This window comes from Ruegeria sp. G7 (assembly GCF_056535465.1).
Window position 1 is genome coordinate 2,426,668 of the sequence record NZ_JBQFIL010000001.1, and the last position, 225,326, is coordinate 2,651,993.

Consider the following 225,326-nt stretch of genomic DNA (forward strand, 5'->3'; position numbering starts at 1 on the left):
ATCTGTCTTCGGATTATGCCATGTACTACACGGTGCTGGGCGTCTTTCTGATCGGTTTCTGGGTGGTCTGGCGCGCGATCCATTCCCCCTTTGGTCAGGCGCTCAAGGCAATCCGTGAGGATGAACAGCGCGCGATTTCACTTGGCTACCGTGTCGACCGGTTGAAACTGCTGGCGTTCACCTTGTCCGCAGGGCTGACCGGGCTGGCGGGGGCCATCAAGCCCATCGTGTTCCAACTGGCGACTCTGACAGATGTCCAATGGACAATGTCCGGTCAGGTCATCCTGATGACTCTGCTGGGCGGGTTGGGCACCGTGTTCGGCCCGCTGGTTGGCGCAGGTTTTGTGGTGGGGCTCGAACACATCCTCGCGGGCTCGGCCTTTCCGGTTCAGGTCGCGCTTGGGGCCATCTTCATCATCTGCGTTCTGGTGTTTCGTCGCGGCATCGTGGGCGAGATCGGTGCCTATCTCACTGGAAAGGGGAAAGAGTAATGCCAGCCTATTGGGTTGTCTGGGTCGACGTGAATGATCCCAAAGCGTTTGCGGAATATGGTAAACGGTCGCCCGCCGTTTTGAAGGAATTCGGAGGGCGGCATATCGTACGCGGCGGCGAAAGCCAGACGTTCGAAGGCCCGGAAGACGGGCGGAAACTGGTTGTCGCGGAATTCCCGGATTTTGAGACCGCTTTGGCCTGTTACCGCTCGGACCAATATCAGGAAATCATCCGATATCGCGACAACGCCGCAATCTTTCATCTGGTCGCCATCGACGGCTGCCCACCGCAAATCTGAAGGAATACGCATGAAACTTGTCCGATATGGCCAGCCGGGTGCTGAAAAACCCGCATTGGTGGACGCCGACAACCAGTTGCGCGACCTGTCTGCGCATGTCGATGACATCGCCGGAGAGGTCCTGTCGGACGCAGGGCTTGAGCGGCTTGCCAATCTGAACCCGGCGGACTTGCCGCTGCTTGATCAACCGGTGCGTATGGGCCCGCCAGTGTCCGGCACCTCCAAAATCATCTGCATTGGTCTGAACTACTCGGACCATGCGGCCGAGGCTGGTATGGACGCCCCCGCGGAACCGATCATTTTTCTGAAAGGGTGCCGGGCAACCGGGGCATTTGACGATATTACCCTGCCCAAGGGGTCTGAGAAAAGCGATTGGGAAGTGGAACTTGGCCTGATTGTCGGGACCGGTGGTCTGTATATTGATGAGGCGGACGCGCTGTCGCATCTGGCGGGCTATTGCGTGGTCAATGACCTGTCCGAGCGGGAGTATCAGCTGGAGCGGGTCGGCCAATGGACCAAAGGCAAGAGCTTTCCGGGCTTTGCCCCCGTCGGGCCCTGGTTAGTCACGAGGGACGAGGTCGCCGACCCCGGTGCCTTGCCGCTCTGGCTAAAGGTGAACGGGAAGACATATCAGGACGGCTCGACACACACGCTGATTTTCAGTGTGCCGCAGATCGTTTCATACGCCTCGCGGTTCTACCAACTGGAACCCGGTGACATCATCGCCACTGGCACGCCGCCCGGCGTGGGAATGGGAATAAAGCCGAACCCCGTTTACCTGCAGCCAGGTGACGTCATCGAACTGGGCATCGACGGGCTGGGTCAGCAGCGGCAGACAGTCAAGGCTTGGGGGACACCATGAAGATCGCGGGAACGACCCGGCACAGCGCGCGGATCAATGGCATCAAGATCAGCTGGATGGAGGCCGGGGACGGCCCACCCGTCTACCTGTTGCACGGCTGGCCTGAGACGTCTTTTGCGTGGCGCAAACAGGTGCCCGCGCTGTCGCAGCACTACAAGCTTATCATTCCGGACCTGCGCGGGTATGGGGACAGTGAAAAACCCGCCACCGGATATGACAAGCGCACGATGGCTGCCGATATCCGTGCGTTGATGGCGCATTTGGGGCATCAAAAAATCGCGCTGGTCGGCCATGATCGCGGCGCGCGCGTCAGCACCCGGTTTGCCAAGGATCACCGGGATGCGATTGACCGGCTGGTTGTGATGGACAACATCCCCACGCGCGTCGTCTTTACCGCGATGGATGCAAAAATTGCCAAAGGCTACTGGTTCTTCACCTTTAATCAGGTGCCAGACCTGCCCGAAGCGCTGATCCAAGGCCGCGAGGAAATCTGGCTACGCCATTTCTTTTCAACATGGTCCTACGACCCGGACATGATGCAGGACTGGGAAGTGGCCGAGTATGTCCGGGCCTACAGCCAACCCGGCGCGCTGCGTGGTGGCTTCAACGACTACAGGGCAGGGGCAGAGGATCTGGCACAGGATCTGGAGGATGCAGATCACCTGATTGACTGCCCGATCCTCAGCCTATGGGGCCGGGATTTCGAGCTTGTGGGCGGCATGTTTGACGTTCTGGATATCTGGAAAGGCATGGGCCGCGATGTCCGTGGGATGGCCATTCCGGAATGTGGGCACCTGCCACAGGAGGAACAACCGGAACGGGTGAATGCGGAACTTCTGAGTTTTCTTGACGGGTGGCGCGGGTGACACCGTATCGGGGGCATGATATCGGCCGTAAAATACTTTTCGGTTGATAATTAAGGAGCATGAGAAATGGGCAGACCCCGCACCCATAACCACGATGAGGCGCTGTTGGCGGCCATGCAGGTCTTTTGGCAAAACGGCTTTGAAAGAGCCTCACTCAGCGCGCTGGAAGAGGCCATGGGGATGAGCCGTGCGGCCATTTATGCTGCGTTCGGGGACAAGCAAGCTTTGTTCCATAAGGCACTCGATCTCTACTGCACGCGTCTTCAGGATGGTCGCCTGGGTAGCCTCAGTGACGCCAGCGACCCAAGGGCCGCGCTGCGCGAGCATTTTGCCGGGTTAGCCAAAACTGCGACCGGCACAAAAGGCCCGGGCTGTCTTTTGACCAACACTGCCATCGAGTTGACGGGCCGCGACGCCGAAACCGCACGTGGTCTGACCAAGGGCATCTCGATCATCGAAACCGTCTTCGAAATCCTCGTCAAACGCGGGCAGGAGATGGGGCAGTTCACCACAGAACGTTCCGCCTCAAGCCTCGCCCGGCATCTGGTCAACACCGCACAGGGGTTACGCGTGTTGTCACGCAACCCCGATCTCAGCCCATGGATGGATGACATCGTCGAGACCGCATTCAGCGTTCTGGACCCACCAAAGGAAAGCCCATGATTGATCTATACTTCTGGACAACTCCAAACGGATACAAACCGCTTATTTTTCTCGAAGAAAGTGGCCTCGACTATCAGATCAAGCCCATCAATATTTCGGAAGGTGCGCAGTTCGCCCCGGACTTTCTGAAAATTGCACCCAATAACCGAATTCCAGCCATGGTGGATCATGATCCCATCGGCGGCGGTGCCTCGATCTCGCTTTTTGAATCCGGGGCCATGCTGGAATACATGGCCGAGAAATCCGGCAAATTCCTACCCACTGACCCAAAGGGCAAATGGGACACGCTGCAATGGCTGTATTGGCAGATGGCCGGGTTGGGCCCGATGCTGGGCCAGAACCATCACTTCAATCATTACGCCCCAGAGCAGGTGCCTTACGCCCAGAAACGCTATGTGGCGGAGACCGGGCGGCTCTACGGTATTTTGAACAAACGGCTTGCAGACCGCGCCTTTATCGCTGGTGAATATTCGATTGCCGATATGGCTTGCTGGCCGTGGATCATACTCTACGAAAAGCAAGGGCAGGATATGGCCGATTTCCCGCATCTCAAGCGCTGGCATGACGCGATTGCCGAGCGCCCCGCTGTCAAACGCAGCTATGAGATTGGCACCTCGATCAACACCAAACCAACCGTCAGCGAAGAAAGCCGCAAACACCTGTTCGGCGCAGCAGCACAGTGACGAGGGACCCATGACCAAAGCCAATGTTGTAATCACCGATTTCGTCTGGGACTCGCTGCATATCGAGGAGAAAATCCTTGGCGAGACTGCAGAACTGATTGCCATGCAAACAAAGACTGAGGATGAGTTTCTGGAGGCCGCCAGCACCTGCGATGCCCTGCTCAATACCTATGCCGGACCGATCACGGCCAAGTCGATGGCGCGGATGGACAACTGCAAGATCATCGCCCGATACGGGATTGGCGTGGATACCATAGATCTGGATGCCGCGACCGAGGCGGGTATCATTGTTACCAACAACCCAAGCTACTGCATCGAAGAGGTCGCCGATCACGCGATGGCATTGCTTTTGACTGCAGCGCGCAAAACTGCCTATCTCGACCGCCGTGTGCGCGCCGGGCATTGGGCCGTGATGGACGCCAAACCCTTGCGGCGGTTGTCTCGCACCACACTCGGCCTGATCGGGTTCGGAAACATTGCCCGAGAGGTGGCCAAACGCGCTAATGGGTTCGGGATGGATATCGTCTGGTTCGATCCTTTCGTGGACAGCGGCCAATTTGATGCCCCCGGACGCAAGGTGACACTGGAGGAGCTTTATGCGACCTCGCAATTCGTCTCGGTTCACGCCCCCTTATTGCCACAGACGCGGGGCATGATCGGGCGCGAAGCCTTCGGCGCTATGCGTTCGGATTGCGTGATCGTCAATTGCTCCCGCGGTCCGGTAATTGATACTGACGCCCTGATTGCCGCTTTGGACAATGGGGAAATCGCCGGCGCGGCCCTGGATACGACAGACCCTGAACCGCTGCCGCCGGAACATCCTTTGCATGGCCGAGACAATGTCATCCTGAATCCCCACGCCGCCTGGTATTCGGTCGAGGCGTTCGAAGGTTTACAGCACGGAGCGCCGCGCGAGGTGGCCCGTTTGTTGCAGGGGGACGCCCCAGAGAACATCGTGAACAGAGAGGTACTTGGGAAGTCACGAGCCGGGTTGTGATTTAGTCCAACGAGGTTCTAGACCATTGATTTGGTGGTAGTTGCTGGGCTGGCACTGTCAGAAGAACTTTACTCGAGCGGGTAGGGGTGTTGAGGAGCTTTCGCCCATGAGCAGACCTGCCTCTTTCAAATACTCTAAAACCAAGTCCTGAGATCATCCGCTTGACAGCGGGGCGGGGGCTTGTACTGCAATAGCACCGAGGTCCGGAATGGAACCTGAAGTAGACCCAAAGCTTACCGTCGCGGCAGGGTTAGTCGTCCTTTGCACTGCTGGTGTCGCCAAAGTGTTTTAGTGCGATCTGAGCAATCGGTTCGCCCCACTCTTGCAGAAAATGCCCAGCTTCCTCCAAAACCATCGGCTCCGGACAGCCTCTGATAATCTGGCGCAGCTGGTTCATCACTGGGACGCCCAGAACCGGATCCTTGGCTCCGACGGCCATGAAGCTTTCTCCCTCCCATTCAGATTGCCAGAACTTTCGGGCACGCTTTGCTGTCTCGATGCCGTCCATCCCTTGCTCAATCATCACCATTTGCGGAAAGCGACGAACACCTGCCTTGTAGCGTTGGTCGGGGAACGGTGCTTCATAGGCTTGCGCTTCTGCCTCAGTTAAATGTGGACAGGCCCGTTTCATCAATGCACTGCAATCCAGGTCTGGCCGGCTTGCCACATAGCCTTTCCAGCTTTTGAAGCCTTCTCCGAGATCGTCTCCGACGGGGATTGCCGTATTCATAACGATCAATCGGGAATAACGGTCGCGTTGATCCATTGGCAATGTCAGTCCCAGGATGCCGCCCCAGTCTTGTACAACCAATGTGATGTTCTGAAGATCCAGTTTCTCAACGAAGGCAAGCATCATCTTTCGGTGAAAGTCAAAGGTGTAGACCGCGTCGTTGGTAGGTTTGTCTGACCTTCCGAAACCCAACCAGTCGGGCACAACCACCCGCGCACCAGAGTTCGAAAAAATGGGTATCATGCGACGATAGAGGTAGGCCCAAGTTGGCTCTCCCGGCAAGCACAAGAACGTTCTCTGTGCATCGCCTGCGCCTTCATCCACATAATGAACCCGAATTCCTTCATAGCCCGGCAGATCATCAACGTAATTCGGTGCATATGCATAACCGGGCAGGTCCACGAAACGATCGTCCGATGTTCTCAAATAGTGCAACTACAGAACTCCTCACCACTTCATGCTCTACCATCATGTCTGGTAAGGTTTTCACTAGCAATCTGTAACGTGCCAACGACTGATATGTCCGCTCTTGAAACGTTGACCACCTTCCACATAGTGCAAGCACAGCGAACGGCAGCTATGCGGCCCGCAACATGGTATGTTGATCGGTAGATAAAAGGCATCTTTGGGCCGAACAGTTAGACACAAACGCTATGAACCCATCACTTGGAACGGCACTAGCCGGTTGAGATGCAAAGTCGTCGCGTTTCATTTTCAATTCGTAAACATCAACGGTGAGGTGGCACACGTAGTTTGATTCTGAAGACCCAGCCCCCTTGCTCCTGTCAAAGTCGTTTCAGCGTTTTAAGTTTCATTGACGAAACAACTTGATTAGGCTTCTGTAAAAACGAACTCTAAGGCCTTCTGTTGCATCTGGATTTACCTGAATGGCGACCCGATCGGCCAACTTCAGTCAAAAGAGATATCGCGTAATTTCGGAGGAAACCCATGGCCAAGAACCCTGTGCTGATCGACAACCATCCCGGGCGTAATTCCCAGGCTTACGGGATCGCGCGTGAACTCGGTACGGATGAGGAATTGATCCACGCGCCCTCTATTGGTGTTGTGGGCACGAAGGGCGACAGCCAGTGCTATCTCGGCGTGCAGCCGAAAGTAGAGGCGATTCACGCGGCTCTGCGAGACCAGATTGGCAAGGACGCCGGCAAGATCGCCATGCGCCTGGTCCAGCCAGAGTATTCCATCGCAACGTCCGACGGCATTCGCAACGGCACGCGCGAGATGCGTTATTCTCTTATTGGACGCGAAGTGACCAATGATGTGTTTTCCGAACACCTCTCCGCCTCCGGGCTGGGTGGAACGATCGCTGTTGTAGCATGTGATAAACCGCCTGTAGGAACCTTGGCCGCATTGCTGGAGCACAACCAGCCTGCCATCATGATGTCGGACGGTTCCATTCATCCCTCAAAGGACCCTGAGACCGGCGAAATGCTGGATATTATCTCGGCTTACCAGGTTGCCGGAAATGCGGACGCCGCTTACCGCAAGCGTATTGCCTGTATTGCCTGCCCGGGGATCGGATCATGTGGCGGTATCTTTACATACAATACAATGCAAACCTTCATCGGCGTGTTGGGTATGCAACCTTTGCATATGGTCGCACCGCCGTCTGACGATCCACGCCGTATGGAAGAGTTCCCATCGCAATTGGTGGGCTACCTTGCAAATCTGATCGAAAATGACACACGTCCGAGGGATATCGTCGGCCGTGACTCGCTGCGCAATGCACTGGCTGTCGCGATGGCGATCGGTGGCTCAACCAATGTCGTTCTGCACGCGCCGGAAATCGCGCGCGCAGCGGGTTATGCGAATTTTTGGAAGGAAATTGTAACCCCAGAAGAATTCAACGAATGGTCGCAGAAAGTCGTTCCGGTCTTAACCGACGCGCGCCCCTATGGCCGCTATTCAATGGTGGATATCGACAGGGTCGGTGGTGTGCAGGTGATCGTTAAGGAACTGATAGACGCCGGTATTGTCAACGGTGATGCCCCGACCTGCACCGGCGAAAACCTGGCCGAACAGGTCGAACGACTGGGCGCTGCTGCGCCGGATGGAAAAGTGATCTATCCCGTTTCGGCCCCGTTCAAGGAAACGGGAGGGTTGCGCCTGCTGGGCGGCAACCTGTCGCCCGAATTCGGCGCCATCCTCAAGCTGGCAGGCGTGGAGCGTGGCCTCGAGAACAACGTATTCAAAGGCAAGGCGCGGGTCTTTGAAGGCGAGGCGAGCTTGCTCGAGATGCTCGATACCAATCCGTTGGGTTTCGAAGACAAGGACATGATCATTGTCCGATACGAGGGACCTTCGGGTGCACCTGGCATGCCAGAGATGCTGGATGCCACGGCGCGCATCACGACGCTGTGTCGTGAGCGGGGAATTACGGTTGCCCTGATGACGGACGCGCGTTTCTCGGGCGGATCGGTTGGGCTGGTAATCGGTCATGTTGGGCCGGAGGCGGCGCTTGGGGGGCCAATAGCCTTGATCAAAGACGGTGACGAGATCATCGCTGACCTGAACGTAAACGAACTCAATGCACCTGTTCTGGAAGATACAGACACTGTCGCTGAACGCCGTGCGCAGTGGGAAGCAGAAGTCGCCGACAACGGTGGCGTTCATCCAAATTGTGGGGTCGCCGACACCCGTCTGTTGCATCGCATGCGAACGTCTGCTGTGCCCGCAGTTCAGGGTGGGGGCATGCACTCAGGTCGTGAGTTGTGGCTCAACGCTCCCCGGGAACCGGCACGCTCCGCATTTTCTCCCACAAATCGCTGGAGAAAGTGATATCTCGGCCAACGGCCTTTCAAGTGGACGAGGTTATCGTGAAGGTGAATGGCGAGCGGCATTATCCTTGGTGCGCTGTTGATCGCGAAGGGCATCTTCAAGCTGCCGGGTTGTGACGACGGACATGGTTATTACGCACTCCTTGGCGCTGCCCATAGCAGTTTCCAGCCCGGTGCAAGCTGACAAAAGTCAGTGCTTCCGGATCGGAGAAGCGACAGGTTGAACCATTCGATGGCATCGCCCGCGATCTGCAGATTTTCTTGCAGCTCAGCGTTGTGATAGTGGTTAACGACCACGTCAAAGCAAAGACCCAAGGGACGCGGCCAAACTTGACATTCGTGAACCCAATTCAAAGCTGGGTATAAAGCGACCCGTTGCGCCGTAAAAAAAGGGAAATCGCATGCGCGAATTGCATCGCAGCGGCGTGATCGCAGCAGGCAACTATGTCGTTGATCACGTCAAGATCATTGATGAGTACCCGACCCAGGATCAGTTGACGCTGGTGCGATCGCAATCGCAATTCAACGGCGGGGGTCCTTACAATCTGCTTCGCGATCTTGCTGCATTGGGGGCTGACTTTCCCTTGGTTGCAAAGGGACTTTTGGGGGACGATAGCAATGGACGTTGGATACTCGAAGACTGTCAACGTCATGGCATAGACACCAGCGGGCTTCGGGTTTCTCCTGATCAGAGCACCTCATGGACGGACGTGATGTCGGTCCAGTCCACAGGAAGGCGAACCTTCTTCCACTATCCGGGCGCCAATGACCAATTCGACATAGATCCTTCCGAGGTCGTGGGGATGACTTCGAAGATCTTTTACATTGGCTATTTGACGATGCTCAGAGCTTTGGATGCGCGCGGTGCCGACGGCAGCACTTCTGCCAGCCGTGCGCTGGAATCTGCAAGCGATGCCGGGATGACGACGGTCGCTGATCTGGTCAGCCGTCAGCACCCGCAGTTTCGCGAGATCGTCGCAAGTTCTGCACCACATTTGGATTTTTTGATCCTCAATGAGATCGAAGCCTGTTGGCTGATCGGACGAAAAACTGACCGAGCGGCCGCAGAGCTCGCCGAGATGCAGGGCCTTGCCCAAGAAATACTGGAGCTTGGGGTTCGCCGAGCCGTTGTGCTTCATTCTGAATTTGGGGCGGTCTGTGTTGGCCCTGATGGAGTTCGTTACACTCAGCCCGCCATTTGTTTACCTCATTCGCTGATTCAATCGAAGCTGGGTGCCGGAGACGCGTTTGCCGCTGGATTCCTTTTGGGATTGCATGACGAGCAGCACCTGCAGGATTCCTTGAGATACGCTGTGAGTGCCGCAGCCGCTTGCATTATGTCGCCTTCCGCTTCAGACGGTCTTCGACCGTTGCCGGAATGTCTGGATTTGGCAACAAAGTATGGGTTCTATGCGACCTAGGTTTGACGGATTGCGGTTCTGCAAACCGCGCACTCGTAGTGCTCTCGAAGCAATCGTGGGGAATAAGACGTCTCAAGCCGAAGCGGAATAGACCGCACTGAGCCAAAAAACTTCGCTCCCAATATCGGATGTAAACCGCAAGCCTTAACACGTTCAATTGCTCTGCCTTCGTCACAATTGCCTATTTTTCCGTCCAGCGACGCTCTGGATGGTCTTTTCTCTACAGATTTCGTCGTTCTGTGATCTTTTTCGACCGGAAAGACAGGAAGGATGGCAGGATGAGTTTCCCCTCACACTATCCTTATGAGGGTCCACCCGAGCAATGACGCAACATGACAAAGAGGAGAGTGTTTTTTGATTTCAGCCTCATACATCCTGGCACAACTCCTCGGGGCGATTGCTTTTGGCTTTCAAGTTTTCTCTGCCAGATCAAAAGAGCGAAATAGACTTACCTTATTTCTGGGGTTTTCGAACATTTTCTGGGTGGCTCACTACGTGGCACTGGGCGTGCCCCTCGCGGCGATTATCGCCGGGCTGATTGCTGTGCAGTTGATTGTTTCGAGTGTTGTCAGTCAAAAGTATCGAAACCCGATCATCATCTTTTTCATTCTGCTCTACTGGATCGCAGCGTATTTCACGTTTGAGAATCCGCTTCATCTATTGCCTGCGGTCGGGGCGTCTGCTGTTTCGGTTTCGTTCTTGTTGAGCCGATCCCTTACACAATTGCTTCCGGCTGTTGGCACATCGGTGCTTTCCCTGACATTGCTGAGCCGTGACTCCGCGATGGCTGTTAGGCTTGGCGCGATGACATCTTTTTCCATGTGGATGGCGCATGGCTTTGTGACCGGATCAATCGTTGAGATTGCAGCGAATGGCATTCCTCTTGCGACTGCGCTTTATGGCCTGCTCGTCTATGATATCGGGGTGAAGCTTCCATCGTGGGGGATATTCAGTTCAGGTGCGAAAGCATCGCCCGATGAAGACAAATGATGCGCGCGCTCGCCTTTCCTACTATCTGCTAAGAGTTTCGAGAATCATGTTCCGCGTGTTGAGGTCGTTGTGGAAAATTCTGTCGGCAAGAAACTCGGACGGAAACTCGGGCCATGTCCTGTGCATTTCGGCGACGAGCCGTCGTGCTTCTTCAGAGTTTCCCAGCTGATCGTGAGCTACGGCTTGGAATAAGAGTGAAGGGGCACTGACCGGTGCTCCGGCAGCGGGCGCCCCTTGAAAAGCTTCAACAACATTTTCATAGTTCCCGAGCATAAGTTGCGACACGCCCCAGATGTTTCTTGCGCCGAACCTGCCAGATCCTGATCTGGGTCTCTCCGGGTTGCTAACCTCGGCCGCAAGGTCTGGGGCATTAGCTATGATGGCTGTGATGCCTGCAAGGTCGAGAATGTGGCCATCCTTCGGCGCCAGTTCGATAGCGATTCTTGTGTATTTCAATGCTTCGGTTGGCTGGTTTTTGACAGCCAGAACCCAACCATTTGCGCCATTTGACCACGCATCGGCAGGGGACAATTCAAGCGCCTTACCAGACATTTCCGAGGCTTGATTGAAGAGTTCATTCCTTTCCGCTTCATCCGGCGACAACACCGCCAAAATCGCCAGGACCTGCGATGATCCGGCATAGCCATCAGACAGAGCCGGGTCGAGTTCCATCGCGTGCTGGAACATTCCCAGGGCTATTTGCTGGCGTTTGACGTCAAAAACCGGAAAAAACATACCACGGGCTTGATCCGCAAGGTTAGCCGCCTGGAGTCTTGTCAAAGACTGCTCACCAAGTGCTGCACGCTCAGCTTGTTCAATGGATTGAACCGTTGGCGATACTTCTGTGTTTTTTTGGCTCGTCCAGATGCCAAATGCAGCGACTATCGCAAGGAGGCCCAGTCCAGCTGGCAGCAGCTGCCGTAAACGCCGATACATACCAAGCTCATCGCCATTCCACGCAGTTGAGGTGCCGTCTTCAATCGGTGGTTCGTAGGAAAACCGCGGCTTGTATCCGCCAGGATCGACAAAAATGCGAACCCCTTCGCCGTCCCATTGATCTTCGTAAAATTCGCGTAACAGCCGACGCAGCCGCCTGGCTTCGACGCGAACTAGGTTTTGGCCGCCGGTGCCATCAATGCGCCGCCCATAGACCTCTACAGCAATAGCTTTGCCTCGGATCTGGGGCCCGCGACCCGCGATAGCTTCCTCGACTACGTACGTAAGAAATTGCTGGAGACGGGGCGAGGATAGAAACTCGTCGCTCGATACAACACGCTCCAGTGCTTCCCGGACAAGATCCGGCGACGGCTGTCCAACAGGTTGATCTGTCGGCAATTCATTAGCTTTGTTCAAGGCAAACTCACCCCCAACTCACGGTGACTCACTTGGCCCAAACGGTCAACCACACTCATCTCGATGTGAGAATAGATAGTGGGAGTCGGGATTTATCCAGTGGCGGTGGAGCTGAGTGAAGAGTTTCCAGAGCTGTCCGAGGTGCTCTCAGGCCCTACCGAAAGGGATGCGTTGCTCAAAGAGGTTATCGAAGACCTGAAGAAAGCTTCAGAGTTGCTGGATGACGTATCGATCACAGCCTCAGAGCGCGCGGAATGGGCCCACATAAAATCTGAACTCGTGAACGAGCTTCGCCGGATGGTGAAGCGCAGCCTTTAGGATACTTCTAGCTGAGGACCAACCCATGACCAAGGAAGACAATGGAAAAGACCTGAACGACAAACAGGTTCAGGCGACAGACCAAATTGAAGACCCGTCGCGGCGGAGTGTTCTTAAGGGCCTGGCCACTGGAGCAGCCGCGACGGGGGCGGCTGGGTTTGCGGCAGGAAGTGCCGAGGCCCACGAAGGAGACGGCCCGCTGGGAGAAACGCTCAAGAACCCATACGGTGGGCGACCTGCAGGTGGTATCTCTTTGCCAGAGTATTTCCGCCCGACGAAGTACATGACAGGCTCAAACGCGAACTATTTTCCACTGAGTGAGGAATTGGGGCCAGATGAGATGCGCATCTCATTCTGTGGCTCGACACCGTATCCGCCGCGTGAAGATCAGGCGGGTACCTGTATTATGGTCGAGTTGGGTAACGGAAAAAGGTTCTTTTTCGACTTTGGATCCGGGTGTGTCCGCAACATCATTGCCATGCAGGTGCCGGGGCAGCTTATCAACGACATCTTCATCTCTCACCTGCATGTCGACCACTATGCCGATATTCCGTACATCTACCCTTTCCGTGCTTGGTCTGGTGGTTACACTCCACTTCGTATTCACGGCCCGTCCGGTCGGACACCCGAGCTTGGAACGGCGGGGATGGTCAAAGGCATGCAGCAGATGCTCAAATGGCATCTTGAAGCGTTCGACGTATTCCCGATTGGTGACGGCTATGAGATCGAGGTCAACGAGTTCGATTTCAGCCAAGAAGGCGGCATCGTATATGACCAAGACGGTGTGACTGTTCGGTCCTGGCCGCGCAGCCACGCCAAGGACGGTGCAGTTGGGTATCGGCTCGATTGGAATGGACTTAGCTTTGTTTGGACAGGTGATGGTCGTCCGGACGAGCTATCGCGGAAATACGGCGAAGGCGTCGATGTCTTTGTAACCGAAATGTCGGGACAGGATATCGGTCAGTTGATGACCTACAAATACGGTATCCCACAGGATCTGTTCAACTACACCATCGATACGCATCACACCTCCCACTATGCCGTGGGTAAGCTTTTTGCAGACACTCGCCCACGTCTTGGAATGGTGACCCACTACACTCAGGACGAGGATATCGACGCTGAAATGCTGGCTGGCATTCGCGCCCACTACGATGGCCTGTTCCAATGGGGGCTCGATGTGGCGGTCGTAAACGTGACCAAGGATGCGATCTGGTACCGGAAAGCTGCACTGCCCGGAAAATCCGGCACAGTACCACCATTCCGCGAACTTGCCGCAGCAGCCGAGGCCGGGCGTATTGAGCTTCCTGATGAAATCACACTGCCAAATCCAAGGCTTACCCGAGCTGATCAGCAAGACCAGAAGTATCGAGATATGGAGATTGATCCACGCGAGTACTACCCAACTGACGTTTTCCGCGCACCCGGTGGGGAATGGCCGCAGGACTTTACAATAAAAGTTTCCGATGTAATCGGCTCGCGCGATGAAGACTGAGGGGAGATCGGGCAATGATTGAATTTGGTTCGACTTCTGCGATCCCTGTGACGATCCTTACCGGCTTTCTAGGAGCCGGTAAGACAACACTTCTGAACCGGATCCTGACAGGCAATCATGGATTGCGGGTTGCGGTTCTTGTAAATGACTTTGGATCCATAAACGTCGACGCCGACTTGGTCGTCGGCCTCGAAGAGGATGTGATGAGTTTGGCGAATGGCTGCGTGTGCTGCTCGATACGTGATGACCTGATCGAAACAGTGGAAGCCGTTCTCGCCCGGCCTGAAAAACCGGAATACATCGTCCTTGAAGCAAGTGGAGTATCGGACCCATCGTCAATCGCGATGACGTTTACAGATCAAAAGTTTCGGGACATGATCCGCCTGGACAGCCTTATGTGTCTTGTCGATGCGGAACAGGTATTTGCCGCGCCGGAACAAATGGAACTGAAGCTCCGTCAAATTGCGTTCTCGGACATGGTTATTTTGAACAAGGTTGATCTTGTCGACAGGGCCACTGTTCAGAAGGTGCATGATTGGCTCGGCTCTCGCTTCCGTCGCTATCGTTTGGTCGAAGCTGTCAATGCGAACGTTCCTCTGGACATACTTCTGTCAGTCGGCCGCTTTGCGTCGGAACAATTGGAAACTGAACTGCCTGACCATCATGAACATGGCCCCGGCTGTGGTTGCCACCACGCTGACCATTCAGACAGCTTTTCGACGACTATGATGAAAGCTGAACACCCGATAAGCCTATCCTCTCTCCGCAGCGCTATTCGTGAGCTTCCCGGCGATGTCTATCGTCTCAAGGGGTTTGTCTTCAGTGAGGAGGATCCGGATCATCGCATTCTTGTGCAGGTCGTCGGTAAACGAATGGACATCGCGCGGGATGAAGCGTGGGGTGGGCGTAAACCCGAAACAAGGCTTGTTGCAATTGGCGCACCAGGGGCGCTTTCCGAGCACACTCTTTCAGATACGCTACTGGAGACTGCGTAGTGGCCTGGTAGGCCGAACCTGGTCTTGTGTGTCTTTAGTAAGCTTAGATGCTTCGGTTCCTCGTCCAATGAATCCAGTGGAGTATCTGAGATGCTGATCGTTCTGGCGCTGTATTTTGGCCTGGCCTGGGTGGTGTTCTCCAAATTCCGCCTACTGCCTTGGAATGCGGTTTCAAAGACCTTCATCTGTGGCGGTAGTGTCGTGATTGCGTTGGTGGTTATCGGCGCGCTGAACCACACTGCACCAAGCGGGACGGTTTCGGTCCAAGGCGCAGTGATCAGTATTGCTCCAAGTGTTGCGGGACCAGTGACAGAAGTCGCGGCAGAGCCCAATGAGCTAGTATCAAAGGGGGATGTTCTCTTCCGGATAGATGATACGGAATTCGCCGCTGAGGTCGCTCGACTTGAAGCGTCGCTGACCTCTGCCCAATCTGAGGCAGATCAGCTGGGTCACGACCTTGAGGCGGCTGAGGCTGACATCGCCTCACTGTCCGCGCAACTGAATTTTGGCGTGGCGCGTCGCGATGACATTATCCGTCTCGCCGAACGGGGAGCGTCCACCGAGTTCCTGCTTCAGGAAGCCGTTTCTACGATAGAGCAACTTGAGGCGGGCTTGCGCGCCGCAAACGCGCGGAAGGCGGGTCTTGAACGGCGTATTGCCGCCCAAGTGGATGGGGTCGATGTTGGCGTTGCCGAAGTAGAAAATTTGCTGATCCAAGCGCGTTGGGCATTGGAGCAAACAGTCGTGCGCGCACCTGCAGATGGCATGGTGACAGGCTTGACCCTGCGCCCCGGAAACCGGGTTTCGCCCCTCCAAGGGGCAATCAATTTTGTTGTACCGGGCGACAGGGTTCTGGTTGCGACACTTCCCTTGAGTAGTCTGCAAAACATATCCGTGGGCGATACTATTCGTGTTGCGTTGCGTAGTATACCTGGGACGGAGTTTGAAGCCACGATTTCGGACATACCAACCGCTACCAGCGAAGGGGCGTTGGATGCCAGAAGTGGGCTTCCTTCACTCCGCGAGTTGATTGGCGCGACGGACTTTATTGTCGTTGCAGAAATTCCTGATGATCAGAGTGCGAAGGAGACCAGATTGGGTGCATCTGGTACGGGCTTGGTTATCACCGAGGAAGCGGGCGCGATTTCGGTGTTGGCTGAAATTCTATTCTGGGTCACCAAGAAACTGAATTACCTTTGATTTAACCGAATTGCGCCTGAATAGACCTATGTCGTGGCCTGTAAAATCGTACTTTTATGCGTTACGCTTCTGTAACTGAACTGTCCGTAGCTCAGGATTTTCTGGCGAAATGTTGGAAGTTCGCTTTGGTCTTTGTGCGGTCATTGATTGTTCAGCATCCGATGGCAGTTGTACCGTTTTTGCTGTCATCGGCACGTTCGAAACGCTTCGACGACTGTCAATTTTCGCTTTGAGGAATGCAGCGGCGCAGCGACTCTGATCTTTAAAGACGGTAGCTTTGGGCCGAAGCCGCTATCCCTACGGCAAGCAGATCAGAAATTCGCACCTGCGGTTTCGATGAAGAGAACGTGCTATGTAACGCTTCAGGCGGATGCAAAGATTGTGGAAACTCACCTCCGCCCATACTTCTGTTTACAATCACTCAACCCGGAAAGATCGCTCTCCAGCAGAGACACGTTCAAGCCAACATACACTGCCGCTCTTGCCGAGTGGCGCGAACTTGGCTTGGGATAAAGGGAAGCTTTATTGGCCTAATTAAGGCGTGTTCGAATTCGTCTGACAGCACCCTTGCAACATCACAAGGTCCCTAGATTAGTATATTAATCAAACTCTTAGAAACATTTATCCTTGTTACTAAAAATTTAGTTTGACACACATGCAAAAAATCGCTGATGCTGTTTGTCATCCGGTTTGCACCGGATCACATAATCTTTGGGAGGAGACAGATGCGGAGACATCTACTTTCCGCAGTGGCGGCGGCTGCCGTCATTGCGGGGCACGGTCCTGCTTGGGCCGACGAAGCCGCAGCACAACGTTGGATTGACGACGAATTCCAGCCATCGACTTTGTCGAAAGACGAGCAGATGGGTGAGATGAAATGGTTCATCGAAGCTGCACAACCCTATGCTGGCATGGAAATCAACGTCCTGTCCGAAGGTATCCCGACCCACTCCTACGAGTCCGAGGTGCTGACCAAGGCGTTCGAAGAAATCACCGGTATCAAGGTCAACCACCAGATCCTCGGTGAGGGCGAAGTGGTTCAGGCCGTTCAAACCCAGATGCAGACGGGCCGGAACCTGTATGACGGCTACGTCAATGACAGTGACCTGATCGGTACGCACTCGCGCCTGCAACTGGCCTACAACCTGACTGAACAGATGGCAGGTGACTGGGCGGCGACCACATCGCCGACGCTCGATCTGGATGACTTCATGGGCATTCAGTTCACCACTGGCCCGGATGGCAACCTGTATCAGCTGCCCGACCAGCAATTCGCGAACCTCTATTGGTTCCGCAAGGACTGGTTCGATGATGAGGCCAACAAAGCTGCATTCAAAGAAAAGTACGGCTACGATCTGGGTGTTCCGGTCAACTGGTCGGCCTATGAGGACATCGCCGAGTTCTTCACCAACGACGTAAAGGAAGTTGATGGTGTGGCGATCTACGGCCACATGGACTACGGCAAGCGTGCGCCTGACCTGGGTTGGCGTATGACCGACGCGTGGCTGTCGATGGCCGGTGCCGGTGACGTGGGTGAGCCGAACGGTGTTCCCGTTGACGAATGGGGCATCCGCATGGAAGCGGGCACCTGTAACCCTGTTGGTGCTTCCGTCTCTCGCGGTGGTGCGGCCAACGGGCCGGCTGCGGTCTATGCGATCCGCAAATGGGATGAGTGGCTGCGGAACTATGCGCCTCCGGGTGCGGCGTCTTATGACTTCTACCAGTCGCTGCCAGCGCTTAGCCAAGGCAACGTCGCCCAGCAGATCTTCTGGTACACCGCCTTTACCGCCGACATGGTCAAGCCGAAGTCCGAAGGCAACAACACCGTGGATGACGAAGGCACGCCGCTGTGGCGGATGGCGCCCAGCCCGCACGGCCCCTATTGGGAAGAAGGTCAGAAAGTTGGGTATCAGGACGTGGGGTCATGGACTTTCCTGAAATCCACACCTTCTGATCGCGCTCAGGCGGCGTGGCTGTATGCTCAGTTCGTGACGTCCAAGACTGTCGACGTGAAGAAGTCCCATGTGGGTCTGACCTTCATCCGCGACAGCTCGGTCAACCACGAGTCCTTCACCGAACGCGCACCCAAGCTGGGTGGTCTGGTCGAGTTCTACCGCTCGCCTGATCGAGTCGCATGGTCGCCGACCGGCATCAACGTTCCGGATTATCCGAAGCTGGCCCAGATCTGGTGGCAGCAAATCGGTGACGTGAACTCGGGCGCCTTCACCCCGCAAGAGGCGATGGACCGTCTGGCCGAGGAAATGGACATCACCATGGCCCGGATGCAGGCCGCCGATGAGGCTGCCAACGTCTATGGTGGCTGTGGTCCACGCCTGAACGAGCCGCAGGATCCTGCCTTCTGGCTGGAGAAAGCCGGTTCGCCCAAGGCCAAATTGGACAATGAAAAGCCGCAAGGCCAGACCGTCAACTATGATGAACTGGTTGCGCGCTGGCAGGCCAACTGAGCCAAAGCAACCGGGGGTGCCGTGCGCGGCATCCCCACCTTACGACCAGTGCGGTGCACTGAACGACCGGAATCCACGGACATGATCGAACTTCAAGATGCCACCAAACGGGTTGGCAACGTTATTCATATCAAGCCCACCAATCTGGCGCTGCAGACCGGCCATTTCAATGTGCTGCTGGGCGCGACGGGATCAGGCAAGACCTCGCTGATCAAGATGATGGCCGGGCTGGACCCGATCGCCTCGGGCAAAGTCCTGATGGATGGGCAGGACGTCACCAAACTGAACACGCAAAAGCGGCAGATCAGTCTGGTACACCAGTTCTTCGTGAACTACCCGCATATGACTGTTTTCGACAACATCGCCTCGCCCCTGCGCGTGGCAGGCATGGCGAAATCCGAGATCGAGGGCCGTGTTGAAGAGGCCGCCGACCTGCTGCAACTGCGCCCGATGTTGCACCGCCGACCGCATGAGTTGTCAGGCGGACAGCAGCAGCGCACAGCGCTGGCCCGGGCGATTGCCAAGGAAAGCCGCGCCGTGTTCCTGGATGAGCCGCTGGCCAACCTGGACTACAAATTGCGCGAGGAATTGCGCGAACAGCTTCCCGACTTGTTCGCCGGGCGCGGGGCCGTGGTGGTTTACGCCACGTCCGAGCCTGAAGAGGCACTGCTGCTGGGGGGCTACACAGCCTTGATGGAAGATGGCCGAGTCACTCAATTCGGTCCAACCGCAGACATCTATCGCAATCCCGAAAACATCGCCGCGGCACGCGTGTTCTCGGACCCGCCAATCAACGTGGCACGCATCACCGTTTCCGGCGCGCAGGCACAACTGGCGGGTGGCGGAGGCTGGGCTGTCTCGGACATGGCCGACGGAGATTACATGGTGGCCGTACGCCCGCACCGGGTTACACCGTTCCGCACCTCGGATGCGGATGTGGAACTGACGGGCCGCGTGATCGTGACCGAGCTGTCTGGCTCAGACTCCAGTGCGCATTTCCGGCATGGCTCGGATGATTGGGTTTCGCTGGCCGCTGGCGTTCATCCCTATCAGGTCGGCGAAGATCACAGTTTCTACATGAACCCGGCCCATTGCCGGTATTTCGGCCAAGACGGCAAAAGGGTGGCCTGACATGGCACAGATCAAGCTTTCGAACCTGCGACACAGCTATATGCCTAACCCGCAAGGCCCGCAGGACTATGCGCTGAAGGAAATCGACGTTACCTGGCGCGATGGTGGGGCCTATGCGCTGCTGGGGCCCTCGGGTTGCGGCAAGTCCACCTTGTTGAACATCATCTCGGGCCTGCTGACCCCGTCCGAAGGGCAAATCCTGTTCGATGACCGGGACGTCACCGCCCTGCCGCCCGATCAGCGCAACATCGCGCAGGTGTTCCAGTTTCCGGTGATCTACGACACGATGACCGTGGGCGAGAATCTTGCGTTCCCGCTTAAGAATCGCGGCGTCGATGCCGCAACGATCAAACGTCGCGTCGATGAGATCGCTGAGATGTTGGACGTCACCGATATGCTGAACACCCGCGCCAGTGGCCTGAGCCCGGATAACAAGCAGAAAATCTCGATGGGGCGGGGACTGGTCCGTGATGACGTGAACGCAGTGATGTTCGACGAACCGCTGACTGTGATCGATCCCCATCTGAAATGGAAGCTGCGGTCCAAGCTGAAAGAACTGCATCAGCGCGTCAAAGCCACGATGATTTACGTGACCCACGACCAGACCGAGGCGCTGACCTTCGCGGATGAAGTGGTCGTGATGCAAGAAGGCGAAGTTGTGCAGATCGGTACGCCGGTTGAACTGTTCGAACGGCCTCAGCACACGTTTGTCGGCCATTTCATCGGCTCACCGGGCATGAATGTCTTGCCGTGTGAAGCCAAAGGCGACCGGGCGATCTTCGAAGGCCATGAGGTCATGCTCGAAGGTCCCACCCACGGCGACGGTGGTCGCACTGATTTGGGTATCCGCCCCGAATATGTCGGATTTGGCAGCACCGGCATTCCGGCGCATGTGACCAAAGTTTCCGACATCGGCCGCCACTATGTGGTTAGTGCAATGGTGGGCAATACGGCTCTTAAGGCCGTCACAGAGCACGGCGCGCCCGAACCCGGATCAATGGTCTTCCTGCAATTCAAACCTGAACAATCCCGCGTCTACCGCGACGGCTGGATCGCGACCGAGGAGCGCAGCTGATGAGAACAGAAAACCAAAAGGCCTGGTTCTTTGTCCTGCCGGTGCTGGCGCTGGTCGCGTTCAACGCGCTGGTGCCAATGATGACGGTAGTCAACTACTCGGTTCAGGAAACCTTCGGCAACAACCAGTTCTTCTGGGAAGGGCTTGGCTGGTTCGAACAAATCCTGCGTTCGGATCGCTTTCAGGCCGCGCTGGGACGGCAGTTCCTGTTCACCTTCCTGATCCTTCTGATCGAGGTGCCCTTGGGCATCATCGTCGCCCTGTCCATGCCCCGCAAAGGCTTCTGGGTGCCGGTCTGTCTGGTTCTTATGGCCCTGCCAATGCTGATCCCATGGAACGTGGTTGGGTCGATGTGGAACATCTTTACCCTGCCGAAAATCGGCCTGATGGGATACTTCCTGAACGATGTTCTGGGCATCAACTATGACATGACGCAACAGCCTCTGTCCGCCTGGATCACTGTCATCGTGATGGACGTCTGGCACTGGACCTCTCTGGTTGTGCTGCTGTGCTATGCCGGCCTGGTCTCTATCCCGGACGCCTATTATCAAGCCGCCAAGATTGACGGCGCCAGCCCGTGGTCAGTGTTCCGCTATATCCAGCTGCCCAAGATGAAAACCGTCCTGACCATCGCCGTCCTGCTGCGCTTTATGGACAGTTTCAACATCTATACCGAGCCCTTCGTTCTGACCGGCGGCGGCCCCGGCAACTCTACCACCCTGCTGTCGATCGACCTTGTGAAAATCGCGCTGGGACAGTTCGACCTTGGCCCTGCAGCCGCGATGAGCCTGATCTATTTCGCCATCACGCTGCTGGTCAGCTGGGTCTTCTACACTCTGATGACAAAGGATGACGCGCAATGAAGAAGCGGTCTCTTATCCCGATCCTCTATATCGCGTTCCTGATGTTGCCGATCTATTGGCTGGTGGCGATGTCCTTCAAGACCACGAACGAGATCCTGTCGGGCTTTTCCCTGTTCCCCCAGACCTTTACGCTGGAGAATTACATCACCATCTTCACCGACCCGACATGGTACTGGGGCTACATCAACTCGATCATCTATGTGACGATCAACACGGTGTTGTCGGTCTGTGTGGCCCTGCCTGCGGCCTACGCGTTCTCGCGCTATCGCTTCTTGGGCGATAAGCAGCTGTTCTTCTGGCTGCTGACCAACAGGATGGCTCCAGCGGCCGTGTTCGCGCTGCCGTTCTTCCAGCTCTATTCCTCGATCCACCTGTTCGACACCTATCTGGCCGTGGCTCTGGCGCATACGCTGTTCAATGTGCCGCTGGCGGTGTGGATTCTGGAAGGCTTCATGCGCGGCATCCCTAAGGAACTGGACGAAACCGCCTATGTCGACGGTTACTCCTTCCCGCGCTTCTTCGTGACGATCTTCCTGCCCAACATCAAAGCTGGTGTGGGCGTCGCGGCGTTCTTCTGCTTCATGTTCTCGTGGGTTGAGATGCTGCTGGCCAAAACCCTGACGGCGGTCGAGGCCAAACCTATCGCCGCGGTGATGACCCGTACAGCGTCCAGTGCGGGATATGAGCTCGGCCTGCTGGCGGCTGCCGGGACGCTCACCATTGTCCCCGGCGCCATCGTCATCTGGTTTGTCCGCAATTACATCGCGCGTGGGTTCGCGATGGGTCGTGTGTGAGGTTCGATATGCGTAAACTTCTTCTAACCTTTCCCTTTCTGCCGACCATGGCAACGGCCCAACAAGCTGGATGGGGCAATGTCGGCCAGCAAGAGGAAAAGGGGTTTTCCTGGACCGACCCCCTTTGGCCCGATTTCTGGATGGCCTGGACCCCGGCTACTCTGGCGCTGTTTATAGGCATCTTTTCAGCCATCGCAGTAATCGGCCTGCTCGAAGGGTTCAAATTCCGTGACGGGATCGAACGGCGCGGCGTGTTGGGTCTGACAACTACGTTGGGGGATCGGCTTTTCATTACCCTGCTGGGCTCGGCCTATATCTTCCTCGCTTGGCTTGGGTTGGTGGGTCAACCGGTCTGGACACCACTATTCCTGTCGATCGGCTGGGGCGTGTTCGTCTTCTGGAAAGTTTAAGCTTTGCGAAACAGCGAAAGGATGCTTGTCTGTCAGGCATACTAAAAAATGGCAACACCGAGATCGATGCGAAAGAAAAAGACAACCAATCTTCTGACTGAAGTGGAGCTGGAGTTCATGAACGAACTCTGGGCGCTGGGTCAGGGCTCGGTCCGTGATGTCCTTGATCGCCTGCCACCTGATCGCAATCTGGCCTATACCTCCGGCGCGACAATTCTGCGTATCCTGGATGAAAAGGGCTTCGTCGAAAGCGAGAAGAACGGCAAGTCGCTGATCTACAGACCCTTGCTGGAAAAGGACAGGTACCAGTCGCGGTCGTTGCAAAATCTTGCCCGGACCCTTTTCGACGACACCCCCGCGACGCTAGTTGCAAGGCTGGTCGACGATGAGGGTCTGACAGAAGATGATCTGGAGGAAATTCGAGCACTGGTAGAGAGGAGACTGCAAAATGACAGCGGTTAAACCGGTTCTCGATACGTTTCTCGAGTTCAACGTTGTGCTTGGACTGTCAGTGCTGATCTGGCTGGCGCTGCGCGGAACCCTTGCGCTCACATCCATGCGTTACAGCTTTGTCGCTCAGCTTCGGTCGCTCAAGATACTCTGCATCTGCGTTTTACTCAGCCCGGTTCTGGCGGTGGGTGTTTCAGGTTTGGTCAGTCAGATTTGGCCCGGACGCGTTGTCGCGCTGGGGGACATCGCCGTAGCGGCCTATCTGCGCGGTGAAATCGCCATGCCTGCTGCGCAATTCGAAACCCTGCTGAATACGCGCGAACGCTGGGTCGATCATATCCTGTCAGGTGCCTCTTTCTTCGTGACTTGCGTATTGATTGTGCTGGCACTTGTGGCGGTTGTTCTGGCTGTTCGGGTTGCCCGCAACGCACTTGGGATTCGTGATGCTGTCCGGTCCAGCTTTCTTTGGCGACAGTCGGACAAGGTGGATATTCGTCTTTCAGATCGCGTAACCGTGCCGTTTGCAGTGCGTGGCCTTCGTCGTCGTCACGTCGTTTTGCCCAGCCATTTGCTAAACTCGCCACGCGATTTGCGCTTTGCTCTGGCACATGAATTCCAGCACATCCGCGCGCTGGATGTGGAGTGGGAATTGGGCTTCGAACTTTTGCGTCCGTTACTGTTCTGGAACCCGGCCTATCTGGCCATGAAGCATCAGTTTGACCGGCTTCGCGAACTGGCCTGCGATCAGTCTGTCGTCTCGCGCAAGGGGATTGACGCAACCGACTATACTGCCTGTTTGCTGGACTATTGCGCGCGATCGGTAAAGCTGAACAGTCCCCGCATTCTTCATGTGGCTCTCGTGAACGGGTCGAAAGCAAAGCACGTTCTTCGTCAGCGTGTGATTGCCCTGACCTATGCGCCCCTGACGACAACCCAGTTGTCATCCATTTTCCTCGGGTTGACACTTGCCCTCGTTGTTGTGCTTGCCATCGGCTCGGCCTCGGTACGTCAAACTCAGGATTGGAGCCATGATCGTTTGATGCTTTCAACTGTGGTAAATCTGGAGCGGCTGGAAGCTCGGAATCGGGGCAATTGATCGGCTGTAATCCAAGACTTGCGCCGAGTGAATAGTTGGCCTCTCGATTGCGCTCAGCAAGTTTGTAGGGGTTTCGACGCTGCTGGTGGTTGCGGATTTTTTCTGAATCTCAGTTGAAAGTCTTGTTGTCATGCGGACGAACCGCTGCTGGACCGGATCAAGATAATCCACTACGCGGCCGAAGACTCTCTGCCGCATACCCTTACGGCAACGCTGCCAGAAGGCTCGCAGGTCCAACTGGTGCGGCGCAACCCAAAGGACAGCATCGCCGAACTATTCTCTGAGATGCAGAAACGTGAGAAATTCCTTGATTGCATGGGTGGCCATCAAAATGCCGATGACCTATACGACCGCTCGCAAGGCATCGGGAGGTCGCGTTCGCTGGACGCGCCCACATCTTTGTTTCGATGACATAATCAGATCCGTGTGCGTTTCACTGCATAGCAGGTTAAATGTCAAATAGGGATCGTGGTTAAAGCATGAGAGCCGGTCTCGCGATCCCGCGATCACAGGATTGAAAGAAAGGTCATGAGGGTGCCCGTGGAACCGCAGCGATGACAGTCTTTCTGACCTTCGCAGTCGGACTCGCTGGCGTGGCCGGGTTTCACTTGCTTGATCTGCCGTTGCCCTGGTTGTTAGGCCCCATCTTTGCCTGTCTCATGGCGGCTGCTTTCAGGATGCCGCTGCGTGGGATTGCAGCTGTAAACAAATCTATGCGAACCATTCTTGGTGTCGCGGTTGGTGCGACCCTCACACCTACGGTTTTGGCAAGTTTTCCGTCGATGTGGCCCACACTGGCGATGATCCCGGTCAGCGTGATTTTGATCGGGCTGATCGGCGTGCCCTATTTCCGTCGCGTCTGGGGATATGACATGCCGACGGCCTACTACGCGGCCATGCCCGGCGGGCTTCAGGATATGCTGGTTTTCGGCGAAGAAGCGGGCGGCAACGTTCGAACACTGTCTCTGATCCATGCAACACGTGTGCTGCTGATCGTGACGGCTCTGCCGTTCATTCTTGAGATTATCTGGGATGTCGATCTCAGCAACCCGCCCGGAGAGTCTGCTGCGTCAATCCCGGCACAAGAATTGCTGATCATGCTTGTCTGTGCGATTGCAGGTTGGCGCATTGCGGAACGGATCGGGTTATTTGGAGCGTCAATTCTCGGCCCGATGATCGCAGCGGCGATAGCAGCCTTGACGGGCGTGTTGCATTTCCGGCCGCCGGCCGAGGCGATCTGGCTGGCGCAGTTCTTCATCGGTCTCACCGTCGGCGCGAAGTATTCTGGCGTGACACGTACAGAGGTTCGGCGCGACCTCGTTGCCGGGGCGGGCTTCTGCTTGGTTCTGATCGCCTTGACGTTCCTATTGGTCGAGTTCGCGATCATCTTTGACCTTGCGCCCGGTCGTGAGGCCTTGCTGGCCTTCGCCCCCGGGGGACAGGCCGAAATGGCAGTGCTGGCGTTAATCGTCGGGGCAGATGTGGCCTTCGTAGTCGTACATCATGTGTTTCGGATTGTTTTGGTGATCCTTGGCGCACCAATCATAATGCGCCTCGTTGACAGGTTTCAGTGATCTGTAGCACCTGCAGAACGCGAGATCCTGGTAGGCAGGCGAGTCTATTGCGTTGCGCGTCCAGGCAATGATCTACACGCGTGTGGGCAATACACAGGCCGTAAGCTCCAAGGAAACGAGGCACGTGACTGGGCCGATCCTAGTCTTTCTATTCTCATGACCAGCCATACGAAGCTCTTTTAGCTCGTAGAAATGCCACCGGTTATGAGACCGTTTCGCATTTAGAACCAAGCGATGAAGTCGCTCACCGCGATCTTTGAAGTGTCGCGGAGCTGGAAGAAAAACCCACCCTCGACAAAGACGCTTTCGCCTGCATCGGTGTTTTTCCGTGCATCGAATTCCATATATCTGAGCGGTAACCTTGATCTCAGCACCAACCATGCACGCTAATGCTGCTTGCAGCGCTTAACCTCCTGCACCATCTCGTGAAAATCATGCAAGGCTGCGATCTGAGCATCGCTGAGCTTAGTGCGATCGAGTTTGGCCTGATCGATCAGCACGTCAAGCGCTTCGGATATCCGGCCGATCTGCCTTCCATAGCTGCCAACCTCGCGCAAAATGCGCCGCTCAAGTTCCGGTTTTTCGGTTCGGCCGAGGTCAATGTTGATAAAGCCCAATTGCCCTACATTTTCGAGCCAGTTCGACCAGATATCAAAGACTTGGGTAACTGCACCCCCTAAAGGCGCTGTAATTCGCATTGTCATAGGTTTCTCCATATGCAAATGCGCCGCAGCGCAGCATAATCAAAGCCACGGGTCAAGCCTATGCGTCTTAGCCGACGATCTTCCACCGCTAGATGCTTGATTGCAGGAACAAAACGTTAAGCTGAGCCTGTGAATAGCCGGCGCGTTTGTGTTGTCTCTTTTGACCAGACTGTATTCAAAACGCCTACCAAGAAGGGTAGTCGACAAAGCTACGGTGCAATCACTCTAAGCACGGCTGACAGCCGCATCACGTTGAAAGAATAATCAAAGGCACCGTACCATTTGGGCAGAGATACCAGTGACCAATAACCCGACGCCGTGTTGCAATGTTCGCGCGCATTGTGGCAGTTTCGGCGTGAATGCGGTAGTAGACTAAAGAATGAGTTAACTCTGATCGACATAACTATAATGACGCGCCATGCGATCAAGAAAATCTTCTGAAGCAATGCCGAAATCGGATCAACGATGAGCTGCCTTGAACCAGACCTGAATATCGCGGCACTCCCTGAAGAAGCGCGGCGCGACGCGTGGAACGATTTTATGGCGGACTTCTGGCGTCTGGGTAGGCCATTGGTTGCCGGGCGGAATCTGGAGCTTAGCGTTTCTTCCCGTCAGGTGGAGGACGCCGTGTTCTGCCAATTGGCCATGTCGCCAGCAGAACTCGTGGGTAACAATCATGAGTTCGATTGTGTCGTGGTCCGTTACCAAAATGAGGGGAACACGGTCGCAAAGGTGAACGGTGAGACCACGCGCGTGACCCCCGGTTCATTGACGGTAATGGATTTGTCTGCGACGCGATATTGTTATTGCGACCGTTCCAAAGTTACCTATTTGGCGCTCAGAAAATCGGCCCTTCAGGTCACACGCCACCCTTTGCGGCCAATGACGCATTTTGACAATTCAACATCTGTCGGGCGGCTTATGATCGCAAATTTCCTGCATCTTGCAGACGAAATCTCACACAAACCAGAGCCAGCCGATGCCTCAGCGATCGGCTTGTTCGCCTCTCTGCTTGTCGCTGCGATCACGGATCGAGAAGCCCTGAACGCACAAGATCCGCAAACAGAAAGAGCCAAGCGTATTCGTGCCGAGCAGTTCATCTTCTCACGGCCGCTCTCGCGGCCCTTGCACATTGACGAGATGTGCGCCGCCGTCGGTATGTCGCGATCGACGCTGTATCGCCTGTTTCGCGCAGACGGTGGGTTGCAGGCCTACTTGACCAACATGCGCTTGGAATGTGCGCATAATACCCTCGTCAATAGCCAACCTGAACGCGGGGCGGTTACATCGATCGCCACGCGCTTGGGCTTTGTCGACACGTCAAGTTTTGTTCGCAGTTTCCGGCGCAAGTACAACTGCAAACCGGGCGATATCCTAGGGTCCGAGTACAGCGATCCCGTTCATGCGGATACCCGTGATCGACCAACCCCTTTACATGGGGCGAACACTGGTGAAGGGACAACCAGACCGAACAAAGGGTTCTTTCAGGATCTTGGTGCATTGGCAAAGACAAAGGGCACTTACCAGCTTTCGCACACACCGAACCAATACGCGGGCCAGCATATCTAACGCCTAGTGCAGAAAGTTCAGCACTGCTTTATTGCCAGGGCCGCGAACGGTCCGAAGTGAATGGTTTTTGGGGACCCTCAAATACCGCCAATCAGGTCTGGGCGCTGCGCAGGCCTCCTCTCGCAGTTTGCAGTTTTCCCCTCGTTTGTCGGTCGTTGCTTGTAAGTGTCGGGGTCCGTCTGACCGTGCCGTGAAACTCTCGGACAGTAAACTTGAGACACCAGGTACGTGAGGCAAAGGGCTCAAGCTGATAACGCATAGGTAAAGTGTATTGGCTGCTGGCTTGAAGGATCGCTGAAGGGAAGTTTTGCGCTGTGCAGACGATACGAAATTTGGTGGCGATGTAGCGTTTCGTGCTTGGCTCAGCAGCTCTATCGCGAACGTCGCACGGGCTGAGTCTTTCCTAAAGGTGGCTGGCAACCTCATGCCAAAACAAAACTGAATTGAATGGAACACCGATGAAACAGGCACCGAAAACGCTCTGGAATCCACTGGCGGCACTTGCAATCGCACTGATGCCCGCGATTGCAGTCGCAGAACAAAAACCTGCACAGGAAACCTTCTTTTTCGTCCAGCATGCGCCCTCTGCAACTTTGGACGACGGTACGTTGACGCTTCATGATGCGGATGCACATATGATCGTTTTTGCTGATCGGCCGCACCGCCTTGCGGTTGCGGTTCCAAGCGCGGAGTTGATCAAGATCTGGGGCAAGGGGCAAAACAGCTTTGCCGAGGACCCGCCAAATGCAGCGCTTGTGGGACAATCAGCCGGCCAACCGGTTTCGGTCATCGTTGAGTTGACCAACCCAAAGCAAAAAGACGGAAACCTGGTCTTCGGTTACACAGTCTTGGAAGGCGCTGAGGTCCAGTCCGTAGAACAGAGCTATTTGGTCATAGACGACAACCCGTTCGCGGAGTTTTACAAAACCATGGCCGATCTGGCGGCCGTTTCCACCGGGGACGCAGGGCAATCGACACAGCTGAACGGCGATGTGGGTATGGGTATTCTGTCACAAGGCGTTTCGTCGAACTGAGGCGCTTACGTGTGCTCAGCTATCGCGTTGCCCTCAGGCGCGGCGCGGTAGTTCCCTCATCTAGCATTTGAAGCATTGTGCACGGTCAGAAGGCAACAGGCATGAAAAAGGCAGGCATCACACGAGCAGGCATAGCCACCACTCTGGCAGCGGGGGTCATTACGGCTTCTGCATCAGCTGAGCAAACGAAAGACTTAACCAGCTTTCTGTTTGTTCAGCATGCCAGCGTGGCAACGCTGGACAACGGAACACTGACACTTGAAAGCCCGGACGCGAACATGATCATTTTCGCAGATCGCCCGCACCGCGCCGCTGGAGTCATGCCGACTTCAGAACTGCTCAAAGTGTGGAGTGAAGGGCCGGACAGTTTTGCCGATGATCCACCAAACGCCGTACTGATGGGGCAAGCGGATGGCAAACCCGTTGCGATGGTCGTCGAACTATCGGATCCCAGGCAATCCGCTAACACGCTAACGTTCACTTACACCATCTTGGAAGGTTCCGAGGTGCCCGTTCTTGAGCAAAGCTATCTGGTGATTGATGAGAGCCCGTGGGCAGACATCGAAGGAGGGTGGGACCTTGCGGCAGATGCTTTCACCGGCGGCGGCAACACAATTCAGCTGGATGCAGATTCCGGGCTGCTGGGCACGCAATCAGATTGAGAAAATCAATCAATCTGGCCAATACGGCAGAAAAACAACCCCAGGACTCCGCCAACGGCTGGCTCGGATAACATAACCGCTTCCAACCACATCAAACCTTTAAGATCTGCGCGCCAGTACCTGAAACCTCATCAGAGAAACCCCAGATTGCCGGTACTGAAACTTGAGGCGGGACAACCCGCGGACGTAGGAGAACGCCCGTGGAACGCGCTTATTGCGTCGTCCAACCTCCGTCGACCGGGATTGTGGTGCCCGTCACATTATGTGCAATCGGATCACACAACCACAGCGCAAGCGAGCCGATCTCTGACGGATCTGAGGTCCGGCGCGATGGTTGCTTCTCCGAAAGCAGGTCCGCGACGCCCTTGTCGCGATCGCCGCCGAATTGCGCGGCGCGGGCCTGAACCTGGGGCTCGATGATCGCCGTTTCTGTCCAGCCCGGCGCGATGCAATTCACTGTTACGCCGCCGCTTTTGCCTCCGATCTGCGCGTATTCAAGGGCTGCGACTTTGCTCAGCCCCACGATCCCGAATTTGGAGGCCACGTAAGGCGCCTTGTTGACCGATGCGACAAGCCCATGGACCGAGGAAACGTTGATGACCCTGCCATAGCCGCGCTCGGCCATCACGGGCATAGCCAGCCGCATCGTATGGAACGCGCCCGAGAGGTTAACGGCCAATATCGTGTCCCACGTGGCCGTGTCGGCCTCGGCCAGCGCCACGGTTTTCTGGATACCGGCATTGTTAACAAGAATATCCGCGCCGCCCCACGCCCTGACATCAGCCATCATCTGCTCAATCGCGGAAACGTCCCGCATGTCTGCATCGAAGAACCGGACGTCCGGGCTGCCGGCCTCTTTCAAAACCGTCGTTGCAGTGCGCACCTGATCCGCATCCGCCAGCCCATGCAGCGCGATGCGCGCCCCGGCCGTCGCGAGGGATTTCGCAATTGCCAGGCCGATACCCTGAACCGATCCTGTGACTAAAGCGGTCTTGCCGTCGATATGTGTCATTGGCCTGCCTCCTTTTTCAACGCAGCGCGCAGTTCGGTTTTCAGCACTTTTCCGTAGTTGTTCTTGGGCAAAGCGCCGGTGAACCTGTAAATCTTGGGTCGCTTGAACCGGGCGATCCGGTCCAGACATATCGCATCAAGGGCAGTCTCATCTACTTGCGTGCCACTGGCGCAAACCACATACGCGACAACGACCTCGCCCCATTCGGGATCGGGCTGGCCGACAACGGCGGCCTCCTGCACGGCGGGGTGGGATAGCAGAACCTCTTCGACCTCGCGCGGGTAGATATTCGAGCCGCCCGAGATGATCATGTCCTTGGACCGGTCCTGCATGGTCACATAACCGTCTGCATCCATGCGACCCATGTCGCCTGTCCACAGCCACCCGTCGCGAATTGTTTCCTGGGTGGCCTCTGGGTTCTGCCAATAGCCCTTCATGACCGTGCGTCCGCGTACGGTGATCTCCCCGATCTCGCCAAGGGGCACCTCGTGGCCGGAGTCATCCACAATGGCGACCTGAACCTCGGCCTGCGCACGACCGACCGAGTTCAGCCGCGCGCGCCAGTTTGGGTGGTCTCGGTCGGCGACATCATGACGGGACAGGGCGGTGATCCCCATCGGGCACTCGCCTTGACCATAGACCTGCACAAAGCGCGGCCCCATGGCCTCGGTCGCCGCCAGTATGTCTGCCTCATACATGGGTCCACCTGCATAAACGATGGTGCGCAGCCCGTCGCCCGTCCGACCGGATGTGCGTGCCTGGTCTACAAGCCGCTTCACCATGGTTGGTGCGGCGAACATCGACACCGATCCGATCTGCGGCGCAAGGTCCAGAATCTCGGCCGCGTCAAAGCCGCCGCTGTCCGGAACGACGTGACGCGCGCCGCGCAGCACATGCATGAAGTTGTAGATACCAGCCCCATGGCTCATCGGGGCCGCATAGACGATGGCATCCTCCGGGCGAACCTCATCCACATCGGCAAAGTAACTAAGCGTCATCGAGGTCAGGTTTCCGGCGGTAATCATAACCCCCTTGGGGCGACCCGTCGTCCCGGAGGTGTAGAACAACCAGACCAGATCATCCGGGTCCCGCTGGGCCGGAGCCTTTGGCCCAGCCGTGTCCCGCAGCCTATGGAACGCTGCACTGTCAACGGACATGCAGGTAATGTGACCGTCCAGACAGCGACTCAAGTCATCAGCCGAGGGATCATCGACAAAAACAAGGCGCGCGCCTGAATTGGCAATAATCCAGGCCGCTTCCCGGGCATGAAGTTTGGCGTTGATCGGCACTGCGACCGCCCCCAGCCACCAGATGCCATAAAGTACCTCAAGGTATTCCGTCCGGTTCCCGCAAAACAGCGCGACCCGGTCGCCGACACCCACCCCTTGTGCGGCTAGCCCCGCCGCCAGCGCCGCCGCGCGTCTGGCAAATTCCGCATAATCGGCAACGCAATCCGTCCCGCGAAACAGCGCCGGGGCGTGCGGCATATACTTTGCGGTGCGGTCCAGCCAGATCGCGGGGTTCATGCGACGGCCTCCAGAATCGAGCAGTAGTTGGCCACACCCGAGCCGCCCATGTTGAACACCGCCGCCAGCTCGGCCCCCGGCAGTTGCATATCATCCGCAGATCCGGTGACTTGCCGGGCGGCAAGCACATGCATCGATACGCCCGAGGCCCCGACGGGATGCCCCTTGGCTTTCAAACCGCCCGACAGGTTCACCGGCAAACGCCCGCCGCGCTCGGTCGCGCCGTTTTCAACAAGCCGCCCGGCCTGCCCCTTGGGGGCCAGACCCATAGCTTCATAGATAAGCAGCTCTGCGATCGTAAAGCAGTCGTGGACTTCGGCAAGGTCGAGGTCATCCACGGTTATTCCAGCCTCAGAGAAAGTTGCGGTAAAAGTGCGCTTTGCAGCCGTCAACTCAGTGAGATCACGCAGCGACATGGGTAAGAAATCATTCATTTGCACTGCGGCTCGGAACCCGACTGCGCGCGGAAAATCCTCGGTCATATCATCGGTAACCATGACCACCGCCGCCGCGCCGTCACTGATCAACGAGCAGTCGGTCATTCGTAGGGGCGACGCAATCATCGGATTTTTCTCGGACACCCCGTGGCAGGCGGCAAACCCCAAGTCTTTCTGCAGATGCGCCAAAGGGTTATCCAGCGCGGCCTTGTGGTTTTTGCTGCAATCCGCGCCAGCGCCGCCGACTGATCGCCATAGGCCTGAAAATATGCCTGCGCAAACCGTGAAAAGATTTGCGGAAAGGACAGCCCGCTTTCCTCTGCTTGATAAGATGCCCCTGACAGGGATTTGGTGACGCCGCTGGTATCCTGTGCCGTCATCTTTTCGGCACCGATCACCAGCGCCCGGCGCACACGGCCAGCCCTTATTGCATCCCGCGCGGCATAGATTGCAGCCGACCCCGAGGCGCAGGCGTTTTCAACCCGCGTCGCCGGAATGAACCGCAACGCGGGATCAAGCCCAAGCGCCAATGACGATGCAAAGGCATCCGGTACCAGTCCGTTGTTGAAATGACCCAGCCAAATCGCATCCACGTCTTCTGTCGCCAATCCTGCGTGCTCCAACGCTTCGCGTGCCGCATCAATGATCAGATCTTCCAGACTCTTATCCTTATGCGCGCCAAATGGGGTGTGGCCCCAGCCAACGATCCGAGCGTCCATACTTGCCTCCCGTGTTTCGCCCATAAATACTACGTCCACTGCGACGCCGCCAATTCCGGTAAAATACGTAAAGGACAGCCATGACCGACCACGTCAGAATTGCGTTCGAGAATGCCCCGGTCGGGCTGATCTACACAGAGGAACGGGTGATTCAGCATTGCAACATGCGGTTTTGCGAGATGTTCGGGTATGACAAACCCGAGCTTGAGCAGCATTCGCTGTCCATGCTTTATCCTTCATCCGAGGAATTCCGGCGCATTGGCGAGATCGGGATCGAGAAAATGCGCGGCCTCGGGCGCTATGCTGACGAGCGTATCATGCGACGCAAGGATGGCAGCCTGTTCTGGTGCCGCGTGCGCGGTCAGTCCCTTGATGCCGCCCATCCATTCATGCAATCGGTCTGGAGTTTCGCCGACATCTCGGACAATCGTCCGGTGACCGAGATGACGCCGCGCGAACGTCAGGTGGCCAAGATGCTGGCCGAAGGACTGACCTCGAAAGAGATGGCCCGAGAGCTTGCGATCAGCCCGCGCACCGTCGAGGTGCACCGCGCGCGCCTGATGGAAAAGTTCGGTGCGCGCAACGGGTTGGAACTGGTTGCGAACCTCGCCGGGTTGCCTCTTCTGGGTTCGGACCAAGACTGACTTTTGGTCTTTCGCCAAACTCATCTTCCAGGCCCGACATACTCGGTACAACCGCGGGGCTGCACATTGCTTTGCCGTCTCAGACCGAAACTGCGGTTCTGAGCTCTTGCTTCGCTATCTGGGATTTCTCCCCATGCAGGTACGGCGTTCCGCGTTCCTAAACCAGAAAACTGTCGCCCACGGCGTATGCAAAATCAAAACACTGTTCGACGAGCACTATGGCTATCTCACCTTGGTCTCGGAGCAGGAGGCGTGTTCAGCGGCTGCGCACGTTCACATGGAAATGGTAAGTGCCTGAGGTATTTGGGAAGTTAAATGGCAAACGGCTTTACCTTTGGCGGGCCGTTGATAACGAATTGAGGTGCATGAGGCGTCGTCACCGAACTCCGAAACAAAGCCTGAGCAATGAGATTTCTCAGGAAATTGCTGAAGCGGCACAGTCGTGCGGAGGAGATCCTGACCGATCGCCTAGATCCGTGAAAGGCGACGCTTAGGGATATTCGACAGTACCCGAAAAAAGGGTTGGGCAGGTGGCTTAACAACGGCGTTAAGAACTCGCACCTGCAGTTTCGAAGAGGAACGCGCCAGGCAGCGTGTCAGGCTCATGGTTCTTGCGGCAAACTGAGATTGGGTCGGATTCGCCTTACAGAACAACCACAGAACGCTGCAACACATGCTGCCTATGATCGATGCGCAGCAATCCTGATTTCTACCCGTTTGAGCCAAGCGATCAGGTCCCAGATACTGGTTACGCGCAAACTCACACGTACACAGCCTAGATTTTCAGAGAGGTTTCCGACACTATACAAACTGTTGCTGCAGGGCGCTGGGCGCCGTGTTGTTTGCGGCAGTCGGGTGTGGGAATTTAGACGCGACGACAAAGGCCTCTTGCCTTGGGGCCTTCGGACCAGAGTGATCGTTTGGTTGCGAGAGCACTGGCCCGGTGTGTTGGCGTGACGATGTGAGTTTGAGGGGTATGGAAGGCAACAACGCACAAGCGACGGAAGGCTCGGGCAGGGCGGTCAGATCGGATCAGTCCCGCGCGATCTATTGGAGCCAGGCGCATAAACTTGCGCTTGAGAGGCTGAACTTCGCAGTTGCAAGCCGTGTGCCGATGACGGTGTTTGTGGGGCGCTCGGGGACCGGGCGCACGATGCTGCTGCGCGAGATGATTGCTACGAATACCTCATCTCTGGTTATTCGTGTTCTCGGCAGTCTGGCGCGTCTTTCGGGCGAGGTGCCTTCGGATGTGATTTCGGCGTTTACTCCAAAGCGGCCGGGTTCAGAAAACATTGCGCAAAACCGGGAAAAGCTTGTCGCGTTGCTGCAGTCGCTGCATGCCGCCCAGCGGTACCCTGTCCTTGTTGTGGATGATGCCGACGAACTGTCGAACCTGTATCTGGGTGGTCTGTGTGATCTGTGCGATCAAGCTGTCGACGGCAGGCCATTGCTGAAACTTGTGTTTGTCGGACAACCGAACATGACGGATATTCTGTCCGGGGTCAGACCCGACCTCGTCGGTCCCGCCTTCAAGTTGGATTGCATGAACGAACAGGATTCGGTCGGCTATCTGAAAGCGCGGCTCGGCACTGCGGGCGTGAAAGAACCCAAACTGGACAAGAGCGCCACGCGTGAGCTGTTTGCGCTGACCAGCGGAATTCCGGCAAAGCTGAACGCGATTTGTGACGCTGTGCAACAGGATGGTTCTGATGGCGCTGCGGCAGTCATCGACAAGGCAAAGCTGCGCCAGATTGCAGCATCGATCCGGGCGCCAGATCGGACCAAAACGGCTGACACCTCGCGCGGTGATCATACACCTGCAGACCCACAACTGCTGGCGCGCGCCAATCAGGTTGCGGGGATTCTGCAAACTGCGTCCGAAGCAGATCAGGCTGAGTCGCCACAGCCGCGATCCGAACCAAAAGGATTTGCCCGCAAGGCTGGCTTCGCTGCTGCGGCGGTTGCCCTGATTGGCGCCGGCGCTTATCTGATGCGACCGGCCAGCATGTCGGGCGGGCCAACCAAGACAGCGGAAGCCGAAGATGTCGCGGCGGCTGCGAATTTGGGCAGCAGCGCATCGGTGCTGGCGCGGTTTGTACCGGGAACTGCCGCTGCTGCCGAAGCGCGCGTTGGGCGCATCGCGTCGGCACTTGCCGAGGCCGAGCCCACCGCGTCGGGACAATATCTGGCTGCATTGGACCTTGCTGAAACCGCACCGGATGCTGCCGCAGTTGGATATGCGCGGGCTGCGCTTTCGGGCCATGCGCGCTCTGCCTATTATCTTGGTCAGATTTACGAAACGGGCGAGGGCGTGCCCGTAGACCTTGTGCTTGCCCGGCTGTGGTATGGCAAGGCCGCTCCGCATATCACCGGGGCCGCAGCCCGTTTGCAGGATATGGAGCGCCCGGCCGAGGCTGGGGCAGTGGCCGCCCCGACACCGTTGTTCTCAAAAAAGATGGTCGACGGATTGCTTGATCTGGTCTGGACCAGCGGCGAGGGGGCCGATCCGGCCGCTTATCGCGTCGAGCTTTCGTCAACGTTCAGCGATACAGTACTGTATTCTGCGCGTGTCACGACCTCGGCGCTGCGGCTGAAGCCACCGCAGGCGGCGCGGACATGGCGTGTGATCGCCCTTGATGCGAATGGTCGCGAGTTGGCCTCACCCTGGATGGAGATCAGGCTGAATTAGACTTCAGCCTGATCGTGTTTCAGCACCCTATAACGGCGCAGATGCGGGCGCGATAGGCCGCATTGGCTTCACTTTCGATGCTTGGTTGCGCCGTTGTTTCCACTGGTCCACAGTCCATTTGATAGCTCTCGCTCAGGCCCAGATTCACGCACTGAGAAATATTCCAGCCGGGTGGGATATCGTTCAGGTCGACGTCATTCCATTTGGGATGGCCTGACTCCTGCAGCGTTTGGAATTCTTTCGCGATCAGATGGGCCACATCGGCGACCGCATTGCAACTGGCGCGGTGATAGTTGTTGCGCTCGGGCAGGTATTCGTAGGTCATCAGCACGGCCTTAACCGCCACAACGTCGATGGTGTCCTGCTGGAACGGATAAGTGCCCGCCTCGATCTTCGATGGTGTGTAGACCGCCGAGAGGGTGGAGTCTGTCACTGGCAGAAGATGCAGCTTTTCTGGATCAATCTGATCGGTCTGGAACAGCTTGGTGGGCGCGCCCGCCACATAGAAGAACGCGTCGATTTCGCCGTCCAACAGCATCTGCAACGAGGTGTCGGCGTTGATCGTCAAACGCTCGGACGGGGTGACATTTGCCAGATCCAGAACCAGCGAGGCGGTCAGAAACGTGCCACTGTCCTCTACCCCAACCGCAACCTTACGACCGGTCAGATCCGCCAGCGTGTTGATGTCCCGCTTGGCCAGAATATGCACCTCTTCGTTGTAAAGCGGAAAGGCGATGCGGACACCAAAGATGGCCCGCGCGATCTCGGGGTCTTCGCTGGAATAGGTCTTGAGGTACTCCAGAACGTCACTTTGCACGATCCCCAACTGGGTGTGGCGGCGCTGTCGGACGCCGAGGAAGTTCTCAAGCGACCCGGCGCTTTCGCGTACATTCAGTTCGATCCCGCAGGCCGAAGCCAGCCCGCTCAGGTCGCCACCAATCTGAATGTAGGTCCCTGTCGGGCCACCCGTCAGGATGTTGCGCTCGAATGCCGAAGCGGCTGCGGGCAGCACAAGGCTCAGGCCCGCCACAAGAATGGTTCTGGTCAGTCGTTTCCCCAGCCTGAACAACTTCATGTCTTACTCCCTCTCGAATACCAACAAAACTTAACAAAACTCACCAGAGCGCACCAAATGCAGCAAGGTGTGACGATTGATCTCTCCGGTCGCGGTTTGAAGGGCATCAACCGCGCAGGACCCACTTGCAAGCGCGTTGACGAGCGCATCTACGACGTCGGATGAAAGGTCGCTCAGACCCGGTGCATCGTCCAGAACGGCGCGCACGACTGCGACAGGTTTCTGCGGGCCAGCGGTGCGATTCACCTGTGGTTCGACGGCTTCGGGTTGCGGCGGGGGTGCTGCTGCAACTTCTTCCGACTGCGTGCTTTCCGCAGCGGTTTGCGCAGGCGCTTGCGCGACGGGGGCGTCAAGCGCCTGAAGACCAGCGGCCAGGTTTGAGAGCTGGTCGCGGTACAAGGTCGCCTGTTGGCGCAGAGCGTCCAGTTCGGTGCGGGCATCGTCCGCCTGCGCCTTGGCCTGTAACAAGTCCGCTTTTTGCTGTTCAAGCGCGGCCTCCGCAGCCTGTGCTGTCTGCGCTTTGATCTCAGCAAGTTCGGCAAGTTCGGATGCCGCAGCATCGCGCTGTGCTATTATTTGCGCCGTCTCAGAGGACGCACGCTCAAGCTCGTCACGGGCCAGAGCAATTTCATCCAGTATCGCGTTCAGCCCGTTTTCGGCATCGGCAGCCTGCTGGATCAGTTCCGCGGCTCGGTCGCGCTCTTGGGTGGCTGCTTCCGTCTCGGCCAACAGTGTATCCCGTTGGGTGGTAAGGTCAGTGATTTGCGCGCTTATCGTATCGCGCTGGCCCACAGCTTGGGCGAGAGCGGCGGCGAGGGTCTCTGTTTCAGCGCGTAGTTCGCCCAAAGCGTCTTCAGACGCGCGCGCTTCTTGGACCTGCGTCTCACGGGCCGCCTGAAGTTCTTCAAGCTCCGCCGTGGCTTGGACAAGCGCCTCCGCCTTCTGTTCGCGTTCAACCCGTAGATCATTCAGTGACGCATAGAGGTCTATCTTGCTCTGCTCACCGGCTTGCACCTCATCGGCCAGGGCTGCCAGCGCGGTTCTGAGCTCAGCCAGAGTCGCCTCTTGCCGGGTCAACTCTTCCTGCGCCGAGGCGCTTTGGGTTTGCAGCGCTGCAAGGCTGTCGGTTGCCGTTGCGCGTTCGGCTTCTGCTGCAGCGATCTGTGAGCGAACGCCTTCAAGTGCTTGTTGCGCCTGCACAAGTTCGTCTTCGAGTGCGGCTCTGTCGGTCAGCACCTGCTGCGCTTCTGCCTCCTGTTGTTGCAGGGCAGCGAGATTCGCCTGAAGGTCGGACAATGCGCTTTCGAGCGAGGCGCGTTCCTGCTGCGCGGCCTGCGCGGCATCTTCGGCGTCGGCGCGTGCCTCGGTCAGCGATGCGATTTCTGCCGATAGTGTTTCGCGCGTTTCCGAGGCCTCGGTCTGTGCCTGATCAAGCTCGGTCCGGGTCTCACTAAGCGTTTGCTGTATCTCGGCCAGTTCGGTTTCCGCCGAAGATTTTTGCCCGGTCAAGGCGTCGAGCGCGGACTGCGCCTCGGTCAGGTCGCTCTGCAAGGCGGCCAGTTGATCGGTGCTGCGCGCCAACTCGGCATTGACACTCTCCCGTTCGTCCACCAACGCCGTAAGCGCCTGCTTGGCCGAGGCGATTTCAGCTGCGTCCTCGGCCCTGTCATTGCTCTCGCCAGCCAGAACCTCAAGCTCGTCGCGCAATACGGTTTCCTGCTGTTGCAACGCTGTTATCGAGCTGTTCAGCGCGGTTTGCTGATCGGTCGCGGCCGCGATTGCAGCTACCAAAGCCTGTTCTTCGGCCTGTCGGGCTTGGACGGCCTCTTGTACGCTGGTCAACTCGTCCGTCGCAACGGCTATGGCCTCGCGCAACTCTGACAGGCGCGACTGCCCCTGCTGAAGTTCAGACTGGTGCGCTTCCAAATCGGTCGTCACCTGCGCCAGCGCATCCTGCTTGGCCGCAAGGTCAGAGGTGACGCTTTCAAGGGTCGTCCTGTTTTCGTCCAATGTTTCGTTCAGCGCATCCAGTTGCGTGTTTGCCGCCAGCTGGTCACGGGTCAGTGTCTCGACATCGGCCGCCAGCTCGGCGGCCAGCATCCGGTCGGCTTCCATCTTTGTCAGAAGATCGCGCATCTCAAGCTTTGCCTGCTCAAGATTGCCTGCTTCGGCCGCTGCGGTTTCGATCTGTACGTTGAGATCGGCGAGCCGGACCTCGCCCGCCTGGATCGATGCTTGCAGCTCGGCAAGTTCCTGTCGCCGCTCAGTCACCGCTGCCTGGCTGGCCTGACTTTCCTGTTCCATCAGGCCACGCGTTTCTTCCAGTTCGGCCAGTCGCGCCGCATTTTCACGTCGCTCGGAATCTACCGAGGTGATCCGAGACTGTAACTCGGAAAGCTCGGTTTCAGCCACCGCGATATCTTCGGCCAAAGCGGCTTTGGTGTCTTGCGCGCGGGTGATTTCCTCTTCCAGCAGAGCAAGAATTTTGCGCAGCGAGGCCGCCGTCTTTGGTTCCTGTTCGGTGCTGGCTGCGGCGTCTTCGCTCTCCTGCGCCAACACGATCGGCGCCCAAGCTCCGAAGACCAGAACGAATATCATTAAACAAAACAGCCGAAACCGGACCATAATCCACTCTCCAAACAATAAGCTGCAGGGCAAATCTCTCACATATCTGTGAAAAAGTCTAATCCCCAACCTGGTTCTGGGCCGCAGTTTTTGGATTCCCGATTTTGATGCACAAAGCCGGCTTTGCCGCAGTGTTTCGACCAACGCCCCGGCCATTTCAACAGGTATCACCAGAGGACGTGCGCAGGAAAATGCTGGAACAATTTCAGAGTTGTGGTAGGTTTTTTCAGGTATTTGGTAGGCTGCGAGGTCAGCATGTTTTGCTTAAGAAATCACTTTCGTTCATTGAACCGGTTTGTCGGGCTTGCGGGCTTAGTCTTGTCACAATTCCTGCCCGGTCAGGCGACCGCACAAAATCTGACAGGTCAGGCGGGTCGGGCGGCTTCGGTCGATCTGGTTGCCGCCGCAAGCGACTTGTCGATGCAAAATGCGTATGCGCGTGCGTTGTTTCAGTTTCTGCGCTCGAACCCGAATATGCTGAATGATCAGCAATTCTATGTGAATTTCGTATCATATCTGATCTCGAACGAACTGGGCCATGACTGCCGCGAAGCTTTTGCCAACGAATTCGAGCGGCGCGATTTTTTTACCCAGTCGATGCAGGCCTTGCCGCAGTTGCAGCAGGTTATCGCCCAAAAAACATCCCCGACCGTTTTGAGATCAGCTATCAGGTGCTCACCGGCGAATATGATTTTACCACTGGAAACCTGCCGTTCAGCAACATCCGCAGCGTGGGAGAACAGCTGGGTTCTTCGATCCGCTCCAGTCATGGGCGTAATTGCGCAGCGCAGATGCTGCAAGGCACATCCGTGGACACCAATACATTCCCCTGGGATTTTCGTGTGGTTAACGAAGCCGGGGAAAACCAGGCCCCCGGCTTTCCGTTCGCCCACTCACTGCAAGTGAATGCGGGGGATGCGCGTACTTTGTTCGAACAGTTCGGCAGGCAACTGTATTCGATTGTCAGTTATCAGGTGCTGGCCGCATCTGACGGAACGTACCGCGTGCAGGTCATTCCGACCAACGCGCAATTGTTCGGTCTCTCTGACAATGCTGTCGTACGTACAAAGAGTTTCGCACATCCGACTCTGGCGCAGCCCAGCTATCTGGACGTTGCAACAAAGCTCATAGTCCAGTCAGAGCCTCTGAACCTGAATGCCGAGGTTGTTCTAGAGCAAGAAGGATTCCGTGCAGTTGCAAAGGGTACGGGGCAGGGCAGGGGAACCGGCGTGACCGTAGGTGGAACCTACGAGGTGTCGGGGTCTGCTGCGGTGGGAGCGACCAGCTTTATCATGAGAATCGCCGCACCCCAGCTCAATCAACAGGTGCCGGGCCTGCGCAATGTGCCGGGGGCAAAGCGTTATCTGACGTTGTACGGAGATATCGATTTCAACAATATCACCGCGTCGTCTGCACCGGTCACGGGTCGTGCTGTGGTCTTGCAGGTCGATCCGGATGGTCGCCTGCAAGAAACCAATGCGTTCCCCTTCAAAGGGCAGTTCATCGCGAACCCTCCTGCGGAACAGGCTCAGGCCGCGACGCCGGACGCCAGCGACTGACCTCAGATCAGTTGCCTGTCGCTTCGGTCGAGGCCAGCGAGGCCGGAGTGCTGAACAGATCGCCACCGTTTGCAGAGGGCGCTGCCTGAGACTGGCTTGCAACTTGTCCCGCCTGGGGCTGCGCGCTGCCTGAGAAGATGTCGAGACTGCTTTGTGGCGTTTGTTGCTGGGCGACCTGTGGTGTTGGCGCAGTGGCTGTTCCTGCAGCAAACAGTGTTGTGGTCTGACCGCCCTGCGGTGCTGCAGGCTGCGGCGCCTGCTGCTGTTGCGGTACAGCCGGTGCAAAGAGGTTCTGTTGCTGCGTGTTCGCAGGCGCAGCGCCTTGCGGCGCCACCTGTTGTTGCGGTGCGCCAAACAGTGGCGTCGGGGCGGCTGCTGCTGTTGTAGGCTGCTGCGCACCAAAACCGGGCTGCGGGGCGGGAGTTGCCGCAAATCCTCCTTGCGCAGGTGCGGTTTGCGGTGCTGGCGTGCCAAAGGCTTGAACAGGTTGCTGCGCTGCAGGGGCGCCGAACAAGGGGTTGGGCTGCGCCGGAGGTTGTGGCGCGATGCCTTGCCCTGTCGTCTGAGCTCCAAACGGATTAGCCTGCTGCTGGCCTCCAAAACCGGCTTGAAACGTGGGCTGCTGGGCGCCGAACGGCTGCTGCACCGCACCTTGGGCATTCGCTTCATGATAGAGGTATGGCGGTGATTGCAGGCCTGCCGCGTTGCGGGCCATCACCAGACCTTGAACAGGGGTCACGGTGGCGGGGGACATGCCCTGCTGCGCCAAGAATACATTCATCGCGCCACGGGTTCCGGGCCCGTTCGAGCCGTCAATGCTCCCCTGATAATACCCAAGCGTTTGCAACCCTTGCTGCAGCATGACCACTTCATTGCGGTTCAGTTCACGCCGCGCAAAGACCTGATTTGATCCGGGAACCTGGCTGAGCAACGTCACATATTGCGGTCGTGTCAACTGGCCGGTTTGTGGCTCGCCCAGCGAAGCCTGAAATTGCCTGATCACGTTGCGGCTGTTGCGCCCCAGAACACCATCAACCGTGCCGATATTGTACCCCAGATCGCGAAAAGCGGATTGAATCTGAATACGCTCTGCGCGGGTATATTGTCCGTTGAGACTGGGCGCGGAAGTTGTGCCAGCGCTTGACCGCTGGGTCGTTGCTGCCCGTTGTTGTTGCTTGGCTCTTTGATTGTCGGAGATGCCTTTATGGATCAGCGCGCCGACCACGCCTCCGATCAAAAGGTCTTTGGTGTCCGCCAGCGTCGCAACCGGCGCGGTGACGGCCAAAGACGCGGCGACAAAGGTAGCAATGGATTGTTTTTTCATAACGAAGCCCCCAGGCAGCTTAGAAAACAACTGAAAATTGATAGAATGTGAAGAAAAGACTAGCTGCGATGACACTTTACGTCCATGCGAAACTTTCAGTTGTGACTCGCGTAAAAGTGGCAATCAGGCCTTGGGATCCGATGGGCGGGCGATATACGCATTGGCCAAGGCGACCAGGCTGCCGATCAATCCAAGCACCGTTGCCAGCGCGACAGGAAACGCATCTTCTTTCAGGCGCTGTGTCGCGTTTACCGTCAGGCATTTTCGTCTTTCGCCGACGCCGACACGATTCAAGCAAAGGGCGCTGTATTTCAGCTCGGTTGTCGCAACAAGATCAATCCCGGTTGCATTTGGATTGAGTTCCGCGATGAACATCTGCGCCGGAACGTCGCCAGTTTCGCCGTTTTTATGCGCGAGGCCGAATAAGCGCCGCCAACGCGGTTCGGGCGTGAGGGCAAAGCTGATGCGGTCGCCCGGAAAGAACGTGCCCTGTTTGACGACGCTTGAGGATTTCCAGATCAACCCCAATTCCTGCCGGATCTCATAGCGCCCGTCTTGCAGCAGCAACGAGTCAGATGCGTTCGGGACATCGCCAATTGTGACGATCCCGCGCACCGGAAGCACCGTGCGCCCATAGGCATGATAGAAAGGGATGCGCAGGACGGAACTTGGGGTGACCTCTTTGCCGTCTGATAAAAAGACCGGTTTGGCGCTGTCATTGCGCTCAACCAGAACCTCGACCCAGTCCTGATCGAACGAGCGGAAAGTCAGCGCATAGCCATCTGACCAGCGGATTGTGGTTTCCCCCAGAACGTGATCTTCAAAAAACGCGGGATTACACCAGTTCAACTCGTTCGTCTGATCCTGGTGGTCGCTGTTGCGCAAGCAGACCTCGAGTTCAGGCAAACGCCATTCGTTCGAGGAATCGTCGATGACGTCCACGCGTGCAATCTCGGTCCGAGCGGAAATTGCGAAAGACTGTTTTCGCTCAGGCACATAGTAGGCCACGATCCAGATCAGCAGCAGCACCCCCGCAGCTCTGCTGATGGATCCCCCGTTCGTAGGGATGAATTTGAAATTCCTGAGCCAGTTTGCGACCGCGCCCAGACGAGGAAAACGCGTCTCTATCGGTCCGCTCCGATCAGGATTTCGGCGTAGCGGGGGGCCGAGGTGCGACCACGGTAAAGTCTTTCATAGCTGATTGCGATGGCGCGGTTTTCACTGTTTGCCAACCGTTCGGGTGGGATTTCAAGGATACAGCGATAGTTGAACGCGAGCGCCTCGGGGATATCAAGTTTTTCGCAACGCGCATCTATTCTATTGGCCTGGTCATCTGCGATCCACGCTTCGAATAACAGCTCATCGGCGCGGGCGATGTTCATGTTCAACAGCACTTGAATCTTGCCCTCGTCAGTCAGTTTTGGCCGACTCGCTTCGTTCAGGTAGTTGGCGATGAACTGACGTGGGCTCTGCCCGGTTGTTTCGGTATCCGCACAAGAGCCGAGTTCAAGGGCGACACCACTGTTGTCCGGTGTCACGGTTTCAACCAATGGGCTGTTGAGGGCATCAAACCGTAGTTCGAACTCGATACCAGGGTCGTTTTCAACCACATCCGTTGACGGGTCATCATAGGTTTCGGGGGCATCAAATTCGACGACTGCCGCATAGCTGCCATTGATCGAGGTGATACGAGCGCAGAACTTCTGTGCGAGCCACCCCTCGGGCAATACCGTCAGGACTTGCGGTGCGGCTTCGCCAAGTTCGTGCCCCACGATATGCAGGCCCCGCAACCAACTGGGCTTTGAAATTAGCGCCCGATCAAGCTCGGCTTCGTCGATCACCCGCCCGACCAGAGGTTGTGGATCAGCGAGCGCAGCAGCGGGCCAGAGGCTGACCAGAAAAAAAAGAAATGACAGTCGCATAAAATCTGTTTTCGTAGATACTGGTTACACACAGAAACTATAGTCGATTCAGATGAACCTGCGAAGCTTTTTCCTTTTTGTGTTTTGGGGCCTGCCCGTCGCTGCCGCAGATGTCGCGCTTGTCGACGATGAGCTCGGACAGGCCGTATTGTTTAAGAATCGCGGGCTTTGCTACGCGGTTCTGCCCAATCATGTCTCGACCGGGAAAGAGCGTATCGCTCTGGCTGTAGCGGAACCGGCACAAACCGGTACTGCCGAGATTTTCTGGCGCGATCCAGAATCCGACCTGGCACTGGCATTTGTCGAGGGGGGACTGCAGAACAGGTGCCAGCTTGAACTCGCGGCGCTTGATAGCGATCTATCCCGAACGCTGCAAACCGCCGAATTTGGGCTGATCAAGAGTGTTCATTTCGGAGGGGCGTTCTTCGATCGGATCGGCGCATCTTTGGTGGATGTCGGGGAACAGTTCGTAACAGTTCGTATCAACGAAACCGGTATCGATGCCGAGGTCATGCAAGGGCTGTCTGGTGCGCTATTGTCGGTGGCCGGTCGGCCCGTTGGAATAGCGATAGACTCGGCTTCGGCGACGGAGGCGCGGTTTTTTCGGATGGATCGTATTGCGGGCTTGGTTGGGGCCAACCTGTCTAGAAATCATCCGCAAAGGCGAGCGATTCCAAAAGCGCAGGATGGACTAGGATTTCGGGTTACAGGTTTTGGAAGTGGAGATGGAGGCGGCGTGGTGGCGCTCGAGCCTGATTCTCTGAATGAACCGTGGATCGCGCATTGGACGGGGGACGAAATTGTTTTCGAGGTCACCCTTTCTAATGAGGAACTGGTGCAGATCAATCGGATCTCGATGAGGGCGATACCGGACGACAAGACAACATCGCCGCGTCAGATTAGGGTTGAAATTGACCGCGGTTTGCCGGGATCAAGCTATTGGGTTCCTCTGTATGCTCCGGACATGGGGCCAAATGGCGTATTTGAGATGACAACAGGGGGCACGATCGGTCGCCGTATCCGCATCACTCTTACAGATGTATGGAACACCGATCTGGATGTGCGGCTGGATCAATTGATCATCGAGTAGCAATTACTCTTTCAAGTCAATTTGCGTCTGCAAGTCTTCGCCGCTGCCCGTAGACGCAGTGCCGCGCAAGACGCCGTCATTCCCCAGGTTCAGGATAAATCGCGGAGCACTGTTAAAATAGGGGTTGTATTGAAGGGTTGAGCCAACCTGGCGGAAAATACACTTCTGTGCATCACCCCAGCACGCGTCATTCACTGCAGCTGGGACCGGGATGAGGACTTCGCCCCGGTTTTGAACAAAGGTGCCACCCGAACTTGCCACCCATCGTGACGTGTGGGGGTACTTTCCTTCCTCGCCGGCCATTTGGATTCGCAGCGTTGCACCACTATCCAGTATTGCCTTTATTGCCGCTTCACGCATGACCGGATTGGTCGAGAACAGAGCATGCTCCTTGGCAAGGCGCTGCAAAGCGGGGTCTTTGAGTTTCAACATCTCCTGAACCAGAGCGTATTGCAGTCTGAGGTCCGGGTTTTGTAGGGCCTGTTGGTATTTGGAGATGTCACCTACGGCACCTTGCGCGCGCCCTAGGACGTCCTCGAAACTTTGCGCCTGTGCAGCGTTGGATGTGAGAAAAGCAAATGCGAAAACTGAAAATACTCGTCTGAACAAAACAATCCCCTTTTTATCGCTTTGACGGAATGTCGTAAAAATCGTCGTAGCCCAGCAAAGTCTTGTAAGCCGAACCTGTCAAGTGGGGTCTGCGCGCTCCGGTCTTGAACGGCCGCTGTTCAGAACAGCAGGTTCAGCATGACCAGCGAGACGATCAGAAAGAGGAATGTCATCACACCACCCGACCGGATGAAATCAGTCACCTTGTAGCCCGCTGGCCCCATGATCAGGGCGTTCACCTGATGGGTCGGAATGATGAAGCTGTTCGAAGTCGAGATCGCGACAGTCAACGCAAACAGTGCGGGGCTTGCTCCGGCGGCGACGGCGATCGAGACTGCAAGCGGTACCAGCAGCACGGTCGCCCCGACATTTGACATCACCAGCGAGAAAGCAGTGGCCAGAATGGCAACCCCGGCCTGCAGTGACCAGATCGGCCAGCCGTCGAGGATTGTCATGATCTGCTGGGCAATCCATGCTGCCGTTCCCGTGTTTTGCACCGCCTGACCCAAAGGGATCAGACAGGCCAGCAGAAAGACCGTGTTCCAGCCTACGGCGCGATAGGCCTCGTCGACGCTCAGGACCTTAGACAGCATCATCCCGGCGGCTCCGGTCAGAAGGCACAGCGACAGACGAATATCGGTGAACAGGATCATCGACAGCGAGATGGCAAAGAAGGCCAAGGCCCAGCCCACCTTTTGCGGGCGCAATTCATCTTGCGGGAAATCCGACGTCACAACGACGAAATCCGGATCACGCTTGATCCGCATGAGATTGTCCCAGCGCGTATGGGCCACCAGCATGTCACCTGCATGAAACTCTTCCAGCCCGATCTGCGTGGCTTCATGGTCTTCGGTCTCAACATGGCTGAGCGTTTCTTCCCCTCTGTGGATTGCCAGCAGGGACATCCCATAGGTTTTGCGGAACAACAGCTCGCGGGGGCATTTGCCGATCAGCTTGCTGTCAGGCGGGACGACCACCTCGGCGATACCTGCGTTGGTGGGGGCGAATTCTTCGACAAATACATCAAGGTCCGGCAGCACCGTCAGCCCGTATTTTTCGGCAAACTGCTCGACCACCCAGCGGCGGCCAACAATGGCCAGCCGGCATGGCGCCGCGATTTCGGCTGTCAGCACCTGCACCATCGAGGTCTTGCCGCGATAGAAGGTCGAGATGATGTAGAGGTGGTCCTCATAGTTGATGTCGGCCAGAATGCGCCCCACCAGTGGGCTGTCGGCGGGAACAACCACCTCAAATACATCGGCTTTCAGGCCATAGACCCGTTGCAGGTACTCTTGTGTGCCCTGACCGCTGCCGATGTTTTCCGATCCCGCATCACCCGGCAGCACCCAACGCCCCAGCAGAAGGAAATAGGCGATGCCGGTAAGGATCAGGACAGCACCGATGGGCGTGACCGAGAACAATCCGAACGGTTCCATCTTTTGGTCGTCGGGCAGGCCTTCGTTAGCGGTGAGGATCAGGTCATTCAAAAGGATCAGCGGCGAAGACCCGACCATTGTCATCGTCCCGCCAAGGATGGCGCAGAAACCCATGGGCATCAGCAGCCGCGACAAAGGGATGCCGGAGCGGGATGAGATCCGGCTGACCACCGGCAGAAACAGTGCAGCCGCGCCCACATTCTGCATGAATGACGAGATCACCCCAACGGTCCCGGAAATGATCGGCAGCACCCGGTTCTCAGACTTGCCGCCGTATTTCAGGATGACCGCCGCCACCTTGTTCATGATGCCGGTCTTATCCAGACCCGCGCCGACGATCATCACAGCTATGATCGAGATCACGGCGTTTGAGGCAAAGCCATCGAACAGATGCGGCACGTCGGCGAGGTTTCCCAGCCCCGGCAAATAGCTGAGCAAACCAATCAGAACCAGTACGACAATGGCCGAGAGATCAATCCTGACGATTTCCGATACGAAGAGAAAAACAGTGAAAGCCAGCAAGGCGCAAACAACGCCCATTTCGTAGGTAAATGTCAGTTGTTCCACACGGCTACCAGCATTTTTGGTCGACAGGGTAACTCGTATGTCTATGGGATGGACAAGAATTTGTCATGAACTTTTGAAACACTGCGGCACGTTCCTGGTAACTGGCCAGCGATCTGAGTGCTGAGCCTAAGTGCTTGGAAGTAAATGGAGGCGAGTACCGGAATCGAACCGGTGTACACGGATTTGCAATCCGCTGCGTCACCACTCCGCCAACTCGCCTTTTGCAGTGAAATCAATCACTTGTCGTGGTGTGGGCGGGGTTCTAGCAGCTTTCTGACACAACGTCCAGAGCCTATCGCGCGAAACTGAGGGCTTGCGGGGGAAATTCGGCGCATCGGTCGATCAACCTTTTTGCCGCGGAAGGATTTGGTCGCTGGCCCGTTGCCGCACGGGGGCGGATGTGGCAAAAGCCCGGTAACTGAGCGACAAGAATGAGCGATCACATGACAGACTTTGCGGCCCGGCGCCTTACTATGGTTGATACGCAGGTCAGACCTTCGGACGTGACCAAATTCCCGATTATCGATGCAATGCTAACCGTGAAACGAGAGAACTTCGTGCCCGACGCGCAGCGCGAGGCAGCCTATGTGGGGGATCTGATCACTCTGGATGCCGGGCGTTGTCTGCTGGAGCCGCGAACGCTGGCGAAGATGTTGGACGCGGTGAATACCTCGAATGATGAGGTCGTGCTGGATATCGCCCCGGCGCTTGGCTATTCGACGGCAGTGGCAGCGCGCATGGCCGAACTGGTTGTTGCAGTCGAAGCGGATGAGGCACTCGCGGCCGAGGCTCAAACCCTGCTGATGGAAGCGGATGCCGATAACGCGATTGTCCATATTGGCCCCTTGCAGCAGGGTGCGGCTGAACACGGTCCTTATGATGTGATCATGATCCAGGGCGGTGTCGAGCAGGTGCCTGATGCGCTGCTTGAGCAACTCAAGGATCAGGGGCGGATCGTTTGCCTGTTCATGGAAGGTGATCTGGGTACCGTGAAGGTCGGTCACAAATCCTCAGGCCGCGTCTCATGGCGGTATGCGTTCAACGCCAGTGCCCCGGTTTTACCCGATTTTTGCGCAGAGTGTGCATTTTCGCTATAGTTGACTAACAGTTATTTTTTGACGCCTTGATTACTTGAAAACAACGACGCAAACTGCCTTGGTGGTTGCGTAATTTCGATTTGAGAGGATTTGGTTATGCGCGGGACAGCAACAGGAAAGCTGGTCAGAGGACTGGCTTTGGCGACGGGTATTGCATTCAGTGTGGTGCCCGACAAGCCAGTATGGGCCGACAACCTGACCGATGCATTTATCGGGGCCTACAACACCAGTGGCTTGCTAGAGCAAAACCGCGCCCTGTTGCGGGCGGCTGACGAAGACGTCGCGATTGCCCTGTCTGCGTTGCGTCCGATCATCAACTGGACCGTGCAGATTAGCCGTGATTACACTCGGACCAGCGTCAACGATTTCGTCTCGACCAACGAGCCGTCGAACTTCTTCTCTGGTCTGACGCTCAGTCAGCTGATCTATGACGGCGGAGCGTCGGTGCTTGGGAAGCAATCGGCTCAGGAAACCGTGCTGTCCACACGCCAGACGCTGATTGATATCGAACAACAAATCCTGTTTCGCGCTGCCACCGCGTATCTGAGCGTCCTGCTGCAGGAAGAGACCGTCCAAATCCGCCAGAACAACGTCGAACTGTCCAGCGAAGAGCTGCGCGCCTCTCAGGATCGATTCGAAGTGGGTGAGGTGACCCGGACCGACGTAGCCCTGTCCGAAGCGCAGCTGGCAACGTCGCGCGCTGATCTCGCGGATGCCCGCGGTGATCTGAGCACGGCTCAGGCGGAATACGTCAATGCTGTCGGAAAGCTTCCGGGCCGCACGGCAGGTCAACCGCGGTTGCCGAATCTGCCGCGCTCGGTGGATGAGGCGCAGAACCTTGCTCGACGCAATCATCCGGCGATCCTGTCGGCGCAGCATCAGGTGCGTGCGCTGGATCTGATTGTTGAGCAACAGCGTGCCGGCTTGGGGCCGAACGTGACGCTGAATGCCGATGCGGGCATCACCGAAAGCTTTGACGACGACGATTCCGTCAATGATGCCAGCATTTCTTTGAACTTTAACCAGCCGATCTATGCCGGGGGTGGTCTGGCCGCAGCTGTACGCAGTGCAATGGCAACTCGTGATGCGTCACGCGCGAACCTGCTGAATGTGCAAAAAGATATCACGCAGGGGGTGACGGACGCCTATGTCCGGTTTCAGACGGCGACCGCCAGCCTGACCGCTTCGACCGAACGTGTGCGCGCCTCGCAGGTGGCATTCGACGGCATCCGCGAAGAGGCGACACTGGGTGCGCGGACCACGCTGGACGTTCTTGCGGCACAGCAGGACCTGCTGGATGCGCAACTGGCAGAGATCGCGTCGCGTACCGAACGGTCTTTGGCTGCGTATCAGCTGCTTCAGGCACAAGGTTTGCTGACGGCGGAACGCCTTGGTCTGGCGGTGCAGATCTATGATCCCACGTTGTACTACAACCTTGTGAAGAAGGCCCCGTCTCAGGTTAGCAAGCAAAGCCGTGACCTGGATCGAGTGCTCAAGGCGTTGCGGCGCGACTGAATGACATCACTACCGGTTGTGGTGTGGGTCTGGATTGGCTACAATCGGGCTCAGAGTCAGAGCGGTAGTGAATGATGTCAGATAGTGTTGCAAATAGCGGTGTTAAGGACGTTCTTTCGTCGGTGAAACGCCTTGTCAGCGAAGATACGCATGACGACGCAGAGTTCATTTTTGTCCCGACCGCTCCGGCACCCAAGCCGGGTCGGCTGGTTTTGACCGATGCGCTCCGCGTCAGCGACGAACCGCTGGTGCAGAAAAAACCTGCGCCTCTGAAACTGACACCACAACACAGCGCCGCCAGCGACACGCCCTCAGAGGCGGCGAACGCGCCGAAATCGCCCAAACAGCCGATGCGTCTGCAGCCCAGCGATGTCGTGCGCCAAGGTCACGCGGCCGCGCAGCCGAAAACTGAAGAAACGCCCAAACGCGATTTGGCTGGCAGCCTGAGCGCCAAGATCGAGGCGCTCGAGGCGGCAATCGCGCGGACCGAGGATCAGTGGGAACCAGATGGCGAAAGCAATGACGACTATTCGGGGACAAAGACCGAGTCAGTGAAGTGGCCGGTGGATAACAGTTTCGAGCAGGCCAAGCCCTCGGACCAGGAAGCCGAACCCGTCGCGGCCTTTATCCGCGACCCTGCCGTTGCTGCCGTACACGCGCGCCAGCCTGCCGGGCTGAACCTGTCCGAAGACGAATTGCGCGCGCTTGTGGCCCAGATCGTCCGCGAAGAACTTCAGGGCGCGCTTGGCGAGCGGATCACGCGGAACCTGCGCAAGATGGTCCGCCGCGAGATCGCGCGCGTTGTGGCAGGGCAGGGCACAGACTAGCGCTCAATCCCGGCGTGGCTCTTGCGCCAGTGACAGCAGCAGATCCAGATCCATGTGCTGTTCCAGATGGTCGGCCAGGGCGTTGAGTACTTGTTCGACACCATCCTCATAAGAGTTTTCTGCGGTTACGCCCAATTGTGCCAGATAGCTGGCGCGAAACGTGTCCGAGGTGAAAATCCCGTGTAAATAGCTGCCGCGCACCCGGCCATTGGCGCTGGCAGCGCCTTCGGGCCGACCGTCGATCTGCAGCCAGGCGCGGTCGCAATCCGGGCCACTGGTCCGACCCATGTGTATTTCATAGCCGCTGACCGGCTCGCCGTTCGGCAGGGCAGTTGCGTTGCGCAGGGTGACCTGCTTTTGGCCTGCCATGGTGGTGGAGACATCCAGCAGGCCCAGCCCCTCAACCGTGCCGGGGCGGCCGTCGACGCCATCAGGGTCCGAGATGGTCTGGCCCAGCATCTGATAGCCGCCGCACAACCCCAGCACATGCCCACCGCGCCGCACATGCGCATAGAGGTCGATATCCCAGCCCTGCGCTCGGAAATAGGCCAGATCGCCAATGGTGGACTTGCTGCCCGGCAACAGCACCAGATCCGCATCGCCGGGCAGGGCGCGACCTGCCGGGATGATTTCGACTGTCACCCCGGGTTCCGCTGACAGCGGATCGAGGTCATCGAAATTGGCCATCCGCTCTAGCTGCGGCACCACGATCTTGCAGTCTCCGCCCGCGTGCGAGCGAATATCCATCATGTCCTCGGCAGGCAGCTTCCACGCGTCATGGAACCACGGCACGACGCCAAGACAAGGCCAACCCGTTCGGTTGGCAATGTCATCGCGCCCATCATCAAACAGCGAGACATCCCCCTTGAACCGGTTGACGGCAAAGCCCCGGATCATGGCCAGATCACCGGCCTCCAGCACGGCCTGTGTGCCCACGATCTGCGCGATCACGCCGCCCCGGTGGATGTCACCCACCAGCACCACGGGGACATTCGCGGCGCAGGCAAAGCCCATATTGGCAATATCACCCTTGCGCAGATTGGTCTCGGCGGGGCTGCCCGCGCCCTCGATCAGCACTAGATCGGCGTCGCTGCACAGGCGGTCGAAGCTTTCCAGCGCGGCGCCCAGCAGTTTGGATTTGTCCTTGCGGTAATCCCCTGCCTTCATGGTCCCGGCGCGCTGGCCCTGTACGATGATCTGAGCGCCGGTATCGGTCTCAGGCTTCAGCAGGATCGGGTTCATATCCGTATGGGTGGGCCTTTTCGCCGCCCACGCCTGCAGCGCCTGTGCGCGCCCAATTTCGCCCCCGTTTTCCGTGACGGCGGCGTTGTTCGACATATTCTGCGGCTTGAACGGAGCCACCCGCAGCCCGCGTCGCGTATAAGCCCGCGCCAACCCGGCGACCAAAACCGATTTCCCGACATTGCTGCCGGTGCCCTGAATCATGATGGACCGAACCATGGCCGCTCTCCTATGCTGAGGCGCAGATGACCTGATTTGGCGGCAAAGGAAAAGCCCGGATGAACACGCCCGCGCATCTTTTGATCGGAGCCGCCGCTTTTGCCCGCCCCGCCCGCGGGGCTGTCCTTTGGGCGGCCGTTTTGGGGTCTCTGCTGCCGGATCTGTCGCTTTATCTGATGGCCGGGGTGTCGCTCTTCATCCTGAGCATCCCCGAGCAGGTGGTGTTCGGGCAGCTTTATTACTCGTCGTCTTGGCAAACGGTGTTTGCGATCGACAATTCCTTTGTCCTTTGGGGGCTGGCACTGGCCTTGGGGCTCTGGCGCGAATGGCACCTGCTGACCGTTGCGGCGTCAGCGGGGGTGCTGCATCTGACGCTGGATTTTTTTCTGCATGCGGGGGATGGACGCCCGCAATTCTGGCCGTTCAGCGATTGGGTCTTTCATAGCCCGATCAGCTATTGGGACAGCACTTACCACGCGCTGTGGGTGGCGCCGATTTCAATCGCTGCCTGTGTGCTGGCGTATGCGGTTTTATGGCGGCGCGGGTTATCGGTGCCCGCAAGGCTTATCTTTGCGCTGATGCTGGGGGCCGAGATTTGGGTGGCGCGACAATGGCTGCTGTTTTTCTGACTTGTACCCAAACAAAAACGCGCCCCGGTGCAGGAGCGCGTTTTTGACATAAACAGCGGGCAGCGATCAGGCGGCTTCGGCCTGTTGCGCAGCGTTACGGCGTTCGCTTTCCTCGCGCGACAGCGCGACCGAGGTCCGCACACCGCGGCCTACGAATTCCATCAGGCCGTCCACGACACGTTCGTTCGGGTCGATCCCGGCGCAGGACAGCACCTCGCGCCCATCGCGCGAGCGGGCCCAGCGGGCAATTTGTTCGGGGCCATTGCCGTATTTCTTGTCATCGGCGATAGCATCATCCAGAGCAGCCAGTACCACGGCCGCGAAAAGTTTGCGTGCACGATTGCCTTGCTCATTGTTAAAGGCAGTGCCGTCAACGAAATCTCTCATCTCGTCTTCCTTAGTTTTTCTTGCTCTTGCATTTTCGGCGTGACGGTCCTTATGACCTATTAGGTGCGATTCGGATACACCTAAAATGCATAGTTGCGTTGCGTCATTTGCATAGCTTGCTGCATGTGCAGCACTAGGTCTCGTTGTCTTGTCAGGTGTGGTCCCGCCAGATATAGGGACGGCAACTGACGCATCAACCGTTTGTGAAGGATTTATGTCATGCCCAAGATAAATGGGAACGAAATTCGCCCCGGCAACGTGCTTGAGCATAACGACGGGCTGTGGGCTGCGGTCAAAGTGGATCACGTAAAGCCCGGTAAAGGCGGCGCTTTCGCTCAGGTCGAGCTGCGCAACCTGCGCAATGGCTCGAAACTGAACGAACGCTTCCGGTCTGCCGACAAGGTCGAGCGGGTGCGCCTTGAACAGAAAGATCAGCAGTTCCTATACGAATCCGACGGCATGCTGGTGTTCATGGACTCTGAGACCTATGAGCAGATCGAACTGCCTTCGGACCTGCTGGGCGATCGTCGCCCGTTTCTGCAGGATGGCATGACCATCGTGGTCGAGTTCTACGAATCTGAGGCACTGAATGCCACGCTGCCCCAGAAAGTGACCTGCAAGATCGTCGAGACCGAGCCGGTGGTCAAGGGCCAGACCGCAGCGAACTCGTTCAAACCGGCCATTCTGGACAATGGCGTCAAGGTCATGGTGCCGCCCTTCGTGGGTCAGGACGAGATGATCGTCGTCAACACCGAAACCATGGAATACTCCGAACGCGCCTGACCTCAGGGGGGTCAGGGCACAAAAGGGGCCGCAACGCGGTCCCTTTTTTATGGGTCTACCCGGCGATAGCGTGCGGGATTGTCGCCAAAAAGCTCAAGCAGCAGTTCGTATTTGATCCGATTGGCACTGACCTGACGGTAGAACGCGATCAGGAAGCCCGTTGGACCTTGAATACGGGTCAGGCCGCTGGTCGCCGCAACCACGGTGCCGACATCGGTTTTCCCCTGCAACACCAGCCAGCCGCCAAACATCAGAATGCCGACGGTGCCTGCGCCGTTGATCACACTCAGCAGAAATTTCGCTGACAGCTTCCACAAGAACATCCTGCGGCGCGTCTCGTATATCTCGTCGAACTCTTTCTGGATGGCGATCGAGGCCGCTTCGATATCAGCTTGCGTCAGCCGGTCGGTCGAACTGCGCAGGATGCGTACACGCTCGGCCACGAAGATGTTCACCTTGCGCTGTGACACCAGCACGATAACGATCTGCGGTGCGACCATGGACAAAGCAATCAGGCCCAACACCGGCTGCGTCGACGAGATGTAGGCGATCACGCTGACCAGAGTACCGATCTGCACGACCGGGTCCGAGAAGGCTCCGCCAGCGAATTTGCCCAGCTCTTCGGCCTCGGCGGACACGGCGGTTGTCATCGTTCCGGTGCGCAGGCTTTCGCCCGCCGTGTCGATATCCACCGCTCGCGCCAAAAGGCGTACCCGGATCAGACGGATCAGGTCTTCACCCAGTGTTCCGGCCCTGTAGCCCAGCACCCATTTCAGCCCGAGACTTAGCAGGATAACACCCATCATGCCTGCGCCCAGCAGGATCAGGCGGTCGTTGTCGACACTGTCAGATGTCAGGTGGTTGATGATGTCGCGCTGAAACTGCAGCGGGGCCGCCGCCAGTGCCGCGACGGACAGCGAGAGAAGGATGAGGATGATCTGCCGACCGGCGCTGGCGCGCCAGATGGCGGAGTAAAGGCGTAACATGCGGGTATCCTAAAGACTGTTAAGCCTAGTGATACCGCGCGCAGTGCGGGGTTCAAACACGCATGGGGGGGCTGATTAGGATGTCGTGCCGGTTGGGCAACAACTCAGTCGGTCAACCGCAGGGTTGCGTCGCCTGCCTGCATATCATCGCCCGCTCGGTCGAGCCGCAGATAGGCGATGGCCTTGCCGCCGGATTGTGTGAACAGAACGCCGGCCGGCTTGCCGCCTGACTGGATTTCCGTACCGACCGGAGCATCGCCTGAGACGTCAACCACCCGCAGACCTTTGCGCAGCTCAGTCTTGTGTTTCATGCGCGCGGTGACCTCTTGGCCGACATAGCAGCCTTTCTTGAAGTCCAGCCCGTTCAGCGCCTCGAACCCGGATTCGAGGATATAGCTGTCCGGGGTCAGCTCGATGCCGCTTTCGGGGATGCAATGCTGCACCCGGATCGCGTCCCAGTCGGTGCCGTCGTCACTTTCGGGGGCCGCCGAATAGGCGCGCCAGCCCAGATCAGGATGGCGCGGGTCGGGCAGGGCAACTTCGGGTGCGGGGCCGGTGCCGCGTTGCAGGTGCAGATCGGTGGCCTCGATCGTTACATCAGCGCGCAGTTTGTACATGGTCAGGCGTTTCGCCAGCCCGTCCGCAAGCGCGTCGCTCACGTCCAGTAGCACCGCATCGCCATCGCGTTTCAGAAAGAAATCGGCCAGATACTTGCCCTGCGGCGTCAGGATCGCCGCATAAACCAGCCCATCGCTCAGGCGCTGCACGTCGTTTGTGATCAGCCCCTGCAGAAAGCTGTCAGTGTCCTTGCCGGTCAGGCGCAGGATGCGGCGATTGGGCATGGGTTGATCCTCGTCATCTGGTCTGGCCTCGTGATATAGGAGATCGCGCCGCCATGACCAGAGGGTTTCAGACGTGTCCGCTCCGATCTCTATCGTGATCCCCACCCTGAATGCTGCGCAGGTTCTGCCCGCGACGCTGCAGGCGCTGATGGAGGGCCTGCATGCTGGCCTGATCCGTGAGTTGATCGTGACTGACGGCGGATCATCCGACACGACGCTTGAGGTAGCTGACGAAGCGGGCGCAGAGATCGTAACTGGCCCGCCCTCGCGCGGGGGGCAGTTGCGGCGCGGCTGCGCCATAGCCAAGGGCGAGTGGTTGCTGATCCTGCACGCCGATACAGAGTTGCAGACGGGCTGGAGCCGGTTTGTGGCCGAACATCTCTCGACCGGTCAACCAGCCGCGTTCCGGCTCTGCTTCCGCGCCAGTGGTTTTGGCGCATACTGGGTCGCGGGCTGGGCGAACCTGCGCAGTCGTCTCTTCGGGTTACCCTACGGTGATCAGGGGCTGCTGGTGCGCCGTGCGGACTATGACGCCGCCACAGGCTATCCCGATCAGCCGCTGATGGAGGATGTTGCTTTGGTCCGTGCTTTGCCTGCGGTCAGGCTGTTGAAGGCAGATGCGATTACGAGTGCGGAACGCTATACCCGTCAGGGCTGGTTTTGTCGTGGGGCCCGGAACCTTTGGACGCTTGCGCGGTATTTTCTTGGTGCTGATCCGGAGCAGCTGGCGCAGTCGTACCGGCGCTGAACGCTGTGCGCAGCTCGACGATGGATTTGCCAAGCCGGAAGGGGGCCGCAAAGCTGACCAGACACAAGGCAATGATCTGCAGCACCAGAATATGTGCGTTGGCCTGCAGGTATTCCCACTCGTCCTTGAGCTTGCCGACCTGTTCGATCAGATCATCATAGCTTTGTGCCAGGATCATATAGTCCCCGGCAATCGCAGGCACTTTGCGCCGCATATTGTCTACGGCGGCCTGTGTCGCGTCGTCCAGCGTGGTAAAGACCAGGAATTGATCAATGCTGAACGCATCGGCTTTGGCAGCCATCTCGCGCGCCTCATCCATATCGTCTTTGGACGTGCCGCCGAACAGGAAATGCAACCCCTGCAGCGGAGCAACCTCATTCGTGACCGCAATGAACAGCGGCAGATCCGCATTGCTGGCGGTTGAAGCTGACAGGAACTCGACCTTTTCGCACAGAACAGCCGTGTCGGGGTCGTAGGCCGGATCGCAGAATCGCAACCGGAACCGCGCGGCATCACGGTCAAAAGCCAATGTGGCGGCATAGGCCACGTCGATCTGCCGGTCCAGCCGTGAGCTGTCCGAGGTATAGAGCCCGGCCAAAACCGCTACCAGCGCACCAAACCCGCCCAGGACAACCCAGACCAGGTCGGCCAGCTTCCAGGCCCGGTGCGCTGCGGGCTTTCGAAACAGGAACCCAGTGCCGATCAGCCCGATCAGAAAGAACAGGATCAGCAGCGGTAATTGGTTCTCGGCTACAAAGGTCATAAGGCCAAGTGTACGTCCTGCGCGCGGGCTGGCAACCGTCCTCACGCGCAGTTGTAACACATGCGATTGTGTTACGAGCCCGAGCTTTGGCCGAATTTGCGGAACAACTTGGTTCGGTCAAACGCCTGTTCCAGCTCATCGGTACGCTGTTTGACGCTATCCCACAGGCGTTCCTGCATCTCGGCTATAACGCATTCCAGCAGCACCATCAGCGACGCCATTGAGTCCCACGCAGATGGTACCGCGATCCGCGCAGCGAAGGTGTGTTTTGCCAACCGGTGGATCGGCGATCGCCACTGATCGGTCAGCAGAACAACCTCGGCCCCACGTTCGTGACACAGTTGCCCGATCAGCAGGGTGGTGTTTTCGTACCGCCGCACGTCAAGTGCCACCAGCACGTCGCCTTCCTGGACTTCCAGCAGATCATGCGTCCAAGAGGCGGCATCCGACAGCAGCTTCACATCGGGTCGGATCATCTGCAGGTGCAGATAAAGGTATTGCGCCAGTGTGCCGGTAATGCGTCCCCCGGTGATGAAAATCCGCCGCTTGGGATCGCAGAGCAGGCGGCAGACGCTGTCAAACTCCTCCGGGTCGATCTCATCAATCGAGCGGCGCTGGTTTTCCAGCGCCTGCCGCGAATAGCGATTGAGGATGTGCTCCTCGGGCAGATCATTCTGCCAGACGTCCCGCTTGGCGACGGGCCCCGAGATCATCTCTTTCACTTCGCTGCGGATTGCAGCCTGAAACTGTGGATAGCCGTCAAACCCGGTTTTCTGCAGCATCCGCGCCACGGTTGTGGTGGACACCGAGGCGGTGCTGGCCAGTTCGGTAATGCTGCCCAGCCCGGCCATCGGATAGTCGTCCAACAGCACGTTCACCAGCTGCCGCTCGGACGGTGTCATGGTTTCGCGATGCGCAAGGAGTCGTTCTGTTACCCGCACGGTTTACTCCTGAATTCGGTGTCAGACAGTTTGGTGTGGAAAATTTGACAAAGCAATCCGGACTGGTGGGTTTTGTACAGGAAAATTATTGACAGGTGAAGAAAGTCTGTGGAAATTTTTCCACATGGAATCACGCCACGCCTCATCATCTGCCGCGCATCTGGATTTCGGGCCCGTCGTTCACATCGACGAGACATTGGCTAGTCCGTCGGTTCTGGTGGTGTGCGAACACGCCTCGCACCGCATCCCGGATGGGCTGGGCGATATGGGGCTAACCCCCGATGCGCTACGCAGCCACATTGCATGGGACCCCGGCGCGCTGCCCGTTGCGCAGGCGCTTGCGCGGCGGCTATCGGGTACATTGGTTCATGGCGGTGTGTCGCGGCTGGTCTATGACTGCAACCGCCCGCCCGAGGCGCATGATGCCATGCCAGAGCAAAGCGAAAACACCGCGATCCCCGCCAATGCCAACCTGAACGCTGCGGCGCGACAGGCGCGGATCGACGGCATCTATGCGCCGTTCTCACGCGGGTTGGAGGATATTCTGACCCGCCACCGCGCGACGTTGGCGTTGATGGTCACGGTTCACAGTTTCACGCCGGTTTACAAAGGCCAGCAGCGCGAGGTGGAACTGGGCCTGCTGCATGGTCAAGACGCGCGCTTTGCCACCGAGATGCTGTCCTGCGCGGCCCCCGATCTACCGCTGATCACCCGCTTGAACGAACCCTATTCGGCGGCGGACGGCGTCGCCCATACTCTGGATCGTCACGCGGCCCCCTGCGGGCTGCTGAATGTAATGATCGAGATACGCAACGATCTGATCCAATCGCCTGAGCAACAGCAGGTCATGGCTGATTGTCTCGCTCCTTGGATCAGCCGGACCTTGCAGAACCTGCGCGGAAAAGGCGGGGCATGATAAAGGCGATGGCAATATATGTGCGCGTCGTCGATGCGGTGAACTATCGGATCGGGCGGGTGATGATGTGGGGCCTCTTCGTGATGATGGGCATCCTGCTTTGGTCCTCGATCTCAAAGACGTTCTTTCTGCCGTCGCTGTGGACGCTGGAAATGGCCCAGTTTGCGATGGTGACCTATTACATCATGGGGGGGGCGTACTCGATCCAGCTGGGCTCGAACGTGCGGATGGACCTGTTCTACCACAACTGGAGTCCGCGCAAGAAAGCGTGGTTCGATGCGTTTACGGTGCTGCTGCTGATCCTCTATCTGGGCGTGTTGCTCTATGGCGGTCTCGGTTCTACGGCCTACAGCCTGGGCTATTGGGGGGATAGCCCCGTTACCTATTTCACCGGCCTTCTGACCGGCAGCGAAGAGATCGGGCGGCTTGAGCGTTCGTCGACCGCGTGGCGGCCCCATATCTGGCCGGTCAAGGCGATCATGGTATTCGGCTTTTTCCTGATGCTGCTGCAGGCAATATCGGAATTCTTCAAAGACATTGCGCGGATCAACGGGCAAGAGATCGGGGCGGCACCGGCATGAGCCAGGAATTTATCGCCATCTTCATGTTTGCTTCGATGATGCTGATGCTGTTCACCGGGCAGCGCGTCTTTGGAGCCATCGGTGCGGTTGCCGCCATTGCGGCGCTGGCGCTGTGGGGGACGGGCGGACAGGACATCCCGTTTTCGGCGGCGATGAAGCTGATGAAATGGTACCCGCTGCTGACCCTGCCGATGTTCATTTTCATGGGCTACGTTCTCAGCGAAAGCCGTCTGGCCGATGATCTGTACCGCATGTTCCACGTCTGGATGGGGCCGGTGAATGGTGGCCTTGCCATAGGCACCATCGGTCTGATGGTCCTGGTCTCGGCGATGAACGGGCTCAGCGTGGCGGGCATGGCGATTGGAGCGACAATCGCGCTGCCAGAGCTGTTGCGGCGCGGATATGACAAAACCATGGTGACGGGGGTCATTCAGGCCGGATCGAGCCTTGGGATCCTTGTGCCGCCATCGGTCGTTCTGGTGCTCTACGCCATGATCGCGCGTCAGCCTGTGGGCCAGCTTTGGCTGGCAGGCATTGTGCCAGGGTTGCTGATGGCGTCCATGTTCATCCTGTATATCTGGATACGGTGCCGCCTTCAGCCGCATCTGGGTCCGGCAATGGAGGATGCGCATGAGGTGCCGCGGGCCGAGAAACTCCGCCTGCTCTGGGCCGGGGCGCTGCCGCTGATGATTTTTGCAGCGATGATGCTGCCCTTTGTGAACGGCTGGACATCGCTGGTGGAAAGCTCGGCCATAGGGGCGCTGGCGGCGCTGGCGGCCTCGATCCTCAAACGGCGGATGACGTGGAAGATTTTCGAGGACTGCACCAAGCAGACGCTGGCCATTTCGTGCATGTTCATGTGGATCATCCTTGCGGCGCTGGGCTTTGGTGCAGTGTTTGACGGCCTGGGTGCGGTAAAAGCCATCGAGAACCTGTTCACCGAGCAACTGGGCCTGTCGCCCTGGATGATCCTGATCCTCATGCAGCTCAGCTTCATTGTCATGGGTACGTTTCTGGACGACACAGCGATGCTGGTCATTGTTGCCCCGCTTTATGTCCCGCTGGTGGGTGCGCTGGGTTTTGACCTGATCTGGTACGGCGTGCTTTATACGATCACGACCCAGATCGCCTATATGACACCGCCCTTCGGCTATAACCTGTTCCTGATGCGCGCGATGGCTCCGCCCGAGATCAGCCTGAAGGACATCTACCGCTCGATCGTGCCCTTTGTCGGCGTGATGGTGCTGGCGCTGGCGATCATCATGATTTTCCCCGAGATCGCCCTGTGGCTGCCCGGATATGTTTACGGAAATTAACAAGAAGGCCCGGCAAACGGGCACCCAAACTTCAACGGAGAGGAAATTGACATGACGACAAGACGTAAGTTTCTGAAAACAGCTGGGGTAGGGGTTGCCGCCGCGCCTCTGGCGACGCCTGCCTTGGCGCAAAGCACGATCACGTGGCGGATGCAGACCTACGCGGGCCCGGCGCTGGCTGAGCATGTGATTGATCCTGCGATCAAGATGTTCAACCAGATTGCAGGCGACCGCATGCAGATCGAGCTGTTCTATGCCGATCAGCTGGTTCCCACCGGAGAACTGTTCCGCGCCATGCAGAGAGGCACGATCGATGCCGTGCAATCGGACGATGACTCGATGGCGTCGCCGACCGAAGTTACCGTCTTCGGGGGGTATTTCCCTTTCGCCTCGCGCTATTCTCTGGACGTGCCAGTGCTGTTTAACCAGTGGGGTCTGAACGAGATCTGGGACGAGGAGTACTCGAAAGTTGGCGTCAAACACATCAGCGCGGGCGCGTGGGATCCGTGTCACTTTGCGACCAAGGATCCGATCAACAGCCTTGCCGATCTGCAGGGCAAACGCGTCTTTACCTTCCCGACGGCGGGCCGCTTCCTGAGCCAGTTCGGCGTTGTGCCGGTGACGTTGCCTTGGGAAGATATCGAGGTCGCGGTACAAACGGGCGAACTGGATGGCATCGCATGGTCGGGCATCACCGAAGACTACACAGTCGGATGGGCCGATGTGACCAACTATTTCTTGACCAACAACATCTCGGGCGCATGGGCAGGTCATTTCTTTGCCAATATGGACCGCTGGAACGAGCTGCCCGAGGATCTGCAGACGCTGTTCAAAGTGTGTTGTGACCAGTCGCATTATTATCGCCAGTGGTGGTATTGGGGCGGCGAGGCCAACCTGCGGGTCAATGGCACAAAGATGCAGTTGACCACTATCCCCGATGAAGAATGGGCAACGGTGGAAGAGGCCGCAGTGAAGTTCTGGGATGAAATCGCAGCGGAATCCGAGACCAAAGCGAAGGTCGTCGACATCTTCAAACGCTACAATGCTGAAATGCTCAAGGCCGGACGGCCTTACCGTTACGGCTGACGGAACGCGACCGGCCCGTTGTTCGACGGGCCGGTCGCAAAGAAAAGCGAGAATTTTCGTCGAAAATTCTTGCGCATCGCAGAGGTGATTTATGCTGACATTCGAGCATCTTAAGGCGCAGGTTTCTGCTGGCGAAATCGATACCGTGTTGGTGTGCATGGTCGACATGCAGGGGCGTTTGATGGGCAAAAGGTTCCATGCCGGCCATTTCGTGGCAGGCGCGTGGGACGAAACCCATTGCTGCAATTACCTGCTGGCCACCGATCTCGAAATGGCAACGCCGGATGGCTATGACGCCACAAGTTGGGAGCGGGGGTATGGTGACTATGTCATGAAGCCGGATCTGAGCACGCTGCGACCTGTGCCCTGGCTTGAAGGCACCGCCATGGTGATGTGCGATGTACTGGATCACCACACACACAAGGAAGTGCCGCATGCGCCCCGGAGCATTCTGAAGCGGCAGGTCGATCGGTTGAAGACCATGGGCTACGACGCTATGTGCGCGACCGAGCTGGAATTCTTTCTGTTCGAGAAGAGCTTTGATCAGATCCGCAAGGAGGGCTTCCGTGATCTGGAGCCGATCTCGGGCTACAACGAGGATTACCACATCCTTCAGACAACCAAGGAAGAGCATGTGATGCGCCCGATCCGCAATCATCTGTGGGATGCGGGCATTCCGGTCGAAAACTCCAAAGGAGAAGCCGAGACCGGGCAGGAAGAACTGAACATCAAGTACGCATCTGCAATGGACACGGCCGAGTATCACTCGATCGCGAAGAACGCAGTGAAAGAGATTGCCTGGCAGCATGGGCACGCGGCAACGTTCTTGCCGAAATGGCATCATGACAAGGTCGGCAGCTCGTCGCATGTGCATCAGTCGCTTTGGGCAGACGGGGCACCGATCTTTTTCGACGAAAAAGATCCGTTGGGGATGTCGGGGGTGATGAAACACTATATGGCGGGCTTGCTGAAATATGCCGCCGACTACACCTATTTTATGGCTCCGTACATCAACAGCTACAAGCGCTTCATGAAGGGCACTTTTGCTCCGACGCGGATCATCTGGTCGGTGGATAATCGCACGGCCGGCTTCCGTCTGTGCGGGGACGGTACCAAGGCGGTAAGGGTTGAGTGCCGCATCCCGGGATCGGACATGAACCCTTATCTGGCAATTGCCGGGATGCTTGCCGCCGGGATTGCGGGGATTGAAGAAGGGCTGGACTTGCAACCGCCTACCGAAGGCGACGTGTATCAGGGGGAAACTGGCATGATACCCGCCAACCTGAGCGCGGCGCGCGATGCGCTGCATGGATCTGCGATGCTGCGTTCGGCCTTGGGGGATGATGTGGTCGACCACTATGCGCGCGCGGCTGAGGTAGAGATCGAGGCGTTTGAGCGCGTGGTAACCGATTGGGAGATTGCCCGCGGGTTTGAGCGGGCTTGAGGGTTAAGGAGCGAGGGGCCAGCCCCTCGCGCTCCCCGGGATATTTATGGCCAGATGAAGCAGGGGACCCTGCTGGGTTTTGAGACGGAGTGGAGATGGGGCAGATGTTGAAATGTGTCTCGCCGATTGATGGGTCGGTTTTTGCAGAGCGCGCGGTGTTATCGCACGAGGCGGCGTTTGAGGCGGCAGCTCAGGCGCGGGCGGCGCAGGCGGCGTGGGCGGCACGGCCTTTGCGGGAGCGGATCGATCTTGTCATGGCGGGTGTTGCAGCTGTTGGCGCTATGAATGACGAGATCGTGCCTGAGCTTGCGCATATGATGGGACGGCCGGTTCGCTATGGTGGAGAATTCGGTGGGTTCAATGAGCGCGCCAGCCATATGGCTGAGATCGCTGAGGCGTCACTGGCCGATATCGCTGTGGGTGAGGATGCGACCTTTAAACGGTACATCAAGCGCATCCCGCACGGGGTCGTGTTTGTGGTTGCGCCGTGGAATTACCCTTATATGACAGCGATCAATACGGTGGCTCCGGCGCTGATCGCGGGCAATACGGTGGTGCTGAAGCATGCCACGCAGACCCTGCTGGTCGGAGAGCGGATGGCGCAGGCCTTCCACTCAGCCGGAGTGCCGAAGGATGTGTTGCAGAATGTTTTCCTCCGCCACGACGTGACCAATGATCTGATCGCAGGCAATGCGTTCGATTTCGTGAATTTCACCGGATCGGTCGGGGGCGGTCAGGCGATGGAGCGGGCAGCAGCGGGCACCTTTACCGGTGTCGGCACCGAGCTTGGCGGCAAGGACCCCGGCTATGTCATGGAGGATGCGGATCTGGATGCAGCTGTTGACACATTGATCGACGGGGCAATGTTCAACTCGGGTCAGTGCTGTTGCGGCATTGAGCGGATTTATGTGCATGAGAGCCTTTATGATGACTTCGTCGCCAAGGCGGTGGAAGTCGTTAAGGGCTATAAACTGGGCAACCCGCTGGACTCCGAGACGACGATTGGCCCGATGGCCAATGTCCGTTTTGCCGACGAGGTGCGCGCGCAGATTGCCGAGGCGATCGCTGCCGGAGCGGTGTCGCAGATCGACCCCTTCCCCGAGGATGATGGCGGGGCTTATCTGACGCCGCAAATCCTGACAAATGTCACCCATGACATGCGCGTGATGCGGGATGAGAGCTTTGGACCGGTGGTCGGCATCATGAAAGTGTCCTCGGACGACGAAGCCATTGCGCTGATGAATGACAGTGAATTCGGCCTGACCGCCAGTCTCTGGACCCGTGACGTGGACCGGGCAGCGCGCGTGGGCGATCAGATCGAAACGGGGACCGTCTTTATGAACCGGGCCGACTATCTGGATCCGGGCCTGTGCTGGACGGGCTGCAAGAATACCGGGCGCGGAGGCGGCTTGTCTGTCATCGGCTACCACAACCTGACACGTCCCAAATCCTATCACCTGAAAAAGGTCACGGGCTAAGGACGATCTGCCTGCCCCGGAGTGACCCCCTCGCCGGGGCAGGCCCCAAAACAAAAGGAAATCTGACATGACACTTGTTGGAAACTGGTCCTATCCGACCGCTATCAAGTTTGGGGCGGGACGCATCAAGGAGCTGCCGGAAGCCTGCGCCGCAGCCGGGATGCAACGCCCGCTGCTGGTCACGGACAAGGGCTTGGCCGATCTCCCGATCACTACAGCCACGCTGGATATCCTCGAGGCCGCAGGGCTTGGCCGTGGGCTGTTCAGCGAAGTGGACCCGAATCCTAATGAACAGAACCTCGAAGCCGGGGTTGTCGCCTACAATGCGGGTGGACATGACGGGGTGATTGCCTTTGGCGGTGGCTCGGGCCTGGATCTGGGCAAGATGGTCGCCTTCATGTGCGGCCAGAAGCGCCCGGTGTGGGATTTTGAGGATATCGGCGACTGGTGGACCCGCGCGGACGCCGACGCCATTGCGCCCATTATCGCGGTACCGACCACTGCCGGGACCGGGTCTGAGGTGGGGCGTGCCAGTGTTATCACCAACTCGGAAACCCACGCCAAGAAGATCATTTTTCACCCCAAAGTTCTGCCCACGGTCGTGATCTGTGACCCGGAACTGACGGTGGGCATGCCCAAGTTCATCACCGCAGGCACTGGTCTGGATGCCTTTGCGCATTGCGTCGAGGCGTTCTCGAGCCCGCATTACCACCCCATGTCTCAGGGCATCGCATTGGAAGGGATGCGGCTGGTCAAGCACTACCTGCCGCGCGCCTACGCTGACGGTACCGATATCGAAGCGCGCGCCCAGATGATGAGCGCGGCGGCCATGGGGGCGACGGCGTTCCAAAAGGGCCTCGGCGCGATCCACGCCATGAGCCACCCGATCGGCGCGGTGTTCAACACCCATCACGGCACGACCAACGCGGTCTGTATGCCCGCCGTTCTGGACTTCAATGCCCCCGCCATCGCCGACCGGTTCCAGCAGGCTGCGGCCTATCTGGGCATTGAGGGAGGCTTTGACGGCTTCCGCGCCTTTGTGCAGGAGTTCAATGACAGTTTCGCCATCCCGCGCAAGCTGTCCGATCTGGGCGTGACCGAGGCGTCTATCCCTGAACTGGTCAAAGGCGCGATCATCGATCCGTCCTGCGGCGGCAACCCGATTGAACTGACCGAAGACAACCTGACCGCGCTGTTCAAAGCCGCTCTGTAACAGGCTTGCCGAACGTATCCCTCACCTCGCATACTGCGCTGAGGTGAGGGAGTTTTTCATGTCAAAAGAGATTGTTCTGATCCACGGGGCCTTTGCCGGGCCGTGGTGCATGCAGGATTATGCGGAATTCTTCCGTGCGCGCGGCTGGACGGTGCATACCCCTGCGCTGCGCTATCATGGCGGAGACCCCAAGGCCGAGCCCGATCCCGGCCTGACCGACACTAGTGTCATGGACTACGCCGACGACATCGCCGCATTTGTGCAGGGGCTGGACAGCAACCCAGTGCTGCTGGGCCATGCCATAGCGGGGGTGGTGGCGCAGCAGGTGGCGTCTCGCGGGCTGGCCAGCGCGATTGTCCTGATCAACCCGAACGCGGCCTGGGGGACGCTGCCTGAAACCGACGACGAACGCGCTGTTCCACGCGCGTTGATGGAGGGCGGGGCGTTCTGGAAACAGCCCATGCGCGTCGATTTCGACCTGATGGCCCCCTTTGCGCTGAACAAGATGCCCGAGGCGCAGCAGCATGAGGTGTTCGACCAGCTTGGCCCCGAAAGCGGGCGGGTGATGTTCGAGATGTTCTTCTGGATGTTCGACGACCACCACGCGATGAAGGTCGACATCGACAAGGTCGACTGCCCGGTTTTGATCGTTTCCGGCACCGAGGACCGGGCCGTGAATCCCAACACCTGCCGCGCTTTGGCGAAGCTTTACGGAGACCGCGCGACGTTTTTGCCGGTCGAAAACCATGCGCATTTTCTGTTCATGGAGCCGGGGTGGGAGGCGCCAGCGGGTCAGATTGCGGAGTGGTTGGAGGGGGTGTCGGATTGACGCCCGATTGACCGGAAATCGGGAATTGTATGGTTTGTACGTTATTCCGGATGGGGTTTGTTCGGATCGTACAAAATTATTGGGGCGTGGGGTGTTTGGAAACCGTTAGGAATTGGGGTGTGTGGAGGGCGGAACCGGAGGGCGTTTGGGGTGCCGGGCTGAAGCCCGGCCTACGGGGGAGATGGTTGAGGTCGGACGCGGGGATTACGGTGATGTAGGATGGGTGTTTACACCCATCTTGATGTGGGACATTTGATGGGTGCGAGCACCCATCCTACGCTTCCTACATCGAGCCGGAACGTTGTCAGTTTAGTTTCGTAGGGGTGCTGACACTCACTCCAGAAATTCTGAAATGCTGGTCAAACCCCAGTATCAACTGATACTCATAAATCAATTCATAGCCAGTTAGCGCCGAGAGCCAAGACGGATTAACTTCTCTATACTGCTCAATAGTCCAGCGGGCAGTAACTTGGTAGATTGATTGTGTTTCATAGTGCGGTTGGAAATTCTCGGACCCGCGTCTATTCAAACCACTAAAACGAAACCCTTGATACTGCAGCCAAGTCAAAGTGCGGTCTGCGCTGCCAAGGCTACTTGCAACACGAAACACGCAAACTTCTGCTCCCGAGCCTGTGCCAACTTTCTCCCAATCCAATTTGAGCAGGTTTGGCTCTTTTTTCTCCCATTCGCTTTCAATCAGACAGCTTTTGACATCAGGGTAGCGCCTCAAACCTCTTCGATATCGATTCCATTTGGGATGCAAGCTACTCACAGTTTTCCCCAAAAATAGGAACGGATCGGTTTCTTGATTGGCCAAGTGGTCAAATTCAATGGAGCAGCTATCATTGGCGCGGCAATGCTCCCAGTCGTCGACGGGGGTGTCCTCTGCAAAAACCGCAAATCCGCTAAAAACCAATACGAGTGATGATGCAGCCGTTATGATATTTTTTCGTAGCGTTTTCATATATTTGACAAAGATTCTTTAAAACGTGACTGGAAACTCCGCAATACCCTTAGTCGGCAACCTAAAGTCTATTCCAGTCAGAAAAACCCTACCAATCGGTAGAGGTGCTTTTGTTATCAAAAACGTAAGTTCCTGATCAATGCAAAGTTAAGCCCTGTCGATCAAACATCCAACTCCTCCACAAACCGCGCGTTCTCTTGGATATACTGGAACCGCAGCTCGGGCTTTTTGCCCATCAGGCGCTCGACGAGGTCTCCGGTTTCGCCGGGTTCGTCCTCGTCAATCGTGACGCGGATCAGTTTGCGGGAGGCGGGGTCCATTGTGGTCTCTTTCAGGTCCTTGGCGTCCATTTCGCCCAGACCTTTGAAGCGGGACACGTCGATCTTGCCTTTGCCGCCCAGACCTTTTTCCAGCCATTCGTCGCGCTCGGCCTCGTCCAGACAGTAGACGCGTTTGGCGCCTTGGGTCAGGCGGTAGAGGGGCGGGCAGGCGAGGTACAGGTGGCCCGCGTCGATCATGGGCCGCATCTGGGTGAAGAAGAACGTCATCAGCAAGGATGCGATATGCGCGCCGTCCACGTCCGCGTCGGTCATGATGATGATCTTGTCATAGCGCAGGTCGTCGACGTTGAACTTGGTGCCAAGGCCTACACCCAGCGCTTGGGTCAGGTCGTTAATCTCGGCATTGGTGCCCAGTTTCGAACTGGCCGCGCCCAGCACGTTCAGGATTTTGCCGCGCAGGGGCAAAAGGGCCTGGGTTTTGCGGTCGCGGCCCATTTTGGCGGAACCGCCCGCTGAATCACCTTCGACGATGAATAGTTCGGTGCCGTCGCGTGTTGAACTGGAACAGTCCACCAGCTTGCCGGGGAGACGAAGTTTTTTAGTGGCGGACTTGCGTTGTGTTTCCTTCTCGGCCCGTCGGCGCAGGCGTTCCTCGGCCCTTAGGATGAGGAAATCCAAGATCGCGCCGGCGGATTTTGTGTCGGCGGCGAGCCAGTTGTCGAAATGGTCGCGGACCGAGTTTTCGACCAGCCGTTGCGCCTCGACAGTGGCCAGACGGTCTTTGGTCTGGCCGACGAATTCCGGTTCAGAGATAAAGCATGACACCAGCGCGCAGCCACCGGTGATCAGGTCATCGCGGGTGATTTGACCGGCTTTCTTGTTGTTGATCAGCTCTCCGTACGCCTTGATGCCCTTGAGGACGGCGGCCCAGAAGCCTGCCACATGGGTGCCGCCTTCGGGGGTGGGGACGGTGTTACAGTAGGATTGAATGAACCCGTCACGCGAGGGCGTCCAGTTGATCGCCCATTCGACCTTGCCGGGGGTGCCGAATTTTTCGTTGAAGTCCACGGTTCCGGCAAAGGGTTGTTCGGCATAGGTGGACGAGCCGTTCATCGTTTCTTTGAGGTAATCCGAGAGCCCGCCGGGGAAGTGGAAGGTGGCCTCGGTCGGGGTTTCGCCGTCGTCGATGGCGGATTTCCAGCGGATTTCCACGCCCGAGAACAGGTAGGCTTTGGAGCGGATGGATTTGAACAGGCGGGCGGGTTTGAACTTGTGGTGGCCGAAGATCTCGGCGTCAGCGTGGAAGGTTACGGTGGTGCCGCGCCGGTTGGGGGCTGCGCCGATCTTTTCGACGGGACCCAGCGGGATGCCGCGTGAGAAGCGTTGTTCGAACAGTGTTTTATCGCGCGCCACCTGCACGACCATGGAATCGGACAGCGCGTTGACCACCGAGGCCCCGACGCCGTGCAGACCGCCCGAGGTCTGGTAGGCCTTGCCCGAGAACTTGCCGCCTGCGTGGAGGGTGCAGAGGATGATCTCGAGCGCGGATTTGTCGGGGAATTTCGGGTGCGGATCGATGGGAATGCCGCGCCCGTTGTCGCGCACGGTCAGGGCGTAGTCTTCGTGCAGCTCGACCTCGATCCGGTTGGCGTGGCCTGCGACGGCCTCGTCCATCGAGTTGTCGAGGATTTCGGCGACCATATGGTGCAAAGCGCGCTCATCGGTGCCGCCGATATACATGCCGGGGCGTTTGCGGACCGGTTCCAGACCTTCGAGCACCTCGATCGAGGAGGCGTCATAGGCGGTCGTGTTTTCGGGCGTCAAAAGATCGTCGGGCATGGGTGCTGCTCTTGTTTTCAAGTTTCCCCCATTATGGCAGGTGATGTGGTCCGGGGGAAGAGGGGCCCGAGGTGTTGTAGGTGGTTTGCTGATGCCGCCGCGTTGCAATCCGGTGAAATCCCGGCTCAAGTGGTTGATGAAACAGGAGGTGCAGGCGATGAGCTGGATCAAAACAATTCCATTTGATGAAGCGACGGGCAGGTTGAGGAAGCTCTATGAGCGGGTGACCGGGCCGGACAACAATGTAGACAACATCATGATGGCGCATTCGTTGCGGCCTCATACGATGGAAGCGCATATGGCCGTCTACAAGAACGTGCTGCATCACTCGGCCAATCGGGTGCCGAAGTGGTTCCTTGAGGTGCTGGGGGTTTGGGTGAGCGCGTTGAACCGGTGCGGCTATTGTGTCGAGCATCACTTTGCCGGGTTGCAGCGGTTGTTGGGGGATGAGGTGCGTGGTGACGCGATCCGGGCGGCGATTGAGGCGGGGGCGCCGGAGAACGCCCCGTTGGATGCGGCGCAGGTTGCGGCGATGCGCTATGCGCGGGTGCTGACCGAGGCTCCGGCGGATTTGACCGAGGCGGATGTCGAGGCGTTGCGGGCCGCGGGTTGGGACGATGGAGAGATTTTGGAGATCAATCAGGTGTGTTCCTATTTCTCATATGCCAATCGGACGGTGTTGGGGTTGGGCTGTTCGACCGAGGGGGATGTGTTGGGGTTGTCGCCGAACAACTCGGATAACCCCGATGATTGGGGACATCGGTGAGGGCTGGAGCGAGGGGCGCTGCCCCTCGCGCTCCCCGGGATATTTATGGCCAGATGAAGGGCGGATCAGTGGTTTTTTGACCAGTCGAGTATCTTTTGGGCGACCTGTTGTGGTTGTTGATGGTGGAGCCAGTGGTCGGTGCCCGGGATGGTGATGCGGGTCAGGTTCGGGGCGAAGGCTTCGAGGTCTGCGGTGGAGTCGGGGAGCAGGGCGCGGTCCTCGGGGCCCCAAAGCAACAGGTGGGGGCAGGTGACACGCAACCGATCGAGAGGCAGGTCAGGCAGGTCTGTGCGGGGCTTGCCGGGTTCGGCAACAATCAGCGGTGAGGCGCGATACCAGTTGAGCATGGCATTCAACCGACCCGGGCGGGCCCATTCGCGGCGATAGTCTTGCATCCGCGCATCTGAAAGCCAGTCGTTGCCCATGCCGTGGCGAAAGAAGCGTTCGAGTTTGGAGAAGTTTTGGGCGGACAGGCTTGCGGCGGCATCGGGCGCCCTGAGATGGTTGATGTATTGTGATGCGGCAGACTGCGCACCGCCCGAAGCCATGGCGCGCTGGAACGGAACCGGGTGGACACCGTTTGCGATGATCAGGTGGCTGACCCGCTGCGGGTGAAACATCGCGAGGCCGTAGGCCACCGACGCGCCCCAGTCGTGGCCGAGTACATGCACGGGGCCGCCGATCTGGTCGATCAGCGTCGCCATGTCGGACGTGAGCTGCGAGAGCGTGTAGTTTCCAATGCCCTCAGGTGCCCAGCTTTGCCCATAGCCGCGTTGATCCGGGGCGATGCAGTGGAAAGTCTTGGCCAGATAGGGCGCCAGGTCGGCCCATGCGCCGCCATATTCCGGGAAACCATGCAGCATCAGCAGAGGCGGAAGGTCTGGATCCCCCCACTGGCGCAGGAAGAACGGGTGGCCGTTGAGGTTTGCATATTCGGTGCGCATGGGCGGCCCTTTGGGTATTTTGAAAAGATAAGTCACTTTGACACCAATCAAAGCGGAAAAGGACAGGCTCTGCTAGGCGTTCGCTCAAACAGCCAAGCTAAGGAGAATATGCATGGACGCAGCGCCCCAGACCCCCTCGCAGATCAAAGTTGTTCCGGCCAAGGCGTCGGAGGCCTCGGCACCGACACCCGAGAAGATTCGGCAGGCCTTTGAAAGCGGCAAGTATCCCTATGGCCGCAAGATGGCGCGGAAGGAATACGAAGCGCAGAAGGCTGAGTTGCAAGCTGAATTGCTGAAGGTTCAGTTGTGGGCGCAAGAGACCGGTCAGCGTTTCGTGCTGCTGTTCGAGGGGCGCGACGCAGCCGGTAAGGGGGGTACGATCAAGCGTTTCATGGAGCACCTGAACCCCCGTCAGGCCCGTGTGGTCGCGTTGAACAAACCCAGCTGGGAAGAGAAGGGCCAGTGGTATTATCAGCGCTACGTGCAGCAGCTGCCCACCGTAGGAGAAATGGTGTTCTATGACCGCTCGTGGTACAACCGCGCAGGCGTGGAACGGGTGATGGGCTTCTGTTCACCCAATGAATATCTGGAATTCATGCGGCAGACCCCCGATCTGGAACGGATGCTGGTGCGTTCGGGCATCCAGCTTTACAAATACTGGTTCTCGGTCACGCAGGAAGAACAGCAGCGTCGGTTCAGAAGCCGTGAAACCGACCCCCTGAAACAGTGGAAACTGTCGCCGATCGACAAGGCGAGCCTCAGCAAATGGGATGACTATACCGAGGCGAAAGAAGCGATGTTCTTCTATACGGATACTGCCGATGCGCCCTGGACCATTGTCAAATCCAACGACAAGAAACGCGCGCGTCTGAATTGCATGCGCCATTTCCTGTCGACGCTGGACTACCCGGACAAGGACCACAAGATCGTAGGTAAGCCGGACCCCTTGATCGTCGGGCAGGCGCATCACGTCATCCACCGCTCGGACCATATTCTGGGCGCGGCACTGCACCCTGATGCAAAGATCAGCAGCTAGGCCGTCGCTGCGATATTCGCGCTCTGTCACAGCCATCACCCCTATGGGTGGTGGCTTTGCGTGATTTGAATATAAGAGTCTCATCTTGAAATAACTCTGTCTGCTCTTGTCTCTGGCTCGGGCCGGGCCTAAGGCTTTGGGCGTGAACAAGGTGATGACATATCCCGCCCATTTCAGGGCGATTTCGGTGCTGGGCCTGCCTTTGATCGGTGGGCATCTGGCGCAGTTTGCCATTGGCCTGACCGATACCATCATGCTGGGCTGGTACGGGGTCGAGGCGCTGGCTGCGGTGACGTTGGCCAACAGCTACTACTTTGTTCTGTTTCTGTTTGGCGCCGGGTTTGGCTGGGCCGTGATGCCCATGGTTGCCACTGCCGCCGCCGAGGAGAATGAGACCAGCATTCGCCGCTCGACCCGCATGGGTCTGTGGTTGTCGCTGATCTATGCGACTGTGATGATGCCCTTGTTGTGGTGGTCTTATCCGATCCTGATCGCCTTGAAGCAAGAGCCGCAAGTGGCTGAAACAGCAGCGAAATACCTGCGTGTGGCGGGTTGGGGGCTGTTCCCGGCGCTGCTGGTGATGGTGTTGAAATCGTATCTGGCGGCGCTTGAGCGGACGCAGATCGTTCTGTGGATCACGATTGTCGCTGCCTTGGTCAACGGGCTGACGAACTATGCGCTGATCTTCGGCAATTGGGGTGCACCCGAGTTGGGGGTGATAGGTGCGGCCATCGCGTCGGTGGTGACACAGATCGTGTCGCTGGTGGCGGTGGTGATCTATGCGGTGCGGGCACTGCCCGAGCACAGCCTGTTCCAGCGCTTCTGGCGCCCGGATTGGGAGATGTTCCTGAGCGTGCTGCGTCTGGGTGTTCCTATCGGCCTGACAACGCTGGCCGAGGTGTCCCTTTTTGCGACCTCGGCCATCATGATGGGCTGGCTGGGGCCGGTGCCTTTGGCGGCACATGGGATCGCGCTGAACCTCGCTTCGGCGACGTTCATGGTGCATCTGGGGCTATCGAACGTTGCAACCATCCGTGCGGGCAATGCGCTGGGCCGTCGGGATCGTCCGCATCTTGAGAAAGGGGCGATCGCGGTAACTGTGATGTCGCTGATCATGTCGGTTTTGACGGTCATCCTGTTCCTGACCTGCGCCGAGCCGCTGATTTCGTTGTTCATGGAAGCTGATGATCCCCAGCGGCCGCAGATTCTGCTGATTGGCGCTGGTCTGCTGGCGATGGCGGCGCTGTTCCAGTTGGTAGATGGCGCGCAGGTGATTGCGCTGGGCCTGTTGCGGGGCTTGCAGGATGCCAAGGTCCCGATGGTGATGGCTGCACTCAGCTATTGGGTGATCGGTATCCCGGCCTCTTACTTCTTCGGCTTTGTGCAGGGGATGGAGGGGATTGGCGTATGGTTGGGTCTTGTCGTGGGGCTGGCCTGTGCCGCAGTTTTGCTGATGGCACGGTTCTGGCTGCGCTCGGTCCGCGATGTGGGCGGTGTGCGGGCCTGACGGGTCACTCTTTGCTGATCCGGTCGGATTTCTTGCGCACAAGCACCGAGCGTAGATCATGCATCGCCATCAGGAACTGGTCGGTGATCTCGTCCAGTTGTTCGTCGGTCGCCTTGGACTGCGCCCATTGCGTGGTCAGGTTCAAGTGGTCCACGGTGCGGCGGATATCGTCCATATCGCGTCTCGCCAGATAGGTCTTTCGGTCCTCCATCCAGCGCGCGATCTCGGCCTTGTCCGGGTCGGTCAGGGTATACTGACCGTGCGGTTTAACCTCGCCATTGCGGATGTTGATGATCGCGATCTGGTCCATCTCTATCCTGCGCTGGCGGTTTTCCGTGTCGATCCGGAACACCGCTGCGCCGTTCTCGCGGACGCGGAAGTAATACTCGGGCAGGGCGGTTGACATGGGAACCTCAGCTCAACGATGCGCAGAAACGCTGGATGCGGGTGCAGGCCTCGGTCAGTGCCGCGTCCGAGGTTGCATAGCTGACCCGGAAATTCGGGGACAGGCCAAAAGCCGCACCGAAGACGACGGCGACATCAGCCTCTTCCAGCAGGGCCGTGGCGAAGGCCTCGTCTGTGTCGATCAGCGTGCCAGCGGGCGAGGTTTTTCCGATCAGTCCGGCGATGGAGGGGTAGACATAGAACGCGCCTTCGGGCGTGGGGCAGGTGATGCCGTCAATCTGGCCCAGCATATCGACCACCAGATCGCGGCGGCGTTTGAAAATCTCGTTGTTGGGTGCAAGGAAGGCTTGCGTGCCATTCAGCGCCTCAACCGCCGCCCATTGGCTGACCGAACAGGGGTTCGAGGTGGATTGAGACTGCACCTTGCGCATCGCCGCGATCAGCTCGACCGGACCGGCGGCGTAGCCGATGCGCCAGCCGGTCATGGCATAGGCCTTCGACACGCCGTTGCAGGTCAGCGTGCGGTCGTAGAGCCCCGGCTCGACCTGCGCCGGGGTGCAGAATTCGAACCCGTCATAAGCCAGATGTTCGTACATATCATCCGTCATCACCCAGACATGGGGGTGGCGCATCAGCACATCGGTCAGCGCCTTCAACTCGTCCCGGTTGTACCCGGCCCCGGTGGGGTTCGAGGGTGAGTTGAAGATGAACCATTTGGTGTTGGGCGTGATCGCGGCCTCAAGCTGCGCGGGCGTCAGTTTGAAACTGTTATCAAGGCTGGTCTCCACGACCACAGGCGTGCCCCCGGCCAGCAGCACCATGTCGGGATAGCTGACCCAATAGGGCGCGGGGATGATCACCTCGTCTCCGTCGTTCAGCGTGGCCATCAGCGCGTTATACAGCGTCTGCTTGCCCCCGGTCCCGACCGAGACCTGAGCGGGCGTATAGTCCAGCCCGTGATCCCGTTTCATCTTGGTGCAAACGGCTTGTTTCAGCTCGGGGATACCGTCGGGGGCGGTGTATTTCGTCTTGCCCGCCGCGATGGCGGCGACCGCGGCGTCCTTGATGTTCTGGGGCGTGTCGAAATCCGGCTCACCCGCGCTGAGGCCGATGACATCGCGCCCGGCGGCCTTCAACTCGGCCGCTTTGGCCGTCATCGCAATGGTGGGCGAGGGTTTGACGCGCGACAATGTCGCAGACAGGAAACTCATGGCGGCCTCGGTTTGTATGTTGGCTTTGACTGTCATAGGGTGCGCCCGAATAACGATCAAGCCATATGAGATTTGAGGATTGGAGACAGGTATGAGCGAGGAAAAAGACTGGTACGGGCCCGACGCGGCCACCTTCGGCGACCGGGTCGCGGGCGCACGTGAGTATGCTGGCATGACCCAAACCCAACTGGCGCGCAGGCTTGGCGTGAAGAAGGCAACGATCGTCTCGTGGGAAGACGACCTGTCCGAGCCGCGCGCGAACAAGCTGTCGATGATGGCGGGGCTTCTGAACGTCTCGATCATGTGGCTGTTGACGGGCGAAGGCGATGGCATGGATGCCACCAGCCTGACCGGCGAAGTGGATTCCGAGCTGCACGATCTGGTGGCCGAGCTGCGCACCATCCGGGGTGAGATGCGCGCCAGTTCCGAGCGTCTGGCCCGGGTCGAAAAGGCGCTGCGCCTGAAACTGGAGCGCGATCAGTGACAGAGTCCCGCGAAACCCGCATAAAGCGCATGAAAATGCGCTCGATGCGGCGTGGGATCAAAGAGATGGACCTGATCCTCGCCGCGTATGCCGATCGCAATCTGGCCACCATGGATGAGGCCGGGCTGGATACCTATGATGCGATGCTGCATGAGAACGATCAGGACCTGTACCAATGGGTGACAGGGCAGGCTGCCCCACCTGCGGAACTGGCCGATCTGATCTCGGATATCGCCCAGACCTTTCAAAAGTAAGGATTATTCCAGCTTAACCGATTTTTCGGAAATTCGCGCCATCCTGCCGGAAACAGCGCGAGTGAATCGGAGGATCGGATGAGTATGGAAATGCAGGTCTCCGCGCCCGGAGCCAAGGGGTTCATGACCAGTTATCTTGAGGCGCTGGCGCTGGTCGAGCGTCTGCATCGATTGCTTCTGGACGTGATCAAGGATGAATTCGAACGCGTCGGCGTGTTAGAGATCAACGCGGTGCAGGCACTGCTTTTGTTTAATATCGGCGACCATGAGGTGACGGCAGGTGAGCTGAAAAGCCGCGGCTATTATCAGGGCAGCAATGTCAGCTATAACCTCAAGAAACTGGTCGAGATGGGCTATATGCACCACCAGCGTTGCGAGATTGACCGCCGTTCTGTGCGCGTCAGACTGACCCCGCGCGGGCGTGAGATACGCGACGTTGTGGCCGAACTGTTCTTGCGCCATGCCGAGGGGCTGCAAAGCCGTGGCGTGATCGGCGCCGAAGGGATCGAAGAGATTACCAGTTCACTCCGACGGGTCGAGCGTTATTGGACGGACCAGATCCGCTATATCTACTGAGGGTACTGGCGTGTTGGACAAAACGATCCCTTCCAGCTCCCGGATCAGCTTGCGGGTTATCGCCTCTGCGTAGGCCTCGAAGCCCAACGCGACCTCGACGAACGCATCTGGCCCCAGAATGACCCAGGTGCTGTAATAGGCGGAAAGCTCTCCGACCTGCACATAGCGAACGTCGCCGGTGGCGGGGTCGTCGGCGCCGATGACAAGAGCGTTGATGGTGATACCAGAGGTTTGCAGCGCCTCCTTAACCTCGCTTGGATGTGGTCCAAGGTTGTGTTTGCCATCGCCGGACAGGTCAAGTGTGCGCCGCCAGCAGTCGGTCTGTGTCGCCAACAGGTCGGCCCCGGCCATCATTGCGGACCCAACCGCAGTCCCCTGCGGGGCCGAGGATCGCTGAGTGCTGTTCAACCTCTGACCGATCTGTTGCAGGTCATCGGGTGAGCGAATTTCGGTCCAGTCCAGCAAAATGCGCTGATGGCCCGGTTCGCTCCACTCAAACACCATAAGGCGGACGTAAGTGGCGGAGTTGGCTAAGATCAGACTGGTGACCTCAGGGCGGCGCAGGGCGGCTGCCAGGCCATCCAGCTGTAACCGATACTCATTGCTATCGACCGAGCCGGACACGTCCAAACCCAGCGCCAGAGCCTGTCGGCATTGGGCCGATAGCGGGCTGGCCATCAGGCACAGAGTGATGGCAAGCGTGCGAATCATTCGGACACGTTTGGGTCGAATTCGCTAAGCTCCAGACCTTTTAGCTCACGCTCCAGCTTGCGGCGCATGGCGCGTTCGAAATCCTCGAACCCGGCGGCGATCTCCAGAAAGGCTCCGGGGCCATGTAGAACGTTGTTTTGAAAGAAGGGGATCAGGTCTATCTCACCTTCGAAATCGGCGGCGTTGATGACCAACCCGTTGACCGTCGTGTTCGCAAAGGGAAAGTGTTTATAAGCGATCTGCGGCCCGTAGCCGTCATTGTTCCTGCCATCGCCAGAAATATCGATGGTCTGAAACAGACAGCGCGGCGCGCGTTGCATCAGCCGCGCCCCGTAAGCCAGCGCATGCCCCATCGCGGTTGGCCAATCATTTGCGGACCTCTTGGACAACCCGATACGATGCGCAGCGGCTACCAGATCGGCGCTGGTTTCGATCACCTGCCAATCCAGCAGAAGAGATTGATTGGAGCGGCCTGACCACTCGTAGACCGCCAGGGCAACCGGTTGCGGGGACAGAAAGAACGCCTCCTGAACCTCGGGCGCGATAAGGGCGGCGGCCAGCCCTTTGCGTTGCAACGCATCTTCGGCGGCATCCACCGAGGTCGATATATCCATCGCAAGCGCCAGCGCCAGACGGCAGGGCTCGGCCCAGAGGGAGCCGCCCGATCCGGCCAGCCCCAGCGTTGTCAGCCAGCGGATCACCAGTGACCGGTGCTTTCCATGCTGGACCAGGGTTCAGCCGGTTCCAGCGCCTCGCCGTTCTGCAGCAGTTCGACCGAGATGTTGTCGGGTGAGCGCACGAAGGCCATACGCCCGTCGCGCGGCGGGCGGTTGATCACGACGCCATTGTCCTGCAGGTGCTTGCAGGTCTCGTAAATATTGTCGACGCCGTAAGCCAGATGTCCGAAATGGCGGCTGTCGCTGGGCAAGTCATTGTCGCCGTCCCAGTTGTAGGTCAGTTCGATCGGGGCGTCCTCCTGACCCGGCGGTGCGAGGAAAACCAGCGTAAACCGCCCCGCTTCGCTTTCATAGCGGCGGGTCTCTTTCAGGCCCAGCAGCGCATAAAATGCCATGGATTTCTCAAGATCCTTCACGCGGACCATGGTGTGAAGATATGTCAGCCCCATCGCGGTTTTCCTTGCTTTGATTGTGATGTTCAGCAGCTTAGCGCGCCGTCACCCCATGTCGAGGGGTCGGTCGGACACATTTTGAGATTTACGCGGTACGCCGCACATATCGCGGTTCCGATGCCGTGCTGACCGATATATAGTGGTCAGCGACTCATTGCTGGAAAGGATAATTTCATGCCGCTGTCTGCCGACCAACTGGCCGAGATCGAAGCTCAACGCGCACAATCGAGCCCGACCCGCCGTGTCGTCGCCGAAGGTATGGAAGACCACCTGTATACCGCGCATCAGGTTCTGGATCACGGTTTTGTCCGCGTCATCGACTATATGGGCGACGATGCCGCGATCTGTCAGGCGGCGCGGGTGTCTTACGGCAAGGGCACCAAATCGGTGCAGAATGACGAGGGGCTGATCCGCTATCTGATGCGGCACTGGCACTCGACCCCGTTCGAGATGTGCGAGATCAAGCTGCACGTCAAACTGCCGGTCTTTGTGGCCCGTCAGTGGATCCGGCACCGGACGGCAAATGTGAATGAATACTCGGCGCGGTATTCGATTCTGGATCGTGAATTCTATATCCCGGCGCCCGAACACGTCGCCGCGCAGTCCGAGGTCAACAATCAGGGTCGCGGTGACACGCTGCAAGGGGAAGAGGCCGCGCGGGTTCTGGAAATCCTCAAGGCGGACAGCGCCCGTTGCTATGACAATTACGAGGCGATGATCGGGCAGGACGGTCAGCAGGGTCTGGCGCGTGAACTGGCGCGGATGAACCTGCCAGCCAATATCTACACGCAGTGGTACTGGAAAGTGGACCTGCACAACCTGTTCCACTTCCTGCGTCTGCGGGCGGATCCGCACGCGCAGTATGAAATCCGCGTTTATGCCGAAACCATGTGCAAGATCGTGGCCGACTGGGTGCCGTTTGCATTCCGCGCGTTCGAGGACTATCGCCTTGGCGCGGTGAATCTGTCAGCCCAGATGGTCACCTGCCTGCGCAGGATGATCGCGGGCGAGGCGGTCACGCAAGAGAACTCGGGCATGACCGCGCGTGAGTGGCGCGAGTTCGAAGCGGTTATTCGCGAAGGTTGAGACAATCAAACAAACCACATTGCGCGTCCCTACGCGGGCGCGTTTTGTCGGTTCTTACGGTTAACGGCCGGAAATTGGCCGCTAACCTTGTTTAACCTTCCCGCCGTTGCGGGCCTTGCTTTTAAAGCGGCTTCAAATCAGCAGCCATCTGGCGGCCATCACGTCCGTCCTGCAACTCGTACGAGACTTTCTGATTGTCAGCGAGTCCGGTCAGACCGGATCGTTCTACGGCCGAGATATGAACAAACACATCTTTGCCACCCTCGTCGGGTGCAATAAAACCATAGCCTTTGGTCGTATTAAACCATTTCACGGTGCCGGTTGGCATTTCCCGTGTCTCCTTCTACTTACACGTTGTCCCACAAATTGGTGGGGGCCGTCATGACAAGACCGCAACACATCACTGTTCGCCCACACGATACAGCCCGGATTGCGTGTTTCGTCTTTTTCAACATTGCACGGTGAAGTAAAAAATCAAGAATAACCGGGGCGGGCCTTTGGGTTTGCCTGAATTTCCAGCAAACATGGGGCCAGCCTAAATATGCGTCTATATGGGTTAAAGACCTGCGATACCTGCCGTAAGGCGTTGAAATCTCTGTCCGATGCCGAATTCGTGGACGTGCGGGCGCAGGGTGTGCCGGAAAATGTGATGGCGCAGGCGTTCGGGATTTTCGGCAAAGCCTTGCTCAACACCCGTTCGACAACCTGGCGTGGATTGGACGAGGACGCGCGCAATCGGCCGGTGCTTGAGCTGCTGGCGGATCACCCGACGCTGATGAAGCGGCCGCTGATCGAGGCGGACGGGCAGATGTATCTGGGCTGGACACCGGAAACCCGCGCAGGGCTTGGTGTTGCCTGAACGACTGCCTATGTGATTCAGGGGCAATACGGAGACCTGTTTATGCGCAACGCAGCCATGATACTCGGCGTGATCGCCGGGCTGATCGGAATGATCGTGGGATTTTTCGGCTACGGCTTTGTCGAGTTCATCGACCGCTTTGGTGAGATCGACGGCATCGCCGAGCAGGTGGACAACCCCGGCCTGATCCAGACGGCCTCGATCATGGCCCCACTGTTGGCGATTGTCGGCGGCGCGATGGCCCATGCCCGCGCGCTGGTCGGGGGTGTTTTGCTGATGATCTCGGCGGCAGGGATGTATTACGCCTTTGGCTTCGGCGTCTTTACCATGTTCCCGATCGCATTCGCGGGCGTGGCGGGTTTGCTTGGGCTCGCCGCAGGTAAACCGGACGAGCCCAAGGCGCATTTCTAGCTTACTTCAGGCGCAGCGCCCGGTCGACCGAGAGAGGGCCCGCGCCGTTGATCACGATCACCAGCAGCAGGAAGGTCCACATCGTCCGCTGATCCAGAATATTGGGTGCGGCGGTGAAGAACTCACCCAGTTGCGCGCCATGCCCGGCGACGTCCACGATGGTCTGCACCCAGATAAAGCCGATCATGCCCAGGGCCGCCAGCCGCGACAGCAGGCCTACCAGCACCAGCGCGGGCAGCAGGAATTCGGCCCAGGTTCCAGCCAGAGCAACGATCCAGTGGAAGAAGCCCAGTTGCGAGCTGTCATAGCTGACGGCCTCCATCGCTTTGGGGAAGATTTGCACATAGGCACCGTCGGACGGGAAGAGGAAGCCGAAAAACCCGCTGCCGAGTTTTGTCGAGGCTGAATTCCAGTAATAAATCAGCAGGGTTGCGGCAAAGACCAATCGGGCCAGAGTGGGTGTCAGCCAGCCGGAAACAACGTCCAGCTTCCCCAGAACATTATTGTGAATTGAGATCAGGGCAGTCATGTTTCCAGCCTTTCGATAGTCACAGAAGTTATTGCACTGCCTTGTAAAAGCAGAGCCAGAGTGGTTCCCAGGTCAAACTCGGGCGTTTCCGCCACGGTTGCCTCGAATGCGTCGCCAATGGTTTGGCCGTCCTGAATCCGCGTGATCCACGCCGCGCCGCCTGCAGGCAGCAGATGGGGTTCGGGATCGTATTCGGGGCGGGTGATCAGCACATCCTGCGCCTCGGCCTGCGGCTTGGGGGCGTCGTCTTGGGTGTTGAACCGCCAGATCGCGTGGACGGGCCAATCCGACCGCAGGACCTGCATTGCGGGGGCGAGGGCCAGCTTGGCTTGCATCAGGTCTTCGGGCGGGAGGGCCAGCGCGTCGGCCTCGATGGGCGGCGCGTCGGCGGCGTGATAGGACCGGCGCAGCGCCAGTTCCAGCCGTGCGACATCAGGCAGATAGCCCAGATGCGAGAGCTGCTGCATTCCTTGCAGAAAGGCCGGGAAGTCTTCGCCGTAGAACATCATCAACGGGGACGAGGGCGGGTGTTGGCGCAGGAAAATACCGGCCAGACCGTCCATGTTCTGCGATCCCAGCAGTTTGGTGATCACCGGAAAGGCCTGATGCATCGCTTCGGTCAGCGAGACGGCCACATTGTTGCGGTAGACGCTGAAACGACGCCCGGCGGGTTGGGCGTCGGCGTCGAGCAACCCGTCGGGGATGGGTTGGCCGGCATCCAGCAGGGCGCTGTGGAAGGTGGTCTGCGACACGCTCATGCGGGCACGCGGTCCAGTGCTTGTTGGGCGCGTTCGGCCTCGGCCCGCAGGATGGGCCAGTCGGGCACGTCGGTGTCCCATTCGACCAGCAGCGGTTTGGGGCCGGACTTGTCCAGAACATAGTCCAGCAGCGCCCAGACGGGATCGACCACCTCGCGCCCGTGGCTGTCGATCAGCAGGGGGTGGCCGTGATCGTCTTCATCCTCATCATGGCCGCCCAGATGAATTTCGCCGACCTGATCCAGCGGATAGGCGTCGATATAGCCCTGCGGCGAGAAATCCAGATTGGTGGCTGAGACAAAGACGTTGTTCACATCCAGAAGCAGGCCGCAGCCGGTGCGGCGGGCGATTTCGCGCAGGAAATCGGGCTCGGACCATGTGCTTTCCTCGAAGGCCAGATAGCTGGAGGGGTTTTCCAGCAGCATCTGCCGCCCGACAACCTCCTGTACCTGATCAATATGATCGCAGACCCGCGCCAGCGTGGCGTCGGTATAGGGCAGGGGCAGCAGATCGTTCAGAAAGTGGCTGTCATGGGTCGACCACGCCAGATGTTCCGAGAAGCTGGCGGGGTTCAGCCAGCCGACCAGATGTTTCAGGCGGGCCAGATGATCAGTGTCCAGCGGGGTTTCGCCGCCGATGGACAGGCCGACGCCGTGGACCGAAATGGGGAATTGTTCGGACAGATGGCGCAGCTGCGCCAGAGGGCGGCCACCGTCGCCCATGTAGTTTTCGGCATGAATCTCCAGCCATGCCACAGGCTTTGCCTGCTCAAGGATCTGCGAAAAATGCTGCGGTTTGTAGCCAACGCCGGGCGCTGCAGGCAACCTGTTCGATCTCAGTGCATCATCCAACATCTGCAAATCCTCTGATCATCACGAAAGGGCGGGCGAACCTGCCCGCCCTTCGCAATTCATTCGGACAACCTTATGCGGGCAGGTCGCGATCCAGCGGCTCGAGCGAGCCTTTGCGGTCCGAACCGTCTGCAGTCTTGGGCAGCTCGATATCGGCACAGGTGCCTGCGTCAACCAGGGTCCATGCGTTGCCCTGATAGTCGACGGTCGAGGTGCCCGCACAGGTGGTGCCGGGGCCTGCGGCGCAGTCGTTCTGACCGGCCAGCGACACGCCATAGCATTTCTCTTTCGCCTGGGCAGTTGCGGTGGTGGCGGCGCCCGATACGGCAGCTGCAACTGCGCTTGCGATAACAAGGGTTTTTGCGGTGTTTGACATCTCGAGTTAATCCTCTTGCTGACTGTGTCTGTCTGCTTGTGACACCAATCAAGTTAGTGGCTTGGACACCGTGTTTGAATTCACGAGCCCGTGTCTCACAAGCGCGTCAAAGATAGTCATGCCATCTTGCGCCTTAACAAACTGTTTTTGAAGGGGAAAAATAGAAATGTTTCAATCCGGCCCGGTAATTGGGGCCGGATTTCAGGCAATATGCTGCCGAATGTTACAGCAGATCCGGCGGCGTTGCCGCTTGGGAAAGCTCATTTGTTACAGAGTCAAGCGGTTGAACCTGCGTCTGTTTTTCGCCCAGACGGCGTACGCTGACGGTGCGATCTTCGACCTCGCGGTGGCCAACGGCCAAAATCACGGGCACTTTACCGACCGAGTGTTCGCGGACCTTATAGTTGATCTTTTCGTTGCGGATATCCGCCTCGGCGCGGACACCGGAGGCCTTGAGGGTCTCAACCACCTCGGCCACATAATCGTCGGCCTCAGACGTGATCGAGGCGACCACGACCTGACGCGGGGCCAGCCAGAAGGGCAGCTTGCCCGCGTGTTCCTCGATCAGGATACCAATGAAGCGTTCGAACGAGCCAAGCGTCGCGCGGTGCAGCATGACCGGGCGGTGTTTGCCGCCATCTGCGCCGATATAGGTGGCGTCCAGCCTTTCGGGCAAAACAAAGTCGACCTGGTGCGTACCACATTGCCAGTCCCGGCCAATGGCGTCAGTTAGAACAAATTCCAGCTTGGGGCCGTAGAAGGCGCCTTCGCCCGGATTTAGTTCTGGCTCGATCCCGGCTGCACGGGTGGCACTGAGCAGGGCGGCTTCGGCTTTGTCCCAGACCTCATCTGAACCCGAGCGCTTTTCAGGGCGGTCGGAGAATTTGACCGAGAAGTTCTCGAACCCGAGGTCTTTGTAGATCGCCGACAGGAAGCGAATGAACTCGGCGGTTTCAGATTCGATCTGATCTTCGGTGCAGAAGATATGGCCATCGTCCTGGGTAAAGCCGCGCACGCGCATGATGCCGTGCAGCGCGCCCGATGGCTCGTATCGGTTGCACGATCCGAATTCAGCCATGCGCAAAGGCAAGTCGCGATAGGATTTCAGGCCCTGGTTGAAAATCTGAACGTGACAGGGGCAGTTCATCGGCTTCAAGGCGTTGATTGCCTTTTCGCGGGCATGTTCTTCGTCTACTTCGACGATGAACATGTTTTCCTGATACTTGTCCCAGTGACCTGAGGCTTCCCACAGTTTGCGATCAACGACCTGCGGTGTATTGACCTCGACATATCCACCTTTGCGCTGTTGGCGACGCATGTAGTCTTGAAGTTGGGTGTAGATGGTCCAGCCATTGGGGTGCCAGAAGATTTGGCCGGGGGCTTCTTCCTGCATGTGGAACAGGTCCATCTCGCGGCCCAGCTTACGGTGGTCCCGTTTGGCGGCCTCTTCCAGCATATGCAGGTGGGCTTTCAGCTTTTCCTTGCCGGTGAATGCCACACCGTAGATGCGTTGCAGCATGGCGCGGTCACTGTCGCCGCGCCAATAGGCACCGGCGATGGACATAAGCTTGAACGCGTCACCCGGCAATTGGCCGGTGTGCTGCAGGTGCGGGCCGCGGCAGAGGTCCTGCCAGTGGCCGTGCCAATACATGCGCAGAGGTTCATCACCCGGGATGGCCTCGATCAGCTCAACCTTATAGGGCTCATTGTTGGCTTTGTAGAATTCGATCGCGCGGTCGCGATCCCAGACCTCGGTGGTCACGGGGTCGCGCTTGTTGATGATCTCTTTCATCTTCTTCTCGATGAGGCCGAGATCTTCGGGCGTGAACGGCTCTTCGCGGTCGAAGTCATAGTACCAGCCGTTTTCGATGACCGGGCCGATGGTGACCTTGGTCGCGGGCCAGATTTCCTGCACGGCGCGCGCCATGACATGGGCCAGATCGTGCCGGATCAACTCATTGGCCTGAGCCTCGTCTTTCATGGTGTGGATGGCGATCTGAGCGTCGGCGTCAATGGGCCATTGCAGGTCCCAATGCTTGCCATCGACCGTTGCAGAAATGGCCTTTTTGGCCAGCGAGGTCGATATGTCGGCGGCCACCTGCGCGGGCGTGACGCCGGCATCGTAGGATCGTGCATTGCCATCGGGGAAGGTAAGAGAGACGGATTTTGAATCCAGGGCCATGGTCTGGCTCTCCTCGTCGGTTTGGCGCCCACTGAACGCCCGGTTGCGGGTTATGTGTGTCGCGCTGCTTTGGCAGGTGGTGGTGCGCGTGTCAAGGCTTGGGGCGAGGGGCGCTGCCCCTCGCGCTCCCCGGGATATTTTTGGCCAGATGAAGGGGGATCCCGGAATTGCACTTGGGCGGGGGGCGTGCATGATATCAGGAAAGTGAAGAGGGTTTTTATGGCTGAGACAGAGTTTCTGGAGACGGTGCAGGGGCGGCGGTTGGCGTATCACAAGAGTGAGGGGGCCGGGCCGACCGTGATTTTTCTGGGCGGTTTGAAGTCGGACATGGAGGGCACCAAGGCGGTGCATCTTGAGGCCTGGGCGCGGGCGCGGGGGCAGGCGTTTTTGCGGTTTGACTATTCGGGGCATGGTGAGAGTTCTGGTGCATTCACCGATGGTTGTATCGGGGATTGGCATGAGGATGTTCTGGCGGCTGTGTCGCGGCTGACCGAGGGGCCTTTGATCGTTGTGGGGTCGTCTATGGGCGGTTGGCAGGCGTTGTTGCTGGCGCGTGTGATGCCCGAGCGCGTGGCCGGGCTGGTGACCATTGCGGCGGCGCCTGATTTTACCGAAGATGGGTATTGGGCGTCCTTTTCGGACGAGCAGAAGGCTGTTCTGGAGGCCGAAGGGCAGGTGGAGCTGCCTTCGGATTATATGGAGCCATATGTCATCACCAAGCGGATGATTGAAGATGGCCGTCAGCGTCTGGTGCTGCGCGCGCCGCTGGCGTTAGGCTTTCCGGTGCGGTTTTTGCAAGGAACAGCGGATACGGCGGTGTCGACGCAAACGGCGTTTCGGTTGCTTGAACATGCGACAGGTCCTGATATGCGTCTGCTTTTGGTCAAAGATGCCGATCACCGATTTTCGGATGGCCCGTGCCTTACTTTGATTGAGCAAGCTATCGCGGATGTGATGGGGGCGGCATGATACAGCGCTTGGGCCGGGTGCTGGGCCGTATCCTGCTGTGTCTGGTGTTGGTTGGCGGCGCAATCTACGCATTTGGGCCGCGCGAGCATGTCGACCTGCATCCGCGCTTTGATCCCCGCAAGTTCGGCGAAGGGGTGCAGGTGTATTTTGAAAGCACCGAGGCCGCTTACGATGACATTGTTCCCGGTGTGCAGAAGCGGGTGGTCTGGCAGGATGGGCATTATGAGCGCCGCACGCAGTATGCGATTTTGTACGTTCATGGGTTTTCAGCGTCGTCCGAGGAAATCCGACCCGTTCCCGACAGGATCGCTGATGCGTTGGGGGCCAACTTGGTCTACACCCGCCTGCAAGGCCATGGCAGAAGCGGAGCCGCTTTGGGAGAGGCGACCGCATCGGGGTGGATGCAGGATGTGGCTGAAGGTCTGGCTGCAGCGCGCGCGGTCGGCGATCGGGTTATCGTGATATCGACATCGACCGGGGGTACCCTGGCTGCTGCTGCGGCTTTGGACCCTGAATTGAGCCAAGATGTAGCCGCTATGATATTTGTCTCGCCGAATTTCGGTGTGAATACGAGGGCCGCCTGGGTTCCGTCCTTGCCGTGGGCGCGGAGTTGGCTGCCATTGTTGATGGGAGACGAGCGGGATGTGTCAGGGTCTGATGCGGAGCGCAGCCAATACTGGACTTTGCGTTATCCATGGGAAGCGGTGGTGCCGATGTCGGTGCTGGTCGATGTGGTTTATGCGCTGGACTTTTCGGGGGCACGGGTGCCCGCGTTGTTCTGGTTCTCGGATGACGATCAGGTGGTACGCCCCGATCTGACACATAAGGTGGCAGACGCGTGGGGCGGGCCGTCGACTGTTAGACTTGTGACCATGGGGGCGGGGGATGATCCGTCCTCGCACGTGGTTGCCGGGCGGCTGATGTCCCCGGGTCAGACCGATGCTGCGGTCTCGGGCATGCTGGAATGGCTGGCCGATCAAGGGATCGAGTGATGCGCAAACCCGGCAGTATCTGGAGTCTTGAGACGTTGGGCCGGGTGCGTCTTTCGAAGCATTTTTTCATGCGCGATTTCCTGTATTCCGAGATCGGGAATTTTCACCAGAAACAGAACATCCCCGAGAACCCCGATCTTGCGATTGAGACCGGGCGGGCGTTCTGCGAAACGCTGATGGACCCGCTGGAGGAGACCTTTGGCCGGGTTGCGGTGCGGTCGGGGTACCGCTCGCCGTCGCTGAACCGGTTCGGCAATGAGAACCGCCTGAACTGTGCCCGCAATGACAACCCGTTGGAGTGCCATATCTGGGATTGGGGGCAGGGGGAGGCGCGGGTTGCGGGGGCTTCGGTGGTGATACCGTGGTTTGCGGACCGTTATGCGGCGGGCCGGGATTGGCGCGATCTGGCGTGGTGGATGCATGATCATCTGGACTATTCCGAGATCTGGTTTTTCCTAAGCTTTGCGCGTTCAATCTGGTCTGGCGGCCAAGGCCGCGGCGCAGGATCGACAGCTACATCGCACCGCGCGGCTGTTTGTTGCGCGCGGGGGATGAGCCTGCCGAAACGCTTGCACAGCGGCGGACCCGATACGCTGATTTCCCTGCCTTTCGCGGAATTCCTTTACCGTGAATTTTGCGCTTGCTGCGTGCTGGCAAACTTCGCATCCTGAGGCAAAGCAAGAACGACTGAACCGTCGAACAAGAGGGGCCCCGCGTGATTGAGCCGCTGGTTTTTCTGCCCGGTCTGATGAGCGATGCGAGATTGTTGCGTCCGCAGATCGAAAGACTTTCTCAGGACAGGGCGGTGATGATTGCGCCGGTTTCCGGCGGAGAGCGGATCGAGGAGATCGCTTCGGGGCTGCTGGACCAACTGCCTCAGCGGTTCGCGCTTGCAGGGCATGGTTTGGGAGGGATGGTTGCGCTGGAACTTACCAGACGTGCGCCCGAGCGGATAAAGCGTTTGTGCCTGATATCGACTGACGCACAGGCAGATACACCGCATATCGCGGCGGGGCGCGAGGAATTGATTGTCGGTGCGCAAGCTGGACGGATAGATGATGTGATGCGGAGCGTGATGGGGTCAGATGCACTGGCACCCGGGCCTCAGCGTATTCCCATCTTGCACGATGTCATCCAGATGGCGAATGATCTGGGACCGGACCTTTTCACCCGGCAGATGCGGGCGTTGCAGCGGCGGCAGGATCAGCAGGCGACGTTGCGGTTGATCAAGGTGCCGACGCTGGTTTTATGCGGTGTACACGACACGCTTACACCGGTGAGGCGACAGCGCTTCATGGCGGATATGATACCCGAATCTCAGTTCCTCGCGCTGGATTGCGCAGGTCATTTGCCGACGCTGGAAGCCCCCGAGGCCGTAAACACCGCGCTGACCGAGTGGTTGCAGGTTCCGCTCAAATTGTTCTAGCGATATAGCGCGGCGCGTTGGTCTTTGGTCAGGATGGTCGGTTTGACTGTAGGTGCGGCGGTCTGCGCCAAGAAGAACTGTGAGGTTCTCCAATTGCCAGACAGGCGCGATCTGACAAAGCGGTTGAGCAAACCGAAAGCAGCATATCGCAGCATTTCATGTTTTTGTTTGCCTCCGGGTTGCGGAACAAACCCACGTGTGGTGATCGGGCCCAGTGTTGACGGATCATCGAGACGTTTGACGTCAAAACCAGCAAAAGGGAACTTGCCCGTCTGCGGGGTCGTTGCCAAAGGCGCACCACAGCACCCGGCGTACCATCGTATCATTCCCTTTGGCCCAAGTTGCATCGCGGCAAGGTGTTCGCGGCCCGACTGGATGCAAATCTCCTCGGGCGTGGTCTGAAAAATATCGACAGGTCCGGGGGCGGGATCCGGTTGTTTGAAATACAGCTGTGCGGCGCGGCAATCGTTACAAAAACAGGCCACGTGGGTACCGCGTTTGACGCCGTTTGACGTCAAATGGCCTTGCAGTGCGCCGCAGGTGCAGGAAAACGAAACCGCACCCGGGTCTGGATCACTCATGCAACTTTATTGCTGTTCGCGGCTCGGCGGCGGGGTGCCTTGCGGCTGTTTTCGTTCATGAAATCAATCACAAGCGGGCGGATGTTGTCGCGCCAGCTGCGACCCGCAAAGATGCCGTAATGGCCCGCTCCGGGTTCGACATGGCTGGCCTTCTTGCTGTCCGGCAGGCCGGTGCAAAGGTCCAGCGCTGCGATACACTGACCGGGGGCTGAGATGTCGTCATTCGCGCCCTCAACCGACTTCACAGCAACATCGGTAATTTTGCCGATATCGACTTTGTGCCCGGCAACGACGAACTCATTGCGCGCAATCTCGCGGTTCTTGAAAACCCGTTCGACCGTCGACAGGTAGAATTCAGCCGTCATGTCCATCACGGCGAGATATTCATCGTAGAATCGGTTATGCGCGTCGTGGTCCGAGGCTTCATCGCGGATCACCCGCTGAATCTGATCCGAGAATGCCTTGCTGTGTCGTTCCGCATTCATCGACATGAACGAGGCCAGCTGCAGCAAGCCGGGATAGACCATGCGGCCCACGCCCTTGTATTTGAAGCCCACACGCTGGATCATGGTTTCTTCCAGCTGGCCCATGGTCACGCGGCGGCCAAAATCGGTGACCTCGGTCGGGGTGGCGTCGGGATCGACGGGGCCGCCGATCAGGGTCAGGGTGCTGGGCTGGGCCTTGGGCTCGACCTCGGCCAGATAGGCGGTGGCGGCCAGTGTCAGCGGCGCGGGCTGGCAGACGGCGACGACATGGGTGTCGGGCCCCAGCTCTTTCATAAAATCGACAAGGTAGAGGGTGTAATCCTCGACATCGAACTTGCCTTCGGACACGGGGATATCGCGCGCGTTATGCCAATCGGTGATGTAAACTTCGCAATTGACCAGCAGGCTTTTGACGGTCGAGCGCAGCAGGGTCGCATAGTGGCCCGACATCGGTGCCACCAGCAGAACCTTGCGCGGCTGCTCTTCGCGTCCGTTGACGCGGAAATGGATCAGGTCACCGAAGGGGCGTTCCAAAACGGTCGTGATGTCGACCAGATGGTCTTTACCGTCTTCGCATGTAAAGGTGCGGATACCCCAGTCGGGCTTGACCACCATGCGCTGAAATGTGCGTTCGGTCACTTCACCCCAGGCAGCCATCCAGTTGAAGGCCGGGTTGGGCGACATAGAAAACAACGGGTAGGACGCCATGGCACTTGCGGTTGCACCAAGCCACTGGTTGGTGTTACGCATGGTTTCCATCAGGTCGTAGGTCATCATGTAGCGCATCGAATGTGCCTCCTGCGTAGTAGCCTGAGAGTTCGGACCATTCGCCGCTTTGCCCCCCGACGCCCACGACGTTATTCTGCATAGCAGCGAGATTAAGTGGGAATTGTTAAAATGACAACTACTGACGGCCAAACACCCAAGCTGACCGATGAACATATTGATCGGCTTAAGGAAAATATGGGCAAAGTCGAAGAATTGTCCAAGCGTCTGATAGAGGTCATGGCTGGCAAAACGCCGCACACCCCGGCGCTGGACGGCCCGAATCAAGAGCTTTTTGCGAAAGCAGCAACAGCGTATTGGACCGAGGCTTTTCAGGACCCGACCAAGCTGCTGCAGCATCAGATCGAGTACTGGGGAAAGTCTGTTCTGAACTTTGCCGAGGCACAGAAAGCCATGACGGGTGGTGAAACCAGCGCGCCCGAGGCTCCGTCCAAGGACAAACGGTTTTCCAACCCGATGTGGGAAACCAACCCCTATTTCCGCCTGATCCGCCAGCAGTATCAGACCAATGCCGAAGCGATCTCGCAAGCCGTTGCTTCGGTTGAGGATCTGGATACCAAGGACAAACAGCGCCTTCAGTATTTCTCGCAACAGATTATCGACATGATGGCGCCGACGAATTTTCTGGCCACCAATCCCGATGCGCTGGAAAAGGCCATCGAGACCGAGGGGCAGTCCTTGATCCAGGGGCTGGAGAACCTTGTGTCGGACCTTGAGGCCAATGATGGCGAGATGGTTGTCAGGTTGGCCGACGAAAGCGCGTTCGAGATCGGCGGCAACATCGCCACCACCCCCGGCGATGTGGTCTATCGCAACCGGATGATGGAGCTGATCCAGTACAAGCCGGTCACCGAGACGGTGCATGAAACGCCGATCGTGCTGTTCCCGCCGTGGATCAACAAGTTCTATATCCTTGACCTCAAGGCGCAGAACAGCCTGATCAAATGGGTGACCGAGCAGGGCTATACCCTGTTTGTGGTCAGCTGGGTCAATGCCGATAGCTCTCATGCCGATATCGGGATGGAGGACTATATTCAGGACGGGTTCCTGACCGCCATCGAAGAGGCCAAGAAGATCTGCAAGGTCAAGCAGGTCAACGCAGTGGGCTATTGCATCGCGGGGACGACGCTGAACCTGACCCTGTCGCTGATGAAACAACGCGGCGACAAGTCGGTGAAATCGGCGACCTTTTTCACCACGCTGACCGATTTCGGAGAGCAGGGCGAGTTCACGCCCTTCCTGCAGAACGATTTCGTCGATGGGATCGAGGATCAGGTTTCGAAAGACGGCGTGCTCAAGGCGTGGATCATCGGGCGGACCATGTCCTTCCTGCGGTCGCGCGACCTGATCTATACGCCGGCTATCCGCAACTACATGATGGGCGAAACGCCGCCCGCCTTTGATTTGTTGTATTGGAACGGGGACGGGGCCAACCTGCCGGGCCGGATGGCGATCCAGTATCTGCGCGGTCTCTGTCAGAGCAACGATTTCGTCACCGACGGGTTCGAGCTGATGGGGCACAAGCTGCATATTAAGGACGTTGACGTGCCCCTGATGGCGATCACCTGCGAGACCGACCACATCGCGGCTTGGAAAGACTGCTATCGCGGTGTGCAGCAGACGGGATCGAAATCCAAGACCTTCGTGGTCTCGGAATCGGGCCATATCGCAGGCATCGTGAACCCGCCCAGCAAGAAGAAATACGGCCATTACACCAACCCTGATATGAAGGCCGACGCTGACAGCTGGTTGAAAGAGGCCGACTTCCACGAAGGTTCATGGTGGCCGATGTGGGAGGCTTGGCTGAAGAAGCGGTCCGGCAAGCAGGTTCCGGCCCGCGATACCGGTGATTCGGACCATCCCCGTCTATGCGCAGCTCCGGGGACGTATGTTTTGGTCAAGGCAAGTCGCTGATTTCAAATTGAAACTAAAATTATTCTGCGCTGCAGCAAGAAAAAACTTGTAATGCTGCGGCGCAGCAATCATATTGTCCTCAAGCTGATGAAAACCGGGGCGGGCCCGGACAGACTAAGAGGACTAGGACAATGGCAAAGACCCAAGACTTTACCGCGACCCTGAAAGAGATGATGGGCGCATTCCCGGTTGACACGACTGCTCTGGAAGATGCATTCAAATCGACCGCTTCGCTGAACGAAAAGCTGTCGGGCGTTGCCCTGGACGCAGCTGAAAAGTCGGCTGAAATCTCGAACAAATGGACCAAGGAAACCCTGGCCAAGCTGACCGAGATGTCGAAAGCAAAAGCAGAGCCTGCTGACTACGCCAAAGCCGCAACCGACTTCGCAAGCGCGTCGGCTGAAGTTGCTGCCGAAAACATGGCTGCTTTCGCTGAAATCGCGAAAAAAGTTCAGACCGAAACCGTCGAGCTGCTGATGGCTGCTGGTAAAGACGCTGCAGAAGATGCAACCGCAGCCGTCAAGAAAGCCACCAACGAGGTGACTGCCGCTGCGAAGAAAGCTGCAGCTGCAAAGTAAAATAGGAACTGCGAAGGGCACCCATTCCTCCCAAATGGTGCAATCGCTGCGGGCAGGTCGCTTGACCTGCCCTTTCTTTTTGTTCTGCAGTCGCATAACCTCTGCTGCAACGCATCATCCTTGGGGAGGGTAAACGGTGTCAGACCAAGAAAAGCCGTTGTTGATCAAGCGCTATGCCAGCCGTCGGCTGTATAACACCGAGACCAGCGACTATGTTACGCTCGAAGATATCGCCGGTTTTATCCGCGATGGGCGCGAGGTGCAGATCATCGACCTGAAAACCGGGGACGATCTGACCCGTCAGTATCTGCTTCAAATCATTGCCGAACATGAAAGCCGGGGCGAAAACGTGCTGCCGGTGAATGTGCTGAACGATCTGGTACGCAGCTATATGGTGCCGGGCGGTGGGATGATGCCGCAATTCCTGCAAAGCTCGTTCGAGATGCTGCGCGAAAGCCAATCCAAGATGATGGAGAACATGAACGCGATGAACCCTATGTCGCAGATGCCGGGGTTCGAGGCGATGCAGGCGCAGCAACAGGCGTTTCTGAAAGCCATGACCGGCGGTCTGTCGGGCAAATGGTCCGGCCCGGATGCCGATAGCGAGACGTCCGAGCCGAAAGAAGATCTGGACGATATCAAGAAGCAACTGGCCGAGCTGCAGCAGAAACTGTCCAAGCTCAGCTGATCGCTTCGATGCGCTGGCTGGCCGCGATTGCTGCGCTGCTTTGGGGGCAGGTCGCGCTGGCGCAGGGGCAGTTCTCGGAGGTGTGGGCACCGGTGTGCACGTTGGGGCAAGATGCTTCGGCGGGGTGTGAGGATATTCGCAGCCGGGAAATTCTGGACGCTGCGGCGGTGCCCTGGCGCGCCATCGGGCGGGTCAATTTCGCCAGCCGCAGTCAGCGGTCCCATTGCACCGGGGTATTGGTATCAGATCGTCTGGTTCTGACGGCGGCGCATTGCCTTTACAACTCTGGCCGCAAACGCTGGATACCGCCTTCGAGCATTCGCTTCGCGGCAGGGTATCAACGTGGTCAGGCCGCCGCCGTTTCGACCGTCAACGCCTACCGGCTGGACCCGGCGCAGGGTGTGAACGGTGCCTTTGACAATACTGCTGATCTGGATTGGGCCGTGTTGGAGCTTGCCGACCCGGTTGGCGCAGAGGTCGGGTTTCTGGCGATCGCCGGGGAGGCGTCAGACGAAGGGTATGTTGCAGGCTACCCCGGCCTGCGCCCGCATGTCCTAAGCCGCACCGGGACCTGCACATCCGACGCGCTTGGGGCTGGTCTTTTACGTGCGATCTGCCCTGTCATGATGGGGGATTCCGGCGCCCCGCTGTTGATACAGACGCAAAATGGCCCAGCAGTGGCGGGGATATTGTCGCGCATCGCGCCGACCCCGGATGGGATCGACGCGCTGTTTTTGTCTGTTCAGGTGTTTGATTTATCGGGGACTTAGGTGCCGTAAACCGGCATCGGGCCGACGACTTCGCCGACCGAGGCCAGCAGGATATCCGCGATGATGTCCAGTTCCTCGCGCGTCAGGCGCACGGGCAGGCGCACGTCGCAGGCGGTCATCAGCATGGCGCGGGTTTGCGGCAGGTCGACCTGTTCGGGCAGGAATTGCCAGTTCCAGAAGGCGCGCGCATTGTCCTGGCTCAGGCCGAAGATCTGCACCTTGACGCCGCGCGCCTCGGCGGCGGCCGAGAAGGCCTTGATCTCATCATCGCTTAGGTCGACCAGATTGAACTGGATCGAATCCGGCGCACGGCGCTCGGGCGTCAGCGGGGCGGGTACTTCGATATAGGGTGAGCTGTTCAGCCGCTCCGCGACGTAGTCATGGTTTGCCAGCCCATCACGCACCCGGCGCGCCAGTTCAGGGATCTGAGGCCGGATCACCGCGGCGCTGAGGTTGCTCATGCGCAGGTTATAAAGCGGTAAGCGGTTCTGCCAGAGGCCAAAGGCCTGCACAAGCTCGGGCGCGTCCGCGTGTTTCTTCCAGTTGTGCTCATACGCGCCAGACATGATCACCGCGCGGGCGACCAGATCGGCATCGTCGGTGACCAGAATGCCGCCTTCGCCTGCATTGATCATCTTGTAGGACTGGAACGAGAAACAGCCCATCTTGCCGATGGTGCCGATATTGCGCCCGTGCCAGGTGGTGCCCAGCGAATGGGCCGCGTCCTCGATCACCGGGATATTGCGCGCATCGCACAGCGCCATGATCGCGTCCATGTCCGAGGTATGTCCGCGCATATGGCTGATGATGACAGCCTGCACGCCGTCCAGCTTGGCGGCGAAATCTTCCATGTCGATGCGATAGTTCTGTCCGACCTCGCAAAGCACCGGAATGCAATCCGCATGAACGATCGACGATGGTACGGCGGCGAAAGTAAAGCCCGGGATCAGCACCCGCGCATCCCGCGGCAGGTCCAGCGCCTTGAGCGACAGGAACAGGGCGGCAGAACAGGATGACACGGCCAGCGCATATTTGCTGCCCAACAGCGCAGCGAATTCGGCCTCAAGCAGGGCGACCGGCGCATCCTGCGGCGCGGTATAGCGGAACAGATCGCCGGATTGCATCAGGGCGTCGATGGCGTCTCGTGCGGCGGCGGGGATGGGTTCGGCGTCATGGACGTTGGGTACAAGCGTCATATTTGGATTTCCCGAATTTTACCTTTGGGAAACATAAAGTCATAAAATGCCCACGCCAAGACCTGTTTCGCCAAATTGGCGAAATTTCACCAAACTGTCGTGATCTGAGGGATCAGAGGCCCAGCCGGTCGCGCAAGGCGAACCACGTCATCGCCAGCACCAGCAGGGGGCTGCGCAGGGCGGGGCCGCCGGGGAAGGGCAGGGCGGGCACGCGAGCCATGGTGTCAAAGCCCTCGGCCTGGCCTTGAATTGCCAGCGCCATCAACTGTCCGGCGTGGGTTGCGGTGCCCACACCGTGGCCGGAATAGCCTGAGGCCGACAGGATGTTCGGGGCAATGCGCGTCAGATAGGGCATCCGCCGCATCGTAATCGCCAGCGTACCGCCCCAGGCATAGTCGATCCGGGCGTCGCGCAGATGAGGGAAGATCTCGGTCATTGGTTTTCGAACCTTGGCGGCGATGTCGGCGGGGAAGCGATAGCCATAGCTTTCGCCACCGCCAAACAGCAGGCGATTGTCGGCGCTGAGGCGAAAGTAATTCACCACGAATTTGGTATCGGCCACCGCCACGTCGCGCGTCAGAACGCGGGCGGAATCTGTGCCCAAAGGCTCGGTCGCGGCGATGAAATTGTTGATCGGCATGACCCGCGCCGCAACCTTGCTGTTCAGCCCGCCCAGATATCCGTTGCAGGCCAGAATAAGGTGATCGGCACTCACGTTGCCCTGAGCGGTTTGGACGATGGCGGGCGCGGAGTCTTCGACCCCCGTTACCTCGGTGCTTTCAAAGATGCGCACACCCGCTTTGGCCGCCGCTTGCGCCAGACCCAAAGCGTAGTTCAGCGGATGCAGATGCGCCGCGCCTTTGTCCAGATACCCTCCGCGATAGGTCGGCGAAGGACAGAGCGCATGGCCCGCGCCTTCGTCCAGAAGCTCCATCTGGTCATAGCCGTAACGATCCGAGAGATGCGCCGCGTGGTCGTGAAGCTCTTGCTGTTCACTGCTACTTAGCCCCAGGACAGCGACGCCGGGTTTCAGATCGCAGTTGATCTGGTGTTTGGCGATCAGAGATTTCACCAGAACCTTGGCGTCCTCGGCCAAATCCCACAGCTTGGCGGCGTCATCATCCCCGACCAGCCGTTCGAGGTCTTCCTGATCCATCCGTTGTGCGCTGCCCAACTGGCCGCCGTTGCGGCCTGATGCACCAAAGCCCACGCGATGCGCCTCGAGCAGAACCACATCGAACCCGGCCTCGGCCAGATGTAAGGCGGCAGACAGGCCCGTGTATCCGCCGCCGACCACACAGACGTCGGCCTTTACGTCCCCAGTAAGCGCGGGAAAGCGATCAATGGTGTTGGCCGTCGCGGCGTACCAGCTGGCCGGAAATTCGGCCTTGCGGTCATTGGCATGGAGCAGGTTCATCGCTTGGCTCAAACGTTCATCAGCAGATGCTCACGCTCCCACGGAGAAATCACCTGCAGGAATTCCTCATACTCTGCTCGTTTCACGATGCCATAGACGCGGGCGAATTCGGGGCCGAGAACCTCGTGCAGCGCAGTGGCCTCGTCGAACAGGTCCAGCGCGTTGCCCATGACCTGCGGAATATCGCCATCGCCCTCATAAGCGTCGCCGTAGAACTGACGGCGCGGGCGTTCCTGTTGGGTCAGGCCAAGATAACCGCAGGCCAGCGAAAGCGCGATACCGAGATAAGGGTTGCAGTCCATGCCTGCGATACGGTTTTCCACTCGTCGGGCCTCGGGGCCCGACAGCGGCACGCGGATGCCGGTGGTGCGATTGTCGCGCGCCCACTCCAGATTGATCGGCGCGGCGTGGTCCTTCACATAGCGCCGATAGGAGTTCACATAGGGCGCCATCACCGCCAGACCCGCCGGAAGGTGGTTCTGCAGCCCCGCAATGAAGTGGTAGAACGCATCGGTTTCCCCCCCTTGCGGACCCGAGAAGATATTCTGACCGCTCTCGATATCTATGATCGAATGATGGATATGCATGGCCGAGCCCGGCTCATCCTCGATCGGTTTGGCCATGAATGTGGCGAAACAGTTGTGGCGCAGGGCGGCCTCGCGGATCAGGCGTTTGAAATAGAACACTTCATCCGCCAGCTTCACGGGATTGCCGTGGCGCAGATTGATTTCAAGCTGGCCTGCGCCGCCTTCTTGGGTAATGCCGTCGATCTCGAACCCCTGATGTTCGGCGAAGTCATAAATGTCGTCGATCACCGGCCCGAACTCGTCCACGGCTGTCATCGAATAGGCCTGCCGCGCCGCCGCCGGACGGCCTGAGCGGCCCATCATCGGCTTGATCTCTTGTGCGGGATCGACATTCGGGGCGACCAGAAAGAACTCCATCTCAGGGGCAACAACGGGCTTCCAGCCTTTGTCGTGGTAGAGTTGCACAACGCGTTTCAGCACATTGCGCGGGCTGAACGGGATCGGTTTGTCGTCGCGGTCATAGGCGTCATGGATTACCTGCAACGTCCAGTCGCCCGTCCACGGTGCGGCGGATGCGGTCGTGAAATCTGGCTTTAGGATCATGTCGCGTTCGATGAACCCGTCTTCACCCGCAGCCTCTCCCCAATCGCCGGTGATGGTCTGATAGAAGATACTGTCGGGCAGGTGGAAATAGGTCTGTTTGGCGAATTTCGACGCAGGCACCGCCTTGCCGCGGGCAATGCCGGGAAGGTCCGAGATGATGCACTCGACCTCATCCAACCGCTGGCCGTCGATATAGGTTCGTGCCGCCTGGGGCAGCTCATCTTTCCAATCGGCCATCAGGCCCTCTCTTTCTTCAGGAACTCTGCCATGTAGCGCCCGATTTCGCGATTGTCGTCGGCGCCATCGCTGCGGTTGGCAGCGGCCTGCATCAACGCATCGGGAACCACGCCTTTGCCGCGGGTGTCCATCAGGCCCCTAATAAACTCGTTGCCGTATTCCGGGTGCGCCTGCACTGTCCAGATGGTGTCGCCATAGGCAATCATGGCATTCTGGCAGAAGTCATTCCGACCAATCACTTTGGCCCCGTCGGGGACCTCGACAACCTGATCCTGGTGCCAGGCGTTCAGTGTTACGGTCTTACCCTCGAATGCATAATCCGTACGTCCAACCGCCCAGCCGCCTTTGAACTTTTCCACTTTTCCGCCAAGGGCTTGGGCGATGATTTGATGTCCAAAACAGACACCGATCAGCGGGTTTCCGGTGTCCCGAATATCGCGAATCAGATGTTCCAGCCTTGTGATCCACGGATAATCTTCATACGCGCCGAAGCGCGACCCGGTGATCACCCACCCATCAGCGTCCTGTGCGCTGTCGGGGAACTCGTCGTCAACAACGTTGAAGGTCTGAAACTCGAAATCGTTGCCGTCCAGCAGGGTGCGAAACATGCCGTCATACTCTCCGAACTGATCATGCAATTCGTCGGGCGGATGGCCGGTTACGAGGATACCGATTTTCATGGGTCACCAAATTTGATCAAATTTATTCTATCGAAGCCCACAGGGTCGGGCAAGGGGATCATACAGCCTCAAGGTAGCTGAGCCAGTGCGTCTCGGGTGCGTGATCCGCGAAACGTGCGATTTCCTGTCGTTTGGTCATGGCCATATTGCGGATCAACGCGTCCGGAAAGACACGCGCAACCAGCGGATCGGTCTCGAAGGCGGTAATCGCCGACGGCCAGTCGGCGGCCAGTTGAGGTAATCCGTCGATCTCATAGGCATTGCCCGAGATCGGTGCGGGCGGTTGCATCGCATCCTCGATCCCGACCCACGCCGCCCCCAAAACAGCGGCGAGCATCAGGTAGGGATTGATATCCCCGCCAGCGACGCGATGTTCGATCCGCCGTGCTGCCGGGGCTCCGCCCGGAATGCGCAGGGCGGCGGTGCGGTTCTCATAGGCCCAGCTTGCGCCGGTGGGCGCATGGGCCCCCGGCACAAGCCGCGTGTAAGAGTTGCCATGGGGCGCAAACACCAGAGTCGATCCCGGCATCGCCGAAAGACACCCCGCGACCGCTGAAAGCAGCGTTTGCGTACCCTCGGGGCCGCCATTGTCAAAGACGTTTTTCCCGTCAGAGTCCACAATCGAGAAATGAACGTGCATTCCGTTGCCCGCATCTTCTGCGTAAGGTTTGGCCATGAAGGTCGCGGTAAAGCCATGTTTGCGCGCAATGCCGCGTGTTAATGCCTTGAAAAGCCAAGTGTCATCGGCGCAGCGCAGGGCCTCCTGATGGTTCAGATTGATCTCGAACTGACCAATGCCGCTTTCGGAAATAGCCGTCTGCGCGGGGATGCCCATAGCTTCGCAGCCATCATAAAGCTCGGTAAAAAAGGTATCGAATGCGTCCATCTCGGCCATGGACAGCACCGCTTCACCCCGCAATCTGCGCCCGGTCACGGGGTTTAGCGGAGGCTGCGGCGCGGAAGCCGATGAGTCAAGCAGCGTGAATTCAAGCTCGGTGGCGGCGATCACGGACCAGCCCCGCGTGGCATAGCGGTTCAGCACAGCCGACAACGCATGGCGCGGATCGCCCGCAAATGCTGTGCCATGGTCGTCGTAAAGGCACATCGGCACCAGCGCGGTCGGCGTATCAAGCCACGGCATCGGCACCGGCCCGCGTTCGGTCGGGCGCAGAACGCCATCGGCATCGCCGCTTTCGAATACCAGCGGGCTGTCGGCGATATCCGCGCCCCAAAGATCGACATTCAGCGCCGAAAACGGCATCCGAACCGCGCCCTGATCCAGCTTGGCGGCGTAAGAGGGCGGCACGCGTTTGCCGCGCATCTGGCCATTCAGATCACATGCCGCAACGCGGAAGGTGTGCAGGGCGCTCAGGTCCATCTTAGGCTCCGTTGGTCGGTTTCCCGCAGGTTTAAAGGAGGGGAGATACCTTGTCACTAAATTTGATCAAATTGGTATGGGTGTTCGGCAGGTGATTGTACCCGCGCAGTCGAGTCTTGTAGTCTTCAGGTATGTTTGCGTTCCTGACCATAGTCTTCCTGATCGCCGCCGGGCTGGCCTATTACCTCTGGTCCAAGCGGCAAGCGCGCCAGACACTGCTGGCAACGCCGCTCAGCGCGCGTCAGCGTGAAATCATCGACAATCAGGTGCCAATCATCCGGCGCTTGCCGCCCGCTCTGCGCCAACATCTGGACGGCAAGGTAAACCTGTTCCTGGATCAGGTACGCTTTTACGGGTGTGACGGACTGGACGTGACCGAAGAGATGGAGCTGTCGATCGCGGCACAGGCTTGTTTGCTCGTGGTCAACAGCGACCTTTGGTACGAGAATCTGACAACGATCCTGATCTATCCCGATGCCTTCAAGTCAAAGCAGCAGCGGCGCTCGGGCTATGTTGTGTCCGAGAAAGAGATCGTTCGGACCGGTGAGAGCTGGGATCGCGGACCCGTGATCCTGTCTTGGGCGCACAGCCAGCAGGGCGCGCTGGACGATCATGATGGGCACAACGTCGTGCTGCACGAGTTCGCGCACCAAATCGACGATCTGTCCGGGGGCACCAATGGTGTGCCAATCCTGAGCGAAGGGCAGAGCTTTGCCGAGTGGGAGCAGGTATTCCTGACCGCCTACGACCACCACGTCCAGGCCGTTGAAAGTGGACGCCGCACCGTCATCGATCCCTATGGGGCGACCGGGCACGAGGAGTTCTTTGCAGTTTCAGTCGAGGTGTTCTTTGAGCGCCCCCGCGCGCTGCAGCACGAGGTGCCGCAGGTGTACGAGCAGCTTGCCAAGTTGTTTCGGCTGAACCCTGTCGATTGGGATTAGCGCGCGAGGTTTAATCGGAAACGCATTTTGGTTTTGCGTGCCTCAGGCAGGTGCCTGTTCAGGCGTTTGTTGACCATGCCAAAGCCCCAGACGATGACCAGCGTCAGCAGGATGAAATAGAACGCCAATATCGGATAGGGGACAAACGGGTTGAATGTCTTGTCCGCGAAGTAGCTGGCGTAATACAGCGCGTCGCCGCGTTGTTGCCAGGCTGGAAAGGCCGAGAAGAAGACAAGCGTCGTGGCATGGAACAGAAAGATCGCCTCGTTGGTGTAGGCGGGCCAGGCCAGCCGCAGCATGGTTGGCCAGATGATGCGGCGGAACCGCGCCCACCCGGACATGCCGTAGGCATCTGCCGCTTCGATGTCGCCCTTGGGGATCGAGCGTAGAGCACCATAGAAGATTTCGCCGGAGTAGGCGGCGGTATTCAAGAACAGAACGATCAGTGCGCCCAGCCATGCCGACGTGAACGCGTCGAACATGGGATAGGTCTTTTTGAGAGACAGGAAAAAGAAGTAGGCAAAGAAGAACTGGATGAACAGCGGCGAGCCCCGGAACAGGAAGATGAACCACTCGGACGGCTTGCGCAGCCATTTATTGGCAGATGCCTTCCCGACGGCCAGCGCGGTGGCCAGAAAGAAACCCGTCGCCAGCGCCATCAGGCCGAAATAGACATTCCAGATCATGCCCGAGCCGATCAGGGTGAATTGCTCGCACAAGGTAAAGTCGTTCCGTGGCAACAGGCGCTCACCAAAGCCGATGGAGCGCAGGCCATAGTCCTGAATGGTCTGGAGGCAGCTCATGCGGTCGTCTCCTTGCGCAGCAGCTCTCCGCCGGATGTGGCCTGACCGTGGGACAGGCGGCGCATCAGTCTCTCAAGCCCGATCTCGGACACGCGGGTCATGCCGAGATAGAAGATCAGCAGGGCGAGGAAATACCACATGCGCCAGTCGCCATGGGGATAGTCGGTAAAGCGGGATGTCTTGGTACCGCCCAGTTCGCGGGCCCAATAGACGATGTCTTCGATGCCCAGCAGGAACAGCAGCGGGGTTGCCTTGATCAGTACCATCCACAGGTTGGAAAGTCCGGGCAAGGCGTAGACCCACATCTGCGGCACGAGGATGCGCCAGAAGGTCTGGCGGCGGGTCATGCCATAGGCCTCGGCCGTTTCCAGTTGCGCATGAGGCACGGCGCGCATGCCGCCGAACAGGACGTTGGCGGCGAACGCTCCGAACACGATCGAGAAAGTGATGACCGCCAGGAAAAAGCCATAGGTCTCGTGCATCCATTCAGGTGCGCTGCCCAGAGGCAGCTTTGCGGCCTGACAGACGATGAAATCGTTGCCCTGCCGGATCGGGTCGGTCCATTCCGGGCACAGGACCTTATGGCGCAGCCATTCGAACCCCTGATCCAGTGCGATCACGAAGAACAGGAAAAACGCGATATCGGGAACGCCGCGCACGATGGCGATATAGGCTTTGCCCAACCAGCTGAGCGGCGGGAAATGCGACCGCGCTGCCATCGCCCCGGCAAAGCCGAAGCTGAGTGCGACGGGCGCCGTGACGGCCAGCAGGCCCAGCACTTTGAGGAAAGACAGGTAGAACGACCAGTGGACGCCATTGGTCAGATAGCACGAGAACCAGCGGAACGTGCCCAGCGTGTCAGGATCAGCGCAATACGAGAACATAGGCGTCTTTCGAACGTCTGGCCCGGTCTCAGGTCCGGGCATGTCCGGCGCGCTGACGCGCCGGACCGTTGGTCGGAGGGCTTAGTTGGTTACAACCGAGCCGTCAGCGTTGTAGGTCGGAACGCCTTCGCCGAACCATTTCACGATCAACTCGTTCAGCGAGCCGTCCGCTTTCATCGAGGTGATGGCTTCGTCGAACTTGCCGCGCAGTTCTGCGTCGGATTCGCGGATGCCAAGGCCGATGCCGCCGCCCAGCGGCACGTCATCGCCCACAAAGACCAGCTCACCGCCCGATTCTTCGACGATCGGAACCAGGAAGTCCTTGTCGGCGAAAACGGCATCAGCTTCGCCGTTGCGCACGGCTGCGATAGTCTCTTCCGGGGTTGCGAATTCGACCAGAGTTGCGCCGGACTCGGCCACGTGGCCAGCCTGAATGGTCGCGGTCTGCGCCGCGACGATACCGCCGGACACGTCTACACCATCTGCCGCACCAACATAGGCAGAAGCCGCTGGCGGGAAGTAGTTCTGGGTGAAGTCGATGACCTCATCACGCTCGTCGGTGATCGACATGCCCGCGATGATGGTATCGTAGTTGCCCGAAACGAGGTTCGGAATGATCGAATCCCAGTCGTTCTTGACCCATTCGCAGTCCAGATTGGCGCGCTTGCACAGCTCGTCGCCAACTTCACGCTCGAAGCCGTCGATCTCGCCGGCGTCATTGATGAAGTTGTACGGAGGGTAGGCACCCTCGGTCCCCATGCGAACGGTGTCGGCCATGGCGATACCGGCGGTCAGCGCCAGTGCTGCAGTGGTCAGAATCAGGTTTTTCATTGTTACTCCCCTTATTGGTTCTGTCCGTTGATTATGCCGCCTGAGTGGCGGAGAGAAAGCCCTGAAGCCGTTCGGATTCAGGGGCAGTGAAAATATCTTCGGGCGTGCCTTCTTCTTCGATCAGGCCCTGATGCAGGAACACGACATGGCTGGAGATATCTGCCGCCATTTTCATGTCGTGTGTCACAATGATCATGGTGCGGCCTTCGGCGGCCAGATCCTTGATGACCTTGATGACTTCCTGCTCCAGCTCGGGATCCAGCGCCGAGGTGGGTTCATCAAACAGCAGTGCTTCGGGTTCCATGCAGAGCCCGCGCGCGATCGCGGCACGCTGTTGCTGGCCGCCCGACAGCTGCGCCGGATAGACGTCGCATTTGTCGCCGATACCAACCTTCTCCAGATATTTGCGGGCGCTGTCCTCGACCTCGGCCTTGTCGCGGCCCAGCACGGTGACGGGGGCCTCCATCACGTTTTGCAGGATGGTCATATGGGCCCACAGATTGAACTGCTGAAACACCATCGACAGGTTGGTCCGGATTCGCAGCACCTGTTTGGCATCTGCCGGACGGCGATTATGCTGGCTGCCGGTCCACTGAACAGGCTCACCCTTGAAGATGATCTCGCCCTGTTGGCTGTCTTCCAGCAGATTGCAGCAGCGCAGAAGGGTGGATTTCCCGGACCCGGACGAGCCGATCAAAGACACCACGTCGCCGCGATGGGCGGTAATGTCCACTCCCTTGAGCACCTCGAGATGTCCGAAGCTTTTATGCAGGTTCTTGATCTCGATGACGGGAGCGGTTTCTGTCACGGGCGGTCCAGCTGTTGTGAGTATCTTTGGTGCGGTACTAGGGCCGAAAAATCGGGCCAATGCAATGCGCAAATGACAAATTCAGGCGGCGAAATTGCCAAAATGACCAGGTGCTCTGGCCAGAATCGCCAGTTTATCGTTTCGGTTGTATTGGGCACCGTGCACTGTGCGGTTTCTCACCCTAGGTCAGCTTTGCAGGCAGAGAGGTTGATCGTCTACTCGCCCAGACGACTGAGTATTCGGCGATAGACGGTGGCTTGCGCATCGGCATCAGCGGGGCTCGTGATAGGTTCTTGGTCAAACTGCAGTGTTCCCGCCGCGACTATTTGCCGGGCGATTTCGGGCGGTGTGGTCTGATCCGTGGTTCCATTCTTCCAATCGTGAAACGCCGACGAATAGCGGACCGCCGCGCCGCTGACTGGCAGATCAAGCAGTCCGCCCTCGGCAAAGAACGTCAACCCGTCGCCCATTTCTTCTCCGAACAGTCTTAGCCGGTCTTTTAGGCGATGCTTCAAGATCACGACGAACACGATTGCCGCCGAAAACGTGAACTTATCCACGAGCACGGCAACCCGTCTGCTTGCTGTTTCGCAGACTGCGTCGATCAAGGGCATCGTCTGAAGAAAATCGCCACCGGTATTTCCGCGGACGTCGATCAAGAGCGTTGTGGTAGGCTGAGCCTTTACCCTCTCTGCCGCGCCTGAGATCGCTTTTGGCAACACGCTTTTGCTGGGATCAAAGAAACTCGGCAGAGTTATGGAAAGCCCAAGATTCTTCCAATCCGCTATCTCTGCGAATGTCTCAGGTTCCCAGGTCGGATCAGCCCGTCCGTGCTCGTTTCTGGGATAGAGCGTCGACGCGCGAACCGTATGTCCGTTGTCCACGTCCACATCGGTAATCTGTCCATTCTCGTCCTGCACGCGGTACGTGGTTGTGTCGTCTGTTGAAGGAAACCCAAGATGAGCCAAAGCGTACGGCCAAGCGAGGAGGATCGGTCCGATGACCCGTTTTCTTTGCGGCGTTCCTGCAAGATATTCCCTTGCGGCGCTTTCAATCTGGCCCAATGGCGCCCCGTTGACAGTAAGCAGTTGTCCTCTGGAAGGTGTTATGCCTGGTGCAGCGAAAGTGAGGCGAATGGCTGTTCCGACGCTCACAAATCTCAGCGGAAGCACGGAAATCGCATCGTTCGGAATCAGTCGTGTGTGGCCGTTTCCGGGAAGTGCCATTAGACGCATCGCGGACAACAAGAACGCTTCTTTGGAACCGTCCAAAGCGTGCTGCCGGGCATCATTGACGCAATCGTCCATCGGCGCCTTTTCAATCCTGCGAAAGCTGGGGTCGCTTGGCAGGGCGGTTTCAAGAATTTGCTCTAAGTCTTGCGTCAGCGACATGGCTCACCGTGCGCACAGCACCTGCACGATGTCCAGATTGGACTCGATGCAGTCCTTTAATCGCTTGAGATGGGGTGATCCGCGAGGGATCAGGCCTTGGCCGCTTTTTGCCGTGCGCGCGCTGAATCCACGTCGCTGACGCCCAGCAGGCTGACCACAAGGCGCAGCAGTGAATCCTCTTCGCCGGTGCGGTTCCCGTCAGCCAGTGCGACCGACCACATTGCCTGCACCACGGCGAGGCGGTCGTCATAGGCAACGGCCTCTTTGATCGCGCGGGTAAAGCGGACGGTGTCGGGGGCCTCGGCCTCGAGGTCTTCGGCGCGGGCGCGCAGGGCGGCGGCCTCGAACGGGGACAAGCCATAGCGTTCTGCCGAGATGCGGTCGATCCGGGCCATCTCGGTATCGGCGTAGTCGTTGTCAGAGCGCGCGATGCGCACCAGAAGGGCGGTCAGGGCCAGACGGGCGTCGTCTTCGACCAGCGGATCGGGCTGGGGCTGTGTCAGCCGGGACAGGAAATCACTGAACATTCTGAACCATATAGTTGTTGGTTAGGTCGCTTCCAACCGGCTTAGCACGCGTTCACGCGCGGCCTTGCTGTCATTGAAACTGAGGCCCATCGCAACGCGCGCCTCTTCGACAATTTTGATTTCACCCTCATCCGTGTCGCCGTCGGCCAATACGATCTCCCACAGGGCATCCAGCGCGGCCAGCCGTTCCTGCAGGTCGGTGGTTTCGCGGATCAATTTGCCGAACGTATCCGTTTCGGGGGCGGCCGCGTGCAGCTTCTCGCAAGTCGCACGGACCTTGGCGGCCTCGATGGCGTTATGCTGGTACAGGCGGGCAAGGATCCGGTCGATCAGGCTGATCTCTTCCAGCTTATAGTCGCGATCCGCCTGCGCCACGCGCACCATCAATGCGCCCAAGGCCAGTTCGGCATCCGGGTCAGGCAGCTTGTCATGTTGTGGCGGACGCAGGGCCTGAAAGAATTTTTTCAACATGAGGTCAGGATATTCCCTAATTCGGGGCGCGCCAAGCGGCACTAACCCTCATAACCCTGAATGATCACAAGATCGCCGGTCGAGACCGGATCGCGCAGCGCCTTGGCGGCCTGATACGCGTCGCTTTCATAACAGGCCAAGGCCTGTTCATAGCTGGGGAATTCGATCACCACGGTGCGGGCGCGGGCCTTGCCTTCGACCTCGGTCCTATCGCCGCCACGCACAAGAAATTTCGCGCCATACTCAGAGAAGGGAAGCGCATTGGCGGCGATGTAGGATTTGTAGGTCTCAAAGTCGTCCACATCGACATGGGCGACCCAGTATCCTTTGGCCATGAGGCATCCTCCGTGCGGTTACAACGCGCAAGGTGCTGAGGAATGTCTCAGAATGCAATCCCCAAACGGGATCAGGCCCCGCTTTGTAGCGCGTCGCGGGCCTTGTCCTGCAGCCATGCGAGCATTTGACGATAGGGAACCGGGCCATAGCTGATCCGCGCAACGCCCAGCCCGGCCAGTGTGGCCGTATCGGGGGTGCCGGGCAAGGCGATGATATTGACCGGCAGGCTGGTCGCGTCGCAGAGGCTTTTGATCATCGCTTCGTCTTTTAGTCCCGGCGCAAAAAAGCCGCTGGCCCCGGCGTCGGCATAGGCTTTCGCACGAGCCATCGCGTCGTCCAGCATCGCCTCGTCATGTGTGTCGGGTGCAGCTTTGAGGAAGATATCGGTGCGCGCGTTAATGAAGGCGGGAACGCCAGCGACATTGCAGCCTTCGCGTAGGGCCGCGACGCGGGCGGCTTGGGTTTCGATGTCATAAAGCTCTTTGGTTCCAATGATCTGGTCTTCGAAGTTGAAGCCGATGATCCCTGTTTCCAAAGCGCGTTGAGCATTGGCTGCGATGTCAGCAGGGTTTTCCGCATAACCGCCTTCGAAATCCAGTGTCACTGGAAGGTCGACCGCCTCGACGATGCGGCGGGCATTGGCCAGCGCCGCCCCTATCGGCACATTCTGACCATCGGTATAGCCTTGCGCCATCGCGACCGGTGCACTGCCCGTGGCAATCGCCTTGGCCCCAGCATCGCGCACGGCCCCGGCGCTGCCGGCGTCCCAGATGTTATACAGAATGACCGGGTCGCCCTTTTTGTGCAGGGCTGCAAACTGTTCCGCGTGGGTAATCTGATCGGTCATGGCCGGTCTCCTGTCGCTGTCATGGCGGCAGTTAACCGTGTGAACCCTCGGCGCGTAAAGATGTTTCGCGCCGAGGGGTACAATCGCGTGATCAGACCAGTCGCGAGGTGTCCTTGGCGGCGCGCACGAATTCGCGGAACAGGGGGTGCGGATCGAAGGGTTTGGATTTCAGTTCCGGGTGGTACTGAACGCCGATGAACCACGGGTGATCCGACCATTCGACAATCTCGGGCAGGCGGCCATCGGGGGACATGCCCGAGAAATTCAGGCCCGCCTTTTCCAGCTTGTCGCGGTATTTGATGTCCACCTCGTACCGGTGACGGTGGCGTTCCTCGATTGCGGTGCCGCCGTAGACCTCGGCCACTTTCGATCCCTCAGCCAGAACGGCATCATATGCGCCCAGACGCATGGTGCCGCCCTTGTCGTCACCGACCTTGCGTTCAACCTTGTGGTTGCCCTGCACCCATTCCTTGAGGTGGTAAACGACTGGCTCGAAACGTTTTTTCCCAGCTTCGTGGTCGAATTCTTCCGAACCCGCCTCGGTGATGCCAGCCGCATTGCGGGCAGCTTCGATCACCGCCATCTGCATTCCAAGGCAGATGCCCAGATAGGGCACCTTATGTTCGCGCGCATACTGCGCCGCCTTGATCTTGCCTTCAGTGCCTCGTTCGCCGAACCCTCCGGGGACGAGGATGGCGTGGAACCCTTCCAAGTAAGGGGCGGCGTCTTCGGTGTCGAACACCTCGGCGTCCACCCATTCGATCTTGACGCGGACACGGTTTGCCATGCCGCCATGGGTCAAGGCCTCGGCAATCGATTTATAGGCGTCTTCAAGCTGGGTGTATTTGCCGACGATTGCGACCTTCACTTCGCCCTCGGCGTTGTGGATACGGTCGCTGACGTCTTCCCATTTCGCCAGATCGGGCTTGGGGGCAGGGCTGATCTGGAACGCGTCCAGAACCGCCTGATCCAGACCTTCCTTGTGATAGGCCAGAGGGGCGTCGTAAATGGTGGAAAGATCCTGCGCCGCGATCACGCTGTCGGGGCGGACGTTGCAGAACAGGGCCAGCTTTTCACGTTCTTTGACCGGAATCGGACCCTCGGAACGGCAGACCAGAATGTCGGGGGCCAGGCCGATGGATCGCAACTCCTTGACCGAGTGCTGAGTCGGCTTGGTTTTCAGTTCGCCAGACGCCTTGATATAGGGCAGCAGCGTCAGGTGCATAAAGATACACTGACCGCGCGGCTTATCCTGACTGAACTGACGGATGGCTTCAAAGAAGGGCAGGCCCTCGATATCGCCCACGGTGCCGCCGATTTCGCAGAGCATGAAATCGACCTCATCCTCGCCAATGGCGATGAAATCCTTGATCTCGTTGGTGACGTGGGGGATCACCTGAATGGTTTTGCCCAAATAGTCGCCCCGGCGCTCTTTCTCAAGCACGTTGGAATAGATCCGCCCCGAACTGACCGAGTCGGTCTTGCGCGCGGCAACGCCGGTGAAGCGTTCATAGTGGCCAAGGTCGAGATCGGTCTCGGCACCGTCATCGGTAACGAACACTTCGCCATGTTCAAACGGCGACATGGTGCCGGGATCGACGTTCAGATAAGGGTCCAGCTTGCGCAGCCGCACCGAGTATCCCCGGGCCTGCAACAGCGCGCCCAAGGCCGCCGAAGCCAGTCCTTTACCCAAGGACGAAACCACACCACCGGTGATGAAAATAAATCGCGCCATGTTCTTCGGCTGCTCCCGTGAGACGTCAAAATCAGCTGCCCGGCGGCTTCGAAAAACCGCTGCATCACGGGACTTCACATATAAAGGATTCGCGCCCAAAGCGCAAGAGAACCGCAAGATGCTGTTGCAGTTCTCTTTTAGGTTTCTAAGTGTAGTGGCTTAGTCGGCTTGAGGGATCAGCGGTGCGTTGTCGCCCTGCGTCGGAGGCAGCAGGTCATCTGCGGACGGAACCGCAGGCGTGCTTTCCTCGGTTGATGCCGGTGCCGGAACGCCCAGACGATCGATGACCGAGCTGCCCGAGGATTTCTGCGCCGCCAGAATGGTCAGCGTGATCGAGGTGACGATGAAACACCCGGCCAGAATCCATGTGACCTTGCCCAACGCGGTTGCTGCGGCACGGCCTGTCATAGCGCCGCCACCGCCGCCGCCCATGCCAAGGCCTCCACCTTCGGACCGCTGCATCAGAACGACGGCGATCAGGCCAAGGGCCAGAAGAAGATGGATGATGAGAACGACGTTTTCCATGGGTGTCCCGTACAGCGTGGCGTGTATCGCGTGGTACTTATGCAAGTTTGGTTCCGGGGGCAAGGGACGAGTTGGCATCACGGATGCTGATGTTGCACATCACGTCAAAGGGACTGGACAGGGCGTTGATCTGTAACGCAGGCTGCGTGTCATGCCACATGACGATCACGACCACCCGCACGCCCTTTTGCCATCTGAACCCGCTCTGCGCGTCAAAGCGCTTGAGACGATTCTGACCCGCAAGGGGCTGATCGATCCGGCGGCGCTGGATGAGATTATCGACACTTATCAAAACAAGATCGGCCCGCAGAACGGCGCGCGCGTTGTTGCCAAGGCGTGGAGCGATCCTGCGTTCAAGGCGGCCTTGCTTGAGGATGCCACACCGGTTGTCGCCGATCTGGGCTATTTTGGCCGTCAGGGCGAGCATATGGTGGTGGTCGAGAACACGCCGGAACAGCACAATATGGTCGTGTGTACCCTGTGCAGTTGTTACCCATGGCCGCTGCTCGGCATTCCTCCGGGTTGGTACAAATCCGATGCGTATCGCGCCCGCGCGGTACGCGAGCCGCGCAAGGTGCTGGCGGAATTCGGCGTGACGCTTCCTGATGAGACTTCGGTTCGGGTCTGGGATTCGACTGCCGAGATGCGCTATCTCGTGCTGCCGATGCGCCCGGAAGGCACCGAGGGGCTGGGTGAGGACGAACTGGCCGCGCTGGTCAGCCGCGACAGCATGATCGGCACCGGACTGGCGCGGGTGCCCTCATGACCCGGGTTCACGATATGGGTGGACGGTTTGGCGATGGTCCGATCAACCCTGAAGCCGAGGATGCCCCGATCTTTGCCGAGGACTGGCACGCGCGGGCGCTGGCGGTGACTCTGGCCTCGGGCTTTCTGGGGCAATGGAATATCGACGTGTCGCGTCATGCGCGTGAATGCCTGTCGCCCAAGGATTACGCCCGGTTTTCCTATTACGAGAAATGGATGGCCGGACTGGCCGATCTGCTGGTGAAGCAGGGTGTGCTGACACTGGATGACCTACGCGGAGAACCCGCGGACACGGGTCACCCGCTGGCCTCGCGCAAGCTTATGGCCGAGAACGTGGCGACCGCGCTGGCCAGAGGCGGCCCGGCCGATCGCCCGTCGAATGTCGCCGTGCAGTTCGAGGCCGGGCAAGCCGTCCGCACCGTGCGCCCCACCGCGAACCGGCTGGTCGAGGGTGGCCATACCCGTCTGCCGATCTATGCCGCCGGAGCAACGGGCCGCATCTTGCGCCTGCACGGCACCCATGTGCTGCCCGATTCCAACGCGCATGGGCTGGGCGAAGCGCCCGAGCCGCTTTACGCGGTGGTATTCCCCGCGTCCGAGCTTTGGGCCGATCCGGAACATCCGCGCGATGAGGTCGTGCTGGACCTGTGGCAATCCTATCTGGAACCGGCATGAACGAGTGTATCACCTATTCCGCGCCCGAGCCTGTCTTCGCCGAACCCTGGCACGCGCAGGTCTTTGCCGTCACCGTAGCGCTGAGCGAAGCGGGCCGCTTTGACTGGCCCGACTGGGCCGCGCGCTTTTCGCAGACGCTGAAACGCAATGGTTTGAACAAAGAGCTGGATGGCGGTGACGACTACTTTCACGCCTGGCTTGAAACGCTCGAGTCGCTTCTGACCGAGCAGGGCGATGCTGCCCCCGACGACATCGCGGCTCTGCGCAATGCTTGGGAAGAGGCGTATCTGACCACGCCCCACGGCGAACCTGTGCGCTTGTCGCAAGGTTAGAGGGGGCTCTGCCCCCGCCGCCCGTTGGGCGACTCCCCCGGGATATTTTTGGCCAGATGAAGCAGGGGATCCGCTCTTCATCTGGCTATAAATATCCCCGCCGGAGGCACCGCGCGGCACGCGCGGTTCTGATCTGCGGCGAATTATCGGTTTCCCTACCGCAGTCGCGCCGCTATACGAGCCGGGTTTGAAGACTCAGCGTAAAAAGGACCGGATATGGCCAACGTGGTTGTTGTCGGCGCCCAATGGGGTGACGAGGGAAAAGGCAAGATCGTCGACTGGCTCAGCGAGCGGGCGGATGTGATCGCGCGTTTTCAGGGTGGGCATAATGCCGGGCATACGCTGGTCATTGATGGCGAGGTTTACAAGCTGCACGCGCTGCCTTCGGGCGTTGTGCGCGGCGGCAAGTTGAGCGTGATTGGCAATGGCGTTGTTCTGGACCCGTGGCATCTGATCAAGGAGATCGGCACGATCCGGGCGCAGGGTGTGGATATTACTCCTGCGACGCTGATGATAGCCGAGAACACGCCGTTGATCCTGCCGTTCCATGGCGAGTTGGACCGGGCGCGCGAGAGTCAGAACTCGGTGGCAAAGATCGGCACCACTGGCCGTGGGATCGGGCCGTGCTACGAGGACAAGGTGGGGCGCCGGGTAATCCGGGTGGCTGATCTGGCGGATGACGCGACTTTGGCGTTGCGCGTGGATCGGGCTTTGGTGCATCACAATGCGCTGCGCAGCGGGCTGGGGCTGGAGCCGATTGACCGGGATGGGCTGATCGCGCAGCTGAAAGAGATTGCGCCTGAGATTCTGCCGTTTGCGGCTCCGGTCTGGAAGGTTCTGAACGAAAAGCGCAAGGCCGGCAAACGTATTCTGTTCGAGGGCGCGCAGGGCGCATTGCTGGACATTGATTTCGGGACCTATCCGTTTGTGACCTCGTCCAACGTGATTGCCGGTCAGGCCTCGACCGGGGTGGGGATCGGGCCGGGCTCGATCGATTTCGTGCTGGGGATCGTCAAGGCCTATACCACCCGCGTGGGAGAGGGGCCGTTCCCGACCGAGTTGGATGACGCCGACGGGCAGCGTCTGGGTGAGCGGGGGCATGAGTTCGGCACCACCACCGGGCGCAAGCGGCGCTGTGGCTGGTTCGATGCCTGTCTGGTGCGTCAGACCTGTGCGACCAGCGGTGTGAACGGCATTTCGCTGACCAAGTTGGACGTGCTGGACGGATTCGAGACGCTGAAAATCTGTGTAGGATATGAGCTGGACGGAACCCGTCTGGACTATCTGCCCACCGCGGCCGACCAGCAGGCGCGGTGTACGCCGATCTATGAAGAAATGCCGGGGTGGAGCGAATCCACGGAAGGCGCGCGCAGCTGGGCCGATCTGCCCGCCAATGCGATCAAATATGTGCGCCGGGTCGAGGAACTGATCGAATGCCCCGTTGCATTATTGTCGACCAGCCCGGAGCGGGAGGACACCATTCTGGTGACCGACCCGTTTGCAGACTGATGAGCGACAAGGATAAACCCTTGCTCAGCTACAAAGCGCGGCGGCGATGGTCGTTGGTGCTGCTGCTGATCGGGCTGCCCGCTTACATCGTTGCGGTCGTAACAATCGTGAACTGGTTGGATCGACCACCGATCTGGCTCGAGTTTCTGGTTTACGTCGCGTTGGGCATCGTTTGGGTCCTGCCGTTCAAGTTTGTTTTTCGTGGTGTAGGCAAAGAAGACCCGGATCAGGATTGAAACTGCCTCCGCTCATTGCGCGCACATTGTTCGCCTGCCAAGCTCGCGACATCAGGAAAGAATAAATTAAAGGGGCAGCTCGGCATGAAAAATCGGGTGTTTGCAGCTCTGATCGCGGCTTGCGTGTCTGGCGGCGCTCAGGCGAGCGATTGGAACTACGTCGTTGCACCATACGTGTGGGGGCCGGAGTTCAAGACCTCTTTGGATGTGGGGCCGAACCCGCCCGTCAATGGTGATACCTCAATATTTGATATCCTCGATGGCGCGTTCCTCATCGCGGGCGAAGCCCGAAATGGACGCTGGAGCATCGGCGGCGAGTTCAACTATCTGGACCTTGGAGACGACGTTACGGTTGGCCGCTTCGACGACGCGGCCAGTTGGGACCTCAATGGCATCATGTTCTCATTAGGGGTCAGCTATGCCATCCACGAGGATGACCAGTCGCGGATCGAGGCACTGGGCGGGTTGCGCCACTGGGATCTTGATGTCTCGACCACGGTGCTTGATCGCACTTTCAGTACCGATCAAAGCTGGACAGATCCGGTGATTGGAGCGCGCTATAGTCGAGCGCTGAATGAACGTTGGAGCCTAACCGCGATGGGCAATGTTGGCGGCTTTGGCTATGGATCGGAGTTCCAGTGGGAAGCGCTGGCACAGGCGAGTTGGAAATGGAAACACGGAATAAGTGTTGCGGGTGGATACCGGCATCTGGACGTTAACTTTCGCGAGGGGCGCGAAGTGATCGATCTGATCCTTACCGGGCCTTACGTCGCGATCGGCTTTGGGTTCTAGTCCGGCCAGCTAAAGACCGCGCGGGCAAAGGCGTGATATTCACCGGCGATCTCTTGCGCCATACTTTGCGGCGTCGGCCAGGCCGGGGTTAACTTGGCTGCGACTTCTCCGGTCATCAGGTTCAGGTCGGCGCTGTGCTTGCTGGCCAGGTGGCGCATCCTTTGATTGGTTGCAAGGCAGATCATATGCACCTCACGTATCCGGCGGTTGCGCGCCCCGGCGATCACGCGCGACAGTAACGCGTCGCCGATACCGCGATCCTGCCAGGGTGCTTCGACGGTGAATGCTGCCTCGGCGGCGCGAGGGTGGCTGTCGCCCAGCGGCCGCAACTCGGCCATACCGCGCAGGCACGTGTCAGGAAACGCGCCGAAAACCAATGATGCGTCATCAAACAGAGATGATACGTATCGATCCAGAAACGTGTCGGGAACGGCAGCGCCAAACCGCGCGCGAAGGGCGTCCGGAGCAAGATTCTGAAAATGGGTGGTTACAAGGGGTTTATCAAAGATGCGCAGCCGTCGAATTGCAAGATCGTACATAACAGATACCTCAGGTCGGAAACATGGGCATTCAGAAACACGAGATTAAGCTTAGTCGGTGCACAGAGCTTAGCAGATTTCTGCGCTGCAGCATAATGACGGTGCGGCAAACTCTGAAAATGAGCGGATTTGCCGCTGTGGCGCGCGCGAACCGCACAAGGAAAGGGCCAGAGTAACCTCTGGCCCTGTCTAGTTTCGAGGGGGTATTGCAGTGCGCCGGGTTTAGCCCGCGGCGCGTTCGTCATCATCGGGACGGAACCCGATCAGGGTTGAGGCCGCGAAGCGTCCTCCGCCCGCCTTTTCGATTTTACCGTCGCGCAGAAGCTGGCCGAAAGAACGCAGGCTTTCTTCGCGATTGAACGCCTCCTGTTTCAGCGAGCGGACCTTGTTCATCAACTGCGGGCGCGAGAACTGTTCCTGGCCTTCGATGAAGGACAGGTAAGAGGCGGCGGCCTCTAGCAAATCTGGCAGCGACTGCGCGCCCTGTTCTTGTGCAAAGGTGGCAAAACCACCTTCTTCCTCTGGAATGTCTTCATCGGTCGATCTCACGCGTCGCGGCATAACCGGGCCGGTGTCGCCGGTTTCGGTATCGATACGCTGCTCTGCGACCAGCTTCAGCGGTGCGGCTTCGTTGGTCGAGGGGCGTTTGCTGGTGACTTCAACCTCGGGGCGGCGAGGGCTGACGACCGAAGCAAGATCGCCGCGATAGTCATCCTCGCGTTCGCCTGCCGCGTCCTTGCCTTCGGCACGCTCTGCCTCGGTTGCGGCAACCGCAGTGCGCAGGTGCGAATAGGCTTCGCGCTGATCGGTGGTTGCGGGATCATCAAGCTGTGCATCCGCTTCGTCCATCAGGCGCGAGACGTCCTGATCGAGACCCGAAATCTCTGCCCGATGGGAACGTGCCTGAACGGACAGCTCGGATTCAACCAAAGCGATTTCATCCAGCAACAGTGCTTCATCCTCGGCCGAAATCACGTCGTGCGCGAGATCGTCCAGCGTATCCTCTTCGTCCGCCTCGGCTTCGTTGAGGATATTGGGCTCATCCTCGGCCTGGGGATCCGAGCTGTCATCGAGGTCCGAAAACAGCACGTCAGTGTCGGTGACCTCATCCTGTTGCGGTGCGTCCTCGATGTCTTGGGGCAGAACCAGCGCGGTTGCATCGGCTTGGACGTCTGCTTCGGGCTCGGGTGTCTCGTCGGTGGCTTGCGCAACGGGTGTTTCGATTTCTTCCTGCTGCGGTCCAGGCGCCCGAGTCTCTTCTACTGGCGCAGCGTCCGGCGTCTCATCGACGGTCTCCTGCAGATCAGTCGGAGCAAGCGCACCGGCTTCGAAGGCGGCGGCGATGGCATCCACCTTGGGTTTGGCCGGCTGCAAATAGCTGGTGTCTTCGTCCTCGGAATAAGCGCTCGGCGCGGCATCGGAGTGCGAAACGACAGCACGAATCCGCTGCAGTTTGGCGGCAATGCTATCGGCGGGCTCATCGGTGGGGATTGCAGGCGCCGACGGGGCGTTTGTGCTGACAGAGGGGGTTTCCAGGGTCGGTGCAGGGGACGTCGGCGCAGGGGCAGCGGGGGTCGGTGCTGCTGGTGCGGTGCCGGTGTCGGTGGCGGTATCCGTGGCGCGTAGCACCAAACCGGTATCGTTCTGACTGGCTTCAACCCGGCGCGCTTCGTCGCGTTGGGCGATGCGCGTCAGCATCTGGGCGTCCGGCTGGGGGGGCTCGGACCCGAAATAGCGGTCATCCGCGGAAAGGTCCCGGAAATACTCGGCAATGGCTTTCATCGTTTCGAATGAATCGTCGAAGCCTTCCAAAGTGCACGAGAAGGTTCCGTAAGAAACGGTTAAAACCTTGTTGTTCTGTACCATCAGACGCACGTCCTCTACAAACTACCCAGTCACACTGCCCAACACGGATTTGGGCAATCGACTTCAAACTGTAGCCATGAGTCTATCATTTTGTGGTCTCATTATGTCCAAAACCGGGAAATATGGTCAATCTTGCGAAAAATGAGTCAATTGTTCGGTCCAAAGGGCCAATCGGGCTGTTTGGAGGCGGAGAAATCGGCCCGGATGACGTGAATCTGGTGCTGAAACGCGTCGATTCTGCTGTTGCGGCGGATGGCGGAGCGGTTGCTTTGATTGATTCGGGTCGTATTCCGGATGCCGTGATTGGGGATTTCGACTCGTTGTCCCCCGCTTATCAGGGCCAGATTCCCAAAGATCGGTTGTTTCCGATCCGAGAACAGGACAGCACAGATTTTGATAAGGCGCTGCGGCATGTTCAGGCCCCTCTGGTTCTGGCTGCCGGATTTCTGGGGGCGCGGGTGGATCATCAGTTGGCGGTGTTCAACAGCCTCATACGCAGGCCAGAGCGCGTTTGTATTTTGCTTGGCGCACATGAACTGGCGTTTGTTGCGCCGCCCCGGATCACGCTGAACCTGGTGCCGGGGGACACGGTGTCATTGTTTCCATTTCGGCGCACAAAAGGGCGGAGCCAGGGATTGGAGTGGCCGATCGACGCTTTGCTGTTCGAACCGGACGGTCAGATTGGAACTTCCAACCGCGCGCTCGGAGAGATCACGCTTGAGGTGGACGCGCCGGGGTCGCTGGTCATGGTGCCGCGTGCTGCGCTGGATCAGGTTATGCAGGCGTTTCTGTCGGGCCAGACCGGGCATTGGCCCGCTCGTGCAGGATGACATAAAGGCCCGCAGCGATGGTGATCAGGATACCGATGGCAGCAAGACCATTGGGGAGGTCGCGGAAGATGATCCATCCGATCAGCGTGGCCACGGGGATTTCCAGATATTGCATTGGCGCCAGCGTAGCCGAAGGGGCATAGCGCAGTGACCATGTCATCAGCAGATGCGCCACCGTGCCCAGAGCGCCGATCGCAAGGAGCAGCCAGAGAGTCTGGCCATCAGGGGCAATGAACGAAAGCTGATCGACTTGGGCATATGTCCCCAGCAGCAGGAGGGGCAGCAGGAATGCCGTCGCCATCGCTCCGGACACAGCTTGAAGCGCGATTGGATCAACCTCTTTGGCGATTTGCCGGGTCACCAACATAAATAGCGCAAATACCACTGCCACGATCAGCGGCAGCAATGCTGGCGCACCGACCTGAGCGAAACTGGGCTGGATGACCAGCAACGTCCCGATGAAGCCGACGATACACGCGATCAGCCGTCTGGGCCCCACATGCTCGCCCAGCACGAAGCGACCCAGCAAGAGCATGATGAACGGCATCACAAAGGCGATGGCGACCGCATCGGCCAGCGGCAAGTACAGCAGCGCGCTGAACATGGCCGAGATACCCGCGATATGCAGCAGTGTGCGGATCATCGTCAGACGCAGCACGCGCCCGCGCATCCGCCAAGGGCGACCTGTTGCGACGATCAGCGGCGTCAGGATTACAACCTGTACTGCAAAGCGAACCCAAACCAGCAGGGCGATGGGAGTCGTTTCACCCAGCACCTTGGCCATGGCGTCCCCCAGAGGGGCAAGCACACAAAAGCCAAGCATCAGTACGATGCCGAATACGGGGCGATCCTGAGTCATGGCGGCGACGCTAGCGGTTTCGCGTCCCGCTGGAAAGGTCAGGCTTCGGGCAGGGGGTGCACCTTGGTGTAATCCGGGCCGATGCAGGCTGGCAGGCCGTCATCCAGGCGCAGCCAACTCAGTTTTTCCTCATGCGCCACATGCAGGGTGGGCTGCAGCGCCTCGGGGTTTTCGAGCGTGGCGACGTACAGGTGTAGTACATCTGACATCTTCTCGGACCGAAACGAGATCGGTGTCCCGCATTGAGGGCAGAAACTGCGCTCGACCCCCGGAGAGGAGTTGAAGCGTTTGGGTTCTGCACCGGTCCAGCGCCACTGGCCGTCGCGCACGCCGAAATAGGTGGTCATCGGGGCCGCACACTGGCGGCGGCAGCTATCGCAATGACAGGAGACACAAGACAGCACCGGGGGATCGATCTCAAAGCTGATCCTGCCGCACAGGCAATGTCCGCGCATGTCTGTCCTCCGCGATGCTGTCAGCAGTTTGGCACATTCACGGCCAGCCCGCCCAATGAGGTTTCCTTGTACCGTTCATGCATATCATGGCCGGTCTGTCGCATGGTTTCGATCACTGAATCCAGCGGCACAAAGTGATGACCATCCCCCCGCAGCGCCAGCGAAGCGGCCGAAACCGCCTTGATCGCGCCCAGTCCGTTGCGTTCGATGCAAGGGACCTGAACCAGCCCCGCCACAGGATCGCAGGTCATGCCGAGATGGTGCTCCAATGCGATTTCAGCGGCGTTTTCCACCTGTTCAGGGGTGCCGCCCATCACCGCGCACAAACCCGCTGCCGCCATCGCAGATGCGCTGCCAACCTCGGCCTGACAGCCCGCTTCGGCGCCCGAGATCGAGGCATTATACTTGACCAGCCCGCCGATGGCCGCAGCGGTCAGCAGGAAGTCTTCGATGTGGTTTTCAGAGGCCCCCGGCACATGGTCGAGGTAATAGCGCAGCACCGCAGGCAGCACACCCGCCGCACCGTTGGTTGGCGCGGTGACGACCTGACCACCGGCGGCGTTTTCCTCGTTCACTGCCATGGCATAGACGCTCATCCAGTCGTTGATCGTGTGCGGTGCGGTCAGGTTCTTGCCGCGCTCGGCCAGCAGCGCGTCGTGGATACCCTTGGCGCGGCGGCGCACATACAGCCCACCCGGCAGGATACCATCCGTGTTCAACCCACGCTCGATGCAATCATTCATCACCTGCCAGAGGCGGGCCGAGCCTTTGGCAAAGCTTTCCGGACATCCGCGCGCGATTTCATTTGCGCGCTTCATCTGGGCGATGGTTTTGCCGCTGCTTTTGGCCATCCGCAGCATTTCATCCGCAGATTTGAACGGAAACGGGATGGGCGCACCTTCTTCGGTCGCCTTGCCTTCGGCCAGTTCCTCTTCGGTCAGGACAAAGCCACCGCCGACGGAATAAAAGACCTGCTGCAGGATCACATCCCCCTGCGCGTCCGTAGCCATCAGGATCATGCCATTGGCATGGCCCGGCAGTGATTGTTCGAAGTCAAAGATCAGATCGGCCTTTGGATCAAAGCTGAGCGTCGGTAGTCCTTCAGGTGTCACCGTTTGGGTCGCATGAATCTGGGCCAGCGTCGCCTCGGCTTTGTCGTTGTCATAGGTGTCGGGCACAAATCCGGCGAGGCCCAGAATGGTGGCGCGGTCGGTCGCATGGCCAACGCCGGTGAACGCCAACGAGCCGTGCAGCGATCCGCGCAGGCCAGAGAATTCGAACGGTGACGCGCGCATCATGTCCAGAAACCGCGCGGCGGCCACCATCGGCCCCATGGTATGTGAAGAGGACGGGCCAATGCCCACTTTGAACATATCGAAGACAGAGAGAAACATATCAGATAGCTGAGCCTTCCGGAGGATTGGCGTAAGTAGGAGAGGTGAACGGCGCAGCCCCGAGCCCTTCGGCGATCAAGGCAGCGCGTGTTGCCGGGCGCTGTTCCAATTGCCCCAGAATGTACCGCAGGTTCGGAGTTGTGTTCAACTGATACCAGCTGCGGTCGGACTGCACCGGATAAAGTGCCATCCATCGCATCATGCAGGCGATGTAGTAACTCAGGACCGAAGGCTTGCTGCTGAACCAGTCGGGGCGGGTTTGGGCCAGATCATCCAGCAGCTTCAGATGCTGGCGCAGTCTGGGGCGGATGCCCGCCCGCAATGTCTCGGCCTGGGCGGCTTCGATGTATTTTTCAGCATAGAAGAGGATGCGCAAATCGGCGTGCAGCGTGTTCGAAGCGAAGAAGAGCCATTTCAGAAACGCGGCGCGCTGGGGGCCGTCGGGGGCAGGAGCCATCTGGCCGTGCGTGTCGCTCAGCCAAAGCAGGATCGCGGCGGTCTCGAAGATCGGGCCCTGCGGCGTTTCAAGCACCGGGATCAGCCCGTTGGGGTTGAGACTGCGATAGGCAGCACCGTCCTGCTCGTTCCGGGCGCGGTCCACCAGAACGGTGTCATAAGGCAGGCGCATCTCTTCCAGTGCCAGCCGGATCACCAGCGAGGCGTTGTCAGGGGCATAGTGCAGGCGGTATCGCGTTTCCATACTCCCTATCTATGTGCGGCGACCGCACGAGGTAGCCCTGATTGCGACCATTCCCATCAGAAAGGCGTATTTCAGCGGCATCTTAGCGCCGATGCGGTGCGATTTGCCTCTCGCAGTTGGCAGGGGCATTCCGTATAAGGCCCCCCAGACTACTCGGGGGATGTTGTCATGAGCAGAGATTTGTCGCCGATCGACAAAGCCAAATATGTTGCGGCCTATCGGGCCGCGGATCTGGTCGAAGACGGAATGCGTGTGGGGCTTGGCACGGGGTCGACCGCCGCGTGGCTGGTGCGGCGTTTGGGGGAACGTGTGCGCGAAGAGGGGCTGAAGATCAAAGGCGTTCCAACGTCGACAGCGACCGCACAACTGGCGCGCGAGGTCGGGATTGAGGTTGTCTCGCTCGATCAGGCCGGGTGGTTGGACCTGACCATCGACGGCGCGGACGAGTTTGATGACGAATTCAATCTGATCAAAGGCGGTGGGGCGGCGCTGTTGCAAGAGAAAATCGTGGCCACGGCCAGTGATCAAATGGTGGTGATCGCGGATGCGGGTAAAGAGGTTGAAACGCTGGGGGCGTTTCCCTTGCCGGTCGAGGTGATTCCCTTTGGCTGGCAGACCACGCGCACTCTGATCGAGGAAGCGTTGGATACGATGGACGTTCTGGGCACCTCGGTCACGTTGCGCATGAATGGCGAGGCCCCGAAGGTGACAGATGAGGGGAACCATATTCTGGACCTGCATCTGAAACGCATTGGCAACGTGCGTCAGCTGGCGCTGGTGCTGAACCAGATTCCGGGTGTGGTGGAAAACGGGCTGTTTATTGATATCTGTGACAAGGTTGTGGTCGGGTATGGTGATGGCCGCGTCGAGCTGCGCGATATCAACGCCGGCACGGTGCAGACCGACCTTCTGGGAGAGAGCGGAGACAACCTGTTTTCTGATATCGCGGACTAGGGCCCGGCGGTTTGGTTTGTGAGTTATTGAAAGAAAACCAATGTTTCGGCTGCCCTAGGGGTTGGCAGTTGGAATTTCACGCCCAGATAACCTGTGCATTTTGTCCAAGCGGAATACAGAAGGAACGCACCCATGAGCTTTGACTATGATCTTTTCGTCATCGGAGGCGGCTCTGGCGGGGTGCGCGCGGCGCGTGTGGCGGCGGGCGAAAACGGCGCCAAGGTTGCTCTGGCGGAAGAGGATCGTTACGGCGGGACCTGCGTCATCCGCGGCTGCGTGCCTAAAAAGCTGATGGTATTCGCCAGCGAATTCTCGGGCATGGTGGGCGATGGACAGGAATATGGCTGGGATATCAGGCCCGGTGAGTTCAACTGGAACATGTTTCACGGAAAACTGGTTACGGAACTGGACCGGCTGGAGGGCATCTACCGCAACATCCTGAAGAACAACGGGGTCGAGAGCTTTGATCAGCGCGCTCATGTGGTTGATCCGCATACGGTTGAGCTGGCTGATGGGACGCGCAAGACGGCCAAGCATATTTTGATCGCCACCGGCGGTCGCCCTGTTGTGCCAGATTTTCCCGGGTCCGAGTTGGCGATCACCTCGAACGAGATTTTCCATCTTGAGAAGCTGCCCGAAAGCATCCTGATCGTCGGCGGCGGATACATCGCGTGCGAATTTGCCGGGATTATGAACGGGCTGGGGGTCAAGACGACTCAGTTCTATCGCGGTGCGCAGATTCTGCGGGGCTTTGATGATGAGGCGCGCGGGCTGATCAGCGAAGAGATGTGCCAGAACGGTATCGATCTGCACCTGGGCACCAACGTGCTTGAGATGCAAAAGCGGGACGACAAGATCTGGGTCAAGGCCACCAACGGGTCCGAACAGTTGTTCGATGTCGTCATGTACGCCACAGGGCGGACGCCAAATGCCGACAATCTGGGACTTGAGTCACTGGGGGTCGAGCGCGGTCGCAAGGGTGAGATCGTCGTGGATGAATACAGCCAGACGGGCGTGCCCTCGATCTATGCTATCGGAGATGTGACGGACCGGGTGAACCTGACTCCGGTGGCCATTCGCGAAGGCATGGCCTTTGTCGAAACCGTCTTCAAGGGCAACCCGACCCCCGTCGATCATGAGCTGATCCCGACCGCAATCTTCACACAGCCCGAAATGGGCACCATTGGCCTGAGCGAGGAAGAAGCTGCCGAACAGGAACCGATCGAGGTCTATGCGACATCGTTCAAGCCGATGCAAAAGGCGTTTGCCGGGGGCACGCAGCGTGTTCTGATGAAGCTGATCGTGTCTCAGGCGACGCGCAAGGTGCTGGGCTGCCATATCGTGGCACCCGGCGCGGGTGAGATGATCCAGCTGGCGGGTATCGCGGTAAAGATGGGCGCAACCAAGGAAGATTTCGACCGCACGGTCGCCGTTCACCCGGTCATGGCCGAGGAATTGGTGACAATGCGGCAACCTGTGCGCACGGCTTGATTTGCAACCGCGCGCACACAAGTTACAAGGGAACCCGTGATCACACGGTCCAATCGGTCTAAACAAGGGAAAAGACACATATGGCGGGCAACAGCGGTGGCCCCTGGGGGGGCGGAGGCTCATCCGGTGGCGGAGGAAATCGGGGCAACAACGGCGACGGGCGCAAGCCGCCCCAAGACGATGGTCCGCAGATCCCCGAGATCGACGAGCTGATGAAAAAAGGCCAGGAACAGCTGCGCGTTCTGATGGGCGGTCGCGGCGGTGGTGGCCGTGGCACCAACGGTTCAGGCGGCGGCGGTGGTCCGGCGTTCACCAAGGGGACCGTTGCGATTGGTTTAGCTGCAGCAGCTGTCCTTTGGGGGCTGGCCAGCTTCTACACCGTCAAGCCCGAAGAACAGTCGGTTGAACTGTTTCTGGGTGAATTCTCGGCCGTTGGTAATCCCGGTCTGAACTTTGCCCCGTGGCCGTTCGTGACGGCCGAAGTCGTCGCGGTCACTAGCGAACGCAACGAGGACATGGGCGGTTCGCGCAGCAGCGATGATGGTCTAATGCTGACGGGCGACGAAAATGTGGTCGATATCGACTATCAGGTTGTTTGGAACATCAATGACCCGGCCAAGTATCTGTTCAACCTGCGCGACCCTAGCCAGACGATCCGCGCCGTGTCGGAATCAGCGATGCGCGAGATCATTGCGCAAAGCGAACTTGCTCCGATCCTGAACCGCGATCGCGGGATCATCGCAGAACGTCTTCAGGAATTGATTCAGGCGACGATGGACAGCTACGACTCGGGTGTAAACATTGTGCGTGTGAACTTTGACAAGGCGGACCCGCCGCAGGATGTAATCGCCGCTTTCCGCGACGTTCAGGCAGCCGCGCAAGAACGTGACCGTCTGCAGAACGTCGCCGACGCCTATGCCAACCGCGTGTTGGCCGAAGCGCGCGGTGAAGCTGCGCAGGTTCTGGAAGAGGCCGAAGCCTATCGCGCCCAGCAGATCAACAGCGCCCAGGGTGAGGCGAGCCGTTTCAGCGCCGTTCTGGAAGAATATTCCAAAGCACCGGATGTGACCCGCAAACGTCTGTATCTGGAGCGGATGGAGCAGGTTCTGGGTGACGTGGACAAGATCATCCTGGATGAGAACTCGACCGGATCGGGGCAGGGCGTGGTGCCTTATCTGCCGCTCAACGAACTGCGTCGCAACCAATCTGCGGAGGGCAACTGATGCGTAAAGCAACATTTATTCTGCCGGTCATCGTGATTGCGATCGTCGGTGTTTTGTCCTCAATCTTCATCGTGGATGAACGCGAGCGGGCACTGGTTCTGCAATTTGGCCGCGTCGTGGCCGTTAAAGAAGATCCCGGTCTGGCGTTCAAGATCCCGCTGATTCAGGAAGTGGTTCGCTATGACGACCGCATCCTGTCGATCGATGTGCAGCCGCTGGAAGTGACGCCTCTGGACGATCGTCGTCTGGTGGTCGACGCCTTTGCCCGCTATCGGATTTCCGATCTGGAGCAGTTCCGTCAGGCCGTTGGTGTCGGTGGTATCCCGGTAGCCGAGGATCGTCTGGACCGCATTCTGCGTGCTGAAACGCGTGAGGTTCTGGGTTCGGTGTCATCGCGTGATATTCTGAGCTCGGACCGTGCCGCGCTGATGCTGCGCATTCGGAACAGCGCGATTGCCGAAGCACGGGCGCTGGGCGTCAACGTGATCGACGTGCGTCTGAAGGCAACCGACCTGCCACAGGCCAACCTCGAAGCCACCTTTGACCGGATGAAGGCGGAACGTGAACGTGAAGCGACCGACGAGCGCGCCCGTGGTAACGAAGCTGCGCAGCGTGTGCGCGCGCAGGCCGACCGGACCGTGGTGGAACTGGTATCCGACGCCAACCGTGAGGCTGAGATCATTCGCGGTGAGGCCGATGCCGAGCGCAACGCAATCTTCGCCGAAGCCTTTGGCAAGGACCCCGAGTTCTTCGAGTTCTACCGCTCTTTGTCCGCGTATGAACGTGCGCTGGGTGGCGGCAACAGCTCGATGGTTCTCAGCCCGGATTCTGAGTTCTTCAACTACCTGAAATCGCCCACAGGGCAGGCGTCCCAATAATGGGTATGATCCTTCTGGCCTTCGGGCTGGTGCTGATTGTCGAGGGGCTGGCCTATGCGCTGGCCCCTTCGCTTATTGAACGCATGCTCGAGGCGCTGCGCGCGCTGCCCGAACAGGCGCGCCGGCTGATGGGGTTGCTCTGTGTCGTCAGCGGTTTCATCCTGCTGTGGGGCGCATATCAGGTCGGCTTTTGATACAAGGTTCTCACTAGCCGGTGAATTCCCCGCGATCCCGAGTTGCGGGCAAGGCCAAACTGACTACATTGTTTGTCAAGAGAGGGGGCCGAAGCCGGACCCCGTGACAAAACGATCGACAAGGAGAACCCCAAGTGCAGGCGAAAGCGCGCAGTGTATCCGTCCGGCGGGACGAAGTTGGTGTCATGGTGCGGCTGATGTGGCTGGCCTTTATGGGGATGGTGCTGGTTCTGGCGCAAAGCCTGTCGGCGCAGGCGCGCGATAGCCTTGCGCCTTTGGCGCAAAAGATCAGCCCTGCGGTGGTGAATATCACCACATCGACCCTGATCGAAGGTCAGACCGGCCCGCAAGGGATCGTGCCTGAGGGCTCGCCCTTCGAAGATTTCTTCCGCGAGTTTCAGGACCGCAACGGCGGGGACGGAGAAAACCGCCCGCGCCGCAGCAATGCGCTAGGGTCCGGGTTCGTGATCTCCGAAGACGGCTTTATCGTGACCAACAATCACGTCATCGCCGAAGCGGACGAGATTCTTATCGAGTTCTTCCCGGGTGACGGGCAGCCGGTCAAGGAACTGGTGGCCAAGGTGATTGGCACGGATGACAAGACGGACATCGCGCTGCTCAAGGTCGAAGCCGAGGGGCCGCTGCAATATGTTCAGTTCGGCAACAGCGATACGATGCGCGTCGGCGATTGGGTGATCGCAATGGGCAACCCGCTGGGGCAGGGATTTTCGGTTTCAGCAGGCATCGTCTCGGCCCGCAATCGGGCGCTGAGCGGTTCTTATGATGACTACATCCAGACGGACGCGGCGATCAACCGGGGCAACTCGGGTGGGCCTCTGTTCAATATGGATGGCGAAGTGATTGGCGTGAATACCGCGATCCTGTCGCCCAACGGCGGCTCGATCGGCATCGGGTTCTCGATGGCGTCGAATGTGGTGGTCAAGGTCGTGGACCAATTGCGTGAATTCGGTGAGACCCGCCGCGGCTGGCTGGGTGTGCGCATTCAGGATGTGACCGAGGACATGGCCGAGGCGATGGGCCTTGATAAACCCGGCGGCGCGCTGATCAGCGACGTGCCAGAGGGCCCTGCAAAAGAGGCGGGCCTGCTGGCTGGCGACGTGATCATCAGCTTCGATGGGGTCGAGGTCGAAGATACGCGCGGTCTGGTTCGTCAGGTGGGCGAAACCACGGTGGGTAAATCCGTCCGCGTAGTGGTCCACCGCGATGGTGGTACACAGACGGTGCTTGTCACGCTGGGCCGTCGGGAAGACGCCGAACGCGCCGAGGAAGGTGGAGAACCAGAGGCTGAGGCACCTGTTGAAGAAGACAAGGACATCCTGGGACTGACCATCGCCCCGCTGGGTGACAGCCAGCGAGAGGAGCTGGGTCTGGGCGCCGAGGCAGAAGGGCTGCTGGTAACGAATGTGGATGAAGGGTCGGAAGCGTTCGAGAAGGGGCTGCGCCCGGGCGATCTGATTACTGAGGCCGGGCAGCAAAAAGTGACCTCGATTGCCGATCTTGAATCGCGGATGGATGAGGCGCGCGAAGCTGGCCGCAAGTCGCTCCTGTTGTTGGTGCGCCGGGGCGGAGAGCCCAGATTCGTGGCGCTGAGCCTGGGGGAGTAGGCGGTTACCGCAGATAGAGCGCGGGTACGTTGGACGTCAGATGAGTTCGACCTACGCGCCCTAAACGACCCAATCGCTGTTCGCCCATGGGGCGGGTTCTATGGAAGTCCCACACAAAGAACCGCAGGGGGAGGGCAATGCCCTCCCCGTGACGATCAGGGGCGTGCGGCCTGGCAAAATCGCCTTGGCCTACGAAGCCAGATCGGCAGGGCCGCCAGCCCTGCCTCAACAGCAGTTTCTAAAATCAAGTTCGCAGGTCCGGAGCAGAAGGAGCTTATTCTGCGGTTGCACTCATGTGGGCTTTCGGGTGGCAGGCAAAAACCGCTGTGCGTGTAACTACTCAGTCCCCGGCAGAGTAGATATCGCCGGGCAGTGCAGCTTCAATCGTGTTCCCGCTGATAACACCTGTAACGGTGTCCAAATCTCCCCACAAAGTTTCATGTGTAAGTCCATCTTAACCACAATAAACTATCTGAGTTTTTGTGATTAGCGGTACCTAAGCCTCGCACAGCACATACTTCATCTGCCAGAAGATTAAGAATGGTGCCGGTCCGGCACAGCACAATTGGCCGTGCAAACGTTCGTTCATACTTTGTTAAGAAGAAAGCCATATGCCGGGGAAGGCATATGGCTCTGGTACAGGGAGAGGTCGGTGGACAGATATCGGGGATGATAAAACCGACCTCCTACGGTAACAGGATTGACCTTACGGCAATCTGGGCGGTCGGTATGTGAAGCGGATCACATCTGTGCCAAAAAACTAGATTAAATCGGATTCGGCCAATTGGCGCAGCGCGTCGAGATCGTGAATTTGCAAACCACCACGAGAGGCCTCGACCACGTTGTCACGTTTCCACGTCGAGATGGTTTTTGAAACCGCTTCGCGCGTCGCGCCGACGAATTCGGCCAGTTCGCTTTGCGACAGGGTGATACGCGCGGTGGGTTTGTCCTGTTGACCGGCCAGGTGCAGCAATTTGCGCGCCAGACGGATCGGCATAGGCAAAAAGACCTGTTCGTTCAGTTGATCACCCATCCAGCGCATGCGCACACCGGCAAGGCGGATCAGGTCAACGGCCAAATCTGGGTTCTTGCGAATCTGATCCATCACGTCCTTGTGCCGGACCCGCAAGACCTTTGCAGGATCAGCGGCCGTGACCGTAGCCGTTCGCGGGCCGCTGTCGAACAGCGCGATCTCACCAAACACTTCGCCCGGACGCATCAGTCTGAGCGATAGCTTGCGCCCGCTCATCGCGAGGAATGAAACTTCAAGCGTGCCAGACAGGATCGCGTAAAGCGCTTCCCCCGGGTCCCCTTGCTCGAACAGAACCTCGCCGCTGTCCAGGGTCACCTCGGACGCCAGAGAGGCCAACATCTTGCGCAGTTCTTCAGACGCTTCGGACAGGAAGCCACTGTTGGGGAATGCCATCATACGGGCGGAAATCTCCGGTGGTGAGCGGTGTGAGCTGCCCCAACTTTCCACAGCTTGGTTCCCAAGCCAAGCTGTTTTATCAGCCTCGCCAGGGATCGCAACGCAATCTATTGCTGATCCGGATCATCCATATAGCGCTGCAGGACGCTGAATTGCAGCATCAGAAACCCCATAAGCGCTATGGGAAAGCCAAACGTTTCGATCTTTACCCAGAGGTCTGTCGACAATGTGCGCCAGACCAGTTCGTTTGCCACGGCCAGCACTGCGAAACAGGCGCACAGGCGGCGGGTCAGGATCATCCAGCCTTCGTGTCGCATCGGCAGCATCTCGTCCAGGACATAGGCCAGATAGGACTTTCGCTGCAGCAGTCCTATCCCGAGGATGAGGGAAAAGACGCCATAGACCAGCGTGGTTTTCATTTTGAAGAAGCGCTCGTCATTGAACCAGGCCGTGAGGCCGCCGAAGAAGATGACCATGAAGGCAGTGAAAATCTGCATCCGGCTGAGCTTGCCGGTGAGATACCACAGGATCCCCATGGCGGCCAGCATCAGAGGCACAAACAGGATCGTGGCGACGATAAAACCGGAATATTCAATACCGCCGATCACGAAATTGTCATCGCGCAGGCGCAGGTAGATGAAGAAGAAGGCCAGCGGGGGCCCGAGTTCCAGCACCTGTTTGAGGAAGGGATTGATGTCTTTGTGTTCTGCCATGATTCCGACCTGCTGCTTACCCGCCCATTTCAACTATTACCGCGCCGAGCGCAATCAATGTCATGAGTGCAATGCGTCTGGGGCCGACGGTTTCTTTCAACACCAGCCAGCCAATGAGCGCCGCGAAGACGGTGGAGGTTTCGCGCAGGATGGCGGCCTCGCCCACTTTGTCGAGGCGCGTGGCGAGCATGATGGAGCCGAACGACAGTGGCGCGATGATACCGCCCGCCAGCCCGCGCAGCATCAGCGGCCCAAGCGCGGGGCGGTGGATCATGGCGCGGTATCTCAGCGCTGCGTAGAGGGGCATCGCGGCCCCGTCGATCATGAAGAACCACGCCAGAAAGGTGAACGGGTCGGCGGTCGCGCGGATGCCGTAAGCGTCATAGGTGGTGTAGAGCGCCACGAACAGGCCGGTGGCCAGCGCCAGCCCAAGGGCGATGCCCAGCGTTTCACGATCGGTTTCGAGATAGCGCAGGTTGTAGGCCGCAAGACCGAAGATTCCTGCCATCAGGGTCGCGACACCGAGCCATTGGATGATCGAGAAGGTCTCACCAAAGAGCAGGTAGGCGCCGATGACGGTAAACAGAGGGCCGGTGCCCCGTACGACCGGGTAGACGACGGTGTAAGAGCCTTTGGTATAGGCGGCGGCCTGCAGGACTTTATAACCGATATGGATCAGCCAGACGACCGCGAAGATGGGCCACATATGCGGTTCGGGCCATGGGACCACAAACAAGGCAAAGGGTGCGGCCATGAGGCAATAGCAGGCGTCGATCGCTCCGCGTGACATCCAGGGGTCGTGACGGCCTTTTTGCAGTGCACCGAAGACGGCGTGCAGGAAGGCAGCCATCAGAGCCAACGCGAGGGCGAGGTGGTGGCCGGATTCAGTGCCTTCCAGGGAGATCAGCCAGTCGCTCAAATCGGGGCTTTCGCTTGGGTGGAGAGGCCGGGGGCTCTGCCCCCGGACCCCGGGATATTTGTGGCCAGATGAAGAGGCGGATCAGGTTTGCAGGCCGGTGAGTGCGGCGGCGAATTCTTCGGGGTCGAAGGGGGCGAGGTCGTCGATTTGTTCGCCGACGCCGATGGCGTGGATGGGCAGGCCGAACTTGTCGGCCAGCGCGACGAGGACCCCGCCTTTGGCGGTGCCGTCGAGTTTGGTCATGACGAGGCCCGAGACATCGGCCAGTTTGCGGAACGTTTCGACCTGACTGAGGGCGTTCTGGCCGGTGGTGGCGTCCAGCACAAGCAGCGTGTTGTGGGGGGCGGTGTCGTCGACCTTGCGGATGACGCGGACGATTTTGGCCAGTTCCTCCATCAGGTCGGCGCGGTTTTGCAGGCGGCCTGCGGTGTCGATCATCAAGAGGTCTGCGCCGTCGTTCTGCGCTTTGGTCAGGGCATCAAAGGCAAGCGAGGCGGGGTCGGAGCCTTCGGGGGCGGTCAGCACCGGGACGCCCGCGCGATCGCCCCAGACTTGCAGCTGTTCGACGGCGGCGGCGCGGAAGGTGTCTCCGGCGGCGATGACGACCTTTTTGCCTGCGGCTTTGAACTGGCTGGCAAGCTTGCCGATGGTGGTGGTTTTGCCCGATCCGTTGACACCCACGACCAGCACCACCTGCGGGCGTTTGGGGTAGAGCGGCATGGGTTTGGCCACCGGTTCCATCACGCGGGCAACTTCCTGCGCCAGCAGTTGCTTGATCTCCTGAGTGGAAAGTTTGCGGCCCAGACGACCCTCGGCCATGTTGGCGGTGACGCGCAGGGCTGTGTCGACGCCCATGTCCGAGGCGATCAGAAGCTCTTCGAGCTGTTCCAGCATGTCGTCGTCCAGCGTGCGGCGCACAACGGTGCGATCTTCGCCGCGCTTGAACAGGCGGCCCAGCAGGCCTTTGGATTCAGAGGTTTCAGGCGCAGGTGCCGTGGGTGCCGGATCAGCAACGGCGGGCGCTTGGGGTTCTGTCGGTTGCGGCGCTGGTGCAGCTGGTGGAGCTTCGGAGACGGGTTGCGGTTCGGGTTCGGGCTGGGGGATGACCGGATCGGGTGCAGTTTCCTCGCCGCCATCCTCGACAATCGCGTCCAGGCCCTGTTCGAGGCGCGAGGAGGATTTGAACAGCTTGTCCTTGAGCTTTGAGAAAAACGCCATTTTTGGTCTCCGCAGGTGGTCCCTTCACCTAATGCGGATTCACGGCAGTTGCAAAGGGTCAGGTGAAGGCGATCAGGAACCCGGCCTGTGCGCCCCAGTAAAGCGGCCAGATCATGTAGGGGGTCAGCCGCAGGGCGGGATGGTCGGGGCGCAGCAGGAATTTCTCGGTCGCGAGGATCAAGTCAGAGGCAATGAAGGCCATTGCTGCGGGCAGCGCCCAGCGGAGCGCTCCGGTATCGGGAAGGGCCAAGACGGTGACGCCCATGCCGAGAATGATCGGGATGTAGCCAAGAACGGGGGCCTTGAGGTCTCCGGCGCGCGGGGCCAGCAGGGTGGCCATGGCGATGCCGAGGATCAGCAGGGACCAGAAGATCGCGGGTTGGGTCAGGATCAGGCCGGGGTCGCTGGCGGGGTGGGTCAGGAACAGGGCGACATAGGCCAGGTGTCCGGCGGCGAAGGCGGCGATACCGGCCATGAAGGTTACGTCGGTCTCGCGCGATAGCAGGGCATCTCCGATTGCGCAGAGGGTGAGGGCGAGGATCAGCAGCCATGGGGCGTTCATCAGGGCTGCGGTCAGGGCCAGCAGTGCGACTGACGCTGTTTTCAGCCCGGTACGCACCGGGCTGGCCGGGCGGGCCGTGAGCGTCAAGTAGGCCAATGCGCAGGCTGCAGCGGCCCAGAATAAGAATGTCGGCATGGTCTTTCCCCGAAGATTTGCGCTCATGTCGTCATGATTGCGAATGCGTATCAAGATGTGACGTTGGGAGAGCGCCCGCGAAACGGTGAATGGCGCGGGCGGGCGGCATCTGACAGAATGCGGATATGGTCAGGGTATGGATGATTCTGCTGGCGCTTTCGGCGCAGTCAGCCGCGGCGCAAACGCCGTTGTCGGGGACGGAGTTTGATGCCTACACCCGCGGAAAGACCTTGTTCTACGGGTTTGACGGTGAGGTCTATGGGGTCGAGCGGTATCTGCCCAACCGCCGCGTGATCTGGTCGTTTCTGGATGGCGATTGCAAGGAAGGCGTCTGGTACGAACGCGCGGGGCAGATTTGTTTCATTTATGAGGATCGGCCCGACCCGCAATGCTGGGTGTTCACCGAATCCGGAGACGGTCTGATCGCGCAGTTCGAAGGGGATCCGACCGCGACCGAACTGTATGAGGCCGAGGATATCGGAGAAGAGATGATCTGTTACGGGCCTGAGACCGGGGTTTAAAACAGTGATCCCTGATCCGGTGGCGGCAACTTGGCTGCGCGTTTGGGCTTGGCCGTTACGCCCTGACCTGTGCTGAGCGTCCCGTCGGCGAATTCGATGTCAAAGGTGCTGTGTTTCTCGGCCTCGGCCTTGCGGGTCAGAACCTGACCGCCCGCGCGGATGACGGCATAGCCACGATCGAGCGTCGCCTTATAGCTGAGGGTTTCGCGCAGACGGTCGGTGGCCTCGAGCTGTTGGTGCAGGCGATCCAGACGGGTGGTCTGGGCGGTGTTCAGACGCTCGGTCAGGCGGTTTAGCGTGTCGCGGCGGGTTTGCAGCTCGCGCTGGATGGGGCGCAGCGACAGGCGCGAGGACAGGTTGCGCCAGCGGTCGCGGCGGGTTTCGACCAGGCCGCGCAGGGTCGATGGGCGCAGATGGGCCGAGCTGTCCAGCAGCTTGACACGGCGGGTCTGGACGCCCCGGATCAGGGCGTTGGGCAGGCGTTCGGCCACCTGGTCGAGCCGTTGGCGCGGGCTGTCCAGCAGCGTATCGGGGCGCGGCAGGGCGCGGGACAGGTCTCGCAGGCGCTGGCTGCGGCGTTGCACCGCGTCGGTGGCGGCGCGGGACAGGCGGGCACCTTGTTCACCGGTCCAGGCCAGCAGTTCCATGCGGACGGGTACGGCCAGTTCGGCGGCGGCGGTGGGCGTGGGTGCGCGGCGGTCCGAGACATAGTCGATCAGGGTCGTGTCGGTCTCATGCCCCACGGCTGAAATCAGCGGGATGTCCGAGGCGGCTGCCGCGCGGGCGACGGTTTCTTCGTTGAAGCCCCAAAGGTCCTCGATCGAGCCGCCGCCGCGGGCGACGATGATCAGGTCGGGACGCGGCAGAGCTCCGCCCGGAGTGAGTTGGTTGAAACCTTCGATGGCGCGGGTGACTTCCGGGGCGCAGTTTGCGCCTTGCACGGCGACAGGCCAGATCAGCACCTTGCGCGGAAAGCGGTCGCGCAGGCGGTGCAGGATATCCCTGATCACGGCACCGGACGGGGACGTCACGACGCCGATGATCTGCGGCAGATAGGGCAGGGGTTTCTTGCGCTCGGGCGCAAAAAGCCCTTCGGATTCCAGTTGTTTCTTGCGATTTTCCAGCAGCGCCATCAGCGCGCCTTGTCCGGCGACGGCGACCTCATCGACGTTGAGGTTGTATTTTGATTGCGCGCCAAAGGCGGTTAGCCGACCGGTGACGACGACTTCGAGGCCTTCTTCGGGGACAACGGACAGGCCCGATATCTGGCCTTTCCACGTGGTACAGGCCAGCACGTTCCGGTCGTCTTTGATGTCATAATACAGGTGGCCCGAGCGCGCCTTGAACACGCGTCCGACCTCGCCGCGTACGCGGATTCGGCCAAAGCTGCCTTCGAGTGTGCGCTTCACTTCGCCCGAGATGTCCGAGACGGTGTATTCGGGGGTGTTCTGGCCGGGAATGGGGTCGTCAAGCAGGTCGGACATTTCAGCGCCTTGTGTCAAATGTCTGCGCAGCTTAGAACGCCGCGCAGGCGAGGCCAAGCAGATCGGAGAGCTTTCATGAACATCCTTATTCTCGGCAGTGGTGGGCGTGAACACAGCCTGGCCTGGGCGGTGATGCAGAACCCCAAATGCGACCGTTTGATCGTGGCGCCGGGCAATGCGGGGATTGCGCAGATCGCGGAATGTGCCGTGTTGGATATTGAGAATGGCGGCGCGGTGGTCAGCTTTGCTGAGGAAAACGCGATTGATTTCGTGATTGTGGGCCCCGAAGCGCCCTTGGCGGCAGGGGTTGCGGATCGTCTGCGCGAGGCCGGGGTGCTGGTCTTTGGCCCTTCGGCAGGGGCCGCGCAGTTGGAGGCGTCGAAGAGTTTTACCAAGGAGATCTGCGACGCGGCCGGTGCGCCCACGGCAGCTTATGCGCGGTTCACCGAGGCTGAGCCTGCGAAAGCGTATATCCGGGCGCAGGGCGCCCCGATCGTGGTCAAGGCCGATGGTCTGGCCGCGGGCAAGGGTGTGATCGTGGCGATGGACGAGCAGACTGCTTTGGACGCGATTGACGATATGTTCGGCGGTGCCTTCGGCGGGGCCGGGGCCGAGGTGGTGATCGAGGAGTTCATGGAGGGCGAAGAGGCATCTCTGTTCGTGCTCTGTGATGGCGAAGAGGTGCTGTCGATTGGCACCGCGCAGGACCATAAGCGTGTGGGCGAGGGCGATACCGGGCTGAATACGGGCGGCATGGGGGCCTATTCTCCGGCCCCGGTGCTGAGTACCGAGGTTGAGGCGCGCGCGATGGACGAAATCGTGCGCCCGACGATGGCCGAGATGAAGCGGCGCGGGATGCCGTTTCAGGGGGTTCTTTATGCGGGCCTGATGATCAAGGACGGGCAGCCCCGGTTGGTGGAATACAACGTCCGGTTTGGCGATCCCGAGTGTCAGGTGCTGATGATGCGGCTGGGTGCGCAGGCGATGGACCTGATGCACGCCGCTGCCGAAGGGCGGCTGGGTGAGACGCGTGTGAACTGGGCGGACGATCATGCGATCACGGTGGTGATGGCAGCGAAAGGGTATCCGGGGGCGTATGAGAAGGGCTCGGCTATTCGTGGTCTGGCGGATCTGCCCGAGGACAGCAGCAATATGGTGTTTCACGCCGGGACCAAAGCGGCGGATGGGCAGATTTTGGCGTCAGGCGGTCGGGTTCTGAATATCACCGCACGCGGGCAGAGCTTGCAGGAAGCACGGGACCGGGCCTATGCGATGGTCGATGGGGTTGATTGGGTCGACGGGTTTTACCGGCGGGATATTGGCTGGCGGGCGCTGTGAGCTGATTGTCGGGCTGCGCCCGGCTTTGTCTGTGGGACGAGGGGCGCTGCCCCTCGCGCTCCCCGGGATATTTATGGCCAGATGAAGGTGGATCAGCAGTTTAGGGCCGCAGTCAGGTCCTGGCGTTTTCTGAGCGGGCCGAGATCGGTGGTTTGCCAGCCGTCTTTGTAAAACACACCAACTATACGGGACCAGTCGGCGCTGGCAAGGACAAGAGCCGAGCGTGTGTCGCAGGTACGTAGACCGCCCGAGATGAAGTCTTCTCCGATCTTGTGATTGGTCAGGCCGGGGATCGTGGCGATTTCGGTGAGTGTGTTGTTTTGAAAACGCCAGATGCGCAGGGTTTTGGCCAAATGTGGGCGGTCGATATAGGCGATCTCGACATGGCCGTCGCCGTCGAGATCAGCGGCGCCGATCGGGGCCAGCCAGCGGTTGCGGGTGCCGATATGCGGGGTGGCGGCGATTTTTTCTCCGCGCGCGTTGTAAATGGCAAGCTGCGCCCCGGTATGAACGCTGGTTTCCACGACGATGACTTCGTTCAGCCCATCTTGGTCGACATCGATGATGCGAGGTTCGAGGTCTTCAAAGACACGGTCCAAAGGCAAGCGGACGAACTGTGTTGCCAATTCGTAAACGGGTTGCAGCTTTAATCCCGAGTTGGATGACGTGTTCTCGATTTCCATTTCCAGCCCGCCATATTCGACGTCGTCGCCAAGGACGCCATGGCCATAGCGTGTGGTTGGCTCAATGAACCGGGCTGATCTTACGGTTTCGTCGGCGCTGGCAAGGTTCGCGCCTGCCAGCCATATGCACAAGGTCAGAAACGCGCCGCGTGCCTGACGATGCCACAGGTGGGCGCAGGGACGCGGCGCTTTGGTTTGCATCAGATCTGTTTTTCCGGCATTTGAACCACAAGGCCATCCAAGGCGTCGGTGACCTTGATCTGGCAGGTCAAGCGCGAGCGGGCGGGGTCGGGTTCGTAGGCAAAATCAAGCATGTCCTCTTCCATGTCGTCCTTGGCCGGAACTTTCTCGACCCAGTCTGGGTGGATATAGACATGGCAGGTCGAGCAGGCGCAGGCGCCGCCGCAATCGGCCTCGATGCCGGGAATGTTATTGTCGCGGGCCCCTTCCATGACGGTCAGTCCGTTGGCGACCTCGACTGTATGTTCGGTACCGCCATGCTCGACATAGGTGATCTTTGCCATTGCGTGCGTCTTCCTTCTGCGATGTTCCAAACCTTCCTTAGTGAACGGAGTTAGGTGTTTCCAGAGGCAAATGCCAGTCCCCGCTAAACCTTGAGTGCATCGACACAAGTTTTCGATGTTCGTTCCAGCGTATTTCGCGCCCTTGGGATGTCAGCGGTGCGACCGGATGACAGATCGAATGTACTTCGAGGCTGATCGAAAATGGCTTGCCCCTGCAGCTTCGGCCCAGCGCCCCGGAGTCCACGCATTCTTTGCGCCTTTCATCGGACCTGCATAAAGCTCGGCGTCTGAATGTTCCTGAAGAAACACCATGAGCATGGCTGCACGTTGTTCCAAAAGCGCGACCGCATCGGGCCAGCCGAGGCCGGATTGGCGATCACGCAGATCTGCGTTGTAACGTTTGAGATCATTCCACTTGTAGCCTTTGGCGGGGAAGTAGACGGTCTTTCCGGCTTGCCCGTCCCGGTACCAACCCAGAAACAGATCAATCCAATGGGCGCGGTGAGCAATGACATCCTTGATCGAGGTATCCTCGTCGCGTTTTTCCATTGCAAAGGGGGCGCTAAGATCGCTGATCAATCGAGAAAGCTTGTCATATTCCTTACCCGTGATCTCGATAAGCTCTGTTTTGGTCTTCGCCACCATGCGGTTTCACTCCTGTCTCGTCTGACAGTGAGCATTCCTGTGCGGCGCGCGCTTTGCGGCAAGTCAAAAAGGTGCATGAGGGACGCGGCGCCGATCACCGCTTGAACAAAACACCTTGGGACTGCTTGTCCCGATGATCGCCGCGCAATTCCGCATGCAACGCGCGGCCCGCCTGAACGCCGGGGCGGGCGCTCATCATGTCCAGCCAGCGGGTGAGGTGAGGTTTGTCGTCCAGCACCTGCTGCTGCCCCTCCCACAGGCTGGCCCAGCCCCAGATCGACATATCGGCGATGGAATAGAAATTGCCTGCGACGTATTCGTTTTCGGCCAGACGCCGATCCAGAACACCGTATAAACGCCCGACCTCGGCGCGATAGCGATCTTTGGGGTAGGGCAGGTCCTGGGGCGGGTCCAGTTGCAGGGCGTATTTCAGGAAGTGATGCGCCTGACCGGCCATCGGACCGACGCCGCCCATCTGCCACATCAGCCATTCCTCGACGGCGATGCGGTCGCGTTCGGTCTCGCCGTAGAAACGCCCGGTCTTGCGCGCCAGATACATCAGGATTGCACCACTTTCGAAGACCGAAACCGGTGCGCCGTCCGGCCCATCCGGGTCGACGATGGCAGGCATCCGGTTGTTGGGAGAGATTTTCAGGAACGCGGGGTCGAATTGGTCACCCTTTCCGATGTTTATCAGGTGCGTGGTGTAGGGCAGTTCCATCTCTTCCAGGGCGATGGATACCTTCCAGCCATTCGGCGTGGGCCAGAAATACAGATCAATCATGGGGCCTCCTGCGTTTGGTGTGATCATGAGAGTTTGGGGCCATTCGGCAAGAGGGCGTGCAGCCGTGTTACGAAAGCGTGACCAATGTGCCGCCGGACTTGACGATGGTCGGGACGGGGCGTAAACGCATCCGCATCACGTGGCGATTTGTTACCGGATTGCGGGCCACGCTAAACAACACCGCTAAAAGGTCAGGATGAAAGACCCCTTTCGCTTGGCCGCGTCTGGGGTTTTTTGTTTGCCCCCAAGGGGCTGAAAGGAATGACATGAGCGAGAGCTGGAACAAGCGTACCCAAGCCGTCCATGGCGGCATCCGTCGCAGTCAATATAACGAGGTCAGCGAGGCGATCTTTCTGACGCAGGGCTTCGTTTACGACAATGCCGAGCAGGCCGAGGCACGGTTCATTGAGACCGGCCCGGATGAGTTCATCTACGCCCGCTATGGCAACCCCACCGTGTCGATGTTCGAACAGCGCATCGCCGCGCTGGAAGGGGGGGAGGATGCTTTTGCCACAGCCTCCGGGATGGCGGCTGTGAACGGTGCGCTGACCTCGGTGCTGAAGGCGGGGGACCATGTGGTCTCGGCCAAGGCGCTGTTCGGGTCATGTCTTTATATCCTTGAGAATATTCTGACCCGCTATGGGGTTGAGGTGAGCTTTGTCGACGGCACTGATCTGGATGCGTGGAAGGCCGCGATCCGGCCCGACACCAAGGCGGTATTCTTCGAATCCATGTCGAACCCGACGCTTGAGGTGATTGATATCGCTTCGGTTTCTGAACTGGCCCATGCGGTCGGTGCGGTGGTGATCGTGGATAACGTATTCTCGACGCCTGTCTTCTCGCGCGCGATCGAGCAGGGCGCGGATGTGGTCGTGTATTCGGCCACCAAGCATATCGACGGGCAGGGGCGCGCGCTGGGCGGTGTGATCATCGGCACCAAGGAATTCATTCGCGGCACGGTCGAGCCTTACATGAAACACACAGGCGGCGCGCTGAGCCCGTTCAGCGCGTGGATCATGGTCAAGGGGCTGGAAACCATGGCCCTGCGCGTGAATGCGCAGGCCGAGAGCGCCCAGAAGATTGCCGAGGCGCTGGAAGGGCATCCCGCGCTGGAGCGCACGCTCTATCCCGGTCTGAAAACCCATGCTCAGAATGCACTGGTTCAAGAGCAGCTGGGTGGCAAAGGTGGCACTGTGCTGTCGCTGGATATCAAGGGTGGCAAGGCGGGGGCGTTTGCGTTCCTGAATGCGCTGACGATTCCGGTGATCTCGAACAATCTGGGCGATGCCAAGTCTATTGCGACGCACCCGGCCACCACCACGCACCAGCGCTTGAGCGAAGATCAACGCGATGAACTGGGCATCACACCAGGCTTGATCCGTCTGTCGGTGGGGCTTGAGGATGCGGGCGATCTGCTGGCGGATATAGAACAGGCATTGGCCGTTTCGCAGCGTTAGCGGCCTATCGGACGGCTTCAGGTCGGGCGGAATTGATCCGCCCGATTGGGCGCTTTCGGTTGAAAAGTGACGGTTTTTCGCATCTAATTTAAATCCGGGATGGTATCCCGCGCGTATCTGAGTGGACTGGTAATTCAACCTCGGTCGTATATAACCGTCGGCCTAGCAAGGGACCCGTGCCAATGAACATTCATCCGCGCGATATCAACGAGACACCCGATCACGATCAGGCTGCCGCCGCGCTCAAGGTTCTGCGCGCATGGGCCAAAACGGCATCTTCTGCCGAGATCAGCCAGTTGGATCCCGCTGTCGCTCAGCTTGTTCCGGGCCTGCTGCCGTCGAACTACCCGGCCCTGTCGCGCGAATACCCGGACGGGTTCGAGGTCGACGCCGCGTATAAGGCTACTCTGCCGGATCTGCAGAATGGGCCATCCAGTCTGATCCGCGGTGCGAAACAGCAAATCCAGCACGTGGGAATATCGAATTTCCGGCTGCCGATCCGGTTCCATCGCAAGTCAGGGTCTGAACTAACGCTTGAAACGTCGGTGACCGGATCGGTCAGCCTTGAGGCCGAGAAGAAGGGCATCAATATGTCCCGGATCATGCGGTCGTTCTACAAGCACTCGGAACGCACTTTCAGCTTCGAAGTGATGGAAGCGGCGCTGAACGACTATTTGTCCGACCTCGACAGCCTTGATGCGCGCATCCAGATGCGCTTTGCCTACCCCGATCAGATCCAGAGCCTGCGTTCGGGCCTGTCGGGTTATCAGTATTATGACATCGCCTTGGAGCTGGTCGAACGGGGTGGCGAACGCCTCAAGATCATGCATTTGGACTATGTCTATTCCTCGACCTGCCCCTGTTCGCTTGAACTGAGCGAGCATGCGCGCGCCACGCGCGGGCAGCTGGCGACGCCGCATTCGCAGCGTTCGGTGGCTCGGATCTCGGTTGTTGTGGATTGCAATGCCGATTGTTTGTGGTTCGAAGACCTTATTGCTCTGTGTCGTCGCGCGGTTCCGACCGAGACGCAGGTGATGGTCAAACGTGAGGATGAACAGGCTTTTGCCGAGCTGAACGCAGCCAATCCCATTTTTGTCGAAGACGCCGCACGCCTGTTCTGTGCGGAACTTCAGGCCGATCATCACGTCGGTGATTTCCGCGTGATTGCAAGCCACCAGGAAAGTCTGCACAGCCATGATGCCGTTTCGATCCTGACCGAGGGCCCAACCTTCGATTCTGCCAGTCTGGACCCGCGTTTGTTCACAACGCTGTTCCATGTTGGCTGATTGACCCGGCGGAAGCCTTTGAGAAAACCGATAAAAACCGGCCATTGGCGCTTTATTGCCGCAATGCAGCAATTAATGCTGCATGCGCGGCACGCTTTGCGCTAGACTGTACCCGAGTGCAGCTGCTGCGTATCCGGCAAACCGGGGCGCAGCCTGAAAGGAAGCCGGGACATGCGACGCCTTGGATCGCGAACCTGCAATCCTGCCCAGACGATTGGGGCGGGCGGCGTGCTTTACTCTTTTTCCGGCTGCCTCGGTTTTATCAGGAGAGACATGCAATGAATCCGATTTCCCAACCGCTTGAGTTTCAGGCAGCGGCCATCCGTATGGCCGGATATGCGATGGTTAGCCAGATGGAGATCATGCAGATCATGACCCGTGCGGCGTTTGAACTGCCGATGGCTCCGCTGCAAGGGGTGAAAACAGCGGCGGCCCCCGCACCTGCGGCCCGTAAGGCGGCACCGGCAAAACCCGCGGCTGCCAAGGTAAAACCCGCAGCCAAGCCGAAAGTAGTGGCCTCTAAGCCCAAGGCGGCTGCAAAGCCTGCCGCGCCTAAGGCAAAGGCCGCACCCAAGGTGAAACCTGTCGTGATAAAAGCTGCGCCCGCGGCCAAGCCTGCGGCCAAGGCTGCTCCGGCCAAGGCTCCCGCCAAAGCACCGGCCAAACCGGTCTCGACCGCTGCCAAGGCTGTCGCGGCCGTGAAATCGGCGGCTGCGGCAAAAGCTAAAGCTGCCCCAAGCGCGCCGAAACCGGCGGTGGCGTCCAAACCTGCACCCGCCAAGCCCGTGGCCGCCAAGCCCGCTGCGAAGCCTGCGCCTGCCAAACCTGCGGCTGCGAAACCTGCACCTGCGAAACCTGCCGCGGCAAAAGCGGCTGCGCCGAGACCGGCTGCGGCCAAGCCTGCACCCGTCAAGGCAGCGGCAAAACCGGCAGCAGTCAAACCGGCCCCTGCCAAGCCCACTCCGGCCAAGGCCGCAGCGCCAAAGCCTGTCGCGGCGACCGGTGCTGAAGGATCCAAACCCGCCACCCGCCGCACCCGTGCACCGTCGAAACCGCCTGCAATGCCGACCGCTGCGGCAAAATCCGACACCTGACGCGGATCATCTGCTTGACACTGTCGGGCTGGCGCGCCAACGCTGCCCGTTATGATGGATCTTCGCCCGGTTGGATATGTGATTGGCCTGCTGGTCGCCATTCTTGGGGCGACCATGCTGCTGCCGATGCTTGCCGACCTGATCGAGGGGCGGGGCGAATGGCACGTCTTTTTTGAAAGCGCGGTTCTGACGCTGCTGGTCGGCAGTGTGCTGGCGATGAGTTGCTCAAACGGGGTGGGTGAGGGGCTCACCATCCGGCAGACCTTTTTGCTCACCTCGGGCGTCTGGGTGGCGCTGCCGATTTTCGGCGCCATACCGTTTCTGTTCGGCGAGACCGAATTGCGCTTTGTCGACGCCTATTTCGAGGCGATGTCCGGTTTGACCACGACGGGCTCGACCGTGGTGTCGGGTCTTGATGATCTACCCAGCGGACTGCTGCTGTGGCGCGGGATTCTGCAGTGGCTTGGCGGTATTGGTATCATCGTTGTGGCGATGGTGTTCCTGCCAGAACTGCGGGTCGGGGGGATGCAGATCTTCCGCTCGGAAGGGTTTGAGACCATGGGGAAAATCCTGCCCCGTGCGCAAGAGATCGCGGGTCAGATATCGCTGATTTACGTGTTTCTTACGGTCGTCTGCGCGCTGGTCTATGCTGGGTTCGGCATGAGCTTTTTTGACGCCGTTGTGCATTCCATGACCACAATCGCAACCGGAGGGTTTTCGAACTACGACAGCTCGTTCGCGCGCTTTTCGGGGCCGATGGAGTATGCTGCGGCTGTCTTCATGATCCTCGCGGCGCTGCCGTTCGTGCGCTATGTACAACTCGCCAACGGCTATACGAGTTCACTATGGCGAGACAGCCAGATCCGCGCGTTTCTCGCGACGATCGCTGTTTTGGTACTGGTGATGTCAGTCTTCCTGACCTGGGTTTTCCCGCATCACTGGGAACAGGCGTTCCGCGAGTCTCTGTTCAACATCACCTCGATCATTTCAGGCACGGGATATGCCAGCGTCGACTACATGGGCTGGGGCAGCTTCCCGGTTATGTTGTTCTTTTTGATCGGCCTGATCGGTGGCTGTGCGGGGTCGACCGCGTGTTCGATCAAGGTGTTCCGATACCAGCTGCTATTCGCTTCGATCAAAACCCAGATCCGGCGCATTCGCTCGCCCCATGGGGTGTTCGTACCGCGCTATGACGGCCGCGCGATCAGCCGCGATGTTCTGACCTCGGTCATGAGCTTCTTCATGTTCTTCGTGCTGTCGATGGGCGTTCTGTCCTGGGCGCTCGCGCTGACCGGGTTGGATTTCATCACCTCGGTGTCGGGCGCGGCCACGGCGCTGGCCAATGTGGGGCCGGGGCTGGGGGATCAGATCGGGCCTGCGGGTAACTTTGCCGGGCTGAATGATGGCGCGAAATGGCTGCTGATCATCGGCATGCTGGTCGGGCGGCTGGAGCTGTTGGCCGTCTACGCAATCTTCACGCGCCAGTTCTGGAGAGGGTGATGAAGCGACCTCTGGGGGCTCAGATATCTCATATGCTGAAGGATCGCGGTGTTGATGTGATCTTTGGCATTCCCGGTGTGCATAACCAAGAGATGTATCGCGGCATCGAAGAGGCCGGGATCACCCATGTTCTGGCCCGGCACGAGCAGGGCGCGGGGTTCATGGCCGATGGCTATGCACGCGCAACGGGCAAGCCGGGTGTGGCCTATGTGATCACCGGGCCGGGGCTGTGCAACATCATGACGCCGATGGGGCAGGCCTATTCGGATTCTGTGCCGATGCTGGTGCTGTCGTCCTGTCTGGACGAGGTGCAGGCGCAGCGCGGGCAGCTACACCAGATGAAGGATCAGCGCGCGGCGGCTGAGACGGTGGCCGACTGGTCCCATCAGGCGCAGGACGCGCAGGCCGCCTATGGGCTGATCGAGCGGGCGTTCGAGGAATTCGAACTGTCGCGTCCACGTCCTAAACACATTCAGGTGCCGATCGCGCAGTTGGAGGCGGATGCCGATCCTGCGCCCTTCCCGAACCAGCCTGCGCTGCGGAACAAGGTGCTGCCGCCGGATGTGGCCTCGGTTCTGTCGCTGTTGAATATCGCGCAGCGGCCCTTGTTCATTCTGGGCGGAGGGTGCCGGTCGAACCTGTGGCGGCAGATCCTGACGCAGTTGGGGGCGGCCTGTTTCACCACCTATGCCGGCCGCGGGCTGGTCGGGGCCGACTATCCGCTGGATTTCGGGTCCATGCTGCCGCGACCGGGCAGCGCCGAGGTGATCGCTTCGGCTGATCTGGTTGTGGTTGTGGGGGCCGAACTGGGCGAGGTCGACCTGTGGCGGCGCGATCTGGGGCACACCGCCAACATGGTGCGCGTCGATCTGGACCCCGAGGTCCTGTCGGATCGCCACCGCGCGGCGGTCAAGCTGCAGGCGGATGGCGAGGGTTTTGCCCATGCGCTGTGGGCCTCGGCTGAGAAGGTGAAGCCCGCGACCGGCTGGTCCGAAGCCGAAGTCAGCGCCGCCCACACCCGCTGGCGGGCTGAGGTGGATGCGGGGCGTCCGGGGATCGTGCCGGTGATCGACGCCTTGCGCGCGGCGATGCCTGCCGAGACGATGATCTATTCGGACATGACCCAGTTCGCCTATGTCGCCAAAGAGGTCTGGGACATGGCCGTGCCCTATCACTGGCACCACCCGACCGGGTTTGGCACGCTGGGCTATGCTCTGCCTGCCGGGATCGGTGGGGCCGTGGCGCGGCGGGGCAAACCGACCGCAGTGATCGCGGGGGATTACGGGTTCCACTATACAATGCAAGAGCTTGGCGTTGCGGTGGAACTTGGTCTGTCGCTGCCCATCATCCTGTGGGACAACGGCAAGCTGAAAGAGATCGAGGACAGCATGGTGCGCGGCCAGATCGCACCCAATGCGGTCGTTGCCCGCAACCCGGATTTCTGCAAGCTGGCCGAGGCGTTCGGAGCCTTGTCTGCCGCGCCGGGGACGCTGGAGGAGATGCAGGAGGCCGTGCGCGCCGCGTTTGAGGCCGAGGGGCCAACACTGATCCGGGTGACGCCGGACATCCTGTAAGTCCAAGAAAAAAGGCGCCGCACCGGGGTGCAGCGCCTTTTCATCAATCCCGACAGCTTAGTCCCAGCAGTGAACCAGAACGGTCATGCCATTGGCACGGCGGCTCAGTTCATTCGGCGAAATCTGGGCCGAAGCCTGCGCGGGCTGGCCAGCGATGCCTGCCTTGGTCAGAACTTCGGTCAGACGATCCACATCGGCGGCAAGGCTGACCGAACCGGGCAGGGCGCGCCCATCCGATGGCTTGGGCAGCAACATGCCGACGACGCTGCCGCTGTCGTCAAAGACCGGCCCGCCCGCGTCTCCGGGCTGCGACGCCAGTGCAAGGCGCTTGACGCCATCTTCGCCATTCAGACCGCGGATATCTGCGATTTCGCCAAAGGTCAGGGTGGGGGCTCCCAACGCGCCTTCGTAGGAAAAGCCCGAAACGGTGACCGGAGACTGGATGCGCGGCGGGTCCGCCCGGAACTCGGCAACGCTAATCGGCGCGAGCGTCTGTTTGGGGCGCAGAACGGCGATGCCGAGGGCTGCGTCCTGCCATGCGACCTGCAGCTCCTGATCGCCGTCCAGCGTGATGCGGGTGCAACTGTCGGCGGCCTCGGCGACGGTCAGAACCGTGCCGTTGGTGTCGGCAAAGAAGCCTGAGCGTGACAGGCGCGGTTTGCGGATTTGCAGGCCCGAGATCAGATCGATGCGCTGCTCTGCATCCGCCCCGGCACCGGCATCCAGCACCGCATCGGTGGCGGTAAAGCTGGCCCGCATCGCGGCCAGAACGCGGGCGCGGCGGGCGTCGTCGCCTTCGGGCCAGACCAGCGTGAAACCTTTGATCTTGCCGTCTTTCAGCCCCGCCTGCGTGTAGGAAACGATCCCGTTGCCGCGTCCTTCGATGGTAAAGCTGTTGCCGCGCAGGGCGCGCTCGCCATCCAGCGGGATGATCTCAAGCGACTGCATCACCTGATAGAGCGCGCGGAGGGTGGCGGGTGAGCCCTCTTGCGAGATCAGCAGCGCCTTGGCGTCCAGATCGGAACTGGGTTTGAAATGTGCGAAGGGGGCCTCGTACCGGTCGAACTCCAGAACGCCCAGCGGTAGGTCCAGTTCAATCCCGGCTTGCGGGTCGGTGTATTGCTTCATTCCGACACTGATCAGCGGGGCGTTGTAGTCGTCCAGCAGGGTCTTGCGCTGCAGGGTGGTCAGAACGCCCGTGGCCTCGAACCCGTTGAACCGCTGCCAATCGCTCATCGAGCGGCGGGTGCCTTGGCCGAAGGCACCGTCAATGGTCGAGTTGTAGAACCCGGCGGCCTGCAGCGCGGTCTGCAGGTCTTTGCGCTCTTGCGCCGTCAGCAGGCGTTCGCCCTGCAGCGCCTGTGCGCGGGTTTCGTCCGAGGCTTGAGGCGTCAGACCAGCCTGCGGCTGTTCCTGCGGTTCGGGCTGGACCGGGGGCGTGATCACGCCGCGGTTCAGGATGTTGGCGCCGACGGGCCAGAATTGCTGCCCGAAGCTGCTGGAAAAGGCGATGAAACTGTCTGCGGGGATTTGCCGCTCGGTCCGGTAGACGCGCAGAACCTGCTCGGCATCGTCACGCAAATAAGGACCAATAACAATGGCATACCAGCCAGAGTTCAGGCGAAATCCATTCACATCTGGCAGGGAGTTCGCATAAACCTGCGCCCGGTCCTGTGCTTCGCGCAGCGAGGGCTGTGCCTCGACCTGAACCCAGACGCCCGCGTCCTGCTGAGCAAAAGCGGCGCGCAGGCCGAAGAGGAAAAAGAATGTAATAACCGTAAATACGCGTGTCATTGTCTGCCCGTGTTATGCAGTGTTTTCACTTTGGCGCAGAGTACGCGGAATCGCGGCCTGATTGCCATGCCCGGAATACGGGGAATTCTGGGTGTGGCTGCGCAGCGACAGCAAGGGCGGATTGGCCCGTTGACGCCCCTTGGTGGCTTGCATAGGAAGGGCCGAACCCACCGGAACCCGCCCAAGGGGAATGATATGACCGAACCCAGCAGCGCACCTCGTTCGTTTCAGGAGATCATCCTGCGGCTTCAGACCTATTGGGCCTCGAAAGGCTGCGCGATCCTGCAGCCCTACGACATGGAGGTCGGCGCGGGCACGTTCCACCCGGCGACGACATTGCGTGCTTTGGGGTCCAAGGCGTGGGCCGCAGCTTATGTGCAGCCTTCGCGCCGTCCGACCGATGGGCGTTATGGGGAAAACCCGAACCGGTTGCAGCATTATTATCAGTATCAGGTGCTGATCAAACCCAGCCCGCCGGATTTGCAAGAGCTGTATCTGGGCTCGCTTGAGTCCATCGGCATCGACATGGACCTGCATGATATCCGGTTCGTCGAGGATGACTGGGAAAGCCCCACGCTGGGTGCCTGGGGGCTGGGCTGGGAGGTCTGGTGCGATGGCATGGAGGTCAGCCAGTTCACCTATTTCCAACAGGTTGGCGGCCATGATTGCGCACCGGTTTCGGGTGAGCTGACTTATGGGCTGGAGCGTCTGGCCATGTATGTGCTGGGCATCGATCATGTGATGGACATGCCGTTCAACGATCCTCAGTCCCCCAGCCCGCTGACCTATGGCGACATCTTCAAGCAGACCGAAGAGGAATATGCCCGCTGGAACTTTGACGTGGCCAATACCGAGGTTCTGCTGCGCCATTTCGAAGAGGCCGAGGCCGAGTGTGCCACCATTCTGGCGCAGGAACATGATGATCCCAAGACCGGCAAGCGCATTGTGATGGCGCACCCCGCTTACGATCAGTGCATCAAGGCGTCTCATATCTTCAACCTGTTGGACGCGCGCGGGGTGATCTCGGTGACCGAGCGGCAGGCCTATATCGGCCGCGTCCGCGCGCTGGCCAAGCAATGCGCCGATGCGTTTGTGCAGACCGAGGCCGCAGGGTACGAGGCCTGATGCCGCGCCTAGGCCAGACCGGGCAGCAGCGCCTTGAGGCCGTCGGCGATCATGCTGATCGCAATGGCCGACAGGATCATACCCATAAACCGGCTCATGATCACGCGGGCGTTGTCCGAGAGGCGTTGCGCCAGCCAGGCGGCGTTCCAGAAGGTCACCAGAAGCAACGCAACGACGGTCAGAAAAACACCAATGTAAGCAACGGCCTCAGTCGGGGTCTTGATGTGGTGCGCGTAGAGGATCAGCGTTGTGATCGTGCCGGGGCCGACCAGAATGGGAAAGGCCAGCGGGTAGAACGCGACGGTCTCGGGTTCGGGGTAGCTTTGCTTTTCCCCGTCGGTGCCGTGATGCGAACTGCTTTCGTTGCCGTTCAGCATGTTCAGCCCGATCATCAGAACGACCAGCCCGCCCGCGACGCGCAAGTGATCGACGCTGATGCCAAAGAGCCCCAGCGCCTGACTGCCGATCGAGGCAAAAGCACTGCCAAGAATAATACAGTATATCGCTGTTTTCACGGCGACTTTGCGCTGATCCGCGGCGGGCAGGTTCTGAGTGACGCTCAGAAAAACGGGCAGATTGGTGATCGGGTTCATGATTGCAAACAGCGCGCCAAAGAACCCGACGGCAAGGGTGGTTTCCATATCTGTCGCCTTATATCAGCCCGTAATGGGCTGAAATCTGGATTATTTCCGCACAACATGAAAGAGGCTGCGTAAGAGATGACCGGGAAAGTACTGGCGCTGATCCTTCTGTTCTCGACCGCTTTGGCCGGGGGCGGTATGTATTACCTGCAGGTTTACGGGTTCTACTACGATGTCGAACCGCGGCCGGGGCAGGACGTCGCGCTGCTGGCGCAAGGGGCCGATGCGCCCGAGGCGATCAGCTATACCGCGTTTCAGGCGATTGACGCCGACAGCTCTCCGATCCGGTATCGGGCCTGTTTCGAAACCGATCTGACAGCGGATCAATTGACCGGCTTTACGCCTGTGGACAAGGCCGAGCCGCTGACCGCGCCGGGATGGTTTGACTGCTACGATGCTGTCGCTTTGGCCGATGCGTTGAATTCCGGGCAGGCGCAGGCGTTCATGGGGGTCAAGAACATCCATTACGGCGTTGATCGCATCGTGGCGATCACGCAGGACGGCAAAGGGTATATTTGGCACGCGCTGAACAATTGCGGTGAGAAAGCCTATGACGGCACGGTGGTGGGCGAGGAATGCCCGCCCCGTCCGCAGGAATAGCGCATGGGGCAGGCCGTCGCGATCCCGGATTTTCTGACCGCAACGCTGGGCTTTGCGGTCTACCTGCTGGGGGCCGAGATCAATGCCCGCGTCGCGACCCTGCGCAGCTTCAACATCCCCGAGCCGGTGACCGGAGGTCTGCTGGCCTCGCTGGTGGTGCTGATGCTCTACCTCGTGTTCGGGATTGAGCTGTCCTTTGGTCTGACCGCGCGGGACTTCCTGCTAGTGCTGTTCTTTGCCGGGATTGGTTTGAACGCCCGGCTGTCGGATTTGATTGCGGGCGGCAAGCCGTTGCTTTTGTTGTTGGTATTGACCCTCCTGACCATCGTTGCGCAGAACGTCATCGGTGCTGGTGGGGCGGTTCTGTTTGGATACCCGGCGCAGGCGGGCGTGCTGTTCGGCTCCGCCGCGCTGATCGGCGGACATGGCACCGCGATTGCATGGGCGCCCGAAGTGGCCGAGGCGACAGGGCTGGCGGGCGCGACTGAACTGGGCGTGGCGGTGGCGACCTTGGGTCTGGTACTGGCGGCACTGGTCGGCGGCCCCATCGCGCGGCTGCTGGTCGAGGGCCGCAAGCTGAGCCCCAGCCGCCCAGAGGAAGAGCATACCGTCGGTCTGCCCGATGAGGTTGACGCAAAAACGGCGATTGATCATCAGACCATCATGCGGGTGCTGCTGCACCTGAACCTTGCGATTATCGCGGGCTATATCCTCAGCGATTTTATCAGCGCAGCCGGGCTGAAACTGCCCCTGTTCGTGCCTTGCCTGATCATGGGCATTGTCATCGCCAACCTGCGCAGCGCGCTGTTCCCCAAAGCGTCGCCCGTGTCGCGCACACCGTCCTTGGCGCTGATCTCGGAATTCGCGCTGGGCGCGTTTCTGGCTATGTCGCTGATGAGCCTGCAACTGTGGACCATCGCAGAGCTTGGCCTCGCCATCGCCGTGATCATGACCGCCCAGACCCTGTTCGCGGTGGCTTTCGTGCTGTGGGTGCTGTTCCCGCTGATGGGTTCGAACTACCGCGCCGCCGTGCTGGCTGCCGGGTTCGGAGGCTTCGCCCTGGGCGCAACCCCGACCGCAATTGCCAATATGACCGCAGTCACCAAGCGATATGGCCCGTCGCCTATTGCCTTTATTGTGCTGCCCCTTGTATCCGCCTTCTTTGTGGATATCGCCAATGCCATCGTCATCCAGACGATTGTAAGTTTCTAAGGACCGACTATGCCCGACCTGCTGATCGAACTGTTTTCCGAAGAGATCCCCGCGCGGATGCAAGCCCGCGCCGGTGAGGACCTGAAAAAGCGGATCACCGACGGTCTGGTCGAGGGCGGTCTGACCTATGCCTCTGCCGCTGCTCTGACCACGCCGCGCCGCCTGACGCTGGCTATAGAAGGGCTGCTGGCAGAAAGCCCCACCATCCGCGAAGAACGCAAAGGCCCCAAGGTCGGCGCGCCGGACAAGGCAATCGAAGGCTTCCTGCGCGGCGCGGGCCTGACCCGCGACCAGTTAGAAGAACGCGACACGCCCAAGGGTGCGGTCTATTTCGCCACCATCGAAAAACCGGGCCGTCCGGCGGCCGAGATCGTGGCCGAGGTGCTCGAGGCCACCATCCGCAACTTCCCATGGCCCAAGTCGATGCGCTGGGGCGCGGGGTCGATGCGGTGGGTGCGGCCTTTGCATTCGATCCTGTGCATCCTCAGCGATGAGGCGGGCGCTCAGGTCGTACCGCTTGAGGTTGAAGGGATCGCCTCCGGCGACACGACCGCAGGCCACCGTTTCATGGCCCCGAACCGGTTCGCGGTGACATCGTTCGAGGATTACGCCGCCAAGCTGAAACGCGCCTTTGTGGTGCTGTCGCCCAGCGAGCGCGCCGAGCATATCTGGAACGACGCGCAGAACCTCGCCTTTGCCGCTGGTCTGGAAGTGGTCGAGGACAAGGGCTTGCTGGCCGAGGTCGCGGGTCTGGTCGAATGGCCCGTGGTGCTGATGGGGCAGATCGATGACGAATTCCTCGACCTGCCGCCCGAGGTGCTGCAGACTTCGATGAAAGAGCATCAGAAGTTCTTTTCGGTGAAGAACCCCAAGACGGGTCGGATTGAACGGTTCATTACCGTTGCCAACCGCGAGACCGCCGATAATGGCGCGACCATTCTGGCTGGGAACCAGAAGGTGCTGTCGGCCCGTCTGGCCGATGCGAAATTCTTCTGGGAGAACGACCTGCGCATCGTGCAGTCCGACGGGTTCGAACCATGGGTCGAGAAGCTGGATGCCGTGACCTTCCACGCCAAGCTGGGCTCTCAGGGTGAACGCGTGAACCGGATCGCGGCGCTGGCGCATGAACTGGCTTCGGCGGTCGGGGCCGATCCTGCGCTGGCGATGATGGCGGCGCAGGGGTGCAAGGCGGATTTGTCATCCGAGATGGTGTTCGAATTCCCCGAGTTGCAGGGCCTGATGGGCCGCTACTATGCGGATGCCGCCGAATTGCCTGCAGAAGTGGGGCAGGCGAGCGAGGAGCATTATTCGCCGCTGGGCCCGTCCGATGACGTGCCGACCGCGCCGGTCTCCGTGGCGGTGGCGCTGGCCGACAAGCTGGATACGCTGACCGGGTTCTGGGCGATTGATGAGAAACCGACCGGGTCGAAAGACCCGTTCGCCCTTCGTCGTGCGGCGTTGGGGGTTATTCGGTCTGCCGTTGTTAACGAGCTTCGGCTGAGTTTATTGACACCGTTCAGAATTCAGGTTGAACGCAATCAAGAGGCCGCGCGGTCAAGGACGATCGACGATATCCAAGATTTTGACAGTATCAAAGACTTGGATCCTATCGGTCGAGCGGATGAGAGCGATCCTGCGAAGATAGCTGATGACCTCCTCTCCTTCTTCCACGACCGCCTCAAGGTCTTCCTCCGCGACGAAGGCATCCGCCACGATGTCATCGATGCCTGTATCGCGATGGAGGGCAATGACGACCTCAACCTGCTGGTCAAACGCGCCCGCGCGCTGAATGCGGTGATTGCGACCGAGGATGGGGAGAACCTCGTGCAGGGGTTCAAACGGGCCAATAACATCCTGTCTCAGGCGGAAGAGAAGGATGGGGTGGAATACTCCTACGGGGCGGATGTGAAATTCGCCGAAACCGACAGCGAGAAGGCGCTGTTCGCCGCGCTGGATGCGGCGCAGGCGCAGATCGATCCGGCCTTGAAGGCCGAGGATTTCCCGGCTGCTATGGCTGCGATGGCGGCGCTGCGGGCTCCGGTCGATGCGTTCTTTGAGGATGTGCAGGTCAATACCGACAATGACATCCTGCGGCGCAACCGTCTGAACCTGCTGAGCCAGATCAGACAGGTCTGCTCCAGCGTTGCCGATCTGACCAAGATCGAGGGATAACGCCCTTGCGCCAAGGGCGCAGGGGCTTATGCTGCGGTGAAACCAAAAGGTGCCGCAGTGCAGAATAATCCGCAGACCACGCTTATCACTCCAAAAGCGCCCGTTGCCGCCAACACCCATGGCGGGCGGGCAAAATGCCTTCAACGGCTGGTCCGACTGGACATGCCGGTGCCGCGCACAGTGGCGCTGTCTTTTGACGCGGTGCAGCAGATTGCCAAGGGCGACATGCCCGATATCGCGGCCATCATGGAGCAGTTCGACGCCGAGGCGTTGTTATGTGTGCGGCCTAGCTCGGAAGACCCTGATTGGGGCGGGCCGGGGGCGGTTCTGAACATCGGTATGAACGACGCACGCTATCTGGACTTGTCGGCGGATATGGGGGCTGACGCGGCAGCTGCGCTATATCTGCGGTTCGTCCAAAGCTATGCGATTCATGTCGCGCGTCTGGATGCGGATGTGTTCGACGATATCGAGGCGGACGGTCGCGAGGGGCTGAGCCTGTCGCTGCGTGCCTACGAAGATGAAACCGACGAGACATTCCCGCAGGACCGTGGTGAGCAATTGATCGGGGTGCTGCGATCGATGGCACGGGCTTGGGATGGGACTTCGGCCCGCTTGTTGCGGCAGGCCAAGGGCGCACCTGCGGATGCCGGACTTGGTTTGGTGATCCAAGAGATGATACCGGGCGTCGGTCAAGGCGAATGCGGTTCGGGCGTGTTGCAACTGATCGACCCGGCCACCGGCATGACGCAGATCACGGGGCGCTATCTCAGCCAGAGCCAGGGGCGCGATGCGCTGGGGGAAGGGGTTTCGGCGCTCTATCTTGAGAAGGATGAGCGGGGGCGCTCGCTTGAAGATGTGGCACCTGAGGCGTTTGCTGATCTCAAGGCTCACGCGGCGCTGATGCGGAAAAAGCTGCGCGAAGAGATGCAGGTGGAGTTTGTGGTCCAGAATGGCGATGTGCACATTCTGGATGGTGTGCGCGTTCAACGCGGTTCGCGCGCGGCGATGCGGATTGCGGTGCGGCTGGCCGAAGACGGGATCATCCCGCCGCAAGAGGCCGTCATGCGGATCGACCCGCATTCGCTGAATGAGCTGCTGCACCGGCAGGTCCACCCCGGGGCAGAGCGTGATGTCCTGACGACCGGCATCGCCGCCAGCCCCGGTGCGGCCACCGGCCGGATCGTATTCACCGCCGCCGAGGCGCAGGCCAGTGCCGCGCGTGGCGAGCCTTGCGTACTGGTGCGGCGCGAGACGTCTCCGGAAGATGTGCGTGGGATGCACGCCGCTGTGGCGGTACTGACCGAAAAGGGCGGTATCACCAGCCATGCGGCGGTGATTGGTCGGGGGCTGGGTCTGCCCTGCATCGTTGGCGCCTCCGAGATGCGGTTTCAGACCAAAAAGAAAATGCTGAGTGCGCCGGACGGACGTGTGTTCAAGACCGGAGACATCCTGACCATCGATGGCACCTCGGGTCAGGTTCTGGCCGGGCAGCCCGAGATGCTTGAGGCGGCGCTGGACGATTGCTTCCAGACCCTGATGGGCTGGGCTGACGCCGAACGTGACATTGCCATCCGTGCCAATGCCGACACGCCTGCGGATGCGCAAACGGCGCGGAATTTTCAGGCCGAAGGGATCGGTTTGTGCCGGACCGAGCATATGTTCTTTGATCCCGGCCGCCTGACTGTGATGCGCGAGATGATCTTTGCGCAAACGCCCTCGGGCCGGGCGGCTGTGCTGGAACGCCTGTTGCCGATGCAGCGGCAGGACTTTGTACAACTGTTCCGCATCATGGAGGGGCAGCCGGTCTGCATCCGCTTGTTCGACCCACCACTGCACGAGTTCTTGCCGACTACTCGTAGCGGTCAGCGTGAACTGGCTGAGGCGCTGGATCTACCCGTTTCGGACGTGGAGCGCCGGGTTGAGGCGATGCGGGAATACAACCCCATGCTGGGCCTGCGTGGGGTGCGCCTGGGTGTGACTGTCCCCGAAATCTACGACATGCAGGCCCGCGCCATCTTCGAGGCGACGCTGGATGCCAGTAAGGACGGTGCTCCGGTGGTGCCCGAGGTGATGATCCCTCTGGTCTCGGCCAAGCGCGAGGTGGAGCTGGTCAAGGCGCGCATCGATGCGGTCGCTGCCGAGGTAGCCTCGGAACGCGGGCAGGAGTTTGATTACCGGCTGGGTGTCATGGCAGAAACGCCGCGGGCCTGTCTGCGGGCAAATGAAATTGCACCGCATACCTCATTCCTCAGCTTCGGGACCAACGATTTGACCCAGATGACCTATGGCCTGTCGCGCGACGATGCGGGGCGGTTCATGTCGGCATATGTCCGCTTAGGCGTGTTTAACGAAGATCCGTTTCACGTTCTGGATGCAGATGGGGTGGGTGAGTTGCTGAAACTGGGGGCTGAACGTGGCCGCCAAGCACAACCAGACGTTACACTTTCTGTCTGTGGCGAGCATGGGGGCAACCCCGAATCAATCGCCATCTGTCGGGCGCTGGGATTCGACTATGTGTCCTGTTCGCCGTTCCGGGTGCCGGTCGCTCGGCTGTCTGCCGCTCAGTTGGCGATTTCGTCCAAACTTGGGGGTTGACTAACTGTCTCCCCTCTAGAAATAGTGGCTAATGAAACGTTCCGCTGTCGATGAATTTTGACCGCGTGAGCGATTTTTTTCTTGCTTTTTTCAGAAAGCTGGACGTGTGCCCCTAAGTGGGGTATCAGCCTCGTCGCGCCCGCCGGGGGAGGGTTTGGCGCGTTTGTGCCTGTGCGAGGTTATCTGATGAGACGCTACATATTGGCTGTTGCCGTGGGGGCCACAGCCTTGCTGCCGAGTTTGTCCGTCGCTGAGAAGCCGGACGACAACACATCTGCTGATTTGGTTGCTCGTAACGAGCTGCCAGCGCAAAATTTCCGCGACTATCTGAAGCTGTTCCAGCCGCGTAAGTCGCAGGAAAAGACTGAGGTTTCCTACACCAAGGATTGGTTGGACCAGCAACCCAAAGCGACCGGAGACCAAGGTTTCCGCTGTCTCGCTGAGGCACTTTATTTCGAGGCGCGCGGCGAAAGCGTGCGCGGCCAGTTCGCGGTGGCCGAGGTGATCCTGAACCGTGTTGACAGCGGCCGGTTTCCAGACACGCTGTGTGGTGTGATCAATCAGGGCACGGGCAAACGGTACCAGTGTCAGTTCACATATACCTGCGACGGCCAGAAAGAAGTCATCCGCGAAAAACGCGCCTATGAACGTGTGTCCAAAGTCGCGCGCGCTGCGATTGACGGTATCGCCGAAGAGATGACGGCGGGGGCCACACATTATCACACCAAGGCGGTCAAGCCGTCCTGGTCGCGGGTCTACAAGGAAACCGCGCGCATCGGCGTGCATATTTTCTACCGCCACAACTATCGCACCGCGAGCAACTGATTGACGCACCAGCGCTGGAAGGGTGCTGGTGTGCTGGGGTTTTCGCCTTATGTTGCGGGCCAGGAGGTCCGCAATGTCATTATCCCGCAGACAATTCTTAAGCTCGGCACTGGCCGTGTCGATGCTGCCGCGTGCCACAATGGCATCCGTCGAAACCTTGGCTGCGCAGCAGACACGCCAGCAGATCGCACCAGACGGCTATCCCGCGACCTCGGTCTGGAGCTATGGCACAGGCGTTCCTGGCCCTGAAATCCGCCTGCAGCAGGGCGCGCGCGTACAGCGACGGTTGGAGAATACGCTGCCTCAGGCGACGTCGGTTCATTGGCATGGTATTCGGATCGACAATGCGATGGATGGTGTGCCCGGGCTGACGCAGGATGCGGTCCCGACAGGGGGCCGTTTTGACTATGATTTCGTTGTCCCGGATGCGGGAACCTATTGGTATCACGCCCACAACCGCTCGGTCGAGCAGGTGGCGCGGGGGCTCTATGGCCCGCTGATCGTGGACGAGGCGGCTGGGCCGGATGTCGATCAGGACCTGACGTTGATGCTGGATGACTGGCGGCTGGATCCCGAAACCGGGCAGATCACCGATGATTTCGACAATGGTCATGACCAAAGCCACGCCGGGCGTTTGGGCAATCTTGTTGTGGTAAACGGGCGGTTTGATCCGTCTTATCCCGTGAAATCCGCCGAGCGCCTGCGCCTGCGGCTGATCAACGCCGCCAACGCGCGGATTTTCGACGTGGCGCTGGACGGGCTGACGGGATGGATCGTAGCGCTGGACGGGATGCCGCTAGAGGCCCCGCTGCCCATCGAAGACCGCTTTCCGCTAGCGCCGGCTCAGCGCGCGGATCTGATTGTCGATGTCATGATCGAGGATGGGCAGACCGCAAGTGTCGTGAGCGTCGAGCGGGACGGGGCGTTTGGGTTGGTTCGGTTCGACGTGGTCGGGACATCAGCAACGGTGGCGCGGAGCGGTGTTCGGCCCTTGCCCGCGAACCCGCTGCCCGCGGTGGAGTTGCAGGATGTGCAAACGCATCGCATGACGCTGCAGGGCGGGGCAATGCGCTGGCTGGAAAGCGCCGTTCTGGGTGAGACCACGCTTTCGGGCCGTGAACTGGCGCAGCTGGGGCGGTTCTGGGCGCTAAATGGCTATGCAGAACGGCCCGCTGATCCGTTTCTTGATGCGCAGTTGGGCGACACTCATATCATTGAGTTTGTAAACGAAACGGCCTTTCCGCACGCGATGCACCTGCACGGGCATCATTTCCAGCTGATCCTGCCCGATGGCAGTCTGGGGCCGTGGCGCGATACGGTTCTGGTCGATCGGGGCCAGACCCGGCAGATTGCATTGGTGGCCGACAATCCCGGTGACTGGCTATTGCATTGCCATATGCTGGGCCATGCCGCGGCGGGGATGATGAGCTGGTTCCGGGTGACCTGACGCCGCATTCGATGGCTGGAAAGGCGTTTGTTGCGGTGCTATACGCCCGGCAAACGCCTAAATTGGGCAGATCAGTCCAACCGAGCCCGAAAAGGTCCGTCAGATGAGTTCCGAAATCCGCCTTGCCTTTGCGCACCCGTCCGAGCGCTCTGAGGCGACCGCATCGCGTGGCCCTCTGGATCGCATCTCGCTGCGCGATCATATCGTCGAGGTCGAGATCGGGGCCTTTCAGGCTGAACGCGGCACCACGCAGCGCATCTGTTTCAATATCGTGGTCGAGGTGCGCCCGCTGACCGACCCAATCGACGATGACGTGGATCGCATCCTGTCCTATGACCGGGTGACTGAGGCGATTGCGTTCGAACTGGCCGCTGAACGTCTCAACCTGCTTGAGACGCTGGCGGATCGCGTGGCGGAGCGGATATTGCTTGAGCCTCAGGCTGTAAGAGCCTTTGTGCGCATCGAAAAATTGGATCGTGGCCCCGGTGCGTTGGGGGTTGAGATCGTGCGCGGGAAAGATGCGGGCCATCATGAAATCACCGAAGAAGAACGCCCCCATCCCCGGCTGGTGTTCCTGTCGAACGAGGCGATTGCCTCGGGCAATCTGACCGGCTGGATCGACCAGCTTGAGAACCGCCAGCGCCCGCTGATCCTGTGTGTCGGGGCCTCTGATCTGGTTGTGCCGCAGACGGGGCACGCGATGACCCAGCGCCGCATCGACCTGCTGGCGATTGAGCAGAACGCCTGGGTTCTGGCCGCGCGGGATCATCGTTGCGTGGTGGTCTCGACCCGGACCGAGCTGGATTGGGCGATGAAAAACGGTCAGATTTGCGTCTGGGCCCCGTCCAAGATCGTTTTGGATGCCGTAGACGGCCCCTCGGCGGCTCCGTCGGACGCGGTGGCGCTGGCGGCATGGTTTGCCGCAACTTTTGAAGCTAGCGAGATGCTGGTGATCGGGGGCGACCTGCCGGAAGCACCCAAAACACCGCTGCGCGCGGTTCCGGTGGAGCAGGCGCAGCTGTGACCGTCTACTACCGACCGCTGGTGCAGCATGGGCCGCTGCGTCCGGAGGGAGCGGTGTCGTTGGCCGGGCAACCCTTGTGGTTTACGCATGCTGAATGTCTGCAGCGGAGCAAGGCGCCTCGCGTTGTTGAAATTGATGCAATACCAGAGGCTTGTCTGCATAAGCTCACGCGGCTGCGCGCGCCTGTTTCCGGGCTGGATATGGCGCAACCGCAGATCATGGGCATTCTGAACGCCACGCCCGACAGCTTTTCGGATGGTGGCGTTCACAACTCGGTCGAGGCCGCCCGCGCTGCCGCCGCTGCGATGGTGGCGCATGGGGCGAGCATTCTGGATATCGGTGGAGAATCCACCCGACCTGGTGCCAGTTTTGTTCCCGAGGACGAAGAGATCGCCCGTACACAGCCTCTGATCGAAGCCATTCGGGCCGAGACCGACGCCCTGATCTCAATCGACACGCGCAAGGCCAGCGTCGCCCGTGCTGCGCATCAGGCCGGAGCGGGGCTGATCAACGATGTCTCAGGCTTCACCTTTGATCCGCAGCTTGCGCCGTTTTGCGCCAGCATCGGTGCGCCGGTTTGCGTGATGCACATGCAGGGCGATCCGGCCACGATGCAGGACGATCCGCAGTATGATGACGTGCTGTTGGACGTCTATGACTTCCTTGAGGCGCGGATTGCGCATCTGGAAAGCCTCGGCCTGAGCCGCGATCTGATTATCGTCGATCCGGGCATAGGTTTTGGCAAAAACACCGAGCATAACCTGACCCTGTTGCGCAATCTCAGCCTGTTTCACGGGCTGGGCTGCCCGATCCTGCTGGGCGTGTCTCGTAAAGGCATCATCGGTGAAATCGGCAAAGAGCCGCGCAAGGACGCCCGTGCGCCGGGATCAATCGCCGTGGCTCTGGCGGGATTGTCCCAAGGCGTGCAGATTATACGTGTCCATGACGTGGCCGAGACCGCTCAGGCCTTGCGTTTATGGGCGGCCGTCCGTTAACCCGGGCACAAGTTAGTGTTAGGAGTCTAGGTTCATGCGCAAGCTGTTCGGAACCGACGGGGTGCGGGGCACCGCCAATACCCATCCGATGACCGCTGAGATGGCCCTGCGCATCGGGGCCGCCGTGGGCCGGTATTTTCGCCGGGACGCAGGTGGCGTGCACCGGGTTGTCATTGGCAAGGACACGCGGCTGTCGGGCTACATGCTTGAAAATGCGCTGACGGCGGGGTTGACCTCGACCGGGATGAACGTGCTGCTGCTGGGGCCGGTGCCGACGCCTGCGGTTGGGCTGATGACCCGGTCGATGCGAGCCGATCTGGGTGTGATGATCTCGGCCAGCCATAACCCGGCAGAGGATAACGGGATCAAGTTTTTCGGGCCGGACGGGTTCAAGCTGTCGGATCAGGCCGAACTTGAGATCGAACGGTTGATCGAAGAGGGCGTAAATCCGGCGCAGGCCAAGAATATTGGCCGCGCCCGCCGGGTCGATGACGCACGGTTCCGCTATGGCGAGCGGGTGAAATCCTCGTTGCCGCGCGACGTTCGGCTGGATGGGCTGAAAGTCGTGATCGACTGTGCCAACGGTGCGGCGCACCGGACGGCTCCGGAAGTGCTGTGGGAGTTGGGCGCTGACGTCATCCCGATTGGCGTCGCCCCGAATGGCAAGAACATCAATCTGGACTGTGGATCGACCAAGCCGCGCGTGGCGGCGGAAACCGTTGTGGCTCATGGTGCGGATGTGGGCATCTGCCTGGATGGTGATGCCGACCGGGTTGTGGTTATTGATGAAACTGGTGCGATTGCAGATGGCGATCAACTGATGGCCCTTTTGGCGGGTGCGTGGTCGCGCGCTGACCGGCTAAAGGGCGGTGCCCTGGTGGCGACGGTGATGTCGAATCTGGGTCTGGAACGGCATCTGGCCGGGCAGGGGCTGCGGCTTGAACGCACAGCCGTTGGCGACCGCTATGTGGTCGAGCGGATGCGCGAAGGCGGTTTCAATCTGGGCGGGGAACAATCGGGCCATATCGTCATGAGCGACTATGCCACCACCGGCGATGGGTTGATGGCTGGCCTGCATTTTCTTGCCGAGATGGTGCTGTCGGAAAAGAAAGCCTCGGAACTGGCACATCAGTTTGAGACCGTTCCGCAATTGCTGAAGAATGTACGGTTCACGGCGGGACAAACGCCGCTTGAGGCGGCGAACGTCAAAACTGCGATCTCCGATGCCGAAGCGCGGTTGAATGGGCAGGGTCGTCTGCTGATCCGCAAGTCAGGCACCGAACCTTTGATCCGTGTAATGGCAGAATGCGAGGATGCGGCCCTGTTGACAAAGGTGGTCGATGGCATTGTGGCCGAGGTCGAGGCAGCGGCGGGTTAACGCCCGATCAGCATCTTGCGCAGGCTGAACCACTGGCTGATGGCCAGCCCGCACAGGATCATGACCAGTGCGATGAAAAAGCGCAGCGGTAGGGCCTCGGACAATATCCACGCTCCGAACACCATCGACCAGATGGGTACCTGATAGTTCACCAAGGTCATGAATACCGATCCCGCGCTGAGGATGATCGACACGCGCAGCAGCGTGGCGAAAGCCGTGGGAATCAGGCCCAAAACGATGATCGCCAGCCCCGAACGGGCGCCTTGCCATGATGGCAGCCCTTCGGTCATGACCATGATCGGCAGAAGGATGACTGCGCCCACGACCAGCGTCAGGGCTGACAGAACCACCGGATCAATCGGTGGGCAGCGGCGGGTGAAAATCGACGAACTCGCATAGCAAAGCGCTGCTCCGACGCAGGCCAGTTGCGCCAGCGGTTCGGCCCCCTGACCCAGTTGTGCCAGTCCCGGCCCGATCAGCACCAGCGCACCCGAGAAACCCAAAGAGACCCCGACCAACCGGCGCAGATTCATGGGCTCGTCCGAGAAGAAATGCGCAAGCGGCAAAACCATGAGCGGAACCGCAGCCATGGACAGGCCCGCGAAGGCTGAGGGCACATATTGCTGCCCCCAGCTTAGCAGGACAAAGGGCAGGGCGGTGGACAGCACTCCGATCACCGTGATCGAGGTCCACAAGGCCCCGTCAATGCGCGGCAATCTGCGCCCGGTCAGCCGCATCAGCACCAGCAACATGACCGCACCCAATGTGGTGCGCGCAGTGGCCACGGTCACCGGGCCATAGCCTTCCAGCGCTATGGCGACGACCATAAACGTCGCGCCCCAGATCAAACCCAGAGCGATGACGCCGCCCCAGTCACGGTGGTTGGGTTGTTGAACCATTCCATCCCCTTATCCCGCAACTCGGGCAGTGTCACGGGGTGTTCTTGACTTAATGTTAGCTTTGACTTACCGTTAGTAATGGCTTACCAAGATGTGTTTTCAACGCTGGGCGATGCCACCCGCCGTCAGGTTTTTGAGGCCGTCGCCGCTCGCCCCCGCGCAGTCGGGGATTTGGCCGCAGACCTGCCGGTCAGCCGCCCTGCGGTATCCCAACATCTGAAGGTTTTGTCCGATGCCGGTCTGGTCATTTGCCGCGCCGAAGGCACGCGCCGAATCTACGCCGCTCGGCCCGAAGGTCTGGCAGAGATGCGCGCTTGGCTGGAGCGGTACTGGTCAGATGTATTGCAGAGCTTTGCAGCCGAGGTGAACGAAGGACAAGGCGGATGATCGACCCCATCATCAAGACCATCGTTGTGAACGCAACGCCGGACCGGGCGTTTGGTGTCTTTGTGAACCGGATCGCCAAGTGGTGGCCGCTGGAGGGCCACGCCGTTTCAGCAGCTAAAGGGCAGGCTGCGCTGGCGGTTGTGATCGAACCCCGGGTCGGCGGCGCGATTTATGAGACCATGTTCGACGGAACGCGCGAGGATTGGGGAGAGGTGCTTGTCTTTGAAGAAGGTCGGCGACTGGCGTTCAGTTGGCAGCCGGGCACCAACAAGAATCGCCCGACCCGGGTGGAGGTGGCCTTTGAAGCGCAAGACGTGGCGCAGACAAAAGTCACACTGACCCATTCGGGTTGGGAGGTCTGGGCAAGCGACGCGCCCGACAAGCGCTCCGGATATGACAGCGGCTGGGATTACGTGCTGGGCGACTGCTACGCGAATGCCGTCGCCAACTAGAAAGGGCGACCGCGCGGGCCGCCCTTTCGCTGACTAAAGTCAGTCTCAGTTCTTTTCTTTGTCGACCATTTTACCGGCCGAGATCCAGGGCATCATGGCGCGCAGTTTGGCGCCGGTTTCCTCGACCATATGCTCGTCATTAGCGCGACGGGCCGCTTTGATGGTGGGCTGACCCACCGCGTTTTCCAGCATGAAGTCGCGAACGAATTTGCCCTGTTGGATGTCGCTGAGGACCTCTTTCATACGCGCTTTGGTCTCGTCGTATTTCAGGATGCGCGGGCCGGTGACGTACTGGCCGTACTCTGCCGTGTTCGAGATCGAGTAGTCCATGTTGGCGATGCCGCCTTCATAGATCAGGTCAACGATCAGCTTCACTTCGTGCAGACACTCGAAATAGGCCATTTCGGGCGCGTAACCGGCTTCGACCAGCGTTTCAAAGCCGCAGCGGATCAGTTCAACCAGACCGCCGCACAGAACGGCCTGCTCACCGAACAGGTCGGTTTCGCATTCTTCGCGGAAGTTGGTTTCGATGATGCCCGAACGACCGCCGCCGATGGCCGAGCAATAGGACAGGCCAATTTCCAGCGCTTTGCCGGTTTCGTCTTTGTCAACGGCCACCAGACAGGGCACGCCGCCGCCTTTGGTGTATTCGCCGCGCACGGTGTGGCCGGGGCCTTTGGGGGCCATCATGATGACGTCGACACCCTCTTTCGGCTCGATCAGGCCGAAGTGGACGTTCAAGCCGTGGGCAAATGCGATGGCAGCGCCGGGCTTGATGTTGTCGTGGACGTATTTCTTATAGGTCTCGGCCTGCAGTTCGTCGGGCATGGTGAACATGATCAGGTCGCACCAGGCGGCGGCATCTGCGATGCTCATGACCTGCAGGCCTTCGGCTTCGGCTTTCTTGGCCGAGGGCGAGCCTTCGCGCAGGGCGACGACAAGGTTCTTGGCACCCGAGTCGCGCAGGTTCAGCGCGTGGGCGTGGCCTTGGCTGCCATAGCCCAGGATGGCCACTTTCTTGTCTTTGATCAGGTTGATGTCGCAATCGCGATCGTAATAGACGCGCATTTTGCCGGTCCTTTCAGTTTCGATTGCGGCGTTTCTATCCTGAGCTTTGGGTATTGGCGAGAGCGTTGGGATCGAGTATTTGAGAAAAAGATGAAGAATAATTCTTCAAATAAAAAATATGTGAAAAAATCATGCTTGATGATGTTGATCGGCGTATTCTGCGCCAGTTTCAGGCCGAACCCAGCCTGACCACGGCAGAACTGGCCGAGCGCTGCCGCATCAGTACCGGCGTCTGCTGGCGGCGGATCGAGAAGATGCAGGCCGCAGGGGTGATCGAGGGGCAGGAGGCCGTTATCGACTGGGCGGCGCTGGGATACGCGGTCGAGGTGTCGTTGCGGGTGACGCTGGACAAGACGCAAGCGCGGGCATTCGACGAATTCACCGCTGCGGCGCGCGAGGTGCCCGAGGTGATCGAGATCCAGACCTTTCTGGGCCGGGTCGATGTGCGCCTGTCGGTTCTGGCGCGGGACATGAACCATTATCAGCAGGTCTATCGCGACCGTATTCTGATCCTGCCGCATATCGCCGATATTGAGGCGCTGATGCATATCGCGCGGGTCAAGCGGGATGAGGTGCTGCCGGTATGATCGAGTTGGATGAGATCGACCGCAAGATTCTGCGGGCCTTGGTGCAGGATGCCACGCAAAGCGCGGGTGCGCTGGGGCGGCGTTTTGGGCTGTCTCAGCCTGCGACGTGGCGGCGGATTCGCAGGCTAGAACAGGCGGGTGTGATCAAGGGGCGACGGCTGCGCCTGAATGCCGAGGCGCTTGGTTTTGGTGTGACCGTGTTTCTGGGGGTGAAGCTGGCGCGCAAGGGCCAGGTGAGCCTTGAGGATTTCGAACGCGCCGTCAGCGCCATCCCCGAGGTGCAGACCGTCGAGCATGTGCTGGGTCTCTATGACTACCGCCTACGCGTCGTGGCGCGCGATTTGGCCGATTTCGAGCGGGTGCTGCGGCGGCGGGTGATGACGCTGCCCGGCGCCGGAGAGGTCGAGGCCAACGTGCTGCTGAGCGAAGAACGCCTGCCGGGACCGATCGGTTAGTATTTGGTTCGGATGCGGAATCCGGGATGATGCGTCATCCGGGCAAAGGTCATGGGCTGCCCGTCTTTCCATGTTGTCCGTTCAAGCTGGATCATCGAGGTGCCGGTGGTGGTACCCATGAAATCGGCCAGACGGCTGTCGGCTGAGATAGCGCAGAAGGCGATCTCGGCCTCGGTAAAGGGTGCCGCGTTCAGCAACCATTCGTGCGGGCCGCTTTTGTTCAGATCGGCATGCTCAACCTCGGGTACGGCTTCGATATTGATCCAGCGTTCTTCCAACTGGAAAGGGCGGTTGTCGGCATAGTGCATGCAAATCACATGCAGGACCCGTGCGTCCGGCTCGACATTTAACTGCGAGGTCAGCCACCCGGGGCTATAGACCACGTTCCGTTCGACCAGCGCATAGCGATAGGCTGAGTTCTGGTTCTCGACGGCCTGACGTGCCAGAGAAATCTCAAGCTTTGCCTGTTTGCGGGGCTCTTTCTTGACCCTTGTGCCGCTTTTGCGCTTGCGTTCGACAAAGCCCTGTTCGGCCAGCTCGCGCAGCGCCCGGTTTACCGTGGCACGGGCGCAGTTGAACTCTTCCGCAAGTTGCGTTTCGGTGGGCAGAAGTGAGCCCTGAGGCCAGATGCGGGATTCAATCCGCCGTTTAACTTCGTCCCTGACGACCTGAAAACTAATCCGCTTTTGCGCAGTCACGAGTTGAAATGCCTGTTCTTGTTCAAAGTGTGTGTATCTGTTCAGAAACACGTCAGAGTGTAAAGAGAGGGTGACTCTAATTAGCGTCATTTCTGTGCGGTTTTTTGCCCGAGATATCAGGGCAATACTTCATTTTTTGCTGACCTAGGGTCAAGCTGATCACTGCTTAGGCTCTTTACCGGGCGGGGCAGACACGGCAGAAACAGATGACCAATCAGAAAGGATTCATGATGTCTGCGTTGCTGGAAACTGTTGACCCCGACGGGCTCGAGGAATTCTCGGTCGTTTTCACAGATCGTTCGCTGAACCATATGTCTGCCAGTTTTCAGCAGGTAATGCGCGATATCTCGGGTATGTTGCGCGAGGTCTACAACGCCGATGGCGTGGCTGTGATCCCGGGTGGCGGTACCTATGGTATGGAAGCCGTCGCGCGGCAGTTCGCACGCGATGCCAATGTCCTTGTGGTGCGCAATGGCTGGTTTTCCTATCGCTGGAGCCAGATCATCGAATCCGCTGCGTTGACCGCGCAGGCGACGGTGCTGATGGCGCGCGAGACTGGCAATGCCAGCCCGTCACCTTTTGTGCCGGCGCCGATTGATGAAGTTGTGGCGACAATTCGTGAGAATCGCCCGGATATTGTCTTTGCGCCGCATGTTGAAACCTCTGCCGGGGTGATTCTGCCTGATGACTACGTAACCGCGATGGCGGCGGCCGCGCATGAGGTCGGGGCGTTGATGGTGCTGGACTGCATCGCCTCGGGATGTGCCTGGATCGACATGAAGGCGACGGGCGTGGATGTGCTGATCTCTGCCCCGCAAAAGGGGTGGAGTGCGACGCCTTGCGCCGGTCTGGTGATGCTGTCCGAGCGCGCCGAGGCGCGGTTGGAGCAGACCAGTTCGGACAGTTTCGCGATTGATCTGAAGAAATGGCGGCAGATCATGCAGGCCTATGAAAACGGCGGTCATGCTTATCATGCCACTATGCCAACGGATTCGCTGCGCGCCTTCCGCGACACGATGGCCGAGACGCGTGACTACGGGTACGAGAAGCTGCGCGTGGCGCAGTGGGCGTTGGGTGATGGGGTGCGGGCCTATCTGAAGGACAAGGGCGTCATGTCGGTTGCTGCCGATGGCTTTGGCGCGCCGGGCGTGGTGGTCAGCTATACGACGGACCCCGAGGTGCAGAATGGCAAGAAATTCGCCGCTTTGGGGATGCAGATCGCCGCCGGTGTGCCGTTGCAATGTGACGAGCCCGAAGGGTTCAGCACCTTCCGTCTGGGTCTGTTCGGGCTCGACAAGCTGTACGATGTCGAAGGCACGATTGCGAGGCTGAAACGCGTTCTGGATCAGGTGCTTTGAACGAGGTGGCGGGCTGAAGCCCGCCCTATGTCTAGCGGACGCCGAGGCCCATTTGCATCAGCGTCTTGCGCACGGGTGGCAGGGAATAGAGCGCATTCAGCCCCATCGCCCGTGCATCGCGCAACGGACGCGCCTCGATCATCGAGGCGCGGTTCAGCAGGTCGATGCCTTTGACGCGCAGCTCGATCTCGGTATGACGGGCCTTGTGATAGGCCGCCAGCATCTGCGCGTCGCCCAGACCTTCGGGGCGGGCCTGCGCCAACTCCAGCAGACTGCGCAGATCACCCAGCGACATATTCAGCCCCTGCGCGCCGATGGGGGGCACCACATGGGCGGCCTCAGCCATGAGTGCGATACGCTCACCGGACAGGCGCTCTGCCGACTGGCTGATGATCGGCCAGATGGTTCGGCGCGACGCCAGTTTCAACGGCCCAAACAACCCGCACGACCGCTCGGTCATCAACGCCTCAAAGGCTTCGGGCTCGGTGTTGAACAGTTCTACTGCACGTGGGCCGCGCTCCATCCAGACGATTGCCGACGAGGGCTGACCCTGCCAGTCAGGTAGCGGCACCAGCGTGAACGGCCCGCCCGAGCGATGGATCTCGGTAGAAACATTATCGTGCGGGATCGGGTGCGTTACCGCAAAGGCCAGCGCTTTTTGTCCATAGCGCGTGGTACGGACATTGACCCCGGCGGCCTCGCGCATGGGCGAATTGCGCCCGTCGGCGGCCACCACAAGCTTACAGTGGATGCGGCTGCCGTCGCTGAGGCCCACGCGTGCCTCATTGGTGCGGGTGAACAGGCTGACGGTGCCGGTGCCGGGGCGGAAATCGACAGTGGGTAACTCGGCCAGACGGGCGACCATTTCCCGGCGCAGCAGCCAGTTGGGCAGGTTCCAGCCAAACGGCTGGTCCGAGATATCGGCGGCGTTGAAGTCCCGCACGACGCGGGGTTCGGGCACATCACCGCCCGCGTCCACGATGCGCATGATCTGCAGCGGCGCGGCATGGGTGTCCAGCCGATCCCACAGACCACATTGTTCCAGCAATCCGTGGGCAGGTTGCAAAAAGGCTGTGGTACGCAGGTCGGAGCCGTCCACGTCGCGCTCGGTGATCGGTGGGGTGGGGTCGACGCAGATTACGTCGAAACCGGCGGCTCCGAATGTGGCGGCGGCGGTCAAACCGGCGATACCGCCACCAGAAATCAGGATGTCACAGCTGTCAGTCATGAGGGCATTTCTCCGTTGCTGCGGACACTAGTGCCGTTGGCGGTCGCCCGCCAAGTGACATCCTGTCTCGTGCCTTATCCTCTGGAAATCAGGATCAGGACCAGAAACATCACCGGCACCATCAACAGGGCCGGGATATAGAGGCCGGGAAGGCCAAACAGCAGGATGGAACAGCCCCACATGCTGAATACGGCAGCGGCGGAATAGTACAGGTCCTCGGCTTCGGCATTGGCTGCATCCCTGGCCATCCAGCCAAACAGGGGAATTGCAAAGAAGAGGCGCTGCCACCAGGGCAGACGCCGCGGCATGTCAAGCGCGGTCATTTGGGTCTCCGATTCTGTTCGTCGCACGGTTGCATATGGGGGCAATGCCGCAGGCGCGAAACGCACAGATCGTCGCAGTGTGACAGCCTAGCGCAGGGCGCTCAGAAACAGTGTCAGATCATCGGTGTGGTGGTGGATATGGTCGGCGTCATGAGGGTCGGGCGCGACATGCACCGTGCGCATTCCCATCTCGTGCGGGGCGGCCAGATTGCGCGGATCATCTTCGAACATGGCGGCCTTTTGGGCCTCGATGCCGTCTTGTGCAAAGATCGCTTCGAACGCGGCCTTCTGCGGCTTGGGGCGATAGCCTGCGTGCTCGACACCGTATATTGCATCAAACAGACCCTCTAACCCGCGCGCGGCCAGAACACGCTCGGCATAGGGTGCTGACCCGTTGGTATAGACGATGCGGCGACCGGGCAGGGCGCGGATATGGTCGGCGAGCTCCGCATCGGGTTCCATATGGCTCATGTCAACCTGATGGACGGCGTGCAGGTAAGGATCGGGGTCCAGATCGTGTTCTGCCATAAGGCCGGCAAGTGTGGTGCCATACTGCCGCCAGTAATAATCGCGCAGCCGATCCGCCTCGTGCCGGTCGATGCCGATGGCCTGTACCACGTAATCCGTCATCAGCACTTCGATCTGATCGAACAGGCGCATATGCGGCGGGTAGAGCGTGTTGTCGAGGTCGAACACCCATTGGGTGACGTGAGCAAAGGCAGGTTTGACCATGTTTTGGGTTTAGGGCGGTTGTTGAAGGTTTGCAATGCCGCTCTTGATGGGGGGGCACGTGGCGGATAGACAGGTCCGAACGAGGAGACAAAACAGCCGATGCCCCAGTCCAAACAGTCCAACACGGACGCCTATACACTGATACTCGAAGCGATCGATGTGGGTGTTTACAAGCCAGGCGACCGTTTGGTCGAAAGTGAGTTGGCTGAACGGTTCGGCGTCTCGCGCACCCCGATCCGCGAAGCTCTGCAGCGGCTTGAGACGCAATCGCTTCTGGAACGTGATGGGCGATCCCTGATCGTGGCTTCACTGGATCACAACCAGATGGCCGAGCTGTATATTGTCCGGCGCGAGCTAGAGGGGCTGGCGGCCCGCCTTGCAGCCAAACATGCGACGGAAGAGGAAATCCGTGTGCTGCAAGAAATGGTGGCCGCCGATGATGCGCTGGTCAGCGATCCGCCCGCCCTGTCGCGCGCCAACCGCAGGTTTCACGAACAGATTCACCTCGCCTCGCACAACCGGTATTTGGTTCAGCAGCTTGATCTGGTGCACCGGACCATGGCGCTGATGGCAACGACCTCGCTGGCGGCGGAAGGACGCGGCGAGATTGCCCAGGGCGAGCATAAGGGAATTGTTCAGGCCATCGCCGCGCGGGATGAAGATGCAGCGGCCAAGGCGTTGCAGGATCATATCTCGGTCGCGTTCATGACGCGGCTGAAACAGGATGCGATTCGACGCGAGAAATAGGCGGGCCGGTTTCCTCAATCGCATGACCGTGCTGGGTTTTGTCCCAGAAGAACGGGTTGACTGCCAATTCCCACAGGCCTTTGTAGGCTGCCAGCACGCCCAGAGGGTAATAGAGCACCATCGTAGGCACCCAAGGCAGCAGAAAGCGGCGCTGGCCCGCAATGACGCCAAGCGTACCGACCAGAAGATTGGCGGCCTCGGCCACAAGGAAGACATAGACGCATGCGGTCAGGAAGCCGGGCGTCATGATGGTGTGGTAAGGGTGCGGCAGATCGAAAAAGATCAGCCAGAACACCCATAGGACAGGGGCCAGCAGGAATTGCCCCAACGTTCCAAGAAAGAATGCCTGCAACCCCAGAAACCGCAGCACGCCGAGATCGCGCATCAATTGGCGGGGCGCGCGCATATGCACCAGATAGGTAACCATAAAGCCTTTGAGCCAGCGTGAACGCTGTTTGACCCAGGGCCAGGCGCGAAAGTTGGCCTCTTCGTAGGTCGCGGTGTTGACGATCTCGGTCCGGTAGCCAGCCCGGCTGAGCCGGACACCCAGGTCGGCATCTTCGGTGACGTTATGTGCGTCCCAGCCGCCCAACTCCAGCAGCTTGTCGCGACGAAAGAAGAAGGTGGTGCCGCCCAGTGGAACCACCAGCCCCAAACGTGCGATCCCTTTCAGGATCACCCGAAACCAACCGCTGTATTCGATGGTGAAACAGCGCGATCGCCAGTTGGTGCGCGGGTTATAGTAGTCGAGGACGCCCTGCAGGCAGACGACCTCGTCAGGGGCGGCTGCAAAGTGGCGGACAACCGTTTCGATCTGATCCGGGACCGGCGCGTCTTCGGCGTCCCAGACCCCCAGGATGTCTCCGCGGCAAAAATCCAGCGCGTAGTTCATCGCGCGCGGTTTTGTCGTCAGGTCCCCGCGCTGTGGAACCGTGATGGCGCGCATCCAACTTGGCAGTTCGATCTGCCTGAGCGCCTCTTTCGTTACGTCGTCCTGTTCTTCCAGAACCAAAATGACGTCCAACAACGCTTTGGGATAGGTCAGGCGGCGAAGCCGGGCGATCAGGACATCGGCTATCTCACGCTCCTTATAAAGCGGGACGAGGATTGAGACACAGGGCAGCCGTGGCGCATCGTCAGTGTCGGGATGGATCGGTGCCTTGCGGGGCCAGAGATAGGCCATCAATCCGGATAGTCTGAGGATCAGGAACAGGCCGAGCGTTAGCAGGGTCGCCCCCAAAAGAAGGCTGAGACCGGTGATCGGAAACAGAGCGAACAGGATTGCCAGCCCGAGAAACCCAATGACCGGACCTGTCCGTGTTCGGGCTGACCAGTTACGGCAGCTTTGCCCGGCCTCGACCCGCATCTCTGCCGCGTGCGCCAGCGGCATGGCATAGTGACGCGCAATAGCCGTATCGATCTGATCAGAGCTTGCCAGAACCGGCAGGACGGTATGGCCGCTGCCCTCCAAGGCGATCTCGACCACCGAGAAAGCGTCCGGGCGCGCGGTCGCAACCAACAGGATCGGGCCCAATCGCATCCACGGCACCACGTTATGCGCCAACCAGAATTCGACCGGTTTCATGGCACACAACTCGGCTGACGGCGGCGTCTGTTCCAGATCGGCGATCTGCAGGCCCGTTTGGTCGGACAGGGCCGACAGAACCTGCGCCCGGCTGGCCCAACCCTGTCCGACCAGTATTTCGCCCAGTGGCGCGTTCTGCGAGGTCTGCATCCGCAGCGCCTGTGCCAGTTGATCGGTCGTGATAACGCCCTGATCCAGCAGCCACGTGCCCAGCGGTTTGCGCGAATGCGGCCCCGGCACCGGTTGCGCCAACGTCTGCCGCTGAAGATTCAATTCGACCATAGAAAAACCCTGCCGCAAGTCACGCTGGGCAGGGTTGCTCAAACAGGGTTAACGCACGGTTAACGCTGATGATTTCGGTCTTAAGCCTGTGCTTTTTGATCGGCCATCGCGGCGGCGAAGCGTTCGAACAGGTAGAAACTGTCCTGCGGACCCGGTGAGGCCTCGGGGTGGTATTGTACTGAATAGACCGGGCGATCCGTCATGCGAATGCCGCAGTTCGACCCGTCAAACAACGAGCGGTGGGTCTCGACCACCCCGTCGGGCAGTGATTGCGCATCAACGGCGAAGCCATGGTTCATCGAGGTGATCTCGACCTTGCCGGTCTCAAGGTCTTTGACCGGGTGGTTCGCACCGTGGTGGCCGTGGTTCATTTTGACGGTCTGGCCGCCAAGGGCCAGCGCCAGCATCTGGTGGCCGAGGCAGATGCCAAAGACCGGCAGGCTGGTGGTGTCCAGCACCTCTTTGATCATGGGCACCGCATATTCGCCAGTGGCGGCTGGGTCGCCGGGACCGTTGGACAGGAATACACCATCGGGGTTATGCGCCAGTACCTCGGCTGCAGTCGCGGTGGCGGGCAGGACCGTCACGTCACAACCCGCCGAGGCGAGGCAGCGCAGGATGTTGCGTTTGGCACCGAAATCCAGGGCGACGACCTTGTGCACAGGCGCTTCCTGACGGGCATAGCCATCGGGCCATGCCCACCGCATTTCGTCCCAGCGATAGCTTTGGGCGCAGGTGACGTCTTTGGCCAGATCCATGCCTTCCAGCCCGGCAAAGCCGCGTGCAGCACTGACCAGTGCTTCGATTTCGAAATTGCCCTCGGGGTCGTGGGCCAGCGCCACATGCGGGGCACCCTGCTGACGGATGGCGCGGGTCAGGCGGCGGGTGTCGACGCCACCGATGGCGATGCGGCCACGGCGCGCCAGCCAGCTTTTCAACTCTTCAGCCGAGCGCCAGTTGGATGGCTCGGTCGGGTCCCATTTGACGACCATACCCGCGGCCACCGGATCGCCGGTCTCGTCATCCTCGGGGTTCACGCCGACATTACCGATATGGGGGAAGGTGAAGGTCACGATCTGGCCCGCGTAGGAAGGGTCCGTCATGATCTCCTGATAGCCGGTCATGGCAGTGTTAAAGCACAGCTCGGCCACCGTTTGGCCGGTTGCACCGAAGCCAACTCCGTAGAACAGCGTTCCATCGGCCAGTGCCAGACATGCGGTGGGCTTGGACGGGGCGTTCTGGGCCATGGCGCGACTCTCCTGCAAGGTAAACGGGCGCATACCTAAGGGGGATAGAGCGCCGGGTCAAGCCTGTTCAAATTTTGGGCTATTGTTGAAAATCAATGACTTAAGCGCAATCATCGCCCATTGTGCCCGCCTTTTTGTTTCGATATGGTCGGGGTTCCTTTGCCATGGGGATGGACAGACCATATGGATATGCGATCACGGGTGAATGCCGCCCTGAAGCAAGCAATGAAAGACAAAGCTGCCGAGCGCCTGTCGACGCTGCGCCTGATCAATGCCGCGATCAAGGATCGCGACATTGCCTCGCGCGCCTCCGACAATGAAGAGGCCAAGGGTTGCGGCGACGCCGAGGTGCTTGAGATCCTTGGGAAAATGACCAAACAGCGCAAGGAAAGCGCGCGCCTATGAAGAGGGCGGACGCCTTGATCTGGCCGAGCGCGAGCTGCGCGAGGTCGAGGTGATCGAGGAGTTCCTGCCCAAGCAACTGGATGAGGATGAGGTCAGCAAAGCCATCAAAACTGCCATTACGGCCACCGGCGCGGGGTCGATCCGCGATATGGGCAAAGTGATGGGCGAGCTGAAAACGCGCTATACCGGCCAGATGGATTTCGGCAAGGTCGGGCCGATGGTCAAAGACCATTTGTGTGCGGCGTCCAACGGCGGCTGATTACTCCGGAACACGCAGTTTCTGATTGAGATCCTTGAAAAGCGCGATCCTTTCGTCCTCGGACAGGAACGCGCCGATCTCGACCTCGCGACCGTCTCCGATCAACGTTACATAGTGTGGCACCGGCCCGCCGCTCGGGTGCATCTCGGGGCGGGCCCAATATCGGTTGCAACACCATTCCTGATCACCCTTGCGGGGATGATGATGCACAAGACGCGCCTGTGTTTGATCCAGTGTCAGCACTTCGAACACGCTGCGCGCGCGATAGTTGGTTTGGATCGCCAGCCAGAGCCCCAGCACGGTGAGCAGCAGGAACGGCAGCAACCCCCAAAGAATGACCGACCCCAGCATTGCAAGCAGCGGGATCAGTCCGAACAGAAACACTGACAGGATGACGACCATTGCGCCACGTGGGGGCAGAGAGTTATGCGGCCAAAGGCGCAACTCCTGTTCTTCTTCCGCGTTTTCTGTCCATTTGTAAGGCATGGCCGGAACCTAGCGCAGGGCATAGCAAAGTCGAAGCAAAAACTGTTAGACGACGTGCCCGACGCGTGCCCACGACAGAGCGTCGTCCAGTCGGTCATCGCCCCAGAATACCTCATCCCGGACAACAAAACTGGGCGCGCCGAACACACCCAGCTTAATGGCGGTTTCAGTCTCGGCTTCCAGGGCGGCGGTGACGTCCGGGCCGCGGGCACGGGCAAGGATCAGGCGTGGGTCTTGTTGTGCGCGGTGCAGGGCCTCGGTGATGCCGGTTTCGGAACCGGCCTCGATGCCGTCTTCGAACCAGATCCCATAGAGCGCCTGCGTATAGGTCTTGCCCCAACCTTCTGTCATGCCCAACAGGGCGACCTGATTGGCCAGCGCAAGGTCCGAGATGGGGTAGGGGGCGGGCAGCTTGGCGTGGATTTGGTACTTAGCGGCCCGGCGTTCGATATCGCGCCACATATAGGCGGTTTTGACCGGCTTGCCTGCGAACGGAGTGTTCTGTTGTTCCGCCATTATGGTGCGCACGTTGAAAGGCCGCCAGTTCACGGTGGCATCATGCTGGGCGCACCAGTTGTCCAGACGTTTGATGGTCAGAAAGCTGTAGGTGCTGCCGATGGAGTACCAGAAGTCAATCTCGGGCATCGCAAAACCCTCCGGCCCCAGAATACCCGATTTCCGCCGTTTTGGCGATTGTTAGACGCACCAAACGAAAAACCCCGCCCTGATGAGCGGGGTTTTCAGTTTTACTCAGAGCGGGTTCAGTGCGCGTGGCCCTTGTCCCAGTCTTCCTGCTTGGGCAGCTGCTCGAACGTGTGTTCGGGCGGCGGGGTGGGCAGGGTCCATTCCAACGTATCCGCGTATTCGTTCCACGGGTTCGGACGCGTCTCTTTCGCACCACGCAGCAGGGCGTAGATCACGATGCCGAAGAACAGCAGGAACGAGGCGAACGAGATGAACGCACCGATCGACGAGACAAAGTTCCACTGGGCGAATGCCTCAGGGTAGTCGATGTAGCGGCGCGGCATGCCCTGACGACCCAGGAAGTGCTGCGGGAAGAAGGTCAGGTTGGCGCCGATGAAGAACAGCCAGAAGTGAACCTTGCCCCAGAATTCCGAGTACTGACGGCCCGTCATCTTCGAGAAGTAGAAGTAGACGCCTGCGAAGATCGCAAAGACCGCACCCAGCGACATCACGTAATGGAAGTGCGCCACGACGTAGTAGGTGTCGTGATAGGCACGGTCGACACCGGCCTGCGACAGAACCACACCGGTCACACCGCCAACGGTGAACAGGAACAGGAAGCCGAAGGCGAACAGCATCGGAGTTTTGAACTCGATGGAACCACCCCACATGGTCGCAATCCACGAGAAGACCTTAACGCCGGTTGGAACCGCGATGACCATCGTGGCCAGCATGAAATAGGCCTGCTGACGCAGCGACATGCCAACGGTGTACATGTGGTGCGCCCAGACGACGAAGCCCAGAACACCAATCGCGATGATCGCCCAGACCATCGGCAGGTAACCGAAGATCGGCTTGCGGGCGAAGGTCGCGATGACGTGGCTGATGATGCCGAAACCGGGCAGGATCACGATGTATACTTCGGGGTGGCCGAAGAACCACAGGATGTGCTGATACAGGATCGGATCGCCGCCACCGGCCGGATCAAAGAAGGTGAACCCAAAGTTGCGGTCCATCAGCAGCATGGTGATCGCGCCCGCCAGAACCGGCAGGGACAGCAGAATCAGCCACGAAGTGACAAAGATCGACCAGCTGAACAGCGGCACCTTGAACAGGGTCATGCCCGGGGCACGCATGTTCAGGAAGGTGGTGATCATGTTGATCGCGCCGAGGATCGAGGAGGCGCCCGATACGTGCACGGCAAAGATCGCAAGGTCCATGGACATGCCGCCCTCGGTCGTGGACAGCGGCGGATACAAGACCCAGCCTACGCCTGAACCGAGTTGGTCATTCCCGCCCGGAGACAGCAGCGAAGCCACGCCCAGCGAGGTACCGGCGACGTACAGCCAGAAGGACAGGTTGTTCATCCGCGGGAACGCCATATCCGGCGCACCGATCTGCAACGGCATGAAATAGTTGCCAAATCCGCCGAACAAGGCCGGAATGACCACGAAGAACATCATCAGGACGCCGTGATATGTGATCATCACGTTCCACAGGTGTCCGTTCGGGGTGCACGGGTCGGCCATAAAGCCTTCGAGGCACATATACTGAACACCGGGGTGCATCAGCTCGAGCCGCATATAGACGGTCATCAGGACCGAGATCAGACCGGCGAATGCCGAAAAGATCAGGTACAGAATCCCGATATCCTTGTGGTTGGTCGACATGAACCAGCGGGTAAAGAACCCACGCTGGTCTTCATGGTCATGACCATGAATGGCTGCGTCTGCCATTAGGTGCCTCCTGTTGCAACTACACCGCGCAGTCGGACCTCTCCAACGCGCGGGATTCCTGCTGGTTTTAGAATGCGAAGGGGCGACCTTCAATGGCCGAGTTTGATCTGGATCAAGAATAATTGTCGCGGGCAGGATGGACTGCGCGCGGGAAGCTGACCCTGGATGCGGGGTATCTGGGGATTGCATCCGTGATTTCAAGGGGCTTGACGCATCCCTGGGGCCGGATCAGAACAAGGGGACGTTCAAACCCCGGAGGCCTGCCATGACCGCGTATGATCCCGAAAACATCTTTGCCAAGATCCTGCGCGGGGAAATCCCGTCGAACCGCGTCTATGAAGACGACGATACAGTCGCCCTGATGGATATCATGCCCCGGTCCGACGGGCACTTGCTGGTCATCCCGAAAACACCCTGTCGCAACATGCTGGACGCAACGCCCGAGCAACTGGCGGCGGTGATGGCAACCGTTCAGAAAATGGCGCAGGCCGTGAAGGCAGCCTTTGACGCCGATGGCGTCACGGTTCAGCAGTTCAACGAGGCTGCGGGCGGGCAAGAGGTCTTTCACCTGCATTTCCACGTGCTGCCGCGCCACGAGGGCGTCTCGATGCGCCCACCGGGTAACATGGGCGATTTCGACCAGATCGCGCAGCACGCGGACAAAATACGCGCCGCGCTGGCCTGAGGCTGGTCGGTTTCGGTGATAGGCTCCGGTCAGACGTGAGGCGTCCGTGTCGGGCGTTGTGAAAAACAGGGGCCCTAAAATGAGAATTGCCGTTCCGATATGGGGTCGGAACGGCAGACTCGTAACCAAAACACTTCACGGATTTCGCTGGGCAGCCCTGCGATCACCGGTAACACACCACTCACTCTTGAACGGTCATTACATACTATGTGGTCAGATGGCGTTTGTAAGGAGCGGATGTGAAGAATCCCTGAATTTGAGGCGAATTGAGGCAATTCAAAGGAAACGCGTGGGTGGTTTGCGAAACAGAAGGCACGGATAACTTGGATTGTTGTTTTTGCGCGGGGAAGCGCGCGATTCGACCCCGAGGGAATCGCTCCTGCCTCACGCGTCCTCGATTGCAAAAACCTCGGCAAAGGTCTTTTTCAGCGCCACATCCACGTCATCCATCGTCACCGGCAGGCCCAGATCGACCAGAGACGTCACCCCGTGATCCTGAATGCCACAAGGCACGATTCCGGTGAAATGAGACAGATCGGGTTCGACATTGATCGAAATGCCGTGAAAACTGACCCACTTGCGCAGCCTGATCCCAATAGCGGCGATTTTGTCCTCGGCGGTCTGGCCGGTCACCGTCAGAGGTTTGTCGTGACGCTGGACCCAGACGCCCACGCGGCCCTCGCGGATTTCGCCGGTGATATTGAACTCGGCCAGCGCCGCAATCACCCATTCCTCAAGCTGTTGCACAAAACGGCGCACATCATGGCCACGTTTGCCTACATCCAGCATCACATACACCACACGCTGCCCTGGCCCGTGATAGGTGTACTGCCCGCCGCGCTTGCTGTCGTAGACGGGAAAGCGATCCGGATCGGTAAGGTCTTCGCGCTTGGCTGAGGTGCCAGCGGTATAAAGCGGCGGGTGTTCCAGCAACCAGATGCACTCATCCGCTTCGCCTGCCGCAATCGCGGCAACGCGCGCCTCCATAAAAGCGGTGGCCTCGTCGTAGTCGATCAGCCCGTCGGTGGTCTTCCATTCCATGGCCGTTCCTTAGACCGTCTGCAGGGCGGGGGGAAGGGGTCAGGCGGCCTCGGTGAGGCATCGTTGCAGAACCTGCGCGTAGGTTTCCGTGCCCTGCGCGCCGGTCAGCAGGTACTTGCCCCCAAATACCATCGACGGCACGCCGGATATGCCGCGGCTGGTCCAGAACTGCTGCTTTTCGCGCACAGGCTGGACATGCGCCCCTGAGGCAAGCGCGCTACGTGCCGCGTCCGGGTCGAGCCCGGCGGTCGTAACGGCGTCCATCAAAACGTCAGTGTCCGAGACGTCCTGTTGCAAGGTGAAATAAGCGTCGAACAGCGCTAGCTTGAGCGGATGCTGGCGCCCCTGCGTCTCGGCCCAATCCAACAGCTGGTGCGCGGCGAAGGTGTTTACGATGCGGCTGTCGTCTTTGAAATTGAAGGTAAAACCCAGTTCGGCGCCCAAAGCGGTCAAGCGATCCCGCGCCTGCTGGCTCTGCTCGGGCGTCGAGCCATATTTCTCGGCAATATGCTCACGCAGGTTCTGACCTTCGGGGCCCATATTCGGGTTCAGTTCGAAAGGATGCCAGCGCAGACGGGCAAGTACATTTTCTTGTTTGAGGGCTGCGTCGAGTTGACGAAACCCAACAATGCACCATGGGCAAACCACATCCGACACAACGTCGATCTGAACGGTAGGACGGGGATCGGACAGTGTCATGGGGCGCTCCGGGATTGTGATGTCTGGCGCTAAGATATGACCGGGATCCGTGAATTCAATCGCGCGTGTTTTTGCCTCTTCACATCACGCGATTCAGGGTCTATACGCGCCTCTACCAAGTCATTGGCAGTGCGGTCGTGGCGGAATTGGTAGACGCGCAGCGTTGAGGTCGCTGTGGGGTAACACCCGTGGAAGTTCGAGTCTTCTCGACCGCACCAGAAATCAATCCTGAACATCTGATTTTGCGATGAATGCAGTTTCTTGGGCGCGCTAGGTAGCCCAAGTGCTCAATGATTTCACGCATTTCTGCCAAGCTGACGAACGATATCGGAACTCCTTTGTGTATCGTTACTATCTAAAATGCCGCCCACGCGTAGATCGTCGAGCGAGACGCTGCGGCAACTGCTTTCGACTCGGCTGGGTCGAATTACTCTGTGCTCGTCGCTTTGGGTGTTCCTTGCTGATCCGCCGGTGAGACAAGAAGGTTTGTGCACACCAGCGTCTCCGGTATTGCCCCACCAATGGAGAGCAGAGTCTGCCCGAGGAATGCGTCCTACGGTAACATCGTGACCCGAGATCCTCGGGAAAAAAACAGTTCAGATCTAGATAGGTGAATTGTTAACTGAGCGTTAACGGGATGTTTTGCGAGTATTCAACTGGCCCCGGATATAAAGATGATGAACGGTCTCGCCCGATGATCGTTGAGGCGTTAGCAAATCTGGATAACTTCATGTTTAACATCGCAATGACGTTCGTTACCGCCTCATTTGCAATCCTCAATGCTTTTCTGGTGTGTATTATTCTTGCTCACGGCATGGCAGAGAGTGGTGCATACAAACCGCTTGTCCCCGTTGGTGGAGAAGTCGTCGCGAACCTGGTTCCGGCAAACTGAGGTGGCCCTTCGCCAAAGCTTGCCTTGCCTTCGCAGCTTGTCCCCTCTGGCCTCAAACGCGCGACCAACCAAATCTGAAAAGCTAGCGCCAGCACTGTCGCGTTCGGCGGCTCCTTCTGTCTGGTTTTGACGCCCGGTTTCGTTAGGGTCATGGCCCAACGCCACTTGCACCACGCAAGTATCTGATCTTCAGCATTTTCTTCACCGAACACTACTTTTGTCGAACAATTCTTAGCTGGATGCAATGCAGTCAAAGAGCCTCTTTATCAGAAACAGGAGATGCGTCGTCCGAGCCTCTTTTTTTTCCAACAAATACAAGGTTCTTATTGGCAGCGAAGAGATCGTGCGAAGCCTCGGAAGCCGACGCTCGCGTCACCGCAAACCCGGTCACCATCAACCAGACTGCACGCGCTGGATACGCGCCTGGTTCAACCAAAAAAACCTCTGACGACGGACAACCCACCCAGAACCTGCAACTCGGTAAAGGGCCCAAACAGCTGGAGGTTTCGGCAGTTGTCATTCCAAATTTGCGGCCACGCATGGACATGGCCAATGGTGCCTGCAGCATACCTTCGGATGGACCTTTCTTAATTTGCAATCATCGAACACTTGATGCCATAACTTAGTAACCGGAGATTGTTTCGGCGGTAACAGCGACCTCGTTAAAGGAGAATATCGTGAAGTTCGACTTACTCAAAACAGGACTATTTGCAGGCCTTGTTGCTTTTGCCTCTGCAGCTGCCGCAGAAGCGCCAAAGAGTTGGCTTCTTATGGAAGTCGCGGATACTGCGACGCTCGATAATGGTAAGTTGGTGCTCGAAGGAATTGATGATCAGGTCGTTGTATTTACGGACCGCCCTTATCGCGAGGCAATGGATACGCCCGTGCAGCTGATCGTTGAGAATTGGGCCAAGGGCGATGACAGCTTTGCGACTGACCCTCCGAATGCGGCTCTGACCGGGCAAAGCGATGGTAAACAGGTTGGATTGATCGTCACACTGAGCAATCCGAAGCTGGAGGACGGAAAGCTGCAGTTTGACTATCAGACTGTGAACGGAATTGACGCCAGCAAGCTAGAAGCTGTGTCACTTGTGATCGACAACGCTCTGAAGCCTTACCTGGATTGCATGTTCGATAATCCGGCTTGCAGATGGTAGTGGATCAACGCCCCAAGATTGGCGTTTTGCTCTGACTCTTTGTCCTGCTCATCGAGCCAGTCCAGGTCGGTCGACTTATGTCAATTCAATCTGGGCTGCGCGATCGTGCAGACAGCGGACGTAGCAACACAGAAATGTGGTGATATGGGGTCCGGATCTTCTCGTTCTGGGTCAACCTAACCCACATCCGGATCAGCCGAGGCGTGCGCCCTGTGCATCAAAGCGATAGGTGCGATCTGCGGCGTATCCGAAATGGACGGCTTCGCCCGTCGCCACCTGATGCTGGCCGAATAGTCGCGCCGTGATCTGGTGGTCCTGCATCATCGCGACCACGTTTGTATCGCCGCCCAAATGCTCAACATGGGTGACTTGAGCCGCCAGAGGGCCGTCCGGGGTCAGGCGCAGGTCTTCGGGGCGGATGCCCAGCGTGGTATCCGCGCTCTCTCCGATCAGGTTGGCGGGGAAGAAGTTCATCGACGGTGCGCCCAGAAACCCCGCGACGAACTGGTTGGCGGGGTTGTTATAGAGCTCCATGGGGCTGCCGACCTGCTCGACCCGGCCGTCACGCAGGACGACGATCTTGTCCGCGAGCGTCATCGCCTCGGTCTGGTCGTGGGTGACGTAGATCATCGAGGCGTCAAGCTGCTGGTGCAGGTTGGCGATCTCCAGCCGCGTGTTCATGCGCAGGGCGGCGTCCAGGTTGGACAAAGGTTCGTCGAACAGGAATAGCTTGGGCTCGCGCACGATGGCGCGGCCGATGGCGACGCGTTGGCGCTGGCCGCCGGACAGTTCCGAGGGGTAGCGGTCGATATAAGGCTCGAGGTTCAGCATCTTGCTGGCCTTGGCGACGCGGTCTTCAATGACCTGCTTGCTCTGGCCTTCTTGTTTCAGCGCCAGCGACATATTCTTGCGCACGTTCAGATGCGGATAGAGCGCGTAGCTCTGGAACACCATCGCGATGCCACGTTTTGACGGCGGGGTGAGGTTCATCAGGTCCCCGCCGATACGAACCTCGCCCGAGGTTACATCTTCAAGCCCAGCGATCACGCGCAAAAGGGTGGATTTGCCACAGCCCGAGGGGCCTACGAAGACAACGAATTCTCCGTCCTCGACTTCGATATTGATGTCTTTCAGGACCTCGACGGGGCCAAAGGACTTGTTCACGTTTGTCAGCGTCAGGGCGGTCATGGGCGTGCCTCTTTCAGCGAAATGGTTTGGCCGGTGCGGATGCTTTCATCTGCCGCCAGACAGATGGCCAACGATTGCACGGCGTCGTTCATGTGGCGGGTCAGGTCGATATCCTCGGCAATTGCGCGCAGCATGTAAGCTTGCTCGGCATCGCAGAGTTCCTGATGGCCGGGTTCATCGGGCATGTCGATGGTCTGGTCGCCCTCGGGGCGGTGAACTAGAAGGCCGCCGACCTTGGTGTGGCCGTCAACATCTGAGGACGCACCCTTGTTGCCGTCGGTAATCGAGACCGAGCCGTTGGGCGAGACGATGTCTTTCACGAAGAACGCGGTTTCGGACATCATCGGGCCCCAGCCAGCCTCGTACCAGCCCACCGAGCCGTCTTCGAAGATCACCTGAAACTGGCCGTAGTTGTACATATCCTCGGCAATCTCATCGCTCAGGCGCAGGCCCATGCCGTGGACGCGTACAGGGTCGGAATCGGTGATCTGGCACATCACGTCGACATAATGCACACCGCAATCGACGATGGGCGATGTGGTTTGCATCAGGGCTTTGTGCGTTTCCCACTCGGCACCGCTGCTTTGCTGATTGAGGTTCAGGCGGAACACGTAAGGCCCACCAAGGCCGCGGGCTTCAGCGATCAGGCGCATCCATGAAGGGTGGTGCCGCAGGATGTAGCCGATGACCAGCTTGCGGTTGGTTTCAATGGCCTTTGCGACGACGCGCTTGGCATCGGCCACGGTGGTTGCCAGTGGTTTTTCTACGAAAACATGCGCTCCTGCGTCCATCGCCGCGCAGGCATAATCGGCGTGGCTATCGGAATAGGTGGCGACGACCACAAGATCGGGGCCTGTCTCGGCCAAAGCCGCGTGAAAATCGGAAAAGGCTGGATAACCCGCAAGATCTGGATGGGCCACGCGACCGGATCGGTTCACCAGCCCCACGATCTGCGCGTCCGGGTGGTGGTGGTGGGCCAGCGCATGGCTGAGGCCCATGTTGCCGAGGCCAGCGATCAGAACTTTGGTCATTTGACAGCTCCAGAAGTGATGCCGCGGATCAGTTGGCGCGAGAAGATGACATACAGAAGCAGCACCGGCAGGATCGCCATCGACAGCGCCGACAGAACCGCGTTCCAGTCGGTGACGAACTGACCGATGAAGACCTGGCTGCCCAGTGTTAGTGTCTTGGTTTCTTCGGCAGGGGCCAGGATCAGCGGGAACCAGAGGTCGTTCCAGATCGGGATCATGTTGAATACGGCAACCGTCGCCATGGCGGGGCGGACAAGCGGCAGGACCAGCCTGAAGAAGATCGTATATTCCGACAGGCCATCGACGCGGCCCGCGTTTTTCAGATCATCCGAGACCTGCCGCATGAACTCGGACAGGATGAACACGGCCAGTGGCAACCCTTGCGCCGTATAGACGAGAATCAGCGCCCAGAGCGTGTTCACCAGCCCGGTGGCGACCATCATCTCAAGGATCGCTACAGTGCCGATACGGATCGGGATCATGATGCCTAGCGCCAGATAAAGGCCCATCAGCGTGTTGCCCTTGAACTTGTATTCGCTCAGCGCAAAGGCGGCCATGGCGCCGAACAGCAGAACAAAGGCCAGCGACACAACGGTGACGATCATCGAGTTCTGAAAGTAGAGGAAGAAGTCCCCCTGTTTCATCACTGTCTGGTAACCGATCAGCGAGAAGCTCTCGGCATCGGGCAGGGCGAGCGGTTCGCGAAAGATGGCGCGGCGGGTTTTGAAGCTGTTGATGATGATCACAAAGACCGGGAACAGGGCGATCAGCGTATAAAGGATCAGCGCCCCGTGCATGGCGGCGGTGTTCAGCGGATTGGAACGTGCTTTGTTCATCGCTTGGCCCTCACAACTGATACCGGCGCATCCGGGTCTGGATGCCGAAGAGGTAGATGCAGACGCCCACGAGGATGATTGCGAACATGGCGCCGGCGATGGCCGATCCCATATGTGGATCACCCAGTTGCAGTTGGAAGCCGAAGAAGGTGCGGTACATGAAGGTACCAAGAATATCAGTCGAGAAATCCGGCCCCGCCAGCGCGCCTTGCGATACATATATCAAATCGAACGCGTTGAAATTGCCCACGAAAGTGAGGATCGAGATGATCCCGATCGAGGGCAGGATCAGCGGAAGTTTGATCTTCCAGAAGGCCGAGGCTCCGGTGATGCCGTCGATCTCTCCGGCTTCAAGGATTTCTTCGGGGATCGACAGTAGGGCGGCATAAATCAGCATCATAGGGATGCCGACGAACTGCCAGACCGAGACCAGCGCCAACGTGGTCAGGGCGTATTCCTCCTTGCCGAGCCACGGGGCGAACAGGGACTTGAGACCAACGGCGTCCAGCATCGATGGGGCGATGCCCCAGAGCGGGGACAGGATAAGCTTCCATGCGAAGCCGACGATGACGAAGCTCAGGATCGTCGGGATGAAGATGGCCGACCGATAGAGGGCCGCAAACCGTAGTCTCGGATGCGACAGAAGCGCAGCAAGCGCGATACCAATGGGGTTCTGAACCAGCATGTGGATCAGGAAGAACCAGAAGTTGTTGCCGAGCGCATTCCAGAACTGCTCGGACCAGATCGGATCGAAAAACAGGGTGCGGAAATTCTGCAAGCCCACGTAGACGCGCGCCTGATCAACTTCGGTGAACAGCGCCAGACGCAGCGTGTTGAACAAAGGGAAGATCATCACCGCCGTGTAGACCAGCACCGCAGGGGCGAGGAAAACGGCAATGTGCCAGCGTATGCGGCGGGTTTGCATGGGACTCTCCGGGGGGATAAAGACCCGGACGCGACACGGATGCCGCGTCCGGTGTGAGTGGTGTAGGTCTTACTGGTGCGGTGCGTACCAGCTGGCCAAGCCGTCCTGCAGTTGTTGACCCAGCGCCTCGGGTGACTCAGCGCCCTTGATGGCGGCCACAGATGCGCCCCAGGTCTCGTTTTCGAGGTTCGGCGTGCCGCGCGACAGGATCTGGTAGGTCGAGCGGATCGTGCTTTCGCACTCATCCCGCCAGCCGACGATTTCCTTGGCCAGCGGATCTTCAAGCTCGACCGGAGTGCTGGAGAGCGGGAAGAAGCCGGGCAGGGCGTTGCCAAAGATGCTGGCAAACTCGGGGCTTGCGACCCACGCCAGGAAGGTGCGCGCAGCCTCTTGGTTTTCGCTGGCGGCGTTCATGCCGATGCCGATGTCGGTGTGGTCCGAGATATAGCAGGTATCGCCCGCGTTCTGAACTGGCGGCTTGAAGGCACCCATTTCGAAATCAGCCTGCGTGTTGAAGCCCGAGATTTCCCAGCTGCCCGCCGGATAGATTGCAGCACGGCCCAGCGTGAACAGGTTCTGACTGTCGGGATAGGTCTGTGCCTCATACCCGTCGCCCAGATACGCGCCCCACTTGGCCAGCGTCTCATAAGGGGCAACCCACTGAGGATCGGTCAGTTTCTGCTCGCCTTTGATCAGCGCCAGACGGCCTTCCTCACCTTTCCAGTAGTTCGGGCCGATGTTGTTATAGCCCATGGTGGCCGCTTCCCACTGGTCGTTGGTGCCCATCGCCATCGGGATATAGGTGCCGTCTTCTTTGATCTTGTCCAAAGCGGCAAAGAACTCGGCCTCGGTGGTGGGAACTTCTATGCCCAGCTCGTTGAAGGCATCCTTGTTGTAGATGAAGCCGTGGATCACCGAAGCCATCGGGACGCAGAAGCTGGCCGATGCATCATCGGTTTGCCAAGCGGATTTTGCCACGTCCGAGAAGTTGCCCATCGCCTCCAGATCGGACAGATCGGTCAGGTGACCCGCTTCATACAGCGCCAGCGAGGCGTCGAACGGGCGGCAGGTGATCAGATCGCCCGCCGATCCGGCCTCGAGCTTTGAGTTCAGAACGGCGTTGTACTCGGCCGGGGCAGAGGGTGAGAAGATCACCTTGATGCCCGGATGCTCGGCCTCGAAGGCCGGGATGATCTTGTCCTGCCACAGGGCGAGGTCGTCGTTGCGCCAGCTTTCGATCGTCAGCGTGGCGTCTTGCGCGTAGGCGCTTGAGACCAGCGCTGTGCTCAGCAGAGCAAGGCCCAGAACTTTGCGTGTCATTTGGTGTCTCCCAGGTTGATGGTTTCTTGGTTTTGTTTCAGCCGCTCCAGGGCGGGTCGAAGGTGATCGTTGGTCTCGTGCAGCAGCGCCAGCGCCATCTCTGGCGTCTCGATGCCTGCAGCGAGTAAAGCTGCGCATTTGAGATTGCCATCGGCCGCAATCAGCGCAGAGGCCGCTTGTTCGGGGGCCGCGCCGGTCAGCTGGCAGACGATCCCGTTGGCGCGGGCCCGCAGCTTATCGTTGTCTGCCCGCAAATTGATCATCATGCCGTCTTGGACATGCCCCAACTCGACTGCCATCAGCGTTGACAGCATGTTGAGCGCAATCTTCTGCGCCGTGCCAGCCCCCATGCGCGTCGAGCCTGAGATCAGTTCAGGCGGGGTCGACAATAGGATGGCATGATCCGACAGGCGCAAAAGCTCGGTGTCGGCATTGTTTGCGATGCCGATGACCACCGCACCTTTGTCGCGCGCGATGCGTGCTGCCGCGACAGTGTAGGGGGTGGTTCCACTGGCGGACACGGCAATCAGGGTGTCGGTGTTGCCCAGATCAGCTAGCTCATCGGTGAGCGAGGCCGAGACATCCTCGACATCGCCGGGCATCGCCACACCCGAAGGCAGGCCGCCCGCCATGTGAATGCGAATCTGCGTTGAAGGGATCGAGAACGTGCCGCCAAGCTCTAATGCGTCTGCAGCAGCCATCAGCCCCGAAGACCCTGCTGCCAGATAACGTAAAGTGCCACCGCTGCGGATCGTTTCTGCCATGGTCAGCGCGCCATTGCAGATTGGATCAACCGCAGCCAGCGGGGCGGTGGAGGCAGCTGCCTGCGCCTGTGCCAGAAGGGCGGCCACATCCGTCAGCGGGCGAGCGTCCAGCCCGATCGCATTTTCGTGCAGCTGCTCTGTCACAGGTGTGGCCAAGTGATTCTCCCCCAAGTCTTTCGGCATCATACCTTTTAGATACCATTAGTCTACCACTTTGTCTATTTCGCTGAGATTGGGGCGATACTCTGTATTTTGGCCTTCAATTATCGTAAAAGGTATTATAAAGGTCTGCATATGACTCGCGACCCTGATACCATTGTTTTGGCCGTAGACGGCGGCGGCACGCGGTGCCGCGTTGCGCTGTCCGACGGTGCTGAAATCTGGCAGGCCGAAATGGGGTCGGCGAATGTATCGACCGATTTTGAGGCCTCATGCGCTGAACTGGGGCGGGGTTTGTCCGCTGTGGCGCGGCGGGCGGGCATTGATGAAAGAGAATTTGTCGCGATACCGGCCTATTTCGGCTTGGCCGGTATCACCGGACAGGCCATTGCGGATCGGCTGGCCAAGGCGCTCCCGTTTGACAACGTGCGCATAGACGATGACCGACCTTCGGCCCTGCGCGGGGCGCTGGGGCCCGGTGATGGGTTTGTGGCCCATTGTGGCACCGGCTCATTTCTGGCGGTCCAGCGAAACGGCCGACCGCACTTTGCCGGGGGCTGGGGGCCGATTCTGGGGGATCAGGCATCAGCCCAATGGGTTGGGCGGCGAGCGTTGTCCGCGGCATTGGATTGCGCCGATGGCGTGCGCATAACTTCGGGGCTTTCTGATCAGCTTCTGTCGCGGTTTGATGGGACTGCAGGCATCGTTAAGGCTGCATCCGGCATGTCGCCGACCGCATTTGGGGCGTTGGCACCCATCGTCACGCAACATGCCGGGACCGGAGACCCGGTCGCACGGTCAATCATGCAAGAGGGTGCCGAATATCTGCAGGATCGGATGGAGAAGATGGGGTGGAGGCCCGGTCTTCCCATCTGCCTGACCGGGGGGATCGGCCCGCAATATGCCAGCTATCTTCCGGAAGCGATGCAGCGGGATTTGATGACGCCCTTGGGCGATCCGCTTTCGGGCGCGATCGCACTGGCGCATGCATTCAGGGAGGAGATCGAACATGAGCGTTGCTGATTTCCTGAGGCCCGAGGGCTGGTTGGGCCAGACCGCAGGCCCGCGATATGTGCAATTGCGTCAAAGGCTTGAGCAGGGCATTGCCGAGGGTATTCTGCCGCCCAACAGCTCGCTTCCACCCGAGCGCGAGATCGCCGAGTTGACCGACCTGTCGCGTGTCACCGTGCGCAAGGCTATTCAGGAACTGGTGCGCAAAGGAACGATTGAACAGCGGCAAGGATCGGGGTCTTTTGTGCGCGAACCGGTTGCGCGGGTAGAACAATCACTGTCCCATCTGACCTCGTTCACCGAAGACATGGAGCGGCGCGGGTTCGAGACGACGTCAACCTGGCTGGAGCGGGGTATATTCCTGCCGTCGCCGGATGAAATGCTGGCGCTGGGCCTGTCGGCCAATGATCAGGTCGCACGCATCCACCGCCTGCGCGCCGCAGGTGGCCGCCCCATGGCGCTGGAACGCGCGGCGCTGCCGCTGGACATTCTGCCCAACCCGACCGAGGTCTCCGGATCGCTCTATGCTTTTCTGGAGCGGTCGGGCCATCGTCCTGTCCGCGCGATCCAGAAGATCTCGGCCATCAATCTTGAAGCGCCCGAAGCGCGCCTGCTGGATGTCGCCGAGGGCACTGCGGGGCTGCGCATCCAGCGCACGTCATACCTTGAAAGCGGGCGTGTCGCTGAACTCACCCGATCCATCTATCACGGCGATGCCTACGATTTCGTGGCAGAGCTGCGTTTATCAAACTGAAAGGCCGGGCACTATGTCCATCCAGACCACGCAAATGCGTCAGGAAATCAACGAGATACCGCACGCTGTTGATCGGCTTCTGACCGATGGCGCTGACGCTGTCGAACAGGCCGCGCAGGCCGTGCGCGCGCAGGACCCGAGCTTTCTGATCTCGGTCGCCCGTGGATCGTCGGATCATGCCTGCAGCTATCTGAAATACGCGTCCGAGCTGCTTTTGGGGCTACCCATGGCCTCAGTCGGCCCCAGCGTCAAATCGATCTACGGGGTGGATATGCGCTGCCCCGGCGCGCTGTGCATCGCCGTCTCACAGTCGGGTCAGAGCCCTGACATCGTGCGCCTGACCCGGTCGCTGACGCAGGGCGGGGCCTATTCCGTCGCCATCACCAACGACACGGACTCTGCGTTGGCAGGCGCGGCCTCGGCAGCGCTGCCGATACATGCGGGACCAGAACTGAGCGTGGCGGCCACCAAGACATTCGTCACTTCGCTGGTGGCGGGGCTTTGGCTGCTGGCCGAGGTCAAGGGCGACGTGACGCTTCTGTCGGCCATTCGAAAACTGCCCGAGGATTTGTCACAGGCCATCAGCTGCGATTGGGGCAGTGTGATTGAGGCGATCAACGGCCAGTCGCTGTTCACGCTGGGACGCGGGACGTCCTGGGCGATCTCGAACGAGGCTGCGCTGAAGTTCAAAGAGACCTGCCAGATTCACGCTGAAAGCTATTCGTCGGCTGAGGTGCTGCATGGGCCGGTTTCCATCGTGGATCAGGGGTTCCCGGTTCTCGCCTTCTCATCCGGAGATGCCGCCGAGGCCAACATTGCCGAGGTGGCCGATGCGTTGGCCGCCAAGGGCGCAAAGGTCTTTGCCACGACCGATCGGGTGACGGATGCGGTCGCGTTGCCGCATGTTCGGACGGCGCATTGGATGACCGACCCTATTGCCTCGATCGCGTCTTTCTACGGCATGGTCGAAACCGTCGCCACCGGTCGCGGCATCAACCCCGACACCCCGCGCCACCTGCGCAAAGTGACGGAGACGGTATGAACGCGTCGATTCTCACCTTTGCCGGCGGCCCGATCTTTGACGGAGAGGTGCTGTTCACCGACCATGCCGCCCGGTTCGTCGAGGGGACGCTTGAGGCCATTGTGCCGGTGGCCGACTTGCCGCCGGAGACCGAGATCGAAGACCTGTCAGGAGATATCCTCAGCCCCGGCTATGTCGATCTGCAGGTGAACGGCGGCGGCGGGGTGATGTTCAACGATGATCCCTCGGTCGAGACCCTGCAGCGCATCGCTCAGGCGCATCGCGGGCTAGGGGCGGTGTCGATCCTGCCAACGCTGATCACGGACACGCCCGAGAAAACCACTGCCGCCCTCGAAGCCGCGATCAAGGCCGTTCAGCGCGGCGTTCCGGGCATCGCGGGGTTGCATCTTGAAGGGCCGCATCTGTCGGTCAAACGGAAGGGCGCGCATGATGGGGCGCTGATCCGGCCGATGGAAGAGGGCGATCTTGACCAGCTTCTGGCTGCTGCCCGCGCATTGCCTGCCCTGATGGTCACGCTGGCACCCGAGAATGCCTCAGACGATCAGGTGGCGGCGTTGTCGCGGGCGGGCGTCATCGTTTCGCTCGGGCATACCGACGCGCCGTTCGACACCTGTATGGCCTATGCAAAAGCCGGCGCGCGCTGCGCGACACATCTGTTCAACGCCATGAGCCAGTTCGGCAGCCGCGACCCCGGTCTGGTCGGCGCGGTGCTGTCCAACGGCGATCTGTCCTCGGGGCTGATCGCGGACACAGTGCACGTTCATCCCGAATCGATGCGTGCGGCGTTTGCTGCCAAACGCGGTCCCGGGCAGATCTTTCTGGTCAGCGACGCGATGGCTGTGGCGGGGACCGATCTGCCAGAGTTCCGGTTGGAAGGGCGGCTGATCCGGCGAGAGCAGGGCAGGCTGACGCTGGAAGATGGCACTCTGGCCGGGGCCGATCTGGACCTGACCACGGCGATCAGGGTGCTGACGCGTGACGTGGGTATCCCGTTGGCCGACGCTTTAGCGGCTGCCACGCGCATTCCCGCCCGGCTGATTGGCGTGGATACTGCCCCGATGACGCTGGGCAACGCCATACGGATTGCGCCGCATCTCAGTCAGGCGCGTCCGGTTCAATCCAGCGTGATCTCCTGACGCTGTTTTCCCGTCGTTTTGTCGAAGATCAGGATGCGATTGTCGTCGGTTACGACCGCGTACCAGTTGTTCCCGATGGTCAGCGCCTGCGCGTGCGCGCCGTCAGGCAGTTCGATCTGATCCGGCAGCGTCGGGGTCCGATCCGATAGGCGGATGACAATCAGGGCGAATGTCACTAGAACCCCGCCAATCATAACCGCGGTCAGCAGCATGACCATGCGCCGCAGCAACCTAAGCTGCGGGGTTTCCTGCGGTTCCTGAGGTTCGGAAGGGACAGTCATGGGCACCCGCCTGATAGAGTTTCATATCGCGGCCGCGCCGCCGCCCCGCCTTGATAAGGCGCTTGCGCGGGATGTGCCAGCGGAAGAGAACCTGTCACGCACCCGGCTGACCCGTTTGATCGGCGACGGGGCTGTGACGGTCGATGGCGCTGTCATTGACGACCCCAAGGCTCGCATCGCCGAAGGCGCGCAGATCGGGATCACAGTGGCCGAGGCCGAAGACAGCCATATCGGGCCTGAGGATATCCCGCTGGAGGTGGTTTATGAGGATGACGATCTGATCGTGATCAACAAACCTGCGGGGATGGTGGTGCATCCGGCCCCCGGCTCTCCGAATGGGACGCTGGTCAATGCGCTGCTGCATCATTGCGGGGATGATCTGTCCGGTGTGGGCGGCGTCAAGCGTCCGGGAATCGTGCACCGGATCGACAAGGAAACCAGCGGCCTGCTGGTGGTGGCCAAGTCGGACGCGGCGCATCATGGGCTGGCTACCCAGTTCGAGGCGCATACGGTCGAACGCTACTATCGCGCGGTCTGTTACGGTGTTCCCGACGCCAACGATCCGCGGTTACGCGGCATCAAGGGTGTCAGTTTCGAACCCGGCAACATCATGCGCCTGACCACGCAGCTGGCACGGCACAAGACAGACCGGCAACGGCAGGCCGTGCTGTTCCATGGGGGGCGCCATGCGGTGACGCGGGCGCGGATTGTCGAGGTTTTTGGAACGCCCGGCGGTTTGTCCCTGGTCGAATGCTGGCTGGAGACCGGTCGGACGCACCAGATTCGCGTCCATATGACCCATGCCGGTCACGGCTTGGTGGGCGATCCGGTTTATGGCGGTAAACGTAAACTGGCCGCGCGTGCATTTACGCCTGCGGCTGCCGAGGCCGTGCGCGATTTTCCCCGTCAGGCGCTGCATGCTGCCGTTCTGGGCTTTGAACATCCGGTCTCGGGCGAGATGCTGCGGTTCGAGGCTGCGCTGCCAAAGGATATGGAAGACCTGCTTTCTGCGTTGCGTCAGCCGGTGACATAAACTGCAAAGGCCCGTGAGGCCCGCAATTTCAGCTTTTCTTTACATCAGGTTAATTCCACACTGATATTGATCCTCTTGAATGTACCGGGTGTGATACCCATATCCCATGTTAAGGGCTTAAACATTTGTCCAAGGGACGGAAATAAATGGCAAATTACTCAAATCTTCCGGCACCGTCACCCGAAGGGGGGCTGAACCGCTATATGCAGGAGATTCGCAAGTTTCCTCTGCTGGAGCCAGAAGAAGAATATATGCTGGCCAAGCGCTGGGTCGAGGAACAGGATACCGAGGCTGCGCATAAAATGGTCACGTCGCACCTGCGTCTGGCAGCGAAAATCGCCATGGGCTATCGCGGCTATGGCCTGCCACAGGCCGAGGTGATTTCCGAGGCCAATGTGGGCCTGATGCAGGCCGTCAAGAAGTTCGACCCCGAGAAAGGGTTCCGTCTGGCGACCTATGCGATGTGGTGGATTCGCGCCTCGATCCAGGAATACGTCCTGCGGTCGTGGTCGATGGTGAAACTGGGCACAACCTCGGCGCAGAAAAAGCTGTTCTTCAACCTGCGTAAGGCCAAGGCGCGTATCGGAGCTTTGGAAGAGGGCGATCTGCGCCCGGAAAACGTCGCCAAGATCGCCGAAGACCTTGGCGTGACCGAAGAGGAAGTCATCAGCATGAACCGCCGGATGTCCGGTGGCGATGCCTCGCTGAACGCGACCGTGGGGTCCGAGGGCGAAGGCACGATGCAATGGCAGGACTGGCTGGAGGATGAAGACGCCGACCAGGCGGGCGATTACGAGGCGCGGGACGAGCTTGAGGCCCGGCGCGAGTTGCTGGCCGCTGCGCTGGATGTGCTGAATGATCGTGAAAAGGATATCCTGACTCAGCGTCGGTTGATGGATCAGCCCGTAACGCTTGAGGAACTGAGCACGCAGTACAATGTCAGCCGCGAGCGCATCCGTCAGATCGAAGTGCGCGCGTTTGAGAAGCTGCAGAAAAAGATGCGAGAGCTTGCGCGCGAAAAGGGCATGCTGGGCACGGCCTGATCCAGTCGCTGTATTGAAATGAAAACCGGTCTGATGCTGTCAGGCCGGTTTTCTTGTGCGCGCAGATGACAGGGTCGCCGAGTGCTGCTACACAGCTGATAGCGCTAACTTTCAGGGGAGGAATGCAGTATGAATGAACCGGTACAGTGGGGCATTCTGGGGGGTTCTAAATTTGCGCGCCAACAGATGGGGCCTGCGATCCATGCGGCGGATGGTGCGCGCCTTGCAGGGCTGGCGACCTCTGATCCCGCCAAAGCGCAGCCCTTTCGGCAGTTTTGCCCCGATATCAACCTGTATCCAACCTATGACGACCTGCTGGCCGACCCTCAGATAGATGCGGTTTATATCCCTCTGCCGAACCACCTGCACGTCGAATGGAGTCTGAAGGCGATGGACGCGGGCAAACACGTTCTGTGCGAAAAGCCCATGACAATGCATGCTTCCGAGTTCGACGCGCTTATTAAAAAACGGGATCAAACCGGCCTGCTCGCGGCCGAGGCTTATATGATTGTTCATCATCCGCAATGGCAACTGGCCCGTAAACTGATTGCGGACGGAGCCATTGGCAAGTTGGTGCATGTGACAGGTGCGTTCAGCTATGACAACCGGGCCGATACGGACAACATCCGCAATCGGCCCGAAACCGGCGGCGGCGGCTTGCGTGATATCGGCGTCTATGTGATCGGCAGCGCGCGATATGCAACGGGGCAGGAGCCGACGGCGGTCAGTGGCCAGATCCGGTGGGAGAATGAGGTGGATGTGTTCACTGAAATCCGCGCACGGTTTCCCGGCTTTACCTACTCCAGCTATGTCTCAACCCGCATGCATCCGCATCAGGAGATGGAGTTTCATGGTGAGGGCGGTGTGATACGCCTCACCGCACCGTTTAACGCTCGGCTTTTCGGCGAGGCGCGGGTTGAACTGCATCGCCCGGGGCTGGAGGTGCAGGTAACGCGCTTTCCCGGCGATGACCATTATAAGCTGCAGGTCGAAGCCTTTGGCCGAAGCGTGCGAGAGGGCTCCGAATACCCCTGTCCTCTGGAGTTCGCGCGAGGGACGCAAGAGGTGATCGATCAGGTCTTTGACAACGCCGTGACGCTCTAACTTGTCAATGGCTGGACGCCTCGACTATTCTGTTTCGACTGAAGCAGGAGGGTGCAATGGCGGGCGGATGGGCGCGCGATGGCGCGGTAAGCGAGCAGATCGAAGCGTCGATTTCGGACGAACTGGCACGGATGCAGGCGCAGAGGCGACCGGTTGGCGAAAGCCGGACCCATTGCGCCGAATGCGAGGAACCCATTCCCGAAAAGCGCCGTCTTGCGCTGCCGGGGGTCAAACTGTGTCTGGAGTGCCAACAAGAGCGGGACGGAGCCTACAAAGCGCGTTCGGGCATCAACCGACGTGGGTCGAAAGACAGTCAACTGAAGTAACCCGAGGTCCGCTTGCAGCACCGGTCGCAGAAATCGTCATGGCTGCAAAACGGCCTGCTGCTGGGCTTTCTGGCTGCATTTCTGTGGGGCACGCACAGCGTCATCGTGCGTTACCTGACCAGCGATCTGGGCGGGTTGCAGATCGCCGTGTCGCGGTTGTTCATCGCAACTCTCGCGATCTATGTCATGCTGCGGCTGAAGGGGGCGCAGGTTTCCGTCCGGTTCAGGGACTGGAACTTCCGGCTGGCGGTCCTGTCGACTGTTGTGAACTACATCCTGTTCCATATCGGATTGGAGCATACGGGGGCCGCCAATGCCATGGTGCTGGAAAACACCGCGCCCTTCTTTGTGTTGATTTTCCTGTATTTCTTCGCGGATACCACCATACGGGGCAGGGATGTGCTGGCCACCGTGCTGGCGATCCTTGGCGTCTTCCTGACTGTCTATCGCGATTTTCAGGGCGGCGGCGAACCCCTGTTGGGCGACCTTATGGAGATCGGCGCGGGGCTGAGCTGGGCGGTGTTCCTGATCGCAAGCAGCCGCGCGATGCAGGCATCGGAAACCACCGCTGAGCGGCTGAATTTCCTGTTCGGAATATTCCTGTGCTCGGGTGCGCTGCTGGTGCCGCTGGCGGTCTTTTCGATGCAGGTGCCTTCAGCTAACGATATCTTCTTCCTGATCCTGCTGGGTGTTCTGCCCACTGCGTTGGCCTATTACCTTTGGTACGAGGCTGCGGCGCGGGTATCGACATTGACGGCGACGCTGTTGTTCGCCGCCTCGGTCGTGTTCACCTTTGTCAACTCCGCAGTGTTCCTGGGGGCCGCCATCACACCGCTTGCGATCGTGGGGGCGACGCTTATCGTCGCGGCGATCTTCATTACGTCTATTAACAAAACGGGCTGAACCTCTCCGAGGTGCAGGTATTCGAGTACTCAGCGGTTGACCCGAAATGCATATTGCGCACAAGTCTGCAATCTCGTCTAAGCCAACAGTTTTTTGGTGTTAGGAAGGACGTGTTTGATCTTGATCTAGGCGCGCCATTTAGATGCAAAAGCCTGTTCGTATGTGAACCGGCACGGATTGAAAAACAGTCAGTTGAAGTAAGATGCTGCATACCTTTCAAGGCAAAAAGGGCCATTGGTCGTTCAATCAAGGTAACAAACACATCACATTTTCAATATTTATAATGATTCTAATTTAGAATTGATCTAAGTCAGTTTCTCGATCTTTTTTCCTCCGTAAACCAGCAGGGCGCGCGGGCGTTTTAGGAGAAAAAAATGTTCAGAACACTGACACTGACGAGTGCACTTCTTGTCTCGGTCGCTCAGATCGCTGGGGCACAGAGCTTGCGGGAAAATGCGCTTGAGATTTTCAAACCGCTTCCTTCGACCGTTCCTTCGGTAAAGGACAATCCCATTACAGAAGAAAAGATCGACCTGGGCAAAGCGTTGTTCTTCGATCCGCGCATGTCGGCCTCGGGCGTGTTTTCCTGTAACTCGTGCCACAATCTGGCAACCGGCGGGGATGACAACCTTGAAACCTCGATTGGCCATGGCTGGCAGCGGGGGCCACGGAACGCGCCCACGGTTCTGAACTCGGTCTTTAATGAGGCGCAATTCTGGGATGGCCGCGCTGCAGACCTTGCCGAACAGGCCAAGGGACCGGTTCAGGCGGGTGTTGAAATGGCCAACACTCCGCAAAATGTGCTGGCGACGCTGAATTCCATGCCCCAATATGTTGATTGGTTCGGCGCAGCCTTTGAAGGTGAGGCAGAGCCGGTGACATTCGACAATTTCGCAAAAGCAATCGAGGCTTATGAGGCGACGCTGATCACGCCCGCGCCATTCGATGCCTGGTTGAACGGCGACGATGGTGCGATGACCCAACAGCAGCTTGCAGGGCTTGAGAAGTTCATGGATCTTGGCTGCTCTTCCTGTCATTCGGGCATCAACCTTGGGGGCAGCGGATACTACCCGTTCGGCCTGATCGAGAAACCCGGCGCGGATATCCTGCCAGCGGGTGACAAGGGTCGGTTTGCAGTGACCGAAACGGTGGACGATGAATATGTGTTCCGCGCTTCTCCGCTGCGAAACATCGCGGTGACTGCGCCCTATTTTCATTCCGGCAAGGTGTGGGATTTGTCCGTCGCCGTTGAGATCATGGCCGAATCCCAGCTGGGTGAGGAATTGGACGCGCAAAGTGTCACGGAACTGGTCGCTTTCCTGGAAAGCCTGACAGGCACCGTGCCCGAGGTCACATATCCGATCCTGCCTGCAGAAACGGCCACCACGCCACGTCCGTCGGGTGAGGTCGTGTCAGACGGTTAACAAAGCTCAAAACACAAACGGGCTGGATCACCAGCCCGTTCTTTCATTGCCAGAGCGTATGCGCGCTTTAGCTTTCCATCGCTTCCAGTTCATCAATGAAGCCCGAGATCATCGACAGGCCCTTGTCCCAGAACTCCGGGTCGCTGGCGTCCAGTCCGAACGGGGCCAGCAATTCCTTGTGGTGCTTGGACCCTCCGGCGCGCAGCATCTCGAAATACTTGTCTTCAAACCCTTCCGCACCGCTTTCATAGACCGAATAGAGCGCGTTTACGAGGCCATCGCCAAAGGCATAGGCGTAGACGTAGAAGGGCGAGTGGACGAAGTGTGGGATATAGGCCCAGAAGGTCTCATAACCCTCCATGAACTCGAATGCCGGCCCAAGGCTTTCGGCCTGAACGCTCATCCAAAGGGCGTTGATGTCATCCGGGGTCAGCTCACCCTCGCGGCGGGCGGCGTGGAGTTTGCATTCGAAATCGTAGAAGGCGATCTGGCGGACGACCGTGTTGATCATATCCTCGACCTTGCCTGCCAGCAGCACCTTGCGCTGTTCCGGGGTTTCGGCCTGATCCAGCATCTTGCGGAAAGTCAGCATTTCACCGAAGACCGAGGCCGTCTCGGCCAGTGTCAGCGGGGTTGAGGACAGCATCTCACCCTGATCGGCGGCCAGCACCTGATGCACGCCGTGGCCCAGCTCATGCGCCAGCGTCATCACATCGCGCGGTTTGCCCAGATAATTGAGCATCACATAGGGGTGTACGTCCGTGACGGTCGGATGCGCAAACGCACCGGGAGCTTTGCCGGGTTTGACTGCTGCATCGATCCAACCTTTGGAGAAGAAGGGCGAGGCAATCTCACCCATACGCGGATCAAAGGCGTTATAGGCATCCATCACGGTTTTCTCGGCCTCGTCCCAACCGACGATGCGGGTGTCTTCCATCGGCAAGGGCGCGTTGCGGTCCCAGACCTGCATCACGTCCAGCCCCAGCCATTTGCGCTTCAGCTCATAGTACCGATGGCTGAGTTTGGGGTAGGCGGCCACGACCGCCTCGCGCAGGGCCTCAACCACCTCGGGTTCGACATCGTTTGACAGGTGGCGGCCGGTTTGCGCGGTCGGCATGTTGCGCCAGCGGTCGACGATCTCTTTTTCCTTGGCTTGCGTATTATGAACGCGCGCGAAGGTCTTGATGTTGCTTTGGAAAACGCTTGCCAGTTCGCGCGCGGCAGCCTCGCGTTTGGTGCGGTCCTGCTCGGTCAGCAGGTTCAGCGTGCCTTCGATGTTCAGCTCGTCGCCATCGACGGTGAAAGTCAGACCTGCGATGGTCTCGTCGAACAGACGCTCCCACGCGTCGCCGACAACGCCGAGGTCATGCAGGAACTTTTCCAACTCGTCCGACAGTTGATAGGGCTTCATTGCGCGGATGCGGCGGAAGACGGGTTCGTAGCGCGCCAGATCGGCGTTGGCGTCGAAATGCGCCTTCAACGCATCATCGTCCAAGCGGTTGATTTCCAGTGTGAAGAACACCAGCGGGGTGGTGAAGACGGTGATCTTCTCCTGCATGTCCGACAGGAACTTGGCGCGGTCCGCGTCGGTGGTCAGCTGGTAGTAGCGCAGCCCGGCAAAGGACATGATCCGCCCGGCGATGGCGTTGATCTTCTCGTTGCGCAGCACGCAGGTCAGCAGGCCAGCGGCATCCAGTTCGGCCAGCTTGCCCTCGTAATCCGCGGCGAAAGAGGCGCATTCACCCTCAAGCCAGTCCAGATCGCGGGACAGTTCCGGTGCGTCTTCCGAGGTATAGAGATCCGTCAGATCCCATTCCGGCAGGTTGCCCAGATCATCGGCGCCACCGCCAGCATTTGCGTCACGAACGGGAAAGGGAAGGTCGCGCATGGGTCACCTCGAATAAACTGCGTTGGCAAACATTTAGGCCTGACGCGCGCGGATCACAAGCAGCCTGTCCGGGCGGGCCTTACACGCAAGGCTCGGGCTTGGGGTCGGCCTTGGCCGCCGAGAAATGGGTGGCCAGTTGATCAAAGACAGGGCCGCGCACCTCGGGGGCTTCCATCAACACTTCGTGTTCGCCGTCCGGGATTTCGACCAGAGTGCCGCTGGGCCAGTTCGCCATGCGGGCGCGGATGGCCTTGCGGTCCACGATCTGTTCGTGGCTGCCAAGGAAGGTCAGGGCCGGGATGTCGGGCGCGGTCTGCTCCATCAACCAGGCGCATTCGTCCAGTGCCTCGCGCAGCCAGATTGTTGAAGGCGCGCCAAGGGCCAGTTCGGGATGTGCGGCCAACTGGTCCCGCATCATCTGGTACATCGCTGGGTCGCGGGTCAGGACATTCCCTTCAAAGGGCTGCGAGACGACATAGCTTTCCAGTGATGTTGTCGGCGGTGTTTTTTCGCCAAGCCCCAGACGCGGCCCCCAATAGGCGGTCAACTGGCTGAGCGGTTTCATGATCGGCGTAAAGAAAATGCCCCACATCGGCCCGGTAAAGGCGCAGGCGGCAAAATCTGCCCCTTCCAGCACGGCGCGCATACCGATGGCCCCACCCATGGAATGGCCGATCACGTACCATGGTTTGGGCAAATTCAACTCCCCGGCCAACGCCAGAGTGGCACGTACATCATGCTGAAAATCGGTAAATTTCTCGACGTGGCCAATGCGCGGGTCCGGCAGCAAACGGTCCGCAAGACCCTGTCCGCGCCAGTCGACAGACAGGCTGGCAAAGCCGCGGCTGACGAACTCACCCGCTGCGTTGCCGTATTTCTCGATATATTCCGTGCGGCCGGGGAACAGCATCACTGTGCCCCGCGCATCGCCGTCGGGGCGCCAATGCCCAACGCGGATGCGTTTGCCGTCTTCGGTGGTCAGCCAATGCGCCGTCCCACCGGCAGGTCCGCCGGCCACGTCTTCGAACAGGGGGGCCGGCGAGTATTCCATCAGGCCAGTACCGAGGCAAGTTTCATGGCGACACCCATATCTCCATCCACGCTCAGCTTGCCGGACATGAAAGCCCCGGTGGGGTTCAGGTCGCCGCTGAGGATTTGCTCGAACGTATCGGCATCGGCGCTGAGCGTCACATCGGCGTCGTCATCGCTGACGCGCGCGCCGCTTGCATCCAGAACGATAGCGCCCAGATCGGCGATTGCAAATTTGGCTGACGCGTCGAAATCACCGCCCGACAGTTTCTCATTCAATGCCGCTGCGGCCTTTTCCAAAGTGTCGCTCATGGTCTTCCTCATTTTGTTAGTGCGCCGTGAATGGACATCCCCGGTCGCTACGCTACACTGACCATTGTTATGGGCATTGCAATCACCAATCTCAAAGGTACCGTTGCGGCACTTGCTGCGATAGTCATGTTTTCCACCACCGGCACCGCGCAACAGGCGGATTTGCGGGACGAGGCCGCGCTGTTGCAGCAACTGGCGCAGTCCACGCCCGAGCAGGCGGTCAGTTTGGACCGCCAGTTGCAGGCGTTGTGGTCGCAGTCGGGCTCGGCCTCGGCCGACCTGCTGCTGGAACGCGGCCGCGAGGCTTTGGACGATGGCGATGTCGAGGCTGCGATTGATCACCTGACCGCGCTGACCGATCACGCCCCGGGCTTCGCCGAGGGCTGGCACGTGCGCGCCTCTGCGTTCTTCAGCATCGATCGTTTCGGCATGGCAGCGGCGGATCTCGAGCACACTTTGACACTCAACCCCAACCACTACGAGGCGATCTATGGTCTCGGCCTGATCTTCGAGATCGTGGACAAGCCGGAACAGGCGCTTGATGCCTATTCGCGCGCGCTGGCTATACATCCCCATCACGAAGAAGTAACCAATGCCGTGAATCGGCTGAAGCCTCGGGTTGAAGGCAAGGCCCTTTAGGTTCCGGATCAGGGGGCAAAGGTGAGCGGGTCATCCCGGGTAGTGGCCGTACTTGGCCCGACCAACACAGGCAAAACCCATTACGCAATCGAACGTATGCTGGGCTATCGGACCGGCGTCATCGGTCTGCCGCTGCGACTGCTGGCGCGCGAGGTCTATGACAAGATCGTTGCCATTCGCGGACCGTCCGTCGTGGCGCTGGTAACGGGCGAAGAACGCATCGTGCCGCCGCGCACGCAATACTGGGTCTGCACGGTCGAGGCGATGCCCGAAGGCATGGGGGCCGATTTCGTCGCCATTGATGAAATCCAGCTGTGCGCCGACCCCGAACGCGGCCATGTCTTTACCGACCGGCTGCTGCGCGCCCGCGGTACGCATGAGACGCTGTTTCTCGGGTCCGACACCATGCGCGGTACTATTGCGGCGCTGGTGCCAGAGGCGCAGTTCGTCCGGCGTGAGCGTATGTCGCAGCTGGTCTATTCGGGCTCCAGGAAGATCAGCCGGATGCCCGCGCGCAGTGCGATCGTCGGATTCTCGGTCGATAACGTTTACGCCATTGCCGAACTTCTACGTCGCCAAAAGGGCGGGGCGGCGGTGGTCATGGGTGCGCTCAGCCCCAGGACCCGGAACGCGCAGGTGGATTTGTATCAGAATGGCGAGGTCGACTATCTGGTCGCCACCGACGCCATTGGCATGGGGCTCAATCTGGATGTGAACCACGTGGCGTTCTCGTCCCTGACCAAATTCGACGGTCGGCGGATGCGGCCCTTGGCTCCTAACGAATTGGCTCAGATCGCCGGGCGCGCCGGGCGTGGTATGTCCGATGGCACTTTTGGTGTGACCGGAGAGGCCCCTCCGCTGGACGAAGGCGTGGCTCAGGCGATCATGGACAGCCGCTTTACGCCGATGAAAAAGCTGAACTGGCGGAATGCCGCTTTGCGATTTGGCTCGATCGAGGCGCTGATTACATCGCTTGAGGTCAGCCCCGATAGCGAACATCTGCTCAAGGCGCGACCTGCCGACGACCTGAACGTGTTGAAATCGCTCTCGCAAGTGACCGAGGTGATGGCCCGCGCGAGCGACCCGCAATCGGTCCGGTTGCTGTGGGATGTGTGCCGAATCCCCGATTTCCGAGGCATCAGCCACGCTGAACACGCCAGCTTGCTTGAGGTGATCTATGGCCACCTACACGAACGCGGGTCCATCCCCGACGACTTCATGGCGCGGCAAATCCGCCGGATCGACCGATCAGACGGAGATATTGATGCGCTCTCCAAAAGGTTGGCATATATTCGCACCTGGACATATGTTGCGCAGCGAAATGGCTGGGTGCGTGACGAATCCCATTGGCGCGCGGAAACGCGCACTGTAGAAGACAGGCTGTCGGACGCTCTGCATGACCGTTTGACCCAACGATTTGTGGACCGGCGCACATCCGTGTTGCTGCGCCGGCTCAAACAGAAGGAGGCCCTTTTGGCCGAAGTAAATGACAAGGGTGAAGTGACCGTCGAAGGCGAATTCGTCGGTCGTCTGGAAGGGTTCCGGTTCATTCCGGACAAAGCCGCGCAGGGGACCGAGGCGAAAGCTTTGAAATCCGCGTCTTTGCAAGCACTCGCACCGCAATTCCATCTGCGTGCCGACCGCTTCTATAACGCGCCTGATACCGAAATTGATTTCACTGATCAGGGCGGCCTGATGTGGGGCGAATATGCCGTCGGCAAGCTGGTTGCAGGCTCTGAGCCTCTGAAACCGGTTGTCGAGGTGTTTGTGGACGAAGCCGCAGGCCCGGACGTCGAACAGAAAGTACAGCGCCGTCTACAGCATTTCATCGACCGCAAGGTTGCTGCTCTGTTCGAGCCGCTGTTGAACCTGTCGCGCGACGAGGAACTGACCGGTTTGGCCAAGGGCTTTGCTTTCCGCATGGTCGAGGCGCTGGGCGTGCTGCCCCGCACGCAGGTCGCGCAAGAGGTCAAGGATCTGGATCAGGACGCCCGCGGCGCGTTGCGCAAGCACGGCATCCGGTTTGGCCAGTTCACCATCTTCATGCCACTGCTGCTGAAACCCGCGCCGACGCGCCTGCGTCTGGTGCTGTGGGCGCTGACCAGCGGTCTGCAGGAATTCCCCGAAGCACCGCCTCCGGGTCTGGTCACCGTGCCCGTCGCCAAGGATGCGCCGCAGGGCTATGACACCATGTGCGGCTACCGCGACGCGGGCGAGCGGTCCATCCGTATCGACATGCTGGAACGTCTGGCCGACATGCTGCGCGCCGAGGACAGCCGGGGCGGATTCGAGGCCAGGGCCGATATGCTCTCGATCACTGGTATGACGCTGGAACAGTTCGCTGACTTGATGCAGGGGCTGGGCTATAAGGCCGAGCGCGGTGAGCGCGAAAAGGTCAAGGCAGCGCCTGCAGAACAGCCTGCCGCAGAAGCACCCGAGCAACCTGCCGCCGAGGAGACCCCGGCAGACGCGGTTGCGACCGAGGAGGTGAGCGCGACCGCCGAGGCGTCAGCCGAGGCCACCGAAAGCACCGAGGCGGCAGCCGAGGCTCCTGTCGCAGAACCCGCATCGGATGAACCCGAGGTCGAAGTCTTCTACACCTTCACATGGGGTCGCCAACGCCAGCCAAACCGTGGTCCGCGTCGTGAACAAGGGCAGGGCAAAGGCAAACCGCGCGGGAAACCTCAGGGCAAACCGCAGGGTAAGAAGGGCGGCAAACCTCAGGGTGCCAAGTCCTTCTCGTCGCGCCCTCCGAAGAAGGAAAAGGCCATCGATCCCGACAACCCGTTTGCCGCCGCGCTGATGGGTCTGAAGGACGGCAACTAAAAGCCGATGGCCGAGGCCAAGCTGCGGATTGACAAATGGTTGTGGCAGGCGCGGTTCTTCAAGACCCGCAGCCTGGCCGCCAAACAGGTCAGCGGCGGCCATGTCAGGCTGAACGGGAACCGGGTGCTGAAACCGGCGCAAGCCGTGGCCCCCGGGGACGTTCTGACCTTTCCGCAGGGCCGGATCGTCCGCGTCGTCCGGATCGAAGCCCTGGGTGAGCGGCGCGGCCCGGCACCAGAGGCGCAGGCTCTGTACTTTGATATGACCGAAAAACGGGACGCACCGCCCAAAAATCCGGGATTTGAGGGGAAAGGTCGTCCAACCAAGAAAGAACGGCGTGCGCTTGACCTTTCTCGCACCCCAAAGGGGTGATCTTCTCTTGAAGAGGCGCGCAGACTGAATTAGCTAATCGCCAAAGCGCAAACGGGAAATCCAAAATGACCTATGTTGTCACCGAAAACTGCATTGCCTGCAAATACACCGACTGCGTCGAGGTTTGCCCGGTGGATTGTTTTTATGAAGGTGAAAACGCCCTGGTCATTCACCCCGACGAATGCATCGACTGCGGCGTCTGCGAACCCGAATGTCCCGCCGACGCCATTCGCCCGGATACTGAACCGGGTATGGAACAATGGGTCGAATTCAACCGCAAATTCTCAGAACAATGGCCTGTGATCGTGACCAAGAAAGATCCCTTGCCCGAGGCTGAAGAACGCGACGGCGAAGAAGGCAAGATGGAGAAGTATTTCTCGGAAGCGCCGGGCGAGGGTGGTTGAGCGATTCGGCGGTCAAAATCGTCGAAATGACAATTGATCCACGCGGTAAGGCTCTGAAATAAAAATACTTTACCGGCTTGAATGCAGGTCGGCCTTTTGAGTGTCGCAATTTTGTGATATACTCAATCCCGAATGATGACTGTGATTGGGATGTGCTCCGTAAGTATGCTCGCTTTGGAGTTCTGATTTTATGACAAAAAAGCCGCCTGACGGGGCCGTTTGTGGCCTCGGCTGGGGTGTTTTTGTCGTCTCATGTCCCGGTCTCGCAACGAAGGATGTATCTGAATGTCGAAGTCCAAAAAGCTTGAGTTCCGCCCGAACGATTATGTCGTCTATCCCGCCCATGGCGTGGGGCAGATCATCTCGATCGAGGAACAGGACGTCGCGGGGTTCTCGCTTGAGCTGTTTGTGATCTCCTTTGAGAAGGACAAGATGACCCTGCGCGTGCCGACCAACAAGGTGACCGAATCCGGTCTGCGTTCGCTCAGTTCGCCGGATGTCATTTCTCAGGCCATGAAAACGCTGAAGGGCAAGGCGAAGGTCAAGCGTGCCATGTGGTCGCGCCGGGCGCAGGAATATGAACAGAAAATCAACTCGGGCGATCTGATTTCGATTGCCGAAGTGGTCCGTGACCTGCACCGCACCGATGACCAGCGCGAACAGAGCTATTCCGAGCGTCAGCTTTATGAGGCCGCGCTTGAGCGTCTGACCCGCGAAGTGGCCGCCGTGTCCGGCGCGGATGAGATTTCGGCAGCCAAACAGGTGGACGAAGTCCTGACCTCACGCGCTGCCTGATCGCGATTACGCAATGGTAAGGGTCGTTCCGGTATCCGGGGCGGCCTTTTTCGTGGTCGACCGCTTGGTCCGGCGGTGCTTGTCGGGTATTTTCCTGCTACCGCAGGAGGATACGGGGCCACGATGAAGCAAACTGTAAAGTTCCTCTATATCAGCCACGAGCCGGTATCGGTCTGGTTCCGCTATGGCCTGATCCTGTTCGACATCGCCTCGATCATCTTCTTTGTCGCCACCGCAAACATCCCGCATGGACCGGGGCTAACGGTGGCGAGTATCGGGGTGGGGTTGATCATCCTGCTGGATTTCTCGGCCCGGATGTGGATTTCCAAGGATCGCTGGAAGCTGCTGCGGCAGATTTATACGCTGGCCGATATCGTGGTGATTGTGTCGCTGATCCTTGATCCGTTTCTGACTGGAAATCTGGCCTTTCTGCGGATTTTGCGGGCGCTGCGTCTGATCCATTCCTATCACCTGCTGCGCGATCTGCGCCGCGACAGCCCGTTCTTTCGTACACATGAGGATGCGGTGATTGCGGCGATCAATCTGATGGTCTTTGTCTTCGCGACCTCAACCGCCGTGCTGGTGTTCTTTGTCCCCGAGGATGCGCAGACACCCTATATCGATGCGCTGTATTTCACCATGGCGACGCTGACGACGACGGGGTTCGGGGACATCACGCTGACAACGCCTGCGGGCAAGCTGTTTTCCGTCTTTATCATGGTGGTAGGCGTGGCGCTGTTCGTGCGTCTGGCGCAGGCGATCTTCATGCCGCAGAAAGTGCGTTACAAATGCCCAAGCTGTGGGCTGTTTCGGCACGATCCGGACGCGGTACATTGTAAGCATTGCGGTGAAACGCTGCGGATCGAGACCGGCGGCGTGGCCTAGAGCGATGCGGTCAGCGCCAGAAGGAAGGCAATTTCCGAGACCTGTTGTGTGGCCCCCAGAATATCCCCGGTCTGGCCACCGATCTTGACCTTGGCAAGCCGGGCGACGATCGCAGCTCCCAGCAGGGCGCACAGCATGGGGGCGATGGCCGATCCGCCCAACAGCAGCAGAGACAGCAGGGTGGCCAGTCCAAGACCCGCCAGCACCGAGGGCAGCGGTGGAGCGCCGACCGAATGGCTGAGCCCCGCGCGCCGCGCATTCGGCAGGGCGCGCATCAGCACGGGCATCAGGGCGCGGGAAAACAGGCAGGCGGCCAGAACTCCGGTCAGCAGGCCTGCGCCGATCAGGGCCATGATCGCCGCGACGCGAAGCATTTGGGACAACAGCAGGGCCAGAACCCCGTAGGTGCCGATATGGCTGTCTTTCATGATCTCCAGGCGGCGTTCGGTCGTGAACCCGCCCCAGAGCCCGTCGGCTGTATCGGCCAGCCCGTCTTCATGCATCGCTCCGGTCGCGACGATCAGCCCGGCGACCAGCAAGGTGGCGGTGGCAAGGGTCGGCAACTGCGCCCAGATTGAAATCCACGCGACCCCGCAGGCCAGCGCTCCGACAACCAGCCCGGCCAGCGGATAGGCCCACGCCGCACGCGACTGGCGGGCAAAGGCCTCCTCAGGCAGGCCGGGCAAAGGTAGGCGGGTCAACAGAACCAGAGCCAGCGGGATATCCCACAGGGAAAACGGGGTGGTGTCGTTTTTGGTCACTCCCAGGCCTTTCAGGGTCTTGTTGCTTTGCCAGCAATGGTTAAACACACAGGACCACTCTGATGCAACGAGGCTTTCCATGCTGCCCGAACTCACTGACCTCAATAGTTTCCGCGATGCGCTGACCGGTGCACCTGGCCCGGATACATCCGCCATACAGGGCGCTGAAGAGCGGAATGGCCAATTGACCAAACCTCCGGGCGCGTTGGGGCGGCTTGAGGATCTGGCGATCTGGTACGCGGGCTGGCGCGGGGATGCGCGGCCTCAGATCAATGCGCCTCAGGTCATTGTGTTTGCGGGCAACCATGGGGTGACGGCGCAGGGTGTGTCAGCCTTTCCCCCCGAGGTGACGGTGCAGATGGTGATGAATTTCGAACATGGCGGCGCGGCGATCAACCAGCTGGCCAAGGCCGCGGGCGCGAAGATGGATGTGCACGCGCTGGAGCTTGATCGACCCACCGGAGATTTCACCCAAGGCCCCGCGATGAGCGAAGACGAGTTGTTGAGCGCCCTGCGTATAGGCTGGCAGGCGGTTGACCACCAAGCCGATCTGCTGGTGGTCGGAGAGATGGGGATCGGCAACACCACCCCCGCCGCCGCCATCGCCTGCGCGTTGTTTGGCGGGGATGCCGCCGACTGGACCGGGCGTGGCACTGGGGTGGATGATGCAGGGCTGGTCAACAAGACCCGCGTTGTGGCCGATGGCGTTGCCCTGCATGGGCGCAAAGATGGCCTGGAGGTTCTGCGCTGTCTGGGAGGGCGCGAGATTGCCGCCATGGCGGGGGCAATCGCCGCCGCGCGCGTTCTGCGCATTCCGGTCATTCTGGACGGGTTTATTTGCACCGCAGCGGCAGCGTGTCTGGCGCAGCTGTCGGATGCGGCGCTGGACCACACCGTTGCAGGCCACCAAAGCGCTGAGGGTGCGCATGCAGCCATGTTGGACAAGCTGGGCAAAGAGCCGTTACTGAGCCTTGGGCTGCGGCTGGGCGAAGGTTCTGGCGGGGCGTTGGCGATCAATATTCTGAAAAGTGCCGTTGCCTGTCATTCGGGTATGGCCACCTTTGCCGAGGCCGGAGTTTCAGACGGCTGACGTTGGGGGCGGGGGCTCTGCCCCGTCGCCTGTGGCGACTCCCCCGGGATATTTTTAGCCAGATGAAGCTGGCGGGATCGGTTTTGTAGGGTCAGGCCGATTTCTTTGCGTGTTCCTCGGCCAGTTCCAACAGGGCCGTTTCCAGGTCTTTCTCAAGCTGCTGTGCGCGTTCGATGTATTTCTTGTTCTCGGCGGTGGGCATGCCGGGTATCCACAGTTCGGCCAGTTCCCGGACCGATGTCCGGTCGTGGTGATAGAAGGTTTGTTCGGCTTGCGCGGCCTCGTATTCGCTGAGGCCGATGTTTTCCAGAACATAGCGACCGGCGCGCAGGGACCCGTCGAACATTTCGCGGACGATGTCATTGGCTCCGGCCTGATACAGCTCGTAGACATGGGTGCGGTCGCGGGCGCGAGCGATGATGTGCAGGTCGGGGCGTTGGCGGCGGGCATAGCCGACCAGTCGGGTGACCTGTTTGTAGTCATCCATGGCCGCAACCAGAACCGAGGCTTTTTCGATCCCGGCGGCGCGCAGCAGTTCGGGACGGGTGGGATCACCGAGGAACCCCTTGACCCCGAAGCGGCGCATCAGCTGGATGGTCTCGATATCGTGGTCCAGAACCACCGTTTTAAACCCGCTGGCCTGCACCAGCCGGTTGACGATCTGCCCAAAGCGGCCGATCCCGGCGATGATGACGGGGCCTTTTTCGTCGATCATGTCGGGCTCGACCTGTGGTTTATGATCTCCGATATAGCGCGAGAGCACGTCGTAGAGGATGAACAGCAGCGGCGTGATCAGCATGGTGAGCGCGATGATCATCAGCAGTTTCTGCGACAGGGCCGGAGGGATGACGTTTTGCTGTGTCGAGAATGCCAACAGGACAAATCCGAACTCACCTGCCTGCGCCAGCCCCAGCGTAAACAGCCAGTGATCGCGCCCGCGCAGTTTGAAGGCGCGGCCGACGAGGAACAGGATGATCCCCTTGGCCAGAATGACCAGCAGCGCCAGCCCGATCAGGTCAAACGGGTCGGCGAAGAAGTAGCCCACATCGATCCCAGCGCCCACGGTGATGAAGAACAGGCCAAGCAGCAGGCCCTTGAACGGCTCAAGATCGCTTTCCATTTCATGCCGAAATTCCGAGCTGGCCAGAACCACGCCCGCGAGAAATGCGCCGAGGGCGGGGGACAGCCCCACCAGTGTCATCAGGAACGAGATACCGACCACGATCATCAGCGCCAGCGCGGTATACATCTCGCGCAGGCGAGTGGCGTGGATGAAACGGAACAGGGGTCGGGTCAGATATATGCCGGCCAGCACCACGAACGCGACCGCCCCGATCGTGACCAGCGTGACGGCCCATCCGGGCAGCCCCTCGACCAGCGACAGCGTGGCATGATGATCCGCGCCATGGGCTGCGTCATGGGCCCGCTGGATCGAGCCGTCATCCTCGATATGAATGCTTGCAGGGAGGGCCAGCAAGGGCAGGAAGGCAAGGATCGGGATCACCGCGATGTCCTGTGTCAACAAAACCGAGAAGGTCGCGCGCCCTCCGTTCGTTTGCATCAGTCCTTTTTCGGACAATGTCTGCAATACGATCGCCGTTGAGGACAAAGACAACGTCAAACCAACTGCCAGCGCCACTGACCACGGCTGCCCGGTATAAAACGCCACCGCCGCGATGGCGGCAGTCGACAGGCCGACCTGCAACCCGCCAAGGCCCAAAAGCTTGTCGCGCATGTCCCACAGGGCGCGGGGTTCAAGTTCGAGCCCGATGAGAAACAGCATCATCACCACGCCGAATTCAGCCACGTGCTGCAGGCTTTCTGTTTCCGCGCCAACCAGCCCGAGAACGGGGCCGATCGCGATACCTGCGGCCAGATAACCCAGCACCGATCCCAACCCCAGTCGGGCTGACAGGGGCACTGCTATGACTGCGGCTGCCAGATAAATTGATGCCTGATAAAGGAACTCGTTCATTTTGCCCTCTTAAATCCGCTCAGGTCGGGAGCGGCGCGTCGCGTTTCAATTGGTCCATCACGATCTGGCTTTGCACCCGTGCCACTGCAGGATGCGGCAGGATCACTTCGTGAAGCAAGCTGTTGAGTGCTGAAAGGTCGTCACAATAAACGTGAAGAAGGTAATCTGCCTCTCCGGTCATCGTCCAGGCGCTGCTGATCTCGGGGCGGGTGTTCACCATACGGGCAAAACTGGCGGATTGGTCGGGGCCGTGGGTGCCCAGATGCACCTGTATGAAGCCCTGGACCTGCAGGCCCAGTTTCAGGGGGTCCAGCCGGGCGGTGTATCCGGTGATGTACCCCTCGGCCTCAAGCCGCTGTCGGCGGCGACCTGCCTGGCTGGCGGACAGGTTCAGCATCTCGCCCAGCTGATGCGCCGTCAGGTGTGCATCCTTCTGCAAAGCTGACAACAATCGCGTGTCGGTCGCGTCCAGCATATGCGGCGATTCTCCGTTTTTCGCTCAATCTGTGCGGATAGTCCGCGTTTCAACTCAGGTTACACGAAAACAACGCGCAGAAACAGCGCACGTTAAGGCGTATTTTTGAATCAGCAAAGAAATTCCTGTTTTCCGAGGAGACGCGCCATGGGTCCTTTCCCGCACAATGCCCCGAAATCTGTCATCAGCGATGAGAATCCCGCCGGGACCGACGGCTTTGAGTTTGTCGAATTCGCCCATCCCGAGCCGCAGGAGCTGCGCGATCTGTTTGCGCGTATGGGGTTCGACTATGTCGGTTATCACCGCAACTCTCCCACGGTCGAGCTGTGGCAGCAGGGCGATGTGACATATATCCTGAATGCCGATCCTGACAGCTTTGCAGCCAAATTCGTGGCCGAGCATGGCCCCTGCGCCCCTTCGATGGGTTGGCGCGTGGTGGACGCGCAGAAGGCCTATGAGCACGCGATTTCCAAAGGGGCCGAGCCCTATGACGGGGCCGACAAGACCCTGGATGTGCCTGCAATCAAGGGTATCGGCGGCTCGCTGATCTATTTTATCGATCAGTATTATGACACCTCGCCGTATAATGAGGAATTCGAGTGGCTCAAGCAGTCCAAACCGCGCGGCGACGGGTTCTATTACCTCGATCACCTGACCCATAACGTGTTCAAAGGCAACATGGACAAGTGGTTCAAGTTCTACGGCGACCTGTTCAACTTCCGTGAAATCCGGTTCTTCGACATTCAGGGCAAGTTTACCGGGCTCTACAGCCGTGCGCTGACCTCGCCTTGTGGTCGCATCCGTATTCCGATCAACGAAGACCGGGGCGAGACCGGGCAGATCGTGTCGTACCTGAAGAAATACAAAGGCGAAGGTATCCAGCACATCGCCGTGGGCAGCGACGACATCTACAGTTCGACCGACGCGATTGCCGAGAAAGGCCTGAAGTTCATGCCCGGCCCGAACGAGGCCTACTATGATATGTCCTATGACCGCGTCACGGGCCATGACGAGCCTAAGGAACGCATGATGAAGCACGGCATCCTGATCGACGGTGAAGGCGTTGTTGATGGGGGTGAGACCAAGATTCTGCTGCAGATTTTCTCGAAAACCGTAATCGGTCCGATCTTCTTCGAGTTCATCCAGCGCAAGGGCGATGACGGGTTTGGCGAAGGCAATTTCAAAGCCCTGTTCGAATCCATCGAGCGTGAGCAGATTGAATCGGGTGAAATCTCGGCAGCCTGACCGGTGGAATGACCAAAACTTCAAAGCGCCGTATCTGCCCGATACGGCGCTTTTCTTTTATCCGCGCGGCAATTTGAGGGTGACGTTCTTGCCGCGCTTTTGATAGCGCAGTTCACTATCGCCAATGGCAACGACGTTGCCTCCGTCGATGCGGTCCCCGACTTTTAGTTTTTTGTAACGTCCGCTTGGCAACCGCACCAGCGCGCGACGATTGGCAGGTGTGCCATACACGCCGATCAGGTTCAACTTGCGCAGGTTGATCGCGTTGTCGATGGTGGCCTGTCGCGCAACCGAGGCGCTTGAGGGGATTTTGGGTTGCACTGCTTTGGCCTGGAAAGAACCAGGCTCTTCGGCATTACTGGTCACATTTGCCGTTGAACCCAGCGACGCGCTGCCAGAGGCCGAAGGCTGCGCGCCACGCGCGGCGATGGCGGAAGGGCGTGTTTTGGGGCGGGGAACACGTACGACTGCCAGTGCAGTAGGGGTTTCATCCACAACGGGTTCGACCTGCAACGCCTCGGGGCGCAGCCGGGGCCGGACGGAGGCAAGCTCTTGCCGCGACCGTCCGCCGAGTTGTTGCCTCTCGAACTGATCCACCAGATTCTCGGGCCGCGGGCGCGGGCGGAAGGTTGCAAGCCTCTCATCAACGTTTTCGACAACCACCGGCTCGGTTTCAAATCGGGTCGGCGGCTCGGGGGGAACGGATGAGGGGCGGCCGAGATACACCATCACACCTGCCGGGTTCAGCGTGCCATCGGCGCTTGGAGCCACGAGGCCTCGCGCGTCGAGTTCGAACCGCTGGCCCGCCTGTCCGGGCAGAGCAAGCGGTGCGAAGGGTTCATCAGTTTCCAGGCTGGCATGCGGCGGCAAGGCGACGATATCTGTCGAAAGGTTCGCCCGATCAACCGAGGTCAGATACAGATCGTCCAACACCGGGGCGGGTGGCGCGTCCAAATCCGAAGGATCGACCGGTGCGGTGCCCGTGAACGGATGAAACGACGCTGAGTCAGCCAGAGGTTCGGCAAGATCTTCAACAACTTCCGGCTCGACCTTCAACGCTTCTAGGATCGCGGCGTCCGTTGCCGTCAGTGCGGGTTGATCCTCGACCGGTTCCGGCGCGGGTGGAAGGTTTGCAAGCGCGGTGTCGGCGGGCACGGGGTCTGGCAGTGCGGTTTCTGGTTCTGGCTGCACCTCTGGTTCAACCGGCTGGGCCAGTTCAACGTCGCCCGAATCCGAGCTGTTGAAAGACCAGATCCCAAGCAGCATGCCGATCACCACCGAGGCAGCAATCGCCGGGACAACAAAGCGTTTCGGCTCAAGCCCGGATCGCACAGGGGCAGGCGCGGCGGCAGAGGCTGGTTCGAATGCAGGCGCCCGAGGCGCTTCGGCGATCGGGTGCACCGGAATATCGTCCGGTGGATCCTCTGGCACTGTGGCAGGGCGCACGATCGCGGCTGGTTCATCCGGCGTTACGGGCAGCTCAAAGAAAGGTTCATCCAATCGATCGCTACCGGTTGCGCTAAGCCAGAAGGCCTCGGGCACAAAGCCGTGGTCGGTCGCGAATGCGCTGGCCTCGTGCAGCGTCTGCCGGGCGACCGCCGCGATGCGGGTTTCGCCATCGCCCGGTTCGGTTGCGTATGCCAATTCGGCCAGGTCATAGGGCGTGGCTGCGGCGAGCGTGTCTTCGATCTTCTGAGCAGCCTCATCAGCATTCAGATCGCCTGTGTCGGCGGTCAGCAGCCGCACCTGATCGGATGGCAGGATCAGCTTGCAGCTCAGATCATTTTCCAGCGCGAATCCCTGATCGCGCATTGACTGGATTTGTTCATGAAGGTCCGGTGCATCCAGCGCGGCTGTCCCGATACAATACCAATCGCCATCCGACTGGTGATGCAGGGAAATGCCGTTTTCAGAAAATGACAGCGCGAAGGCGGGTTTCATAATCCGGATGAACCATAATTGTCAGCTTTAATGCAAACGCTTGTATGTTTGCCGTCCGAGAATAGAGCAGGAACCCGCCGAGGGAAAGAAAAACGCGCGTTACCCTCTTGCCGTGTGCCGCGTGCAGCACCCATCTTGAGGTCAAGTCAATGGGAGGGATCACCTTGAAGACACTTGCTTTTCTGGCTGCGATGACCGCAGCCGTGGCGGCCATGCCGGCCCATGCGGAAGAACGTCGCATCTCGGTCAGCGGCACCGGAACCAGCCTTGTTGCGCCTGACATGGCGACCATCACATTGGGGGTGACGAACCAGGATGCGCAGGCATCGGTTGCGATGCAGGCGACCTCGGACGCGGTGGCGCTAATTCTCAAGCGGCTGGATGAGATGGGGCTTGAGGCGCGCGATGTGCAGACCCGCGATCTTTCGCTGTCCCCGGTCTGGTCGGGCCGAAACAGTTCCGGAAACCAGCCGCCCGAGATCACCGGCTTTACGGCGTCCAACCGGGTCTTGGTGCGGGTGCGTGACCTGGATCGGCTAGGTCAGATCATGGACGCGGTGATCAAGGACGGGGCCAATGATTTCGGCGGCCTGAGCTTTAGTGTGCAGGACCCCAAACCGCTTGAGGCCGAGGCGCGGGCCAAGGCCGTTGCGGATGCCACCGCCAAGGCGGAACAACTGGCGCAGGCGGCTGGGATCACGCTGGGGCCGGTGATCTCGATCAACGACCACGGCGGCGGCGTGCGTCCGGTGGCTCAGATGCGCGAGATGGCGATGTCAGATGCCGGTGGCGTTCCGGTTGCAGGTGGAGAGGTCTCGGTGTCGGTCAATATCGCGATGGAGTTCGCGATCGCCGAATAACCTCAGGCGCGGGCTTGCAGCGGTTCGCGTTGCTGGCCCGTTTCATCGAAGTTGTCGGGCGACAGCCATGCCTGAAAGGCATCCCGGATACGCGGCCATTCGTTGTCTAGGATCGAATACCAGGCCGTATCGCGATTGCGTCCCTTGTAGTGGGTCGCCTGCCGGAAAACGCCCTCGAAGGTGAAGCCCAGCCGTTCGGCGGCCCGACGCGACGGTGCGTTCAACGCATCGCATTTCCATTCATAGCGGCGATAGCCCAATTCATCGAACACACGCTGCATCATAAGGAACATCACCTCGGTCGATTGCGGCTTGCGCTGCAAAAGCGGTGAAAAGTGGATGTGGCCGACCTCGACTGCGCCAGCCGCAGGCTCGACGCGCAAATAGGAGGCCATGCCGACAGGCGTCTCGTCCGCATCCAGAACGGTGTGAAACATCGGATCGGCATCCATGCAATTGGCCTGTGCCCAAGCGATGAATTCGGCCTCGGTCTCGAACGGACCGTAGGGTAGGTAGGTCCAGTTGCGGCCGTCCGCGTCATTGGCAAACGCCCGGTACAGGCCGGGCGCATGTCTGTTCACATCCAGGGGTACGACTGAACAGAACCGGCCAACCATCGGCGTATAAGGCGGTGTGGGGCGCGGGAACGCGCCCGTGACCGGCAAGCCGATAGGTTGACCCAGATCGTTGGTGTCGTGCCCGGCCATCGGATCAGGCGCTGGCCTTGGCGAGGGCCTGATCGAGATCCGCGATCAGATCGTCCGCATCTTCGATCCCGATGGACACGCGCACCACGCCGGGGCCAGCACCCGCCGCTTCCTGCTGCTCGGGCGTCAACTGCCGGTGCGTGGTCGAGGCCGAGTGGATGATCAGCGAACGCGCATCGCCAAGGTTGGCCACGTGGCTGAAAATCTCCAACGCGTTGACCAGCTTGACGCAGGCGTCATAGCCACCCTTGACCGCAAAGGTGAACAGCGCACCAGCCCCGCGCGGATACTGCGCCTTGACCCGGTCGTGATAGGGCGACGAGGGCAGACCCGCGTAGGTCACGTAGTCGACGCGGTCATCCGTTTCGAGCCATGCCGCGATCTTTTGGGCGTTCTCTACGTGACGCTCCATCCGCAGGGACAGGGTTTCGATCCCCATCAGCGTATAATGCGCGGCCTGCGGGTTCATCGTCATACCCAGATCGCGCAGACCGATGGCAATGCCGTGGAAGGTGAAAGCCAGCGGGCCGAAGGTCTCATGGAATTTCAAGCCGTGATAGGCCGGTTCCGGTTCACTGAGCGAGGGGAACTTGTCATTCGCAGACCAATCGAACTTGCCCGAATCGACGATGCAGCCGCCGGTGACCGTGCCGTTGCCGGTCAGGTATTTGGTGGTCGAATGCACGACCAGAGTCGCACCGTGTTCAATCGGGCGACACAGGTAGGGCGTGGCCGAGGTGTTGTCGACGATCAGCGGAATGCCTGCTGCGTCGGCCACATCCGCCAGCGCACGGATATCGGTGACATAACCGCCCGGGTTGGCGATGGATTCACAGAACACCGCGCGGGTGTTTTCGTCGATGGCGTCCCTGACGGCGTCCAGATCATCGGTGTCGACAAACTTGGCCGACCACCCAAAGCGCTTGATCGTCTGGCTGAACTGCGTGACCGTGCCGCCATACAGACGGGTCGAGGCCACCACGTTGCATCCCGGTCCCATAAGCGGGAACAGCGCCATGATCTGCGCCGCGTGGCCCGAGGAACAGCAGACCGCGCCAACGCCGCCCTCAAGCGTCGCCACACGTTCCTGCAGAACGGCAACCGTCGGGTTGGTCAGGCGGGAATAGATGAAACCCACTTCCTGCAGGTTGAACAACGCGGCGGCGTGTTCGGCGTCGCGGAACACATAAGCTGTGGTCTGGTAGATCGGCGTCTGGCGCGCGCCCGTCGCAGGGTCGGGGCGGGCCCCGGCGTGAATTTGCAGCGTGTCGAAACCGTAGGTGGGGCCGTCAGACATCTTGGAAATCTCCTGTTGGAATATGTGTTGATGAATCTCTAGGACATTGATCCGCCACGTACAACGCCCGCGTCACCGTAGCCAAAGCCCCTCGGATTTGATCGTCTTGCGAATGACCTGTTCGCGCGCGGGCAGGTTGTCCCGGTCGAACAGCGCCCGGATCTTTGTACCTTTGCGCTGGATCACCAGTTTCTTCAGCGGGTCATAGCCTTTGAGCACTTTCTTGATCTTGTTCGGCGCGACAATGGTCTCCAGTACCTCTACTACATGGTCGCTTTCCCGGGCATAGAGCAGCGGGAACAGGCGGTAATGGCAGCTGACTGCGCCATCCAGCAGGCCCTCGGGCAAGGCATCGCGTCCGCCGCCGAATGAGTGGATGACCAGCGGCAGGGCGACCTGATCCAGCCAGGGGGCGAGGCTCTGTCCTGTCAGCTCGGGGATGTCTTCGTCCCGGATGGTGCGGGCATAGTCCAGAAACCGTTCGCCGAACTGACGGGGGCATTTGTAGAAGAAATACCCCGCGTTGAAATACAGATACCGCCGCCAATGGCCCGCAGGTTGGCTGAGGTCGAGGGAACTTTCGAAATCCAGCCCGAACCGGTCGTAGAGCGCGCGCCAGATGCCCTCATGGCCGGGACCATAGAGCGTAGGTTTCGGCCATGTCCCGTCAACGCGAAGCGATGCGCCGGGCCGGTCAAAATCAAATGGGACATCCGTCAGCTCTCCGGTGATCAGCGTATCGCTGTCGAAGAAGATAAACGGCTCGCCTTCGGGCATCGCCAACAGGGCTTCGATTTTGTTGCCATGGGGATAGCTTGCGCCAAAGGTGTGTGATTCAAAGGGCAGGATTTCGGCCCCGAGATGCTGCAGCGCCTGCAAGACCTCGGCGTCCTGAATGGCCGGGTTCTGTGGCCAAAGCGGACCGGGCTGCGGAACGCCGACGAACAGCCGACCCTGAAAGCCGGGGGCGCTGTGACGCAGGGAGGCGGCGAACAAAAGCGCTTCGTATTGCAGCCGGTTGTTTTGCCCGATGATAAGGATGTTGAATGTAGCCGGGCTTGCCTGCATCTTGTCGCGCTTTCTGATCGGGCCGGAATTCGGCATCTGCCTCAACCGGAAGTACAACAAGCTGTGAGGGGCGTCAAAACCTCAAACACCACTGGTTTGAAAACCGGTTTCCCGGTCCCATGTTATAGGGCAGCAACGCAGGAGGATTTCGATGCGCGTCAATGCAGATTTCAGTCAGCGGGTTGCCGTTCATTTCAACGATACCGATTGGGTCGCCTCTCCCGCAGCGGGGGTCGAGCGCAAAATGCTGGATCGGATCGGGGCCGAGGTGGCGCGCGCCACGACCATCGTGCGGTTTGCCCCCGGCAGCGCCTTTTCCGCCCATACCCATGATGGCGGCGAAGAGTATCTGGTGCTGGACGGAGTCTTTCAGGACGAGACCGGTGATTTCCCAGTGGGGAGCTATGTACGCAATCCGCCGACCTCGTCACACACGCCCTCGGCCAGCGAAGGCGCGACGATTCTGGTCAAGCTGCATCAATTCGATCCCGATGACCGAACTGAGGTGCGCCGATCGGTCAACGGTGTGGGGAATATCGATTTGTTCAAAGACGCCCATGAGGATGTTCAGGTGCAAAGCTGGGCCGCAGGCGAGCGCGTTAAGCTGGACGCCAGCAAGGGGCTTGAGGTGTTTGTGATCGAAGGCAGCTTTGCCGAAACGGGCGAGGAGTTCGCAACTTGGGACTGGCTACGCCTGCCGCCGGGAACCCGCTCGGTCGCCGTAGCGGGCGAAGGCGGGGCGCGGGTTTGGATCAAATCCGGCCATCTCGCCGGGATGGTCTGACGCGGCTCGTGCTGCGAAACTAAGCAATTCGCATTGAAATCCGGGCCATGGTGCCCGGATTTTTCATTTTTTGACCAGTTGGCAAATTTTACCAATTGATAAAAAACCAGATTGTGGCAAGCTGGAGCGCATAACAAACATATCTACAGGGAGTAGAGTGATGGCACAGGGCCAGATGGCACCCGGGATCGTCTCCGGGCGGCTTTCCAGCGATGAGCTGACCTCGAATTTCACCGATCTGCATCCGCCACTGGCCCCGCATGAGGCTGCGGTGGCCGCGGATCGTTGCTATTTCTGCTATGACGCCCCGTGCGTGACGGCCTGTCCGACGGATATCGATATCCCGCTGTTCATCCGTCAAATACAGGCGGGCCAGCCCAAGGCGGCGGGGCAGACCATTCTGGAACAGAATATCCTTGGTGGCATGTGTGCGCGGGTTTGTCCGACCGAGACATTGTGCGAAGAGGCCTGCGTGCGCGAGGCCGCCGAAGGTAAACCGGTCGAGATCGGACGCCTGCAGCGTTTCGCGACGGACGATGTGATGGCCTCGGGCGCGCATCCGTTTGAACGTGCTGCCGCGACGGGCAAGACGGTTGCGGTTGTTGGGGCCGGGCCCGCGGGTCTGGCTTGTGCGCATCGTCTGGCGATGCTGGGGCATGATGTGGTGATCCACGAAAGCAAGCCCAAAGCCGGTGGGCTGAACGAGTACGGAATTGCGGCCTATAAATCGACCAACGATTTCGCGCAGGCCGAGGTGGACTGGCTGCTAAAGATCGGTGGCATCGCGATTGAGACGGGCTCGGTTCTGGGTGAGGCAATCTCGCTGGACGGGCTGTTGCAGAACTATGATGCGGTGTTTCTGTCGATCGGCTTGGCCGGTGTGAACGCGCTGCGTGCCGACGGCGTTGATAAGGATGGCGTTCGGGCTGCGGTCGATTTCATCTCGGATGTGCGTCAGGCCAGCGATCTGGCGGATCTTCCGGTGGGCCGGAACGTCGTCGTGATCGGCGGCGGGATGACGGCGGTGGACGCGGCTGTGAAGTCAAAACTGCTGGGTGCCGAGCATGTGACCATCGCCTATCGCCGGGGCCGCGATGCGATGGGGGCCAGCCGGTATGAACAGGATCTGGCCGCGTCGCACGGGGTTCGGATTTTGTGCAACGTGCAGCCGGTGGCTGTGCATGGAAACGGGGCAGCGGCAGAGATCGAGCTGGAGTATACTGTCAGTCAGGATGGCCGCCTGACAGGCACGGGTGAGACCGTGCGGGTGCCGGCGGATCAGGTTCTGAAGGCCATTGGTCAGACGCTGGATGGTGCGCCCGAAGGACTGACGCTGGACGGCAACAAAATCGCTGTGACCGGGGCCGGACGCACGTCGATAGACGGTGTCTGGGCTGGCGGAGATTGCGCCGCCGGAGGTGAAGACCTGACGGTGACCGCCGTGGCCGAAGGACGCGACGCCGCGATGGACATCCATGCCAGCCTGAGCGCGTAATGGTCGGGCGGCGCAATGAGTATTTATGAAAAGATGAAGATGCACATCTGCATCAGGGAGGCCGGATAAATGGCTGATTTGACGACAAACTTTCTGGGAATATCGAGCCCGAACCCGTACTGGCTGGCGTCTGCGCCGCCGACGGATAAGGAATACAACGTGCGCCGCGCTTTTGAGGCCGGATGGGGCGGTGTTGTGTGGAAGACGCTGGGGGCCGAGGGACCTCCGGTCGTGAATGTGAACGGGCCGCGTTATGGGGCGATCTATGGGGCGGATCGGCGGTTGCTGGGGCTCAACAACATCGAGTTGATCACCGATCGCCCGCTTGAGGTGAACCTTGAAGAGATGGCGCGGGTCAAGGCGGATTACCCGGATCGGGCGCTGATTGCGTCCCTCATGGTGCCGTGTGAGGAAGAGGCTTGGAAAGCCATCCTCCCGCGCGTGGCCGAGACCGGCGCGGATGGGATCGAGCTGAATTTCGGCTGTCCGCATGGGATGAGCGAGCGGGGCATGGGGTCTGCCGTTGGGCAGGTCCCGGAATATATCGAAATGGTCACCCGGTGGTGCAAGCAGTATTATGACCGCCCGGTGATCGTAAAGCTGACGCCGAATATCACCGATATCCGCAAACCGGCGGCGGCCGCGCGAAACGGTGGCGCGGATGCGGTGTCGTTGATCAACACGATCAACTCGATCACCAGCGTCAATCTGGACACGTTCAGCCCCGAGCCCTCGATTGATGGCAAGGGAAGTCACGGCGGTTATTGTGGTCCGGCGGTGAAGCCGATTGCGCTGTCGATGGTGTCCGAGATTGCGCGGGCCGAGGCGACACATGGTCTGCCGATCTCTGGCATCGGAGGGGTAACGACATGGCGAGATGCGGCTGAGTTTATCTCGTTGGGCTGCGGCACCGTTCAGGTCTGTACCGCCGCTATGACCTATGGGTTCAAGATTATCGATGAACTGACCGCTGGCCTGTCAGAATGGATGGATGAGAAGGGCTATACCAGCATCGATGAGGTGATCGGGCGTGCGGTGCCCAACGTGACGGACTGGCAGTATCTGAACCTGAACTACATCGCCAAGGCGAAGATCGATCAGGATCAGTGCATCAAATGCGGCCGCTGCTATGCCGCCTGTGAAGACACCAGTCATCAGGCGATTTCGATGTCGGCGGATCGGGTGTTCGAGGTGATCGACGAGGAATGCGTGGCCTGTAATCTCTGCGTAGATGTGTGCCCGGTCGAAGGCTGTATCTCGATGGTGCCGATGGCTGCCGGAGAGGTTGATCCGCGTACTGGAAAGGTCGTTGAACCCGAATACGCGAATTGGACAACGCATCCGAACAATCCGATGGCTAAGGCGGCTGAGTAGAGGGAGATTTTTCTTCGAAAAATCTTGGGTGAGAAAATTCGACGAATTTTCTCAGAACAGGATGTCGATGGGGCCGTTGTGGCAGATGACGATGTATTGGTTGGCGGTGCGGATCAGGTGGTATCCGCGCCGTTTGACTTCGCTCTGAAAGGCCGTGTGGCCCACTTCGCGCTCGACCCACGCTACCGAGCGGCG

The 225,326-nt window shown here is 59.4% G+C and carries 224 protein-coding genes, 2 tRNA genes, 3 pseudogenes and 1 riboswitch (2 of these 230 only partly in view); of the genes and pseudogenes, 126 read left to right on the forward strand and 103 right to left on the reverse strand.

Translation table 11 applies throughout. The features are described 5' to 3' along the window. The 7 genes from ACR3EN_RS12190 to ACR3EN_RS12220 form a co-directional block, all read left to right on the forward strand. On the forward strand, positions 1-491 hold the 3' portion of the coding sequence (locus ACR3EN_RS12190; RefSeq protein ID WP_480825649.1) for a branched-chain amino acid ABC transporter permease. The gene continues 469 nt to the left of window position 1, outside the view; only the last 491 of its 960 coding nucleotides appear in the window; its start codon lies beyond the left edge, outside the window; the stop codon is at positions 489-491. Then, positions 491-790, forward strand: a complete 300-nt coding sequence (locus ACR3EN_RS12195) for a DUF1330 domain-containing protein (RefSeq protein ID WP_480825647.1) — start codon at positions 491-493, stop codon at positions 788-790. The genes ACR3EN_RS12190 and ACR3EN_RS12195 overlap by 1 nt, the downstream gene beginning before the upstream one ends. A gap of 10 nt (positions 791-800) precedes the next feature. Continuing rightward, positions 801-1,652: a fumarylacetoacetate hydrolase family protein gene (locus ACR3EN_RS12200; protein ID WP_480825645.1), complete on the forward strand. Its 852-nt coding sequence runs from the start codon at positions 801-803 to the stop codon at positions 1,650-1,652. Beyond that, positions 1,649-2,518, forward strand: a complete 870-nt coding sequence (locus ACR3EN_RS12205) for an alpha/beta fold hydrolase (protein ID WP_480825643.1) — start codon at positions 1,649-1,651, stop codon at positions 2,516-2,518. The genes ACR3EN_RS12200 and ACR3EN_RS12205 overlap by 4 nt, the downstream gene beginning before the upstream one ends. A 66-nt stretch (positions 2,519-2,584) precedes the next feature. Further along, the gene (locus tag ACR3EN_RS12210; protein ID WP_480825641.1) at positions 2,585-3,181 is read left to right on the forward strand and encodes a TetR/AcrR family transcriptional regulator; all 597 of its coding nucleotides are present in this window, start codon (positions 2,585-2,587) and stop codon (positions 3,179-3,181) included. Next, complete coding sequence (locus ACR3EN_RS12215; RefSeq protein ID WP_480825639.1) at positions 3,178-3,864, forward strand: glutathione binding-like protein; 687 nt, start codon at positions 3,178-3,180, stop codon at positions 3,862-3,864. The genes ACR3EN_RS12210 and ACR3EN_RS12215 overlap by 4 nt, the downstream gene beginning before the upstream one ends. 10 nt (positions 3,865-3,874) lie before the next feature. Beyond that, positions 3,875-4,861 (forward strand): C-terminal binding protein, encoded by a 987-nt coding sequence (locus ACR3EN_RS12220; protein ID WP_480825638.1) that lies wholly within the window; start codon positions 3,875-3,877, stop codon positions 4,859-4,861. Positions 4,862-5,111: 250 nt separating this feature from the next. On the opposite strand, the gene ACR3EN_RS12225 is transcribed toward ACR3EN_RS12220, so the two are convergent. Beyond that, positions 5,112-6,026 (reverse strand): haloalkane dehalogenase, encoded by a 915-nt coding sequence (locus ACR3EN_RS12225; RefSeq protein ID WP_480871172.1) that lies wholly within the window; start codon positions 6,024-6,026, stop codon positions 5,112-5,114. Positions 6,027-6,539: 513 nt separating this feature from the next. Between ACR3EN_RS12225 and ACR3EN_RS12230 the strand changes: the two genes are divergently transcribed. The 3 genes from ACR3EN_RS12230 to ACR3EN_RS12240 all read left to right on the forward strand — a co-directional run bounded on the left by ACR3EN_RS12230 (position 6,540) and on the right by ACR3EN_RS12240 (position 10,797). Beyond that, complete coding sequence (locus ACR3EN_RS12230) at positions 6,540-8,387, forward strand: dihydroxy-acid dehydratase domain-containing protein (RefSeq protein ID WP_480825636.1); 1,848 nt, start codon at positions 6,540-6,542, stop codon at positions 8,385-8,387. 400 nt (positions 8,388-8,787) lie between these two features. After that, the gene (locus tag ACR3EN_RS12235; RefSeq protein ID WP_480825634.1) at positions 8,788-9,807 is read left to right on the forward strand and encodes a carbohydrate kinase family protein; all 1,020 of its coding nucleotides are present in this window, start codon (positions 8,788-8,790) and stop codon (positions 9,805-9,807) included. A 354-nt stretch (positions 9,808-10,161) separates the two neighbouring features. Then, the gene (locus ACR3EN_RS12240) at positions 10,162-10,797 is read left to right on the forward strand and encodes a YgjV family protein (protein ID WP_480825632.1); all 636 of its coding nucleotides are present in this window, start codon (positions 10,162-10,164) and stop codon (positions 10,795-10,797) included. Between the two features lie 21 nt (positions 10,798-10,818). Here the strand turns inward: ACR3EN_RS12240 and ACR3EN_RS12245 are convergent, their stop codons facing one another. After that, the gene (locus ACR3EN_RS12245) at positions 10,819-12,150 is read right to left on the reverse strand and encodes a tetratricopeptide repeat protein (RefSeq protein WP_480825630.1); all 1,332 of its coding nucleotides are present in this window, start codon (positions 12,148-12,150) and stop codon (positions 10,819-10,821) included. Between the two features lie 99 nt (positions 12,151-12,249). Here ACR3EN_RS12245 and ACR3EN_RS12250 point away from each other — a divergent pair, with 99 nt between their 5' ends. The 14 genes and pseudogenes from ACR3EN_RS12250 (at position 12,250) to ACR3EN_RS12315 (ending at position 26,013) form a co-directional block, all read left to right on the forward strand. Continuing rightward, complete coding sequence (locus ACR3EN_RS12250; protein ID WP_480825628.1) at positions 12,250-12,468, forward strand: hypothetical protein; 219 nt, start codon at positions 12,250-12,252, stop codon at positions 12,466-12,468. Between the two features lie 25 nt (positions 12,469-12,493). Further along, positions 12,494-13,960: a guanitoxin biosynthesis MBL fold metallo-hydrolase GntH gene (gene gntH / locus ACR3EN_RS12255; protein WP_480825626.1), complete on the forward strand. Its 1,467-nt coding sequence runs from the start codon at positions 12,494-12,496 to the stop codon at positions 13,958-13,960. 14 nt (positions 13,961-13,974) lie between these two features. Next, complete coding sequence (locus tag ACR3EN_RS12260) at positions 13,975-14,955, forward strand: CobW family GTP-binding protein (RefSeq protein WP_480871174.1); 981 nt, start codon at positions 13,975-13,977, stop codon at positions 14,953-14,955. A 90-nt stretch (positions 14,956-15,045) separates the two neighbouring features. After that, on the forward strand, positions 15,046-16,155 hold the full coding sequence (locus ACR3EN_RS12265; protein WP_480825622.1) for an HlyD family secretion protein: 1,110 nt from the start codon (positions 15,046-15,048) through the stop codon (positions 16,153-16,155). A gap of 307 nt (positions 16,156-16,462) precedes the next feature. Continuing rightward, positions 16,463-16,668 (forward strand): annotated as a pseudogene (locus ACR3EN_RS12270) (IS6 family transposase); the annotation flags it as partial. A 212-nt stretch (positions 16,669-16,880) separates the two neighbouring features. Then, on the forward strand, positions 16,881-18,620 hold the full coding sequence (locus tag ACR3EN_RS12275; RefSeq protein ID WP_480825620.1) for an ABC transporter substrate-binding protein: 1,740 nt from the start codon (positions 16,881-16,883) through the stop codon (positions 18,618-18,620). An 81-nt stretch (positions 18,621-18,701) separates the two neighbouring features. Beyond that, complete coding sequence (locus ACR3EN_RS12280) at positions 18,702-19,751, forward strand: ABC transporter ATP-binding protein (RefSeq protein ID WP_480825617.1); 1,050 nt, start codon at positions 18,702-18,704, stop codon at positions 19,749-19,751. Between the two features lies 1 nt (position 19,752). After that, complete coding sequence (locus tag ACR3EN_RS12285; RefSeq protein WP_480825615.1) at positions 19,753-20,826, forward strand: ABC transporter ATP-binding protein; 1,074 nt, start codon at positions 19,753-19,755, stop codon at positions 20,824-20,826. Continuing rightward, positions 20,826-21,689 (forward strand): carbohydrate ABC transporter permease, encoded by an 864-nt coding sequence (locus ACR3EN_RS12290; protein WP_170670891.1) that lies wholly within the window; start codon positions 20,826-20,828, stop codon positions 21,687-21,689. Before ACR3EN_RS12285 ends, ACR3EN_RS12290 begins: the two co-directional genes overlap by 1 nt. Further along, positions 21,686-22,483, forward strand: coding sequence for a carbohydrate ABC transporter permease (locus ACR3EN_RS12295; RefSeq protein WP_480825613.1), 798 nt, complete (start codon positions 21,686-21,688; stop codon positions 22,481-22,483). Before ACR3EN_RS12290 ends, ACR3EN_RS12295 begins: the two co-directional genes overlap by 4 nt. Positions 22,484-22,491: 8 nt before the next feature. Then, positions 22,492-22,893, forward strand: coding sequence for a DUF2160 domain-containing protein (locus tag ACR3EN_RS12300; protein ID WP_480825611.1), 402 nt, complete (start codon positions 22,492-22,494; stop codon positions 22,891-22,893). A gap of 66 nt (positions 22,894-22,959) precedes the next feature. Beyond that, complete coding sequence (locus ACR3EN_RS12305; protein WP_480825736.1) at positions 22,960-23,355, forward strand: BlaI/MecI/CopY family transcriptional regulator; 396 nt, start codon at positions 22,960-22,962, stop codon at positions 23,353-23,355. After that, positions 23,342-24,439: a M56 family metallopeptidase gene (locus tag ACR3EN_RS12310; RefSeq protein ID WP_480825609.1), complete on the forward strand. Its 1,098-nt coding sequence runs from the start codon at positions 23,342-23,344 to the stop codon at positions 24,437-24,439. The genes ACR3EN_RS12305 and ACR3EN_RS12310 overlap by 14 nt, the downstream gene beginning before the upstream one ends. 554 nt (positions 24,440-24,993) lie before the next feature. After that, on the forward strand, positions 24,994-26,013 hold the full coding sequence (locus ACR3EN_RS12315; RefSeq protein WP_480871176.1) for an AbrB family transcriptional regulator: 1,020 nt from the start codon (positions 24,994-24,996) through the stop codon (positions 26,011-26,013). A 221-nt stretch (positions 26,014-26,234) separates the two neighbouring features. Here ACR3EN_RS12315 and ACR3EN_RS12320 read toward each other — a convergent pair whose 3' ends face one another. Continuing rightward, positions 26,235-26,357 carry a hypothetical protein gene (locus ACR3EN_RS12320; protein WP_480918424.1) on the reverse strand — a complete coding sequence of 41 codons (123 nt, stop codon included), beginning with the start codon at positions 26,355-26,357 and terminating at the stop codon, positions 26,235-26,237. A 45-nt stretch (positions 26,358-26,402) separates the two neighbouring features. Between ACR3EN_RS12320 and ACR3EN_RS12325 the strand changes: the two genes are divergently transcribed. The 4 genes from ACR3EN_RS12325 (at position 26,403) to ACR3EN_RS12340 (ending at position 29,982) form a co-directional block, all read left to right on the forward strand. Further along, positions 26,403-26,693, forward strand: a complete 291-nt coding sequence (locus ACR3EN_RS12325) for a hypothetical protein (RefSeq protein ID WP_480869583.1) — start codon at positions 26,403-26,405, stop codon at positions 26,691-26,693. A 489-nt stretch (positions 26,694-27,182) separates the two neighbouring features. Then, positions 27,183-28,286: a helix-turn-helix transcriptional regulator gene (locus ACR3EN_RS12330; RefSeq protein WP_480825603.1), complete on the forward strand. Its 1,104-nt coding sequence runs from the start codon at positions 27,183-27,185 to the stop codon at positions 28,284-28,286. A 458-nt stretch (positions 28,287-28,744) separates the two neighbouring features. Beyond that, positions 28,745-29,320, forward strand: a complete 576-nt coding sequence (locus ACR3EN_RS12335) for a hypothetical protein (RefSeq protein WP_480825601.1) — start codon at positions 28,745-28,747, stop codon at positions 29,318-29,320. A gap of 101 nt (positions 29,321-29,421) precedes the next feature. Beyond that, a complete protein-coding gene (locus tag ACR3EN_RS12340; RefSeq protein ID WP_480825599.1) occupies positions 29,422-29,982 on the forward strand; it encodes a hypothetical protein in 561 nt (186 codons plus the stop codon). Positions 29,983-30,193: 211 nt separating this feature from the next. Here ACR3EN_RS12340 and ACR3EN_RS12345 read toward each other — a convergent pair whose 3' ends face one another. Genes ACR3EN_RS12345 through ACR3EN_RS12360 form a run of 4 tightly spaced genes read right to left on the reverse strand, consistent with a single transcriptional unit; the run spans position 30,194 to position 33,676 of the window. Further along, on the reverse strand, positions 30,194-30,994 hold the full coding sequence (locus tag ACR3EN_RS12345) for an SDR family NAD(P)-dependent oxidoreductase (protein ID WP_480825597.1): 801 nt from the start codon (positions 30,992-30,994) through the stop codon (positions 30,194-30,196). After that, positions 30,991-32,520, reverse strand: a complete 1,530-nt coding sequence (locus ACR3EN_RS12350) for an AMP-binding protein (protein WP_480825595.1) — start codon at positions 32,518-32,520, stop codon at positions 30,991-30,993. The genes ACR3EN_RS12345 and ACR3EN_RS12350 overlap by 4 nt, the downstream gene beginning before the upstream one ends. After that, a complete protein-coding gene (locus tag ACR3EN_RS12355) occupies positions 32,517-33,062 on the reverse strand; it encodes a thiolase C-terminal domain-containing protein (RefSeq protein ID WP_480918425.1) in 546 nt (181 codons plus the stop codon). The genes ACR3EN_RS12350 and ACR3EN_RS12355 overlap by 4 nt, the downstream gene beginning before the upstream one ends. Before the next feature lie 17 nt (positions 33,063-33,079). Next, entirely contained in the window at positions 33,080-33,676 is a 597-nt protein-coding gene (locus ACR3EN_RS12360; RefSeq protein ID WP_480918426.1) for a thiolase family protein, read from the reverse strand. An 80-nt stretch (positions 33,677-33,756) separates the two neighbouring features. Here ACR3EN_RS12360 and ACR3EN_RS12365 point away from each other — a divergent pair, with 80 nt between their 5' ends. Both ACR3EN_RS12365 and ACR3EN_RS12370 read left to right on the forward strand, forming a co-directional pair. After that, positions 33,757-34,320 carry a LuxR C-terminal-related transcriptional regulator gene (locus tag ACR3EN_RS12365; RefSeq protein ID WP_480825591.1) on the forward strand — a complete coding sequence of 188 codons (564 nt, stop codon included), beginning with the start codon at positions 33,757-33,759 and terminating at the stop codon, positions 34,318-34,320. 976 nt (positions 34,321-35,296) lie between these two features. Beyond that, positions 35,297-37,009 carry an AAA family ATPase gene (locus tag ACR3EN_RS12370; RefSeq protein WP_480843572.1) on the forward strand — a complete coding sequence of 571 codons (1,713 nt, stop codon included), beginning with the start codon at positions 35,297-35,299 and terminating at the stop codon, positions 37,007-37,009. Between the two features lie 19 nt (positions 37,010-37,028). Here ACR3EN_RS12370 and ACR3EN_RS12375 read toward each other — a convergent pair whose 3' ends face one another. From ACR3EN_RS12375 to ACR3EN_RS12385, 3 genes are all read right to left on the reverse strand, one after another. Beyond that, positions 37,029-38,084, reverse strand: a complete 1,056-nt coding sequence (locus ACR3EN_RS12375; RefSeq protein ID WP_480821354.1) for a TAXI family TRAP transporter solute-binding subunit — start codon at positions 38,082-38,084, stop codon at positions 37,029-37,031. 30 nt (positions 38,085-38,114) lie between these two features. Next, positions 38,115-40,682, reverse strand: coding sequence for a coiled-coil domain-containing protein (locus ACR3EN_RS12380; RefSeq protein ID WP_480821356.1), 2,568 nt, complete (start codon positions 40,680-40,682; stop codon positions 38,115-38,117). A gap of 537 nt (positions 40,683-41,219) precedes the next feature. Further along, positions 41,220-41,345, reverse strand: coding sequence for a hypothetical protein (locus tag ACR3EN_RS12385; protein WP_480918427.1), 126 nt, complete (start codon positions 41,343-41,345; stop codon positions 41,220-41,222). Positions 41,346-41,380: 35 nt separating this feature from the next. Here ACR3EN_RS12385 and ACR3EN_RS12390 point away from each other — a divergent pair, with 35 nt between their 5' ends. Beyond that, positions 41,381-42,268 (forward strand): hypothetical protein, encoded by an 888-nt coding sequence (locus tag ACR3EN_RS12390; protein ID WP_480918428.1) that lies wholly within the window; start codon positions 41,381-41,383, stop codon positions 42,266-42,268. 7 nt (positions 42,269-42,275) lie between these two features. Here the strand turns inward: ACR3EN_RS12390 and ACR3EN_RS12395 are convergent, their stop codons facing one another. From ACR3EN_RS12395 to ACR3EN_RS12405, 3 genes are all read right to left on the reverse strand, one after another. After that, entirely contained in the window at positions 42,276-43,592 is a 1,317-nt protein-coding gene (locus tag ACR3EN_RS12395; protein WP_480821360.1) for a peptidoglycan-binding domain-containing protein, read from the reverse strand. A gap of 123 nt (positions 43,593-43,715) precedes the next feature. After that, positions 43,716-44,621 (reverse strand): hypothetical protein, encoded by a 906-nt coding sequence (locus ACR3EN_RS12400; RefSeq protein ID WP_480821362.1) that lies wholly within the window; start codon positions 44,619-44,621, stop codon positions 43,716-43,718. A gap of 95 nt (positions 44,622-44,716) precedes the next feature. Next, positions 44,717-45,514 (reverse strand): hypothetical protein, encoded by a 798-nt coding sequence (locus ACR3EN_RS12405; protein ID WP_480821364.1) that lies wholly within the window; start codon positions 45,512-45,514, stop codon positions 44,717-44,719. Positions 45,515-45,593: 79 nt separating this feature from the next. On the opposite strand from ACR3EN_RS12405, the gene ACR3EN_RS12410 reads away from it, so the two are divergent. Next, positions 45,594-46,604: a hypothetical protein gene (locus ACR3EN_RS12410; RefSeq protein ID WP_480821366.1), complete on the forward strand. Its 1,011-nt coding sequence runs from the start codon at positions 45,594-45,596 to the stop codon at positions 46,602-46,604. A gap of 3 nt (positions 46,605-46,607) precedes the next feature. On the opposite strand, the gene ACR3EN_RS12415 is transcribed toward ACR3EN_RS12410, so the two are convergent. The 3 genes from ACR3EN_RS12415 to ACR3EN_RS12425 form a co-directional block, all read right to left on the reverse strand. Continuing rightward, positions 46,608-47,213 (reverse strand): hypothetical protein, encoded by a 606-nt coding sequence (locus tag ACR3EN_RS12415; RefSeq protein WP_480821368.1) that lies wholly within the window; start codon positions 47,211-47,213, stop codon positions 46,608-46,610. A 119-nt stretch (positions 47,214-47,332) separates the two neighbouring features. Next, positions 47,333-49,189 carry an SLC13 family permease gene (locus ACR3EN_RS12420; RefSeq protein WP_480822397.1) on the reverse strand — a complete coding sequence of 619 codons (1,857 nt, stop codon included), beginning with the start codon at positions 49,187-49,189 and terminating at the stop codon, positions 47,333-47,335. 172 nt (positions 49,190-49,361) lie between these two features. Then, positions 49,362-49,435 (reverse strand) — tRNA-Cys (locus ACR3EN_RS12425). A 224-nt stretch (positions 49,436-49,659) separates the two neighbouring features. On the opposite strand from ACR3EN_RS12425, the gene ACR3EN_RS12430 reads away from it, so the two are divergent. The 3 genes from ACR3EN_RS12430 to ACR3EN_RS12440 all read left to right on the forward strand — a co-directional run bounded on the left by ACR3EN_RS12430 (position 49,660) and on the right by ACR3EN_RS12440 (position 52,655). Next, entirely contained in the window at positions 49,660-50,313 is a 654-nt protein-coding gene (locus ACR3EN_RS12430) for a protein-L-isoaspartate O-methyltransferase family protein (protein ID WP_480821370.1), read from the forward strand. A 96-nt stretch (positions 50,314-50,409) separates the two neighbouring features. Beyond that, positions 50,410-51,828 carry a TolC family outer membrane protein gene (locus ACR3EN_RS12435; RefSeq protein ID WP_480821372.1) on the forward strand — a complete coding sequence of 473 codons (1,419 nt, stop codon included), beginning with the start codon at positions 50,410-50,412 and terminating at the stop codon, positions 51,826-51,828. Between the two features lie 122 nt (positions 51,829-51,950). Beyond that, positions 51,951-52,655, forward strand: coding sequence for a hypothetical protein (locus tag ACR3EN_RS12440; RefSeq protein WP_480821374.1), 705 nt, complete (start codon positions 51,951-51,953; stop codon positions 52,653-52,655). Between the two features lie 3 nt (positions 52,656-52,658). Here ACR3EN_RS12440 and ACR3EN_RS12445 read toward each other — a convergent pair whose 3' ends face one another. Further along, a complete protein-coding gene (locus tag ACR3EN_RS12445) occupies positions 52,659-54,116 on the reverse strand; it encodes a cobyric acid synthase (RefSeq protein ID WP_480821376.1) in 1,458 nt (485 codons plus the stop codon). Between the two features lie 59 nt (positions 54,117-54,175). On the opposite strand from ACR3EN_RS12445, the gene ACR3EN_RS12450 reads away from it, so the two are divergent. Beyond that, a complete protein-coding gene (locus ACR3EN_RS12450) occupies positions 54,176-54,745 on the forward strand; it encodes a cobalamin biosynthesis protein CobQ (protein ID WP_480821378.1) in 570 nt (189 codons plus the stop codon). A 66-nt stretch (positions 54,746-54,811) separates the two neighbouring features. Here ACR3EN_RS12450 and ACR3EN_RS12455 read toward each other — a convergent pair whose 3' ends face one another. Next, a complete protein-coding gene (locus tag ACR3EN_RS12455) occupies positions 54,812-55,132 on the reverse strand; it encodes a DUF6280 family protein (protein WP_170572372.1) in 321 nt (106 codons plus the stop codon). Positions 55,133-55,351: 219 nt separating this feature from the next. Between ACR3EN_RS12455 and efp the strand changes: the two genes are divergently transcribed. Further along, the gene (gene efp / locus ACR3EN_RS12460; RefSeq protein WP_480821379.1) at positions 55,352-55,915 is read left to right on the forward strand and encodes an elongation factor P; all 564 of its coding nucleotides are present in this window, start codon (positions 55,352-55,354) and stop codon (positions 55,913-55,915) included. Between the two features lie 47 nt (positions 55,916-55,962). Here efp and ACR3EN_RS12465 read toward each other — a convergent pair whose 3' ends face one another. Together ACR3EN_RS12465 and ygfZ are read right to left on the reverse strand one after the other, a co-directional pair. Next, a complete protein-coding gene (locus ACR3EN_RS12465; RefSeq protein WP_480821380.1) occupies positions 55,963-56,901 on the reverse strand; it encodes an ABC transporter transmembrane domain-containing protein in 939 nt (312 codons plus the stop codon). A 104-nt stretch (positions 56,902-57,005) separates the two neighbouring features. After that, complete coding sequence (gene ygfZ, locus ACR3EN_RS12470) at positions 57,006-57,743, reverse strand: CAF17-like 4Fe-4S cluster assembly/insertion protein YgfZ (RefSeq protein ID WP_480821381.1); 738 nt, start codon at positions 57,741-57,743, stop codon at positions 57,006-57,008. A 73-nt stretch (positions 57,744-57,816) separates the two neighbouring features. Between ygfZ and ACR3EN_RS12475 the strand changes: the two genes are divergently transcribed. After that, positions 57,817-58,491, forward strand: a complete 675-nt coding sequence (locus ACR3EN_RS12475) for a TIGR04283 family arsenosugar biosynthesis glycosyltransferase (RefSeq protein ID WP_480871177.1) — start codon at positions 57,817-57,819, stop codon at positions 58,489-58,491. Between the two features lie 834 nt (positions 58,492-59,325). On the opposite strand, the gene ACR3EN_RS12480 is transcribed toward ACR3EN_RS12475, so the two are convergent. Beyond that, positions 59,326-60,195 carry a MurR/RpiR family transcriptional regulator gene (locus tag ACR3EN_RS12480; protein ID WP_480821385.1) on the reverse strand — a complete coding sequence of 290 codons (870 nt, stop codon included), beginning with the start codon at positions 60,193-60,195 and terminating at the stop codon, positions 59,326-59,328. A gap of 124 nt (positions 60,196-60,319) precedes the next feature. Here ACR3EN_RS12480 and ACR3EN_RS12485 point away from each other — a divergent pair, with 124 nt between their 5' ends. The 8 genes from ACR3EN_RS12485 (at position 60,320) to ACR3EN_RS12520 (ending at position 69,058) form a co-directional block, all read left to right on the forward strand. Then, positions 60,320-61,111, forward strand: coding sequence for an N-formylglutamate amidohydrolase (locus tag ACR3EN_RS12485; RefSeq protein ID WP_480821387.1), 792 nt, complete (start codon positions 60,320-60,322; stop codon positions 61,109-61,111). Next, complete coding sequence (locus tag ACR3EN_RS12490) at positions 61,108-61,692, forward strand: TRAP transporter small permease subunit (protein WP_480821389.1); 585 nt, start codon at positions 61,108-61,110, stop codon at positions 61,690-61,692. Before ACR3EN_RS12485 ends, ACR3EN_RS12490 begins: the two co-directional genes overlap by 4 nt. Next, positions 61,689-63,008 carry a TRAP transporter large permease gene (locus ACR3EN_RS12495; RefSeq protein ID WP_480821391.1) on the forward strand — a complete coding sequence of 440 codons (1,320 nt, stop codon included), beginning with the start codon at positions 61,689-61,691 and terminating at the stop codon, positions 63,006-63,008. Before ACR3EN_RS12490 ends, ACR3EN_RS12495 begins: the two co-directional genes overlap by 4 nt. 51 nt (positions 63,009-63,059) lie before the next feature. Continuing rightward, positions 63,060-64,094, forward strand: coding sequence for a TRAP transporter substrate-binding protein (locus ACR3EN_RS12500; RefSeq protein WP_480821393.1), 1,035 nt, complete (start codon positions 63,060-63,062; stop codon positions 64,092-64,094). Between the two features lie 91 nt (positions 64,095-64,185). Next, positions 64,186-65,538, forward strand: coding sequence for a glutamine synthetase family protein (locus ACR3EN_RS12505; protein ID WP_480821395.1), 1,353 nt, complete (start codon positions 64,186-64,188; stop codon positions 65,536-65,538). A gap of 95 nt (positions 65,539-65,633) precedes the next feature. After that, complete coding sequence (locus ACR3EN_RS12510; protein WP_480821397.1) at positions 65,634-67,016, forward strand: aldehyde dehydrogenase family protein; 1,383 nt, start codon at positions 65,634-65,636, stop codon at positions 67,014-67,016. A gap of 67 nt (positions 67,017-67,083) precedes the next feature. Further along, positions 67,084-68,229, forward strand: a complete 1,146-nt coding sequence (locus tag ACR3EN_RS12515; RefSeq protein ID WP_480821399.1) for an iron-containing alcohol dehydrogenase — start codon at positions 67,084-67,086, stop codon at positions 68,227-68,229. A gap of 58 nt (positions 68,230-68,287) precedes the next feature. Next, a complete protein-coding gene (locus ACR3EN_RS12520; RefSeq protein WP_480821401.1) occupies positions 68,288-69,058 on the forward strand; it encodes an alpha/beta hydrolase in 771 nt (256 codons plus the stop codon). 304 nt (positions 69,059-69,362) lie between these two features. Here the strand turns inward: ACR3EN_RS12520 and ACR3EN_RS12525 are convergent, their stop codons facing one another. Beyond that, positions 69,363-70,022 (reverse strand): hypothetical protein, encoded by a 660-nt coding sequence (locus ACR3EN_RS12525; protein WP_480821403.1) that lies wholly within the window; start codon positions 70,020-70,022, stop codon positions 69,363-69,365. Positions 70,023-70,183: 161 nt separating this feature from the next. Beyond that, positions 70,184-72,142, reverse strand: coding sequence for a DNA topoisomerase IV subunit B (gene parE / locus ACR3EN_RS12530; RefSeq protein ID WP_480821405.1), 1,959 nt, complete (start codon positions 72,140-72,142; stop codon positions 70,184-70,186). 157 nt (positions 72,143-72,299) lie between these two features. On the opposite strand from parE, the gene ACR3EN_RS12535 reads away from it, so the two are divergent. Further along, the gene (locus ACR3EN_RS12535) at positions 72,300-72,908 is read left to right on the forward strand and encodes a carboxymuconolactone decarboxylase family protein (RefSeq protein WP_480821407.1); all 609 of its coding nucleotides are present in this window, start codon (positions 72,300-72,302) and stop codon (positions 72,906-72,908) included. A gap of 65 nt (positions 72,909-72,973) precedes the next feature. Here the strand turns inward: ACR3EN_RS12535 and ACR3EN_RS12540 are convergent, their stop codons facing one another. Beyond that, on the reverse strand, positions 72,974-73,852 hold the full coding sequence (locus ACR3EN_RS12540; RefSeq protein ID WP_480821409.1) for an alpha/beta fold hydrolase: 879 nt from the start codon (positions 73,850-73,852) through the stop codon (positions 72,974-72,976). Positions 73,853-73,964: 112 nt separating this feature from the next. Between ACR3EN_RS12540 and ppk2 the strand changes: the two genes are divergently transcribed. Both ppk2 and ACR3EN_RS12550 read left to right on the forward strand, forming a co-directional pair. After that, the gene (gene ppk2 / locus ACR3EN_RS12545; protein ID WP_480821411.1) at positions 73,965-74,888 is read left to right on the forward strand and encodes a polyphosphate kinase 2; all 924 of its coding nucleotides are present in this window, start codon (positions 73,965-73,967) and stop codon (positions 74,886-74,888) included. A 154-nt stretch (positions 74,889-75,042) separates the two neighbouring features. Next, positions 75,043-76,395: an MATE family efflux transporter gene (locus ACR3EN_RS12550; RefSeq protein ID WP_480821413.1), complete on the forward strand. Its 1,353-nt coding sequence runs from the start codon at positions 75,043-75,045 to the stop codon at positions 76,393-76,395. 4 nt (positions 76,396-76,399) lie between these two features. Here the strand turns inward: ACR3EN_RS12550 and ACR3EN_RS12555 are convergent, their stop codons facing one another. Both ACR3EN_RS12555 and ACR3EN_RS12560 read right to left on the reverse strand, forming a co-directional pair. Beyond that, entirely contained in the window at positions 76,400-76,801 is a 402-nt protein-coding gene (locus ACR3EN_RS12555; RefSeq protein WP_480821415.1) for a hypothetical protein, read from the reverse strand. Positions 76,802-76,808: 7 nt separating this feature from the next. Further along, positions 76,809-78,011, reverse strand: a complete 1,203-nt coding sequence (locus ACR3EN_RS12560; RefSeq protein WP_480822399.1) for a pyridoxal phosphate-dependent aminotransferase — start codon at positions 78,009-78,011, stop codon at positions 76,809-76,811. A 91-nt stretch (positions 78,012-78,102) separates the two neighbouring features. Here ACR3EN_RS12560 and ACR3EN_RS12565 point away from each other — a divergent pair, with 91 nt between their 5' ends. The 3 genes from ACR3EN_RS12565 (at position 78,103) to ACR3EN_RS12575 (ending at position 79,325) form a co-directional block, all read left to right on the forward strand. Then, positions 78,103-78,495: a helix-turn-helix domain-containing protein gene (locus tag ACR3EN_RS12565; RefSeq protein ID WP_480821417.1), complete on the forward strand. Its 393-nt coding sequence runs from the start codon at positions 78,103-78,105 to the stop codon at positions 78,493-78,495. After that, the gene (locus tag ACR3EN_RS12570) at positions 78,492-78,749 is read left to right on the forward strand and encodes a succinate dehydrogenase assembly factor 2 (protein WP_480861754.1); all 258 of its coding nucleotides are present in this window, start codon (positions 78,492-78,494) and stop codon (positions 78,747-78,749) included. The genes ACR3EN_RS12565 and ACR3EN_RS12570 overlap by 4 nt, the downstream gene beginning before the upstream one ends. Before the next feature lie 78 nt (positions 78,750-78,827). Then, on the forward strand, positions 78,828-79,325 hold the full coding sequence (locus ACR3EN_RS12575; RefSeq protein ID WP_480821421.1) for a MarR family winged helix-turn-helix transcriptional regulator: 498 nt from the start codon (positions 78,828-78,830) through the stop codon (positions 79,323-79,325). Here the strand turns inward: ACR3EN_RS12575 and ACR3EN_RS12580 are convergent. The 3 genes from ACR3EN_RS12580 to ACR3EN_RS12590 are packed head-to-tail and all read right to left on the reverse strand — an operon-like array spanning position 79,272 to position 81,162. Then, positions 79,272-80,036, reverse strand: coding sequence for a DUF1194 domain-containing protein (locus tag ACR3EN_RS12580; protein WP_480870873.1), 765 nt, complete (start codon positions 80,034-80,036; stop codon positions 79,272-79,274). The genes ACR3EN_RS12575 and ACR3EN_RS12580 overlap by 54 nt on opposite strands. Next, entirely contained in the window at positions 80,033-80,737 is a 705-nt protein-coding gene (locus tag ACR3EN_RS12585; RefSeq protein WP_480821425.1) for a DUF1194 domain-containing protein, read from the reverse strand. Before ACR3EN_RS12585 ends, ACR3EN_RS12580 begins: the two co-directional genes overlap by 4 nt. Continuing rightward, the gene (locus tag ACR3EN_RS12590) at positions 80,734-81,162 is read right to left on the reverse strand and encodes a VOC family protein (protein ID WP_480821427.1); all 429 of its coding nucleotides are present in this window, start codon (positions 81,160-81,162) and stop codon (positions 80,734-80,736) included. Before ACR3EN_RS12590 ends, ACR3EN_RS12585 begins: the two co-directional genes overlap by 4 nt. A gap of 177 nt (positions 81,163-81,339) precedes the next feature. Between ACR3EN_RS12590 and thyX the strand changes: the two genes are divergently transcribed. Next, positions 81,340-82,251, forward strand: a complete 912-nt coding sequence (gene thyX / locus ACR3EN_RS12595; RefSeq protein WP_480821429.1) for an FAD-dependent thymidylate synthase — start codon at positions 81,340-81,342, stop codon at positions 82,249-82,251. Between the two features lie 121 nt (positions 82,252-82,372). On the opposite strand, the gene ACR3EN_RS12600 is transcribed toward thyX, so the two are convergent. Next, positions 82,373-82,579, reverse strand: a complete 207-nt coding sequence (locus tag ACR3EN_RS12600; RefSeq protein ID WP_008758035.1) for a cold-shock protein — start codon at positions 82,577-82,579, stop codon at positions 82,373-82,375. 213 nt (positions 82,580-82,792) lie between these two features. Between ACR3EN_RS12600 and ACR3EN_RS12605 the strand changes: the two genes are divergently transcribed. Both ACR3EN_RS12605 and ACR3EN_RS12610 read left to right on the forward strand, forming a co-directional pair. Continuing rightward, on the forward strand, positions 82,793-83,110 hold the full coding sequence (locus tag ACR3EN_RS12605; protein WP_480821431.1) for an ArsC/Spx/MgsR family protein: 318 nt from the start codon (positions 82,793-82,795) through the stop codon (positions 83,108-83,110). Positions 83,111-83,152: 42 nt separating this feature from the next. Continuing rightward, a complete protein-coding gene (locus ACR3EN_RS12610; RefSeq protein ID WP_480529357.1) occupies positions 83,153-83,521 on the forward strand; it encodes a hypothetical protein in 369 nt (122 codons plus the stop codon). A 1-nt stretch (position 83,522) separates the two neighbouring features. On the opposite strand, the gene ACR3EN_RS12615 is transcribed toward ACR3EN_RS12610, so the two are convergent. The 5 genes from ACR3EN_RS12615 to thrS all read right to left on the reverse strand — a co-directional run bounded on the left by ACR3EN_RS12615 (position 83,523) and on the right by thrS (position 88,217). Next, positions 83,523-84,050 carry a DoxX family protein gene (locus ACR3EN_RS12615; protein ID WP_480529358.1) on the reverse strand — a complete coding sequence of 176 codons (528 nt, stop codon included), beginning with the start codon at positions 84,048-84,050 and terminating at the stop codon, positions 83,523-83,525. Beyond that, positions 84,047-84,808, reverse strand: a complete 762-nt coding sequence (locus ACR3EN_RS12620) for an HvfC/BufC family peptide modification chaperone (protein WP_480870871.1) — start codon at positions 84,806-84,808, stop codon at positions 84,047-84,049. Before ACR3EN_RS12620 ends, ACR3EN_RS12615 begins: the two co-directional genes overlap by 4 nt. Continuing rightward, positions 84,805-85,662, reverse strand: a complete 858-nt coding sequence (gene bufB / locus ACR3EN_RS12625; RefSeq protein ID WP_480870869.1) for an MNIO family bufferin maturase — start codon at positions 85,660-85,662, stop codon at positions 84,805-84,807. The genes ACR3EN_RS12620 and bufB overlap by 4 nt, the downstream gene beginning before the upstream one ends. Before the next feature lie 70 nt (positions 85,663-85,732). Continuing rightward, positions 85,733-86,035, reverse strand: a complete 303-nt coding sequence (locus ACR3EN_RS12630; protein ID WP_170683089.1) for a BufA1 family periplasmic bufferin-type metallophore — start codon at positions 86,033-86,035, stop codon at positions 85,733-85,735. Between the two features lie 223 nt (positions 86,036-86,258). Further along, the gene (gene thrS / locus ACR3EN_RS12635) at positions 86,259-88,217 is read right to left on the reverse strand and encodes a threonine--tRNA ligase (RefSeq protein WP_480821439.1); all 1,959 of its coding nucleotides are present in this window, start codon (positions 88,215-88,217) and stop codon (positions 86,259-86,261) included. Between the two features lie 219 nt (positions 88,218-88,436). Between thrS and ACR3EN_RS12640 the strand changes: the two genes are divergently transcribed. From ACR3EN_RS12640 to ACR3EN_RS12655, 4 genes and pseudogenes are all read left to right on the forward strand, one after another. Beyond that, positions 88,437-89,186 carry an alpha/beta fold hydrolase gene (locus tag ACR3EN_RS12640; RefSeq protein WP_480821441.1) on the forward strand — a complete coding sequence of 250 codons (750 nt, stop codon included), beginning with the start codon at positions 88,437-88,439 and terminating at the stop codon, positions 89,184-89,186. Further along, entirely contained in the window at positions 89,186-90,178 is a 993-nt protein-coding gene (locus ACR3EN_RS12645) for an alpha/beta hydrolase (RefSeq protein WP_480822401.1), read from the forward strand. Before ACR3EN_RS12640 ends, ACR3EN_RS12645 begins: the two co-directional genes overlap by 1 nt. Next, positions 90,178-90,809: pseudogene (locus tag ACR3EN_RS12650) on the forward strand (hypothetical protein). Before ACR3EN_RS12645 ends, ACR3EN_RS12650 begins: the two are co-directional and overlap by 1 nt. An 84-nt stretch (positions 90,810-90,893) precedes the next feature. Further along, a complete protein-coding gene (locus tag ACR3EN_RS12655; RefSeq protein WP_480821445.1) occupies positions 90,894-91,604 on the forward strand; it encodes an alpha/beta fold hydrolase in 711 nt (236 codons plus the stop codon). Here ACR3EN_RS12655 and ACR3EN_RS12660 read toward each other — a convergent pair. Both ACR3EN_RS12660 and phaZ read right to left on the reverse strand, forming a co-directional pair. Continuing rightward, positions 91,601-92,185 (reverse strand): DUF6151 family protein, encoded by a 585-nt coding sequence (locus ACR3EN_RS12660; protein WP_480821447.1) that lies wholly within the window; start codon positions 92,183-92,185, stop codon positions 91,601-91,603. The two genes, ACR3EN_RS12655 and ACR3EN_RS12660, sit on opposite strands and share 4 nt — an antisense overlap. Continuing rightward, on the reverse strand, positions 92,182-93,456 hold the full coding sequence (phaZ, locus tag ACR3EN_RS12665) for a polyhydroxyalkanoate depolymerase (RefSeq protein ID WP_480821449.1): 1,275 nt from the start codon (positions 93,454-93,456) through the stop codon (positions 92,182-92,184). The genes ACR3EN_RS12660 and phaZ overlap by 4 nt, the downstream gene beginning before the upstream one ends. A gap of 111 nt (positions 93,457-93,567) precedes the next feature. Here phaZ and ACR3EN_RS12670 point away from each other — a divergent pair, with 111 nt between their 5' ends. The 4 genes from ACR3EN_RS12670 (at position 93,568) to ACR3EN_RS12685 (ending at position 97,406) form a co-directional block, all read left to right on the forward strand. Beyond that, positions 93,568-95,370, forward strand: a complete 1,803-nt coding sequence (locus ACR3EN_RS12670; protein WP_480821451.1) for a PHA/PHB synthase family protein — start codon at positions 93,568-93,570, stop codon at positions 95,368-95,370. Between the two features lie 131 nt (positions 95,371-95,501). Next, on the forward strand, positions 95,502-95,948 hold the full coding sequence (locus tag ACR3EN_RS12675; protein WP_480821453.1) for a phasin family protein: 447 nt from the start codon (positions 95,502-95,504) through the stop codon (positions 95,946-95,948). A gap of 136 nt (positions 95,949-96,084) precedes the next feature. Then, a complete protein-coding gene (phaR, locus tag ACR3EN_RS12680; protein WP_480821455.1) occupies positions 96,085-96,636 on the forward strand; it encodes a polyhydroxyalkanoate synthesis repressor PhaR in 552 nt (183 codons plus the stop codon). A gap of 8 nt (positions 96,637-96,644) precedes the next feature. Beyond that, positions 96,645-97,406, forward strand: coding sequence for a trypsin-like serine peptidase (locus ACR3EN_RS12685; protein WP_480821457.1), 762 nt, complete (start codon positions 96,645-96,647; stop codon positions 97,404-97,406). Here ACR3EN_RS12685 and ACR3EN_RS12690 read toward each other — a convergent pair. From ACR3EN_RS12690 to ACR3EN_RS12710, 5 genes are all read right to left on the reverse strand, one after another. Next, entirely contained in the window at positions 97,403-98,602 is a 1,200-nt protein-coding gene (locus ACR3EN_RS12690) for a DegT/DnrJ/EryC1/StrS family aminotransferase (RefSeq protein WP_480821459.1), read from the reverse strand. The genes ACR3EN_RS12685 and ACR3EN_RS12690 overlap by 4 nt on opposite strands. 112 nt (positions 98,603-98,714) lie before the next feature. After that, a complete protein-coding gene (locus ACR3EN_RS12695; RefSeq protein ID WP_480821461.1) occupies positions 98,715-100,019 on the reverse strand; it encodes an NAD(P)/FAD-dependent oxidoreductase in 1,305 nt (434 codons plus the stop codon). Positions 100,020-100,027: 8 nt separating this feature from the next. Next, positions 100,028-101,386: a glutamine synthetase family protein gene (locus ACR3EN_RS12700; RefSeq protein WP_480821463.1), complete on the reverse strand. Its 1,359-nt coding sequence runs from the start codon at positions 101,384-101,386 to the stop codon at positions 100,028-100,030. After that, entirely contained in the window at positions 101,386-102,066 is a 681-nt protein-coding gene (locus tag ACR3EN_RS12705) for a type 1 glutamine amidotransferase (protein ID WP_480821465.1), read from the reverse strand. Before ACR3EN_RS12705 ends, ACR3EN_RS12700 begins: the two co-directional genes overlap by 1 nt. 58 nt (positions 102,067-102,124) lie before the next feature. Beyond that, a complete protein-coding gene (locus ACR3EN_RS12710) occupies positions 102,125-103,444 on the reverse strand; it encodes a glutamine synthetase family protein (protein ID WP_480821467.1) in 1,320 nt (439 codons plus the stop codon). Between the two features lie 131 nt (positions 103,445-103,575). On the opposite strand from ACR3EN_RS12710, the gene ACR3EN_RS12715 reads away from it, so the two are divergent. Next, positions 103,576-104,385 (forward strand): M90 family metallopeptidase, encoded by an 810-nt coding sequence (locus ACR3EN_RS12715; protein ID WP_480821469.1) that lies wholly within the window; start codon positions 103,576-103,578, stop codon positions 104,383-104,385. On the opposite strand, the gene ACR3EN_RS12720 is transcribed toward ACR3EN_RS12715, so the two are convergent. The 11 genes from ACR3EN_RS12720 to secG form a co-directional block, all read right to left on the reverse strand. Further along, complete coding sequence (locus ACR3EN_RS12720; RefSeq protein ID WP_480821471.1) at positions 104,382-105,188, reverse strand: ABC transporter permease; 807 nt, start codon at positions 105,186-105,188, stop codon at positions 104,382-104,384. The genes ACR3EN_RS12715 and ACR3EN_RS12720 overlap by 4 nt on opposite strands. Further along, positions 105,185-106,072, reverse strand: a complete 888-nt coding sequence (locus tag ACR3EN_RS12725) for an ABC transporter permease (RefSeq protein WP_480822403.1) — start codon at positions 106,070-106,072, stop codon at positions 105,185-105,187. Before ACR3EN_RS12725 ends, ACR3EN_RS12720 begins: the two co-directional genes overlap by 4 nt. 81 nt (positions 106,073-106,153) lie before the next feature. Then, positions 106,154-106,903, reverse strand: coding sequence for a transporter substrate-binding domain-containing protein (locus ACR3EN_RS12730; protein WP_480821473.1), 750 nt, complete (start codon positions 106,901-106,903; stop codon positions 106,154-106,156). A 31-nt stretch (positions 106,904-106,934) separates the two neighbouring features. Next, entirely contained in the window at positions 106,935-107,711 is a 777-nt protein-coding gene (locus ACR3EN_RS12735; RefSeq protein WP_480821475.1) for an ABC transporter ATP-binding protein, read from the reverse strand. Positions 107,712-107,926: 215 nt separating this feature from the next. After that, the gene (locus ACR3EN_RS12740) at positions 107,927-109,102 is read right to left on the reverse strand and encodes a S41 family peptidase (RefSeq protein WP_480821477.1); all 1,176 of its coding nucleotides are present in this window, start codon (positions 109,100-109,102) and stop codon (positions 107,927-107,929) included. Between the two features lie 89 nt (positions 109,103-109,191). Next, positions 109,192-109,629: a tellurite resistance TerB family protein gene (locus ACR3EN_RS12745; protein WP_480821479.1), complete on the reverse strand. Its 438-nt coding sequence runs from the start codon at positions 109,627-109,629 to the stop codon at positions 109,192-109,194. 21 nt (positions 109,630-109,650) lie between these two features. Further along, complete coding sequence (locus ACR3EN_RS12750; RefSeq protein ID WP_480861527.1) at positions 109,651-110,100, reverse strand: tellurite resistance TerB family protein; 450 nt, start codon at positions 110,098-110,100, stop codon at positions 109,651-109,653. Positions 110,101-110,141: 41 nt separating this feature from the next. After that, positions 110,142-110,435: a DUF1330 domain-containing protein gene (locus ACR3EN_RS12755; RefSeq protein WP_480870866.1), complete on the reverse strand. Its 294-nt coding sequence runs from the start codon at positions 110,433-110,435 to the stop codon at positions 110,142-110,144. A 71-nt stretch (positions 110,436-110,506) separates the two neighbouring features. After that, complete coding sequence (locus ACR3EN_RS12760; RefSeq protein WP_480870864.1) at positions 110,507-111,283, reverse strand: isocitrate lyase/PEP mutase family protein; 777 nt, start codon at positions 111,281-111,283, stop codon at positions 110,507-110,509. A gap of 91 nt (positions 111,284-111,374) precedes the next feature. Then, on the reverse strand, positions 111,375-113,018 hold the full coding sequence (locus ACR3EN_RS12765) for a CTP synthase (RefSeq protein ID WP_480870862.1): 1,644 nt from the start codon (positions 113,016-113,018) through the stop codon (positions 111,375-111,377). A gap of 159 nt (positions 113,019-113,177) precedes the next feature. Beyond that, positions 113,178-113,543 (reverse strand): preprotein translocase subunit SecG, encoded by a 366-nt coding sequence (gene secG, locus ACR3EN_RS12770; RefSeq protein WP_480817825.1) that lies wholly within the window; start codon positions 113,541-113,543, stop codon positions 113,178-113,180. A 151-nt stretch (positions 113,544-113,694) separates the two neighbouring features. Here secG and nthA point away from each other — a divergent pair, with 151 nt between their 5' ends. The 6 genes from nthA (at position 113,695) to ACR3EN_RS12800 (ending at position 117,852) form a co-directional block, all read left to right on the forward strand. Then, complete coding sequence (nthA, locus tag ACR3EN_RS12775) at positions 113,695-114,309, forward strand: nitrile hydratase subunit alpha (RefSeq protein ID WP_480821487.1); 615 nt, start codon at positions 113,695-113,697, stop codon at positions 114,307-114,309. Then, positions 114,306-114,983 (forward strand): nitrile hydratase subunit beta, encoded by a 678-nt coding sequence (gene nthB, locus ACR3EN_RS12780; RefSeq protein WP_480821489.1) that lies wholly within the window; start codon positions 114,306-114,308, stop codon positions 114,981-114,983. Before nthA ends, nthB begins: the two co-directional genes overlap by 4 nt. After that, positions 114,980-115,315 (forward strand): nitrile hydratase accessory protein, encoded by a 336-nt coding sequence (locus ACR3EN_RS12785; protein ID WP_480821491.1) that lies wholly within the window; start codon positions 114,980-114,982, stop codon positions 115,313-115,315. Before nthB ends, ACR3EN_RS12785 begins: the two co-directional genes overlap by 4 nt. A gap of 216 nt (positions 115,316-115,531) precedes the next feature. After that, positions 115,532-116,824: an adenylosuccinate synthase gene (locus tag ACR3EN_RS12790; RefSeq protein ID WP_480821493.1), complete on the forward strand. Its 1,293-nt coding sequence runs from the start codon at positions 115,532-115,534 to the stop codon at positions 116,822-116,824. Continuing rightward, complete coding sequence (locus ACR3EN_RS12795) at positions 116,824-117,060, forward strand: DUF2842 domain-containing protein (protein WP_480821495.1); 237 nt, start codon at positions 116,824-116,826, stop codon at positions 117,058-117,060. The genes ACR3EN_RS12790 and ACR3EN_RS12795 overlap by 1 nt, the downstream gene beginning before the upstream one ends. 84 nt (positions 117,061-117,144) lie before the next feature. Further along, on the forward strand, positions 117,145-117,852 hold the full coding sequence (locus ACR3EN_RS12800) for a hypothetical protein (RefSeq protein ID WP_480821497.1): 708 nt from the start codon (positions 117,145-117,147) through the stop codon (positions 117,850-117,852). On the opposite strand, the gene ACR3EN_RS12805 is transcribed toward ACR3EN_RS12800, so the two are convergent. Beyond that, complete coding sequence (locus tag ACR3EN_RS12805) at positions 117,849-118,391, reverse strand: GNAT family N-acetyltransferase (RefSeq protein ID WP_480821499.1); 543 nt, start codon at positions 118,389-118,391, stop codon at positions 117,849-117,851. The two genes, ACR3EN_RS12800 and ACR3EN_RS12805, sit on opposite strands and share 4 nt — an antisense overlap. Positions 118,392-118,613: 222 nt before the next feature. Continuing rightward, positions 118,614-120,257, reverse strand: a complete 1,644-nt coding sequence (locus ACR3EN_RS12810) for a hypothetical protein (RefSeq protein ID WP_480821501.1) — start codon at positions 120,255-120,257, stop codon at positions 118,614-118,616. Between the two features lie 122 nt (positions 120,258-120,379). Between ACR3EN_RS12810 and ACR3EN_RS12815 the strand changes: the two genes are divergently transcribed. After that, entirely contained in the window at positions 120,380-121,087 is a 708-nt protein-coding gene (locus ACR3EN_RS12815; RefSeq protein WP_480821503.1) for a thiamine diphosphokinase, read from the forward strand. Here ACR3EN_RS12815 and ACR3EN_RS12820 read toward each other — a convergent pair. From ACR3EN_RS12820 to ACR3EN_RS12835, 4 genes are read right to left on the reverse strand one after another with little or no spacing between them, the layout of a single operon-like run. Beyond that, positions 121,032-121,946 (reverse strand): DMT family transporter, encoded by a 915-nt coding sequence (locus ACR3EN_RS12820; protein ID WP_480821505.1) that lies wholly within the window; start codon positions 121,944-121,946, stop codon positions 121,032-121,034. The two genes, ACR3EN_RS12815 and ACR3EN_RS12820, sit on opposite strands and share 56 nt — an antisense overlap. Positions 121,947-121,984: 38 nt before the next feature. Then, on the reverse strand, positions 121,985-122,401 hold the full coding sequence (locus tag ACR3EN_RS12825) for a GFA family protein (protein WP_480821507.1): 417 nt from the start codon (positions 122,399-122,401) through the stop codon (positions 121,985-121,987). 20 nt (positions 122,402-122,421) lie between these two features. Continuing rightward, positions 122,422-123,795, reverse strand: a complete 1,374-nt coding sequence (locus ACR3EN_RS12830) for an L-serine ammonia-lyase (RefSeq protein WP_480821509.1) — start codon at positions 123,793-123,795, stop codon at positions 122,422-122,424. 1 nt (position 123,796) lies between these two features. Then, positions 123,797-124,495 (reverse strand): glutathione S-transferase family protein, encoded by a 699-nt coding sequence (locus tag ACR3EN_RS12835; RefSeq protein WP_480821511.1) that lies wholly within the window; start codon positions 124,493-124,495, stop codon positions 123,797-123,799. A 168-nt stretch (positions 124,496-124,663) separates the two neighbouring features. Here ACR3EN_RS12835 and rpiA point away from each other — a divergent pair, with 168 nt between their 5' ends. The 6 genes from rpiA to ACR3EN_RS12865 all read left to right on the forward strand — a co-directional run bounded on the left by rpiA (position 124,664) and on the right by ACR3EN_RS12865 (position 130,860). Beyond that, positions 124,664-125,449, forward strand: coding sequence for a ribose-5-phosphate isomerase RpiA (gene rpiA / locus ACR3EN_RS12840; RefSeq protein ID WP_480821513.1), 786 nt, complete (start codon positions 124,664-124,666; stop codon positions 125,447-125,449). Between the two features lie 132 nt (positions 125,450-125,581). Then, on the forward strand, positions 125,582-126,940 hold the full coding sequence (gor, locus tag ACR3EN_RS12845; protein ID WP_480870860.1) for a glutathione-disulfide reductase: 1,359 nt from the start codon (positions 125,582-125,584) through the stop codon (positions 126,938-126,940). Positions 126,941-127,020: 80 nt separating this feature from the next. Then, positions 127,021-128,163: an FtsH protease activity modulator HflK gene (gene hflK / locus ACR3EN_RS12850; protein ID WP_480821517.1), complete on the forward strand. Its 1,143-nt coding sequence runs from the start codon at positions 127,021-127,023 to the stop codon at positions 128,161-128,163. Continuing rightward, positions 128,163-129,041, forward strand: a complete 879-nt coding sequence (gene hflC, locus ACR3EN_RS12855; RefSeq protein WP_480821519.1) for a protease modulator HflC — start codon at positions 128,163-128,165, stop codon at positions 129,039-129,041. The genes hflK and hflC overlap by 1 nt, the downstream gene beginning before the upstream one ends. After that, a complete protein-coding gene (locus ACR3EN_RS12860; protein WP_480529449.1) occupies positions 129,041-129,235 on the forward strand; it encodes a DUF2065 domain-containing protein in 195 nt (64 codons plus the stop codon). The genes hflC and ACR3EN_RS12860 overlap by 1 nt, the downstream gene beginning before the upstream one ends. Before the next feature lie 185 nt (positions 129,236-129,420). Next, positions 129,421-130,860: a Do family serine endopeptidase gene (locus ACR3EN_RS12865; RefSeq protein ID WP_480822405.1), complete on the forward strand. Its 1,440-nt coding sequence runs from the start codon at positions 129,421-129,423 to the stop codon at positions 130,858-130,860. Between the two features lie 760 nt (positions 130,861-131,620). Here ACR3EN_RS12865 and ACR3EN_RS12870 read toward each other — a convergent pair. The 5 genes from ACR3EN_RS12870 to ACR3EN_RS12890 form a co-directional block, all read right to left on the reverse strand. Then, positions 131,621-132,289, reverse strand: a complete 669-nt coding sequence (locus ACR3EN_RS12870; RefSeq protein WP_480821521.1) for a Crp/Fnr family transcriptional regulator — start codon at positions 132,287-132,289, stop codon at positions 131,621-131,623. Between the two features lie 107 nt (positions 132,290-132,396). Next, complete coding sequence (locus ACR3EN_RS12875; protein ID WP_480821523.1) at positions 132,397-133,002, reverse strand: inner membrane-spanning protein YciB; 606 nt, start codon at positions 133,000-133,002, stop codon at positions 132,397-132,399. Between the two features lie 16 nt (positions 133,003-133,018). Further along, positions 133,019-133,921 carry an EamA family transporter gene (locus tag ACR3EN_RS12880; protein ID WP_480821525.1) on the reverse strand — a complete coding sequence of 301 codons (903 nt, stop codon included), beginning with the start codon at positions 133,919-133,921 and terminating at the stop codon, positions 133,019-133,021. A gap of 81 nt (positions 133,922-134,002) precedes the next feature. Continuing rightward, entirely contained in the window at positions 134,003-135,139 is a 1,137-nt protein-coding gene (gene ftsY / locus ACR3EN_RS12885; RefSeq protein ID WP_480821527.1) for a signal recognition particle-docking protein FtsY, read from the reverse strand. A gap of 58 nt (positions 135,140-135,197) precedes the next feature. Beyond that, complete coding sequence (locus tag ACR3EN_RS12890; RefSeq protein ID WP_480821529.1) at positions 135,198-135,836, reverse strand: lysoplasmalogenase; 639 nt, start codon at positions 135,834-135,836, stop codon at positions 135,198-135,200. Positions 135,837-135,961: 125 nt separating this feature from the next. Between ACR3EN_RS12890 and ACR3EN_RS12895 the strand changes: the two genes are divergently transcribed. Beyond that, on the forward strand, positions 135,962-136,357 hold the full coding sequence (locus tag ACR3EN_RS12895; RefSeq protein WP_480821531.1) for a hypothetical protein: 396 nt from the start codon (positions 135,962-135,964) through the stop codon (positions 136,355-136,357). Here ACR3EN_RS12895 and xseA read toward each other — a convergent pair. Further along, a complete protein-coding gene (gene xseA / locus ACR3EN_RS12900) occupies positions 136,354-137,841 on the reverse strand; it encodes an exodeoxyribonuclease VII large subunit (protein ID WP_480821533.1) in 1,488 nt (495 codons plus the stop codon). The genes ACR3EN_RS12895 and xseA overlap by 4 nt on opposite strands. A gap of 75 nt (positions 137,842-137,916) precedes the next feature. On the opposite strand from xseA, the gene purD reads away from it, so the two are divergent. After that, positions 137,917-139,179 (forward strand): phosphoribosylamine--glycine ligase, encoded by a 1,263-nt coding sequence (gene purD / locus ACR3EN_RS12905; protein WP_480821535.1) that lies wholly within the window; start codon positions 137,917-137,919, stop codon positions 139,177-139,179. Between the two features lie 92 nt (positions 139,180-139,271). On the opposite strand, the gene ACR3EN_RS12910 is transcribed toward purD, so the two are convergent. The 4 genes from ACR3EN_RS12910 to ACR3EN_RS12925 all read right to left on the reverse strand — a co-directional run bounded on the left by ACR3EN_RS12910 (position 139,272) and on the right by ACR3EN_RS12925 (position 141,815). After that, on the reverse strand, positions 139,272-140,063 hold the full coding sequence (locus tag ACR3EN_RS12910; protein ID WP_480821537.1) for an FG-GAP repeat domain-containing protein: 792 nt from the start codon (positions 140,061-140,063) through the stop codon (positions 139,272-139,274). Beyond that, on the reverse strand, positions 140,063-140,386 hold the full coding sequence (locus tag ACR3EN_RS12915; RefSeq protein ID WP_298388772.1) for a 2Fe-2S iron-sulfur cluster-binding protein: 324 nt from the start codon (positions 140,384-140,386) through the stop codon (positions 140,063-140,065). Before ACR3EN_RS12915 ends, ACR3EN_RS12910 begins: the two co-directional genes overlap by 1 nt. Positions 140,387-140,536: 150 nt before the next feature. After that, positions 140,537-141,031 (reverse strand): ClbS/DfsB family four-helix bundle protein, encoded by a 495-nt coding sequence (locus ACR3EN_RS12920; protein ID WP_480821539.1) that lies wholly within the window; start codon positions 141,029-141,031, stop codon positions 140,537-140,539. 94 nt (positions 141,032-141,125) lie between these two features. Continuing rightward, complete coding sequence (locus ACR3EN_RS12925; protein WP_480821541.1) at positions 141,126-141,815, reverse strand: glutathione S-transferase N-terminal domain-containing protein; 690 nt, start codon at positions 141,813-141,815, stop codon at positions 141,126-141,128. 129 nt (positions 141,816-141,944) lie between these two features. Continuing rightward, positions 141,945-142,022, forward strand: a riboswitch (SAM riboswitch). A gap of 59 nt (positions 142,023-142,081) precedes the next feature. Between ACR3EN_RS12925 and metZ the strand changes: the two genes are divergently transcribed. Together metZ and folE2 are read left to right on the forward strand one after the other, a co-directional pair. Next, a complete protein-coding gene (gene metZ / locus ACR3EN_RS12930) occupies positions 142,082-143,272 on the forward strand; it encodes an O-succinylhomoserine sulfhydrylase (RefSeq protein WP_480821543.1) in 1,191 nt (396 codons plus the stop codon). Between the two features lie 182 nt (positions 143,273-143,454). After that, a complete protein-coding gene (gene folE2 / locus ACR3EN_RS12935; protein WP_480859804.1) occupies positions 143,455-144,558 on the forward strand; it encodes a GTP cyclohydrolase FolE2 in 1,104 nt (367 codons plus the stop codon). A gap of 307 nt (positions 144,559-144,865) precedes the next feature. On the opposite strand, the gene ACR3EN_RS12940 is transcribed toward folE2, so the two are convergent. Continuing rightward, a complete protein-coding gene (locus ACR3EN_RS12940) occupies positions 144,866-145,648 on the reverse strand; it encodes a hypothetical protein (RefSeq protein ID WP_480821547.1) in 783 nt (260 codons plus the stop codon). 55 nt (positions 145,649-145,703) lie between these two features. Here ACR3EN_RS12940 and ACR3EN_RS12945 point away from each other — a divergent pair, with 55 nt between their 5' ends. Further along, positions 145,704-147,152, forward strand: coding sequence for a TrkH family potassium uptake protein (locus ACR3EN_RS12945; RefSeq protein WP_480821549.1), 1,449 nt, complete (start codon positions 145,704-145,706; stop codon positions 147,150-147,152). Then, positions 147,152-148,726: a thiamine pyrophosphate-binding protein gene (locus ACR3EN_RS12950; protein ID WP_480870858.1), complete on the forward strand. Its 1,575-nt coding sequence runs from the start codon at positions 147,152-147,154 to the stop codon at positions 148,724-148,726. The genes ACR3EN_RS12945 and ACR3EN_RS12950 overlap by 1 nt, the downstream gene beginning before the upstream one ends. Positions 148,727-148,783: 57 nt before the next feature. Here the strand turns inward: ACR3EN_RS12950 and ACR3EN_RS12955 are convergent, their stop codons facing one another. Further along, a complete protein-coding gene (locus tag ACR3EN_RS12955; protein ID WP_480821553.1) occupies positions 148,784-150,520 on the reverse strand; it encodes a serine protease in 1,737 nt (578 codons plus the stop codon). A gap of 195 nt (positions 150,521-150,715) precedes the next feature. Here ACR3EN_RS12955 and ACR3EN_RS12960 point away from each other — a divergent pair, with 195 nt between their 5' ends. Continuing rightward, positions 150,716-151,645, forward strand: coding sequence for a glycine--tRNA ligase subunit alpha (locus tag ACR3EN_RS12960; RefSeq protein ID WP_480821555.1), 930 nt, complete (start codon positions 150,716-150,718; stop codon positions 151,643-151,645). 8 nt (positions 151,646-151,653) lie between these two features. On the opposite strand, the gene ACR3EN_RS12965 is transcribed toward ACR3EN_RS12960, so the two are convergent. Next, the gene (locus ACR3EN_RS12965) at positions 151,654-152,286 is read right to left on the reverse strand and encodes a MarC family protein (RefSeq protein ID WP_480821557.1); all 633 of its coding nucleotides are present in this window, start codon (positions 152,284-152,286) and stop codon (positions 151,654-151,656) included. Positions 152,287-152,364: 78 nt separating this feature from the next. On the opposite strand from ACR3EN_RS12965, the gene ACR3EN_RS12970 reads away from it, so the two are divergent. The 9 genes from ACR3EN_RS12970 to glmM all read left to right on the forward strand — a co-directional run bounded on the left by ACR3EN_RS12970 (position 152,365) and on the right by glmM (position 164,537). After that, the gene (locus ACR3EN_RS12970; RefSeq protein ID WP_480821559.1) at positions 152,365-152,886 is read left to right on the forward strand and encodes a DUF6446 family protein; all 522 of its coding nucleotides are present in this window, start codon (positions 152,365-152,367) and stop codon (positions 152,884-152,886) included. Between the two features lie 3 nt (positions 152,887-152,889). After that, positions 152,890-154,098: a sodium/glutamate symporter gene (gltS, locus tag ACR3EN_RS12975; RefSeq protein ID WP_480821561.1), complete on the forward strand. Its 1,209-nt coding sequence runs from the start codon at positions 152,890-152,892 to the stop codon at positions 154,096-154,098. 9 nt (positions 154,099-154,107) lie between these two features. Continuing rightward, positions 154,108-156,270 carry a glycine--tRNA ligase subunit beta gene (gene glyS, locus ACR3EN_RS12980; protein WP_480821563.1) on the forward strand — a complete coding sequence of 721 codons (2,163 nt, stop codon included), beginning with the start codon at positions 154,108-154,110 and terminating at the stop codon, positions 156,268-156,270. A 36-nt stretch (positions 156,271-156,306) separates the two neighbouring features. Then, positions 156,307-158,868 carry a putative PEP-binding protein gene (locus ACR3EN_RS12985; protein ID WP_480821565.1) on the forward strand — a complete coding sequence of 854 codons (2,562 nt, stop codon included), beginning with the start codon at positions 156,307-156,309 and terminating at the stop codon, positions 158,866-158,868. Between the two features lie 186 nt (positions 158,869-159,054). Continuing rightward, complete coding sequence (locus ACR3EN_RS12990; RefSeq protein ID WP_480821567.1) at positions 159,055-159,693, forward strand: cell wall hydrolase; 639 nt, start codon at positions 159,055-159,057, stop codon at positions 159,691-159,693. Positions 159,694-159,766: 73 nt separating this feature from the next. Continuing rightward, entirely contained in the window at positions 159,767-161,140 is a 1,374-nt protein-coding gene (locus tag ACR3EN_RS12995; protein ID WP_480821569.1) for a multicopper oxidase family protein, read from the forward strand. A gap of 103 nt (positions 161,141-161,243) precedes the next feature. After that, on the forward strand, positions 161,244-162,164 hold the full coding sequence (locus tag ACR3EN_RS13000) for a dihydroneopterin aldolase (protein ID WP_480529475.1): 921 nt from the start codon (positions 161,244-161,246) through the stop codon (positions 162,162-162,164). After that, entirely contained in the window at positions 162,161-163,159 is a 999-nt protein-coding gene (gene folP / locus ACR3EN_RS13005) for a dihydropteroate synthase (protein ID WP_480821571.1), read from the forward strand. Before ACR3EN_RS13000 ends, folP begins: the two co-directional genes overlap by 4 nt. A gap of 34 nt (positions 163,160-163,193) precedes the next feature. Beyond that, positions 163,194-164,537 carry a phosphoglucosamine mutase gene (gene glmM / locus ACR3EN_RS13010; protein WP_480859778.1) on the forward strand — a complete coding sequence of 448 codons (1,344 nt, stop codon included), beginning with the start codon at positions 163,194-163,196 and terminating at the stop codon, positions 164,535-164,537. Here the strand turns inward: glmM and ACR3EN_RS13015 are convergent. Then, positions 164,534-165,436 carry a DMT family transporter gene (locus tag ACR3EN_RS13015; protein WP_480821575.1) on the reverse strand — a complete coding sequence of 301 codons (903 nt, stop codon included), beginning with the start codon at positions 165,434-165,436 and terminating at the stop codon, positions 164,534-164,536. The genes glmM and ACR3EN_RS13015 overlap by 4 nt on opposite strands. 78 nt (positions 165,437-165,514) lie before the next feature. On the opposite strand from ACR3EN_RS13015, the gene ACR3EN_RS13020 reads away from it, so the two are divergent. Both ACR3EN_RS13020 and ACR3EN_RS13025 read left to right on the forward strand, forming a co-directional pair. Beyond that, positions 165,515-165,823, forward strand: coding sequence for an ArsR/SmtB family transcription factor (locus ACR3EN_RS13020; protein WP_480821577.1), 309 nt, complete (start codon positions 165,515-165,517; stop codon positions 165,821-165,823). Then, the gene (locus tag ACR3EN_RS13025; RefSeq protein ID WP_480821579.1) at positions 165,820-166,275 is read left to right on the forward strand and encodes an SRPBCC family protein; all 456 of its coding nucleotides are present in this window, start codon (positions 165,820-165,822) and stop codon (positions 166,273-166,275) included. The genes ACR3EN_RS13020 and ACR3EN_RS13025 overlap by 4 nt, the downstream gene beginning before the upstream one ends. Positions 166,276-166,320: 45 nt before the next feature. Here the strand turns inward: ACR3EN_RS13025 and ilvC are convergent, their stop codons facing one another. Then, positions 166,321-167,343 carry a ketol-acid reductoisomerase gene (gene ilvC / locus ACR3EN_RS13030; RefSeq protein ID WP_480821581.1) on the reverse strand — a complete coding sequence of 341 codons (1,023 nt, stop codon included), beginning with the start codon at positions 167,341-167,343 and terminating at the stop codon, positions 166,321-166,323. Between the two features lie 131 nt (positions 167,344-167,474). On the opposite strand from ilvC, the gene ACR3EN_RS13035 reads away from it, so the two are divergent. Both ACR3EN_RS13035 and ACR3EN_RS13040 read left to right on the forward strand, forming a co-directional pair. Beyond that, entirely contained in the window at positions 167,475-167,930 is a 456-nt protein-coding gene (locus ACR3EN_RS13035; RefSeq protein ID WP_480821583.1) for an Lrp/AsnC family transcriptional regulator, read from the forward strand. Beyond that, complete coding sequence (locus ACR3EN_RS13040) at positions 167,927-168,385, forward strand: Lrp/AsnC family transcriptional regulator (protein WP_480730447.1); 459 nt, start codon at positions 167,927-167,929, stop codon at positions 168,383-168,385. Before ACR3EN_RS13035 ends, ACR3EN_RS13040 begins: the two co-directional genes overlap by 4 nt. On the opposite strand, the gene ACR3EN_RS13045 is transcribed toward ACR3EN_RS13040, so the two are convergent. Then, a complete protein-coding gene (locus ACR3EN_RS13045) occupies positions 168,382-169,083 on the reverse strand; it encodes a GntR family transcriptional regulator (protein WP_480821585.1) in 702 nt (233 codons plus the stop codon). The genes ACR3EN_RS13040 and ACR3EN_RS13045 overlap by 4 nt on opposite strands. Before the next feature lie 230 nt (positions 169,084-169,313). Here ACR3EN_RS13045 and ACR3EN_RS13050 point away from each other — a divergent pair, with 230 nt between their 5' ends. Continuing rightward, positions 169,314-170,441 carry an aminotransferase class V-fold PLP-dependent enzyme gene (locus ACR3EN_RS13050; RefSeq protein WP_480822407.1) on the forward strand — a complete coding sequence of 376 codons (1,128 nt, stop codon included), beginning with the start codon at positions 169,314-169,316 and terminating at the stop codon, positions 170,439-170,441. A 31-nt stretch (positions 170,442-170,472) separates the two neighbouring features. Here the strand turns inward: ACR3EN_RS13050 and ACR3EN_RS13055 are convergent, their stop codons facing one another. The 3 genes from ACR3EN_RS13055 to ACR3EN_RS13065 all read right to left on the reverse strand — a co-directional run bounded on the left by ACR3EN_RS13055 (position 170,473) and on the right by ACR3EN_RS13065 (position 172,724). Further along, positions 170,473-171,669 carry a UbiH/UbiF family hydroxylase gene (locus ACR3EN_RS13055; protein ID WP_480821587.1) on the reverse strand — a complete coding sequence of 399 codons (1,197 nt, stop codon included), beginning with the start codon at positions 171,667-171,669 and terminating at the stop codon, positions 170,473-170,475. Between the two features lie 74 nt (positions 171,670-171,743). Next, the gene (locus ACR3EN_RS13060; RefSeq protein WP_480821589.1) at positions 171,744-171,992 is read right to left on the reverse strand and encodes a hypothetical protein; all 249 of its coding nucleotides are present in this window, start codon (positions 171,990-171,992) and stop codon (positions 171,744-171,746) included. A gap of 87 nt (positions 171,993-172,079) precedes the next feature. Further along, entirely contained in the window at positions 172,080-172,724 is a 645-nt protein-coding gene (locus tag ACR3EN_RS13065; protein ID WP_480821591.1) for a pyrimidine 5'-nucleotidase, read from the reverse strand. A 99-nt stretch (positions 172,725-172,823) separates the two neighbouring features. On the opposite strand from ACR3EN_RS13065, the gene ACR3EN_RS13070 reads away from it, so the two are divergent. Next, a complete protein-coding gene (locus ACR3EN_RS13070) occupies positions 172,824-173,471 on the forward strand; it encodes a GntR family transcriptional regulator (protein ID WP_480821593.1) in 648 nt (215 codons plus the stop codon). On the opposite strand, the gene ACR3EN_RS13075 is transcribed toward ACR3EN_RS13070, so the two are convergent. Both ACR3EN_RS13075 and carA read right to left on the reverse strand, forming a co-directional pair. Next, on the reverse strand, positions 173,428-175,338 hold the full coding sequence (locus tag ACR3EN_RS13075; RefSeq protein ID WP_480870856.1) for a glycosyltransferase family 2 protein: 1,911 nt from the start codon (positions 175,336-175,338) through the stop codon (positions 173,428-173,430). The two genes, ACR3EN_RS13070 and ACR3EN_RS13075, sit on opposite strands and share 44 nt — an antisense overlap. Before the next feature lie 80 nt (positions 175,339-175,418). Continuing rightward, positions 175,419-176,585, reverse strand: coding sequence for a glutamine-hydrolyzing carbamoyl-phosphate synthase small subunit (gene carA / locus ACR3EN_RS13080; RefSeq protein WP_480821597.1), 1,167 nt, complete (start codon positions 176,583-176,585; stop codon positions 175,419-175,421). Positions 176,586-176,768: 183 nt separating this feature from the next. Between carA and ACR3EN_RS13085 the strand changes: the two are divergent. After that, positions 176,769-177,249, forward strand: a pseudogene (locus tag ACR3EN_RS13085) (GatB/YqeY domain-containing protein). Here ACR3EN_RS13085 and ACR3EN_RS13090 read toward each other — a convergent pair. From ACR3EN_RS13090 to ctaD, 3 genes are all read right to left on the reverse strand, one after another. Beyond that, positions 177,250-177,735 carry a DUF2244 domain-containing protein gene (locus tag ACR3EN_RS13090; RefSeq protein ID WP_480821601.1) on the reverse strand — a complete coding sequence of 162 codons (486 nt, stop codon included), beginning with the start codon at positions 177,733-177,735 and terminating at the stop codon, positions 177,250-177,252. A gap of 45 nt (positions 177,736-177,780) precedes the next feature. Then, entirely contained in the window at positions 177,781-178,380 is a 600-nt protein-coding gene (locus tag ACR3EN_RS13095) for a DsbA family protein (RefSeq protein ID WP_480821603.1), read from the reverse strand. Positions 178,381-178,496: 116 nt separating this feature from the next. After that, positions 178,497-180,155 (reverse strand): cytochrome c oxidase subunit I, encoded by a 1,659-nt coding sequence (ctaD, locus tag ACR3EN_RS13100; protein WP_480821605.1) that lies wholly within the window; start codon positions 180,153-180,155, stop codon positions 178,497-178,499. A 265-nt stretch (positions 180,156-180,420) separates the two neighbouring features. Between ctaD and ACR3EN_RS13105 the strand changes: the two genes are divergently transcribed. Further along, entirely contained in the window at positions 180,421-180,840 is a 420-nt protein-coding gene (locus tag ACR3EN_RS13105) for an HIT family protein (RefSeq protein WP_480821607.1), read from the forward strand. Between the two features lie 384 nt (positions 180,841-181,224). Here the strand turns inward: ACR3EN_RS13105 and lipB are convergent, their stop codons facing one another. Both lipB and ACR3EN_RS13115 read right to left on the reverse strand, forming a co-directional pair. Further along, a complete protein-coding gene (gene lipB / locus ACR3EN_RS13110) occupies positions 181,225-181,881 on the reverse strand; it encodes a lipoyl(octanoyl) transferase LipB (protein ID WP_480821609.1) in 657 nt (218 codons plus the stop codon). A gap of 39 nt (positions 181,882-181,920) precedes the next feature. Then, positions 181,921-182,580, reverse strand: coding sequence for a DsbA family oxidoreductase (locus ACR3EN_RS13115; RefSeq protein WP_480821611.1), 660 nt, complete (start codon positions 182,578-182,580; stop codon positions 181,921-181,923). 131 nt (positions 182,581-182,711) lie between these two features. On the opposite strand from ACR3EN_RS13115, the gene ACR3EN_RS13120 reads away from it, so the two are divergent. From ACR3EN_RS13120 to ACR3EN_RS13130, 3 genes are all read left to right on the forward strand, one after another. Continuing rightward, positions 182,712-182,798 (forward strand) — tRNA-Leu (locus ACR3EN_RS13120). A 476-nt stretch (positions 182,799-183,274) separates the two neighbouring features. Then, the gene (locus ACR3EN_RS13125; RefSeq protein ID WP_480843390.1) at positions 183,275-183,472 is read left to right on the forward strand and encodes a hypothetical protein; all 198 of its coding nucleotides are present in this window, start codon (positions 183,275-183,277) and stop codon (positions 183,470-183,472) included. 677 nt (positions 183,473-184,149) lie between these two features. Next, the gene (locus ACR3EN_RS13130; protein WP_480821631.1) at positions 184,150-184,629 is read left to right on the forward strand and encodes a hypothetical protein; all 480 of its coding nucleotides are present in this window, start codon (positions 184,150-184,152) and stop codon (positions 184,627-184,629) included. 192 nt (positions 184,630-184,821) lie between these two features. Here the strand turns inward: ACR3EN_RS13130 and ACR3EN_RS13135 are convergent, their stop codons facing one another. The 6 genes from ACR3EN_RS13135 to ACR3EN_RS13160 form a co-directional block, all read right to left on the reverse strand. After that, complete coding sequence (locus ACR3EN_RS13135) at positions 184,822-185,817, reverse strand: ABC transporter ATP-binding protein (protein ID WP_480821633.1); 996 nt, start codon at positions 185,815-185,817, stop codon at positions 184,822-184,824. After that, on the reverse strand, positions 185,814-186,848 hold the full coding sequence (locus tag ACR3EN_RS13140) for a Gfo/Idh/MocA family protein (RefSeq protein WP_480821635.1): 1,035 nt from the start codon (positions 186,846-186,848) through the stop codon (positions 185,814-185,816). The genes ACR3EN_RS13135 and ACR3EN_RS13140 overlap by 4 nt, the downstream gene beginning before the upstream one ends. Continuing rightward, positions 186,845-187,684, reverse strand: a complete 840-nt coding sequence (locus tag ACR3EN_RS13145; protein WP_480821637.1) for a carbohydrate ABC transporter permease — start codon at positions 187,682-187,684, stop codon at positions 186,845-186,847. Before ACR3EN_RS13145 ends, ACR3EN_RS13140 begins: the two co-directional genes overlap by 4 nt. Positions 187,685-187,694: 10 nt before the next feature. Next, on the reverse strand, positions 187,695-188,609 hold the full coding sequence (locus tag ACR3EN_RS13150) for a carbohydrate ABC transporter permease (protein ID WP_170716946.1): 915 nt from the start codon (positions 188,607-188,609) through the stop codon (positions 187,695-187,697). 69 nt (positions 188,610-188,678) lie between these two features. Further along, positions 188,679-189,929 (reverse strand): ABC transporter substrate-binding protein, encoded by a 1,251-nt coding sequence (locus ACR3EN_RS13155; RefSeq protein ID WP_480859696.1) that lies wholly within the window; start codon positions 189,927-189,929, stop codon positions 188,679-188,681. Continuing rightward, positions 189,926-190,849, reverse strand: coding sequence for an N-acetylmuramic acid 6-phosphate etherase (locus ACR3EN_RS13160; protein WP_480821641.1), 924 nt, complete (start codon positions 190,847-190,849; stop codon positions 189,926-189,928). The genes ACR3EN_RS13155 and ACR3EN_RS13160 overlap by 4 nt, the downstream gene beginning before the upstream one ends. Positions 190,850-190,987: 138 nt before the next feature. On the opposite strand from ACR3EN_RS13160, the gene ACR3EN_RS13165 reads away from it, so the two are divergent. Genes ACR3EN_RS13165 through nagA form a run of 4 tightly spaced genes read left to right on the forward strand, consistent with a single transcriptional unit; the run spans position 190,988 to position 194,795 of the window. Next, complete coding sequence (locus ACR3EN_RS13165; protein ID WP_480821643.1) at positions 190,988-191,875, forward strand: glucosamine kinase nucleotide-binding domain-containing protein; 888 nt, start codon at positions 190,988-190,990, stop codon at positions 191,873-191,875. After that, on the forward strand, positions 191,862-192,617 hold the full coding sequence (locus ACR3EN_RS13170) for a GntR family transcriptional regulator (protein ID WP_480821645.1): 756 nt from the start codon (positions 191,862-191,864) through the stop codon (positions 192,615-192,617). Before ACR3EN_RS13165 ends, ACR3EN_RS13170 begins: the two co-directional genes overlap by 14 nt. Before the next feature lie 13 nt (positions 192,618-192,630). Further along, positions 192,631-193,659, forward strand: coding sequence for an SIS domain-containing protein (locus ACR3EN_RS13175; RefSeq protein ID WP_480821647.1), 1,029 nt, complete (start codon positions 192,631-192,633; stop codon positions 193,657-193,659). After that, on the forward strand, positions 193,656-194,795 hold the full coding sequence (gene nagA, locus ACR3EN_RS13180) for an N-acetylglucosamine-6-phosphate deacetylase (RefSeq protein WP_480821649.1): 1,140 nt from the start codon (positions 193,656-193,658) through the stop codon (positions 194,793-194,795). Before ACR3EN_RS13175 ends, nagA begins: the two co-directional genes overlap by 4 nt. Here the strand turns inward: nagA and ACR3EN_RS13185 are convergent. After that, entirely contained in the window at positions 194,774-195,076 is a 303-nt protein-coding gene (locus ACR3EN_RS13185; protein WP_480821651.1) for a DUF6476 family protein, read from the reverse strand. The two genes, nagA and ACR3EN_RS13185, sit on opposite strands and share 22 nt — an antisense overlap. Here ACR3EN_RS13185 and ACR3EN_RS13190 point away from each other — a divergent pair. The 6 genes from ACR3EN_RS13190 to ACR3EN_RS13215 all read left to right on the forward strand — a co-directional run bounded on the left by ACR3EN_RS13190 (position 195,075) and on the right by ACR3EN_RS13215 (position 200,909). Continuing rightward, complete coding sequence (locus ACR3EN_RS13190; RefSeq protein WP_480821653.1) at positions 195,075-196,109, forward strand: RluA family pseudouridine synthase; 1,035 nt, start codon at positions 195,075-195,077, stop codon at positions 196,107-196,109. The two genes, ACR3EN_RS13185 and ACR3EN_RS13190, sit on opposite strands and share 2 nt — an antisense overlap. 146 nt (positions 196,110-196,255) lie before the next feature. After that, the gene (gene rpoH, locus ACR3EN_RS13195) at positions 196,256-197,152 is read left to right on the forward strand and encodes an RNA polymerase sigma factor RpoH (RefSeq protein WP_480821655.1); all 897 of its coding nucleotides are present in this window, start codon (positions 196,256-196,258) and stop codon (positions 197,150-197,152) included. 129 nt (positions 197,153-197,281) lie between these two features. Continuing rightward, positions 197,282-198,256 (forward strand): Gfo/Idh/MocA family protein, encoded by a 975-nt coding sequence (locus ACR3EN_RS13200; protein ID WP_480821657.1) that lies wholly within the window; start codon positions 197,282-197,284, stop codon positions 198,254-198,256. A gap of 56 nt (positions 198,257-198,312) precedes the next feature. Then, the gene (locus tag ACR3EN_RS13205; protein ID WP_480821659.1) at positions 198,313-198,582 is read left to right on the forward strand and encodes a DksA/TraR family C4-type zinc finger protein; all 270 of its coding nucleotides are present in this window, start codon (positions 198,313-198,315) and stop codon (positions 198,580-198,582) included. Positions 198,583-198,594: 12 nt separating this feature from the next. Continuing rightward, a complete protein-coding gene (locus ACR3EN_RS13210) occupies positions 198,595-199,485 on the forward strand; it encodes a DMT family transporter (RefSeq protein ID WP_480821661.1) in 891 nt (296 codons plus the stop codon). 374 nt (positions 199,486-199,859) lie between these two features. Then, positions 199,860-200,909 carry a cytochrome-c peroxidase gene (locus ACR3EN_RS13215; RefSeq protein ID WP_480821663.1) on the forward strand — a complete coding sequence of 350 codons (1,050 nt, stop codon included), beginning with the start codon at positions 199,860-199,862 and terminating at the stop codon, positions 200,907-200,909. A gap of 67 nt (positions 200,910-200,976) precedes the next feature. Here ACR3EN_RS13215 and ACR3EN_RS13220 read toward each other — a convergent pair whose 3' ends face one another. From ACR3EN_RS13220 to ACR3EN_RS13230, 3 genes are all read right to left on the reverse strand, one after another. Next, a complete protein-coding gene (locus tag ACR3EN_RS13220) occupies positions 200,977-202,797 on the reverse strand; it encodes a M3 family oligoendopeptidase (RefSeq protein WP_480821665.1) in 1,821 nt (606 codons plus the stop codon). A gap of 79 nt (positions 202,798-202,876) precedes the next feature. Continuing rightward, complete coding sequence (locus ACR3EN_RS13225; RefSeq protein WP_480821667.1) at positions 202,877-203,848, reverse strand: alpha/beta fold hydrolase; 972 nt, start codon at positions 203,846-203,848, stop codon at positions 202,877-202,879. Continuing rightward, positions 203,848-204,138 (reverse strand): SCP2 sterol-binding domain-containing protein, encoded by a 291-nt coding sequence (locus tag ACR3EN_RS13230; protein WP_480821669.1) that lies wholly within the window; start codon positions 204,136-204,138, stop codon positions 203,848-203,850. Before ACR3EN_RS13230 ends, ACR3EN_RS13225 begins: the two co-directional genes overlap by 1 nt. A 30-nt stretch (positions 204,139-204,168) precedes the next feature. Between ACR3EN_RS13230 and ACR3EN_RS13235 the strand changes: the two genes are divergently transcribed. The 6 genes from ACR3EN_RS13235 to ACR3EN_RS13260 all read left to right on the forward strand — a co-directional run bounded on the left by ACR3EN_RS13235 (position 204,169) and on the right by ACR3EN_RS13260 (position 210,059). Then, complete coding sequence (locus tag ACR3EN_RS13235) at positions 204,169-204,777, forward strand: tetratricopeptide repeat protein (RefSeq protein ID WP_480821671.1); 609 nt, start codon at positions 204,169-204,171, stop codon at positions 204,775-204,777. A gap of 21 nt (positions 204,778-204,798) precedes the next feature. Further along, positions 204,799-207,603: a helicase-related protein gene (locus tag ACR3EN_RS13240; protein WP_480821673.1), complete on the forward strand. Its 2,805-nt coding sequence runs from the start codon at positions 204,799-204,801 to the stop codon at positions 207,601-207,603. 6 nt (positions 207,604-207,609) lie between these two features. Further along, on the forward strand, positions 207,610-207,975 hold the full coding sequence (locus ACR3EN_RS13245; protein ID WP_480821675.1) for an RNA-binding S4 domain-containing protein: 366 nt from the start codon (positions 207,610-207,612) through the stop codon (positions 207,973-207,975). 65 nt (positions 207,976-208,040) lie between these two features. Then, positions 208,041-208,379: a ferredoxin FdxA gene (gene fdxA, locus ACR3EN_RS13250; RefSeq protein WP_170503422.1), complete on the forward strand. Its 339-nt coding sequence runs from the start codon at positions 208,041-208,043 to the stop codon at positions 208,377-208,379. 285 nt (positions 208,380-208,664) lie between these two features. Further along, positions 208,665-209,174, forward strand: coding sequence for a CarD family transcriptional regulator (locus ACR3EN_RS13255; RefSeq protein ID WP_170572040.1), 510 nt, complete (start codon positions 208,665-208,667; stop codon positions 209,172-209,174). 123 nt (positions 209,175-209,297) lie between these two features. Next, on the forward strand, positions 209,298-210,059 hold the full coding sequence (locus ACR3EN_RS13260) for an ion channel (protein WP_480821678.1): 762 nt from the start codon (positions 209,298-209,300) through the stop codon (positions 210,057-210,059). Here ACR3EN_RS13260 and cobS read toward each other — a convergent pair. Further along, a complete protein-coding gene (cobS, locus tag ACR3EN_RS13265) occupies positions 210,056-210,820 on the reverse strand; it encodes an adenosylcobinamide-GDP ribazoletransferase (protein WP_480821680.1) in 765 nt (254 codons plus the stop codon). The two genes, ACR3EN_RS13260 and cobS, sit on opposite strands and share 4 nt — an antisense overlap. Before the next feature lie 79 nt (positions 210,821-210,899). Between cobS and cobT the strand changes: the two genes are divergently transcribed. Further along, the gene (gene cobT / locus ACR3EN_RS13270) at positions 210,900-211,910 is read left to right on the forward strand and encodes a nicotinate-nucleotide--dimethylbenzimidazole phosphoribosyltransferase (protein ID WP_480821682.1); all 1,011 of its coding nucleotides are present in this window, start codon (positions 210,900-210,902) and stop codon (positions 211,908-211,910) included. A 91-nt stretch (positions 211,911-212,001) separates the two neighbouring features. Here cobT and ACR3EN_RS13275 read toward each other — a convergent pair whose 3' ends face one another. Next, positions 212,002-213,885: a monovalent cation:proton antiporter-2 (CPA2) family protein gene (locus ACR3EN_RS13275; RefSeq protein ID WP_480821684.1), complete on the reverse strand. Its 1,884-nt coding sequence runs from the start codon at positions 213,883-213,885 to the stop codon at positions 212,002-212,004. A gap of 19 nt (positions 213,886-213,904) precedes the next feature. After that, the gene (locus ACR3EN_RS13280; RefSeq protein WP_170669588.1) at positions 213,905-214,360 is read right to left on the reverse strand and encodes an Lrp/AsnC family transcriptional regulator; all 456 of its coding nucleotides are present in this window, start codon (positions 214,358-214,360) and stop codon (positions 213,905-213,907) included. A 147-nt stretch (positions 214,361-214,507) separates the two neighbouring features. Between ACR3EN_RS13280 and hppD the strand changes: the two genes are divergently transcribed. Further along, a complete protein-coding gene (gene hppD / locus ACR3EN_RS13285; RefSeq protein WP_480821686.1) occupies positions 214,508-215,605 on the forward strand; it encodes a 4-hydroxyphenylpyruvate dioxygenase in 1,098 nt (365 codons plus the stop codon). 57 nt (positions 215,606-215,662) lie between these two features. Here hppD and ACR3EN_RS13290 read toward each other — a convergent pair whose 3' ends face one another. Then, positions 215,663-217,546: a hypothetical protein gene (locus ACR3EN_RS13290; protein ID WP_480821688.1), complete on the reverse strand. Its 1,884-nt coding sequence runs from the start codon at positions 217,544-217,546 to the stop codon at positions 215,663-215,665. Between the two features lie 164 nt (positions 217,547-217,710). On the opposite strand from ACR3EN_RS13290, the gene ACR3EN_RS13295 reads away from it, so the two are divergent. Then, positions 217,711-218,406: an SIMPL domain-containing protein gene (locus tag ACR3EN_RS13295; protein WP_480821690.1), complete on the forward strand. Its 696-nt coding sequence runs from the start codon at positions 217,711-217,713 to the stop codon at positions 218,404-218,406. 2 nt (positions 218,407-218,408) lie between these two features. Here the strand turns inward: ACR3EN_RS13295 and ACR3EN_RS13300 are convergent, their stop codons facing one another. From ACR3EN_RS13300 to ACR3EN_RS13310, 3 genes are all read right to left on the reverse strand, one after another. Beyond that, entirely contained in the window at positions 218,409-219,113 is a 705-nt protein-coding gene (locus tag ACR3EN_RS13300) for a GNAT family N-acetyltransferase (RefSeq protein ID WP_480870853.1), read from the reverse strand. Between the two features lie 4 nt (positions 219,114-219,117). After that, on the reverse strand, positions 219,118-220,410 hold the full coding sequence (locus ACR3EN_RS13305) for an O-acetylhomoserine aminocarboxypropyltransferase/cysteine synthase family protein (RefSeq protein ID WP_480870851.1): 1,293 nt from the start codon (positions 220,408-220,410) through the stop codon (positions 219,118-219,120). A gap of 72 nt (positions 220,411-220,482) precedes the next feature. Next, positions 220,483-221,478, reverse strand: coding sequence for a hypothetical protein (locus ACR3EN_RS13310; protein WP_480870875.1), 996 nt, complete (start codon positions 221,476-221,478; stop codon positions 220,483-220,485). Positions 221,479-221,629: 151 nt separating this feature from the next. Between ACR3EN_RS13310 and ACR3EN_RS13315 the strand changes: the two genes are divergently transcribed. The 3 genes from ACR3EN_RS13315 to preA all read left to right on the forward strand — a co-directional run bounded on the left by ACR3EN_RS13315 (position 221,630) and on the right by preA (position 225,131). Then, on the forward strand, positions 221,630-222,262 hold the full coding sequence (locus tag ACR3EN_RS13315) for a cupin domain-containing protein (RefSeq protein ID WP_480821698.1): 633 nt from the start codon (positions 221,630-221,632) through the stop codon (positions 222,260-222,262). A 160-nt stretch (positions 222,263-222,422) separates the two neighbouring features. Further along, positions 222,423-223,757, forward strand: a complete 1,335-nt coding sequence (locus ACR3EN_RS13320; protein ID WP_480821700.1) for an NAD(P)-dependent oxidoreductase — start codon at positions 222,423-222,425, stop codon at positions 223,755-223,757. A gap of 69 nt (positions 223,758-223,826) precedes the next feature. Further along, positions 223,827-225,131, forward strand: coding sequence for an NAD-dependent dihydropyrimidine dehydrogenase subunit PreA (gene preA / locus ACR3EN_RS13325; protein WP_480821702.1), 1,305 nt, complete (start codon positions 223,827-223,829; stop codon positions 225,129-225,131). Positions 225,132-225,182: 51 nt separating this feature from the next. Here the strand turns inward: preA and ACR3EN_RS13330 are convergent, their stop codons facing one another. Further along, on the reverse strand, positions 225,183-225,326 hold the 3' portion of the coding sequence (locus ACR3EN_RS13330; RefSeq protein ID WP_480821704.1) for a hypothetical protein. The gene runs 3 nt beyond the window's last position; the window shows 144 of its 147 coding nt (coding positions 4-147); its start codon lies off the right edge, out of view; its stop codon occupies positions 225,183-225,185.

Coding starts and splice junctions, on each gene's coding strand:
- ACR3EN_RS12960 (WP_480821555.1), top strand. CDS start 150,716: ATGACCGAACCCAGCAGCGCACCTCGTTCGTTTCAGGAGATCATCCTG.
- ACR3EN_RS12525 (WP_480821403.1), bottom strand. CDS start 70,022: ATGAAAACGCTACGAAAAAATATCATAACGGCTGCATCATCACTCGTA.
- ACR3EN_RS12310 (WP_480825609.1), top strand. CDS start 23,342: ATGACAGCGGTTAAACCGGTTCTCGATACGTTTCTCGAGTTCAACGTT.
- ACR3EN_RS13050 (WP_480822407.1), top strand. CDS start 169,314: ATGTCTGCGTTGCTGGAAACTGTTGACCCCGACGGGCTCGAGGAATTC.
- ACR3EN_RS12965 (WP_480821557.1), bottom strand. CDS start 152,286: ATGGAAACCACCCTTGCCGTCGGGTTCTTTGGCGCGCTGTTTGCAATC.
- ACR3EN_RS12785 (WP_480821491.1), top strand. CDS start 114,980: ATGAACGAGTGTATCACCTATTCCGCGCCCGAGCCTGTCTTCGCCGAA.
- ACR3EN_RS12690 (WP_480821459.1), bottom strand. CDS start 98,602: ATGACGCTTGTACCCAACGTCCATGACGCCGAACCCATCCCCGCCGCC.
- ACR3EN_RS12445 (WP_480821376.1), bottom strand. CDS start 54,116: ATGGTTCGGTCCATCATGATTCAGGGCACCGGCAGCAATGTCGGGAAA.
- parE (WP_480821405.1), bottom strand. CDS start 72,142: ATGCCCGACGATCTTTTGACGCCCGAAAACACGACCGCCTATGACGCC.
- ACR3EN_RS13140 (WP_480821635.1), bottom strand. CDS start 186,848: ATGACCAAAGTTCTGATCGCTGGCCTCGGCAACATGGGCCTCAGCCAT.
- ACR3EN_RS12435 (WP_480821372.1), top strand. CDS start 50,410: ATGCGCGGGACAGCAACAGGAAAGCTGGTCAGAGGACTGGCTTTGGCG.
- rpiA (WP_480821513.1), top strand. CDS start 124,664: ATGAGCAGAGATTTGTCGCCGATCGACAAAGCCAAATATGTTGCGGCC.
- ACR3EN_RS13015 (WP_480821575.1), bottom strand. CDS start 165,436: ATGGTTCAACAACCCAACCACCGTGACTGGGGCGGCGTCATCGCTCTG.
- ACR3EN_RS12325 (WP_480869583.1), top strand. CDS start 26,403: ATGCTGCTTGCAGCGCTTAACCTCCTGCACCATCTCGTGAAAATCATG.
- ACR3EN_RS12630 (WP_170683089.1), bottom strand. CDS start 86,035: ATGTCAAACACCGCAAAAACCCTTGTTATCGCAAGCGCAGTTGCAGCT.
- ACR3EN_RS13235 (WP_480821671.1), top strand. CDS start 204,169: ATGGACATCCCCGGTCGCTACGCTACACTGACCATTGTTATGGGCATT.
- ACR3EN_RS13260 (WP_480821678.1), top strand. CDS start 209,298: ATGAAGCAAACTGTAAAGTTCCTCTATATCAGCCACGAGCCGGTATCG.
- ftsY (WP_480821527.1), bottom strand. CDS start 135,139: ATGGCGTTTTTCTCAAAGCTCAAGGACAAGCTGTTCAAATCCTCCTCG.
- ACR3EN_RS12260 (WP_480871174.1), top strand. CDS start 13,975: ATGATTGAATTTGGTTCGACTTCTGCGATCCCTGTGACGATCCTTACC.
- ACR3EN_RS12790 (WP_480821493.1), top strand. CDS start 115,532: ATGGCCAACGTGGTTGTTGTCGGCGCCCAATGGGGTGACGAGGGAAAA.
- ACR3EN_RS13310 (WP_480870875.1), bottom strand. CDS start 221,478: ATGCAGGCAAGCCCGGCTACATTCAACATCCTTATCATCGGGCAAAAC.
- ACR3EN_RS13185 (WP_480821651.1), bottom strand. CDS start 195,076: ATGACTGTCCCTTCCGAACCTCAGGAACCGCAGGAAACCCCGCAGCTT.
- ACR3EN_RS13255 (WP_170572040.1), top strand. CDS start 208,665: ATGTCGAAGTCCAAAAAGCTTGAGTTCCGCCCGAACGATTATGTCGTC.
- ACR3EN_RS12520 (WP_480821401.1), top strand. CDS start 68,288: ATGTCAAAAGAGATTGTTCTGATCCACGGGGCCTTTGCCGGGCCGTGG.
- ACR3EN_RS12920 (WP_480821539.1), bottom strand. CDS start 141,031: ATGGTGGCGAAGACCAAAACAGAGCTTATCGAGATCACGGGTAAGGAA.
- ACR3EN_RS13065 (WP_480821591.1), bottom strand. CDS start 172,724: ATGGTCAAACCTGCCTTTGCTCACGTCACCCAATGGGTGTTCGACCTC.
- secG (WP_480817825.1), bottom strand. CDS start 113,543: ATGGAAAACGTCGTTCTCATCATCCATCTTCTTCTGGCCCTTGGCCTG.
- hflC (WP_480821519.1), top strand. CDS start 128,163: ATGCGTAAAGCAACATTTATTCTGCCGGTCATCGTGATTGCGATCGTC.
- ACR3EN_RS12575 (WP_480821421.1), top strand. CDS start 78,828: ATGAGTATGGAAATGCAGGTCTCCGCGCCCGGAGCCAAGGGGTTCATG.
- ACR3EN_RS13145 (WP_480821637.1), bottom strand. CDS start 187,684: ATGAACAAAGCACGTTCCAATCCGCTGAACACCGCCGCCATGCACGGG.
- purD (WP_480821535.1), top strand. CDS start 137,917: ATGAACATCCTTATTCTCGGCAGTGGTGGGCGTGAACACAGCCTGGCC.
- ACR3EN_RS12330 (WP_480825603.1), top strand. CDS start 27,183: ATGAGCTGCCTTGAACCAGACCTGAATATCGCGGCACTCCCTGAAGAA.
- ACR3EN_RS12290 (WP_170670891.1), top strand. CDS start 20,826: ATGAGAACAGAAAACCAAAAGGCCTGGTTCTTTGTCCTGCCGGTGCTG.
- ACR3EN_RS12995 (WP_480821569.1), top strand. CDS start 159,767: ATGTCATTATCCCGCAGACAATTCTTAAGCTCGGCACTGGCCGTGTCG.
- ACR3EN_RS13165 (WP_480821643.1), top strand. CDS start 190,988: ATGACTCGCGACCCTGATACCATTGTTTTGGCCGTAGACGGCGGCGGC.
- ACR3EN_RS12715 (WP_480821469.1), top strand. CDS start 103,576: ATGTTTGCGTTCCTGACCATAGTCTTCCTGATCGCCGCCGGGCTGGCC.
- ACR3EN_RS13280 (WP_170669588.1), bottom strand. CDS start 214,360: ATGCTGGACGCGACCGACACGCGATTGTTGTCAGCTTTGCAGAAGGAT.
- glyS (WP_480821563.1), top strand. CDS start 154,108: ATGCCCGACCTGCTGATCGAACTGTTTTCCGAAGAGATCCCCGCGCGG.
- ACR3EN_RS13230 (WP_480821669.1), bottom strand. CDS start 204,138: ATGAGCGACACTTTGGAAAAGGCCGCAGCGGCATTGAATGAGAAACTG.
- ppk2 (WP_480821411.1), top strand. CDS start 73,965: ATGGACGCAGCGCCCCAGACCCCCTCGCAGATCAAAGTTGTTCCGGCC.
- ACR3EN_RS12540 (WP_480821409.1), bottom strand. CDS start 73,852: ATGCGCACCGAATATGCAAACCTCAACGGCCACCCGTTCTTCCTGCGC.
- xseA (WP_480821533.1), bottom strand. CDS start 137,841: ATGTCCGACCTGCTTGACGACCCCATTCCCGGCCAGAACACCCCCGAA.
- ACR3EN_RS12285 (WP_480825615.1), top strand. CDS start 19,753: ATGGCACAGATCAAGCTTTCGAACCTGCGACACAGCTATATGCCTAAC.
- preA (WP_480821702.1), top strand. CDS start 223,827: ATGGCTGATTTGACGACAAACTTTCTGGGAATATCGAGCCCGAACCCG.
- ACR3EN_RS12590 (WP_480821427.1), bottom strand. CDS start 81,162: ATGGGGCTGACATATCTTCACACCATGGTCCGCGTGAAGGATCTTGAG.
- ACR3EN_RS13105 (WP_480821607.1), top strand. CDS start 180,421: ATGACCGCGTATGATCCCGAAAACATCTTTGCCAAGATCCTGCGCGGG.
- ACR3EN_RS13290 (WP_480821688.1), bottom strand. CDS start 217,546: ATGAAACCCGCCTTCGCGCTGTCATTTTCTGAAAACGGCATTTCCCTG.
- ACR3EN_RS13060 (WP_480821589.1), bottom strand. CDS start 171,992: ATGACCGCGCTTGACATGCCGCGGCGTCTGCCCTGGTGGCAGCGCCTC.
- ACR3EN_RS12670 (WP_480821451.1), top strand. CDS start 93,568: ATGACAACTACTGACGGCCAAACACCCAAGCTGACCGATGAACATATT.
- rpoH (WP_480821655.1), top strand. CDS start 196,256: ATGGCAAATTACTCAAATCTTCCGGCACCGTCACCCGAAGGGGGGCTG.
- ACR3EN_RS13095 (WP_480821603.1), bottom strand. CDS start 178,380: ATGCCCGAGATTGACTTCTGGTACTCCATCGGCAGCACCTACAGCTTT.
- ACR3EN_RS12565 (WP_480821417.1), top strand. CDS start 78,103: ATGAGCGAGGAAAAAGACTGGTACGGGCCCGACGCGGCCACCTTCGGC.
- ACR3EN_RS13000 (WP_480529475.1), top strand. CDS start 161,244: ATGAGTTCCGAAATCCGCCTTGCCTTTGCGCACCCGTCCGAGCGCTCT.
- bufB (WP_480870869.1), bottom strand. CDS start 85,662: ATGTTGGATGATGCACTGAGATCGAACAGGTTGCCTGCAGCGCCCGGC.
- ACR3EN_RS12420 (WP_480822397.1), bottom strand. CDS start 49,189: ATGGGCGTTGTTTGCGCCTTGCTGGCTTTCACTGTTTTTCTCTTCGTA.
- ACR3EN_RS12355 (WP_480918425.1), bottom strand. CDS start 33,062: ATGACCGACTGCTCGTTGATCAGTGACGGCGCGGCGGCGGTGGTCATG.
- ACR3EN_RS13200 (WP_480821657.1), top strand. CDS start 197,282: ATGAATGAACCGGTACAGTGGGGCATTCTGGGGGGTTCTAAATTTGCG.
- ACR3EN_RS13090 (WP_480821601.1), bottom strand. CDS start 177,735: ATGCCTTACAAATGGACAGAAAACGCGGAAGAAGAACAGGAGTTGCGC.
- ACR3EN_RS13035 (WP_480821583.1), top strand. CDS start 167,475: ATGCTTGATGATGTTGATCGGCGTATTCTGCGCCAGTTTCAGGCCGAA.
- ACR3EN_RS12700 (WP_480821463.1), bottom strand. CDS start 101,386: ATGGCCGATTGGAAAGATGAGCTGCCCCAGGCGGCACGAACCTATATC.
- ACR3EN_RS12280 (WP_480825617.1), top strand. CDS start 18,702: ATGATCGAACTTCAAGATGCCACCAAACGGGTTGGCAACGTTATTCAT.
- ACR3EN_RS12945 (WP_480821549.1), top strand. CDS start 145,704: ATGATGGATCTTCGCCCGGTTGGATATGTGATTGGCCTGCTGGTCGCC.
- ACR3EN_RS12600 (WP_008758035.1), bottom strand. CDS start 82,579: ATGCCAACCGGCACCGTGAAATGGTTTAATACGACCAAAGGCTATGGT.
- ACR3EN_RS12640 (WP_480821441.1), top strand. CDS start 88,437: ATGGCTGAGACAGAGTTTCTGGAGACGGTGCAGGGGCGGCGGTTGGCG.
- ACR3EN_RS12955 (WP_480821553.1), bottom strand. CDS start 150,520: ATGACACGCGTATTTACGGTTATTACATTCTTTTTCCTCTTCGGCCTG.
- ACR3EN_RS12755 (WP_480870866.1), bottom strand. CDS start 110,435: ATGGCCAAAGGATACTGGGTCGCCCATGTCGATGTGGACGACTTTGAG.
- ACR3EN_RS12340 (WP_480825599.1), top strand. CDS start 29,422: ATGAAAAAGGCAGGCATCACACGAGCAGGCATAGCCACCACTCTGGCA.
- ACR3EN_RS12360 (WP_480918426.1), bottom strand. CDS start 33,676: ATGGACGCTCGGATCGTTGGCTGGGGCCACACCCCATTTGGCGCGCAT.
- ACR3EN_RS12725 (WP_480822403.1), bottom strand. CDS start 106,072: ATGTTCTCGTATTGCGCTGATCCTGACACGCTGGGCACGTTCCGCTGG.
- ACR3EN_RS12615 (WP_480529358.1), bottom strand. CDS start 84,050: ATGACTGCCCTGATCTCAATTCACAATAATGTTCTGGGGAAGCTGGAC.
- ilvC (WP_480821581.1), bottom strand. CDS start 167,343: ATGCGCGTCTATTACGATCGCGATTGCGACATCAACCTGATCAAAGAC.
- nagA (WP_480821649.1), top strand. CDS start 193,656: ATGAACGCGTCGATTCTCACCTTTGCCGGCGGCCCGATCTTTGACGGA.
- ACR3EN_RS13215 (WP_480821663.1), top strand. CDS start 199,860: ATGTTCAGAACACTGACACTGACGAGTGCACTTCTTGTCTCGGTCGCT.
- ACR3EN_RS12870 (WP_480821521.1), bottom strand. CDS start 132,289: ATGATGGCATTCCCCAACAGTGGCTTCCTGTCCGAAGCGTCTGAAGAA.
- ACR3EN_RS12515 (WP_480821399.1), top strand. CDS start 67,084: ATGACACTTGTTGGAAACTGGTCCTATCCGACCGCTATCAAGTTTGGG.
- ACR3EN_RS13075 (WP_480870856.1), bottom strand. CDS start 175,338: ATGGTCGAATTGAATCTTCAGCGGCAGACGTTGGCGCAACCGGTGCCG.
- gltS (WP_480821561.1), top strand. CDS start 152,890: ATGGGGCAGGCCGTCGCGATCCCGGATTTTCTGACCGCAACGCTGGGC.
- fdxA (WP_170503422.1), top strand. CDS start 208,041: ATGACCTATGTTGTCACCGAAAACTGCATTGCCTGCAAATACACCGAC.
- ACR3EN_RS12580 (WP_480870873.1), bottom strand. CDS start 80,036: ATGATTCGCACGCTTGCCATCACTCTGTGCCTGATGGCCAGCCCGCTA.
- ACR3EN_RS12495 (WP_480821391.1), top strand. CDS start 61,689: ATGAGCCAGGAATTTATCGCCATCTTCATGTTTGCTTCGATGATGCTG.
- ACR3EN_RS13305 (WP_480870851.1), bottom strand. CDS start 220,410: ATGTCTGACGGCCCCACCTACGGTTTCGACACGCTGCAAATTCACGCC.
- ACR3EN_RS12865 (WP_480822405.1), top strand. CDS start 129,421: ATGGTGCGGCTGATGTGGCTGGCCTTTATGGGGATGGTGCTGGTTCTG.
- lipB (WP_480821609.1), bottom strand. CDS start 181,881: ATGGAATGGAAGACCACCGACGGGCTGATCGACTACGACGAGGCCACC.
- ACR3EN_RS12455 (WP_170572372.1), bottom strand. CDS start 55,132: ATGAGAGATTTCGTTGACGGCACTGCCTTTAACAATGAGCAAGGCAAT.
- ACR3EN_RS12915 (WP_298388772.1), bottom strand. CDS start 140,386: ATGGCAAAGATCACCTATGTCGAGCATGGCGGTACCGAACATACAGTC.
- ACR3EN_RS12815 (WP_480821503.1), top strand. CDS start 120,380: ATGGTCAATCTTGCGAAAAATGAGTCAATTGTTCGGTCCAAAGGGCCA.
- ACR3EN_RS12825 (WP_480821507.1), bottom strand. CDS start 122,401: ATGCGCGGACATTGCCTGTGCGGCAGGATCAGCTTTGAGATCGATCCC.
- ACR3EN_RS12505 (WP_480821395.1), top strand. CDS start 64,186: ATGCTGACATTCGAGCATCTTAAGGCGCAGGTTTCTGCTGGCGAAATC.
- ACR3EN_RS12895 (WP_480821531.1), top strand. CDS start 135,962: ATGGTCAGGGTATGGATGATTCTGCTGGCGCTTTCGGCGCAGTCAGCC.
- ACR3EN_RS12395 (WP_480821360.1), bottom strand. CDS start 43,592: ATGAAAAAACAATCCATTGCTACCTTTGTCGCCGCGTCTTTGGCCGTC.
- gor (WP_480870860.1), top strand. CDS start 125,582: ATGAGCTTTGACTATGATCTTTTCGTCATCGGAGGCGGCTCTGGCGGG.
- ctaD (WP_480821605.1), bottom strand. CDS start 180,155: ATGGCAGACGCAGCCATTCATGGTCATGACCATGAAGACCAGCGTGGG.
- ACR3EN_RS13070 (WP_480821593.1), top strand. CDS start 172,824: ATGCCCCAGTCCAAACAGTCCAACACGGACGCCTATACACTGATACTC.
- ACR3EN_RS12800 (WP_480821497.1), top strand. CDS start 117,145: ATGAAAAATCGGGTGTTTGCAGCTCTGATCGCGGCTTGCGTGTCTGGC.
- ACR3EN_RS12430 (WP_480821370.1), top strand. CDS start 49,660: ATGACAGACTTTGCGGCCCGGCGCCTTACTATGGTTGATACGCAGGTC.
- nthA (WP_480821487.1), top strand. CDS start 113,695: ATGCCACATGACGATCACGACCACCCGCACGCCCTTTTGCCATCTGAA.
- ACR3EN_RS12675 (WP_480821453.1), top strand. CDS start 95,502: ATGGCAAAGACCCAAGACTTTACCGCGACCCTGAAAGAGATGATGGGC.
- ACR3EN_RS12925 (WP_480821541.1), bottom strand. CDS start 141,815: ATGATTGATCTGTATTTCTGGCCCACGCCGAATGGCTGGAAGGTATCC.
- ACR3EN_RS12620 (WP_480870871.1), bottom strand. CDS start 84,808: ATGAGCGTGTCGCAGACCACCTTCCACAGCGCCCTGCTGGATGCCGGC.
- ACR3EN_RS12875 (WP_480821523.1), bottom strand. CDS start 133,002: ATGGCAGAACACAAAGACATCAATCCCTTCCTCAAACAGGTGCTGGAA.
- ACR3EN_RS13245 (WP_480821675.1), top strand. CDS start 207,610: ATGGCCGAGGCCAAGCTGCGGATTGACAAATGGTTGTGGCAGGCGCGG.
- ACR3EN_RS12550 (WP_480821413.1), top strand. CDS start 75,043: ATGACATATCCCGCCCATTTCAGGGCGATTTCGGTGCTGGGCCTGCCT.
- folE2 (WP_480859804.1), top strand. CDS start 143,455: ATGAACATTCATCCGCGCGATATCAACGAGACACCCGATCACGATCAG.
- ygfZ (WP_480821381.1), bottom strand. CDS start 57,743: ATGCCCAATCGCCGCATCCTGCGCCTGACCGGCAAGGACACTGACAGC.
- ACR3EN_RS13025 (WP_480821579.1), top strand. CDS start 165,820: ATGATCGACCCCATCATCAAGACCATCGTTGTGAACGCAACGCCGGAC.
- ACR3EN_RS13155 (WP_480859696.1), bottom strand. CDS start 189,929: ATGACACGCAAAGTTCTGGGCCTTGCTCTGCTGAGCACAGCGCTGGTC.
- ACR3EN_RS12745 (WP_480821479.1), bottom strand. CDS start 109,629: ATGTTCAGTGATTTCCTGTCCCGGCTGACACAGCCCCAGCCCGATCCG.
- efp (WP_480821379.1), top strand. CDS start 55,352: ATGCCCAAGATAAATGGGAACGAAATTCGCCCCGGCAACGTGCTTGAG.
- ACR3EN_RS12305 (WP_480825736.1), top strand. CDS start 22,960: ATGCGAAAGAAAAAGACAACCAATCTTCTGACTGAAGTGGAGCTGGAG.
- ACR3EN_RS12810 (WP_480821501.1), bottom strand. CDS start 120,257: ATGGTACAGAACAACAAGGTTTTAACCGTTTCTTACGGAACCTTCTCG.
- ACR3EN_RS12835 (WP_480821511.1), bottom strand. CDS start 124,495: ATGGAAACGCGATACCGCCTGCACTATGCCCCTGACAACGCCTCGCTG.
- ACR3EN_RS12860 (WP_480529449.1), top strand. CDS start 129,041: ATGGGTATGATCCTTCTGGCCTTCGGGCTGGTGCTGATTGTCGAGGGG.
- ACR3EN_RS12230 (WP_480825636.1), top strand. CDS start 6,540: ATGGCCAAGAACCCTGTGCTGATCGACAACCATCCCGGGCGTAATTCC.
- ACR3EN_RS12950 (WP_480870858.1), top strand. CDS start 147,152: ATGAAGCGACCTCTGGGGGCTCAGATATCTCATATGCTGAAGGATCGC.
- ACR3EN_RS12760 (WP_480870864.1), bottom strand. CDS start 111,283: ATGACCGATCAGATTACCCACGCGGAACAGTTTGCAGCCCTGCACAAA.
- ACR3EN_RS12485 (WP_480821387.1), top strand. CDS start 60,320: ATGGAATCACGCCACGCCTCATCATCTGCCGCGCATCTGGATTTCGGG.
- ACR3EN_RS12375 (WP_480821354.1), bottom strand. CDS start 38,084: ATGAAGTTGTTCAGGCTGGGGAAACGACTGACCAGAACCATTCTTGTG.
- ACR3EN_RS12210 (WP_480825641.1), top strand. CDS start 2,585: ATGGGCAGACCCCGCACCCATAACCACGATGAGGCGCTGTTGGCGGCC.
- cobT (WP_480821682.1), top strand. CDS start 210,900: ATGCTGCCCGAACTCACTGACCTCAATAGTTTCCGCGATGCGCTGACC.
- ACR3EN_RS12370 (WP_480843572.1), top strand. CDS start 35,297: ATGGAAGGCAACAACGCACAAGCGACGGAAGGCTCGGGCAGGGCGGTC.
- ACR3EN_RS12610 (WP_480529357.1), top strand. CDS start 83,153: ATGCGCAACGCAGCCATGATACTCGGCGTGATCGCCGGGCTGATCGGA.
- hppD (WP_480821686.1), top strand. CDS start 214,508: ATGGGTCCTTTCCCGCACAATGCCCCGAAATCTGTCATCAGCGATGAG.
- hflK (WP_480821517.1), top strand. CDS start 127,021: ATGGCGGGCAACAGCGGTGGCCCCTGGGGGGGCGGAGGCTCATCCGGT.
- ACR3EN_RS12335 (WP_480825601.1), top strand. CDS start 28,745: ATGAAACAGGCACCGAAAACGCTCTGGAATCCACTGGCGGCACTTGCA.
- ACR3EN_RS13040 (WP_480730447.1), top strand. CDS start 167,927: ATGATCGAGTTGGATGAGATCGACCGCAAGATTCTGCGGGCCTTGGTG.
- ACR3EN_RS13150 (WP_170716946.1), bottom strand. CDS start 188,609: ATGCAAACCCGCCGCATACGCTGGCACATTGCCGTTTTCCTCGCCCCT.
- ACR3EN_RS12275 (WP_480825620.1), top strand. CDS start 16,881: ATGCGGAGACATCTACTTTCCGCAGTGGCGGCGGCTGCCGTCATTGCG.
- glmM (WP_480859778.1), top strand. CDS start 163,194: ATGCGCAAGCTGTTCGGAACCGACGGGGTGCGGGGCACCGCCAATACC.
- ACR3EN_RS13055 (WP_480821587.1), bottom strand. CDS start 171,669: ATGACTGACAGCTGTGACATCCTGATTTCTGGTGGCGGTATCGCCGGT.
- ACR3EN_RS12300 (WP_480825611.1), top strand. CDS start 22,492: ATGCGTAAACTTCTTCTAACCTTTCCCTTTCTGCCGACCATGGCAACG.
- ACR3EN_RS12510 (WP_480821397.1), top strand. CDS start 65,634: ATGGGGCAGATGTTGAAATGTGTCTCGCCGATTGATGGGTCGGTTTTT.
- nthB (WP_480821489.1), top strand. CDS start 114,306: ATGACCCGGGTTCACGATATGGGTGGACGGTTTGGCGATGGTCCGATC.
- ACR3EN_RS13220 (WP_480821665.1), bottom strand. CDS start 202,797: ATGCGCGACCTTCCCTTTCCCGTTCGTGACGCAAATGCTGGCGGTGGC.
- ACR3EN_RS12765 (WP_480870862.1), bottom strand. CDS start 113,018: ATGGCGCGATTTATTTTCATCACCGGTGGTGTGGTTTCGTCCTTGGGT.
- ACR3EN_RS13175 (WP_480821647.1), top strand. CDS start 192,631: ATGTCCATCCAGACCACGCAAATGCGTCAGGAAATCAACGAGATACCG.
- gntH (WP_480825626.1), top strand. CDS start 12,494: ATGACCAAGGAAGACAATGGAAAAGACCTGAACGACAAACAGGTTCAG.
- ACR3EN_RS12205 (WP_480825643.1), top strand. CDS start 1,649: ATGAAGATCGCGGGAACGACCCGGCACAGCGCGCGGATCAATGGCATC.
- ACR3EN_RS12350 (WP_480825595.1), bottom strand. CDS start 32,520: ATGAACCCCGCGATCTGGCTGGACCGCACCGCAAAGTATATGCCGCAC.
- thrS (WP_480821439.1), bottom strand. CDS start 88,217: ATGGCCCTGGATTCAAAATCCGTCTCTCTTACCTTCCCCGATGGCAAT.
- ACR3EN_RS13315 (WP_480821698.1), top strand. CDS start 221,630: ATGCGCGTCAATGCAGATTTCAGTCAGCGGGTTGCCGTTCATTTCAAC.
- ACR3EN_RS12890 (WP_480821529.1), bottom strand. CDS start 135,836: ATGCCGACATTCTTATTCTGGGCCGCTGCAGCCTGCGCATTGGCCTAC.
- ACR3EN_RS12365 (WP_480825591.1), top strand. CDS start 33,757: ATGACCGACCACGTCAGAATTGCGTTCGAGAATGCCCCGGTCGGGCTG.
- ACR3EN_RS13135 (WP_480821633.1), bottom strand. CDS start 185,817: ATGACCGCCCTGACGCTGACAAACGTGAACAAGTCCTTTGGCCCCGTC.
- ACR3EN_RS12805 (WP_480821499.1), bottom strand. CDS start 118,391: ATGTACGATCTTGCAATTCGACGGCTGCGCATCTTTGATAAACCCCTT.
- ACR3EN_RS12695 (WP_480821461.1), bottom strand. CDS start 100,019: ATGAACCTGCTCCATGCCAATGACCGCAAGGCCGAATTTCCGGCCAGC.
- ACR3EN_RS12490 (WP_480821389.1), top strand. CDS start 61,108: ATGATAAAGGCGATGGCAATATATGTGCGCGTCGTCGATGCGGTGAAC.
- ACR3EN_RS12450 (WP_480821378.1), top strand. CDS start 54,176: ATGAACACGCCCGCGCATCTTTTGATCGGAGCCGCCGCTTTTGCCCGC.
- ACR3EN_RS13300 (WP_480870853.1), bottom strand. CDS start 219,113: ATGGCCGGGCACGACACCAACGATCTGGGTCAACCTATCGGCTTGCCG.
- ACR3EN_RS12500 (WP_480821393.1), top strand. CDS start 63,060: ATGACGACAAGACGTAAGTTTCTGAAAACAGCTGGGGTAGGGGTTGCC.
- ACR3EN_RS12320 (WP_480918424.1), bottom strand. CDS start 26,357: ATGGAATTCGATGCACGGAAAAACACCGATGCAGGCGAAAGCGTCTTT.
- ACR3EN_RS12750 (WP_480861527.1), bottom strand. CDS start 110,100: ATGTTGAAAAAATTCTTTCAGGCCCTGCGTCCGCCACAACATGACAAG.
- ACR3EN_RS13125 (WP_480843390.1), top strand. CDS start 183,275: ATGATCGTTGAGGCGTTAGCAAATCTGGATAACTTCATGTTTAACATC.
- ACR3EN_RS12795 (WP_480821495.1), top strand. CDS start 116,824: ATGAGCGACAAGGATAAACCCTTGCTCAGCTACAAAGCGCGGCGGCGA.
- ACR3EN_RS12720 (WP_480821471.1), bottom strand. CDS start 105,188: ATGAGCTGCCTCCAGACCATTCAGGACTATGGCCTGCGCTCCATCGGC.
- ACR3EN_RS12710 (WP_480821467.1), bottom strand. CDS start 103,444: ATGGACCTGAGCGCCCTGCACACCTTCCGCGTTGCGGCATGTGATCTG.
- ACR3EN_RS13225 (WP_480821667.1), bottom strand. CDS start 203,848: ATGGAATACTCGCCGGCCCCCCTGTTCGAAGACGTGGCCGGCGGACCT.
- ACR3EN_RS12970 (WP_480821559.1), top strand. CDS start 152,365: ATGACCGGGAAAGTACTGGCGCTGATCCTTCTGTTCTCGACCGCTTTG.
- ACR3EN_RS12195 (WP_480825647.1), top strand. CDS start 491: ATGCCAGCCTATTGGGTTGTCTGGGTCGACGTGAATGATCCCAAAGCG.
- ACR3EN_RS12235 (WP_480825634.1), top strand. CDS start 8,788: ATGCGCGAATTGCATCGCAGCGGCGTGATCGCAGCAGGCAACTATGTC.
- ACR3EN_RS12685 (WP_480821457.1), top strand. CDS start 96,645: ATGCGCTGGCTGGCCGCGATTGCTGCGCTGCTTTGGGGGCAGGTCGCG.
- ACR3EN_RS12380 (WP_480821356.1), bottom strand. CDS start 40,682: ATGATATTCGTTCTGGTCTTCGGAGCTTGGGCGCCGATCGTGTTGGCG.
- ACR3EN_RS12220 (WP_480825638.1), top strand. CDS start 3,875: ATGACCAAAGCCAATGTTGTAATCACCGATTTCGTCTGGGACTCGCTG.
- ACR3EN_RS13020 (WP_480821577.1), top strand. CDS start 165,515: ATGGCTTACCAAGATGTGTTTTCAACGCTGGGCGATGCCACCCGCCGT.
- ACR3EN_RS12740 (WP_480821477.1), bottom strand. CDS start 109,102: ATGTCGCTGACGCAAGACTTAGAGCAAATTCTTGAAACCGCCCTGCCA.
- ACR3EN_RS13205 (WP_480821659.1), top strand. CDS start 198,313: ATGGCGGGCGGATGGGCGCGCGATGGCGCGGTAAGCGAGCAGATCGAA.
- carA (WP_480821597.1), bottom strand. CDS start 176,585: ATGGCCCAGAACGCCCCGTCCAAGCCCACCGCATGTCTGGCACTGGCC.
- ACR3EN_RS12200 (WP_480825645.1), top strand. CDS start 801: ATGAAACTTGTCCGATATGGCCAGCCGGGTGCTGAAAAACCCGCATTG.
- ACR3EN_RS12345 (WP_480825597.1), bottom strand. CDS start 30,994: ATGACACATATCGACGGCAAGACCGCTTTAGTCACAGGATCGGTTCAG.
- metZ (WP_480821543.1), top strand. CDS start 142,082: ATGAGCGAGAGCTGGAACAAGCGTACCCAAGCCGTCCATGGCGGCATC.
- thyX (WP_480821429.1), top strand. CDS start 81,340: ATGCCGCTGTCTGCCGACCAACTGGCCGAGATCGAAGCTCAACGCGCA.
- ACR3EN_RS12990 (WP_480821567.1), top strand. CDS start 159,055: ATGAGACGCTACATATTGGCTGTTGCCGTGGGGGCCACAGCCTTGCTG.
- ACR3EN_RS12730 (WP_480821473.1), bottom strand. CDS start 106,903: ATGAAAAACCTGATTCTGACCACTGCAGCACTGGCGCTGACCGCCGGT.
- ACR3EN_RS12560 (WP_480822399.1), bottom strand. CDS start 78,011: ATGAGTTTCCTGTCTGCGACATTGTCGCGCGTCAAACCCTCGCCCACC.
- ACR3EN_RS12405 (WP_480821364.1), bottom strand. CDS start 45,514: ATGCGACTGTCATTTCTTTTTTTTCTGGTCAGCCTCTGGCCCGCTGCT.
- ACR3EN_RS12295 (WP_480825613.1), top strand. CDS start 21,686: ATGAAGAAGCGGTCTCTTATCCCGATCCTCTATATCGCGTTCCTGATG.
- ACR3EN_RS12315 (WP_480871176.1), top strand. CDS start 24,994: ATGACAGTCTTTCTGACCTTCGCAGTCGGACTCGCTGGCGTGGCCGGG.
- ACR3EN_RS12705 (WP_480821465.1), bottom strand. CDS start 102,066: ATGAAAATCGGTATCCTCGTAACCGGCCATCCGCCCGACGAATTGCAT.
- ACR3EN_RS13170 (WP_480821645.1), top strand. CDS start 191,862: ATGAGCGTTGCTGATTTCCTGAGGCCCGAGGGCTGGTTGGGCCAGACC.
- phaZ (WP_480821449.1), bottom strand. CDS start 93,456: ATGCGCTACATGATGACCTACGACCTGATGGAAACCATGCGTAACACC.
- ACR3EN_RS12910 (WP_480821537.1), bottom strand. CDS start 140,063: ATGCAAACCAAAGCGCCGCGTCCCTGCGCCCACCTGTGGCATCGTCAG.
- ACR3EN_RS12820 (WP_480821505.1), bottom strand. CDS start 121,946: ATGACTCAGGATCGCCCCGTATTCGGCATCGTACTGATGCTTGGCTTT.
- ACR3EN_RS13275 (WP_480821684.1), bottom strand. CDS start 213,885: ATGAACGAGTTCCTTTATCAGGCATCAATTTATCTGGCAGCCGCAGTC.
- ACR3EN_RS12605 (WP_480821431.1), top strand. CDS start 82,793: ATGCGTCTATATGGGTTAAAGACCTGCGATACCTGCCGTAAGGCGTTG.
- ACR3EN_RS12555 (WP_480821415.1), bottom strand. CDS start 76,801: ATGTCAACCGCCCTGCCCGAGTATTACTTCCGCGTCCGCGAGAACGGC.
- ACR3EN_RS12465 (WP_480821380.1), bottom strand. CDS start 56,901: ATGTTACGCCTTTACTCCGCCATCTGGCGCGCCAGCGCCGGTCGGCAG.
- ACR3EN_RS12265 (WP_480825622.1), top strand. CDS start 15,046: ATGCTGATCGTTCTGGCGCTGTATTTTGGCCTGGCCTGGGTGGTGTTC.
- ACR3EN_RS12215 (WP_480825639.1), top strand. CDS start 3,178: ATGATTGATCTATACTTCTGGACAACTCCAAACGGATACAAACCGCTT.
- ACR3EN_RS13190 (WP_480821653.1), top strand. CDS start 195,075: ATGGGCACCCGCCTGATAGAGTTTCATATCGCGGCCGCGCCGCCGCCC.
- ACR3EN_RS13115 (WP_480821611.1), bottom strand. CDS start 182,580: ATGACACTGTCCGATCCCCGTCCTACCGTTCAGATCGACGTTGTGTCG.
- ACR3EN_RS12830 (WP_480821509.1), bottom strand. CDS start 123,795: ATGTTTCTCTCTGTCTTCGATATGTTCAAAGTGGGCATTGGCCCGTCC.
- ACR3EN_RS12660 (WP_480821447.1), bottom strand. CDS start 92,185: ATGAGTGATCCAGACCCGGGTGCGGTTTCGTTTTCCTGCACCTGCGGC.
- ACR3EN_RS12535 (WP_480821407.1), top strand. CDS start 72,300: ATGAGCTGGATCAAAACAATTCCATTTGATGAAGCGACGGGCAGGTTG.
- ACR3EN_RS13320 (WP_480821700.1), top strand. CDS start 222,423: ATGGCACAGGGCCAGATGGCACCCGGGATCGTCTCCGGGCGGCTTTCC.